This window comes from Streptosporangium sp. NPDC020072 (assembly GCF_040631445.1).
Taxonomy (GTDB): domain Bacteria; phylum Actinomycetota; class Actinomycetes; order Streptosporangiales; family Streptosporangiaceae; genus Streptosporangium.
Genome location: NZ_JBEYAB010000002.1, coordinates 51,355 through 280,938 on the forward strand (window position 1 = coordinate 51,355; position 229,584 = coordinate 280,938).

The window sequence follows — 229,584 nt, forward strand, 5'->3', positions numbered from 1 at the left end:
GTACGTTCCCTACCTCCAGGTCACTCACCCGACTCACTCACTTCACGGGAGACTCCTACGTCGCCCACCGCTCCGCTCGCTCCGTCAGGCTCGTTCCCTACCTCCAGGTCACTCACCCGACTCACTCACTTCACGGGAGACTCCTACGTCGCCCACCGCTCCGCTCGCTCCGTCAGGCTCGTTCCCTATTTCCCTGCCGGGCTCACCAGCGTGCCGATCTTCTCACCGCGTACGGCCCGCAGGATGTTGCCCTCGCCCATGAGGTCGAAGACCACGATGGGCAGGCCGTTGTCCATGCAGAGGCTGATGGCGGTGGCGTCCATGACACCGAGACCGCGGGTCAGCACCTCACCATATTCGAGGTGGTCGAACCTGACGGCGTCGGGGTTCTTCCTGGGGTCGGCGTCGTAGACACCGTCCACCTGGGTTCCCTTGAGCAGTGCCTGGGCGCCGACCTCAAGCGCGCGCTGGGCGGCGCAGGTGTCGGTCGAGAAGAACGGCGAGCCGAGTCCGGCCCCGAAGATCACCACGCGCCCCTTCTCCAGGTGGCGGATGGCGCGACGGGGCAGGAAGGGCTCGGCGACCTGCTGCATGGTGATCGCCGTCTGAACGCGGGTGTCGATGCCGCGCTTCTCCAGGAAGTCCTGGAGGGCCAGGCAGTTGATGACCGTGCCGAGCATGCCCATGTAGTCGGCCCTGGCCCGGTCCATGCCGCGCTCGGACATCGCCGCACCGCGGAACATGTTGCCGCCGCCGACCACGACCGAGACCTGGACGCCCTCGCGGACCGCCTCGGCGATCGAGTCGGCCAGCTGCCCGACGACGCGGGGGTCGATGCCCAGCGGCTCGCCCCCGGCGAACGCCTCACCGGAGAGCTTCAACATGACGCGTTTCCAGCGAAGCGGGCCCGCGTACGACGAAACCGCCGACGTAGCGGGGTCTGATTTCTCCTGCACGGCGGCGGCCTCCTCGTTGTTCTAACGCTCTGGTGAGAGAAGCTGGGTCAAGCCTAAGCCTGGCCCACCTTGTAGCGGACGAAGGCCTGGACCTGAACGCCGTTCTCGGTGGCGAACTTGCCGACGGACTTCTTGTTGTCCTTGACGAAAGCCTGCTCAAGCAGGGTGAAGTCCTTGTACCAGCCGTTGATGCGGCCGTCGACGATCTTGCCGATGGCAGCCTCGGGCTTGCCCTCCTCGCGGGTCATCTCCTCGAAGAGCGCGCGCTCCTTCTCGATGACGTCCGCGGGGACCGCGGCGGAGTCGAGGTACTTCGGAGCCATCGCGGCGGCGTGCTGCGCGATGTCCTTGGCGACCTCGGCGTTGGCCGTGTCGAGCTGGACCAGCACGCCGACCGCCGGGGGCAGCTGCGGGTCGGTCTTGTGCATGTAGGCGCCGATGAAGCCGCCCTCAAGGACCGCGAACCTACGGATCTCGATCTTCTCGCCGAGCGCGGCGTTGGCCTCGTCCAGCTGCTCCTTGACGGACTTGCCACCGAGCTCGGAGTCGAGCAGGGCGGGCACGTCGGCCGGCTTGGTGGCCAGGATGTGCTCGACGACCTGGGCCGCGAGCTCCTGGAAGCGCTCGCCCTTGGCGACGAAGTCGGTCTCGCAGTTGAGCTCGAGCAGCGCGGCGGAGGAGTCGCCGTCCTGCTTGAGGGCGATCAGGCCGTTGGAGGCGGTGCGGGCCTCGCGCTTGCCGACGTCCTTGGCGCCCTTGAGACGCAGGAGCTCGACGGCGCGGTCGAAGTCGCCCTCGGACTCCTCAAGAGCCTTCTTGCAGTCCATCATGCCGGCGGCGGTCAGCTCACGAAGCCGCTTGACGTCGGCCATGTTCACGGAAGCCATTGTCTTCTTCCTCGTGGGAATCGTCGTGGATCGGGTGGGTGCCCCGCGCTGGCGCACCCACCCGTGAAAGAGCCTTGCGGGTCGTACGGCCGGGCCGTACGAGGTGGGCCTAGGCCTGCTTGTCGGCGTCCTCGGCGGCCGGGGCGGCGGCCTCGGCCTCAGCCTCGGTGGCCTCGGCGGTCTCGGTGACCTCAGCGGCCGGGGCGGCCTCGGTCGCGGCGGTGGCCTCGGCGCCCGCGAGCAGCTCCTGCTCCCACTCGGCCAGCGGCTCGGCGCCACCGGCGACGGCCGGCTTGTCGTCACCGCGGTTGGCGCCCGCGCGGGCCATGAGGCCGGCGGCGACGGCGTCGGCGACGACGCGGGTCAGCAGACCGACGGCGCGGATGGCGTCGTCGTTACCCGGGATGGGGTAGTCGACCTCGTCCGGGTCGCAGTTGGTGTCGAGGATCGCGACGACCGGGATGTTGAGCTTGCGGGCCTCGCTGATCCCGATGTGCTCCTTCTTGGTGTCCACGACCCACACCGCGCTGGGCACGCGGGACATGTCACGGATACCGCCGAGGGTGCGCTCCAGCTTCTCCTTCTCACGGCGGCGCATGAGGAGCTCCTTCTTGGTGAGCCCCGAGCCGGCGACGTTGTCGAAGTCGAGCTCCTCAAGCTCCTTCAGACGCTGGAGCCTCTTGTGCACGGTGGAGAAGTTGGTGAGCATGCCACCCAGCCAGCGCTGGTTGACGTACGGCATGCCGACGCGGGCGGCCTGCTCGGCGATGGCCTCCTGCGCCTGCTTCTTCGTGCCGATGAACATGATCGTGCCGCCGTGCGCGACGGTCTCCTTGACGAAGTCGTAGGCCCTGTCGATGTAGGACAGCGACTTCTGCAGGTCGATGATGTAGATGCCGTTGCGCTCGGTGAAGATGAAGCGCTTCATCTTCGGGTTCCAGCGACGGGTCTGGTGACCGAAGTGGACGCCGCTCTCAAGCAGCTGCCGCATGGTGACGACGGGGGTGGACATGTGATTGTCCTCCAGGTCGGAGCACCCATCTCTGGGCGCTGTTCTCGGTTGACGCGACGGTCCGCGACCGTCGCCCTGATGCTCCGAACCGCCTCCAGCCGGGTTCTCACCCGGACCGATGGATGTGGTTCCTGATGGGGCATGCGAAGTCGGCCCGTGAGACACAGGCCATCGAAAATTGTACCCTCAGCCGGGCATCCCGCTGACCTCGGCGCGTCGGCGGCCCCTCACGCGTCGCGGGGAAGGCCGTGCGGCCGCCGTACGGCCCTGGGGAAGAGGTTGACCTGCGCCTCGGCGACCCTGGCGTCCGCGGGGGCCTCGTCCCGGCTGCGCGCGGTGAGCCGGTAGGGGGCGAGCAGCTCGTCGATCCGCCGGTTGAGATCCCCCAGCTCCTCCGAGTCGACCAGCAGGATCGTGCGGGAGAACGCCGTCGCCTCAAGCCAGTGCCTGGGCTCCCGATCCAGTGCCGCCAGGGCGCGGGCGGCCTCCTCGGCGGCCTGGTCGCGCATGACCTTGATCAGCAGGTCCTTGGCCGTTCGCACCTCGGGACCGTCCTCCGGCTTCCGGGTGACGGACATCCTCTTGGAGGAGCTGCGCCAGAGCCGTTCCCTGCCGTCGCCCCTGGGCGGCGCGTCCTCGGCGAAGCCGTACTTGGCGAGCATGCGCAGGTGGTAGCTGGCCGCGCTCGGGGTGATCCCGACGACCTCGGCGACCTCGGTCGCGGTGGCGGGCCCCTCGACCTGGAGCCGGTTCAGGATCGCCAGCCGCGCGGGGTGGGCGAGGGCGCGCATCGCCACGGGATCGGTGAGCGGCTCACGTTCCTGGGTCATGTGCAAACCGTACCCACCCTTCGATGTGAAGGATTGCCTTCACAATTATGAAGTACTACCTTCATAGTTGTGAAGCATTCCCTTCACACCTGCTCCCCGAAGGTGGTCCTCCGTGCTCCAGACCGTTCCGTTGCGCGCCCAACGCGACTACCGGTTGCTGCTGTCCTCCCGCGCCGTCTCCGAGATCGGCACCGAGATCTCCAAGCTGGCCGTGCCGCTGACCGCCGCCGCCCTGCTCGGCGCCTCCCCGATCCAGATGGGCCTGCTCACCGCCGCCTCCTCGCTGCCCTCCCTGATGTTCGGGCTGCAGGCGGGGGCCCTCGCCGACCGGCTCAGGAGGCACAGGCCGGTCATGGTCGCCTGCGAGGCGGCCTCCGCGATGGCCATGGCCACGATCCCTCTCGCCTGGTTCGCCGGGCTGCTGACGGTGCCGTGGCTGATCGCTGCGGCGTTCGTCGTCGGCACCGGCACCACGCTCTTCCGCGCGGCGAACTTCCCCCACCTGGCCGTGGTGGTCGACGAGAGGCAGCGGACCGAGGCGCTCGCAGGCCTGCACTCGGTCTTCTCCCTCGCCTCCATCTGCGGCCCCGGCCTCGCCGGACTACTCGTCCAGTTGTTCACCGCGCCGTTCGCGATCGTCGCCGACGCGTTCTCCTTCCTGGCCTCGGCGTTCCTCGTCCGGTCGATCAGGACCCCCGAGGACCACACTCCGGCTCCCCCGCGCGGTCTGTGGGCCGAGATCAACGAGGGTCTGCGAACGGTCACCGGCAACCCCGTGCTCAGAACGCTCTGCGGCTGCGGGGTCGTCATCAACTTCTTCGGGGCCGCCTACACGGCGGTGTTCGTGATCTACGCGCTCGCCGAACTTCACCTGCCCGCGGGGCTGATCGGCCTGCTCACCGCCAGCTTCGGTGTCGGCGGCCTGGCGGCCACGGCCCTCATCCCGCGCCTGACCGCGAAGTACGGCGAGCACCAGGTGATCGCGTGCGCCGTCATCGTCTTCCCGCTCGACTACGTGATCACGGCGACCGCCTCGGGGCCGACGTGGGCCGCCTTCCTGGCCCTGGCCGCCGGCGGGCTGGTCAGCGGTGCGGCCGTCATCGCCTTCTCCGTCTGCTTCGGCGCCGTGGTCCTGCGGGAGACCCCCGCCAGCCTGCGGGGCCGGGTCAACGCGACCAACACCTTCGCCGTCCAGGGCGTGCTGGCCCTCGGCGGCATCGCGGGCGGCCTGCTCGGTCAAGTGCTCGGGCTGCGCCCCGTCCTGTGGATCGGCGCGGCCGGGGTCGCGCTCACGATCCCGTGGATCTGGCTCTCCCCCCTCGGCCGTTCCTCCGCACCGCGAACACGATGACCCCGGTGACCAGCCAGACGAGCCCGGCGACCTTGGCGAGCGGAGCGGCCAGGATGATGATCCAGATCGCGACGAGGCCGCCCGCGACCGGCACGACCAGGTGCCGCCACAGGTCACGGCTCCCCCGGCGAACCCTGAAGTATCCGATCACCGAGCCGTGCAGCATCGTGAACGCCGCCAACGCCCCGATGTCCACGACCGAGACCAGCACGTCAAGACCGTCCGGCCTGCTCGCCGCCCAGACCGAGACGACCAGCGTCACCGCCCCCGCGCTGAGCAGCGCCGCCCGTGGCGTCCCGGAGCCCGGATCGACCGTCGAGAGCGCCCGGGGCAGGCCGCCGTCCCTGGCCATGCCGTACAGCAGCCGCCCGGCCGCGGCCACCGCGGTCATCGCGGCGAACGCGGGACCGACCGCCTTGGCCACCTTCATCAGGCCCGCCAGCCAGGGGGCGACCGACCGCTCGACCACGTCGTAGAAGGCCGTGCCCTGCGTGGCGGGGTCCGCGGCCAGCTCCGCCGGGCTCATCGGGGCCAGCAGGCCGGCCAGGAAGGTCTGCAGCACGAACAGCGCCCCCGCGACCCCCAGGCAGAGCAGTACCGCCCTGCCGACCTGGCGCGAGTCACCGGTCGTCTCCTCCGCGAACGAGGCGATGGCGTCGAACCCCAGGAAGGACAGCACCGCGACCGAGACGGCCCCGATCACCAGGGTGGTCGTGGTCCCGCCGACCCCGGTGAACGGCGACGCCCACGGCCTGACCGGCCCCTCGGCGACCAGCACGGCCACGGCCATCACCACGAAGATTGCCAGCACCACGATCTCGGCCAGCAGCACGACCAGGCCGACCCGGGCGGCCAGCCGTACTCCCGAGACGTTGAGCGCGGTGGTCACGGCGAAGGCCAGCGCGGTGAAGGCCCAGGCGGGGACGGCGGGAAAGAGCGCGTGCAGCGCGATCCCGGAGAACAGGTAGGCCACGCTGGGGATGAGCAGGTAGTCGAGCATGATCAACCAGCCCGCGAGGAACCCGGCCGCCTGACCGAGGCCCGCCGAGGCGTAGGCGAACACCGATCCGGCCCGCGGCACGACCCGTGACATCTCGGCGTACGACAGAGCGGTGAAGGCCATGGCCACCGTGGCGATGACGTAGACGAGCCCGACCGCCCCCGCGCTCCTCGCGTCGAGCACCCCGAACACGCCGACCGGGGCCAGCGGCCCGATGAACAGCAGTCCGTAGACGATCAGGTCCCGGACCGAGAGCGTACGGCGCAGCCTCGCCCGTGTCTCCACGCCATCCCTCCCCCCGCGCAGGATGCACTCGTCCCTGGACCATCCCCTCATCCGGCGTTGTCATCCGGGGTCGCCGCCGGAGGTTCCGGATCGGGCCGCTCACCACCAGGCGGGCGGGTGCTCCCCCTGTCCCGGTGGCGGGCTCGTCCAGTACGGCCGGGCACCGTCGACGCTCCCCGGCGCCCTGACGTAGGTGAGCCTCCCGAACTGGCTGTCCATCTCGCTCAGCAGGTCGGCGACCCGCGGCCCCTTCCCTGTGACGTTCTCCGCCTCGGCGCGGCCGAGCGAGTCGAGCCACAACGCGGTCCTGGCCAGCGACACCTCGACCCGCCAGGAACCTCCCTCCCGCGAACGGCGCGTCAGGGCGGCCATCGCGCCGAAGGCCGCCAGATAGCCCGTGGCGTGGTCGAGCGCCTGGGCGGGAAGCGGGCGCGGCCCGGCCCCGCCGCCACCCTCGTGGGCGATGCCGCACACCATCTGGACCAGACTGTCGAAACCCCGCCTGCCCGCCCACGGGCCGTGCGCGCCGTAGGCGGAGAGATCGACGCACACGATGCCCGGCCTGATCCCGGCCAGTTCCTCCGGACCGAAGCCCAGCGCCTCCAGCGCGCCCGGCCGGTAGGACTGCACGAACACCTCCGCCCCGGCGACCAGGTCACGCAACGCCGCCGCCCCCCGCGCGGTCCTCAGGTCGAGGTGGCAGGAGCGCTTGCCGAAAGCGGTGCCGACCACCAGCCCCGGCACCTCCGGCAGGTGCCCGGCCCCCACCCTGAGCACCCGCGCCCCGTGGGCGGCGAGCGTGCGGGTGGCCACCGGCCCGGCGATCACCCGTGTCAGGTCCAGCACCCGCACCCCGTCCAGCGGCCTGCCCCTCCTCCCGCCCGGTGCCCGTACCGGCCCGTCGCCGATCCTGGTCAGGCCGACGAGCGGCGAGCGCGCGACCGCCGCCCTCTGCGGATGGGCCCGCCACCCGGCGCGGCTGCGCATCATGGCCGCGCATCCCCCCTCGGCCGTGACCACCTCCTCGACCTCGAAGGCGGTACGGCCCGCGCACGCCCTGGCGACGGCCTCACCGTCCGCGCCGGCGGGCAACCCGAGGGCGGCCAGGGCCGCGTCCCTGTGGTGGTCGAAGTTGCAGTGCAGCCGGACCCACCCGTCAACGGTCCGGTAGTCGCCGGAAAGCGCCGCCCACCCGGCGGGACGAACTCCGTCGATCATGAAGTGGCGCTCGTCCAGGAAGGCGACCGCCGCCTCGCGGACGTCCACCTCCGCCCCCGCTCCTCCCCCGAGACCGGCCGCCGCGGCGGTCGCGGCCCCGACGGAGACCGCGGCCGCCGTGTCGACGTGGAAGACGGACGGCAGCACCGGCTCCGCGCCGTTGACCCGCAAAGGCGGCAGCTCGACCCCTACCTCGGCGCCCAGCCTTCGCACGAGGTCCTCGACGACCTCTTCTCTCTCCTCACACATGCGACGAAGCCTCGCACTTCACCTTTCCATCCGCGGGCCTTCGGCGGGTTCTGGCTCTGGACACCACCCGAGGTCGTCTCCCGTATGGGTTTTCCACAGGCCGGCCGGTCCGCGTGCCGTTTTCCACAGAACCGGATTCGGTCCCTCGCGGGCGGGGCGAGCTGCGCGAAGGTCTGGGACCGGAGGTGGTTTCCATGGCCGCGAAGGACGATCTCGGCAGGCACGGCGAGCAACTCGCCGTCGCCTACCTGCTGACCCGTGGCATGCGGGTTCTCGACCGCAACTGGCGATGTTCCGACGGAGAGATCGACGTGGTCGCCCGCGAGGACCACACGCTCGTCGCGGTCGAGGTGAAGACCCGTTCGGGGCGCACCCACGGCACGGCCTTCGAGGCGGTGACCGAGGAGAAGGTCGCCCGCCTGCGCAGGCTCATCGCCAAATGGCGGAACGAGCGGTGCGCCCCGTCCGAACGGTTCGACGCGATCCGTGTCGACGTCGTCGCCCTCGAACGGTTCGCCGGAGCCTTCACCATCCGTCACGAACGAGGGATGTGCTGAATGTCCCTCAGACCATCACAGGGAGTGTGAGAAGTGACCGTCGCGCGCACCCGGTGCGTCGCCCTGCTCGGAGTGACCGGTCATCCCGTCGACGTGGAGGCCGACGTGGGCAGCGGCGTCGCGGGCACGCATCTCATCGGCATGCTGGACACCGCGCTCAGCGAGGCCCGCGACCGGGTCCGCTCCGCCGTGGTCAACAGCCGCCACACCTGGCCGGACGCCCGCATCACCATCAGCCTGTTCCCCGCCAGCCTCCCCAAACGAGGCAGCATGTTCGACCTCGCCATCGCCGTCGCGTTGCTGGCCGCGGCCGGAGTCGTGCCCGTGGCGCGGGTCGCCGACCCGTTCTTCCTGGGTGAGCTCGGCCTGGACGGCTCGCTGAGACCCCTGCGAGGGGTGCTGCCCGCCGTGCTGGCCGCCGCCGCGGCCGGTGCCCGCACCGTCGTCGTCCCGTCCCGCAACGCCGCCGAGGCCGCGCTCGTGCCCGGTGTGACGGTGGTCCCCGTCTCCACCCTGAGCCGGCTGGTCGACTGGTTGCGCGACGACGACCAGACCACCGTGCCCGCGACCCCCGACCCCGCCCCGGACGAGACCGGCGAGTCCGTACGGCCGTGGGCCTCCTCCACCACCGAGCGAAGAGCGGGCACCCCCGACATGGGCGACGTGGCCGGTCAGCCCTTCGCCCGCCGCGCGCTTGAGGTCTGCGCCGCGGGTGGGCACAACCTCTGGATGCTGGGGCCGCCGGGCACCGGCAAGACGATGCTCGCCGAGCGCCTGCCCACCCTGCTTCCCCATCTGGAGCGCGAGCAGGCCCTGGAGGTGACCGCCATCCACTCCGTCGCCGGGGCGCTGCCCGAGGATCGCCCCCTGCTGGTCCGGCCGCCGTTCGTCGCGCCCCACCACACCGCGACCGTGGCGGCCGTCATCGGCGGAGGCAGCGGGGCGATCCGGCCGGGCGCGGTCTCCCTCGCCCACCGAGGGGTCCTCTTCCTCGACGAGGCCCCCGAATACCCGGCGACCGTTCTCGACTCCCTCAGGCAGCCGCTTGAGTCCGGCACGGTGACGGTGTCCAGGGCGATGGGCTCGGTGACGTTTCCCGCGCGGTTCATCCTGATTCTCGCGGCCAACCAGTGTCCGTGCGCGCGTCCCTCGGGGCCCGCCGATCCGTGTCGCTGCACCCCGATGGCCCGCAGACGTTACCTTTCCAGGCTCTCCGGCCCGCTGCTCGACCGCGTCGACATCAAGATCACACTGCATCGTTCCAGCCGCCGTGAGCTTCTCGCCGACCGCCGGTTCATCGAGCCGAGCCGGGTGGTGGCCGAGCGGGTCCTGGCCGCCCGCGAACGGGCCGCGAAACGGTTCGCGGGCACACCGTGGCGGTGCAACGCGGAGGTGTCGGCCCAGGCTCTGCACACCGGCTACCGTCCGGCTTCGAAGGCGATGGCCCCGCTGCTCCGCTGTCTCGACAGCGGAGAGTTGAGCGCCCGGGGGCTCGATCGAACGCTCAGAGTGGCCTGGACGCTCGCCGATCTCGCGGGAAAGAACGCGCCCGAGGTCACCGAGACCAACGCGGCGCTCGGCCTGTGGCTTGGGGAGGCACGATGAACGACCGTCTCGCACGGGTCACGCTGATGCGGGTGGCGGAGCCCGGCGACCCCGTGGTCGGCCGTCTCGTCGCCACCATCGGCGCCGAGGCCGCTGTCAGGCGGATCCGCCGTGGCCGTCCTGATCCGGAGCTCGTCCGCTGGTTCGCCGACACCTGCCGTCCTGCCCCGCCGAGCACACGGCCTCCCCGCTCCGTCCGGCCGGTCTCCGGCGATCGGAACGATCACGCCGCCCACCCACCCGGCGCCGCCGGACACCTCGCCGGGAAACCGCCGACGAACGAGACAGAGGATGACGATGCCACCTTCGGGGCCACCTTCGGGGCCGCCTTCGAGCCGGATGGCCACGGTGTCCGTCCTGGGGCGAGCGGCGTTCCTCGGCCACGCGCCACGGGGCGGCCGGAGAGCCGGGCTGCTGGCGTTCCTCTCAGCCCGGAGAGCTCCCACGGGGTGTGCGCCACTCTGCTGGACGGCCATGACGGCCCTCCTGGGAGGCGAGCCGGTCAGGTGTCGCTGGACCGGGCGAGGGGTGATCGTGGCCGTCCGGGGCCGGATGATGTTCCTGGGGTGGGCGCGGGAGAACACGACCTCCGGAGCGTTTCCGGCGCGTGCGGCGCCCACGCCGGGGGCGACCATCCGGGTGTTCCGGGGGGCTCTCATGACGGCCGCTCCCCCGGTGATCTCACCGCGTCCGGGGGTTCGCCGATCCGGCGTCACGGTTCCTCGTCCCGTGCGGGCGGCGAACGGGCCGTTGAACGGCTCGGCCGGATGTTCTCCTCATGGGCGGCCCGCCTCGAAGCAGCCGATCCCGCCCAGGACCTGGCCTCGGGAGAACGGCTCGGGGCCAGACTGGTGGTTCCGGGAGATCCCGAATGGCCGACCCAGCTGAACGACCTCCAGGAGCGCGCGCCGTACGGCCTGTGGCTCAACGGGGAGGCGGACCTCCGCTTCTCCTGCCTGCGTTCCGTCGCCGTCGTCGGCTCCAGGGCGGCCACGCCGTACGGCACGCACATGGCCGCGGAGTTCGGCGCCGGACTCGGCGAGCGCGGCTGGAGCATCGTCTCCGGGGGCGCCTACGGCATAGACGGGGCGGCTCATCGCGGCGCTCTCGAAAGCGGGGCGCCGACCGTCGTGGTCCTGGCCTGCGGCACCGACGTCGCCTATCCCAGCGCGCACCACGACCTGTTCGCGGCCGTGCGGTCGCAGGGGCTCCTGGTGAGCGAGTGCCCGATGGGCGCCCGCCCCACCCGGCCACGCTTCCTGATCCGCAACCGTCTCATCGCCGCTCTGTCACGGGGAAGCCTGGTGATCGAGGCGGCCGTGCGCAGCGGGGCGCTGAACACCGCCGGACACGCGACCTCGCTGAACCGCGTCGTGGCCGCCGTCCCCGGGCCCGTGACGTCGGAGATGTCGGCCGGGTGTCATCGGCTGATCCGTCAGGGGGCCGCGGTCTGTGTCACCACCCCGGCGGAGATGATCGAGCTCGTCGGGGTGATGGGAGACGATCTCGCCCCCGAGGTCCGGGGGCCCGTGCTTCCCCGTGACCGGCTGGACCCGGAGACCCGTCAGGTCCTGGAGGTCATCCCCGCCCGTACGGGAGCCGGCCCGGCCGTGATAGCGACGGCCGCGGGCGTCGATCTGGAGACCGTGCTGTCCTGCCTGGGCGGCCTGGCCGCCGCCGGATACGTGGAACGTGTCGCGAAAGGCTGGCGGTTGCGCCCGAACAGATCACCGGGAGGCTGACTCCCTCTCGCCGCGACGAGGGGCTTGGGGGGATCGGCGCGAAACGCGTCACGAGGCCAAGGAGGCCCTACCGGGAACCCGGACGAAACCAGCGAAGGGCGAGCCATGGCTGTCGTATGCCGGCGTCGTATTCGCCCCCACCGGGTCTCCCTACGCCGTCGCCCCCGGCCTCCATCGCCTCCCGTCACTTTCCGGACGTCCTACCCCGGGAGGCCGCGCTCAGGGAATCGCGGCCACGGCGGTGATCTCCACGAGTTGGCCGGTGTATCCCAGGCACGAGACGCCCAGCAGGGTCGAGGTGTGCGGGCCCTCCGCGAGGCCGGACTCACGCACGACCTGCCACACCCGGCCGAGGGGTTCGGGGGTGTCCGCCACCACGTAAACGGTGCTGGACAGCACATGGCTCAGGTCGCTGCCCGCCGCCTGCAACGCGGTCCGCAGATTGGCCAGCACCTGCCGGGTCTGCGCGACCGGATCACCGGCCCCGACAAGGCCGCCGTCACCGTCCAGCGGGACGGCACCGGCCATGAAGGCCAGCCGCTGACCGGCCTCGACCACGACCGCGTGCGCGTAGTCCGGGGGCGGGAACAGCCCCGCGACGGTCATCCGATGGATCATCACACTCCTGACGCTTGGTTGCCCACGCACCGGTCTCCCGGCACGTCGGCCTCCCGGCAGACGGGCTTCCCGACATACCGGTCTTCTGACGACGCCGTTCCAGAACGGAACCCCGGCCTCCTGAGGCGCCGGTTTCCCGCCATGCCGGTCTCCTGGCGCCCTGGCATGATGATCGCCGTCTCCGGCTCCGATGTCATCCGGGTTTTCCCGCGCCGCACCCCCGTCATGCCCGTCATCCCCGTCATCTCCGGCATCCCCGTCAAGCCCGGATGACCCCACCGCACCCCGCTGACCGTCGAAGCCGAGGCGACCCGTCGGCCTCGCCCCTTGCGGACATGGGCGGCCCGTTGTCTCCACGGCCGCCGGGCACGGGTGATCCGCCGGCCGACGGGGCACCGGATCACCGGGGTCCCACGGGCCAGACCGGGAGCAGCCTGACCCGTCCCTGTCCCAGCAGGAGGAGCGGGTCGAGGTAGGAGCGGTCCCGTAACAGGCCCCAGTGCAGGCAGGCCGTACGACAGTGGCCGGGAACGTCCTGGACGACGCCGATGACCTCGCCCCGGTTCACCCGCTGGCCACTCCGTACCGAGGGGCGGACGGGAAGGTAGGTCGTCCGCAGGCCGCCGGGGTGAAGCACCGTCACCACCGCCCGTCCGGCGAGCGGCCCCGCGTAACCGATCGTCCCCGCACCGGCCGCGTGCACCTCCGCACCGGGGGTCGTGGCGAGGTCGACCCCCCGATGGCCGGCCAGCCACGGCCGAGCCGGAGGGTCGAACCCCCTGAGCACGACGGGACGCCCCACGAGCGGCCGGCCCCACCGGGCGGAGACGGTGTCAGGGGACGCGCCACGGGTGCCCCCGTCCGCCGGGAGGGCGAACAGCGGCACCACCAGCAGAATGACGAGGAAGGATCTCACGCATCGAGGATGCGCGTTCCCGGCCGGAGACGACGGACCGAACGGCGTTCTGTGGACAGCCGACGTCCCCCGGAGCGGAGGACGTCGGAGGAGATCCCGGCGAAAGACACCGGGAGGGCGCAAACGGGCTCAGTTCGAGAAGCCCTCCTTGGGCATCTCCAGGTCGGGCTTGGCGAGTTCCTCGACGTTGACGTCCTTGAAGGTGACCACGCGGACGTTCTTGACGAACCTCGCGGGCCGATACATGTCCCAGACCCAGGCGTCCTGCATCTTCACGTCGAAGAACACGTCACCGTTCTCGGCGGTACGGACGTCCAGATCGACCGAGTTCGTGAGGTAGAAGCGCCGCTCGGTCTCGACCACGTAGGTGAACAGACCGACGACGTCGCGGTACTCACGGTAAAGCTGCAGCTCCATCTCGGTCTCGTATTTTTCGAGATCCTCTGCGCTCATACCGGTCCTCCTGTCGCACGCCCTTCCCGGGCCGTCTGATCAGACGACACCGGCCCCCATTTCATTTTCACCCATCACCTCACCCGGCCTGGACCTCGCCACCGTCGCGAACGAGAAACGGTGGTCGGGGCACGGACCGTACATCTCCAGTGCTCTGCGATGATCCACGGTGCCATACCCCTTGTGCTCCGCGAAGCCGTACACGGGATGGCGTTCGTGGAGCGCGATCATCATTCTGTCTCGCGTCACCTTCGCCACGATCGACGCCGCCGCCACACAGGCGGCGACCTGGTCCCCCTTCCAGACACCCAGCGAGGGAACCGGCAGGCCGGGGACGGGGAAGCCGTCGGTGAGCACGTAGCCGGGATGGAAGGAAAGCCGCGCGACGGCACGGCGCATTCCCTCGATGTTCGACTTGTGCAGGCCGCGCCTGTCGATCTCCTTCGGAGAGATCGTCACCACGCTGAACGTCCTGGCCGTCATCATGATCCGGTCGTACAGCGCCTCCCGCCGGGAGGCCGTGAGCGCCTTGGAGTCGCCGAGCCCCTCGATCCTGCGCCCGAGGACGACCGCCGCGATCACCAGGGGTCCCGCGCAGGCTCCCCGGCCCGCCTCGTCGACCCCGGCCACCGGGCCCAGGCCACGGCGTGCCAGAGCCCGCTCATAGCCGTACAGGCCTGAGTCGCGCCGGACCACGCTGGGCGTGGGACGGAACGCAATCGTCATCGCACCACGGCAGACATAGCGACCATGAGCAGAGAGTACGCCCCATCCGGACCATTCGGTACCGCTATCTCAGCTTGGTGAAGGTCTCCGGCGTGGAGAGCAGTCCTACCCTGGAGAACGGCCAGTAGATCGCGAAGGCCCGGCCGATGACCGCCTTCTCCGAGATCGTGCCCTCTCCCTCCTGCTCCTCGTGCGTCCGGGAGTCGGCGGAGGCCGAACGGTGGTCTCCCATGACCCACAGCCGCCCCTTGGGCACGACCTTCTCGAACTTCTCACCCGAGGGGAAGTCGTCGGGGTGGAGGTAGGCCTTCTCGTCGAGCGGCACCCCGTTCACCGTGATCCGCCCCTGGGCGTCACAGCACTTCACCGTGTCGCCGCCGACCGCGATGACCCGTTTGATGGTGTCCTCGCCGTCCCAGCCCTTGAAGACGACGACGTCGCCACGATCGGGCGTGCCGGACAGCTTGTTGACGAACACCCGGTCTCCGTTGATCAGGGTGTTCTCCATCGACTCCGACGGAATGGCGAAGGAGTCGAGGACGATCAGGCGCAGCAGAAGCGCCACGAGCACGCCGCCCAGCAGCAGGAGCGCCGACTCGATCAGGCTCTTCCTCTTCGAGCCCTTCTTCTCAGGCTGGGGGGAGGGCTCGTCCTCGGGGGTGACGGGCCTGTTCTCGGGTTCCACGGTCATGGGGTACGGCTACCGCCTCGAACGCCGGCGGCGCCGCCACAGCACCAGGGGCACGGCCCCCGCGAAACCGGCCACGAAGGGGACTGCCTCCCCCGCCGCTACGGCGGCCTTGAGGGCCGGCTGGTTGAAGGTGCTGGGGATGGGGATGATCTCGGCCCTTGAGAAGGGCCACACGATCACGAAGGCCCGGCCGATGACCTTGTCGATGGGAATGCTCCCGCCGCCGGGGTCACCCATGTGCAGGCGGGAGTCCAGGGAGACGGAGCGGTGGTCGCCCATCACCCACAGGCGGCCCGGCGGGACCTTCACGCTGAAGGTCCTGTCGGAGGGGACGTTGCCGGGATAGAGGTAGGCCTTCTCGTCGAGCGGCACCCCGTTCACCGTGACCCGCCCCTGGGCGTCACAGCACTTCACCGTGTCACCGGGCACTCCGATGACCCGCTTGATGTAGTCCTTCTCGCCCGGGACGACGCCGAAGGCGGAACCGGCCCACCTGAAGAAGGCGACCACGGGGTTGGCCGGCTCCTCGATGTTCACCTCGCTGTCCCAGGAGTCGACGCCGGAGAAGACCACCACGTCACCGCGTTCGATGTCGCGGACCCGGTAGACGAGCTTGTTCACCAGGACACGGTCGTTGACCAGGAGGGTGTTCTCCATGGACTCGGACGGGATGTAGAACGCCTGGACCACGAAGGTCTTGATGACGAGCGCGAGCACCAGCGCGACGACGATCAGGACGGGGAGTTCCTTCCAGAAGGCCCCCTTCTTCTTGCCCTCGCCATCGGCCCGCTCGTCCCGGCCGCCCTCGGCGTTCGTCTGGGTCTCTCCGGCGATCACGCCCACCTCGTCCTCGACAGGTCGACGCGAGGCTGCGCCGGACTCCCGGTCTTCGCTAGTCATCGGTGACGAGCCTAGATGATGGAAAGCGCCGGTCAGCCGCCCGCCGGGTTACCTGACAGCTATGGGTCCGCCATAGGAGGTCAAACCCTCCTGCATGCGAATGGCCCGCACCACCGACGGCGGAGCGGGCCAGAACGTTCGAATGCGGGCGCGTCAGCGAGCCTCGCGCTTCTCCTTGATGCGGGCGGCCTTGCCGCGCAGGTCGCGCATGTAGTAGAGCTTGGCGCGGCGGACGTCACCACGGGTCACCACGACGATCTTCTCGATGACCGGGCTGTTCACCGGGAAGGTGCGCTCGACGCCGACGCTGTAGCTGACCTTGCGCACGGTGAAGGTCTCACGGGAGCCACCGCCCTGGCGGCGCAGGACGAAGCCCTTGAACACCTGGATACGGGACCGGTTGCCCTCAATGACCCGTACGTGAACCTCAAGCGTGTCGCCGGGGCGGAAGGCCGGGATGTCGGAACGGAGCGAGGCCTTCTCGATCTCGCTGATCAGCGTGTGCATGACAGTGGTACCTCGTCTAGATGAGCACGTGGAGGTTCATCCGGCCGCGGCGGGCGGCATCGCGATGGACACACGTGCTGAATTGGATGTGTCTGGGAACCGGGCCGTCCGCCCGGTTGCGCGCGCCAACCCGTGGACAGCAAGCGGCAACGCTTCAGTTTGCCATATTTCTCCGACCGACCGGAAATCAGCACGTCAGGCCGGGTGGTCGCCCTCCTGAGCGGGCTGTCCCAGCTCCGCCAGGAGCTTCAGGTCGTGCTTGTCCAGGCCCCGCGGGTCGAGCGCGGCCAGCAGCTCGGGCCGGTTTCTCGCGGTACGGCGCAGCGCCTCGTCCCGCCGCCACCTGGCGATCCGGCCGTGGTGCCCGGACAGCAGGATCTCGGGGACCTCGTGTCCCCGCCACTCGGGGGGCTTGGTGTAGACGGGCCCCTCAAGGAGGTTCTCCATCGCCCCCGGCGCGAACGAGTCGTCCACGGCGGAACAGGCGTTGCCGAGCACCCCGGGCAGCAGCCGTCCCACGGCCTCGACCATCACCAGCACCGCGGCCTCACCACCGGCCAGCACGTAGTCGCCGACACTGACCTCGTCGACCCGCGTCCGCGTGCCGTACTCGGCCATGACGCGGGAGTCGATGCCCTCGTAGCGGGCGGGGGTGAACAGCAGCCACGGCTCGGCGGCGTACTCCATCGCGAGCCGCTGGGTGAAGGGCACCCCGCTCGGGGTCGGCACGATGATCCGGGCGGGCGCGTCCTGGCCGGTCGAGAGGACGGCGTCGATGGCCTCGCCCCACGGGTCGGGCTTCATGACCATGCCGGGGCCGCCGCCGTAGGGGGTGTCGTCCACGGTGCGGTGTACGTCGTGGGCCCAGTCGCGCAGCTGGTGCAGGCGCACGTCCAGGATGCCGCGCTCACGCGCCTTGCCGATGAGGGAGACACCGAGCGGCGCGAAGTACTCGGGGAAGATCGAGATGATGTCGACGCGCATGTCAGACGGCCTCGTCCGGGTCGAGCAGGCCCGCGGGCGCGTCCACGACGAGGTGCCCCTTCTCCAGGTCGACCACGGGCACCAGCGCCTTGACGAACGGCACGTAGACCTCCCTGCCCTGCCTGCGCACCACGAGCAGGTCCTGCCCGTGGTGGAGCACGTCGGACACCTCACCGGCGCGCTCCCCGTCGGGGGTGAGCACGGTCAGGCCGATGAGCTGGTGGTCGTGGAACTCGTCCGGGTCGTCGGAGGGCGGGATGTCCGCCGAGTCGATGACGAGCATGGTGCCCCTGAGCCCCTCGGCCCGGTCGCGGTCGTCGACGCCCTCGAACCTGACCAGCAGGACTCCGGCGTGGTTGCGGCTCGACCGGACGACGAGCGGGCCCGCGGCGGCGGGGTCGGTGGCGATGGCGGCCCCGGGAGCGAAGCGCCGCTCCGGGTCGTCGGTGCGCACCTCGACGGACACCTCGCCGCGAAGTCCGTGGGGACGGCCGATCCGGCCTACGACAAGCTGCACGCCCGCCTCCCGAGATAGTGGTGTGTGAGAAGACGAACGGGCCACCCACACTGGGTGGGTGACCCGTTCGCCGGTGGATCTCATGTGGGTGCCTGACCCCGTTCCCCGGACCGGAACGCCCGGGGAGAGGGACCTCTAACGGGCCTCGTTCAGGTCGAGCAGGTCGACCCGGATGTACTTGCCGTCGCCCAGGGCGTTCACCACGGTGCGGAGCGCCTTGGCCGTACGGCCGCCACGGCCGATGACCTTGCCGAGGTCCTCGGGGTGGACCCGGACCTCAAGCACACGACCGCTGCGGATGCGGCGCGCGTGAACCTGGACCTCGTCGGGATGTTCGACGATGCCCTTCACCAGGTGCTCGAGGGCCTCCTCAAGCACCTCAGGCCTCGCCTTCCGGCTTCTCCTCCGCGGCCGTTTCCTGGGCCTCGGCGGCAGGCTCGTCGGCCTTCGCCTTCTTGGCGGACTTCCTCGGCGTGGTGGCGTTGTCCAGGGACAGCGCCTCCTTGGCCGCGGCCTCGTAGAGGGCGTGGCGGTCGGCCTTGGGCTCGGCCACCTTGAGCGGAGCCGGAGCGGCCTCGCCCTTGAACTTCTGCCAGTCGCCGGTGAGCTTGAGGAGCTTCAGCACGGGCTCGGTCGGCTGCGCGCCGACACCCAGCCAGTAGGCCGCACGCTCAGCGTTGACCTCGATGCGCGAAGGGTTCTCCTTCGGGTGGTACAGACCGATCTCCTCGATCGCCCGGCCGTCACGCTTGGTGCGGCTGTCGGCGACGACGATGCGGTACTGCGGGTTGCGGATCATGCCGAGCCGCTTGAGCTTGATCTTGACTGCCACGGGTGTGGTCTCTCCTGCATTAGAGCGTGGGTGAGCGGCGTCTCATCGAGTGGGGTACGAGGAGAGGACCGTTCAGGGGACAGGCGCGGCACGCGGGGGTGAGAGGGCACCCACGTGACCACGATGTTCCAACATGTCATTCTGCCAGACGCACAGAGGTGCCCGACCAACGACGCCCCATCCCGCACGGCACGCGGACGGCAAATCTCGGTAATCCGCGTGCGCGGTGGGCGTGTGGCCCGCTTCGCGACGCCGGGCGGCCACCACGAGAACCCCGCCATGGGCGAGGCGGCCGTCCTCGGACCCGTTTCAGCCGGAAGGAGCGCCGTCCTCCCCCGCCCGAGGCCGGGAGAGGACGTTCACCGGGGGCGCACCCCCAGCAGTTCGAGGGCCGTCATGATGATGAATCCGACCATGATGGCCACCCAGATCCATCTGGCCCGCCGATGGAACCGGTCGTCTCCGGTCACTTCTGGCCGGGAAGCTTGAACTTCGAGGGGTCGAAGCCCGGCGGGAGCTCAAGGCCGGGAGGAAGCTGACCGGCTCCGAGCCTGCCGAGGGCGCCGCCCGCGCCGGGGGCGTCGGGGGCCGCGGCGGAGGCGTTCTTGCCGAGTGCGGCCTTGCGCGGGTCGCCGCTGACCCTGCGACCCTTGGCGGCCTTCTTCTGCGCGCCCTTGTTCTTGCGCCCGCCCGGCATGCCGGGGATGCCCAGGCCGCCCGCCATGCGCTTCATCATCTTCTGCGCGTCGAAGAACCGGACGACCAGGTTGTTGACCTCGGTCACGCTGACGCCGGAGCCCTTGGCGATGCGGGCGCGGCGGGAGCCGTCGATCATCTTGGGGTTCTGGCGCTCGCCCGGGGTCATCGAGCGGATGATGGCGGCGACGCGGTCCAGGTCACGGTCGTCGACCTGGTTGATCTGGTCACGCATCTGCCCCATGCCGGGCATCATGCCGAGCAGGTTCTTGATGGGGCCCATCTTGCGGACCATCATCATCTGCTCAAGGAAGTCTTCGAGCGTGAAGCCCTCGCCGGAGGTGAGCTTGCCCGCCATCTTGGCGGCTTCCTGCTCGTCGAAGGTTTTCTGCGCCTGCTCGATCAGGGTGAGGATGTCACCCATGTCGAGGATGCGGGAGGCCATCCGGTCCGGGTGGAAGGCGTCGAAGTCCTCAAGCTTCTCACCCGTCGAGGCGAACATGATCGGCTTGCCGGTGATGTGACGCACCGAGAGGGCGGCACCGCCCCGGGCGTCGCCGTCGAGCTTGGTGAGCACGACGCCGTCGAAGCCGACACCCTCCATGAAGGCCTGGGCGGTGGAGACCGCGTCCTGACCGATCATGGCGTCGACGACGAACAGGACCTCGTCCGGGGAGACCGCGTCGCGGATGTCGGCGGCCTGCTTCATCAGCTCCTGGTCGATGCCCAGGCGGCCCGCGGTGTCGATGATGACGATGTCGTGCTGCTGGCGCCTGGCGTGCTCGACCGACTGGCGGGCCACGGCGATCGGGTCGCCGACGCCGTTGCCGGGCTCGGGGGCGTAGACCGCCACGCCCGCGCGCTCGGCGACGACCGAGAGCTGCTGGACCGCGTTGGGGCGCTGCAGGTCGGCGGCCACCAGCAGCGGCGTGTGGTTCTGCTCACGCAGCCAGCGGGCGAGCTTGCCGGCCAGGGTGGTCTTACCGGCGCCCTGGAGACCCGCGAGCATGATGACGGTCGGCGGGTTCTTCGCGTAGCGAAGCCGCCGGGTCTCGCCGCCCAGGATCTCGACCAGCTCGTCGTTGACGATCTTGACGACCTGCTGCGCCGGGTTCAGCGCCTGGGACACCTCGGCGCCCCTGGCCCGTTCCTTGACCTGGGCCACGAACGTCCTGACCACCGGCAGCGCGACGTCGGCCTCAAGCAGCGCGATACGGATCTCGCGGCAGGTCGCGTCGATGTCGGCCTCGGACAGGCGCCCCTTGGAACGAAGGGAGGAGAAGACCGATGTCAGCCGGTCGGAAAGCGTCTCGAACACGTGATTGGCCAGCCTCTGCGCTCTCGGGTCTGCGACTCGACATCCCAGCCTATCCGCTGGAGAGGGCGGAACACGCCCTCGCGAGACGGTGGTATGCCCGCGACGTACCGGTCGCGCGGGCGGCGACGGTACGTCCGTGCCCCCTGCCCGGTCCCGCGGGAGACCGCGCCCGCTCTCGCGGAACCGGGCAGGAGGCACGGACGCCGGGACGTCCCTGAGGGGTCACCCGGGCACGGCACGACGGCCGCGGGCACACAGCGGGCGCACGATGGACACGCGGTGTGCGTACGGTGGGCGCACCGTGGGCACACGGTGACACACAGTGGACATGACGAGACGCCGGGACCGCCGGTCGCGGTTCGGGTCCCGGGCGCCCCGGCCGGGCGGGACTGTCTCAGCGGCCCCAGCCGGGGACGGCCATCCGCATGGTGAGGGCGTGCTCGACCAGTGTGATGAGCGTGGCCTTCACCGCGTCCCTGGAGCGCGCGTCGGTGCGCGAGATCGGGATGTGCGGCGCCAGCGTGAGCGCCTCGCGCACCTCCTCCTCGCCGTGCAGGTAGGTCCCGTCCCAGCCGTTGACCGCGACGACGAAGGGGAGCTTGGCCTCCTCGAAGTAGTCGATCGCCGGGAAACTGTCGGCCAGCCGCCGGGTGTCGACGAGCACGATGGCGCCGATGGCGCCGCGCACGAGGTCGTCCCACATGAACCAGAACCGGTGCTGGCCCGGCGTGCCGAACAGGTACAGGATCAGGTCCCGGTCCAGGGAGACGCGCCCGAAGTCCATCGCGACCGTGGTCGTCGTCTTGTTCGGGGTGAGGCCGAGGTCGTCGATGCCGGCGCTGGCGTCGGTCATCACCGCCTCCGTGGTCAGCGGCAGGATCTCGGAGACCGCTCCCACGAACGTGGTCTTGCCCACACCGAAGCCACCGGCGACGACGATCTTCGTCGATGTCAGGCCGCCGCCGCGGCTAGAGCCTGCGAAGTCCACTGAGCACCCTTTCCAGCAGGTTGAGATCCGGCTTGCCCGCGTCCAGTTGCGGCTGGTGCAGCTGGACCAGTCCCTCAGCCGCCATGTCCGCGACCAGGATCCGGGTGACGCCGAGCGGGATGCGGAGCATCGCGGAGATCTCGGCGACCGAGCGCACTTGTCGGCACAGGGCGCTGATGGCCTGGTACTCCGGCGTGCGGTTGGACAGATCGTGGTGCGCGGACGTCGCCGAGGAGACCAGGGCCTCCATGGCGAGCTGGGTCCGGGGGGCGGTTCGCCCTCCGGTGACGGCGTACGGCCTGACCAGGGAGCTCTGCTCCACGGGCGCCGGTTGCATGAGATGTGAAGGACCACCCTGTTGCCGGTGGGGGTCGTCCATGGACTGGTAGGGAGGCCCGCCTAGCGGGTCCCCCTCACCGGGCCAGCCGCGGCCTGCCACGGCATCCTCCTATGGTCGTCGCCATCACCGGGGGTGTGAGGCCTGGAGTTCGGCGCGGACCGCCGGTGTCAACACCTGGCCCGCTCGTTCGACAAGCAGGGTCATCTGGTAGGCCACGAGACCCATGTCGCAGTCGGCCGCGGCCAGTACGGCCAGGCAGGAGCCGTCGCTGATCGACATGATGAGCAGCAGTCCTCGCTGCATCTCGACCACGGTCTGGGTGACCGCTCCGCCCTCGAAGACCCTGGAGGCGCCTTGGGTCAGGCTGATCAGCCCGGCGGCGACCGCCGCGAGCTGGTCGGCCCTGTCCCTGGGGAATCCATCGGAATACGCCAACGGCAGGCCGTCGGCCGACACAACGACCGTGTGGGCAACGCCTGGGACGTTGTTCACGAAGTCGGTGATCAGCCAGTTGACCCCCCGGGCGGCCTGGCTCATTTCGCGCACGTGTCATCCTCCTTGGCGACCGGGGCGAGCTCGCTCACCGGTCTTCCTCGTTTCCTTCAACGTCACGGCTGAAGTCGGGATAGGGCTGTCCCTCACCGACTTCGCCCCTGGCGACCGCGCGGCCCTGCCGTACTCCTTGCTGGAAGCTCGCCAGGCGGTTGCGTACCGCTTCAGGGGAGACGGAAGGCCTGAACGCGGGGGTCTGGGGGGCCGCGGCCGAGCCGGGCGCGGCCGTACCGGGAACCAGGTTCGCCTTGGGCACCCGCTTGGGCAGCCCGGCTCCGGTCATCCCGCCGAGGGTCGGCTCACTGGCCGCCCGCGCCGCCTGCCAGCCCGCGTCGGCGGGCGAGGACCAGACGTCTGAGGGCGGGGCCACGGGGGGCGGGACGACGGCCCCGGGCTCCTCCACCTTCTCCGGCTTCTCGGGAGTGGGCTCGACCTTCTTGAACCAGTCGGACTCGACGGCGGCGAAGATCGGCAGGAACTCCTCCTTCGCCTCCTCCATGAGCGAGGGTTCGGGAACGACGGGCAGCGGGCCCGTGTTGTCCGAGGGCTCGAACACGCTGCTGTCGAAGAGACGTCCGTTCTGGCCGGGCGGGCCGGGCCAGGAGCCGTCGTTCTCCTTGGCGGGGGTGCTGCTCCAGATGCCCGAGTCGCCGCGCGCGGGCGCGTCCGGCCACACGCTCGTGTCCGGCTGGGAGGCGATCGGCCAGCCTCCCGGCCCGCCGGGCTCACCCGGGCGCGGGGAGCCGGACCAGCCGGTCGCGTCCGAGGAGAGGTTCGACCAGCTCGGGCCGCCTCCCTGCTGCGGCACCTGGCCGGACCACACGCTGTCGAAGGGCGACTGGCTGAAGTGGTCGATTCCGGCGGGGCTGTTCGGCGCCTCGAAGGAGGCGAGCTGCTGCCGTACGTCGAACTGGTCGAAGGGGCTCTGGGTGACGTCGAAGGAGGTGAAGGCCGACTGGGTGGGGTCGAGGGTCGGGCTGGCCAGCAGCGGCGGGCGGTCCATCACCGCCCGCTCCTGCGGGCCCATGGCCGCCGACCAGTCGCCGCCGCCGTTGGTGACCGGCGCCTGACGGGAGTCCGCGTCGGAGAGCAGGTTCTCCGGGATCAGCACCATGGCGGTCAGGCCGCCGCTGTCCTGCTGCCTGAGCTGGACGCGGATGCCGTGGCGCAGGGCCAGGCGGCCGACCACGAACAGGCCCATTCTGCGGGAGACCGAGACGTCGACCACGGGCGGGTTGGCCAGACGCCAGTTCGCCTGGGTGAGCTCGTCGGCGGTCATGCCGATGCCGACGTCGGCGACCGAGACCATCACGCCACCGCCGTCGATCCGGTTGCTGGACACGACGACCTTCGTCTCCTTGGGAGAGAAGGAGATCGCGTTCTCCACCAGCTCGGCGATGAGGTGCACGACGTCGTTGACGGAGGTGCCGACGACGGAGACGCCCGCCGACAGGTGCAGGGCCACCCGCTCGTAGTTCTCGACCTCGGACAGCGAGGCGCGCACGACGTCGATGAGCGGGATCGGCTGGCTCCACCTGCGGGCGGGTTCCTGGCCCGCGAGGACCAGCAGGTTCTCGCTGTTGCGGCGCATGCGGGTGGCGAGGTGGTCGAGGCGGAACAGGTTGCCGAGACGGTGCTCGTCCTGTTCGCCCTGCTCCAGGCTCTCGATCAGGGACAGCTGGCGTTCGACCAGGGTCTGGCTGCGGCGGGAGAGGTTGACGAACATCGCGTTGACGTTGCTGCGCAGCGTGGCCTCCTGGCCCGCGAGCCGTACGGCCTCGCGGTGGACCTCGTCGAAGGCGCGCGCGACCTCACCTATCTCGTCGTCGGAGTTGACGCCGATGGGCTGGACCTTGACCGAGTCGGCGTCGCCGCTCTCGCGCAGCGACTGGACGGTCTCCGGCAGGCGCTGCTCGGCGACGGACAGGGCCTCGGTGCGGAGCCTGCGCAGCGGCCTGACCAGCGAGCGCGCCATGATCGTGGTGACGATGAGGACCAGCAGGAGCAGCAGGCCGCTGGCGCCTCCGGCGATCACCGCGCCCTGCTGCTCGGCCTCCTGGAGGGTGCGGCTCTGCGTGATGACCGAGTCGGCGACGGCCTTCTCGACCGTGCGCATCTTGTCGATGATGACGCTGGAGGCGTCGAACCACTGGGTCTGGTCGCCCGCGCCGGTGCCGGTCGCGCTGACGCCGACGAGGGGGGCGTTGGCGGTGGCCAGGACGAGGGACCTGAGGCGGATGAACTCGGCTCGGTCGACCTTCTGGCCACTGACGGTGTCGTCGTAGAACTGGCGCTGGTCCAGCGAGGCCTCGCCCCTGAAGGCGGCCAGTTCGCTGTCGCGCTGGGCGCGGGCGACGATGAACTCGTCGAGGCCCTCGGTGCTGAACTGCCTGTTGGCGAGGGCGACGGCGAGTTCGGCCCGCTCTCTTGAGGCCTGTTCCTTGGCCCTGGCCAGGGCGGCGAAGGCCGCCGCGCTGCTGCTGAGGGACTGGTCGGCGTCGACCTGGACGATCTTCTCGTGGAGCGCGAGCAGGTCGCCGATCGTCTGGGAGTAGGTCTGGATGACGGGCTGGGCGGGCAGCGCGCTGCCGACGACGGTCTTGCGCACGTTGGCGAGCTCGTCGAGGCGGGTGCTCATCTGCGCGATGTCCTCCCGCTCCCGGGAGGCGAAGTCACCGGCCGCGGCGGTGCGCAGCCGTTCGCGCACGACCGTGACGATCTTGTCGACGACGCCGTACTGGTCGTCGAGTTTGGCGCGGGCGCCACGGAGACGGCCCTGGGCCACGTATCTCGCGGCCAGGTCGCGTTCGAGCTGCAGGCCGTGCACCAGGCCGCTCAGGTCGGCCGAGAGCTCCGCGACCACCCTGACCTGCTCGTACTCGGCCGCGTTGTTGACCGAGGCGACCACGCGCAGCCCGCCGAGGACGATCGCCGCGGTCGTGGGGATGACGATGAGTGCGATCAGTCGCGACCGCACGCGCCAGTTCCTGAACGCGAACCTGCTGCCGTTCTCACGGGTGCTGTCACGCCGCCCGCGTTTGGTGGCCTTCACCGCCTTGGCGCCGTCCTCCTGCGCCTCCGTCTCGCCGAAGACCTGGGCAGCAACCAGCCCGGATTCGCGTTCACTGGGGATTGCCGTCCTCACTGGCCTCCGCTACCTCTCCTCGTTTGTCTGATTGGAGGGGAATCCTGTCATGCATCTGATCTTCACGTGACGCGGATGCATCCTTGGGGCGAGGGTTATTGGAGCATAGCCCGAACAGTTCGGCCAATAGCCCATAAGTCGCAACTTATGGGCAATCGGGACTAGATGCTTACAACCGGGCAACCCCCACCGGGCCTCCCGAGCAGATTTATACGGGGATATCCGCCCCGGCGCCCACTCTTTCACAACATGTCATCGCCCCTTCGACCGGAGAGTTTGGAACGCTCCGATTCGCCACCGGCCCATCCGAAAACCCGACATCAAAAGTCCATATTTGTCCGATTTACCCCTATTGGCCAATACTTGCGATTAAGCACACCCCCTCCGCTACGCTGCTGCACGGCCGGGAGCCCCCTCATCCTGCGCTTTCTTGGACCATCTCCATCGCATGACGGCTTCCGGCGGATCAGGCCCGAACGGCCAATCGCCCCCTAAGGAGACCTCATGCGCCTCGGACCCATCAGCCGGACGTCTCACGCGGAGCAGGTCGGGTGAGCGGTCGGGCCCTGTTGCGCAACAGGGTGTTCTGCGGCGCGCTCGGGGTCACGGCGCTGCTGCTCCTGGCCGAGACCGCGGGCAGGGCGGGCCTGATCGACCCGGACGTCCTGCCGCTGACCTCGACGATCCTGACCAGGACCGCCGAACTCGCCGTCGACGGGGAGTTCCTGACCAACGTGGCGGCCACCATGCTCGCCTGGACCCTCGGCCTGCTCCTCACCGTCGCCGTCACGGTCCCGCTCGGGCTGCTGCTCGGCAGCCTGCCGAGGCTGGAGGCCACGGCCCGGCCGCTGATCGAGTTCCTCCGCCCGATCCCCTCCGTCGCCCTCATCCCGCTGGCGATCCTGCTCTTCCCCGACCGGCTCGACCTCAAGATCGCCGTGATCTTCTACGCCTCGTGCTGGCCGATCCTGATCAACACGATGTACGGCCTGCGGGACGTCGACCCGGTGGCCAAGGAGACCCTGCGCAGCTTCGGCTTCGGGCCGCTGGCCGTACTGTGGCGAGTCTCACTGCCGAGCACCGCGCCGTTCATCGCCACCGGCGTACGGCTCGCGGGCGGCATCGCGCTCATCCTGGCCGTCAGCGCCGAGTTGCTCGCCGGCGGCTCGGACGGCATCGGCGCCTACGTCCTCAAGGCGGGCAGCAGCCCCGACGGCCTTGAGCTCATCATCGCCGCGACCGTCTGGGCGGGAATCCTCGGTGTCGTGACGAACAGCCTGTTCATCGGGGCCGAGCGGAGACTGTTCCGCTGGCACACCGCACGGGCGGGGGTGGCCTCGTGAACGTACGACGTGCCCTGGTCCGCCTGTGGCCGGTTCCCGTCGCGCTGGTGCTGTGGGAGGTGGGCACCCGGGCCGCGGACAACCCCTTCTTCCCGCCGCCGACCACGATCACGGTCAGGATGCGGGAGCTGTGGCTCACCGGTCCCCCCGGTCGCCTGTGGCTGAGCGACGCCGCCCTGGACAACTTCCCGCCCAGCCTGGCCAGGCTCTTCGCCGGCTGGATCCTCGCCGGGGTCGTCGGCGTCGTGTTCGGCGTGCTGCTGGGCCGCTCGGTCGTCCTGGCGCGTTTCGTCGATCCGCTCGTCCACTTCGGACGGGCGGTCCCGCCGCCGATGCTCCTGCCGCTGCTGATCCCGCTGATGAGCATCGGCACCCCGATGCAGCTGACCACGATCGTGTTCGGCGTCGTCTGGCCGGTGCTGCTCAACACCGTCGAGGGCGCCCGTTACGTGGACCGCCAGCACGTGGAGACCGCCAGGGTCTTCGGATTCTCTCGCCGGCAACGGCTCTGGCGGGTCATCCTGCCCTCCGCGACCCCGAAGATCTTCGCGGGCCTGCGGCTCAGCCTCTCCCTTGCCCTGATCCTCATGGTCGTCTCCGAACTGGTGGGCAGTACCAACGGGATCGGCTTCCAGCTCCGTGACGCGGAGCGCGCCTTCGACCCACCCGGCCTGTGGGGCTCCCTCGTGGTGCTCGGCCTACTCGGTTACGTGCTGAACCTGGCGTTCTTCACCGCCGAGCGACGGGTCCTGTCCTGGCACCGCGCCGCCAAGCAGACAACCTGAGGAACCTCCGTGCTTGAGATCTCCAATCTGACCCACACCTACGGAAACGGCCCCTCCGCCCACAACGCGCTCGGCGGTGTCGACCTGCACGTCGCCGAGGGGGAGCTGGTGTGCATCGTCGGACCCTCCGGGTCCGGCAAGTCGACCCTGCTGCGCTCCATCGCCGGGCTGCTGCGCCCGACGGGCGGCCGGATCACGCTCAACGGCACCCCCGTCGCGCAGATCCCGGACGACCTGGCCGTGGTCTTCCAGGACTACAGCCGCTCGTTGTTCCCCTGGATGTCGGTCGCCGACAACGTCTCGCTGCCGCTGCGCCGTAAGGGCCAGGGCAGGAAACAGCGGGCGCTCTCGGCAGCCGAGGCACTCGAACAGGTGGGCCTGGCCTCGGCCGGGAGCAAGTATCCCTGGGAGTTGTCCGGCGGCATGCAGCAGCGTGTCTCCATCGCCCGCGCCCTGGCCTACCGGCCGAAACTGCTGCTGATGGACGAGCCCTTCGGGTCCGTCGACGCCCAGACCCGTGAGGACCTGGAGGACCTGACCCTGCTGGTCCGCGGTCTGCACAACATGACCATCCTGCTCATCACCCACGACATCGACGAGAGCGTCTACGTCGGTGACCGCGTCGTGGTGCTCTCCAAGGCCCCGGCCAGGGTGGTGGGTGACCTCCGGGTCGACCTGCCAGGCCCCCGTGACCAGATCGGCACCAGGGAGCACCCCGACTTCGTACGGCTGCGCGGCGAGGTCGGCCGCCTGGTGCGCGGTGTGCGTCCCGCGCAGACGTCGTCGCTGTGAGAGGCCTGTGAGAGACGCCGCGAGAGCTCTCCCGTGTCCCGGGGCGACCACCCGGGACGCGGGAGACGGGGCCGGTGTTGAAGGGTCCTTCAGAAGCGTCGGGCGGGGCGGCGACCGTCCGGTCCGCCTCTGACATGGGGGCACGCGAACGTCGCCGCGCCCCTTGACCGCCCCGTTTGAAGATCGGTGTAAAAGGTTTTCGAGACTCCGGTAAATCCGGATCAGATGCCTAGAGCGTTCCATTTTATATCGTACGGATACGAAAGAAAATGCCATACCAGCGTCAAGCCTCACACATTCCGGTGGCCCGAAACGGTCGCGACGCCCGATCTGGCGGCGTCAACTCCCTACATACGGATGGCCGGAAACCGGCAACCCCCCGTAACAGGAGCCTCAATTCCGTCAAGTAGGCACTTCACTAAACCGGTAAATCACCCCTTACAGCAACAAAACATGCTATATGGGGACATAAATTATGGACTGTCGCTAAACCCGACGTTAAGGGTTGCTGCTGGATTTGAGAGCATCTACGATCGCTCCTTGATCTCTTCTCCCCGATTCCGGGACGTCCAACTCATGCCGCATTCCCTCACCTCTTCGAGGAGCCACATATGAGGTTCCGTCCACTAACACGAGCATGCCTGGTCATCGTCGCTCTTTCCGTTCTCGCCACCGCCTGCAGCAGCGGGAAAAGCGCAACGAGCGCGGCGAACGGCCTGGAGAAGACCGACATCACCATCGGTATGCTGCCGCTCCCCGAGGTGGCACCGGTTCAGATCGCCATCAGCCGGGGCTTCTTCAAGGAAGAGGGCCTCAACGTCAAGTTCTCCCTCATCGAGGGTGGCGCGGCCGCACTCCCCACGCTGCTCAGCGGTGGGTTCGACGTGCTGCACAGCAACTACGTCTCCGCCTTCACCGCCTCCGCGCAGAACGTCGCGGACCTGAAGGTGATCGCGGAGGCGACCGTCGCGACGCCCGGCTCCTTCGTCCTGTTGACCGCGCCCAACTCGAACGTCACCAAGGTCGAGGACCTCAAGGGCAAGAAGGTCGGCGTCAACACGAAGAAGAACATCGCCACGCTGGCGACCAGCGTGACTCTGAAGGTACACGGCCTGGACGTCGTCCGCGACAAGATTGACTTCATCGAGGTGCCCTTCCCCAACATGTGGCAGGCCCTCAAGAGTGGTCAGGTGGATGCGGCCTTCCTGCCCGAGCCGTTCGTGAGCGCGGCCGCCGCCGACGGCGGTGTGAAGCTCGCCGACACGATGGCCGGCCCCACGGACAGCTTCCCGATCGCGGGCTACTTCGTCACCTCGGAGTTCGCGGGCAAGAGCCCCAAGACCGTCGCCGCCTTCCAGCGCGCCCTGCTGAAGGCGCAGACGGTCGCGGCGAACGACCGCAAGGCCGTCGCCGAGGCGATTCCCCAGTACACCAAGATCAACGCTCAGACCGCGCAGATCATGCAGCTGCCCGGCTTCCCCGTCACGACCAACGCCGTACGGCTGCAGCGGGTCTCCGACCTGATGCTTGAGTACGGCTACCTGCCCAAGCCGTTCGACGTCAACTCTCTCCTGCTCGGAGGACAGAAATGATCGAGGCATACCAGGCGGTCGGCCTGGTTCCCACCATGCGCGGCGTCCGCAACCGGGACGAGATCCAGATCAACCTGGAGCACATCGAACACCTGGTCAAGGCCGCCTCCTGGCTGTCCAGCCTCGACCTGCCCGTCCGCCTGATCGCGATTCCCGAGGGCGCCCTGCAGGGGTTCAACGACGAGGTCCTCGACCTCGACCACGAGGACTTCGCCAGGGAGGTCGCGATCGAGGTGCCCGGTCCTGAGACCGACCGGCTCGGCGCGCTGGCCCGCCAGTGGAACACCTACATCGTCGCCCAGGCCAAGGCCCTGCACCCCGAGTTCCCCGGACGCTTCTTCAACGTCGGCCTGGTGATCGACCCCGAGGGCGCGATCGTCATGACGCACTACAAGACGGTCCCGCTGCTGCCCGTCGAACACTCGGTGACCCCGCACGACGTCTGGGACCGCTGGGTCGAGCTGTACGGCAAGACGCTCGACGCGTTCTACCCCGTCGCCGACACCGCGATCGGCAGGATCGGCGTGCTCATGGCCAACGAGGCCTCCTACCCGGAGAACGCCCGCGGGCTCGCCATGAACGGCGCGGAGATCATCTACCGCGGGCCGTACCCGCACCCGCACGTCGGCAACGGGCTCTACGCGATCCAGAACCAGGCCAGGGCGCTGGACAACAACTGCTACCTGATCGCCTGCAACGTCGGGACCTACTATCTGACCCCCGACTCCGACGTCCCAATCGACACCTTCGGCGGCCACTCGATGGTCGTGGACTACAAGGGGCAGATCGTCGGGCGCCACGACTACGGCGGCGCCTCCTCCTGGGTCTCGGGCACGATCGACATCGAGGCCCTGCGCAGGTTCCGCGCCAACGCGCAGTGGGACAACTGGATCAAGGACCTCAAGACCGAGCAGTACCAGCTCATCTACGAGAAGCCGATCTACCCGAAGAACCTCTACCTCGACCGCAAGCCGTACAACCACACGGAGTTCCGCACCGAGGTGATCGACAGGCAGATCGAGCTGATGCACGAGCGCGGAGTCTGGGTTCGCCCGGAGAAGTAGGAAGAGAAGGACCGGTGTGACCGGGCCGGCTCGCCGGTGAGGCCGGCCCGGTGTGGGATCCGCCGTCGTGGCGGGTCCCACACCGGGAGAGAAAGATCAGACGCGAAGCGTCAGAACGTGCTCGACCAGGGTGATCAGGGTCGACTTGACCGCGTCCCGCGAACGGGCGTCGGTCCGTACGACGGGGATGTGCGGAGAGATCGTCAGAGCCTCCCGCACCTCCTCCTCACCGTGTAAGTGCGTACCGCCGAAGCCGTTGAGGGCGACGACGAACGGCAGCCCCGCCTCCTCGAAGTAGTCGATCGCCGGGAAGCTGTCGGCCAGCCGCCGGGTGTCGACCAGCACGATCGCGCCGATGGCGCCCTTGACGAGGTCGTCCCACATGAACCAGAACCGGTGCTGACCCGGCGTACCGAACAGGTACAGGATCAGGTCCCGGTCCAGCGAAACCCGGCCGAAGTCCATGGCCACCGTGGTGGTCCGCTTGGTCGGGATGTGCGAGAGGTCGTCGACCTCCGCGCTGGCCTCCGTCATAACCGCTTCCGTGGTCAGCGGCATGATCTCGGAGACCGCTCCGACGAAGGTCGTCTTGCCGACACCGAATCCTCCGGCGACAACGATCTTCGTTGACGTCATTCCGGCGTCAGAGCCTGCGAAGCCCACTGAGCACCCTTTCAAGCAAGTTGAGATCCGGCTTTCCGGCATCCAGCGACGGCTGGTGGATCTGCACCAGGCCCTCGGTCGCCATGTCCGCGATCAGCACCCGGGTCACGCCCAGTGGCATGCGCAGCAGGGCGGACAACTCCGCCACCGAGCGCACCTGCTGGGACAACGAGATGATCGCCTGGTACTCCGTGGAGAGCGTGGCGGTGTCCACGCTCATGAAGGTCGCCGAGGAGACCAGGGCCTCCAGAGCGAGCTGCATGCGGGGCGCCGTCCTGCCTCCGGTCACAGCGTACGGACGAATCAGACGATTACGTCCGCTCTTGGCCTGAGGCGTGCTTGGGGGTTCCTCACCCGGGCGCCAACCTGGTGCGTCCATATCACCTCCCTATCGCTGAGCCGACTGCAACTCGGCCCGAAGAGCAGGTGTCAACGCCTGCCCCGCGCGCTCAGCCAGCATGGTCATCTGGTAGGCCACCAGGCCCATGTCACAGTCCGGCGAGGCCAGTACGGCCAGCGCGGAGCCGTCGCTGATCGACATCGTCAGCAGGAGGCCCCGCTGCATCTCGATCACGGTCTGCGCGACGGGACCGCCCTCGAAGACCCGGGAGGCTCCCTGGGTCAGGCTGATCAGACCGGCCGTGATCGCGGCGAGCTGGTCGGCGCGGTCCTTCGGGAAGCCCTGCGAGTAGGCCAGCGGAAGACCGTCCGCGGAGACGATCACCGCGTGGGCCACACCGGGCATCTCCTTGACGAACTCGGTGATCAGCCAATTGAAGCCTCGGGCGGCCTGACTGAGTTGGTGGTTCACTGGTTCTCTCCCTCAGCGGCGTTCAACCGCTCGATCATCTCGGCGCGGCCCTGCCGTATGCCTTGCTGGAAACTGGACAGACGACTACGCACCCGCTCCGCCGATATCGGGGGCAGCGGGGCCACCGGAGTGCTCGGGGCCGGGGCGGCCGTTCCGGGCACGAGGTTGGCCTTCGGCACCCGCTTCGGCAGGCCCGAACCGGTTACACCGCCCTCGACGGGCTTCTTCGCGACCTCGGCCGCGGCCCATCCCTGGTCGGACGGGGAACTCCACGGCTGCCTCTCCGGCTGCTCCTCCGAAGGAGGCGGTCCCTGGCGCCCCGGCCGCCTGATGGGCAGCACGGGCGACTCCTCCTGGAGCGACCGCTCCGGTGAGGGCGTCTCCTGCCTTTCCTCCTCCGCGGGCTCGGCTTCGGCCTCGGGGTCGGCCACGAGCTCGGCGGAGGTGTTGCGGAACCAGTCCGATCCTACCGCCGCGAAGATCGGCAGGAACTCCTCGGGCTCGGGCTCCGTCGGCGACACCTCGACCGCGGGCAGGGCCTGGGTGTGGTCCGGAACCTCGCGCCTGGGCGGCGTCCACGGGTCGACCGGCGGCATCTCCGGCCATGCGGGCGGCTGCCCGCCCCTCGGTGGTTCGCCTCCCGGGAACGGCGACTGCGTCGTGGAGAACGACGAGTCGGCGGGGAAGGAGGGGTGGGCGGCCGGGAACGAGGGCTCGGCCGGGAAGGACGGCGGCGCCGCGGGGAAGGACGGCTCGGCCAGGAAGGACGACTCCGACTGACGCGGCGGCTGCGCCGTGGGGAAGGACGGGTCCCCCGCCGGGAACGACGGATGCGCCGGCGGGAAGGACGGCGGGGACGGGGTGAGCGGCGAGGCCCACAGGTCCTCGACCGCCGCCGCGGAGACGACCGGCGCCGACCACAGGTCCGCGACCGAGGGGGCCGGGTTCTGCGGGATCGAGGGCTCCGGAGTGGGCGGGACCGGCAGGGACGGCTGGGCGGGCGGGGCCTGCCTGACGGCGCCCATCGAGGGAACGCTCCCGAACGGGTCGGAGCTGGGCACCCCGCTGAACGGGTCGTTGCCGGACAGGGCCGAGGGGCCGTTCTGACCGGCCATGGCCAGCTGCGGCATGAGCGGCGACTGGGCGACGACCTGCGGGGGAAGCAGCACGACGGCGCTCAGGCCGCCGGTCTCGGGACGGCGCAGCTGGACCCGGATACCGTGACGCATGGCCAGCCGGCCGACCACGAACAGGCCCATTCTGCGGGAGACCGACAGGTCGACCGCGGGGGGCTCGGCCAGACGACGGTTGGCCTCGGCCAGCTCCTCGTCGCTCATGCCGATTCCCGAGTCGGTGACCGCCAGGATGATGGCCCCCGTCTCGTTGGCGTTGCCGCTCACCATGATCTTGGTGTCCTGCGGCGAGAAGAAGATGGCGTTCTCGACGAGCTCCGCGATCAGGTGGACGATGTCGTTGACGGCGGAGCCAACGATCATGGTACCCGCCTCGACCCGCAGGCCGACGCGTTCGTAGTTCTCGACCTCCGACAGGGAGGCTCGCACGACGTCGCTCAGCGGAACCGGCTCACTCCACCTGCGGCTCTGCTCCTGACCCGCGAGGACCAGGAGGTTCTCGGAGTTACGGCGCATGCGGGTGGCCAGGTGGTCCAGCTTGAAGAGGCTGGCCAGCTGGGCGTCGTCCTGCTCGCCCTGCTCCAGGTCGTCGATGAGGTCGATCTGCCGTTCCACGAGCGACTGGGTGCGCCGGGAGAGGTTGATGAACATCGCGTTGACGTTGTTACGCAGCCTGGCCTCGTCGCCCGCCAGGCGGATGGCCTCGCGGTGGATCTCGTCGAAGGCCCGGGCGACTTCCCCGATCTCGTCGCGGGAGTCCACGTCGATGGGGGAGACCTCCACGCTCGGATCGGCCTCACCGGTCTCCCGCAGCACGCGGACGGTCTCCGGCAGCCGGTTGCCCGCCACCTCCAGGGCCTCGCTGCGCAGCTGGCGCAGCGGCCTGACCAGCGTTCCCGCCACCCAGGCGGTGACGAGCAGGATCATGATCAGCAGGACCAGGATCGTCGCACCGGTGACGATGGCGTTCTGCTCCTCGGCGGCCTGCAGTTCCTGGCTTCGGGAGGTGACCGAGGCGGCCAGGCTTCGCTCGACGGCGTTCAGTCCGTCGACGAGGGCCGAGGAGGCCTCGTACCAGGCGTTCATGCCCATCTCCCTGGGCAGGCCCAGGTTCTCGCGCATCCGGGAGATGACCAGGGCGCGCATGGCGTCGGCCTTGGAGATCTTCGGGTCGGTGAGCACGTCGTTCAGACGCTTGATGTCCGTCGTCGACGCGGTGGACCGGAAGGTGGCCATCGCGTTGAGCTGGCCCTTGTAGGCGCCCAGGAAGTCGGCGGGGTCGTCGAAGTCGAACCGGCCCTCGATGCGGGCGACGAGCAGAATGCCGCGCTGCCTCGCGACCTGCTCTCTTGCCTGGGTGAGGGCGCCGAGCGCGAGGACGTCACCGACCAGACGTTGGTCACGGGCGCTGCGGCCCAGATCGTCGTGTAGCGTCATGAAGTCGGCGATCATGCGCGTGTACATGCCGAGGGCGGCACGAGGAAGCACGTCGCCGCTGGTGAGAGCCTTTCTCAGGCTGAACAGACCGTTGAGCCAGTTGCGGACCTGGGCGACCTCGGCGACGATGCGCGGCTCCTGGTCGTCGCCCAGGGCGTCGATCGCGGTGAGCACCTTCGTACGGGTCAGGTCGACCCGGCCCTGCATGTCCTTGACCCTGGCCAGGCGCGCCTGCCTGCGCCGGTCGGCGATGTACCAGGCGGTGAGATCACGCTCGTCGGCCATCTCGTAGGACAGGTCGGTGAGCTGCTCGATGAGCGAGGCGACCTCGGCGTTCTTGCGGTATTCGGTGGCGCCGGTCAGCGAGTTGGTGAGCTGGAGTCCACTCAGCACCACCGCCGCGGCCGTGGGGAGCAGGATCAGCGCGACCAGACGGGGACGCACGCGCCAGTTCGAGGGCAGGAAGCGACTGCCCACCGCTGACTCACGGTGGTTGCGGCGGTCTTGTGTCATCACTGGCCTACGTAACCCCTCGCCGGTTTTGGATACGGCGGTAGCAATTTGAGCACATCCTTTATGTCACTTCGAATGGAGTATGTGCCGCTAAATCCCCACAAAAGGGATATTTGGCGACAAACCTCACGAGGGCCGGAAGGATTCTCTCGCCTCCGGAACCTGGTGCTTGATCATCAAATGGCGCGTAACCGAGTACGCCTGGACCGCCTCCTGACTCATGTCCTTGCCGAAGCCACTGCCCTTGACCCCGCCGTGCGGGGCCTCCGACGCGATGGGCAGATGGTCGTTCACCCAGGTCACACCCACGTCGAGTCGATGGGAGACGCGTAGTGCCCGCGCCACGTCCGTGGACCAGACCGAAGAGGCTAAACCGTACCTGGTGTCGTTGGCCAGCCGTACCGCCTCGTCCTCGTCGTCAAACGGTAGAGCCAGAAGGACCGGTCCGAAAAGCTCTTCTTGGGCGATCTCACTGTCCTGTGTCACTCCCGTGACCAGCGTGGGCGGGTAGTAGAAGCCCGGCCCCTCCTCCGGGACGCCACCCAGCGCCACCGAGGCGCCCGCGGCGACCGCCCGCTCGACGAAGCCGTGCACCCGTTCGCGGTGCTCACCGGAGATCAGCGGGCCGATGTCGGTCGCCGGGTCCCACGGGTCTCCCGTCCTGATCCCCTCAAGCGTCGCGCGCAGCGCCTCGACGGCCTGGCCGTACACCTCGCGGGCGATGTAGACGCGGGTCGCGGCGGTGCAGTCCTGGCCGGTGTTGTAGGTCGCGCCCATCGCGACCCCCCTGGCCATGTCGGCCAGGTCGGCGTCACCGAAGACCAGCGCGGGCGCCTTGCCGCCGAGTTCCAGGTGGACCTGCTTGGGGAGGACCGCCGCACCGCGCATCACGGCGCGGCCCGTCTCGGTCGAGCCGGTGACGCTCACCAGGTCCACGCCGGGGTCGGCGACCAGCGCCTGGCCCACCTCCGCGCCACCGAGGACGACCTGGAGCAGCCCGTCGGGCGCTCCCGCCCCGGCGAACAGCTCGGCCAGCCGCAGCGTGGTGCCCGGCGTGCGCGGCGCGGGCTTGACGACCACCGCGTTGCCCGCGGCGAGCGCGGGGCCGAGCTTCCACACCGCCATCACCAGCGGGAAGTTCCACGGCGCGATCGCCCCGACGACGCCGACGGGACGGCGCACCAGCACCGAGGTGTAGCCGGGGCTGAGCACCCCGGCCCCGGTTCCCTCAAGCGAGCGCGCGGCTCCGGCGAAGAAGCGCAGGTTGTCCACGGCGAAGGGCAGTTCACCCTCGCGGAAGACCGAGGCGGGCTTGCCCGTCTCGCCGACCTCAAGCCGGGTGAGTTCCTGGGCGTCGGCCTCGACCAGGTCGGCGAAACGCAGCAGCACCCTGGCCCGCTCGGCCGCGGTCGCCCCGCTCCACTCCTGGTAGGCCTCACGGGCCCGCCGTACGGCCGCCGCGACCCCGGCCACCGGGGTGTCACGCGCCTCGGACAGGAACTCCCCGGTCGCCGGGTTGATCAACGTGCTCATGGAACTTCTCTCGTCATGTCATGGTGCCGGGGGCGTCAGGCTCCGGCCCGCTCGATCAGGTCGGCGGCCCGGCGCAGGCCGTCGCGGCGGCGGATCTCCTCACCCGCCGCGGCGAGCCGCTCACGCAGCGCGGTGTCACCGAGCAGCCTGTCCAGCGCGCCGGTCAGTTCCTCGTCGGTGAAGGTGTAGGGGGCCAGGCGCACGCCGTAGCCCAGTTCGTCGACGCGCTGGGCGTTGTCGTACTGGTCCCAGAACAGGGGAAGCACGATCATCGGCTTGCCGAAGTGCAGCGCCTCGGTCGTGGTGTTGTTGCCGCCGTGGGTGATGACCAGGTCGACCAGCGGGAGGATCCTGGTCTGCGGCAGGAACTCCGCGCCCCACATGTTCTCCGCGAGCTTGATCTCCTCGTGCAGCGGGCCCTTGGAGACGACGAAGCGGTGCGGCGTCGTGCCCAGCACGTCGATCACCCGCTGCATCAGCGCGACGTCCGCCGAACCGAGCGAGCCGAGCGAGAAGTAGACGAGGGCGCCCTCCCCCGAGGCCAGCGGCTCGGGCAGCGCGAAGTCCTCGTCGGTCTCGCGCACCGAGGAGTCCAGCCGGTGCCAGGTGTCGCCGAGCGGCCTGTCGCCGGTGTAGTCGAGGACCTCGGGGAAGACGTAGAGGTTCAGGTCGCCCTCGTGGACGAAATCCAGGTCGGGCAGCGGCGGCGCCCCCTGGGCGACGACCCACTCGTTGAAGGAGGTCCACACCTCACGGTGGGTCCTGTCGTACTCGGCGCGGAAGGCCTCCCACTCGGAGCGGTCGTCGGCGGGCAGCCCGGAGAAGACCGGCGCCACGCCCTCGCCGCGCACCTCAAGCGGGTTGCAGGAGACGATCCTGACGAACGGTTTGCCCGCGGTGAGCAGCGCGGGAAAAGTGATCACGTTGTCCTCTACGATCACGTCCGGCCTGACGCGCTCGATAATCTCCTTCAACCGCGGTTCGCAGTACTTCACACCGTCGATGAGCGCGTCCCAGATCGGCTTGGTCACCGTCTCAAGCTGCTCGGCGGTCGACTTGCGATATTCCGGCGCGGTGTCCCGGATGAAGTCCTTCCAGAACTGTCCCGGGTCCTGCTCCTCTTCGGCCGGGGGCGCCAGGTCTACCAGGTCCTCCTCGAATCCGAGGGCGGTCAATTTCCCTTTCCATGAAGCTTCAGCTGCGAAAACGACTCGGTGGCCGCGCTTGCGAAGAATGTCACCGATGCCGATGCAGTTGTTCGTGGGTCCGTAGGCGCTTTCCGGCATGAACAGGATCGTGAGCGACATCACGCCTCCAAGTGACTGGGAGTTATGCGGCTTGAAGAATGATTCAATACTTGCTCTAGCTAAAACGCTAGGAAACGGTCACTATGGACCCCGGTACTGAACCGGGTCCCGAACGAGTGGGGGAATATGACGCGCAAGAGACGGGCGGATCGGCGCCTCGATCTCATCGCCGCCGCACACCGGGCGATCATCCGGCACGGCACCGAGGGGGTGCACCTCAACCACGTCGCCGAGGAGGCCGGTCTGACCTCCGGCGCCGTGCTGTACCACTACCCCCAGCTCGGCGAACTGCTGGTCGACGCGCACCACGCCGGCATGGAGCGCTTCTACGAGCAGCGGATCAAGCGGATCAGCGGCATGCGCGACCCCGTCGAGAAGCTTGTCGTGACCATCCGCTCCGGCCTGCCACACGGTCCCGACGATCCGGAGGTCCGGCTGCTCAACGAGCTCGGCGGAGCCGCGCCCCGCAACAGGATGTACGCCCTGCTGCTCACCACGCTCTACGACCGCCAGGTCTCGATGTACCAGAGCATCCTGGAGACCGGAGCCGCGCTGGGGACCTTCACCCTGTCCGACGACTCCCTGGTCATCGCGCGCAACCTCGTCGCGCTCGAAGACGCGTACGGTTACCGCATAACGGCCCGCCACCCGGTGATCGGCCCGGATGAGGCGGCGGAGCTGATCCTCGCCTACGCCAGGACCGCCACGAACAACCCGCTCAAGACGTCTCATTGAGGGATCAGCACCCCGTCCTCCGCCGCCCAGGTGAGGGTCACCGAAGACCCCACCTGGACCCGCGTCGCCCCCTGCGTCGCCACAAGGACCACGCCGTCGCGACCGGGCACGAGAACCGAGACGTGTGACACGCCGCCGTAGAAGCTGACGTCGGCCACCCTCCCCCGCAACGCTCCGGCAGCCTCAGTGGCCTCAGAAGGCGTATTGTCCACATCCGGGCCCTTGTCAGCGGATGCCGTCCCTTGGCCCTCAGTGACGACCTCAGCGTCCTGCAGGGCCTCCTGCGCCGCCTGCCCGGTGTCACCGGAGGCGTTCTCCCGCTCGGCGGTCCCGGAGGAGTCGTCACCGCCGTTCTCAGAGAGCCGCTCAGCGCCGTTTTCCGCGTCCTCGCCCACGCCGTCGCCGCTCTCGGCGGTGCTCTGGACGACGCTTTCGACGGTGCTCTCGACGGCGTCACCCGGATCCGGCGCCACGGGTTCCGCGACCTCTGTGAGCCTGATCCGCTCCGGCCGTACGGCCAGCAGCGCCGCCGCCCCCTCGGGCAGCCCGTCCGGCCCGGCCAGCACGCCGACTCCCTCGCAGGTCAGCCCGCCCGCGCAGGCCGTACCCGTGAAGAGGTTGTTGGCCCCGACGAACCCGGCGACGAACGGCGTCGCGGGCCGTTCGTACAGCGTGACCGGGGCGTCCACCTGCTCGACCCGGCCCGCGGACAGGACGGCGATCCGGTCGGCGAGCGACATCGCCTCCTCCTGGTCGTGGGTGACCACGACGAAGGTGATCCCGACCTCGTGCTGGAGCCGCTTGAGTTCGAGCTGCATCTCGGCGCGGACCTTCTTGTCCAGCGCGGAGAGCGGTTCGTCCAGCAGCAGCAGCCTGGGCCGTTTCACGATCGCCCTGGCCAGCGCGACCCGTTGCCGCTGGCCTCCGGAGAGCCTGTCCGGCCTGCGGCCCGCCGCCTCGGCCAGGCCGACCTTCTCCAGGACCTCGGCGACCCGCTCCCGGATCTCGGCCTTGGGCAGCCGCTCCCGCTCAAGGCCGTAGGCGACGTTCTTGGCCACGGTCATGTGCGGGAACAGCGCGTACGACTGGAACATGAGGTTGACCGGGCGGCGGTGTGCGGCCTGGGTGAGCAGGTCGGCGCCGTCGAGGGTGACGGTGCCCGCGTCCGGCGTCTCGAAGCCCGCCAGGATCCGCAGCAGGGTGGTCTTGCCACAGCCGCTCGGGCCGAGCAACGCGAAGAACTCGCCCTGGCGGATCTCCAGGGAGACCCCCGACAGCGCCGTGACGTCGCCGAAACGGCGGCTGACATCTGTGATCTGCAGCATCAGGACAGTGACTCCGTCAGTCGGGTCATCCGCTGGGCCGCGATCACCACCGTGAAACTCACGGCCAGCAGCAGCGTCGCCAGCGCGTTGATCTCCGGGGTGACCCCGAAGCGGACCATTGAGTAGATGACGATGGGCAGGGTCGGCGTGGTCGGCGCCGCGGTGAAGAAGGCGATCACGAACTCGTCGACGGAGAGCGTGAACGCCAGCAGCGCGCCCGCCGCGATGCCCGGCATGAGCTGCGGCAACGTGACTCGCACGAACGTGGTGAACGGCGAGGCGCCCAGGTCCCGCGAGGCCTCCTCAAGGGAGTCGTCCACGTGGGTGAGCCGGGTGCGCACGACCGCCGTCACGAACGCCATGCCGAAGACCGTGTGCGCGAGCAGCACCGAGTGCAGGCCGAGCGTCTTCCTGACCGCCGCGTAGAAGACCAGCAGCCCGATGGCCAGCACCAGGTCGGGCAGTACGGCCGGCAGCACGCTGAGCGTGTCGAGCACCCGTGACCTGGTGTGCCTGGCCAGGCCCACGGCGAGCAGGGTGCCGAGCACGGTCGCGAGCGCCGTCGATCCCGCGGCCACGATCAGCGTGTTGACCAGGCCCTCGCGTACCAGGGCGTTCCCGGCGAGCTTGCCGTACCACTTCAGGCTGAGGCCGGTGAAGGAGTAGGGCGACCTCCCCGCGTTGAACGACATGACGACGAGCACGACGATCGGCGTGTAGAGGAACACATAGGTCGCCCAGAAGGGGACGTAGAGGAGACGCGGTCTACGCACGGCGGACACTCCATGCCTGCAGGAGGAGCAGGACGACCAGCACCGCGAGCAGCGCCAGCGTGAGGGCGGACCCGAACGGCCAGTCCCGCGCGGTGAGGAACTGGTCCCTGATCAGGTTGCCGACCATGATCGAACGTCCGCCGCCGAGCAGTTCGGGGATGACGAAGTTCCCGAAGCTCGGGACGAACACGAACAGGCAGCCGGTCAGGACGCCGGGCAGCGTCAGCGGCAACGTCACCGAGAGGAACGTGCGGGCGGGCCTGGCCCCGAGGTTGGCCGAGGCCTCGGCCAGGCGGGGGTCGAGCCGCTCGATCGCCGCGTACAGCGGCAGCACCATCAGCGGCAGGTAGGAGTAGACCAGCCCGACGACGACGGTGCCCTGGTTGTACAGGAACTCGAAGGGGCCGAGACCGAGCCTGCCCAGGGCGGAGTTGACCAGCCCGGGGCCGCTCAGCAGCACGATCCAGGCGTAGACCCTGATCAGCAGGTTCGTCCAGAAGGGCAGCACGATCGCCACCAGCGCGACCGTCTTCCATTTCCTGGGAAGCCTGGCGATCAGATACGCCGTCGGGTAGCCGAGCAGCAACGCGACCAGCGTGGCGATCAGGGCCGTCCGCAGCGAGCCGAGCAGGATGTCGAGGTAGATCGGATCGGCCAGGCGCACGAGGTTGTCCGCACTGGCCTCGTAGATGACCCCGCCGAAGCGCCCCCTGCGGAACAGGGAGAAGCTCAGGACCGTCACCAGCGGGATCAGCAGCAGGACGATCAGGTAGGCCAGCCCAGGCCCGAGGAAGACGAGCCGCTCCGCCAGACGTGACCGGCGCGACCGGGAGTTGACGGTCGCGCCGGAGACGGCGGGGGCTGTCACTGCGCTGCCTTGACCTCGGTGGCGAGTCGGGTGTACTTCGCGGAGTCATCGCCCAGGTCGACGATGGACTCACCGGCGAGCAGCTGGGACGGGGTCATCTGCAGCGGCGCGTTCTTCTGCTTGAGCTCGGCGGGCAGCGCGTCCATGGCGGCCTTGTTCGGAACCTTGTAGAGGATGTTCCGCGCGGCCCAGCCGTGGATCTTCGGGTCCAGGATGAAGTTGATGAAGGCGTGCGCCGCCTCCTTGTTCTTGGAGCCGCGCAGCACGACCATGGTGTCGACCCACAGGTCGCTGCCCTCTCTGGGCACCACGAACTTGATGTTCTTCTCCGAGGTGGGGCACCAGCCGTCCCACGCCTCGACCATGACGGCCTCACCGCTCTTGAGGCGGTCGCCGAAGGTGACGTCGTCGTAGCCGAGCAGGTTCGGCTTGGCGGCGACCAGCTTCTCCTTGACCTTGGCCAGGTCCTGGTCGTTGCGGGTGTTGACGGACATCCCGAGCGCCTTGACGGCGGGCAGTGCCAGCCAGCGCTCGGTGGTCATCATGGTGACCTTCTTCCTGGCGTCCTCCGGCGGGCTGAGGATGTCGTTCCAGCTCGTCGGCGGCGTCTTCAGCAGGTCACTGCGGTAGCAGATGCCGGTCGTCCCCCAGGTGTAGGGGACGGAGAAGGCGTTGCCCGGGTCGAAGGCGAGCTCCTTGGCCTCGGGGTAGAGGTTGGCCAGGTTGGGGATGAGCTCGGGGTGGATCGGTTCGAGCAGGCCCGCCGCGTTGAGCGCCTGGGCGTACTGGCCGGAGACGAAGGCCACGTCGATACCGGTGTCGGCGCCCCCGGTCAGCTTGCCCATGATGATCTCGTTGGTGTCGTGCGTGGCCACCTTGAGCTTGAACCTGAGCTTCTCCTCGACCCGCGCGGCCAGGTCCTCGGGGGTATAACCCGGCCACACCGAGATGGTCACGCTCTGCTTGGACAGGTTCGCGTTGGGGTTGAGCTGCTCCGCCGACGCCGAGGGAGTCGCCTCGGGAAGGGCCGCCGTGGTTCCTCCGCCGCAGGCCGATACGGCTAATGCGAGACCGGCCACCAGGGTGACAGCCGGAAGACGACGGGGGTACCGGGCACGGGACACGGCCGCTACTCCTTCAGTTTTCGGGATAAGTGGTGGACACCGACCGTTACGGACACGGCAGACCAAACCAGGAGTGTTGCAGCCAACCATAACTTGGGCAAGACTTTGCGCGTCATCACCCCTGGAAAGTTTGGTCCGCCTGTTGCACTCCACTTCAATCTGGACTCGGCTGAACACCGTGCCACAGGCGGGAGACGGCCGCAGTCACGCGCTGGTCGAGGCCCTGAACAGCGAGATTCCCCCTCCCTTCACGGTCAGGAGATTCGGCCCTCTCCCCTTCGCCCCGATCTCCGACTTTTCAACAGGAGTTCAACTAACGGCCTCCCGTGTTATGGGTTCCGGCGCCGAGCGAGGGGTCGGCGTGGACCAGACCAACCACTCGGTGGTCGTCGGGGAGAGCGTGGTCGTCAAGTGGTTCACCCCGCCCGCCCCGCTCCCCCAGCCCGCCCCTGACGTGCTCGCCCATCTCGCGGAGACCGGTTTCACCGCGACCGCGACGCCGTACGCGGCGCTCTGCCGGGAGGGGAGGCTGCTCGCCCTCGTCACCGCCTACCTCCCCGGCGCGGTGGACGGCTGGCAGTGGTGCGTCGAGGAGGCCGCCGCGGGCCGTACGGCCTTCGCCGCCGACCTGGGCGCGCTGGCCGCCGACCTGCACGCGGCGCTCGCCACCCCCTCCGCGACCTTCCCCGACCCGGTACGGCGGGCGCACGACCTGGGGCGGGACCTGGCCGCCCGCGCCGAGAAGGCCCTGCGGGAGGCGCTCGCCCTGACCGGGGACACAGGGGACACAGCCGGGGACGCCGGGGACACGGACGGGCGCTGGCTGCGCGAGCGCGCCGACGCGCTGCGCGCCGGGCTGGCGCCGCTGGCCTCGACCGGCCCGACGCCGCTCGTGCGCGTCCACGGCGACCTGCACGTGGGACAGATCCTGCGCTGGCGGGAGGGGTACGCGGTGATCGACTTCGACGGCAACCCCACCGTCACCGAGGCGGACGTCCACCAGCCCGTGGCCCGTGACCTGGCCCAGCTCACCACCAGCCTGGAGCACGCCGGGCAGGTCGCCGTCAGACGCCGCGGCGCCGACCCGTCGGCGACCGGCCGGTGGGCGGCCGAGGCCGTCGCCGTCCTCGGGGAGGCCTACCTGACCCGGCTGGCGGAGCACGGCCACGCCGGCCTGCTGGACCGTTCCCTGCTCCACCCGTTCGAGATCGAGCAGGAGTGCCGGGAGCTGATCTACGCCGCCCGGCACCTGCCCCGCTGGCGGTACGCCCCGATGGGCGTCCTGCGCTCCCGTTACCCGTGACAGCGCCCACCCGTGACGACGCGCGTGCGTCACCCGTGACGGCGCGCAAGCCGACGCCCTACGAGCCGACCAGGAGAGACCGTGAATCCCGAGCTGTACCTCGCCGACCTGGAGGCCAAGCCCGCCGCGCTGGCCGACCTCGCCGGGCTCCTCGCCGAGACCGACCCCTTCGCCGGGCTCCCCGGCCGGATCGGGCGGGTGCTCCTGCTGGGCATGGGCAGCTCACGGTACGCCGCAGGGGTCGCCGCGCTGCGGCTGCGGGCGGCGGGGGTCGAGGCGGTCGCCGAGTACGCCTCCGGTGACCTGCTGCCCCCGGCCCTCCCGGACACCCTGGTCGTCGCGATCTCCGCGACCGGCGGCAGCCGGGAGACCCTCGACGCGCTGGCCCGTTACCGGGGACGGTCCTTCGTGCTGGCGATGACCAACGCCCCGGGCTCCCCGGTCACCGAGGGGGCCGACCTGGTGGTGCCGATGGCGGCGGGCGAGGAACGCGGTGGCGTCGCCTGCCGGACCTTCCAGCACACCCTGGCCCTGCTGCTGGCCCTGCGCGACCGTCTCACCGGCACCGGCACCGGTGTGCCCGCGCTGCTGCGCCGTACCGCCGAGGCCACCGGCGACCTGCTCGAACGCCGTGACCTGTGGCTTGAGACGGCGGCCGAGCTGCTCGACGGGCCGGACGGCGTCCACACGATCGCCCCCGTCGAGCGCCTGTCCTCGGCCGAGCAGTCGGCGCTGATGTTCCGGGAGGGACCGCGCCGGGCGGCCGACGCCTGCGAGAGCGGCGACTGGTCCCACGTGGACGTCTACCTCACCAAGACCCTCGACTACCGCGCGCTGCTGTTCCCCGGCTCGCGCTACGACGACCAGGCGATGGAGTGGATCACCCGGCGCGGCTCGGCCGTCCTGGCGGTCGGCGGTGAGGTGCCCGGCGCCAGGGCGAGTGTGCGCTACCGGCACGACGACGACCGGGACGTCGCCCTGCTCACCGAGACCCTCGTGGCGGAGCTGGTCGCCGCGCGCTGGTGGCTCGCGGGAGCCCTCGCGGAAGCCTGAGCCGGGTCAGAGGCGGTGCAGCCCGCTGAGGACCCGTTCGAGGGTGGCCAGGTCGGGACCGCCCGCCTCGCCCCTGGGACGGTGCACGCGCACCAGCCCCTCCGCCTCCATGTCGGAGATCAGGACCCGGGCCACGCCGAGGGGAACGCCCAGCAGGGCCGAGATCTCGGCGACCGAGCGGACCTGGTGGCACAGCTCGCTGATCGCGCGGTACTCCCGGACGTAGGACAGGCCGAGCCTGGCCGAGGTGGCCGAGGAGACCAGGGCCTCCATGGCGAGCCCGGCCGAGGGCGTCGTCCTTCCCCCGGTCACGGCGTACATCCTGACCAGGGAACTCTCCTCCTCGGCCGGTTCGGCGGGCCGTTCGCCGTACCAGGGGTCGTGTCCCGCCATGGCTCAGCTCTCCCGTTTCGGGAGTTCGTTGCGGGCCCTGCGCACCCCGTCCTGGAAGCTCGACATCCGGGTGCGCGCCAGGTCGGCCGACCTGGCGTGCCTGGCCGGGGGCGGACCACCCGGGGGGCCGGCGACGGAGCCCGGCACCAGGTTCGCCCGCGGGGTACGGCGCGGCAGGCCGGAGGAGGTCGTCCCCCCGAGGGCCGGGTCGCCGGCGACCTTGGCCGCCTGCCAGCCGTCGTCCCCCGGGGAGGACCACGATCCCGGCTCTCCCGCCACGATCGGGACCTCTCCCGTCGATCCCGGGCCTCCCGTCGAGGCCGAGCCGGAGAACGGGGGCGCGGCTCCGGCGCGGAACCAGCCCGACTCGACCGAGGCGAAGATCGGCAGGAACTCCTCCTCCTGCGCCGGGACCCCGGTGCCGGGCAGCGGCGCGACGGCCTCCTCGGACACGACCGCGGGCGCCGCGAGGACCGCCGCCCCGTTGTGCGTGGTGACCGAGGTCAGGAGTGTCTCGGGCAGCAGGACCATGGCGGTCAGGCCCATCGCCTCCTGCGGGCGGAGCTGGACGCGGATGCCGTGCTTGAACGCGAGACGGCCGACCACGAACAGGCCCATGCGGCGCGCGGTCGAGGCGTCGGCGCCCTGCGGGCCCGCCAGGCGCCGGTTCACCTCGGCGAGTTCCTCCGGCGTCATGCCGATGCCCTGGTCGGCCACCGAGATCATCACGCCCCCGCCGTCGATGACGCCGCTGGAGACCACGACCGGGTTCTCCTTCGGGGAGAAGGACAGCGCGTTCTCCAGCAGTTCGGCGAGCAGGTGGACCACGTCGCTGACCGCGGGGCCGATGACCGCGGCCTCCGCCTGGACGCGGATCGCCACCCGGTCGTAGTTCTCCACCTCCGACAGCGAGGCGCGGACCACGTCCATCAGCTCGACGGGGGTCCGCCAGCGCCGTGCGACCTCCTGACCGGCCAGGACGAGGAGGTTCTCGCTGTTGCGGCGCATCCGGGTCGCGAGGTGGTCGAGTTTGAACAGGTCGGCCAGGCGCCGGTCGTCGCGTTCGCCGCGTTCGAGCCGTTCGACCAGGGTGAGCTGGCGTTCGACCAGGGTCTGGCTGCGGCGGGAGAGGTTGACGAACATCGCGTTGACGGTGGTGCGCAGCCTGGCCTCCTCCCCCGCCAGCCGTACCGCCTCCCGGTGGACCTCGTCGAAGGCGCGGGCGACCTCGCCGATCTCGTCGCGGGACAGCACGCCGACCGGGACGACCTCGGCGGCGACCTCGCCGTCACGTGACTCGCGCACCTGCTGGACGTAGGCGGGCAGCCGGTCCTCGGCGATCCGCAGCGCCTCCCTCCGCAGCCGCCGCAGCGGCTTGACCAGCGAGCGCGCGACCCCGGTGGTGATCAGGAGCACGACCAGCAGCAGACCGGCGACGCCTGCGGCCGTCAGCAGGGCGCGGCTCTGCTCGGCGGCGCCGAGTTCCTGGCTGCGGCCGACGATGGCCTGGGTGTGCCGCCGTTCGATCTCGCGCATCCGGTCGATCGTGACGGTCGCCGCGTCGTACCACTCCTTGGCGTCGTCCTTCCTCGCCAGGTCGAGGCCTTTGAGGGAGGCGCCGGAGGAGGCGCGCAGCAGCACCAGTTCGCGGAGGAACTCGGCCCGGTCGGCGGTACGGCCGTCGGCGGTCTCGCCGAACAGGCGGCGTTCCTCGCTTCCGGCCTCGACGGCGAAGGCCCGGCGCGCGTTGCGTTCCTCGGAGAGCGCGCCGAGGAACCTCTCCATCTGGTCCTGTTCGAACCGGCCCGCGACCAGGACGACGGACAGCAGCGCCCGTTGCAGCGACAGGGCCTCCTTCGCCCTGGCCAGCGCCCCGAGGGTCAGCGCCTGGCCGAACAGCGCGTCGTCGTCGCTGCCCTTGCCGAGTTCGTCGTGGAGGGACAGCAGGTCGCCGATGACCAGGGTGTAGGCGTCCACGGCCGCGTCCGGCAGCAGCGAGGGGCCCATCGCCCGGTCCCGCAGCGGGCCGAGGTCGTCCAGCCGGGTGATCACGGTCTCGACCTCGTCCCTGGTCCGGCCGCCGACCGCGGTCCTGAGCAGGGCCGCGCCGTCCCGCACGCCCGTCGCCTCGGCGTCGACCGCCTCCATCTGCCGCCGTACGGCCTGCGTCTGACGCTGCGGACGGCCCTGGGCGACGTACCAGGAGGTCAGGTCCCGTTCCTGGGCCAGCGCGTGGGTGAGCGCCCCGATGTGGTCGGAGAGTCTGGCCAGGTCGTTGACCCGCTGGTAGTCGGTGGAGGCGCGCAGGGAGGCGGCGACCTGGATCCCGCCGAGCAGCACCGCCGCCGCCGTGGGAACCAGGATGAGCGCGACGAGCCTGGAGCGCACCCGCCAGTTCCGCAGGCGGAGGCCGCTGCCCGCCCCCTCGATCTTGTGTGTACTCACCGAACGCTGCCTCTCGGTGGACGAATACCGGCCGAATTTCCCACGGCCCCGGCAATTCGAGCACATCTCAACCTATTGGGCCAATCGAACACACCTTCATGAATGACTACTTATGGGACCACACCCCGGAAGTATCAATCCTCATTTCCAGACTGGAATCCTCGTTACGGACATCCTTATATATCCATTACGTTTTTATGCGTCACTTGACCGTTTACACCGTTCCAGCCAACAATTAAGGACAGCCGTTTAAACCACAAAACATCTCCAGAAGGCCACATCATTGTAATTGGCGATATTTCCCTCATATCTTGACTCACTACGTCCTTGGCCCACCGAATCCGGATGTCAGGTTGGAGGAGTCAGTGGTCCCGTCCGGCGGTGCCGCGATCGAGGTGCGCGGGCTGTGGAAGATCTTCGGCCCCGGCGCCGACCGCCTTCCCCGCGACCTCCTCACCCGCCTGTCCCCTACCGAGCTCAGGGAGCGCACCGGCTGCGTCGCCGCGGTCAGGGACGTCACCCTCTCGGTACGGCCCGGCGAGGCGTTCGTCGTGATGGGCCTGTCGGGCAGCGGGAAGTCCACCCTGATCCGGTGCCTGACCCGGCTGGTCGAGCCGAGCGCCGGTGAGATCACGATCGCCGGGCAGGATGTGCGCACCGCCTCCCCCGCGCAGCTCAGGCAGCTGCGGCGGCACCGGGTGAGCATGGTCTTCCAGCACTTCGGCCTGCTGCCGCACCGGGGGGTCCTCGACAACATCGCCTACGGCCTGGAGATCCAGGGCGTCCCCAGGGCCAGGCGGCGGCGCAGAGCGGGGGAACTGCTGTCCCTGGTCGGCCTCGACGGCTTCGCCGACGCCCGGCCCGACACGCTCTCCGGCGGCATGCGGCAGCGGGTCGGCCTGGCCAGGGCGCTGGCCTGCGAGCCCGAGGTGCTGCTGTTCGACGAGCCCTTCAGCGCGCTCGACCCGCTGATCCGCAGGGACATGCAGGCCGAGGTCACCCGCCTGCACCGCGAGGCCGGCACGACCATGGTGTTCGTCACCCACGACCTGTCCGAGGCGCTCAGGCTGGGCGAACGCATCGCGATCATGCGGGACGGCGGGATCGTCCAGCTCGGCACCCCCGAGGAACTGGTCGGCACCCCGGCCGACGGCCACGTGGCCGCCTTCGTCAGGGACGTGCCCAGGGGCGAGGTGCTCTCGCTGCGCTGGATCTGCCGCCGCCCGCGTGACGGCGAGCGCCTCGACGGCCCGCCCCTGCCCTCGGGGACCGTCATCCGCGACGCGGTGCCGACCGCGATGGGGACGGCGCTGCCGATCGTCGTCGTCGAGGACGGCCGGGCCGTCGGCGTCGTCGACCGGCTCGACCTGCTGTCCGCGATGAGCGGCCTGCCCGGCGCGGGAACGGCGACGGGAACGGGCCGCGTGTGACCTCCTCCCCTTTACGCTCCCCCTTGAGCTCCTCCGTGCGAGCCGCCCCGGCCCCGCCCGCCGTACCGGCGCTCACCGCCACGGCCGCGGCCACAGTGGCTGCCACAGTGCCGATCGCAGTGGCGGTCGCGGCGATCGTCGTGGCCTGCCACCTGCTCTTCGGGGGGAGCGCGACGCTGCCGCACGACGAGGACGCGGCGGCCTTCCGCCTCATCGGCGACCTGCGCGACTGGGTCGACGCCAACAGGAACGCCAGCCCGATCTTCCTGTTCCTGGTCAACTACGTGCGCCTGCTGGCCGGCGGTCTGAACGACGCCTTCGCCCTGCTCCTGCGGGAGCTCGGCTGGGCCGGGACCATGGGACTGGCGGGCGGGATCGGCTGGCTGGCCGGTGGGCCGAGGACCGCGGTGACCGTGCTGGCCGGGTTCTGCGCGTTCGGGGTGCTCGGTGTGTGGCCGGAGAGCGCCGAAACCCTCGCGCTCGTGCTCGCCTCGGTCCTGCTCTCCCTGCTGCTCGGCCTGCCGCTCGGCGTGTGGGCAGGCCGCTCGGTACGGCTGCGCCGCCTGCTCGACCCGGTCCTCGACGTGATGCAGATCATGCCGACCTTCGCCTACCTGGCGCCGATGGTGCTGTTCTTCCAGATAGGACCGGCCGCGGCCGTCGTCGCCACGACGGTCTACGCGGTTCCCCCGGCGATCAGGATCACGGCGCTGGCCGTCGAGCGGGTCTCCCCCTCGGCGGTCGAGGCCTCGGCCTCGCTCGGCGCGACCCGCTGGCAGACGCTGCGCACGGTCCACCTGCCCCTGGCCCGCGCGACGATCGCGCTGGCCGTCGGCCAGACCGTCATGATGGCGCTGTCCATGGTGGTGATCGCCGCGCTGATCGCGGCCCCCGGCCTCGGCTCGGGCATCGTCACCGGCCTGTCCCGGGCCGACGTCGGCCTCATGCTCCCCTCCGGTCTGGCCGTCGTGGTGCTCGCCGTCGTCCTCGACCGGACGGTCGCCGCCTGCGCCGTACCGGGAGGACGGCCGCGCCGGGCCGTACTCGCTGCGGCGATCCTGGCGCTCTGCGGCGCCGCCGCCTCCCTGCTGCTGGGCACCGGGTTCCCTCCCGGCTGGACGCTCCACCTGGCCGGACCGGTCAACGACGCCGTGACCTGGGCGAAGTTCTCCTGGTACGGCGTCACGGACGCGATCAGGAACCTCGTGACCGAGGCCCTGCTCAACCCGTTGCAGGAGGTGCTGACCTCCTCCCCCTGGTGGCTGGTCGCCGGGGTCGTGCTGGTGGTCGCCTGGCGCCGCGCCGGTCCCCGCGACGCCGTCGTCGCCGTCTGCTGCCTGCTGGCCACGGCCCCGCTCGGGCTGTGGCGGCACACCATGGAGACGCTGACCACCGTGCTGACCGGGACGGCGCTGACCCTGGCCGCCGGGCTCGCGCTCGGCGTCGCCGCGGCCCGCTCCCCCCGCTTCTCCGCCGTGCTGCGCCCGCTGCTCGACGCCGCGCAGACCATGCCGTCGTTCGTCTACCTGCTGCCCGCGCTGGCCCTGTTCGGCGCGAGCAGGTTCACCGCGGTCCTGGCCTGCGTGGTCTACGCCCTGCCCCCGGTCGCGCGGCTGGTCCAGGACGGGATCGGCGCCGTCTCCCCGGCGGCCGTCGAGGCCGCCCGATCCTGTGGCTCGACCGAGTGGCAGGTGCTGTGGAAGGTCCGCCTGCCCCTGGCCCGCGGGGCGATCCTGCTGGCCGCCAACCAGGGCGTCGTCATGACGCTCGCCATGGTCGTGGTCGGCGGGCTGGTCGGCGGGGGCGGGCTCGGCTACGACGTCGTCTCCGGCTTCGCCCGGCGTGCCGACTTCGGCATGGGGCTCGCCGCCGGAGTGGCGACGGTTCTGGTCGGGGTCACGCTCGACCGGATCACCAGGGGCGCCGCGGAGCGCCCCGCCAGGAAGGTCCCCCGATGGTCTCCCGGAAAGAAGAGGATCTCATGAGGATCGGACGCAGCATCCGTCTGCTCGCCGGCGCCCTCACCGTCGCGCTTGCCGCGGGATGCGCGGGCGCCAGGGTCGAGACGGGTCAGGCCGCGGCGCCGTCGCCGGCGGACTCCGTCGTGCGGATCGCCGTCAACCCGTGGGCCGGTTACGAGGCCAGTACGGCGGTGCTCTCCCACCTGCTGGAGAAGAAGCTCGGCTACACCGTCAAACGCGAGAACCTCGCCGAGCAGGTCTCCTGGGAGGGCTTCGAGAAGGGCGACGTCGACGTCATCGTGGAGAACTGGGGCCACGAGGACCTGAAGAAGACCTTCATCCAGGACAGGAAGGTCGCCGTCGAGGCCGGTTCGACCGGCAACAAGGGCGTCATCGGGTGGTACATCCCCGGCTGGATGGCCAAGGAGTATCCCGGCATCACCGACTACCGCAACCTCAACAGGTACGCGAACCTGTTCAGGACCTCCGAGTCCGGCGGGAAGGGCCAGCTGCTCTTCGGCGACCCGTCCTACGTCAGCAACGAGGACGCCCTGATCAAGAACCTCGGGCTGAACCTGAAGGTCGTCGTGGCGGGCAGCGAGGCCGCGCTGATCGAGTCCGCGACCCAGGCGCAGCGCCAGCGCAGGCCGCTGCTGTTCTACTTCTGGAAGCCGCACTGGCTGTTCGACAGGATCGACCTGGTCAGGGTCACCCTGCCCCCGCACACCGAAGGCTGCGACGCCGACCCCAAGAAGGTCGCCTGCGACTACGCGGAGCTGGACCTCGACAAGGTCGTGAGCAGGAGGTTCGCCGAGACCGGCGGCCGGGCCTACCAGCTGGTCAGGAACTTCTCCTGGACGAACGAGGCGCAGAACGCGGTCGCGAACGACATCGTCAACAACGGCCTGAGCGCCGAGGCCGCCGCTGAGAAGTGGATCAAGGCCAACGAGTCCGTCTGGTCCTCCTGGATGCCCCAGTGAGGGCACTGTCGCATCCGCTGACCCGCCTCGTGGCGGCGGCCGTACTGCTGGTGTGGCTGCCCGGGTGCTCCGCCCCGCAGCAGAGGCGGCCGGTGACCGGCGGCCTGGTGCGGATCGCCGTCAACCCGTGGGTCGGCTACGAGGCCAGCGCCGCCGTCCTCGGTGTGCTGCTGGAACGGGAGCTCGGTTACACGGTGCGGAAGGTGCCGCTCAACGAGACCGAGTCATGGGAGGGAATGGAAAAGGGGACGGTCGACGTCATCGTCGAGAACTGGGGTCGGGAGGCGGAGAAGAAAACCTATATCGAGGACAGGAAAGTCGCGGTCTCCGCCGGGCGCAACGGCAACAGGGGTGTCATCGGGTGGTACGTGCCCCAGTGGATGGCCGAGCGATATCCCGGCATCACCGACTGGCGCAACCTCAACAAATACGCCGGGCTGTTCAGAACCAAGAAGTCCGGTGACGCCGGGCAGGTTCTCGACGGCGACCCCTCCTATGTCACCAATGACGAGGCGCTGGTGCGCAATCTCCGTCTCGACTACAAGGTGGTCTACGCGGGAAGCGAGAAGGCTCTGATCAACGCCGCGGAGGTCGCCACGGAACGGCGGACCCCGCTGCTGATGTACTTCTACGAGCCGCAGTGGCTGTTCACCCGGCTCAAGCTGGTCAAGGTCAACCTTCCCCCCTACGCGATCGGCTGCGACGCCGACCCCAAGAAGGTGGCCTGCGACTACCCGCCCTACCTGCTGGACAAGGTCGTGAGCAGGAGGTTCGCCGAGACCGGTGGCAGGGCCTACGAGCTGGTGCGCAACTTCACCTGGAGCAACGACGACCAGAACGCGGTGGCCGACGACATCGTCAACGCGAACATGACCCCGGAGAAGGCCGCGGAGAAGTGGGTCAGGGAGAACGCGATCGTCTGGAAGGACTGGATCCCCGCCTGACCGGCCGTACGGGAGAGAGCGGCGCGGGAGGGGGCCCTCCCGCGCGCGCCGTGCTCGGAGGTCTCAGACGGGCATGCCGTAGGCGGCGCGGACCCGCAGGACGTGCTCGACCAGCGTGATGAGCGTGCCCTTGACGGAGTCGCGGGAGCGCGCGTCGGTGCGCACGATGGGGACGTGCGGGGCGAGCGCCAGGGCCTCGCGCACCTCCTCCTCCGTGTGGAGGAACCTGCCGTCCCAGCCGTTGATGCCGACCACGAAGGGGAGCTTGGCCTCCTCGAAGTAGTCGATCGCCGGGAAGCCGTCGGCCAGCCGCCGGGTGTCGACCAGGACCACCGCGCCGATGGCGCCCTTGACGAGGTCGTCCCACATGAACCAGAACCGGTGCTGGCCCGGCGTGCCGAACAGGTACAGGATCAGTTCCTGGTCCAGCGACAGCCTGCCGAAGTCCATGGCGACCGTGGTCGTCGCCTTGTTCGGGGTGAGGCCGAGGTCGTCGATGCCGGCGCTGGCGTCGGTCATCACCGCCTCCGTGGTCAGCGGCAGGATCTCGGAGACGGCACCCACGAACGTGGTCTTGCCGACGCCGAAGCCACCGGCGACGACGATCTTCGTCGACGTCAGGCCGCCACGGTTAGAGCCTGCGAAGTCCACTGAGAACCCTTTCGAGCATGTTGAGATCCGGTTGTCCCTTGTCGAGGCTCGGCTGGTGGAGGCGGACGAGTCCCTCGTCCGCCATGTCCGCCACCAGCACGCGGGCCACGCCAAGCGGGACCCTCAGCAGCGCCGAGATCTCGGCGACCGACCGGAACGCCCGGCACATCCTGATGATGGCCTCCTGCTCGGGGGTGAGCAGGGCCAGCTCCTCGTCCATGATGAACGAGGAGGAGACCAAGGTCTCGATCGCCATGTGGTAGCGCGGCTCGGCGCGACCGCCGGTGACCGTGTAGGGACGGAACAGGGGTTCCTCGTCCCCACTTCCATCACTCCCGAGCACGGCCCCCTCCAGTGAACCTCATCGTCATCTCCGGGATGCCTGTAGTTCGGCCCGCAGAGCGGGGGTGAGCACCTGACCCGCACGGTCGACCAGCAGGGTCATCTGGTAGGCGACCAGTCCCATGTCACACTCGGGGGAGGCGAGGACGGCGAGCACCGAACCGTCGCTGATCGCCATGACCAGCAGCAGCCCGCGCTCCATCTCGACCACCGTCTGGGTCACGGCCCCGCCCTCGAAGACGCGGGACGCCCCGACGGTGAGGCTGAGCAGGCCCGCCGCGACGGCGGAGAGCTGGTCGGCCCGGTCGTCGGGGAAACCCTCCGAACTGGCCAGCCGCAGCCCGTCCGCCGACACGCACACGGCGTGCGCCACCCCTGGAGTGCCCCGGACGAACTCGGTGATCAGCCAGTCGAACCTGCTTGCCTCGTGGCTCAGGGTCGTCACGAGCCCTCCTCCTTATCCGCCAGGGTCCTGGCGGAGTCCTCGTTGAGTTCGGCCCGTCCCCGCCGTACCCCCTGCTGGAAACTCGACAGGCGGCTGCGGACCCGCTCGGGCGAGAGGGGCGGCATCGGAGTCGACGGTACGGCCGCGGCCGTACCCGGGACCAGGTTGGCCTTCGGGGTGCGCTTGGGCAGGCCCGCGGCGGTGATCCCGCCGAGGGCCGGGTCGCTGGCCGCCTGGGCGGCCCGCCATCCGGCGTCGGCCGCTGCCTCCCAGTTCTCCGGCTCGCGGACGGGTGTCCGCGGCCTGAGCGGTCGTGCGACGGGCTCGGACGCCTGGCCGGGATCGCCGGCCTCGGCCTCCTGTGAGTCGTCACGTGTCTCCGGGCCGGGAAGGGCCTGCCTGACGGCCTGTGACGTCTGGCCGGCCTCCTCCGGTTCCTCGGTCTCATGAGGTTCGTCGGCCGTCTCGACGTGCCCGGCGGCCGCCTCGGTCCTGCGGAACCAGGCGGACTCGACGGAGGCGAAGATCGGCAGGAACTCCTCCTGCTCGGGTTCGAGCGGGGAGACCCGTACGGCGGGCATCGACGCGGTCGCCGGGTCGTCGTGGGCTTCGAGCGCGTCGTGGGAGCTGTGCCCCCAGGCGGAGAAGCCGCTCGACGGGGCGGGGGCGCCGGTCGCCGCGCCGCCGCCCGTCCCGGGGACCGGCCGCTTGGGCAGCGGGTAGGCCGTGCCGGACGGGGCGCCGAGCGAGCCCGAGGCGATGGGCTGGTCGGCGGGGATGGGGTGCTCGTCGGGGAAGGACACCGAGCTGAAGGGGTCCGCCTGCGGGAACGAGGGATGTCCCTGCCCGAGGGAGGTGTGCCCGAAGGAGGTCCGGCTGAGGGAGGTGCCCGCGAACGAGCTCTGCCCGAAGGAACTCTGCCCGAAGGAGCTCTGGCTCTGCGACTCCCCGCCCCACGACGGGGTCTGGCTCGGCTGGACCGTCTCGACGATGAGCGCGGCGGGGAACAGGACCATGGCGATGAGGCCACCCGACTCCTGCGGGCGCAGCTGGACCCGGACGCCGTGGCGCAGGGCCAGGCGGCCGACCACGAACAGGCCCATCCTCCGGGAGACCGAGACGTCGACCACGGGCGGGTCCGCCAGGCGCCGGTTGGTCTCGATCAGCTCCTCGTTGGTCATGCCGATGCCGGCGTCGCTGACCGCGAGCAGTGCGCCGCCGCCCTCGATCATGCTGCTGGAGACCACGACCTGGCTGGCCCGCGGGGAGAACTGGATGGCGTTCTCCACCAGCTCGGCGATCAGGTGGACGACGTCGTTGGCCGCGCTTCCCGAGACCGAGAGCGTGCGGTGCACCTTGACCTGGACCCGCTCGTAGTCCTCGACCTCCGACAGGGAGGCGCGCACGACGTCGACGAGCTTGGCCGGCTGGCTGCGCCTGCGGGAGGGCTCGTGGCCCGCCAGGACCAGGAGGTTCTCCGAGTTGCGGCGCATGCGGGTGGCCAGGTGGTCGAGCCGGAACAGGTCGGCGAGCCGCCCGCCGTCCTCCTCGCCCTTCTCCAGGCCGTCGATCAGTGAGATCTGCCGTTCGACCAGGGTCTGGGTGCGGCGGGAGAGGTTGACGAACATCGCGCTGATGTTGGAGCGGAGTTCGGACTCCTCGGCGGCCAGCCGTACGGCCTGCTGGTGGACCTCGTCGAAGGCCTTGGCGACCTCTCCGATCTCGTCCTTGGAGTCGACGGAGATCGGGGCGATGTCCGGCGCCCTGGTGTCTCCCGAGACCCGCAGGTTGCGCACGACCTCGGGAAGCTTGAAGCCCGCCACGTCCAGTGCCTCGGAGCGCAGACGGCGCAGCGGCAGGACCATCGAGCGGGCGATGAGGACGGTCAGTCCGAGGATCAGCATCAGCAGGAGCAGGATCAGCCCGGAGGCGATGATCGCGTTGCGCTGCTCGGTGTCCTCAAGCTCCCTGGCCCGGGTGATCACGGCCGTGGCGACCTGGGTCTCGACCTTCCCCATCCGGTCGAGGATCGTGGTGTTGTCGGCGAACCACTGCTTGACGGCGGCGAAGTCGGTCAGCAGGCGCCCCTGCGACTGCGAGCCGCTGGCCAGCACGATCGCCCTGGCCTTGGTCAGCTCGGCCCGGTAGACCTTCTCGTCCATCAGGGCCTTGACGAGGAGCTGGCGGTTGGCGCCGCTCGCCTCGATGGTGAAGTCGGCCTTGTACTCCTCCATGCGCGATCTGGAGGCGATGAACTTCTCGATCTCCTGGGCGGTGATCTGCGAGGGGGCGTAGTAGCCCGCGAGCAGACGCGAACGCTGCCGGGAGACCTCCTCCTTGGCGCGGGCCAGCGCGCTGAGCGCCCGGGTGTTGCCGACGATCTCGGGGTCGTCGCTGACCAGGGTGAGTTCCTCGTGCAGCTGCAGCAGCGGGGCGATCATGATGCTGTAGCGCTCTGCCCGGTTCGTCCCGGGCAGCTGCCGCAGCTCGCCCAGGCCCGCGAGCTGGTAGCCCACGTCCCTGGCCGCCTCCGCGGCGCGCTGGCCGTAGCTGTCGTCGATGTTCTGCAGGTCGAGCCTGACCTTGCCGACCAGGGCGTCGACGGTCTTCGCCTGCGCCGCCGCCGCGTCCTGCAGGCCCTGGTTCGAGGGCTGGAAGGCGGCCCAGGCGACACGGTCACGTTCCAAACCGAGGGCCTGCGCCAGTTCTCGCAGCGATCCGGAGTACTCGGCCGCCGAGGCGGTCCGCTGGTATCCGGCCACGCTGTCGATGGAGGCGACCACGCGCGTTCCGGCGAGCACCACGCCCACCACGGTCGGCACGAGGATCAGGGCGGTGAGGCGCGTCCGCACACGCCAGTTCCGCAAACCGAACCGGGCGGCGAAGCGCCTGCCGCGGCTGTGTGCCGCGGTACCGCCGCCCTCGGTTGTCGCCGTCGTCACCGCTCTCGCTCTACCTCTCACCATCACGACATAGGTGGCCCTCATCAGACCACATGGTCACGGGACGCAATCGACAAAGCCGACAAACCGGACGCAATCGTTACGAAGGTGACGAGAGAACGATTTCCTATGGTTATCGCAAGGCGGCAAGCACCTGGTCCCGCACCAGTGCCCGCTGGGCCTCGTCAGTCAGAGGACGCCCGGCTCTATCGACAACGTAGAAGACATCCACCGCCTCTGCGCCGAGAGTCTCTACACGTGCGGCTCGCACGTCAAGACCACAGTCTCCAAAAGCCCCGCCGATTCGCCACAATAGTCCCGGTCGGTCCCGTGCGCGCACCTCCACCACGGTTGCGGTGTTGGACGCGTCGTCAACAATAGTGACCCGTGGTGGCGCGACCGGCACCCGGGGCGGCCGGGCCGAAGCGGCCCTGCGGGCCAGGCGCCGCCCGATGTCGAGCCGTCCGGCGAGAACGAGCCGCAGGTCAGCCTCCAGGGTCGCCGGATCGGGCGGCGAGCCGTACTCGGGGACGACCGCGAACTCGATCACCGCCGTCGCCCCCGCGGAGGCGGCCGAGGCGGCGCGGACGACCATCCGGTGCGCGGCGAGCACCCCTGCCGCGCTCCACAGCAGCCCGGCCCTGTCCGGGGCGACGACGGTGACCGCTCCCCCGTTGACCCGTACGGCGCCGCCACCGTGTCTGGCCAGGGACGTCTGGGCCGCCGAGAGCACCGGGGCCGGTCTGACGGGCGTGCCGGACAGCACCGAGCGCACCCGGCGCACGAGGTCGGCGACCAGGGACGCCTTCCAGGAGTTCCACGCGGCGGGTCCCGTGGCGCGGCCGTCGGCGACGGCGAGCGCGGCCAGCAGCTCCAGGACCTCGCGTGATCCGACCGCCTCTGCCACCCTGGAGATCGTCACCGGGTCGTCGAGGTCGCGGCGGGTCGCGGTCTCCGGCAGCAACAGGTGGTGACGGACCACCCGCTCCAGGGTCTGCACATCTGGCGCGGAGAGTCCCATCCGGGCGCCGATATCCCGAGCCACGACCGCCCCGGTCACCGAGTGGTCCCCGGGCCATCCCTTGCCGAGGTCGTGCAGCAGCGCGGCGACGAGCAACAGGTCGGGCCGGGCCACCTCGCGGGTGAACGACGCCGCCCCCGCGGCCGTCTCGATGAGGTGCCGGTCCACGGTGTGGCGGTGCACGGGATTGCGCTGCGGGCGGTGCCGTACACGCTCCCAGTCGGGCAGCAGACCGACCACCACACCCGCCTGGTCCAGCTCCTCCCAGACCGGCACCGCGGCCTGTCCCGCGCCGAGCAGCCCGACCAGGGCGTCGCGCGCCTCGGCGGGCCAGGGTACGGGCAGCGGCGGCGAGTGGGCGGCGAGCGCGCTCACCGTGGCCTGCGCGAGCGGCAGCCCCGCCTCGGCGGCGGCCGCCGCGGCGCGCAGCACGAGCACCGGATCGGCGCGCGGGTCCGCGTCGCGGGCGAGCACGACCTCGCCGCCCTGCTCGACCACGCCGTCGGCGAGCGGGCGGCGCCCCCTGGGCGCGGGGCCGCCGACCAGCCGGTCGACGGCGCGCCAGGTGGCGTCGAAGGCGTGCGTGACGGTCCGCCCCGCCTCCGCGAGAGCGCGCATCAGCACCTCGGCGTCGAGCAGGCCGAGGACGCCCGCGACCGCCTCCTGCTCCTGGAGCACCAGCCGGTCGCTCCCCCGCCCGGTCACCAGGTGCAGGGCGTGCCGGACGTCCAGCAGCAGTTCGTGGGCCTGCCTGACCCTCGGCCCCGGCGCCGAGGCGACCCAGGCCGCGGCGACCGCCTGCATGACCTGCACGTCGCGGATGCCGCCGCGCGCGTCCCTGAGGTCGGGTTCCAGCAGGAAGGCCAGCTCACCGCGGGCCGCCGCCCGCAGGCCCGCGGCCTCACGAAGCTCGGCGAGCCTGCGCCGAGCGTCGGCCCGCCACCCGGCCAGCACGCCCTCCCTGGCCGCCCTGGTCAGCTCCGGGTCGCCCGCGACGTGCCGGGCCTGGATCAGCCCGAGCGCCGCCTTCAGGTCGTCTCCGGCGACCGCGACGGCCTCCCCGACCGTCCGCACCGAGTGGTCCAGGCCCGCGCCCGAGTCCCAGATCGGGTACCAGAGCCGGTCGGCGACGGCCGCCACGTCGTGCCGGCCGTCGTGCAGCAGGACCAGGTCGAGGTCGCTGCCCGGCGCCTGCTCGCCCCTGCCCAGGCTGCCGACCGCGACGAGCGCGATCCCGGACGGCTCGCGTTCCCCGCTCCCCGCGCCGTCCTTCCCGTACGGCGCGCCGCGGGCGCTCCTCAGCAGCCCGGCCAGCCAGCGGTCGACCTCCGCGGTCCGCTCCCTGCGGGCCGCGGCGTAGGAACGCCGGTTCACAACGCCTCTGGGCCGCGTTCCCCGGTGCGGACCCGCACGACCGTGTCCACGGGGACGGACCAGACCTTGCCGTCCCCGATCTTGCCGGTCTGCGCCGCCTTGACGATGACGTCGATGACGTCGTCGGCGTCGTCCTCCTCGGCCAGCACCTCAAGCCGGACCTTGGGCACCAGGTCCACCTGGTACTCCGCGCCCCGGTAGACCTCGGTGTGGCCACGCTGGCGGCCGTACCCGCTGGCCTCACTGACCGTCATGCCCCTGACGCCGAACTGTTCCAGCGCGGCCTTCACGTCGTCGAGCTTGAAGGGCTTGATGACGGCGGTGATGAGTCTCATGCGTCCACCTTCTTCGCGGTGCCACTGGCCGCCGGGGTCCTGACCGTGACGCCGGAGGCGTGCACGGTGCCCAGGTCGTAGCCGGTCTCGGCGTGGGAGGTGATGTCGATTCCGGTGACCTCGTCGTCGGCGCCGATCCTGAACCCCACGGTCCTGTCGATGATCTTGGCGATGACCCAGGTGACGGCGAACGAGTAGGCCGCGACCACGATCGGGCCCAGCAGTTGCAGTCCCAGTTGCCCGAGGCCGCCGCCGTACAGCAGTCCCTTGCCCTGCTGGCCGAGGAGGGGATAGGCGGCCAGGAAGCCGAGCGAGACCGCGCCGAGCACGCCGCCGACCATGTGGACGCCGACCACGTCGAGTGCGTCGTCGAAGCCGAGGCGGTACTTCAGGCCGACGGCACTGGCGCAGACCGCGCCCGCGACGGCGCCGATGACGACCGCGCCCCAGGGGTCGACGAAGCCGCACGCCGGGGTGATCGCGACCAGGCCCGCGACCGCGCCCGAGGCGACGCCCAGGCTGGTCGCGTGGCCGTCGCGCGCCTTCTCCACGACCAGCCAGGCGCCCGCGCCGACGGCGGCGGCGATCTGGGTGTTCATGAACGCCAGCCCCGCGGTCCCGTCGACGGCCAGTTCCGAGCCCGCGTTGAAGCCGAACCAGCCGAACCACAGCAGGCCCGCGCCGAGCAGCACCAGGGGCAGGTTGTGCGGGCGCATCGGCTCCCTGCGCCAGCCGACGCGCCTGCCGAGCACGAGGGTCAGCGCGAGCGCCGCGGCCCCGGCGTTGATGTGGACGACCGTGCCGCCCGCGAAGTCCTCCACGCCCAGGTCGAACAACCAGCCGCCGCCCCAGACCCAGTGGGCGACCGGGAGGTAGACCACGCTCGCCCAGACCGCGGTGAACAGCACCCACGCGCCGAACCTGGCGCGGTCGGCGACGGCGCCGCTGATCAGGGCGACGGTGATCACCGCGAAGGTCAGCTGGAAGGCGGAGTAGACCAGGCTCGGCATCCCGGTGCCGTCGGCCTTGGTCGCCGTGCCCACCAGGCTCTGCAGCCCCAGGGCGTCCAGCCCGCCGACGAAGGCGTTGACGATCCCGTTGCCGTTCTCGGTGAAGGCCAGTGAGTGCCCGTAGAGCACCCAGGCGACGGTGACGGTGACGATGCTCGCGAACGACATCATCATCATGTTCAGGACGCTCTTGGCCCTGGTCATGCCGCCGTAGAACAGTGCGAGCCCCGGAGTCATCAGCAACACCAGCGCGGTGGCCGTGAGCATCCAGGCAGTGGTGCCGCTGTCGATCTTCATTCGAAGCGACCCTCCTTACGAATGGCGCGTGCCTGTCTCAGGTCGCAGTGAACGCCTCCGGGCTCCGTCGACCGTGCGCACTGACGATGCGCCCCAGCGTGTTCCCCGGTGGTTTCACGGCGCCGCACGATGTGTTTCGGATCTGTGAAACTCCACGACACGGTGTTTCAGCCACGTTTCGGACAGAGTCCCCGAAGGCCGCGATCCATCCCAAACCAGCCGCCGGACAGGTTGGTTTCCCCACGAAAGGCCACGAAAGAGAATGCCCTGACACATCGCCACAGGCCGGGACGGTGACACCAGCCCCTTACTCACAAAACGGACGAACGTCAGCAAATATCGACAAGATCATCAATAACTGACTACGAACGGGATCGCCGACCTTATCGTGTGTGACGACAGCGGAATACGCGTACGACAGGAGACCTCCCCCTGTGGTGAAACGTGATGATTCACCTTCCTCCCCGCAGAATCCTTCCGAATGGAAGCTTTCCCAGCAGAAGCCAGAAATCGACACCACCGTCCCGCACTCGGCCCGGATCTGGAACTACTGGCTGGGCGGCAAGGACAACTACCCGGTCGACCGCGAGGCCGGCGAGCAGTTCGCCGAGGTCTTCCCCGGTATCGCCGGGCTCGCCCGCGCGTCCCGGCACTTCCTCGCCCGCGCGATCCGGCACCTGGCCGGCGAGGAGGGGATCCGCCAGTTCCTCGACATCGGCACGGGCCTGCCGACCGTCGACAACACCCACGAGGTGGCCCAGCGGGTGGCTCCGGACTCCCGCATCGTCTACGTCGACAACGACCCCCTCGTCCTGGTGCACGCGGGCGCGCTGCTCACCAGCACCCCCCAGGGCATGACCACCTATATCAATGCCGACCTGTACGACCCGGACACGATCCTGGCCGCCGCGGCCAAGACGCTGGACCTCACCCGGCCCGTCGCGCTCGTGCTGATGCAGATCACCGGGCACGTCCGCGACACCGGCGAGGCGCACGCCATCGTGAGACGGCTCATGGACGCCCTGCCCTCGGGCAGCTTCCTCGCCTTCAACGACAGCGTCGACACCAACGCGGAGAACTTCGCGGCCACGCAGCAGTACAACGACAGCGGCGCGGCCCCCTACCACCTGCGCAGCCCGGAGGAACTCGCCGGCTTCTTCGACGGCCTCGACCTCCTGGAACCCGGTGTCGTCCCGATCACACACTGGCGGCCCGAGGTGCCTCTCCTCGACCCGGTCGCCGACGTGGACGCGCTGGGCGGCGTCGCCCGTAAGAGGTAGGTCTCCACCACACCTCGCGCGGACCGCGCCGTGACGGTCCGCGGTGGCCTCTCCCGGACACACGGTGACCACCCCCGCCCCCGTACGGGATCTCCCGCGCGGGACGGTGGACGGTCGCCGTGCTCCGGTTTTCCCGAGACCGGCGCGCCGCGGTCCGACGTCGGCGACCGTCGCCAGAAAGTGACTGAACATGAACATCGAGACCGTGAAGGACCGGCCCGACGGCCGGACCACGGACGACTCCCCCGCAGGGAGCGGACCCACCGTCCTGCGGATGCTGCTGGGCGTCCGGCTCCGCAGGCTGCGGGAGGTCAGCAACATCAGCCTTGAGGAGGCGGGCGAGACGATCCGGGCCTCGCGCTCCAAGATCAGCCGCCTGGAGCTGGGACGCACCGGCTTCAAGCAGCGCGACGTGGCCGACCTTCTCACCCTCTACGGCCTCACCGACGAGGCGGAACGAGCCACGCTGCTGGCGATGGCCAAACAGGCCAGCCGGCGCGGTTGGTGGCACCCCTACAGCGATCTGGTGCCGAGCTGGTTCGACGCCTATCTCGGTCTGGAACAGGCCGCCGACGTCATCCGCGGTTACGAGGTCCAGCTCATCCCCGAGCTGCTGCAGACCGAGGACTACGCCCGCGCCGCCATCCGGCTCGCCCACCAGGACGCCACGAGCGCCGAGTGCGAACGCCGGGTCGAGCTGCGCATGAGGCGGCAGCGGATCCTGCACCGGCCCAACGCCCCGAGGCTGTGGACCGTCATCGACGAGGCGGCGCTACGCCGTCCGGTCGGCGGCACGGCGGTGATGCGCGCCCAGCTGGAACACCTGGTCGCCGTCACCGAGCTCAACCACGTCACCGTCCAGGTCCTGCCGTTCAGCGCGGGCGGCCACGCCGCGTGCGGCGGGCCCGTCACCATCCTGCGCATGCCCGAGCAGCAGCTTCCCGACGTCGTCTATCTCAGGCAGCTCATCGGGGCCGCCTGCCCCGACAGGCCGAGTGACGTGCAGCGCTTCTGGCACGTCATGAACCAGCTGGTCGTCCAGGCGGAACCGGCGCTCATGACGCGGGACATTCTTCACCGCTTCATCGAGGAACTCCCCGGACGCTGACCCCGGACCCGATCCGGTACGGCTCCCCGAGGCCGTACCGGATCGTAGGGGTTCAGGCCGCCATCGCCATCTTCCGCAGCCTGGCCAGGGCGTCGCGCTCGATGCGGCGGGCGCGGTCACGGCCGATGCCGTAGCGCTCGCCGACCTCGGTCAGCGTGTGCTCACGGCCGTCGATCAGGCCGTAGCGCCAGCGGAGCATCTCACGGGTCTGTCCCTCAAGGCCGGTCAGCCACTCCTCAAGGCGCTCGCGCTCCAGGATGTCCATGGCCTGCTGCTCGGGGTCGGCCCACGTCTCGTCGGCGATCATGTCGCCGAGTTCGGTCTCGTCCTCGTCGCCCACGCCGAGCTGCAGGGAGACCGGGTCGGAGGCCCAGCGGCGCAGCTCGCGCACCCTCTCGATCGGCAGTTCGAGCACCTCGGCCAGGTCGGCGTCCGTCGGCTCCTGGTCGAACTCGGCCAGCATGTCGCGCCTGACACGCATCAGCCTGGTCATCTGCTCGCCCGCGTGGGTCGGCAGCCGCACCGGCCTGGCCTGCTCGTGGATCGCCCTGCCGACGGACTGGCGGATCCACCACGTCGCGTACGTCGAGAACTTGTAACCGCGCCGGTAGTCGAACTTCTCAACCGCCCTGACCAGACCCAGGTTCCCCTCCTGGACCAGATCGATCAACGGCATTCCACGCCCTGAGTACTTGCGCGCCACCGCCACCACAAGACGTAGGTTGGCCTGAATGAACTCATCCTTGGCCCGCTGCCCGGAAACAGCCAGTCTTTCGAGCTCCTCGTCGGCGGCGTCCGCGATACGCGGTTCCCGCAACCCGCCGTCGAGCAGTTGCTCGGCGAAGAGACCGGCCTCGATCCGCTTGGCGAGCTCGACCTCCTCCTCCGCCGTGAGCAGGGGGACCCTTCCGATCTCAGCCAGGTATGTCCCAAGCAGGTCTCGATCAGAGACGTGCTGATCCTGCGTCCGATTCCCCGTCGGCCTTGCCATCAGATGGCACCTCGTTCCGCCTGCTTATGGCAGGCCCGCGCGCTCAATCGAGACCCCGGGCGCGCGAACATGCCGCTTGCCTCAACAACGCCCGGACCAGGGCAAAGATTCCCCAAAAAAGTACGCCGAGAGAACGGTTTTGGATTTCCTCCTCAAGGAGGATGTCTCAGGACACAGCGCCATGAGGTCCCCCGGTTCCCCGCCCGGGAGGGCTCAAACCACGCCGCGCACCTCGGCGATCACCGCGGCGAGTGCGGCGCCCACGTCTCCCAGGACGTGCCTGCCCTCCTCGACCACCCGGCGGCCCCCTGAGACCACGGAGTGGACGTCCGCGGCCGTCGCGGCGAAGACCGTGATCTCCACGGCGTCCTCCTGGCAGGCCCCCGCGGTGCGGACCGAGTCCAGCCGCACCGAGACCAGGTCCGCCCAGGCCCCCGGCACGAGCATGCCCGCCTCGGGGAATCCCAGCGAGGCGTGCCCCGCGGCGGTCGCGGTCTGGAGCAGCTCGGCGGCCGTCCAGTGGCCGCGCCGTTCGGTGACGAGCCGCTCGCTCAGCTCGACGCCGCGCGCCTCCTCGAACAGGTCGATCACCGCCTGGCTGTCCGAGCCGAGCGTGACGGGCGACCCCGCGTCGAACAGCGCCCTGACAGGGCCGAGACCGTCGGCCAGGTCCCGTTCGGTCGTCGGGCACGCGCAGACGTGGGCGCGTGACTGCCCGAGCAGCGCGACGTCCACCTCGGACAGATGTACGGCGTGCACGGCCGTGGTGCGGGGTCCCAGGACGTCGTGCTCGGCCAGGAGCTGGACGGGGCTGGCGGTGTAGGCCTCGACGCACGCGGCGTTCTCCTCGCGCCGCTCGGACACGTGGACGTGCAGCGGGACCGCGTGGTGGTGGGAGAAGGCGCCGACCACGGGCATCTGCTCGGCGGGCACCGCGCGCACCGAGTGGAGCGCTGCCCCGACCTCGACGTCGTGTTCTCCCCGGTAGGCCCCCAGCAGTTCCTCCGCCCGGACCGCCCACCGCTCCGAGTCGCCGTCCCCGAAGCGGAGCTGGGCGCCCGTCAGCGGAACGCCGATGCCACCGGCCAGATAGCAGGTGTCCAGCAGCGCGATGCGCAGGCCCGCCCGTCGCGCCGCCTCGACGAGCGCGTGTCCCATCGCGTTCGGATCGCCGTACGGCCCGCCGCCCGGTGAGTGGTGGAGGTAGTGGAACTCCCCCACACAGGTGATCCCGGCCAGCGCCATCTCCGCGAAGACGGCCGTGGCGAGCCTGTGGTGGGAGTCGGGGTCCAGGGTCGCGGCGACGCCGTACATCCGCTCACGCCAGGTCCAGAAGTTGCCCTTCTCCCGCTGTGTCAGCCCGCGCAGCGCCCGGTGGAAGGCGTGGGAGTGCGCGTTGGCCAGCCCCGGCAGGGTCAGCCCGGCCAGCCGTACGGCCCCGGCGGGAGGGACGGCGACGCCGGAGGCCACCTCGGAGATCCGTGAGCCCGTGACCGTGACGAGCACCCCCGAGGCGACCTCGCCCGGTGGCAGCCAGGCCAGCTCACACCAGTAGGCCGTCTCCGGCACGGACGCTCCCCGCCCGGGCGTCTGGGGCGCTCCTGGCGAGGACGGGAAGGAGTCTCCCCGCGCTGCGGCGAACACCCTTCATTATGTGAACAGGGTCGTTCACGGGCGCCCCGCACGGCTCACATGAAGGGCAAAAGGGTCGTCCAAGACACCGCTCAGTTGACCGGGCCCGCGCTGGGACGGACGGTGATCTCGGTGACGTGGGCGTCCGGGGTGGCGCTCACCGCGGTGAGCACGACCCGCGCGACCGACTCGGGCGTCAGATATCTGTCCGGCTCGTAGGCCGCGCCCTCCTGCTCGCGGACCCCGCGCTGCATGTCGGTGTCGATCCGCCCGGGATAGACGGAGGTGACCCGCAGGGCGGGCTCCTCAAGGCGGAGCGCGTCGGCGAAGGCCCGCAGCGCGAACTTGCTGGCGGCGTAGGGGCCCCAGTCCGGGTTGGCCCGCAGGCCCGCCCCGGAGTTGATCAGCACGACCCGCCCCTGGGCCGCGCGCAGGGCGGGCAGCAGCAGCCGGGTCAGTTCGGCGACCGCGACCACGTTGAGGTCCAGGGTGCGCCGCCAGACCTCGGCGGGTGTCGTGGCGATCCGCCCCAGGATCGCCACCCCGGCGCTGTGCACCAGCACGTCGAGCCGGTCGATCCCGGCGACGTCGGCCTCGGTGACCGCGGTCAGCTCGATCGGCCAGGGGCGCGAGCCCGGCAGTTCCGCGGACAGCGCGGCGAGCGCCGCGGTGTCCCGGCCGCCGAGCAGCAGGTCGTGGGTGGGGGCCAGGGCGCGCGCGACCGCGGCGCCGACCCCCCGCGAGGCTCCGGTCACCAGTGCCAGGGGACGTTCGGACATGTGGATCACCCTACTCGGGGCGGAAGGTGTCCGGCCCGGGACGCTCCAGGGTGAGCGCGTAGACGTCGTGCGGGTAGTCGTGGCCCGTCGGCCGGACCCTGACCTCCCGCTCGTCGGCCTCCAGGATGACGCACCGGTGCCACCTGCCCTCCTGCAGGAACAGCCACGGCTCGCCCAGCACGGAAAGGCCCGAGCGGTGGACCTCCTCGGCCGCCTCCTCGTCCGGGCGGGGCTCCCCCAGCGGATAGCCGAACACGGTCAGCGGCTGCCAGGCGTCCCCCACCGGCCGCAGGTAACCCAGAAGGGCGCCGTCGTCGTCACGTCTGATCTCTCTCACGCCCGGCACCGTAGCCCACGATTGACATCGTATTCAAACTTGAATAAAAAATTGCACATGTCCTCCACTCGTGTTCTACTGCTCGGCGTACTGCTCGACGGCCCTCTCCACGGTTACGAGGTGCGGCGCCGCCTCGAACTCATGGGCACCCAGCACTGGGCCAACGTGGCCTACGGCTCGATCTACCACGGACTCGCCAAGATGGCCGACGAAGGCCTCCTTGAGCGGGTCGAGGAGGGAAAGGGAGGCAAGACCGTCTATGGGATCACCGAGATCGGCCGTGCGGAGTTCGCCCGGCACCTGATGAGCCACTGGTGGGAGATCAAGCCGATCGTGGACCCGTTCCAGGTCGCTCTCACCTTCATGGACCGGCTCTCACCCGCCGACCTGACCTCGGCGATGGAGGCCAGGGCCGCGCAGCTGCGCTTCTCGATCTCCATGACCGAGCGCGCGATCGGCGGCAAGCAGGCCTTCGGCGCCCCCCGGCACATCGACGAGTGCCTGCGGCTCAACATCCTGCAGCTCCAGGCCCAGCTCACCTGGCTCGAAGAGGCCATGGAGAAGGTTCGCGACGGAAAGCTGCCGTGAAAAGGGGTTGAGCCTCACACCGCGAGAGGGTCCAGCCTTTCCCTGGAGGTCGCGCGAGCGCCTCCCCACCCCCAGTCACCCCCCGGACACCCGGCGGAACGGAGTGTAATGATCATCGAAGCGCGCGGACTGCGCAAGACCTTCACCAGGCGCGGGCGAGGCGGAAGCGAGCAGGTCGAGGCCGTCAGAGGCATCGACCTGTCGGTCTCCGAGGGCGAGATCTTCGCCGCCCTCGGCCCCAACGGAGCGGGCAAGACCACCACGGTCAGGATGCTCGCCACCTTCACCGCCCCGACCGCGGGAACGGCCACCGTGGCCGGATACGACGTGGTACGGCAGGCGGCCAAGGTCAGGGAGCGGATCGGGTACGTGGGCCAGACGGGCGGGATGGACGACAACGCCCCCGGCCTCGACAGCCTCCTGCTGGCCGCGCGCCTGGCGGGCCACTCCCGCAGGCAGGCGGCCGTCCGGGCCGACGAGCTGCTCGCGGCCTTCAGCCTGACCGAGATCGCCCGGCGCCCCCTCAAGACGCTGTCCGGCGGCCAGAAGCGGCGCTTCGCGCTGGCGGTCGGCCTGGTGAACCGGCCGCCGCTGATCTTCCTCGACGAGCCGACGACCGGCCTCGACCCGCAGAACCGTGCCAACCTGTGGCAGGAGGTGCGCGCCCTGCGCGACCAGGGCACCAGCGTGCTGCTGACCACCCACTACCTGGACGAGGCCGACGCGCTGTGCGACCGGCTCGTCATCATCGACAACGGCCAGGTCGTGGCCGAGGGCACCCCGCAGGGACTCAAGCGGGAGATCTCCGGGGACGTCGTCACCCTCAGGGTCGACGACCGGGCCGCGGCGCTGCCGCTGCTGGCCGCGCAGCCGTACATCAAGGAGACCCAGGAGCGGGACGACGCGCTGCTGGCCTACCTCGACGACGGCGAGCGCAACCTGACGTCACTGCTGCGCGCCCTTGAGGCCGGCGGGCTGGCCATCCGGTCCATCTCCCTCGACCGGGCCACGCTGGACGACGTCTTCCTGCGGCACACGGGGCGTTCCCTGCGTGACGCCGCCTGACGACCACCCCCACCGTCGAAACGTTAGGACCCCCCATGTTCCGGCACACCGCACTGTTCTTCGGCCACGAGCTGCGCGCCATCCTGCGCAATCCGGCCTGGGTGCTGATCGGCATCATGCAGCCCGTGCTCTACCTGCTGTTGTTCGCCCCGCTGCTGACCACGACCACCCGGGGCGGGACGATGGGTGAGGCGCTGCGGATGTTCACCCCCGGCGCGATGATGATGATCGCGCTGTTCGGCTCGCTCTTCACCGGCTTCGCCATGATCAACGAGACCCGCAACGGCGTGCTCGAACGGCTGGCGGTCAGCCAGGCCTGGCGGCCCGCGATCATCCTCGGCCGGGTCGTCAAGGACATGCTCGTGCTCGCCTGCCAGGCGCTGCTGGTGATGGGCGTCGCCGTGCTCATGGGCCTGCGGCTGAGCCCGGCGGCGGCCCTGCTGATGCTGCTGCTCATGGCCACCACCGGCCTGTTCGCCGCCAGCCTCTCCTACGGCCTGGCGCTGGCCATCCGCGACGAGAACGGCCTGTCGCAGATCGTGCAGTTCTTCGCCCTTCCGCTGACCCTGCTGGCCGGGATGCTGCTGCCGGTCTCCCTCGGCCCGCAGTGGATGCAGACCGTCGCGAGGTTCAACCCGCTCTACTACGCGGTCGAGGCCGGGCGCTCGCTGTTCGCCGAGCGCCTGACCGACACCACGATCCCGGTGGCCTTCGCCGTCTTCCTCGTGCTCGGCGCCCTGACCCTCACCTGGTCCGTGCGTTCCCTGCGGAAGCTGGCGGGCTAGCCGTACCCGGCCGGTTCCCGGTGAAGACCCCGGCCCTGTCGATCATCCGCTCGTACTCCTCAAGCCGGGCCTGCGTCCGCAGCGGCGCCGCGTCCGCCATGGCCTCGACCAGCACCATGGCCAGGGCGAGCGGCGCCGTGTGCGCGTCGAACACCAGGCGTTCACCGACCGGGGCGTCCAGGATCACGTCCGCCTCGAACGGCACGTCGCGCCTGTCGGTGATCACCGCGGTCCGCAGGCCCAGCTCCCTGGCCCCGCGCAGGGCCCGTACGGCCTCGGCCGGATAGCGGGGAAGCACCACGGCGACCAGCCAGGCGGCCCCCGCCCTGCGCGCGGCGTCCAGGCCGTCGGCCAGCTCGGAGCCGCCGTGGGTCAGCAGGCGGACGTCGGGGTGGATCCTGCGGGCGAAGTAGGCGAACGTGGTGGCCAGCCCGCTCGAAACCCGCAGCCCGAGAACGGGCAGCGGCTCGCACCCGGCCAGCGCGGCGCCCAGTTCGGCGATGACCGAGGGGTCGGCCAGCCGGTCGCGCACACTCCGCAGGTTCTCGATCTCCGCGTCGATCGCGGTCTGCAGGTCGTTGGCCCGCGACAGGGGCCGCTCGCTCACCACGAACGGCCGCAGCGCCTGCCTCAGCTCGGGATAGCCGGCGAAGCCGAGCGACGTGGCGAACCTGGTCACCGAGGGCTGGCTCACCCCGGCCCGTTCCGCCAGCTCCACGCTGGACAGGAAGACGGCCTCGGCCAGGTGGTCGTTGAGATAGCGCGCGATCCGCCGCTGCACGGGCGAGAGCCTCCGGCCCTCAAGAAGTCGATCGAGTCCTTCCCCCACGTCCCCTCCAACCGCTCGCCCTCCCACCGGCATTCCATCTCCCTCCCGTCCCGGTGTCGTTCATACACCTCACGGAAAGGTGGACATGACGGCGGAGGCGCCATGGCAGGGGTGAACCCATAAAAAAGGGGGCGTCCCAGGCCGCACGCCGGGACGCCCCATCCTTTCCACCACCGCCACATCGGCCTGTGCCCTGCCCTGTCCCGCACGAACCGGACCGGAGGCCGAACCCGGTGAGCGTCCCGAGGGGCGCTCCTGAGCGAAGAAGAGGCTTCGCACAGGGCGGATGCCCGGTTTCCTCCGGCGCCAACCGACGGAGGAGACCGGCGCCCGAACCATCGCCCTCTCCACCACGTAAATTTGCGGGAGCCGTACGAAACCCGGGAGATCAGTTCGACTCCGGCGGCCGTCTCCCTCAGGTCGGCAGCAGGAACTGGGTCGCGGCCAGCTCGCGGTAGAGGTCGTCGTCGTCGAGCAGCTCCCCGTGCGTGCCGATCGCCCGTACGACCCCGCCCTCCATGACCACGATCCGGTCGGCACTGGTCACCGTGGACAGGCGGTGGGCGATCACCAGCACGGTCGTCTCCTTCGCCACCTCGGCGATCACCTCGCGCAGCCGCATCTCGTTGACCGCGTCGAGCTGGGAGGTCGCCTCGTCGAGCAGGAGCACCCTGGGCCTGCGCAGCAGGGCCCTGGCGATGGCGACCCGCTGACGCTCCCCACCGGAGAGCATGATCCCGCGATGGCCGACCTGGGTCTCCAGGCCCTCGGGGAGCCGGGCGACCAGGTCGTCGAGCCTGGTCAGCGAGAGCACCCGCCGGACGTCGGTCTCGTCGACCCCGGGGGCGGCGAAGACGAGGTTCTCCCGCAGCGTGCCGTCCAGCACGGGCGCGTCCTGCTCGACGTAGCCGAGGACGGCCCGCAGCTCGGGCAGCGGCCAGTCCCGCACGTCACGGCCGTCGACGGTGATCGTCCCCGACTGCTGCTCGTAGAAGCGCTCCAGCAGGGCGAAGACCGTGGACTTGCCCGCCCCCGACGGGCCGACCAGGGCGGTCAGGCCGCGCGCCGGGATCTCGAAGGAGACGCCGCCGTGCACGACCGGCCGGTCCTCGCCGTAGCGGAAGACCACGTCCCGGAAGCCCACCCCGGCGGGAGTCGTGCCGGAGACGCCCGCCGGGGTCCCGATCTCCTCCGCGGGGAGTTCCTCGATCTCCCTGATCCGCCTGACCGCGGCCAGGCCGTTCTGCATCTGGGTGAAACCGTGCACGAGCTGGCCGATCGGGGAGACCAGGTAGAAGAGGTAGAGCAGGAAGGCGACCAGCGAGGAGACCGCGAGCGCACCCGAGGCGACCCGCGCGCCGCCGACGCCGAGCACCGCGACGAAGGCGAGCTGGGCGGCCACCCAGGTGGAGATGCCCGCGATCGAGGTCCACCAGGCGACGGCGACCCCCCTGTCACGCGCCTCGCGGGCCGCGGCGTCCACGGTGGCGATCTCGCGTTCCTCCGCGCCGCTGGCCTTGACCGTGCGGAAGGCCTGCAGCACCCGGTCCAGCACCGCGCCCATCTCGCCGACCGCGACCTGCGCCTGGGTGGAGGCGCGCCGGATGCGCGGCATGACCAGGCCGACCAGCGAGCCGACCACGGCCAGGACCACCAGGGTGACCACCAGCAGCAGCCCGTCCATGACCGCCATCATCACGATGGCGCCGACCAGCATGAACAGCGCGCTGACCATCTCGACGACGCCCTCGGTGAACACCGCGCGCAGCAGTGTGGTGTCCGAGGTCACCCGGGACAGCAGGTCACCCGGTTTGAGACGGTCGACCTCGGAGACCCGCAACCTGAGGATGCGTCCGACCAGACCCCGCCTGGCGGCGAAGACCACTCCCTCCCCCATGCGTTCGAGCACGTATCTGCCCAGCGCGCCGACGACCGCGCCCACGACGACCGCGACCGTCAGGCCGAGCACCGGCCCGGCCAGGGACCGGTTCGCGCCGAAGGCGTCGATGACCGTCTTGGCGAGCAGGGGCATGGCCAGGCCGGCGAGCGAGCCGACCAGGCTGAGCGCGCCGCCGAGCAACAGGGCGGAACGGTGTGGCCTGATGTAGGCGAACAGCGGGCGCCACGACGCGGTCTCTGACAATTCCCGTCTCCTTTGAGATGACATGACCGGCCCCCGACCGACGTGCTTCATATCTACTGCGCACACGCCCCTTTCGAGCGGCACGGCCGGTTTCGTAGACGAAAGTCGATTCCGTCAACATAGGTTGACGCGATCGGCATGTCAACCATGGTTGACGCAAGAGAAGCGGGACACCCGGGGAGGGATGCCCTCTTCGGTCTCCCCAAGGGAAAAATCCATGAATTTTCTGCTCTTTCCGCCGTGCCGCCGCACGAAAGAGCCACCCGGAGCCGGAAGCATTCCAGCGGCGACCAGGCGGCCACCGGCGGGCCGGGGCACTCCCCGGGGCACCGCAGACCGCCGACGCCGAGATCGAACGTTCGCCGGCACGACGGAGCCCCGTCCGCGTCCGTGAGCCTCGGGAGGTTGCATGACATCGGCACAGGTCCCACCGCCCGCGGGCCGGTACGGCGCGCGGGAACGGCGTCGTGGAGGGCTCCTGTTCGTCCTCTCCTGCCTGGCGGTCGCGATGTTCCCCGCCTTCGCCTCGCCCGCCGCCGCGCATCCGCTGGGGGACCTCACCGTCAACCACTACGACGGCCTGCGGATCACCCCCGACCGGATCGAGAACACGGCGGTCGTCGACAGCGCCGAGCTGCCCACCCTCCAGGCCGTGACCGAGATGGACACCGACGGCTCGGGCAGGGTGTCCGCCGCCGAACTGGCGGCCTACGGCGCCGCCCGCTGCGCCGCGCTCGCCGGGGCACAGCGGCTGACCGTCAACGGCTCCCCCGTCGCCTGGCGTGTCGCCGGGAGCGGCCTGCGGTACGCCCGGGGGCAGGGCGGCCTGCGGACCAGCCGCCTGACGTGCGACCTGACCGCCGACGTCCGCGCCCGGGGGACGGTCGACTTCAGCGACGACTACCTGCCCGACCGGACCGGCTGGCGGGAGATCACCGCGGTCGCCTCCGGCGGTCTGCGCCTGAGCCGGTCCTCCGTTCCCGGGACGAGTGTCAGCGGACGGCTGCGGTCCTACCCGGACGACCTGCTGGCCGCACCCCTCGACCAGCGGACCGCGCGGCTGAGCGTCACCCCGGAGACAGGTCCCTCGGCGGCCGTGCCGTCCCCGACGCCCGGGCCGTCCGACCTGTCCGGGCTGTCCGGCGGTCCGCTCGGCGGTGTGACGGCCTGGCTCGACCACACCTTCACCGGCCTGGTCGGCACCGACTCGCCGACCGCGCCGCTCGTGCTGCTCTCGGTGCTCATGGCCGTCGCGCTGGGCGCCGGGCACGCCCTCATCCCGGGACACGGCAAAACCATCATGGCCGCCTACCTGGCGGGCAGACGGGGACGTCCGCGTGACGCGCTGATCGTCGGCGCGACCGTCACCGTGACCCACACCGTCGGCGTCCTGGTGGCCGGTCTGCTGCTGACCGTCCTGTCCGCGCTCACCGGCGAGGCGGTGCTCGCCTGGCTCGGCCTGGTCAGCGGTCTGCTGATCACCCTGGTCGGGGCCGGGTTGCTGCGCTCCGCCTGGCATGCCCACCGCACCGGCGAGGCCCCCGCCCACGGTCACGGGCACGGCCACACCCACGGCCGTGCCCCCGTCGTTCCCCGGCGTTCCCCCGTCCGGGAGGTCCCCGGCGGTGCGGCCCACGGGTACGCGCCGGTCGCCGTCCTCGAACGGCGGGCCGAGGAGGACCTCCCCCGCGAGCCGACGCCCCGCTCCCGGCGCGGGCTGGTCGGCCTGGGCGTGGCCGGAGGGCTGGTGCCCAGCCCCTCGGCGCTCGTCGTCCTGCTGGGCGCGATCGGCCTCGGCCGCACATGGTTCGGGATCGCGCTGATCCTGGCGTACGGCCTCGGCATGGCGGGCACGCTCACCCTCACCGGGCTGCTGCTGGTCAAACTCGCCGGGCGCCTCGGCCGCCTGGCGGCCGGGGGAAACGGCGTGGCGAGCCGCCTGTCCTCGCTCCTGCCGATCGGCACCGCCGTGGCCGTCATGCTGCTCGGTCTCGGCCTGACCGTGCGGAGCCTCATCGGCGCCGCGTGAACGACCCCGGACCGCCTACTGGGTCTCCTCCTGCAGGCGCGCCCACAGCCCGGCGAGCGCGTCCACGTCACCGGAGCTCCTGAGGGAGTTGCCGCCCGCCCCGCGCCGGTTCCACAGGTGGAGCAGGAGATCCTCCGGCTCGCCGTCGATCCGCGCGTCCGGCGTCGCCCCCTCCTTCGCCCACACCGCGCGGTCCGCGCGCAGCGTCAGCGCCCACTCCCGGTCCCCGCAACCCAGCACGACCGTACGGCCGACGCCCTGCTCCCGTTCGGGCCTGCCGCCGAAGTCGTGGGTGATGAAACCGAGCAGCTCGTCGACGCCGTCGGCCGCCAGCTCGGGGTCGACCGGGGTCGGCCCCCCGTCAATCAACTCGGCGTCGATCCGGTGGACCACCGTCTCGTGGGCCATCCTGCGGTACCAGAAGCCGACCGTCTGGTCCGGCGGGAACCAGGTGTGGGAGGGCGCGCCCGGCCCGCGCATGACGAGCTGGTCGAGCAGCGTCTCACGCTGGGAGAGGAACCAGTCCCTGAGCGCGGCGTCGCCGGGCAGCGGCGTCCGCTCGGCCTTCTGCGGGTCACGCCCGAGCCGCATGCACAGGACCTTGTGGTCGTAGACCCCTCCGACGTGGTGGAGCAGGTCACGGCCGGTCCAGCCGGGGCACGACGGCACCCGGGCGTCCAGCCCCCGCTCCGCGGCCGCGAGCAGGAGATCACCGTCGGCGCGGATCAGGTCGAGATAGCGAGTGTGATCCATGGGCGGCATCATGCCGTACGGCCCCGACGGTCTTCTCTCTGTTTTCCGCTCGGCCGGTGGACGCCGCGCCCCGGTTTCACCGGGCGTCGAGCACCTCGCGAAGCAGCTTCCCAAACTCGGCGGGGTGGGTGCTGAGCCCCGTGTGCCCGCCGGGGAAGTGGACCAGCTCCGTGCCGAACCGCTCCGCCAGGAGGGCCGCGGGACGGTAGGGCAGTTCGCCGTGGGAGTCCGCCCCGGCCGCGAGCACGAGCCGGTCCGACAGGGCCCGCAGCCGGTCCACGTCCGGGACGTGGGCCATGAAGCTCGGGATGACACGCCCGATGAAGTAGGGGGCGTCGGCCATCGACCGTTCGACGCGCGCGGCCGCCCTGGGGGACAGCTCGGCGGCGGGCCGCGCGCCGGCGCTCTCCCCCGGCCGCCTGAGACCGGCCGCGAGCACGGTCGCCGCGGCCATCGGCCCCTCCCGGTCGAAGGCCTCCCGGACACGGGCGAGCATCGCGCGGTGCTCGGCGGCGTCCGGCAGCACCTCGGCCAGCGGCGGCTCGTGCGCCACGACACGTGCGACCCGCCCGGGGTGGGCGGTGAGCAGGCGCATCGCGACGATCGCCCCCGAGCTGCAGCCCGCCACGCTGACGGGCTCCCCGGGGGACAGCAGGTCGATCAGCCCGAGGGCGTCCTCGGCGTGCTGTTCCACCCGCTGAGGCGCCGCCGGGTCGTCCAGAGGGCTGTTGGACAGGCCGCGCGGGTCGTAGGTGACGACCGTGCGGTCGGCGGCCAGGTCGTCGACGATCTCCTCGAAGGAGGCGGCGCCGCCGGTGCCGCCGGGGATCAGCAGCAGGAGCGGCCCGCGCCCCCGCACCTCGTAGTACAGCTCGGCGCCGTCCACACGCAGGCGTCCGGTGGTCGTCTCGGTCATGTCCTCTTTCCTTCACCGTGTGGTTCGTGATCGGCGGGCCAGCGCTCCAGGAGGGTGTGCAGGGCGTCGAGGCAGCGTGACCACGACTCCTCGGCCGGGCGCGAGTGCGCGAACCCGCCCGCCGCCTCAAGGCTGATGAAGCCGTGCAGCATGCTGCGCAGCAGCCGTACCGCGTCGGTCAGGTCGGGCTCCCCGAGGGCGTAGGCGCGCAACATGCCGTAGGTCAGCTCGATCGCGCGCCGCGGCCCGCGCGCCGCGGCCAGGAGCTCGGGGTCGATCTCCGTGGGGATCTGCGTCGCCATGTAGCGGCCCGGGTGTTCGCGGGCGTAGTCCCGGTAGGCGGTCGCGTACGCGACCAGCGCGTCCCTGCCCGCCAGCCCCGCGGTGGCCTCCGCGATGCGGACGCTCTTCTCGTCGGCCGCCAGCAGGGCGATCCGGCCGCGCAGGTCCTCAAGGCCGCGAACGTGCGCGTAGAGGCTGGCGTCCTTCACCCCGAGCCGTCGTGCCACCGCCGACATGGTCAGCCGGTCGAACCCGACCTCGTCGGCCAGTTCGGCACCGGCGAGCGTCACCCGATCCGTCGTCAACCCGGCCCGCGCCATACGCGCCCCTCTCTCCTAGAGTCCCTAGACTGTAACTAATCCCATTAGCTTCTGTCTAATGAGATTAGTTTCACCGGGCGCGCGACAGTACGGCACGGCGGTTCACCGAGGTCAGCGGCGTGGCCGCAGGCGGGAGGAGGGCAGGTCGTGACGGCCGGAGACGAACTCCTGGAAGGCGATCTTGACCTTGATGGCCGGGCGGCGCCAGCGCTCCTCACGGCGCTGCGCCCTGGCCAGTTTCCAGGGCCTCGGCCTTCGGGAGCCCGGGGCGAAGAACCAGTGGGCCCAGGGGGAGCCGGGCCGGGCCAGCCGCAGCGCCCCGACGATCAGCAGCAGCGGGACGAACAGACCGACCATGCCCGTCCAGATCTTCCCCTTCAGCAGGGTGACCACGGCGAGCATGAGATTGAGCACGAGGAAGCCGACCGCCAGCCACGTCCCCTGCGGCGTGCCGTCCGGCCGCTCCCAGCCCAGCGGGCGCAGGCCGAGCAGGAGCAGACCGGTGACGGCGATCGCGATGAACACCGCGTCGACCGACGTGCGGCCCTCCTCCTCCCAGTAGACGTCGTGCAGGTGCAGGATCAGCGCGAACTCGTCCAGGATGAGGGCGGCGCCCACCCCGAAGACGGCCGCGGTCAGGGCGTACCACCCCTGGGAGACGCCGGAGACGAGCAGGCCGGAGACCCCGCCGAGCATCGTCAGCACCACGCCGAACACCACATGGTGGATGTGCATGTCGCCGACGCTGACGTTGCCGAACCAGCCGATCTTGGCGCGGATGAGCCGGACGTTGATGCGGGTGAAGACGAAGGCGACGATCAGCGCGACGAAGAAACAGAAGAGCGGTAGCCGTCCTGTTTCCACGATTCGATGTTGGAACAAATCCCCCACTGCACCTTCAGGTTATGCGAGAGCCGTCATGATCACGCCTAACCGGACACTCTGTCCCGACCCGGGGATTTCGCTCGGCCCTCGCCTACGGTTAGGCTGGCCGGGACACCGACGAGCCCGCGCGGGAGAGCGTCCTGACATCCAGGCCAGGACCCCTGAAGGAGCAAGCCCTCCCCGCAAACCTCTCAAGGCAAAGGACCGCGTGGGTAGGTGCCTCTGGAAAGCAGGCCGTACGGCCTCGCCGAAGGTGAAAGTCCGGCAAAAATCGGGCGAAGCTCTCAGGCATCCATGACAGAGGGGGAGGATGCTTCTCATCCGACCCCTGTCTGAGGTGCGAACATGTCCCGACCCACGCCGCTGCGCGGTGTTCACGAGGCCCTCGGCGCGACGCTGACCGACTTCGCGGGCTGGCTGATGCCGCTGCGCTACGGAAGCGAGTCCGCCGAGCACAACGCGGTCCGCCAGGCGGCCGGCCTGTTCGACCTCTCCCACATGGGAGAGATCTTCGTGACGGGCCCGCAGGCAGGCGAGGCCCTCGACTACGCGCTCGTCGGTCACATCTCCGCCCTTGAGCCGGGACGCGCCCGCTACACGATGATCGTCGATCCCCAGGGCGGCGTGCTCGACGACCTGATCGTCTACCGCCTGGCCGACCAGGAGTTCATGGTCGTCGCCAACGCCTCCAACTACCCCCGGGTCGCCGCCGAGCTGACCGAGCGCGCCGGGGCCTTCGAGGCCGCGGTCGAGGACCGCTCCGAGCAGTACGCGCTGGTCGCGGTACAGGGGCCGCGCTCCCGCGAGATCCTGGGCGGGCTCACCGACGCCGACCTCGACGGCCTGAAGTACTACGCGGGCCTTCCCGCGACCGTCGCCGGGCTCTCCGCCCTCGTCGCCCGCACCGGCTACACCGGCGAGGACGGCTTCGAGCTGTTCGTCGCCGCCGACGACGCCGAGCCGCTGTGGGCCGCGCTCACCAAGGCGGGCGAGCCGTACGGCCTGCTGCCCGCCGGGCTTTCGGCGCGTGACACCCTCCGTCTTGAGGCGGGGATGCCGCTGTACGGCAACGAGCTCTCCGCTGATCTCACCCCGTTCGACGCGGGGCTCGGCCGTGTGGTGAGGTTTGACAAACCAGGCGACTTCGTCGGCAGGGCCGCCCTTGAGCCGCTCAAGGACGTCCCCCCGGCCCGCCGCCTGGTGGGACTGATCGCGACCGGCCGCAGGGTGCCCCGCCACGGGTATCCGGTGGTCTCCGGCGACGGCGTCGTCGTCGGAGAGGTGACCAGCGGAGCGCCTTCCCAGACCCTGGGCAGGCCGATCGCCATGGCCTACGTGGACAACGGAACGTCCGCTGGACTGGCCGTGGACATCCGGGGCAGTCACGAGCCGGTCGAGGTCGTTGAGCTGCCTTTCTACAGGAGGAAAAAGTGAGTGACATTCCCGAGGAGCTGCACTACACCAAGGAGCACGAGTGGATCTCGGGCATAGATGACGGCCTGACCCTGACCGTCGGCATCACCGCCTACGCCGCCAACGCCCTCGGTGACGTGGTCTTCGTCCAGTTGCCCGAGGCCGGTTCCTCGCTCACCGCGGGTGAGGCGGTCGGCGAGGTCGAGTCGACCAAGTCGGTGAGCGACATCTTCGCGCCGGTCGGCGGTGAGGTCGTCGAGGTCAACGAGGCCGTCGTCGACGACCCCTCGCTGGTCAACAGTGACCCCTATGGCGACGGCTGGCTGTTCCGCGTCCGGCTTGAGGGTGACCCGGAGGACCTGCTGTCCCCCGAGGAGTACACGGCACTCACTTCGGGCGAATCCTGAAATATCTAATCTTGCGTCGTGATCACGCGCGTCCACCGGCGCGCGTGATCACGACCGCGGGACAGCGCAAAGGCAGGGCAGATCAATGGCGATCAGCGTCTTCGACCTCTTCAAGATCGGTATCGGCCCGTCCAGCTCGCACACCGGCGGCCCGATGGCCGCCGCCCACAGGTTCGCCAGAGGGCTCGACCACGACGGCCTGCTCGACAAGACCACCCGGGTCGAGGTCATCCTCTACGGCTCACTCGGCCTGACCGGCAAGGGCCACGGCAGCGACAAGGCCGTCCTTCTCGGCCTGACCGGCGAAAAACCCGAACTCGTCGACGTCGACACCGTCGACGAACGGCTGGCCGCCATGCGCGCCTCGGGAACGATCCGGTTGTACGGCTCCCGCGAGATCCCGTTCGTGGTCGGTGAGCATCTCGTCTTCGAACGCAAGATCTCCCTGCCACACCACCCGAACGGCATGCGGTTCACCGCCTTCGGGGAGACCGGCGACGTCCTGCGGGAGAAGGTCTACTACTCGGTCGGCGGCGGCTTCGTGGTCGACGAGAACGCCACCGGCGCCGACCGCATCAAACCGGACGACACCGTCCTGCCGTACCCCTTCACCACGGCGGCCGAGCTGCTCGGCCACTGCACGGAGACGGGTCTTTCCGTCTCGGGGCTGATGCTGGAGAACGAGAAGGCCTTCGGCCTGTCCGAGCGGGAGATCCGCGACCGGCTGCTGAACCTGTGGCGCGTCATGAGCGAGTGCGTCGGGCGCGGCATCGCCAAGGAGGGCGTGCTGCCCGGCGGCCTGAAGGTCAGGCGCAGAGCCCACCAGCTCCATCGGAGGCTGCAGAGCGAGGCCGCGGAGAAGGACCCGCTGCACGCGATGGACTGGGTCTCGCTGTTCGCCCTCGCGGTGAACGAGGAGAACGCCGCGGGCGGGCGGGTCGTCACGGCGCCGACGAACGGTGCGGCGGGCATCGTCCCGGCCGTGCTCACCTACTACGACCGGTTCGTCCCGAACTCCGACGACGACGGGGTGGTGCGCTTCCTGCTCACCGCAGGGGCGATCGGCGTGCTGTTCAAGGAGAACGCCTCTATCTCCGGCGCCGAGGTCGGCTGCCAGGGCGAGGTGGGCTCCGCCTGCTCGATGGCGGCGGCCGGGCTGACCGAGGCGCTCGGCGGCACCCCCGAGCAGGTGGAGAACGCCGCCGAGATCGGCATCGAGCACAACCTGGGGCTGACCTGCGACCCGATCGGCGGCCTGGTGCAGATCCCGTGCATCGAGCGCAACGCGGTGGCCTCGATCAAGGCCATCACCGCGGCCAGGATCGCGCTGCGCGGCGACGGCCGCCACTTCGTCTCCCTGGACAAGGCGATCAAGACGATGCGTGACACCGGCCGCGACATGCTCGACAAGTACAAGGAGACGAGCAGGGGCGGCCTGGCGGTGAACGTCATCGAATGCTGACCCGACCTCCCGGCAAACACGCCAAACTCCACGAACTTTGACATCTCACCCGGCCACTCGCCGTAGCGCCCCTATGCTGGGTGCCGCTGTCACCGAGAGTCGGGAGGACGTCGTGCCGACGGAGGTCTCACAGCCGGAGAAGACACGTCCGGGAGGCCGGGCCCGCCACCGCGCGTCCGCCCTCCCCGGCGACCACCGTGACCACAGCGGCTCCCCGGGCTCCCGTGGTTCCCGTGGCTCTCACTGGTTCTTCGCGCTGGCCCTGCTCGCCGGGATCGGGGTGCGCGCGCTGGCCGTGCTCGGTTACCGGCCCACGCTGTGGTTCTGGGCCGACTCCTTCGTCTACCTCGGCGCCGGACTCGACCCCCGGCCGATGGAGTCCCGGCCCTCCGGCTACTCCCTGCTGTTGTGGGCGCTGCGCCCGCTGTCCAGCGTCCAGGCGGTCGTGGTGATCCAGCACCTGCTCGGGCTCGCCACGGCGTTGTGCGTCTACCTCCTGCTGCGCCGCCGGGGAGGGCTGCCGGGGTGGGGGGCGACGCTGATCACGCTCCCCGTGCTGCTCGACGTCCACCAGGTCCAGCTCGAACACCTCGTCATGGCGGACCTGCCGATGGAGTTCCTCGTGGTCGCGGCGGTCACGCTGGTGATGTGGCGGCGGCGCCCGCCTGCGTGGGCGGCGCTGCTCGCCGGGCTCCTGCTCGCGGCGGCGACCGTGACCAGGACGATCGGGCTGCCGCTGGCCCTCGTGGTGCTGGTGTGCATGGTGATCGGACGGTCCGGATGGCGGGCGGTCACGGCCACCGCGCTGGCCTGCGCGATCGGCCTGGGCGGCTACGCGGCCTGGTTCGCCTCCGAGTACGGCAACTACGGTCTGACCAGGGGAAACGCCTTCCTCTGGGCGCGCACCATGACCTTCGCCGACTGCGCCAGGATCAAACCCGCCGGTCCCGAGGCCGCGCTGTGCCCGACCGTCCCCGTCGCCGAGCGCAAGGCCCCGCCCGTCTACATCTGGGACGCCTCCTCGCCCCTGAACAAGGTCAAGGGAACCTGGGCCGAGCGTGACAGGCTCGCGGGCGCCTTCGCGGCCCAGGCCATCAGGGCGCAGCCGCTCGACTTCCTCACCGCGGGCCTCACCGACGTGGCCCATGTCTTCGACTGGGAACGCAGGGTCTACCCGACCCCCGGCCCGCAGAGCGCCTACGTCTTCCCCGCCGTCGCCAGGCCCTTCCCCACCGGCGCCGCCTCCCAGGGCAGGACCGCCGAGGAGCTGACCGTCGCCTACCAGGGCGCCTCCGGCGAGACCCGTCTCGTCGAGCCGTACGCGGGCTGGCTGCGTCTCTACCAGGAGAACGGCTTCCTGCGCGGCCCGGTCCTCGCCGTGATCGTGCTGGTCGGGCTGGCCGGGGTGCTGCGCAACTGGCGGCGGCTCGGCGGGGTCGTGCTGCTGCCGTGGGCGGCGGGGACCGTACTGCTGGCCCTGCCGCCCTTCATCGCGGCCTTCGACCACCGCTACGTGGTCCCGGCCGTCCCGTTCGCCTGCCTGGCCGCGGGACTCGCCTTCGCCGTACGGGACCGTGCCCCCGCCGCCCCCGCCGCCCCGGCCGTCCCGGGACCGACGGCACCGGGACCGGCGAGGTCAGCGGCCCCGGACGTGCAGCCTGACCCAGGCGCCGAGGTTCTCGTCCCCTATCGTCCTGCGGACCTTGGAGACCGCGTCCTTGTTCAGCCGCGCGACGAGCCTGCCGACGTCGGTGGCCGGCCCGCAGGTGATCGCGACGCGCAGACGATCGTCCTTCGCGTGCCTGACGCCAACTCGGACGAGCCCTTCGATTTCTTTAACCGCGACCCCCAGCATGGCCGTACCGGTGGCGCTGCGGCGTCCCACCCGTCCCCAGCCCAGGGCGCGCAGCAGCCACCTGATCGACAGCAGCGCCAGCACCACCAGTAGCAACGCCACCAGCCATCCCAGCCACGCGTGCTGCTCCAGGTAGGAGGGCAGCCCCCGGCTCATGATCCGGTCGTCGCGTGGCTGGGAGGAGAGCTTCCTCTGCCCCCGCAGGCAGGCGTACATCCCCGCCCCGGTCAGCGTCACCCCCGTGAGGGCCAGGCCGACCCTGTTGTCCAGGTAGGCCCGCATCAGGCTCCCCTCCTGCACAGCCGTACGACGATCTCTCGCGCGCACATCGCGCCCAGGGCCGTCAGCCGGTCGCCCACGACGATGCCCACCTGACGCAGCAGGTGGCCCGTCCGGTCGGCGTCGGTGAACACGGTGACCTCGATGTCACGCGAGCCGAGCCGTACCCGGGCCCGCCCGACCCCGTCGACCGACTCCGCCGCCGCCCGCAGCGTACGGCGAAGCCCCGCCCTGGTCAGGCCGATCACCATCCGGGAGTCCGCGGACTCCAGCGGCACCAACCGGGTCTTGCCCGGCAGCACGGCCAGGGCGAACAGCACGATCCCGGCCGCCGTCACCGCCAGCGCCACGGCGAAGACCGCGGGGTCGGACCACCTGGCCGCCCCGATCCCCTCGGCGACCCTGCGGTACGGCACCCGCCCCATCGGGGAGCCCATCGTCAGCCCCGCCGTCACACAGGCCGCGGCCGAGAGCGCCGCCGAGACCAGTACGGCGGCCACCAGGCCCGCCGGATTGCGCTCGGGCCGCAGCAGCCGTACCGATCTGCGCCGGACGGCGTGCAGGTGCTCCCCCGCCGTGGTTCCGCCCGTCCCCGCCATGATGTCCTGGAGAGTGCTCATCACCTGGACAGGTCTACGCGTCCCGGAGTCGTCACGCGGGGGTGAAGCGGCGACTTTCACGATCCCGGAGTCACCCTGGCCGGAGAATTTACCGCCGGCATCTCAACATGAACACTGCTCATATTAGTCGTTTTACGGCTATTCTGCGGGCATGGACGACCGTCAGCGCTACGACCGGGCGACAGCGCACCTGGATCCTCCGTTCGCCGTGCTGGACCTGGAAGCCCTGCGCTCGAACGCCTCCGCCATGGCCCGGCGGGCGGGCGGCAAACCGATCAGGGTCGCCAGCAAGTCCATCCGCTCCAGGCCCCTGCTCGAACGGATCCTCGCCATGGACGGCTTCGCCGGAATCATGGCCTTCACCCTGCCCGAGGCCCTCTGGCTGGTCTCGACCGGCCTGCGGGACGTGCTCGTCGCCTACCCCACCGCCGACAGGACCGCGCTGGCCGAGTTGGCCGCCGACCCCGTGGCGGCGCGGGAGATCACGCTGATGGTTGACAGCGCCGATCACCTGAACCTCGTGGACGCCGCGATCGGCGGCCTCCCCCATCGCCACGAGATCCGCACATGTCTCGACATCGATGCGGGGTTCGTGGCCTTCCGCGGCAGATTCAGGGCCGGAGCGCACCGCTCCCCGGTACGCAGGCCCGACCAGGCGGCCGACCTGGCGGCCACCATCGCCAAACGCCCCGGCTTCCGCCTGGTCGGCGTGATGGCCTACGAGGCCCAGATCGCCGGAGTCGGCGACGACCAGCCGGGCAACCCCGCCCTCACCCGGGCCGTCCGCCTCATGCAGGCCCGGTCCCGCCGCGAACTCCTCGTCCGCAGAGGCCGCGTCGTCCAGGCCGTCGCCCAGGTGGCCGACCTGGAGTTCGTCAACGGCGGAGGCACGGGCAGCATCGACCTGACCGCCAGGGAGAAGGCCGTCACCGAGGTCGCCGCGGGATCCGGCTTCTTCCACCCTCGCCTGTTCGACTTCTACCGCGGCTTCACCGGACGCCCCGCCGCCATGTTCGCCCTGCCCGTCGTCCGCCGCCCCGCCCCCGGCGTCGTCACCGTCCTGGGCGGCGGCTACCACGCCTCGGGCCCCCCGGGACGGGACCGCCTCCCCCACCCCTACCTGCCCCACGGCCTGCGCTACGCCCCCGGTGAGGGCGCAGGCGAGGTCCAGACCCCGCTCCTCGGCCCCGCCGCACACGACCTGAGAACCGGTGACCGCGTCTGGTTCCGGCACGCCAAGGCCGGCGAACTGTGCGAACGATTCACCGCCCTGCACCTGATCGAGGGCGAGGAGGTCGTCGAGACCGTCCCCACCTACCGCGGTGAGGGCCGCACCTTCCTCTGACCCGGCCCGCCCGCCTCAACGGCGACGGCGCCGCCACAGCATGACCACCGCGGTGACCGCCAGCACGGCGCCCACGCCGATCAGCACCGGCGCCAGGCTCGGCTCCTCCTCGGCCCACAGGCCCTGCGGCTCGTCCCCCGGCTTGACCGGACGCGGCGTGACCCCGACCACGTCCCCCACCCTGTCTCCGACCGAGACCAGGAACTGCCTCGCGCTCGTCTCGGCCTTGGCGACGGTCCTGCGCGCGACGTTCTTCGGGCTCACCCGGTCGGCGATGGCGTCAACCGTCTTGGCCAACTCCGCACGGGTCCGCTCGATTCTCCGCTCAAGCTCCGCGGGATCGGTGTCCGCCATCGGATCTCCTCTCGTCACCCTTGACATTGATCAGTCTGTCAGGTCCGGTCCGCCCGCGGCACTTCGGGCAGGCCGGTAAGTTGACCCGGGAACGAGTCCACGGAGGAAACCCATGAAACTAGAGCCCGGCGACGCCGCCCCGGACTTCGCGCTCCCCGCCGCCGACGGCGGCACCGTCTCCCTCGACGCCTACCGCGGCAAACGTGTGATCCTCTACTTCTACCCCGCCGCGATGACCCCCGGGTGCACCAAGCAGGCCTGCGACTTCCGCGACAGCCTCGAATCCCTGGCCGCCGCGGGCTTCGCCGTACTCGGTGTGTCCAAGGACACCCCGGCCAAGCTCGCCAAGTTCGTCGAGCACGACGCGCTGACCTTCCCCCTGCTGTCCGACCCCGGCCTGGAGGTCCACCAGGCCTACGGCGCCTACGGCGAGAAGACGATGTACGGCAGGACCACCGTGGGCGTGCTGCGCTCGACCTTCGTCATCGACGCGGACGGGAAGATCGAGAAGGCCCTCTACAACGTGAAGGCGACCGGTCACGTGGCCCGCCTCCGCCGCGAACTCGGCGTGGACTGATCCCCTTTTTTCGCCATTTAATGTGATTGGCGCATGCCCCAGGAATTGTCGGTCTCCTTCCGTAACCTCGGGGCATGCCGGCGAAGTACAAATACACCCCCGAAATGCTGGCCGAGGCCGCGGCCGCCTCTCTCAGCGTCACCGACGTCCTGCGCCGCCTCGGCATCACGATCGCGGGCGGAAACCACGCGCACATCAGCCGCCAACTGAAACGCCTCGGCATCGACACCTCGCACTTCCGCGGACGGGCGCATCACCGCGGACGGCGTTCCCCCAGACGCCTGCCTCCCGAGGAGGTCCTCCTGGTCCGTCCGCCCGGTTCCCTCAGGACCAAGCCCCCGATGCTCCGCCGCGCGCTCCAGGAAGCCGGGGTGCCCTACCGGTGCGGTGCCTGTAAGATCGGGGGCACCTGGGAGGGCGAGCCCCTCACGTTGCACGTCGACCATCTCAACGGCGACTGGCTCGACAACAGAATAAACAACTTGCGATTTCTCTGCCCGAACTGCCACTCTCAGACAGAGAACTTCGCGGGAAAAAACAAAGGGGCCGTAGCCCAACGGCAGGAGGCAGCGTCTTTAGGTGGCGCGCAGTATGGGTTCGAATCCCATCGGCCCCACAATAAAACGGAAAACGAAACGCAGGCGTTCATCCCGGTGACCGTCAGTGTCACCCTGGCGCCTCAGGACGCCGCCTTCGTCGAGGCCTACGTCACCCAGGGCAGGGCCCCCTCCCGATCCGCCGCCCTCCGCGAGGCCCTCCGCCTGCTCCGCGTCTCCGCCGACGGCCTCCCCTCACCAGTCGCTCCCTCCCAGAACGGCCGTGTGGAGATCGCCGATGTCGAGTCCTCCCCGGTGGAGGACCTTCCCTCCGGCCCCCAGGACACGGTAGCCGCACGCGCGCAGCCGTTCCCTGGACAGGCCGGGAGGTGAGAAGAGGGCCAGTCCTGTGGCGTCGGCGGAGGCGGTGGCGATCGTCCTGTTCCCTTCTCTGAGTTCGACGCGGACCCCTGCCCCGTTGGGGACGCGGACGGCGGCGGCCGGGGAGCCGCCGAGGTCCGTGGTCCAGCCGACCGGCTGGGAGAGGTCTCCCGCCGGGCGGCCGAGACGGTCTGTCGTCGTGCTTCCGTCAGGGGCGGTGTAGGTCGTCTGGACGGCGAGGAAGGTGGGGGTCTCGGGGCCGGAGACGGTGGCGATGAGGGCGTCCCGGCCGGCGCCGAGGGGGCCGCCCCACAGATAGCGGTAGGTCAGCCGCCAGGGCGGGGTGGCCAGGGCGCCGAGTCCCCACAGCAGTCCCTGAGCCTGTTCCCGGTCGACGTGGCCTTCGGCGGCCGCGGCTGCCCTGGTCAGGTCGGGGCGGAAGGCGGGGTCCTCGTGCTGGGATGTGGGCCAGCCGAGTGGCACGGGTTCTCCGAAGCGTTCTCCCAGCCGGATCTTGATGGCGACGTGGCCGGGTGCGGCGTCGGGGACGGGGGTCAGGATCAGGCCGTCGTCCGTCCGGAGGGTGCGGGTGCGGCGTGTCGGGGTGCCGTCGGAGCGGTAGGTGACGGAGGGGGAGATCTTCACCGCGGTCGTCCGCGGGGGGCCGAGCACGATGAGGGTGTGGTCGGGGTCTGCGGAGATCCAGGCGATGCCGTCCCTGCCCGTCATGTTCGGGGGTTGCGGGTCGGCTCTCAGAGCCTCCACGGGGGTTCCCGCCGTGCCGTACAGGATGACCGTGCCGCCCATGGCGGGGTTCTTCGGGGAGACCGCCACGATGACGCGGTGTCCTGCCCTGTCCCCGGCGTAGAGGACGCGGGCGCCGGGATCGCCGAGGCGGGTTCTGAGGGCTGTCAGAAGGGTGGGGTCGCCGGCGAGTTCTCCTCTGGCGGGCCAGTCCGGTCCTGTTCGCCGTGTCGTCAGGACGGTGGTCACCCGGTCTCCGGGGTCGTGTGGTGTGGCGGGCCGTACGAGGACGAGGGTGAGCACAGTGGTCAGCGCGGTGGTCAGCGCGAGCGCGCCCGCGGCGGTGTTCCTGCGGCGGCGCCGGGCGCGGTGGATGCGCCGCAGGGTCGCGCCGTAGGGGTCGGAGTGTTCGGCGACGGTCCCTGCCTGGCGGGTGAGGCTGCTGCGCAGCGCCTGTTCCAGCGCTCGTTGTCCCGGTGGTGTGTTCATGGGGTCGTTGTCTCCCTCGGGGGCGTGGCCGTCCGCGGTTCGGGGTCGCCGGTGATCCCGGGGTGGCCTCTGAGCCGTTCCAGGCCGCGTGAGGCCTGGCTTTTGACCGTGCCGAGGGAGCAGCCGAGTGTTCTGGCGACCTCGGCCTCCGGCAGGTCCTCGAAATAACGCAGGACGAGTACGGCGCGCATTCTGGGGGGAAGGGTCAGCATCGCCGTCCAGAGCGCGTCGCGGGTTTCGTAGCCGGTGTGCGGGTCCTGGACGGCTGTCTCCGGGACGGTGCCGGTGAGGTGTTCGGTGATCCGTCTTCGCCGCCACCAGGAGATGTTGAGGTTGGCGAGCACCCGGCGGGTGTAGAGCTCGGGGTCGTCGATCCTGTTCCAGCGTCTGTGGGTCCTGACCAGCGCGGTCTGGAGCAGGTCCTCGGCTCTGCCGTGGTCTCCGGTCAGCAGGTAGGCGGTGCGGAGCATGGCCTGCCAGCGTGAGGTGACGAAGTCGCGGAAGTGTTCCTCCACGCTTTCCGCGCCTGTTTCCACGTTTCCCCTCCCGGCCCGCCCTCTTCTTTCTCAGATACCGGGCCGGTGGGAAAAGGTTGAGAGGGTTCCGTCAGTGAGGGGCCGGGAATGACGACGGGCCGCGCGATGCGTCCTCTTCATCGCGCGGCCCGGCATTGTTGTGATCCGCCATCACAAACAATCTCTCCCTTTACTCACCCCGGAGGGTGCTCCCGAAAACCATGGTGCCCGAAGGGGCGTAAGAGGGGTGTAAGGGCTTTGGAGGTGCGACCTGGGTCGTAGGCGCGGTTCCGCCCTGAGGGGGAAGGGCATTGATCTGCGTATACGTATCGTGGTGACGTGTTCGGCAGATTACTCGACTGGAGCCGTCGGCATCCCGGTGCCGTGGATGCTCTCTGGCTGGTGCCTTTCGCCGCGATCTCGGTGGCGAACGGGTGGTTCGTCGCGAGCCTGACGGGTTCGGGGGCGAGGAGTGTGCCGTGGCCGGGGGTCGTGACGGGGCCGTGGGCGATCCTGGTCTTCGGGCTGATGGTCTCGGTTCCGCTGTTGTGGCTGCGGCGGCATCCTCTCGGGGTCTTCGCGGCCGTCTCGCTGGGGAGTTTCCTTCAGTGGCTCGCCGGGGTCGATCCGCTGGCGTTCAACGTGTCCGTGCTGATCGCCATGTACGCCGTGGCCGCGCGGCGCCTGTTGCGCTGGGCGGTCGCCGCGGGCCTGGTGGCGGAGCTGGGGCTGGCCCTTTCCTTCGGGCGGCTCGTGACATATCCGGATTTCGTGAGCTGGGCCAGCCTCTCCGTGTTCGTGGTGGCGATCTGGATCGCGGGCATCTACGCCAACACCCGCCGCCGTTATCTGCTGAGCCTTGAGGAGCGGGCCGTACGGGCCGAACATGAGCGTGACCAGCAGGTACGGCTGGCCGCCGCGGCCGAGCGGACCAGGATCGCCCGTGAGCTGCACGACGTGGTCGCGCACAACGTGAGTGTGATCATCGTTCAGGCGGACGGCGCGGGGTACGCGATCGACAACGACCCCGAGCAGGCCAGGGAGGCCATGCGGGCCATCTCGTACACGGGCAGGCAGGCGCTGGCCGAGATGCGCAGGATGGTCGGCGTGCTGCGCACCGACGGCGTGTCCGGGGCGGGTTCCGCCGAGAAGGGTTCCGCCGGGCAGGGCAGGGTCGAGGAGTACGCTCCGCAGCCGAGCCTGTCGCAGCTGGACGACCTGGTGGCCCAGGTGTGCGCCTCGGGGGTGCCTGTCGAGTTGCGGGTCACCGGCCCGGCGCAGGGTCTGCCCGAGGGGGAGCAGCTGACGGTCTACCGGATCGTCCAGGAGGCCCTGACCAACACGCTCAAACATGGCGGCCCCGGCAGCAGCGCGGTGGTCGAGATGGAGTACGGTCCGCGTGAGCTGCTGGTCCGGGTGACCGACGACGGGCGGGGCGCGGCGGCGCCGCGAAGTGTGGACGGGCACGGCCTGGTCGGCATGCGGGAGCGGGCGGCGATGTTCGGCGGGAGCGTCGAGGCGGGTCCGCGCCCCGGTGGCGGGTTCCGGGTGACGGCGCGGTTGCCGATCGGCGAGATGGGCAGGAGCAGGGCCGCGTGAGGGGGGCCGGACGGAAGGGTGCCGGGGAGCGGTTTCCCGGTGGGAAGGTGGGTGGCCGGTGATTCGCGTGATGCTGGTGGACGACCAGGCGCTGCTGAGGGCCGGGTTCCGCATGGTGCTGAACGCCCAGCCGGACATCGAGGTCGTCGCCGAGGTGGGTGACGGGGCGGCGGCGGTCGAGGTGGCCGGAGGCGGCGGTGTCGACGTGGTGCTGATGGACGTGCGGATGCCGGTGATGGACGGCGTCGAGGCGACCCGTCTGATCCGCGCCGCCGAGGACGGGCCGCGGGTGCTGATCCTGACGACGTTCGATCTGGACGACTACGCGTTCGCGGCGTTGAAGGCGGGGGCCTCCGGGTTCCTGCTGAAGGACGTGCCGCCTTCCGACCTGGTCAGCGCCATCCATTCGGTGCACAGCGGGGACGCGGTCGTCGCGCCGAGCACGACCAGGCGGCTGCTGGAGCGCTTCGCCGTGCATCTTCCCTCGCCGGGTACGGCGGAGCCGACGGTGTTCGGCGGTCTGACGGCGCGGGAGCGGGAGGTGCTGGTGCTGGTCGCCCGTGGCCTGTCCAACGGGGAGATCGCCGAGCGGCTCGACCTGGCGGAGGCCACGGTCAAGACGCATCTGGGCAGGGTGCTGGCGAAACTGGGGTTGCGGGACCGGGCCCAGGTGGTGGTCTACGCCTACGAGTCCGGGCTTGTGACGCCGCATTCGACGGATTCGTGAGCCCTTCCCGGCAAGGTCTTTCACGGGCCGGCCCCGCGAGCCAGGCCCCCGGCTCGTCCGAATGGCCGATACGGGGACTACGTCACGGGTCGTAGCCGCCCGGGAACAAGCCTCCTTCGGCGGAGGCCGACTCTGTCCCGCAGGCCGATGAACGGCCCTGTCCTGCGCCAATAGCGTTCTTCCAGTTCGCAAGACACGCTTTTGGCAAGGAGACAGAGACGTGACCATCACCGGAGAGGTCGGCGCGGGGCACGCGCGCAGGGACACGGCGGCGGCCGTGGTGGCCAGGGGCCTGACCAAGGTCTACGGCCAGGGAGACGCGGCCGTGGAGGCCCTCCGGGGAGTGGACGTCTCCTTCGCGACGGGCGCCTTCACCGCGATCATGGGGCCCTCCGGGTCCGGCAAGTCGACGCTGATGCACTGCCTGGCCGGTCTGGACACCGTCACCCACGGGCAGGTGCACATCGGCGAGGTCGAGCTGACGGGTCTCGACGACAAACGGCTGACGCTGCTGCGCCGCGAGCGGATCGGGTTCATCTTCCAGGCGTTCAACCTGCTGCCGACGCTGACCGCCGAGCAGAACATCAGGCTTCCGCTGGAGATCGCCGGAAGGCAGGCGGACCAGGTCCTGTTCGACCGGGTCGTGGAGACCGTCGGCCTGCGGGAGCGGCTCGGGCACAGGCCCAGCGAGCTGTCCGGCGGCCAGCAGCAGCGGGTGGCGGTCGCCCGCGCCCTGATCAGCAAGCCGCAGGTCATCTTCGCCGACGAGCCGACCGGCAACCTGGACTCGCGCAGCGGCGCCGAGGTGCTGTCGTTCCTGCGCACGTCGGTGCGCGAGCTGAACCAGACGATCGTGATGGTCACCCACGACCCGGTCGCGGCGTCCTACGCCGACCGGGTGATCTTCCTGCGGGACGGCCTGCTGGTCAGTGAGCTGTTCCAGCCGACCCCGCAGAGCGTGCTGGACACGCTGATGAAGCTGGAGGCCTGAAGGTGCTCAAGACGACCTTCGCCGGGCTCAGGGCACGCAAGCTGCGGCTGCTGCTCACCTCGCTGGCCATCGCGCTCGGGGTCGGCTTCATCGCGGGCACGTTCGTGCTCACCGACACCATGCAGGCCGGTTTCACCCAGAAGTTCGGCGCGGCGGCCGACAAGATCGACGTCGCCGTGCTTCCCGCCCCCGACAAGGCGGACCTTTCCCAGGCCGTGCTGGAGAAGGTCCGCGCCGTCGGCGGTGTCGCCGACGCCCAGGGTCTCGTACGGGGCACCTCCGCGCTGATCGGCAAGGACGGCAAGGCCGCCGGTGACTACCCGACCTCGGGGGTCTCCATCGTCCAGGGGCCGCTGAGCCGTACCTCCATCGTCAGCGGTTCGGCGCCGAGCACCGCGACGCAGGCCGTGCTCGACAAGAACACCGCCAAGACGCGGGGGTTCAAGGTCGGCGAAACCGTCGCGGTGCTCGACTCCAAGAACGTCAGTCACGAGTTCACGCTGGTCGGGCTGTTCGACGTCGGCCTCGACCAGGAGCTGGCCTACACCGGCGCGGTCGGCTTCGTCACCGAGACGGCCAGGGCGATGACCGGTGAGAAGGGCTACCGGGAGATCGACGTCGCGGCGGCCGAGGGGGTCTCCCAGGAGGACGCGCGCGCCGCGGTCGTCAAGGCCCTCGGGGCCGGCTACGAGGTGAAGACCGGCAAGCGGTACGCCGACGACATGGTCAAGGCCAACGGCGCCGACAGCCAGTTCCTCACGATGGGTCTGTTGCTGTTCGGCCTGGTGGCGATGTTCGTCGCGGCGCTGGTCATCTACAACACCTTCAACATCCTCGTCGCCCAGCGGACCCGGGAGATGGCGTTGCTGCGCTGCATCGGCGCGACGCGCGGGCAGGTGTTCGGCTCCGTCCTGCTGGAGTCGGCGGTGGTCGGCCTGATGTCGTCGCTGCTCGGCCTGCTGCTCGGGTACGGCATGGGCGCGGGGGCGATGGTGGTGCTGCGTACCTCCGGTGCCCCGCTGCCCGAGGCGACCGCGACCCTGACGCCGTTCACCGTGGCGCTGGCCGTGGCGGTCGGCATGGTCGTCACGGTCGGGGCGGCCCTGCTGCCCGCGCGTTCGGCGACGCGGGTCGCGCCGATCGCCGCGCTGCGCGCCCAGGTGGAGGAGCACACCTTCAGGGCGGGGGTCGTGCGGGTGATCGTGGCGGCGTTGTTCCTGGTCGCCGGGGTCGCGGTCACCGCGGTCGGGGTGACGATGGATCCCGGCCAGGCGGCGCTGTTCACCGTGATGGCGGGCGGCGCGCTGGTGTTCTTCGCGGTGCTGGTCCTCGGACCGGTGATCGTCAGGCCGCTGGGCGCCTTCGTGGGCTGGCTGCCGGGCAGGCTCTTCGGGGTGCCGGGCAGGCTCGCGCTGGACAACTCGGGGCGCAACCCGCGACGTTCCGCGACCACGACGGTGGCGCTGACCGTCGGCGTGACGCTGATGACGCTCATCTCGGTGCTCACCGGCACGCTGCGGCTGACCTACTCCCAGAAGCTCGACGAGCAGTTCCCCGTCGACTACATGGTCCAGGCCCAGGACCGCGAGTCGCGTCTGCCGCGTGACCTGGCGGAGAACCTGCGGACCAGGCCGGAGCTGACCTCGGTCGTCGCGATCCGCCAGACCGACGCCAAGGTCGGCGCCGAGGACTCCACCTACCGGGCGGGAACGTTCGCCGCCACCCGGGACTTCGCCCCGGCCTTCACCTCGGGGTCGGTCGGCGCGCTCAAGCCGGGGACCGTGGCGGTGGCGGGCTACGTGGCCAAGAACCTCAAGGTCGCGGTCGGCGACCGGCTTCCGCTGCGCACGAAGAAGGCGGGCCGGGTCGAGCTCACGGTCGTCGGGGTCTTCGACGCCGATCAGACGGGCCTGGCGGAGCTGACGGTTCCCGCAGCCGACTTCGACCGTTACTTCGGCGTGGTCGACGACAGCCGGATCCTGGTCAACGCCAAGGAGGGGGTCGCCCCCGACGTGACGCGCAAGGTGGTCGAGGCGGCGGCGCAGCCGTACCCGACGGCGAAGGTGGCCAGCTCCACGGAGGTCAGGAGCGGGTTCGACGAGGCGCTCGACATGAGCGTGATGATCATCACGGGGCTGCTCGGGCTGGCGGTGCTGATCTCGCTGCTGGGGATCGCCAACACGCTGTCCCTTTCGGTCCACGAGCGGACCAGGGAGTCGGCGCTGCTGCGGGCGCTGGGCCTGACCCGGTCCCAGCTGCGGGCGATGCTCTCGGTCGAGGCCCTGATCCTGGGGCTCATCGGGGCGCTGGTCGGGGTGGTGCTCGGTGTCGTGTTCGGCTGGGCCGCCGCACGGACCGCGACGACCGGCGTCGTGTTCACCGTTCCCGTGCCGCAGGTCCTGGCGTTCGTGGTGCTGTCCGGTCTGGCGGGCGTGCTCGCCGCCGTGCTGCCCGCCCGTAAGGCCGCCCGGGCCTCGGTCGTGGACGCCCTGGCCGCGGGCTGACCGGTGCCGGGGCGCCCCACGGGGTGCCCCGGCCCTTTCGCCCGGCTCATCCGGGGTACCGGTCGGCGATGGTCTCCGGGTTGAGGAGGGGCCTGATCGTGATCTCCCCGGTGGCCTTGTCGATCACGAGGCATCCGCCGCCGACGGTGTCGGGCAGCACGCCGGGGTCCTCGGGTTCGGGCTCCTTGGCCCAGGCGACGTATCCCTCGGCGAAGTCGTAGATCCGGATCTCCACGGCGGCGTCGAGGCCTCTGACGCCGTTGAAGTACTCCTCCGCGACCGCCCTGGCCTGTTCGAGGTTCACAGTCCGCGTCCCTCCGCGTCGAGGATCACGCAGAACACCCCGGTCACGAACTTGTAGAGCGGCTCGTCCGCGAGCCTCCCGAGTTGCGCGTCGAGCCAGAGCACCTCTCCGGAGGCGTTCACCGCGTTCCAGGCATGGCTGCCGCCCCCGGGCCAGCGGTTGACGATGATCGCGGCGGATCCGTGGCCACCGGCCAGCAGCGCCGGTCCGATCGGGCCGTAGGCCTGTCTTCCCTGTCCGAGGTACTGGAAGCGCTGTCCGAGCCACCGTTCCGCGCGGGCCGCCCCGCCTTCCTCCCCGGTCAGCAGGGGTCTGCCGGCCCGGTCGTACTCCGGCCGTCTCGGCGCGGCGACGACCGGCGTCCCGTACCAGGTGGACAGCACCGACAGGGCGCAGTCCAGGGAGTTGGTCGCCCGGAACGGGTCGTCCGCCGCGCCGGCCCCGTTGATCGCTTTGATCCACTCTCCCCGGGGGTCGGGGAAGCGCGTGGGCGTCCCCTCTTCGGTCACCGGCACCGAGCACAGCAGGTCCTCCTGGATCTGCGGGTCCGGCATCACCAGCCCGCCCACCGCGCCGTACGGCCTGCACCGGTCCAGCCTGATCGGCCGCCACGCGACCCGCTCCGGCTCCCTGGGCGGCGCCACGACGACCGAGGAACGCGGGTCGAGCTCGAAGTCCCGCCACCGCTGCCCGTCCGCGGTCACCACGGGGTTGTACGTCCTCGTTTGTAATACCGCGGTTGAAAACGCCTGTTCCACCGGTCCCCCTCGGCCTCGTTTCGGGCCGATGTTAGGGCGCTCGGCCGTACGGCACCGGCGAGTTGACCAGATCTGGAAGGAGCGTCCCCGGCTCAGGTGACCCGGACGTCCACGGTGTGCCAGCCGGTGGCGCCGTCGGGGCCCACGGGGGCGCGTTCTGCGGTCTGGGTGTAGCCGGTGGCGTCGGTCGCCCGTACCTCGATGGTGTGCTCGCCCGGGGTGGCGTCCCAGTCGTCGACCACCCACTGGCGCCAGGTGTCGGCGGTCGGCGCCTGGGCGAGTCTCGCCTGGCGCCACGGCCCCCGGTCGATCCTGACCTCGACCGCGTCGATCCCCTTGTGCTGCGCCCAGGCGACCCCCGCGATCACCGTACGGCCCGCGGGCAGGTCGGCCCCGTCCCTGGGCAGGTCGATGCGCGACTCGGTCTTGACGGGTCCCTTCGGCGCCCATCCCCTGGGTGTCCAGTACGCCTCATCCCGGTCGAAACGGGTGACCTTGATGTCGGTCACCCACTTGGTCGCCGAGACGTATCCGTACAGGCCGGGCACGACCTGGCGGACCGGGAAGCCGTGCGCGAAGGGCAGCGCCTCACCGTTCATCGCGAAGGCCAGCAGGGCGTCACGGCCGTCGAGGACGACGTCGACCGGGGTGCCGCAGGTCCAGCCGTCGGCCGAGGTGCTCAACAGCATGTCCGCGTCCCGGTGCACGCCCGCGTCGCGCAGCACCCCCGCCAGGTCGGCCCCCAGCCACCTGGCGTTGCCGACATAGGGGCCGCCGACGTCGTTGGAGACGCAGCACAACGTGACGTCCGCCTCGACCACGGGCCGTTTCAGCAGGTCGGCGAAGGTCAGTTCGACGGGCCTGTCCACCATGCCGTGGATCCTGAGGGTCCAGGAACGGGGGTCTACCTGCGGCAGCACGAGGGCGGTGTCCACCCGGTAGAAGTCCGCGTTCGGGGTGACGAACGGCGACAGTCCCTTGATCCTCAGGTCGGCCCCGGCCGGGATCGGGGGAAGCGGGGTCGCGGGCCCGGGCAGCCTCAGGGAGGCCCTGGCCGCGCTCACCGCGGAGCGTCCCGACGTCAGCGCCTGGCCGATCACGCCGCTCACCCCGGCCAGCGCGAGACCGCCCGCCGCCCCGATGAGCAGTCCGCGCCGGTCAATCGCGGCGCCCTCCCCCGAGGCCGTGGGGGCCGGGCCCCGCAGGGCGCGTCCGGTCAGCAGGCGCAGGGTGACGGTGCCCGCGACCACGCCCGCGAGCGTGGGCACGGCGTCCAGGACGCCCGCGTCCGGACGGGTCAGGGCGGCCGAGACGCCGACCACGCCGAAGGCCGCCAGCCCGGCGGTGCCGTACCTGAGGTCGCGCAGGGCCAGCGTCCCGATGGCCGCGGCGATCGCGGCGAGGACCACGAGGATGCCCGCGACCAGGACGTTCTTGTCGTTCTCCCCGAAGACGCGGATCGCGAACTCCTTCGCCCCCGCGGGGGCGAGGTCGACGGCGGCGTCGCCGACCGCGACGACGGGGAAGGCGGACGCCCTGACCAGCCCCGCGGCCGCCAGGGAGACCCCCAGCGCCGCCGCGCAGGTAACCAGGCCGATCAGCGGGCCCGCCCACCCGAGCGCACGTCTGTTGCTCTCCATGCCTGCGACGTTACGCCTGTCCGCGCGCCGGTCGCGGCGCGCGTCCTCAGCCGAGGAGCTCCGCGATGACGGGGGCCAGGGCGCGGAAGGCACGGCCCCGGTGGCTGATGGCGTTCTTCTCCTGGGCCGAGAGCTCAGCCGCCGTACGGCTCTCGCCCTCGGGCACGAAGATCGGGTCGTAGCCGAAGCCGTTGGCGCCGCGCGGGGCGTCGATGATCACCCCGTTCAGGGTGCCCTCGATGATGCGCTGCTCACCGGAGGGCAGCGCCAGAGCCGCCGCGCACGCGAAGTGGGCGCCCCGGTGCTCCTCCGGCACGTCGGACACCTGGGCGAGCAGCAGTTCCAGGTTCGCCCGGTCGTCGCCGTGCCTGCCCGCCCAGCGGGCGGAGAAGATGCCCGGCATGCCGTTCAGCGCGTCGACGCACAGGCCGGAGTCGTCGGCGATGGCGGGCAGGCCCGACTGCTCGGCGACGGCGCCCGCCTTCAGCAGGGCGTTCTCGGCGAAGGTCAGGCCGGTCTCCGCGACGTCACCGATCTCGGGGAACTCCTCAAGCCCGAGGATCTCGGCCGTGATCGAGGCGTCGGCCAGGATCCGGCGCAGCTCGGCGATCTTCCCGGCGTTCCTGGTCGCCAGGACCAGTTTGATCGAGGAGCTCACGCCAGCGCCTCGCGCTGCAGGCGGGTCAGCTCCACGCATCCGGCGGCGCCGAGGTCGAGCAGTTCGTCGAGGGCGGCCCTGTCGAACGGCTTGCCCTCGGCGGTGCCCTGGACCTCGACGAACTGGCCGCTTCCGGTCATCACCACGTTCATGTCGGTCTCGGCGGCGACGTCCTCGGTGTAGCAGAGGTCGAGCAGCGGCGTGGAGCCGACGACGCCGACCGAGACGGCGGCGACGGAGTCGATGAGGGGGTCGCCCGCGCACATCTTCCGCTCGCGCATCCACCGCACCGCGTCGGCGAGGGCCACGTAGGCGCCGGTGATCGCGGCCGTGCGGGTGCCGCCGTCGGCCTGGAGCACGTCGCAGTCGATCACGACGGAGTTCTCGCCGAGCACCTTGTAGTCGACGCAGGCCCGTAGAGAACGGCCGATGAGGCGGGAGATCTCGTGCGTCCTGCCGCCGATCCTGCCGCGCACCGACTCACGGTCGTTGCGGGTGTTGGTCGCCCTGGGCAGCATGGCGTACTCGGCGGTCACCCAACCCTGGCCGCTGCCCCTGCGCCAGCGGGGCACGTTGTCCTGCACGGAGGCGGCACACAGCACCCTGGTGCCGCCGAACTCGACGAGCACCGACCCCTCTGCGTGGGCGAGCCAGCCACGGGTGATGGTGACGGGGCGAAGCTGATCGGGAGAACGTCCATCTGCGCGAGCCATGGACCTCACCCTAGGGCCTTTCACGCCTCCAGGTCGTAGTGGGCACCGCTGCGGGCCAGTTCGATCCGGCCGGCGAACCCGCCCCGCGACGCCTCGTCGAGAACCCGTTCGGTGGCGTTCCAGGGGACCAGGTGGGTCAGCACCAGGGTGCCCGCGCCCGCCGCCGCCGCGTGTTCGGCGGCCTGGCGCCCGGTCAGGTGCAGGTCGGCGGGCAGGTCAGGGCCCTCGACGAAGGAGGCCTCGCACAGGAACACGTCCACCCCCGAGGCGAGTTTGACCAGTTCGGCCGACTCCCCGGTGTCCGCGGAGTAGGCCACGGAACGGCCGCCGTGGGAGACGCGGAAGCCGTAGGTCTCGACCGGGTGGTTCACCCTGGCGGCCGTCACCTCGAAGGGGCCGACCCGGAAGACGCCGGGCGACAGCCGTACGAAGTCGAAGGCCGTCTCCAGGCCCGGCTCGGCGGGCATGCCGTAGGCGGCGGCCAGGCGGCGGGGCGCGTCCGCGGGGGCGTGGACCGGCACGCGGGGCAGCGGGCCGTGCGGGGAGTAGGTGCGCACCACGTGGTAGGAGCAGATGTCGAGGCAGTGGTCGGCGTGCAGGTGGGACAGGCAGATCGCGTCCACGTCGTAGAGGCCGATGTGCCGCTGGAGCGCGCCGAGTGAGCCGTTGCCGAAGTCCAGCAGCATGCGGAACCCCTCGGCCTCCAGCAGGTAGCAGGAGGCGGGGCTGTCAGGGCCCGGGAAGCTCCCGGAGCATCCGATGATCGTCAGTTTCACGGCGGCCTCCTACTCGCTGTCTGTCACGTTACGTCGCGTGCCACCGGGGGCTCCCACCTCAGCGGGTCATCCGGTGGACCCGCTGCCCGTTTCCCCTGACGGGCCCGCCGTCCCCGGCGCCGTCACCGACCGTCGCGAGTTCGACCGCCTGGATCTCGGGGCCGAGGAAACGCTGGCCAAGCCTGGCGAACAGGTCGGTGTCCCCGGTGGTGGTGAACCTGTGCGCGGCGGGGCCGCCGGTCGCGGCCATGCCACGGTCGTGCAGGACGCGGTAGACGTCCTTGGCCGTCTCGTCCGCACTGGAGACCAGCGTGACGCCGTTGCCCGCGACGTAGGAGATGGGACCGGTGAGCAGCGGATAGTGGGTGCAGCCCAGGATCAAGGTGTCGCAGCCGTCGTGCAGCACGGGTTCGAGATACTCCCGGATGGCCTCGATGACCTCCTCGCTCGTCGTCTCCCCCCGTTCGACGAACTCCACCAGGCGGGGCGCGGCCACCCCGGTCAGCCTGACGTCCGGGGCGGCGGCGAAGGCGTCCTGGTAGGCCATCGACTCGATCGTGGCCCTGGTCCCGATCACCCCGACCCTGCCGTTCCTGGTCGCCTGTACGGCCCGGCGCGTCGCGGGCTGGATGACCTCGACGACCGGCACGTCGTAACGCTCGCGGGCGTCCCGCAGCACCGCCGCGCTCGCGCTGTTGCACGCGATCACCAGCATCTTGACGTCGTGCTCGACGAGGTGGTCCATCACCTCAAGGGCGTAGGCCCGCACCTGCGCGATGCTCTTCGGCCCGTACGGCTGGCGTGCGGTGTCCGCCACGTAGAGGAGTGACTCGCTCGGCAGCTGGTCGATGATCGCCCTGGCCACCGTCAGGCCGCCGACCCCGCTGTCGAAGATTCCAATGCTTGCTTGCGACACGGTTCCCAAGGTTAGGCGACCTGGGACGACCGCTCACGGTAAGAATCCTCACAACACGATCAATCATCGCGAAAAGATCAGCCGCGCCCCACCCTGGCGAGCTGCCGCGACTGGGCGACGAGGCGTCCGGCCGAGTCCCAGACCTCGACCTCCTCGTCGAACCAGCCGTCACCGATCAGCCGTCCGCTGCCGAGCAGGGTGAGCCAGCCGGGGGCGGGCAGGGCGCGCAGGTGCCAGGTGAGGTCCACGGTCGGCGCCCAGCCGCGGGCGCCCGCGGAGAAGACCACCGGCGGCAGGCAGTCGACGGCCATCGCCAGCACGTAGGGGTCGGGTTCCCTCCCCTCGGCCAGCCGGAAGTAGGCACGGGCCTCGGGACGCCCGGTGGGCCTGCCGTCGAGCCAGCCTGCGGTCGGCGGGTCGAAGGCCAGTTCCATCCGCTCGTTGAGCGTCATGCCCGAGCCGGGATCGGGGACGGGCGGCCTGAAGCACTCCTCGATGGGGGGCATGGTCGCCGAGGGACCGTCGCTCCAGTCGGGGGCGACGTCGTTCAGGGTGGCGGTCGTGACGAGGGTCTCGATCAGCGGGACGTCGTCCTGCAGGAGGGTCGCCCTGGTCATCGTGACGGTCCTGCCCGACTTGAGCGGTTCGAGCCGCACCCTGGCGGGGCCGGGCGGGGCGACGCGCAGGAACTGCGCGCTGGTGGTCACGGGGTGCTCGTGCGGGGAGGCGTCCACGACGGCGCGCAGCAGTACGGCCAGCAGGTAGCCCCCGTTGAGCGGTCCTCCGACGGCGTATCCGGGGTCCAGGTGCACGTCGTAGGTGGTCTCGTCCACCCGGACCGCCCGCGTCGCCTCATCGAACTTCGTCATCCACGCTCCCCGAACTATATTCTGGAAGGGTCACTCTATCGGGTTTGACCGGTATTCCTGGCTCCCCTTGGCATATGTCACCTTTTGGAAGAAGACGGGGTGTTTCCCGGGAAGATCAGCGGCCTCCGGCGTGCGGGCGCGTTGGATGGAGCAATCGCGTGGTTAGTTCAATGCAAGCGGGTTGCTACCGATGTGCACTAACTTCTCGGTATCCGAGAGAAGTCCACATTGTGAGTGAGCATGTCTGCCAACAACCCCCCCGGCCAGCCGCCCTACCCGGGCCAGGAACCTGACAGGACGATCGCCTACCGGCCACAATCTCAGGGCTACCCCCAGGACGGCGGTTACCAGCAGCCCGGCTACGGCCAGCAGCACCAGGACCAGCAGGTCCACGGCCAGCAACAGGCGTACGGCCAGCAACCCGGTTATGGCCAGCAGCCCGGCTACGGTCAGCAACCCGGTTACGGCCAGCAACCCGGCCACGGTCAGCAGGCGTACGGCCAGCAGGCGGGGTACGGCCAGCAGGCCCAGCCGGGTTATCCGCAGAACTACGGCCAGCAGCCCGGCTACGGCCAGCAGCCCACCTGGCAGCAGAACCCGGACTTCCTCGGCCCCGGGCAGCCGACCGCCCGGCCCGCCAAGAAGGGCAGGGGCTGGCTGATCGGATTGATCGCCGCGCTGGTCGTCGCCCTCGTCGGCGGTGGCGGCGCCTTCGCGGTCAGCCTGCTGAGCGGCGGCGGCACCCAGCCCCACGACGTGCTGCCCGGTGACGCGATCGGCTACGTGCGCCTGGACCTCGACCCGGCCGCCAACCAGAAACTGGCGCTGTTCAGCATCGCCAGGAAGTTCGACGTCACCCGCTCCTCCTTCACCGGGGACGACCCGCGCAAGGCGCTGTTCGACCTGATCAAGGAGGACGGCGGCCTGGACAAGATCAACTACGCCACCGACGTCGAGCCCTGGCTCGGCAGCCGCATCGGCGTCGCCGTGCTCTCCCCGACCAAGACGGGCGCGGAGCCGGGCGTGGTCGTGGCCGTGCAGGTCTCCGACCAGGACAAGGCGAAGGCCGGGCTCTCCAAGCTGATGGGCGGCGCGAAGTACGGCGTCGCCTTCCGCGAGGACTACGCGCTGCTCGCCCAGACCCAGGACCAGGCCGACCAGGCCGTCAGGGTCGCGCCGCTGTCCGACAACACCGCCTTCTCCGACGACCTGAACGCCCTGGGCGAGACCGGTGTCCTGTCCTTCTGGCTCCACGCCGGGAAGATCGCCGACTTCGCACCCGAGGTGGCCACCCGCAACCCCGAGGCGCTCGCGCAGGTCAAGAACCTCAGGGTCGCCGGCGCGCTGCGCTTCGACGGCGACTACGTCGAACTGGCCGGCGTCACCCGTGGCGCGCAGAACCTGGACATGGGCCAGCCCGAGACCTCCAGGATCAGCACGCTTCCCGCCTCGACCGCCGCCGCCCTGTCCATCTCCGGTCTCGGTGACGTCGTCGGCAAGCAGTGGGCCCAGATCCTGAAGTCCGCCGACCAGACGGGCGCCGGTCTTCAGCGGTTCGCCGACCAGGCCCAGCAGCAGTACGGCCTCGCCCTGCCCGCCGACCTGTCCACGCTGCTCGGCAAGAACCTGACCCTGGCCCTGGACTCCAGGGGCCTGGACGCCAACCAGCCGAAGTTCGGCGCCCGCGTCATCACCGACCCGGCCAAGGCCCAGGAGATCGTCGCCAAGATCGAGAAGGCCCTCGCCGACTCCGGCACCACGACCCCGCAACTGGCCAAGGCCCCCGGCGACGGCAGCTTCGTACTGGCCAGCTCCCCCGAGTACGCCGCCGAACTGGCCAAGGACGGCGCCCTCGGCGACGACGAGGGCTTCAGGCTGGCGGTCCCCGACGCCGAGAAGGCGACCTTCGCCGCCTATGTCGACCTCGACAAGCTGGAGCACCTCTACCTGCAGAACCTCCAGGGCGAGGAGCGGGCCAGCCTTCAGGTCCTGAAGGCCGTGGGCATCAGCGGAACCCAGTCGGGCAGCGACTCGACCTTCTCCATGCGGCTGGTGTTCAACTGACCCTTCCCGAACCCGCCGTCTGAGGGCGGGCGTCCCACCCGGGACGCCCGCCCTTTCGCGTTTCTCCCCGCCGTGGACCACGACCCCGCACCCCTCGATGCGAACCCGCGAAGCCGGTGAACCGATCCCCCGTCTCCGACGTGTCATCGTCGTGAAGTCCCTGCCCGTGATCGTGATCGTCCTGGCCGTCGCCGGGTGCGCAACCGCCGTACCGGCCTCGCGGTCGGCCGCCGGGCCTCCTGCGGCCCCGCCACCGTGCCCGCAGCGGTGGGGCGGCGAGGCCCCCGGCGGCTGGGTGCCCGGACCCTCCGGCGTCGCCGGGGTCGGCGGGTCCCTCGTGCCCGGCGATCCGGTCTCGGCGCTGATCTGCGCCTACCCCGGGGACAACACCCACCCCGGCGGCACGCGGCTGGCCGGGTCCAGGTCCCTGACGGAAGGAGCCGTGGCGATGGCCCGCGACCTGGACTACCTTCCCGCCGCCGGGAAAACGCCCTTGGGGCCCTGCACGCTGATGGGCGGCCCGATGACCAACTACCTCGTCCGTTTCGTCTACGACGACGGGAAGGTCCTGTGGCTGGGCAGCGCCGAGGAGGTCAACTCCTGTGTGACGACCACCAACGGCGCCGTCGGCAGCCCCTCCTACATCGGGCCGGAGATCACCGCCGCCTACGAGACGGGCACCTGGCGCCCCGTACGGCCCGCCGACGCCTGCCAGGGCCGGCCGACCGGCCGCAGGGGACAGAACGAACAGATGGTGCCCGAGGGAGCCGTCTCGGTCCTGGCCTGCGGACGGCCCCACCGGCCGGACGCTCCCCCCGTACGGCGGGAGCACGACGCCGAGACCGCCGAGGCCCTGACCAGGGCCCTGAACTCCCTTGGGACCCGGCCCGGCGACAACACCTGCCGCCGGGTCTCGGACCTGCGCGGGCGGCCCTTCCAGCTGCGCTTCCGCTATCCGGACGGCCCCGCCGCGATCGTCGACGTCATGCCGGACTGCGTCCCCATGGTGAACAACGGCCTGCTCCAGGCGGACGCCGACGACACCGTCCGCGAGCTCACAAAGGCGGCCTCGCCCTACGCCCGCTAGGGACCCCCATCCCGGAAGGCCTTCTCACGGCCTCCCGGGGGCCACGGGGAGAATCAGGCCCAGAGCTGGCCTTCGAGGCGTTCCTCGGCCTCGTCCAGGGTGCCCTCGTAGGCGCCGGTCGACAGGTACTTCCAGCCGCCGTCGGCCACCACGAACACGATGTCGGCGCGCTCGCCCTCCTTGAGGGCCTTGGCCGCCATGCCGAGCGCCCCGTGCAGGGCGGCACCGGTCGAGACACCCGCGAAGATGCCCTCGGTGGACAGCAGCTCCCTGGTCCGCCGCAGCGCGTCTCCCGAGGAGACGGAGAAACGGGTGGTCAGGACGTCGGGGTCGTAGAGCTCGGGGATGAAGCCCTCGTCCACGTTGCGCAGGCCGTACACCAGCTCGCCGTAGCGCGGCTCGGCGGCCACGATCCGCACGCCGGGGACGCGCTCGCGCAGGAAGCGGCCGACACCCATCAGGGTGCCGGTCGTGCCCAGGCCCGCGACGAAGTGGGTGACGGACGGCAGGTCCTCCAGGATCTCCGGCCCCGTCGTCTCGTAGTGCGAACGCCAGTTGGCCGGGTTTCCGTACTGGTAGAGCATCACCCAGTCGGGGTTCTCCGCCGCCATGCCCTTGGCGACCCGTACGGCCTCGTTCGAGCCACCGGCCGCCGGGGAGGAGACGATCTCCGCTCCCCACATCCGCAGCAGCTGACGGCGCTCCTCCGAGGTGTTCTCCGGCATCACGCAGATCAGCCGGTAGCTCTTGAGCCGGGCCGACATCGCCAGTGAGATGCCCGTGTTGCCGCTGGTGGGTTCGAGGATCGTGCAGCCGGGCCGCAGCAGCCCGTCCTTCTCGGCCTGCTCGATCATCCACAGCGCCGGGCGGTCCTTGATCGAGCCCGTCGGGTTGCGGTCTTCGAGCTTGGCCCAGATCCGCACGTCCTGTGAGGGGGAGAGTCGGGGCAGGCCGACCAGGGGGGTACGACCTACCGAGTCGATCAGTGAGTCAAAGCGCATGGTGTAGGGCTTCCGCCTCGTGTTAACAAACCAGAAACATCGGCGTGGGCCACCACCGAACCGGTGGTGGCCCATATGTCTCGCTAGCGGGAGCCGCCGGCCACGGCCGGAAGGACGGTGACCGTGTCGCCGTCGGCGACGGGGGTCTCCAGGCCGCCCAGGAAGCGGACGTCCTCGTCGTTGAGGTAGACGTTCACGAAACGGCGCAGCGCGCCCTTGTCGACCAGACGGTCCTTCAGCCCGGGGTGCCGGGAGTCCAGGTCGCCGATCAGCTCCTCCAGCGTCGCGCCCTTGGCGTCGACAGCCTTGGCACCCTCGGTGAAGGTGCGCAGGATGGTGGGAATGCGAACCTCGATGGCCATCGCGGGTCAGTCTCCTTGTGTCGTCGTGCTGTCGTCGGGGAGGCGTCCACCGGTTCGGAACACCGGTGGGCACGGGGGGATTCCGGAGGGAGGTCCGGAGCTGTCATCAGCGACAGTCGTAGACGACGACGGAGGGGGTGTGCGCGAACAGGAAGTTCTGCACGGGCGCGAGGCCCGCGTTCCCGGCCCACGCATCGGGACGTGAGAGCACGACGTCCTCCTGGCTCGGGTCGGCGGTCATCATGACCGCCAGTCTACCCAACGGGTTTTCCTCCCCCATTGCCGTGTCACCCCCCGAGACGGCCGTCACGCTGGGACGATCTTGACCTCTTCCTCGGTCACCACGCCGTCGAGGATGCGGTAGGACCGGAACTCGACCTCCTCGCCCAGCTCCTCGCGGGTGGAGACCAGCACGTAGTGGGCGTTGGGCTCCGAGGCGTAGCTGATGTCGGTGCGTGAGGGGTAGGCCTCCGTCGAGGTGTGGGAGTGGTAGATGACCACCGGCTCCTCGTCGAGGTCGTCCATCTCGCGCCAGACGCGCAGCTGCTCCAGCGAGTCGAAGCGGTAGAAGGTCGGCGACCGTTCGGCGTTGACCATCGCGACGAACCGCTGCGGGGAGTCGGAGCCGATCGGTCCGGCGATCACGCCGCAGGCCTCGTCCGGGTGGTCGGCCCGTGCGTGCGCGATGATCCTGTCAACCAGTTCCCGGGAGATGGTGAGCATGCCTGGAAGTTACCAAAGGGCGTGAACCAGGGTCTCCTGGAGGTAGGTCAGCCAGTCGTACAGGACGAGGACCGGATAGCGGGGGTCGTCCTCGCTCATCCCCGCCAGCTCGTTGTGGGCCTCCTCGGTCACCTCAAGCCGGGTGCCGAGGACCAGCCGGACGTCGTTCAGGGCGCGCATCCAGGCCCGCGCCTGCTCCAGGGTGAGCTCGGCGTGACCGGTCTCCAGGCCGTCGAGCATGGTCTGCGCGTCGGCCCGCTTGCCCTCGCGCAGGGTGGTCTCGGTGTAGCGGCGGAAGTCGGCCGACTGTTCGGCGTCCTCGTAGGCGGAGGGGAAGAGCCTGGCGAGCACCGGGTCGTCGGGCTTCTCCGCGGGTCCGATGCCCAGCGCGCGCTCCAGCGGGTCGTCCCCCGTCTCACCCGGTTCGACCAGGTCCAGCGTGTGGGAGGCCAGCGATCTCAGGATGGAGACCTCGGCGTCGTCGAAGTTCGTGACGACGCCGCCCTCACGGCCACGGCTGAATCCCGAACTCACCGTTCGCTCACCACTTTCGTTCGTCCGCACGCCTCACACGCCACGGCGCCCTCTGATGTCACCTTCTGATGTCACCGTCTGATGTCACCGCCGCGTCGGGCGGGCCGCACTCACGAGTCCTGCTGCAGCGTGGCCCACAGCCCGTAGGAGTGCATGATCTGCACGTCGCGTTCCATCTCCTCGCGCGTGCCGCTCGACACCACGGCCCTGCCCTTGTGATGCACGTCCAGCATCAGTTTCTCCGCCTTCTCCTTCGAGTATCCGAAGACGGATTGGAAGACATAGGTGACATAGGACATCAGGTTGACCGGGTCGTTCCAGACGATCGTCAACCACGGCCGATCGGGCCGCACGTCGATCGACGGACGCTCGACCTCCATTGGAGCAGTGCTACCCACGTACCCCAGTCTGCCCTACCTCGGGCTTAGTCTTCGACTCGTGAGTACGAGCATGAACAGCGCGCTGCTGACCGACCACTACGAGCTGACGATGCTGCAGGCGGCGTTGCGCGACGGGGTCGCCTCCCGGCGGGCGACGTTCGAGGTGTTCGCCAGGCATCTGCCCGAGGGACGGCGCTACGGGGTGGTGGCGGGCACCGGGCGCCTGCTCGACGCGCTGCGCGACTTCCGGTTCGGCGAGCGTGAACTGGCCTTCCTGCGGGAGAACCGGGTGGTCGACGAGCCCACGCTGGAGTTCCTGTCCGGCTACCGCTTCTCCGGCGACGTGTACGGCTACCGCGAGGGAGACTGCTACTTCCCCGGCTCCCCCATCCTGACCGTCGAGGGCACCTTCGCCGAGGCCGTGCTGCTGGAGACCGTGGTCCTGTCCATCCTCAACCACGACTGCGCCATCGCGGCCGCGGCCTCCCGCATGGTCCACGCCGCCGGGCCGAGGCCGATCATCGAGATGGGTTCGCGGCGCACCCACGAGATGGCCGCCGTGGCCGCCGCGCGGACCGCCTACCTGTGCGGGTTCGCCTCCTCCTCCAACCTGATGGCGGGCCACCTGTACGGCGTGCCGACCGCCGGGACGGCCGCCCACGCCTTCACGTTGCTCCACGACTCGGAGAAGGCGGCCTTCCGGGCCCAGATCGACTCCCTCGGCGCCGGGACCACACTGCTGGTCGACACCTACGACGTGGCGGAGGCCGTACGGACCGGCGTCGAGCTCGCGGGACCCGACCTGGGGGCGGTCAGGCTCGACTCCGGTGACCTGGCCGAGGTCGCCTACGCGGTCCGCGCCCAGCTCGACGAGCTGGGCGCCCACAAGACCCGGATCATCGTCACCAGTGACCTGGACGAGTACACCATCGCCGCGCTCGCCGCCGCCCCCGTCGACGGCTACGGCGTCGGCACCTCGCTGGTCACCGGTTCCGGGGCGCCGACGGCGGCGCTGGTCTACAAGCTCGTCGCCAGGCAGGACGAGGAGGGGGTGATGCGTCCGGTGGCCAAGCGGTCGGTGGGCAAGCCGAGCCGGGGCGGTCGCAAGCACGCCTTCAGAAGGCTGGACGAGTCGGGTACGGCCGACGCCGAGCTGGTCACCGTCTCCGGCGAGCGGCCCGCCGGCAGCCGCCCGCTCCAGGTGGAGCTGGTGCGCGGCGGGGAGATCGTGGGCGGCGAGCCGCTGGAGGCCGCCCGTGAGCGGCACCGGCTGGCCGTCGCCGAACTGCCCGCCACGGCCCGTCAGCTGGCCAGGGGCTACGAGGCCGTCCCCACCGTCTTCGACGAGTGAGGACGGGCGAACCCGGCTGCCGGACACGGCCTCGGACGTGTTTGACTGGCCCCATGGCAACAGCGCTGATCGTCGTCGACGTCCAGAACGACTTCTGCGAGGGGGGCAGTCTCGCGGTCGGCGGTGGCGCCGAGGTCGCCGCCGCCATCTCCAGGCACGCCGCCTCGCACGGCTACGACCACGTCGTGGCCACCCGTGACTTCCACGTCGATCCCGGCGACCACTTCTCCGCCTCCCCCGACTACGTGGACTCCTGGCCCGCCCACTGCGTGGCCGGGAGCCACGGCGCGCTGTTCCACCCCGCCTTCGACACCGCCGGGGTCGAGGAGGTCTTCAGCAAGGGCGCCGACGCCGCCGCCTACAGCGGTTTCGAGGGCAGCGCCCCGGACGGCACGAGCCTGGCCGAGTGGCTGGCGGCCCGCCGGGTGGACACGGTCGACGTCGTGGGCATCGCCACCGACCACTGTGTGCGCGCCACCGCCCTGGACGCGGTCCGTGAGGGACTGGCCGTACGGGTGCTGCTGGACCTGACGGCGGGGGTCGCCAGGCGGACGACCGAGGCGGCTCTCGACCAGCTCAGGGCCGCGGGGGCCGTTCTCACCGGCGAGCCGGTGCTCCGTTCCTGACAGGCCTCCCGTATGCGGCCACAGGCGGGTCATCAAAGGTCAAAGGCCGTCGCCGCCCGGCACGGCAGGAGCTAGTTACGGAGAGTCGTATCCCATGACCTCCGGTGGTGATCCCACATGCTCCTGCTCGGCATCTCGTGGCTGGTCCTGGCTCCGCTCGGCCTGTGGCTGGTGATGCGGGGCCGCGGCTCGGCCCGGGTCGGAGGCGCTTTCGCGCTGGTCGGCCTTGAGGCGACCACGTTCTGGATCAGCGGTCCCACGCTGACCAGGCCGACGATCCCGCTCGAACAGCCCGCTGCCGTCTCCTCGGCCACGCCCCGCCCCTCGGCGTCCCCGACGCCCACGGAGGCGTCCCCTGAGCCTGCACGGCCCGCACGGAAAACGGCACGGGAGACATCAAAGGAGACGTCGCGGAAGGCGTCACGGAAAGTGCCGCGGAGGGCGTCCGTGCCCTGCCGGACGCCGGTCAGCGCGAGCGCTGGACGGCCCACTGGCGGATCTTGTCGATCCGCTCTTGGACCTGTTCGGCGGTCGCCTGGGCGATAGCCGGGCCGCCGCAGGCCCGGCGCAGCTCGGCGTGGATGACGCCGTGGGGCTGGCCGGTGCGGTGGTTCCAGGCCCCGACCAGGGTGTTGAGCTCACGGCGCAGGTTGGCGATGAGCTCGTGCGGGGCGACCTGCGTCTCCTTGGGCTCGGGGGCGGCGCGCTTGGCCTTCAGCTGGTCGGACTGCCGTTTGCTCAGCAGCGTGCGCACCTGGTCGGGCTCCAGCAGGCCGGGCAGTCCGATGAAGTCCTCCTCCTCGGGGGAGCCCGGCTCGGCGCCGGTGCCGAACTCGCCGCCGTCGAACAGGACCCGGTCGAAGGTGGCGACCGCCTCAAGCGTCTCGAAGGGCAGCTCGTCACCGACGACGTCGGGGTTGTCCTTCTTGCGCTGGGCGTCGTCGAGCAGGAAGTCGTCCAGGCCGTCCTCCGGCGGCTTGCGGTCGAGCACGTGGTCGCGCTCGGCCTCCATCTCCCCGGCCAGGCCCATCAGGGTCGGCACCGAGGGCAGGAAGACCGAGGCCGTCTCCCCGCGCTTGCGCGCCCGCACGAAACGGCCGACGGCCTGGGCGAAGAACAGCGGGGTCGAGGTGCTCGTGGCGTAGACCCCGACCGCCAGGCGCGGGATGTCGACGCCTTCGGAGACCATCCGGACCGCGACCAGCCAGCGGTCCTGTGAGGCCGAGAACTGCTTGATCTTCTTGGACGCGTCGGGGTCGTCGGAGAGCACGACCGTGGCGCCCTCCCCGGTGATCGTGCGGATGTGCCTGGCATAGGCGCGGGCCGTCTCGTGGTCGGTGGCGATGACCAGGCCTCCGGCGTCGGGGACGCCCCTGCGCACCTCGGTCAGCCGCCGGTCGGCGGCGTGCAGCACCTGCCGGATCCAGTCGCCCTTCGGGTCGAGGGCGGCCTTCCAGGCCTGGCCGAGCTGGTCCTTGGTGAGCGGCGTGCCCAGCGTCGCGGCGATCTCGTCGCCCGCGCGGGTCCGCCAGCGCATCTCCCCCGCGTAGGCAAGGAAGATCACCGGCCGGACGACGCCGTCGGCCAGGGCCGGCCCGTAGCCGTATGAGTAGTCGGAGACGCTGCGCCGTACGCCCTCGCCGTCCTCGGCGTAGGTGACGAACGGGATCGGGTTGACGTCGGACCTGAACGGCGTGCCCGTCAGGGCCAGGCGCCGGGTCGCGGGCTCGAACGCCTCGCGCACCCCGTCGCCCCAGGACTTCGCGTCACCCGCGTGGTGGATCTCGTCGAAGATGACCAGGGTCTTGCGCGCCTCGGTCCTGGCGCGGTGCAGCGCCGGGTGCATCGAGATCTGGGCGTAGGTGACGGCGACCCCGACGTAGTCGCGTGAGGTCGCGCCCTGGCTGTTCTTGAACTCCGGGTCGATGGCGATGCCGACCCTGGAGGCGGCGTCGGCCCACTGTTGCTTGAGATGCTCGGTGGGTGTGACGATCGTCACAGCCCGGATGAGCCCGCGCGACAGCAGCTCACTGGCGATGCGCAGCGCGAAGGTCGTCTTGCCCGCGCCGGGCGTGGCGACCGCGAGGAAGTCGCGCGGCTCACGCCTGAGGTACAGGTCAAGCGCCTCCTGCTGCCACGCGCGCAGCTTCGGCGCGGTGCCCCAGGCGGCACGGTCCGGAAACGAGGGGGACAGGTGGGAGGCGGCGAAGGTGCTCACAGTGTCATCAGAGTAATCGCCGCAACCGTCAGGCGTGCCGATCGGGCGAGATCCTCGCCGATAACGCCCCCGCGTGCTAGGGCCCCTCCCATCCGGGTACGGCCCGCCCCACGGCCGCCGCCCGCCGCCCGCCACCAGGCCCTCACCGGCGCCAACGACCCGCTCCCCACCCGCCGTCACGCCCTGACGCCTCCCCTGGGACCCCGGGGGAACACCCGAGGCCCGTGGGGGCCCTTGCGGGCCGGAGTAGGGGCTAACGGAGCCCGGAGATCACCTTGTCGATCGCACCGCGCAGGGCGGGATCGTCGGGCTGGGCGACGCCGACCACGACGACCGGTTCGCCGCCCTTCCCGGTGAGCAGGACCAGCCTGAGGTAGGCGGGCCGGTTGACGACGTCGTGGTACTCCGCGCGCAGGGAACGGCTCCGTCCGGTCCGCCCGTTCACGGTGACCGCCCGGTCGTCGACGACCTTGACCTCGTCGCCGTGGAGCAGCAGCCTGCCGTACAGGTCGGCCAGACCGGCCGCGGTCTTGGCGGGGTCGTCTCCCGGCTCGGCGGGCCCGGTCATGACCGTCACCGCGCCGTCGCCGCCCGCGATGGAGGTGAACCCGGTGACCGGCGGCACCGCGCCGACCCGCCAGCCCGCGGGCAACGGGTACGTCACACCCGTGACGGGGTCGCTCACCACGGCGGGCCTGGTGGCGGCCTGGGCGTCCGAGGGGGCCTGCCACAGCAGCAGCGGGGGGAGCAGCACGGCGACGGCGAAGCCGACCGCGAGACCGGCCGCCGCCGCCACCGCCCCGAGGAGCAGGCGCCGCAGCCGCCCCGCCCTGCTGGGGGGAGGCGCCACGGGTGAGCCGTACCAGCGGGCCGAGGGCGGCAGCTCGTCCTGGGGGGAGTCGTCGTCGTTGAGCGGCCAGGGCCGGTGGGTCTCCCACACCGACTCCTCCGGCCAGATCCCCTCCCCCTCCCGCCGTGCCCTGCCCAGGCGCCGGACACGTCCACGCCTCCAGAACGCCCAGGGCCCGGCGGTCCTCCCCCGGAACTCCTCCGAGGTCCACCCCCGCAGGTCTCCGTCGTCGGTCTCCTCGGACACCCAGCCGCCACGTCCGCCGTCGACCGGCGCGAGCACCGGCGTGGGCACCGTCTCGCTGTCCGCCGTCTCGCTGTCCGCCGTCTCCGGGGTCTCGGCCGGTCTCGGCGCCTCTGGGGGCTCCGCCTCGTCCCGGTCCCAGAGCGAGGCCCGGTGCTGGGCGGGACGCGGACGCCTGTCCGGTGGCCATGTCCCCGGCGTCCCCGGCGTCCCCGGCGCCCCGGACTCCCCCGGCGTTCCGCCCGTCTCCGCCACCGGTGACCACACCAGGTGGCCCTCGTCCCGGCCGTCACGTGCCTCCTGCGAGGCGTCGGGCTCGTGCGGCTCGGCGGGGGGCTCGAAGGTGGGGGCGGCGTGAGCCCGGGTCTCCTGAGCCGCGTAGGGAGCGCTTCCACGACGCGTGCGACGCGGCGTGTCCTGTGGCACGCGGGACACGCCGGAGGCGTCCTCCCCCTCGGGGCGCTCCGGCGGCCACGCCTGGCGAGGTCGTTCGTCCACGACGCCTGCCTTCCCGGTGGTCACGGTTCTACCGTCCTACCATGCCCGTCCTTACCCGGTCCGGCTATAGATGATCGTCGTCAGCGGGAAAACGACCGGCTCAGGCGGCTTCCCGCATGCGGCCCGCGACGGCCACCCCCAGCAGCCCGACCGCCGCCATCAGGACGGCGATCGTGGTGTAGCCGGTGGCGATGTCGTCGTGGCCGATCACGTTGATCAGCACTCCGCCGAAGCCGATCGTCAGGGCGCTGCCAAGGGTGTCGACGACCTGGAGGGCGGCGGAGTTCGCGCCCTGCTCGGCGTCGGGAGACTGGCGCATGGCGGTGACGTTGACGCTGGTCATGGCGATGCCCATGCCGAACCCGGCGAGCACCCAGGCGGGCACGGTGATCCAGCCGGTCACCCCGGGCACCAGCGCGAGCAGGGTGAGCAGGACTCCGGAGGTGACCGAGGCCGCGCCGAGCCGTACCAGGCGGGGGCGGTCGAACTCGCGCCTGGACTGCAGGTAGGAGCCGGTCGTCCAGCCGAGCGCGCCGATGGTGAGCGCCACCCCGCCCTCGATCACCGAGAAGCCGCGCACCTGGGTGAGCAGCAGCGGGATGAAGGAGTTGATCCCGAAGAAGGAGGCGGAGAGCACACCGCGCATCATCACCGTGGTCGACAGGCCCCGGCCGAACATGAGCGCCCGGCGCGGCAGCAGCCTGGGCAGGCCCGCGGCCAGCAGCGCCAGACCGGCCAGGGTGGCGGACCAGCCGACCCCCGGGTTCAGGTGCAGGAGGTCGACGCCGTACAGGAGCGCTCCGGCGCCCGCGGCGGTCGCCGAGGCCGCCAGGGTCATCGCCAGCGGCCTCGACCGCTCCCCGGAGGGCGCCGGAGCGACCCCCGCTTCCGTGTCCGGCCCGGCACCTGGTTCGGTTTCGGCCCCACGCGGGCGCAGCGCGGGCAGGAGCATCAGCAGGGCGGGGATCACCAGCGGCACGATGCCGTAGAAGACCCAGCGCCAGCCGAGCGTCGCGGCGACGAGCCCGCCGAGGCCGGGGCCGACCAGCGCGGGCAGCACCCAGGCGGCCGACAGGGCGGCGAAGACCTTGGGTCTGGCCTCGGGCACGTACACCCGCGCGATCATCACGTAGACCGCCACGATGACCGCCCCGCCGCCGAGGCCCTGCACGGCCCGTGCCGCGATGAACAACTCCTTCGACCCGGCGGCGCCCGCCATCGCCATGCCGGTCACGAACAGGCCGACCCCGAGCAGGAAGGGCCAGGCGTGCCCTCTGCGGTCGGACCAGAGCCCGGCGACGACGTTGGCGAAAAGGCCCGCGATGAGGAAGGCCGAGAAGCTCATGCCGTACAGGTCGAGCGCGTCGAGGTCCTCGGACACCGCGGGCATCACGGCACCGACGGACATGCCTTCGAAGGCGATCAGGGTGACGACGAGCAGGATCCCGAGGGAGGCCGTGCGGTATTCCGGACCGAAGATCCGGGGGGACTGGTATGGAGCGTAGAGGGTCTTCGGTACTGTCACCCGTTAAGGGTAGTGGCCGCCTCCCGACTGCGGTAAAGGGCCCATATTTCATGCATTCTGCCCGCTTGTCCGGTGGTGAACTCGGACATACAGCGATCCTGGGCGTAGTCCATGAAGTTGTGGATCGGGTCGGAACCGCCACCCTTGCAGGTGTCCTTGGCCGCCGGGCAGCCCTCGGTCGGCTGAGCCTCCGGCGGGGTGTCGTCGACCGCGTCTCCGGGCGACTCGCAACCGTTCTCGAAGGTGTGCAGCAGGCCCAGCCAGTGGCCGATCTCGTGGACGGCGGTGAACCCCCGGTCGAAGTTCCGCAGCGACCCGCCGGGCAGCGTCCGCCAGTCGACGACCACACCGTCGAGCTGGGGCTCGTTGCGGTACCAGTGGGGGTAGGTCGAGTAGCCGAGCACGAGCTGGCCGAGCTGGGCGATGTAGAGGTTGAGGGTCTCCGGGCCACCCCGGCGCATCTGCTTGAGCGGCCGTTCGTAGGTGAGCGGACCGCGGAACCAGGCCGTGTTCTCGGTCCTGGTGATCCCGTCGAGCCGGAAGCGGACCCCGGTGTCCACGCCGCCGTAGCGGCCTCCGTAGGCGGAGTTGAGGGCGGCGATCTGCGCGCGCACCGCGTCGTCCTGCGCCCCGAGGACACCCTCGGTGACGACGTGCGCCCAGGTGGGGACGGTGATGGTGGCCGTCGGGACGCGTCGCGCCCGCGACCGGCGCAGCGCGAGGTCGGCGAGCATCTCGGCGACCTGCGCGGGCCGCGGGGCGTACGGTTCCGAGCCCCTGCCGGGGAGCGCTCCCCGCGCGCCCGCCGTACAGCCTCGTCCGCTCACGGCGGCCGCCGTGGCGGGGAGTCCGGGCAGGGCGCCCACGGTGAACAGGCACGCCGAGACGACGGCGATCGCACGCCGAGCCATGCACTCCCCCGAGATGTCACGTTCGCTGGCCGTCAACCGCCAGGCGGTGACATCCCGACCGTAGCCTCATCGGCGGCGATCACCCGTCAGCAACACTCATTCCTTGCCGCTGTCGTCCTCGCCCTTCGGGAGTCCTTCGTAGATCTCCTTGCACTCGGGGCAGACCGGGAACTTCTGCGGGTCCCGGTTCGGCACCCAGACCTTGCCACAGATCGCGCGCACCGGGGTGCCGGTGAACGCGCTCTCCATGATCTTGTCTTTCTCGACGTAGTGGGCGAACCGCTCGTGGTCGCCGTCACCGAACGAGAGGTCGGGACGGATGTCGCTCTCAGGGAGAATTTTCGTGCTCACCCTGACGATTTTATGCCCGCGGGGCCGCGATCCCGGATCCGGCGCACGCCGTTTCTCCACCGACCCCGCCAGGAACGGGTACGGCTCCCGCCGGCAAGGGCGGGAGCCGTCGCAGGGATCACCCCATGTGGATGGGGGCGTCCTCGCTCTTGCGGCCCGCCTTGACGAACAGCGCGAGCACGGCGGCCAGCACCGCGACGCCCGTGCTGACGGTGAAACCCAGGTGCATGCCGTCCAGGAAGGACAGGTGGGAGACCTTGCCGATGGCCTGCACGAGCGGCTCGGGCACGCCCGGCATCATCTGGGCGGTCGGCGCCCCGCCGAAGGTGGCGAGTTCCTGCAGCCCGTCCACCTGCTGCGGAGGCAGTGCGGGGAGCTTGGCCTGCGCCCAGTGGTCCTGGTAGACGCCGGCGACCCTGGCCGAGACGATCGCACCGAGGATGGCGGTGCCGAGTGCTCCGCCCACCTGCATGGCCGACTGCTGGACTCCGCCCGCGACGCCGCTGAGGTCCTCCGGGGCGTTGCCGACGATGATCTCGGTCGCGCCGACGAAGACCGGCGAGAGGCCGAAGGCGAGCAGGGCGAACGGGATACCGCTGTCGATGAACGCCGCGTCGAGGCTGAGCCGGGACAGCAGGAACATCGCCAGCCCGGTGATCAGCATGCCGCCCGTGATCGTGATCTTGGTGCCGAACCTGCCGATGAGCACGGCGGCCAGCGGTGAGGCGACGATCATGCCCGCGCTCATCGGCAGCATCCGCAGACCCGACTCCAGGGGCGAGAGGCCGTGCACGCCCTGGAAGAAGAACGTGAGGAAGAACATCGCGCCGAACATGGAGAACGCGACCAGCATCATCAGGCCGGTGCCGATGGAGACCGAGGCGTTGGCGAAGAGGCTGAGCGGCAGGAGCGGCTCCGACGAGCGGGTCTGCCACCACAGGAACACCCCGCCGACCACCACGGCCGCGGCCAGGAAGCCGATCGTGCGCGCGTCGCCCCAGCCCCAGGTGGGAGCCTGGATGATCGCCCAGACCAGGGAGAACATCGCGACCGACAACAGCAGGACGCCCAGCCAGTCGACCCTGGACAGGGTCCGCGCCCGGCTCTCGGTCAGCACCCACAGGCCCATGGCCAGGGCGGCGATGCCCACGGGGACGTTGATGAAGAAGACCGACTGCCAGCTGACGTTCTCGACCAGCAGGCCGCCGACGATCGGGCCCGCGGCGCTGGACAGGCCGATGATGCCGCCCCAGGCACCCATCGCCGTCTTCAGCCGCTCGCCGGGGAAGGCGACCCGCAGCAGCGCGAGGGCGGCGGGCTGCAGCAGCGCGCCGAACAGGCCCTGGAGCACGCGCAGCCCGATCAGCATGCCGACCGAGGAGCTGAGGCCGATCGCGAGCGAGCTGAGCGCGAAGCCCGCGACGCCGATCAGGAAGATTCGCTTGTGTCCGAACAGGTCACCGAGCTTCCCCGCGGTGATCAGGAACACGGCGAGCGCGAGCAGGTAACCGCTGGTCACCCACTGCAGGTCGGACAGAGATGCCTTGAGGTCCTGGGCGATCACCGGGTTGGCGATGGAGACGACGGTGCCGTCCAGCATCACCATGATCACGCCGAGCGACACGGACAGAAGTGTGAGCCATGGGTGGCCCTGTCGCGTCGTGCCCAGGTCCGACGGTGGTGGTGCGGCCACCGTCTTGGCTTGTGCCATGGGAAGGGGTCCCCTCGTGAGTTCGCTTCGCCCCGCTTATGTCGATTGAGGCGTCAACACCCGGTAATTTATGACAGTCGCTGACAAGTGACAAATCCTTTGAAGAGGCAGCCCATGACTTATGGCAGACTGTGAACGATACGTTTCGGAGAGGTGACACGCATGGGTCAGCACGGCCTGCGCGAGCGCAAGAAGCACAGGACCAGGCTCGCGTTGATCGACGCCGCCCTTGACCTGTTCGCCGAGCAGGGCTACGAGGCAACGACCGTCGACCAGATCGCGGCCGCGGCGGACGTCTCGCCTCGCACGTTCTTCCGCTACTTCGCGACCAAGGAGGACGTCGCCCTCTCGCTGCCTCTCGACGGCCAGGAGGTCATGCTCGTCGAACTGGCCGCCCGCCCGTCCGAGGAGCCGCCGTTCACCGCCCTCGGTCACGCCATGCGCGCGGTCGTCGCCATGCTAGAGGAGTCCGATCCGACCGAGACGGCCAGGTTCCTCAAGGCGCGTGAGCTGATCGAGAGCACCCCCGCCCTCCTCGCCGGGAGCATGCACCGCCTGATGGGCAACGAGCGGCGGCTGATCGAGGAGGTCGCCAGGCGCGAGGGCGTCGGCGACGACGACCTGCTGACGCACTTCGCCGTCGCGCTGTTCGTCTCGGTGGCCAGGACGGGCTTCGAGCACTGCCGGGTGAACGACATCTCCATCACCGGCTCCATCAGCGCGCGCCTCGACGCGGTGCTCGCGATGGCCGAGGAATCACTGCGTCCCGGCTGGGACCGACCGCCGACCCGCCCCGTTCTGCCCGGTCAGTTCATCGAGGGGTCGTCGGGGCAGGTCGCCACGTAGGCCAGTTCGTCGCGCTGACGACGGAGCACCGCCCGCCACAGCGATCCGGGGTCGTGGTGGAAGGTGTCGCCGGGTTCGGAGTCCACGACGTACCACGCCCCCTGGCCGATCTCGGCTTCGAGCTGCCCGGCCGACCACCCCGCGTAGCCCGCGAAGATCCGCATCTGTGCGATCTCCCCGGCGAGGATCTCCGGAGGGGCGTCCAGGTCGACGGTCCCGATCCTGGAGACCGCGTCGGTTCCCGAGTGCAGCCGCCGCCACCCCAGGGGCTCCTGCCCGCTCGGGACCGCGGCCAGGGCCAGGGCGCTGTCGGTCTGCACCGGCCCTCCCTGGAAGAGCACCGACGGGCCGGTCACCATGGGGTCCCAGGTGGGCAGCACCTGTGTCACCGAGATGTCACTCGGCCGGTTGAGCACCACGCCGAGCGTGCCGCCGTCGAGGTCGTGCTCCAGGACGAGGACCACGCTCCGCCGGAAGTTGGGGTCGTCGAGCCGCGGCGTCGCCACCAGCAGGCCACCGACGTAGATCGCCTCCGCCATGTCTCCATCATGAAGGGTCAAAGGCGGATCTCGCTGCGCTACCCCCACTCCAGATCTTCCAGATATCACCCTGCGTTACGCAAAGCAGCTAAACGGGAACCCTCAGTACATACACCAATAAATGGGGGAGAAATGCGACAGGATGGCGAGGCGACGATCACCCCCGTGGCGTTCTTCGCGCTGGTCTTCCTCTTCGTCGCGGGCACCCTCCCCACACAAGGCACCGGCGAGCCGCACCGGACGGGGCACGGCGTCAGGGCGCCGAGCACCGGACACCAGAGGGCACGACCGGGGCGCAGGACCTCGCGGTCCCTGTCCGTTCTCGGTGCGCCGCGTCCCTGGGAGACGGGCCCGCTCGCCGGAGTCGAACCCGCCGCCGGGCTGCCCTCCTGGGCCGCGACCGCCGCAGGCGTGACGCTCACCGGCGGTGCGCTGTGGTGGTACGGCGTGCTGTGGCCACGCCGTACCCCGTCACAGCCGATCGGCCCCGGACACCCGCCGGACGGCCGCCGCCGTCCCGGGCGCAGGCTCTGAGTGCTACGCCTCGGTCATGCCGGTGCGCGCCCTGCCACCCGCCGACTCGCGCACGGCGGCGGCGACGGCGCCCGCGACGTCGGCGTGGAACACGCTGGGAATGATGTAGTTGGGGCCGAGCTCCTCGGCGGTGACCACGGCCGCCAGCGCCCGAGCCGCCGCCAGCAGCATCTCCTGGCTCACCACGCTGGCCTGCGCGTCGAGCAGACCGCGGAAGACACCGGGGAAGGCCAGCACGTTGTTGATCTGGTTCGGGTAGTCCGAACGACCGGTGGCGACCACGGCCGCGTGCTCGCGGGCGTCGTCGGGCGAGACCTCGGGCTCGGGGTTGGCCAGCGCGAAGACCACCGCTCCGTCGGCCATCGTCGCGATGTCGTCGCCGGTGAGGATGCCGGGGGCGGAGACGCCGACGAACACGTCGGCCCCCTTGATCGCGCCCCGCAGGTCACCGGCGTAGCCCTCGGCGTTGGTGTGCTCGGCGATCCAGCGCAGCGAGTCGTCGAGGTCCTCCCTGCCGCTGTGCACCGCGCCCAGGTAGTCGCAGACGACCACGTTGCGGGCACCGGCCGCCAGCAGCAGGCGCAACACCGCCGTACCGGCCGCCCCGGCGCCGGCCAGCGTGATGCGCACCTCGCCGAGCTCCTTGCCGACCACGCGCAGCGCGTTGGTGAGCGCGGCCAGCACGCAGATCGCGGTGCCGTGCTGGTCGTCGTGGAAGACCGGGATGTCCAGCAGCTCCCGCAGCCGCCGCTCGACCTCGAAGCAGCGCGGCGCGGAGATGTCCTCCAGGTTGATGCCGCCGAAGCCGGGGGCGATGACCTGGACGGTGCGGACGATCTCGTCGACGTCCTGGGTGTCGAGACAGATCGGCCAGGCGTCGATGTCGGCGAAGCGCTTGAAGAGAGCGGCCTTGCCCTCCATGACGGGCAGCGCGGCGGCGGGGCCGATGTTGCCCAGACCGAGCACCGCGGAGCCGTCGGTGACCACGGCGACGGTGTTCCGCTTGATGGTCAGCCGCCTGGCGTCCTCCGGGTTGCGCGCGATGGCCATGGAGACCCGGGCGACGCCGGGCGTGTAGGCCATGGACAGCTCGTCACGGTTGCGCAGCGGCACCTTGGAGCGCATCTCGATCTTGCCGCCGAGGTGCATGAGGAAGGTCCGGTCGGAGACCTTGTGGAGGACGACTCCCTCCACGGCGTCCAGCTTGTCGACGATGGCCTGGGCGTGGTCGGTGTCACGTGCGGCGCAGGTGACGTCGATGCGCAGGGTCTCGTGCCCGGCGGTGGTGACGTCGAGTGCGGTGACCACCCCTCCGGCTGACTCTACGGCGTGGGTGAGCTGGCTGACGGCCTTGCCCCCTGCGGGCACCTCAAGGCGCACGGTGATGGAGTAGGACACGCTCGGCACGGTCGCCACAGTCATTCGCTCCTTCGCGACAGGACTGGTTGGAGTCCCTCCATCGTGCCACCAACGGACCGGTGTCCGTACCGGGTCGCTCAGCTCAGAGCTGTCGATGCGGTCACAATCAGCTCCACGCACGTGTCGACCGGGATGCTCGTGCTGTCCAGCACGAGGTGGTAGAGGGTCGGGCAGGCCGCGTCCGCGCGGTAGAAGTGGCGGACGTAGGCGGCCCGTGCCCGGTCGTTGTCCTCGATGATCCGGCGCGCCTGACGCTCGGTCACCCCGCTCAGGGTCGCCGTCTGGACGACCCTGCGGGTCAGCGGCGCGTCCAGCCGTACGTGCAGGGCGCCGGGGTGGTCGGCCAGCACGAGCGCGCCCGCCCTGCCGAGGAACACCCCGCCCTGCTCCCCGGCGATCTGCCTGATCACCCGTTCGGTGTGGGCGACGAAGTCCTCGGCGGGCAGCGGCATGACGCCGGGGATGTACATGTCGATGCCGCCGAAGCTCGCCGCGGGCAGCCGCATCGCCCCGGCCAGCAGCCGGGCCAGCCCGTGCTCGGCCCGGTCGTCGTGCGCCAGGACGTCCTCCAGGCTGCAGCCGAGCTCGACGGCGACCGTGCCGGGGATCGCCCGGTCGAGGAAGGGGACTCCGAGACGCCCGGCGACCGCCGGTCCGATAACGCTTCCGGCGGTGCCGTACGTCGCGGAGATGGTGACGACCCGCATGACCTGTTCATGCCCGGAAACCGGGGGCGTCCATACCCGTGGGCCGGCGCTTTTACGGGCGGACCCTTATCCGGGGCGTCCCGGCCCTCCCGGCGCGGGTGGCGGACACACACGCGGCGCCCGGGAGGCCTCGGACGGGTCAGAACAGGGCGCTGGCCAGGTTCCTGCGGGCCTTGCCCACGGAGGGGTCGTCCGCGGGAAGGGTCTCGAACAGGCTGAGCAGACGGGTCCTGACCCGGTCTCGGTCGTCGCCCGAGGTGCGCCGCACGACCGCGACGAGCCGTTCGAAGGCCTGGTCCACGTCGCCGGAGAGCATCTCGAAGTCGGCGGCCAGGAGCTGGGCGTCGAGGTCGGCGGGGTCGGACAGGCGGCCCTGCACCTCGGCGGGGTCGACGTCCTGGGTACGCCGGATCAGGCCGAGACCCGCCAGGCCGATCTTGGCGTCCTCGTTGTTCGGGGAGCGCGCCAGCAGCCGCTCGTAGGCGGCGACCGCGGCGTCGAGGTCACCGGCGTCGATGGCCTGCTCGGCGGCGAGAACGTCCGGGTCGGTGGGAGGCTCGGCGGGCTGCTCCTGCGCCTGCCCGCCCTCGGGGACCGGGGGGAGATACTGCGCGAGGGCCTCAAGGAGCTGCGAGAGCCAGTCGCGCAGCTGCGCCTCCGTCGCGATGCCCGGGACGACGGCGACCGGCTGGCCCTGGAAGAGGGCGTAGAGCGCCGGCACGTTCTGCACCCGCAGTGCCTGGGCGATCTGCGGGCTGACCTCGACGTCCACCCTGGCCAGGGTCCACCGGCCCGCGTTCTCCGCGGCCAGTTTCTCCAGCAGCAGGCTGTACTCCCTGGCCTGTTCCGCCCTGGTCACCGTGAGCTCCAGCAGCACGAGGCTGTTCATGGAGCGTTCGACGACCTCCTGCGTGAAGTTGGTGTCGTCCACGTCGACGACCGGAGCCGGTACTCCGCCGGTCTCCTGGGCGGTGGCCTCCCGGCGCGCCTGCGCGTCGAGCGCCTGCTTGCGCGCGCCGAGATCGACGGCACCGTAGAGCGATCCTGCTCGTTTGAAGTCCGCTGGGCTCATACTCCAATCCTGCCGCATCCGGGCGGCTGCGCCGACTCGGCACCACGCCGGGACGCCTTCCGGAGGACAGGCCGGGGCCGGGCGGCCGCGCCCACCGGACCCCCCGCGCCGTAGGGAGGCAGGTGGGCCGTCTCGCCCGGCCCTCGGGTCTTCGGGATCCCGCTAGAAGCGCGCGGGCTCGGTGTAGACGCCCCACACCTCGCGCAGCGCGTCGCAGATCTCGCCGAGGGTGGCCTCGGCGCGGACCGCGTCGAGCATGGACGGGATCAGGTTGCCCTCTCCCCTGGCCACCTCGACCATCGTGGCGAGCGCCCGCTCGACGGCCTGCCCGTCGCGGGCCGTCCTGCGCTCGGCGAGGACGCGGTTCTGCTCGCGCTCGACCTCGTGGCTGATCCTGAGGATCTCCAGCGGCTCGTCGATGGAGGCGGTGTGGCAGTTGACGCCGACGATCCGCTTCTCGCCCTTCTCCAGCTTGCGCTGGTAGTCGAAGGCCGCCTCGGCGATCTCGGACATGAACCAGCCGTCCTCGATGCCGCGCAGGATGCCGGACGTCATCGACCCGTCGGAGCCCATGTCCCGGACCTTGGCGAAGATCGCCTCCGCCTCGGCCTCGATCCTGTCGGTCAGCGCCTCCACGTACCAGGAGCCGCCGAGCGGGTCGGCCACGTTGACGACCTCGGTCTCCTCCATGATCACCTGCTGGGTGCGCAGCGCGATCTCGGCGGCCTTCTGCGAGGGCAGCGCCAGGACCTCGTCGAGGGCGTTGGTGTGCAGCGAGTTGGTGCCGCCGAGCACCGCGGCGAGCGCCTCGATCGCGGTGCGCACCACGTTGTTGTACGGCTGCTGCGCCGTCAGGGAGACACCGGCCGTCTGGGTGTGGAAGCGCAGCCACTGGGCCTTGTCGGTCTTGGCCCCGTAGACGTCGCGCAGCCACCGCGCCCAGATCCGCCTGGCGGCCCTGAACTTGGCGATCTCCTCGAAGAAGTCGATGTGCGCGTCGAAGAAGAACGACAGGCCCGGCGCGAAGACGTCCACGTCCAGCCCCCTGGACAGGCCGAGTTCGACGTAGCCGAACCCGTCGGCCAGGGTGAAGGCCAGCTCCTGCGCCGCCGTCGCCCCGGCCTCGCGGATGTGGTAGCCGGACACGCTGAGCGGCTTGTAGGCCGGGATGTTCGTGGCGCAGAACTCCATCAGGTCGCCGATCAGCCGCAGGTGCGGCTCGGGGGCGAACAGCCACTCCTTCTGGGCGATGTACTCCTTGAAGATGTCGGTCTGCAGCGTCCCGTTGAGCCTGCCGACCGGCACCCCCTGGCGTTCCGCCGCGACGACGTACATGCAGAAGATCGGCACGGCGGGACCGCTGATCGTCATCGAGGTGGTGATGTCGCCGAGCGGGATGCCGTCGAAGAGCAGGTCCATGTCCAGCGCGGAGTCGATGGCGACGCCGCAGTGGCCGACCTCCCCGAGCGAGCGGGGGTCGTCGGAGTCGCGGCCCATCAGCGTCGGCATGTCGAAGGCGACGCTCAGCCCGCCGCCGCCCGCGCCGAGGATCATCTTGTAGCGCTCGTTGGTCTGCTTGGCGTTGCCGAACCCGGCGAACTGCCGGATGGTCCACGCCTTGCCCCGGTAGCCGGTGGGGTGCAGGCCTCGGGTGAAGGGGTACTCCCCCGGCCAGCCGATCCGTTCGAAGCGCGGATCGTCCTCCTTGGGCCCGTATACGGGCGCGACGTCGAGGCCGGAGAGCGTCCGGAACTCGGAATCACGCTTGGCTGCCTTGTCGAAACGCGCCTGCCAGCGCGCCCTGCCAGCCTCGATCTCCTCGGCGTCCATGGCCAACTCCCTCTAACGCCCTTGTACGGCTCGGCTTCTCGTGACGGCTTGTGGCCTCGAAAAGATACTAGGACGTCCTACTAATTTTTGGCCAGCATACGAGAAGCGACCGGCCCCGCGATCAGCCCTCGAAGTCCCCCGCGGCCACCCTGATGGTCCTGAGCAGGCCGAACATCTGGCCGAGCTCCGCCTCGCCGTACATGGTCATGCCGAAACCGGCCGCCATCAGGTCGTCCGTCGCCTCGCTCACGACCTCCCGGCCCCGGGTGGTGATCTCGGCCAGCACCCCGCGGCCGTCGCGGGGGTTGCGCATGCGGCGGACCAGCCCGGCGCGTTCGAGGCGGTCGACGGTGTTCGTGACACTCGTCGGGTGGACCATCAGCCGCTCGCCGATGCGCGACAGCGGCAGCGCGCCGGACTTGCTGAAGGTCAGCAGCACCAACGCCTCGTATCGAGCGAAGGTCAAGTCATACGGTTTGAGCAGCGTGTCCAGTTGCGCCAGCAGGATCTGGTGCGCTCTCATGATCGACGTGACGGCGGCCATGGCCGAGGACTGTCCGAAATGAACGCGCCACGTCTCCGCGGCACGCTCGATGGGGTCGAACGGCAGATTCAGCTGACCTGTAGCCACAGGGTTACGTTAGCGCGGCCTCGTCCCCGTCCGCCCGTGCCCACAGGGCGCTGAACCGATGGCTTCGCCAAGAACCCGGACGTCAAACGTCACGCTCGGTTATGGTTCCCACATCGAATGGTGAGGGCGCGGCCAAATGGTCGCGCACGCTCAGTCCGGATCTGCGGGGGACGCCGACCGGACCGGTGGCCGAGGGGAACGGTCATCGAACATTCACAGCACGGGGGGTGCTTGATGAACGACGACTCGACGGCGCTTGTACGCCGTATGACCTATGGCACGTGTCCAAGCACGGACGGCACGGCGTGGACCGCTTCCACGCACGGCGGTGCGTGAGCACAGGGGCGTTTCACGCGAGGAACTCCAGCAGAGCGCGTTGGTGGCTGTCGCCGTCCTGCTCGTGCTCGGCGTGGTCGCGGCGTGGAGCGTCCTCATACCCGGCGTCAGCGCGTGGGAGAACGTCATCGCCGCGGTGATCGGCTCGCTGCGGCTCACCGGGCCCGTGGCCGCCGCCTTCGCCGCCTGGGTCGCGGTGCGCAGGCGGCGCGGGGCCAGGCGGCGCCCGCAGAGCGCGTGGCAGGCCGTGCGCGCGCCACTGGCCATCGCGGTGGTCGTGGCCGCGCCCTTCACCGCGACCGCGTTGATCATGGCGGTCAGGACCGTGCTCACCGAGCAGGCGGGGCTGCTGCTGCCCAGCGGGCTGGTGATGGGGGTCGCGGGCCTGACGCTGTACGTCGCGCTCGGATGGGTGACCGGGTGGCTGCTGCCCTGGACGATCACCCCGGTGTTCGCCGGGCTCGGCTGCTACGGCCTGTTCACCTGGCTGGCCAGGGGGCAGACCTGGACCGACCGCCTCACCCCCGCCACGCGGGAGCCGTACGACGTGTTCCGCGGGCTGAGCTCGACGGCCTTCACCGACCAGTCGCTGTGGCTGCTCGGCGTCAGTACGGCGTTGCTGCTCGGCTGGGCGGCACTGGTGACACGTCAGGCGCTGGCGCTGGCCGGGGCGCTGCTCGCGGTGCTCGCCGCGGGCACGGGGATGGCCAGGCTGCTCAGCCAGCCCGCGACCGTCTCGGCCCAGCGGGTGGTCTACAGCTGCCAGGAGTGGCCGATCACGGTCTGCGTGCACCCGGGGATGCGCACGGGGCTGCCCGAACTCGGCTCCGCGTTCGTCAAGATCGCCTCCCGTCTCGCGGGAACGCCCGGGGAGTTCTCCCGGCTTGAGCAGCGGCCCCGCAGCGACGCCGCAGCCCCCGCCTCCGGCGCCATCCCGATCCACGTGGACGACCTGTCGACCGGGTTCGCCGACGCGGCGGCCGACGAGTTCGTCGAAGGCCTGGCCCGGCAGTGCGACGGCAGCCCGGCGGCCGGATACCGCGACATCGTGATCGCCTGGCTGCGCGGAAAGCCGCTGCCCGGCGGGCCGCTGCCCGAGCACCAGTACGCCGCCGCCTGGTTCTCCGGGCTCACCGAGGCCCAGCGGCGCGAGTGGCTGCGGCTGAACTACGCCGACTTCGCGGCCTGCAGGCTGCGCGGCGACCTCTTCGGCGGGCAGGCCGTACAGGCGGCGCAGCCGTTCCAGACCGCCCGGCCCGCCCAGCCGTTCCGCCCCTTCCAGCCGGCCCAGCCGGTCCAGGACGGCGAGGCCTCGCCGCTCGTCCCACGGGAGCAGCTCGCCGCCCCGGAGCAGCCGGGCCGGGTACGGCGCGCCGGGCACTCGGGACGGATGACGGCTCCCCGGCGGCAGGTCGGGCAGGAGAACGGCATGAGCCGTCACGAGGAGTGTGCCGCCCGGGGCGCGGACGGGGGAACGAGACAGGCGCGTCCGGCCCACCACGAATGACATGATCGGCATAGGCTTCGGCACGGGAGCGTGGTCCGTCCGGGACCGCCCGATATGAGAGCGCCGATCCGGATGAGTCGTTCCACGCGGGAAGGCGGCCCCTCCTCCGGCCGCCCGCGTGAGAACGCGGCCACCGAGGGAAGGAGACCGCCGTGAACGCCCCCTTGGAAGCGCCGCCGCAACCGGCGTCCGCGCCGCCCCCGCGCAGGGGCGCGCGCCTGCTCGCCGGGCTGCTCGTCACCGTCGTCCTGCTCGTCGTGGGCGCCCGTCTGGCCTGGTCGTGGCTGAACCCGTTCGGCGAGAACACCGTCGACCGCAGTCAGCCCGCGCTGCTCGAATCCATCCACAACCTCAGCCGTTTCGAGGCGGCCACCGGCAACTTCCAGGTCGTCGTGGACCTGGAGAAGGACGCCCCCTTCCTGCCCGACGCCATCAAGGGCAGCCGTACCCTCTTCGTCGGCGCGGGCGGGGTGGACGCCTACGTCGACTTCGGCGGCCTGGCCTCGGGCGCGCTGACCGTCTCCCCCGACCGCAGGCAGGTCACGGTACGGCTGCCGCACGCCCAGCTGGAGAAGCCCAACCTCGACAACAGGCGCTCCTACGTCTACGCCCAGGAGCGCGGTCTCTTCGACCGGGTCGAGGACTTCCTGTCCTCCTCCCCCGGCGACCAGCAGGAGCTCTACGTGCTGGCCGAGAAGAAGATCGCGGATGCGGCGCAGGCCAGTGACCTGCGTACCCGCGCCGACCAGAACACCAAGATCATGCTTCAGGGCATGCTCGGCGGACTCGGCTTCGAGAAGGTCACCGTCGACTTCGCCGCCCAGCCCTGACACCCGGCTCTGAGCCTCCCGGCTCTGAGCCTCCCGGCCCTGAGCCGCCCGGCTCCGAACGGCCCGGCCCTGATCGGTGTTCCGGTCAGGGCCTTCGACCGGCCGGTGCCGGTCGGCCGACAGCGGTCAGTCGCCGCTCAGTCGATGGCGGCCAGCAGTTCGTCGGCCGCGCGGTAGGGGTCGAGCCCCTCGTCGAGCACCCGGCGGGCCAGCGCGTCCAGACGCCGGTCGCCGTGCAGGTGCGCGAAGCGTGAGCGGAGGGTGGCCAGCGCGATCGCCTCGATCTCGTCCCTGGCCCTGGCCTGACGTCTGCGCCCGAGCTCGCCCGACTCCTCAAGGTGGGCCCAGTGCGCGTCGAGGGCGTCGACCACGTCCTGCGCCCCTTCGCCCCGGTAGGCGACGGTCGGCACGATCGGCGGCTTCCAGTCCCGTGCGACCAGGGCGATCATGTTGCGCAGTTCCCTGATGGCCGCCTGAGCGCCGTCACGGTCGGCCTTGTTGACCACGAACACGTCGGCGATCTCCAGGATGCCCGCCTTGGCCGCCTGCACGCCGTCCCCCATGCCCGGGGCGAGCAGCACGATGGTGGTGTCGGCCAGCGAGGCGATGTCCACCTCCGCCTGGCCGACCCCGACGGTCTCGACCAGGATGACCTCGCACCCGGCGGCCTCCAGGACGCGCAGCGCCTGGGGGGTCGCCCATGACAGACCGCCCAGATGCCCCCGGCTCGCCATCGAGCGGATGAACACCTCGGGGTCGGTCGCGTGGTCCTGCATCCGCACCCGGTCGCCGAGCAGGGCGCCGCCGGTGAACGGCGAGGACGGGTCGACGGCGAGCACGCCAACCCTTCTGCCCTGCTCGCGGAAGGCCCGCACCAGCATCCCGGTCGAGGTCGACTTGCCCACGCCGGGAGAACCGGTCAGCCCGATGATCCTGGCCCTGACCGGACGCTCCGCGCAGAGCCTGGCCATGATCTCTCTGAGCAGGGGCGAGCCGTTCTCCACCAGGGAGATCAACCTGGCGACCGCGCGAGGCTGCCCGGCCCGTGCCCGCGCGACCAGATCGGAGACGTCGGCCTGCGGGGGGTGCCCGTTCCCCGTGGCCGCGGGCCGCTCGCGGGTCACCGGTCCCGGGTCTCGCACCGTCACGCCGAGGGGACCCGGATGATCAGGGCGTCACCCTGGCCACCGCCGCCGCACAGTCCCGCCGCGCCGAGGCCACCGCCACGGCGCCTGAGCTCGTGGGCGAGAGCCAGCACGATGCGGGCTCCCGAGGCCCCGATCGGGTGACCGACGGCGATGCCGCCGCCGTTGACGTTGATCTTGTCGAGCGGGACGCCGAGCTCCTTGGCCGACTGCAGGACGACCTGGGCGAAGGCCTCGTTGATCTCCAGCAGGTCGAGGTCGTCGACGGAGAGCCCCTGCTTGTCCAGGGCGTGCCTGATGGCGTTGGCCGGCTGGGACTGCAGGGAGTTGTCCGGGCCGGCGACGTTGCCGTGCGCGCCGATCTCGGCCAGCCATTCGAGCCCGAGCTCCTCGGCCTTGGCCTTGGACATCACGACGACCGCGCAGGCGCCGTCGGAGATCTGCGAGGCGGAGCCCGCGGTGATCGTGCCGTTCTTGCCGAAGGCGGGGCGCAACCGGGCCAGGGCCTCGACGGTGGTGTCGGCGCGCACGCCCTCGTCTGCGGCGAAGACCACCGGCTCGCCCTTGCGCTGCGGGATCGTCACCGGGACGATCTCGTCGTCGAGCACACCGTTCTTGATCGCCGCGGCGGCCAGCTCGTGCGAACGGGCGGAGAAGGCGTCCTGCTCCTCACGGGTCAGGCCGAGGCGCTCGTTGTGCCGCTCGGTCGACTCGCCCATGGACACCTGGTCGTAGGCGTCGGTGAGGCCGTCGTGCGCCATCGAGTCCACGATGCCCGCCTCGCCGTACTTCACCCCTCTGCGCAGGCCGGGCAGCAGGTGGGGGGCGTTCGACATGGACTCCATGCCGCCTGCGACCACGACGTCGAACTCGCCCGCCCTGATGAGCTGGTCGGCGAGGGCGATGGCGTCGAGGCCGGACAGGCAGACCTTGTTGATCGTCAGCGACGGCACGGTCATCGGGATTCCGGCCTTGACTGCGGCCTGACGGGCGGGGATCTGCCCCGCTCCGGCCTGCAGGACCTGGCCCATGATCACGTACTGCACGGCCTCGGGAGCGACGCCTGAACGCTCCAGCGCGGCCTTGATGGCGATGCCGCCGAGCTCGACGGCCGAAAGACCGGACAGCGAGCCGAGCAGCCGCCCGATGGGGGTACGAGCTCCGGCGACGATGACGGAACCAGACATAGCAGGGCCTCCCTGGCGGGGCTTGGGACGACTTTGCCACCATACCCATGGGTACCCGAGTAGCCGCCATGGAGGTTGGACATATGTTCATGCGGATCGATCATGTGGGAATCGCCTGCCACGACCTTGAGGAGAAGATCGCATTCTTCGAGCGGACCTTCGAGCTGACCGTGGTCGCCCGCGAGGTCAACGAGGAGCAGGGCGTCAAGGAGGCGATGTTGCACATCGCCGACGGCAACGGGGGCGGGTCGTACATCCAGCTCCTCGAACCGCTCGGCCCCGACACACCCGTCGGGAAGTTCCTCGCCAAGCGGGGTGAGGGGGTCCATCACGTGGCCTTCGGGGTCCCGGACGTCGCCGAGGCGATGCGGGAGATCGGCGACCGGGGCGTCAGGCTTCTCGACGAGGCTCCCCGGCACGGCACGATGGGTTCCTCCATCGCTTTCCTGCATCCCAAGGATGTCGGCGGAATGCTCACCGAACTCGTTCAGGCGCCAAAGCACTAAAGGCGCACCATGTCAAATGTAAGAAACGTTCGTACGTAACAAGTCGCGCAGAAAGCCAGAGGAGACCGACAACTCGGCGACTCCAGAGTACGCTGGCCTACCACCGGACGTGTGGATCCCCGCCACGGCTCCGCCTCGGATGTCCGACCAATCCCCCGTCCGGCCCGTGTAGCCGCCTCGACAACCCAGGATCGAGCCTCCATGCAGTCCGACATCGACGCCCAGCTCAACAATTTCTTCGAAGACGCCCCCGCTCGGGAATTCGACGTGGTGCTCCGAGGCTATGACCGGCACCAGGTCCACGACCATCTGAAGCAAGTCGACAACGAACTGCGCCAGACCAGGGAACAGCTCCAGGGCCTGCAACGAGAACTCGCCGACTCCCAGCGTCAGCTTCAGGAGCAGGAGCGTCCGACCTACTCGGGGCTGGGCGCCCGTATCGAACAGCTGCTGCGTCTGGCCGAGGAGCAGGCCACCGAGCTGGTCCAGGCCGCTCGTTCAGAGGCGAACGAGATCAAGGCCGCGTCCAAGGTCGAGGCCGCGGACCTGCGTGCCGCCGCGGAGAACGAGGCGGCGGAGAAGCGCGCCCTCGCCACCCGCGAGGCCGACGACATGCGCACCACCGCCGAGCGGGACGCCGACGAGATCCGTTCGACCGCTCGCCGTGAGGCCGACGAGCTGACCGCCACCACCGAGCGCGAGGTCGCCAAGCTCAGGGCGACCGCCGACCACGAGGTCGCGGAGAAGCGCGCGGACGCCGAGCGTGAGATCGCCAAGCTGCGCACCACCACCGAGCGCGAGGTCGCCCAGCTGCGCGCCTCGACCAAGCGCGAGCGCGACGAGATCCTGACCACCGCCAAGCGCCAGGCCGACGAGATGCGCGCCCAGGCCCAGCGGGTCCTTGAGGAGTCCGAGGCCAAGCGCGCCCAGGACGAGGCCGAGTTCGAGATCCAGCTCGCCTCCCGCCGCGAGGAGGCCGAGCGCCAGGAGGCCGAGCGCCACGCCACCGCGCAGGCCAACACCCAGAAGCTAGTCTCCGAGGCCGAGCAGCGCGCGGCGACCGCCGAACAGCGCGCGACCAAGGCGACCCAGCAGGCCGAGCAGACCCGCCGCGAGGCCGACACCCACGCCAAGCAGCTGCTCGCCAACGCCCGCAAGAACGCCGACCAGCTCGTGGCGGACGCCAAGTCCAGCGCCGAGTCGATCGTCTCCGAGGCCAAGTCCGAGGCCGAGCGCAGCCGTACGGTCGCCCAGCGCCAGGTCGACGAGCTGACCCGCCAGCGCGACAGCATCACCAGCCACCTCGCGCAGCTGCGCCAGCTGCTCGGCGGCGCGCCGCTGCCCGCGGCCGACCCCGAGCCCGCGATCGCCGCGGCGCCGCCCAAGCCGGCCATCCCGGCCTCCAACGGCAGCGAGAAGCCGCTCGCGCCCGCCGCGAAGTCGCCCGCCAAGGACGACGACGCGGAGTGGTGGCAGGAGTAGCCCCCCGCCTGGCGAGGCGTCACGACGGCTACGCATGACGGCTACGAGAGAGCCTGGCGACCCTGAGGGTCGCTAGGCTCTCTTGTCACGTTCCCCGCCGTTCCCCCACCGCCAGGAGCACCAGTGTCCGAAGCGTCCCAGCCGCCCCAGGCGTCTCCGGCGCCTCAACCGCCCCAGGCGGCCGACGCCGCCCGGCCCGCCGTGCCGAAGGCCAGGCCCGAGTTCGCCGAGCCGTACGGCAAGCCGGGCAAACCGCTGACGAGGAACCCGTTCCTAATCGGGCTGACCGGGGGCCTGGGGATACTGACGGCCTGGGCGCTGGCCCAGGCGCTGATCACGGCGCGCAGCGTGATCGTACTGGTCGTCGTGGCGATGTTCCTCGCCGTCGGGCTCAACCCGGCGGTCGAGGCGTTGCAGCGGCGCAGAATGCCCCGCCGGGGGGCGATCTCGATCGTCTTCGGCGGGGTGATCCTGTTCTTCGTGCTGTTCGGTCTGGCGATCGTCCCGCCGGTGAGCCGGGAGGCGGCCTCCTTCGTCAGCGCGGTGCCCGGCTACGTCAGGGAGCTGCTGGCCAACCCCACGCTGAGGGCACTGGACAGCGACTACCAGATCCTCACCAGGATCGGCGACTACGTCACCAACGGCGGCCTGGCCCAGGCCGTGGCCGGCGGCCTGGTCGGTGCCGGCGCCGTGGTGTTCGACACGTTCTTCTCCGGCTTCACGCTGCTGGTGCTGACGCTGTACTTCCTCGGCTCGCTGCCCTCGATCAAGGACTACCTCTTCCGGCTCGTGCCGAGCAGCCGCAGGGAGCGGACCAGGGCGCTGGGCGACGAGATCCTCGACGGCATCGGCGGTTACGTGGCCGGGAACCTGCTGATCTCGGTGATCGCCGGGGTGACCACCTGGGTGTTCCTCGCGGTGCTGAACATGCCCTACGCGCTGGCCCTCGCCCTGGTCGTGGCGGTCGCGGACCTGATCCCGCTGGTCGGGGCGACGATCGGCGCCGTGCTGGTGACGCTGGTCGCGCTGCTGCAGTCCTGGACGCTCGGCGTGGCCTGCGGGGTCTTCTTCCTGATCTACCAGCAGATCGAGAACTATCTGATCTATCCGCGCGTCATGAAGCGCTCGGTCGACGTGGCCCCCGCGGTCACCGTGATCGCCGCGTTGTTCGGCGGCGCGCTGATGGGCATCGTCGGGGCACTGCTGGCCATCCCGGTGGCCGCGGCGATCGCGTTGATCATCCGTGAGGTCGTGCTTCCCCGGCAAGCCCGGCTGTGAAGGCGGCCACGGCGCCGTTGAACGCCTCTGGCTGTTCGAGCGCGCTCAGGTGCCCGGCCCGCTCGATCACGGCCAGCCGCCCGTCGGGTACGGCCTCGACCATCGCCCGCGCTTCGGCGACCGGGGTGGTCTCGTCCTCCTCCCCCACGATCACCAGGGCGGGGACCGTGAGCCCGCGCAGGGTGTCGAAGGAGTCGGGACGGCCCGCCATGGCCCGCTGCGCCCAGGCGACCGCCCCCGGCGGGGCCGACTCGATCAGGGCGCGCACCCGGCCGAAGACCATCGCCCTGCTGCGCGCGGTCGTCCTGCCGACCATCGCGGGCATGATCTCCCCGGCCAGGAAGGAGGAGCCCTCCGCGAGCACGGTCGTGGCGACGCGTTCGCGGTACGCCCTGGCCTCCTCGGTGTCGGCGCTCGCCTTGGTGTCGGCGAGCACCACTCCGAGCAGCCGGTCGGGGTGGCGCCTGCACATGGCCATCGTCACGTAGCCGCCCATGGACTGGCCGACGACGACGGCCCTGTCGATCTTCCGGTGGTCGAGCAGGCGCGCCACGTCGTCGGCCATCACGTCGACGGAGGGCTCCTGGTCACCGAGTGGGGAGCCGCCGAAGCCACGCAGGTCGGGGGTGATGACCTCGCAGGAGGAGGACAGTCCCTCCCGCTGGGTCAGCCACATGGCCGAGGAGAGCGGGAAGGCGTGCAGCAGGATGACCGGGAGTCCCTGCCCGGCTGATCGCGTGTACATGAGCACGCTGTCCACCGTAGCCCCGCCGTCCGTGATTCGCGGACCCTATCCCTCGCCGAGCATCTCGTGGGGTACCTCGTGGGGCAGCGGATGGGCCGCCGGGTTGACGCGCCGTACGATCTCGTTCAGAACGATCCGCACGTACGGCTCGCCGACCCACAGGTGTTTCGCGCCCTCGACCCCGACGACCTCGGCCTGCGGCACCCGCGCGAAGCGGGCCTTGGCCTCCTGCGGCCTCAGGTAGTCGTCGAACTCGGGGACCAGCGCCGTCAGCGGACGGCCGAAGGCCGCCCAGGCGTCGAGGTCGGCGTCGGTCGCCCGGCGCAGCGGCGGAGAGAGCAGGACGGCCCCCGTCACCAGCGGGTCGCGGCCCCATTTGAGCGTCAGCTCGGTGCCGAAGGACCAGCCGACCAGCCAGACGTTCGGCAGGTCGTGGAACTCGGCGTACTCCAGCGCCGCGGCGACGTCGAAGCGCTCCTCCTCGCCGTCGCCGAAGACGCCCTCCGAGGCGCCGCGCTCGGAGGAGGTGCCGCGCGTGTTGAACCGCAGCACCGCCAGGTCCGCCAGCGCGGGCAGCCGGTTGGCGGCCTTGCGGTACAGGTGGCTGTCCATCATGCCGCCGTGCGTGGGCAGCGGGTGCAGGCAGACCAGCGTCGCGACCGGCGGCCTTCCCGGGGGAAGGGCCAGCTCTCCGACGAGCCTCAGCCCGTCGCCGGTGTGCAGCTCGATCGGCTCCCTGCGCGCGGGCAGCACCGTCGAGGACCTGATCTCCATGTCTGTTCCGTGTCTCCTCACCAGCGGCCGGAGTGCCGCCGTTTTTCCGTACCCGGCCCGGTGTTCGGCGCCGAGTCTCAGTATCGGCTCCGGCCTGGACCGCGCCGTATCCGGTTGCGCCAGCACGCGGTGTGCCAGTGCCTGCGTTCCTGCTCTCCGCCCCGCCAGGCGGGCCAGCTCACCAGGTGCGGAACGCCCGGTCTGAGTTCCTGGTCACAGCCGGGGCACCGGTAGACCTTGTCCGCGCCCGCGCCGGTGACCCGGCGCACGAACCAGTCGCCGTCCGGCCACTCCTCGACCTGGTCGACGCCGGGCACCGAGGAGCCGACGGGGCGTGCGGGACTTCCCCGTCCGTCGCCCCGGTCGAAGGGGTCGATCCGGCGGGCTCTGCGGGGGCTCATGACAGGCCGCGAATGCTTCGCACGCCGGCCGTGACGAGCTGGTCGAGCAGCGGCGCGGGGGCGAAGGCCGGGTCGCGGTACTCGGCGTAGAGGGCGCGCAGTCCGTCGCGGACGGTTTCCAGGCCCAGTGCGTCGATCATCTCGAACGGCCCCGCCGGGTATCCGCAGCCGAGCCGCATGGCCGCGTCGATGTCCTCGGTCCCTGCGTAGCCCGAGTCGTACATCCGCACGGCGTCGTTGAGGTACGGGTACAGCAGGGCGTCCACGACGAACTCGGCCCGGTCCTTGCAGTGCACCGGCACACGGCCGACGATCTTGGTCAGGCCCTCGACGGCGCATGTCGCCTCCGGCGAGGTGAGCACGGTCGAGGCGACCTCGGCGAGTCTGTCCCCGACCAGGTGCAGGCCGACCAGGCGTCTGGGGTGCGGCAGCCGCGCGGCCAGTTCGATCACGGGGGTGTGCGACAGCGCGATGACCACGTCGGCGGTTTCCACCGCGCCCTCAAGCGTGTCCTCCGCCTCGCCCGCCGTCACCGTCTCCAGGGCGGTCGTCCTGAACCCGGCGTCGCCGAGCCTGGCCGCGAACTCGCGCGCGCCCTCACCGAGCACCGCGACGGAGCTGACCGTGGGCTTGCCCGACGCCGGAGGGGTGGCAACGGCCTGCCCGTCGTAGAAGCCCGCTCCCGTCTTACGGCCGAGCAGGCCCGCGGTGACCAGCTCCCGCAGGATCGGCGCGGGGGCGTGGCGGCGGTCGCGTGTCTCCTGGAACAGCACGCACATCACCTCGTAGGAGGTGTCCAGGCCGATCAGGTCGAGCAGCGCGAAGGGGCCCATCGGCACGCCGACGCCGAGTTTCATCGCGGCGTCGATGCCGTCGCGGGTGGCCAGGCCGTTCTCCAGCAGGACGGCGGCGTGGTTGAGGTAGGTCAGCAACAGCCGGTTGACCACGAATCCGGCGCGGTCGCCGACGCTCACCGGCGTCTTGCCGAGCCGCCGCGCCAGGGCGGCGATCTCCTCGGCCAAGCCGTCCTCGGTGACCACCGTGTGGACCACCTCGACCAGCCTCATGACCGGCGCGGGGTTGAAGAAGTGCATGCCGACGACGCGCCCCGGCCTGCCGGTCGTGGCCGCGATCTCGGTGACGGAGAGGGAGGAGGTGTTGGTCGCGAGCACCGCGGACGGCTTGCAGATCCGGTCCAGGTCGGTGAACAGGGCCCGCTTGAAGTCCATGACCTCGGGGATGGCCTCGATGACGAGGTCGGCGTCCGCGAGGTCGTCCCGCGAGGTCGTCAGGGTGATCCGGCCGAGGATCTCGGCCCGCTCCGCCTCGCTCAGCCTGCCCTTGGCCAGGGCCCGTCCGGTCGAGTTCTCCAGGTTGTCCCGGCCTCGCCCGAGCGCGTCGGGATCGGCCTCGACGCCGATCACCCTGAGCCCCGCGCGGGCGAAGACCTCCGCGATCCCCGCCCCCATCGTGCCGAGCCCGACGACTCCGACCTTCTCAAAGCTCCGCGTCATGCCGCCAGTCTCCCAGAGCCCATCACCTCCCCCCAAAACCAACCCAGATAATCAACCGGTAGCAACCCCGACGCCTCTTCCCGGTACCGTCCGGCGAAATCAAAGCAGTCGGTGAACGGATGAAGCCCTGTCGTCCTCGACGATGGACCACGCTCTCGCCGCGCGGCGAGAGCGGTCGCCCGCAGTCGAGGCTCGACGTCTAGAGACCCCGCGCCACCGGCTGCCCCGCCCGATAGACCGCGCGGACCCGGCGTACGTCGTCGATGTGGTGGACGGGATCGCCGTCGACGACGAGAAGGTCGGCGTCGTAACCGGGAGCGACACGGCCTTTGCGGTGCCCGAGGCCGCAGGACTCGGCGGCGAGGGAGGTGACGGAGGCGAGCGCTTCGACATTGGTGGCGACCTGTGCGGCGAAGTAAACGAGATCGCCGGGAAGTACGTCATGAGGTTTGTGAGGGTTGATGCCCGCGTCGGTGCAGCAGACGACGCGCACACCATGGCGTTGCATGTAGGCCTGGTTCTCCCAGTAGGGCTCGATGGTCTCCAGGACCTCGGGAGGCATCCCCTCACGGGGTTTGACGACCGTACAGCCGACGAAGGTGCCGGCCGCGGCCATGGCGTCAACGGTCCGAGGGTCGAGCCGCACCCCTGACCGCGTCATGAACGTGCAGTGTTCGATGCCGTCGACTCCGGCTGCCACGGCGTCGGTGATTCCCGCCGCAGCGTGCGCGTGCGCGGTGACAGGCAGTCCCAGCCCGTGAGCGGTCCGGGTGACCGCCCGCAGATCCGCCAGACCGTACTGCGATCCCCCGGGGTTGGTCCCCTTGGTGGACATGCCCCCTGTTGCCATGATCTTGACGAGGTCGGTCCCGTGTTCGGCGCGGGAGGTGACGGCGGCGACCAGTTCCTCCGCCCCTTCGGCCTCTCCGCCGAGGTACCAGCAGTGTCCACGGTTACTGGTGATGGGAGGGCCGGCCGCGACGATCTGAGGGCCCGGTTCCCCCGTGGCGTACTCCTCGCGCAACCGTAGCGAGAGATATCCACGGTCGCCGAGGTCGCGAAGGGTGGTGATGCCGGCGTGCAACGCCTGGGCGGCGTGTTGCCGCATTCGCGTCATGACGGTGGCGTCATCGTCGTGAAGCATCTGATGTTCGGTGTTGCCGTTCGGGTCGAACGCCAGGTGGGTGTGCGCGTCCACCAGCCCCGGCATGAGGGTCACGGCCCCCAGGTCCGCCAGCGCCACCCCTTCCGGCGGGGGAGCGCCGGTGAGGTCGACGTCAACGATCCGGCCGTCTTCGATCAGGACCATGACCGGACGCGGATGCGCGGCCTCTCCGTCGAACAGGCGCGCACCGCGGACAGCCAGTCGAGAATCTCTCACGAACGCACTCCCATTATGGTCATGAATAATTCTCCGTTTCGGAACTCCTTACCACCGGTGAAAAGAATGCGTTCGGTGGCGCAAGCACCGGTGGCACGATCCGTCCCAGGTGAATTCATCTCCCGGGGGCATCGGAAATCGTAGGTCACCGTGGCCCGAAGTCGATAACGACCGATCAGCCCGGCGGGTGAGAAACGGCGGCGAAAAGACCGTCGGCGCAGGTGAGGCGTATGATTCCGTCGCCTGAACGGCGTGGCGGGCAGGGGTTGTTCCGGGTCACCGAAACAATCAGCCTCGGGCCTTTCTTGTTTCTCCTCCTCGCGGGCACCGCCCGACCGATACGGATGCGGCATCGACCGTGTCCGCACCGGAAGCCCGGTCCCGACACGGCTTGGCGAAAGACGGCGGCAGCGGGCACAACGCAACCTGATCGGTTCCGATCACCGCCAAAACGACGGGGACAGGCGCCAAAGCTCTTCGGTCAGGAAGGGATACACCGCCGATCACCTCACCTGCCCCGAGCCGCCCGCCGTTCCTCGGTCGCGGGCGGAACGGCAGGATCGGAAACGGGTCACGGAGCGAACCGGGCGAAGAACCTCCTCGTCCTGTCGTGGAACCGGCCTTCGTCGGCGGTGAAGCCCCTATGGACCGCCTCATATCCGTGACGACGCGGGATATGAGGCGATCCGGAACCGGCGACGGGTGGCTGGGTCTAGGCTTGGGTGCCATGCGTCTGGTCATCGCGCGGTGCAGCGTGGATTACGTGGGAAAGCTCACCGCTCATCTTCCGATGGCGCCCAGGCTCATCCTGATCAAAGCCGACAGTTCGGTCTCCATCCATGCGGACGACCGGGCGTTCAAGCCGCTGAACTGGATGAACCCGCCCTGCAAGCTCCGTGAGGAGGAGGGCACCTGGACGGTCACGCACGGCAAGACCGGGGAGAAGCTCGTCCTGACGATGGAGGAGATCCTGCACGACTCCAGCCATGAGCTGGGGGTCGACCCCGGCCTGGTCAAGGACGGGGTCGAGGCCCACCTGCAGGAGCTGCTGGCCGAGCACATCACCACGCTGGGCGCGGGCTGGACACTGGTCCGCCGCGAGTACATGACGGCGATCGGCCCGGTGGACATCCTCTGCCGTGACCACACCGGCGCCTCGGTCGCCGTCGAGCTCAAGCGCCGGGCGAACATCGACGCCGTGGAACAGCTGACCCGCTATCTGGAGCTGATGAACCGCGACCCGCTGCTCGCGCCCGTCAGCGGGATCCTGGCCGCCCAGGCCATCGTGCCGCAGGCCAGGACCCTGGCCGAGGACCGCGGCATCCGCTGCGTGACCCTCGACTACGACGAGCTGCGCGGCATCGAGCGCACCGACACCCTGTTCTGAGACCACTGTCACGAGGCCGCTGTCCTCCGTTCGGAGGACAGCGGCGTTCCACCGGTCGTGGGTGCCGCCGAAGCCGTGCGAGGCGGACGCTTGAGGCATGGATACGGCGGTGAAGGTACGTGGCCTGACCAAACGGTACGGCGACGTGCAGGCGGTCGGAGGCATAGACCTCGACATCCACGCGGGCGAGGTGTTCGCGATCCTCGGCCCGAACGGCGCAGGCAAGTCGACCACGGTTGAGATCCTCGAAGGGCACCGGACCAGGGACGCGGGCGAGGTCAGCGTCCTGGGTGCCGACCCCGGCAGGCCGACCCGGGACTGGCGTTCCCGCATCGGGATCGTGTTGCAGACGGCCAACGACATGACAGAGGCGACGGTCGGGGAGACCGTACGGCACTTCGCCGGGTACTACCCGGCTCCGCGCGACCCGGACCAGGTCATCGAGCGGGTGGGCCTGACGGACAGCGCGGGCAAGCGCGTCCGGCAGCTCTCCGGAGGGCAGCGGCGACGGCTGGACGTGGCGCTCGGGGTGATCGGCGATCCTGAGCTGCTCTTCCTCGACGAGCCGACCACCGGGTTCGACCCGGAGGCCAGGCGGCGGTTCTGGGAGCTGATCCGGGACCTGGCGGGCCAGGGGACCACGATCGTGCTGACCACCCACTACCTGGACGAGGCCGAGGCGCTGGCCGGCCGGGTCGCCGTGGTCTCCGGCGGCCGGGTCGTCGCCGAGGGCGAGCCCGCGACGCTGGGCGGGCGGGCCACCGCCAAGGCCAGGGTGAGCTGGTCGGACGGGGGCGAGCGGCGCACGCTGGAGACGGACACCCCGACCGGGACCGTGCTCGAACTGACCCGGCGCTTCGACGGGGAGGTTCCCGAGCTCACCGTGACCAGGCCGACCCTGGAGGAGATCTACCTCGGGCTCGTCACCCCCTCCGAGGTGACCTCATGAGCCGGACGACCACCCATGTCCCCGTTCGGAGACCGTCCGCGGCACGACTGGGGCTGTCGCGGGCGGCCATCGAGACCCGGATGTTCCTCCGCGAACGGGACGCGGTCATCTTCGTCTTCTCCCTCCCGATCATCCTGCTGGCGATCTTCGGGGCGATCTTCAGCGGCACCCTTGAGGGAAGCGGCGTCAGCGTCGCCCAGCTGTACGTGTCGGGGCTGATCGGTTCGGCGGCGATGACGGGCTTCCAGAACCTCGGTATCGGCATCGCGATCGACCGTGACGACGGCACGCTCAAGCGGCTCGCGGGCACACCGCTGCCGCGTTCCTCCTACTTCGTCGGCAGGGCGTTGCAGACGCTGTTCCTGTCGCTGTGCCAGGTGGTGCTGCTGCTGGCCGTCGGGGTGCTGGCCTTCGGACTCGACCTGCCCACCCGGGTCTCGGCCTGGGTGACCTTCTCCTGGGTCTTCGTGCTCGGCGTGCTGTCCTCGGCGCTGCTGGGCGTGGCGGCCAGCAGCCTGCCCCGCTCGGGCCGGAGCGCGAGCGCGGTGATCTCCATGCCGTTCGTGGTGCTGCAGTTCGTCTCCGGGGTGTTCATCCCGGTCGGCCAGCTGCCCTCATGGCTGGTGAACATCGCCTCGGTGTTCCCGCTGAAGTGGATGTGCCAGGGCTTCCGCTCGGTCTTCATCGGTGACGCCGGGGCCACACTTGAGGTCGCCGGGTCGTACGAACTGGACCGGGTCGCCATGGTCCTGGGAGCCTGGGTCGTCGGAGGACTGGTGCTGTGCCTGCTGACGTTCCGGTGGAAGAGCCGCCGCGACGGATGACCCCTGAGGAACGGCCCCGTCCGGGCGGTGACCCGGCGGGGCCGAACACGTGGGAGTCGTCACCGGCCGTCTGGGAGATCCCGCTGGTCCCGGCGATTCTGCTGCCGGTCGTGCTCGTCGTCACCGGCGGCATGACCGTGCCGGGGAAGGCGGTCACGGCGGGCTGCCTGCTCTCCGCCGAGGTGCCGGGATGACGCCCGCCCCCGGGGAACGGCACGCCTACCACCGCATGGACGGCTGGGAGCGGCTCTATCTTCTCGACCTCATCGTCTCCGTCGCCTTCGTCCTCCTCGACGACGCGCTCACCGTCGCCTGGAAGGCGGTCGTGCTGTGCCTGCTGGGCGGTTGCACGGCGGCCTACGTGTTCCTGGGAAGGCGCATCCCAGGGGGACCGTACGGCACGAACGGGCGCGCCTACGTGGTGCTGTCGATCGTGCTCTTCACCCCGGTCTCGGTGCTCTGCCCGCCGACCCGTTTCCTGCTGTTCGCCTTCGGGCCGCAGTACTACATCCTGCTGCCGAAGCGGCAGGCGATGCTCGCGACCGTGGCGCTGAACGTGGCCCCCGTGCTGTGCCTGCCCCTGTTGCCCTCCAGTGGGGAGGACCTGCTCGCGTTGTCCGTCATCGGGCTGCTCTCGCTGGCCTCGAACCTGGTCTTCGGGCCCTGGATCCAGGATGTCGTCGAGCAGAGCAAGGGACGCGCCCTCCTCATCGAGGAACTGGAGAACAGCCGTGCCGAGGTGGCCAGGCTCTCGGCGGCACAGGGGGCGGCGGCCGAGCGGGAACGGCTGGCCGGGGAGATCCACGACACCCTGGCCCAGGGCTTCACCAGCATCATCATGTTGCTGCAGCAGCCGGACGAGCGGCGGATCGGGCTGGCCGTGCGGACGGCGAGGGAGAACCTGGCCGAGGCCCGCGCGCTGATCGCCGCGCTCGGCCCGGCGCCGCTCGACGGCTCGACGCTGGAGGAGGCGCTGGGGCGGATGGTCTCCCGGTTCGGCGAGGAACTGGCCGTCACCGCCTCGTTCGGGGTGAGCGGCGAGTCGCAGCCGATGTGGACCGGGGCCGAGGTCGTCCTGCTGCGTGCGGCGCAGGAGGCGCTGGCGAACGTCCGCAAGCACGCCCGCGCCTCGGCCGTCACGGTGACGCTGGACCATCTTCCCTCCGCGGCCCGGCTGACCGTCCGCGACGACGGCGTGGGGCTCGGGCCCTCGGCCGCCGACGGGTACGGCCTGCGTGGCATGCGCGCGCGGGCCGAGCAGGTGGGAGGGTGTCTGTCGCTGACGGCCGCCGCCGGCGAAGGCACCGTCCTGGAGATCACCGTCCCCGTTTCCCCGGCGACGGTCAGACGAGGAGTTTGACGAGTGCTACGACTGATGATCGTCGATGACCACCCCGTGGTCCGTGAAGGCCTGCGGGGCATGCTTGAGGCGGCGCCGGAGATCACCGTGGTCGGGGAGGCCGCCTCCGGGGACGAGGCGGTGGCGCGGGCCGTGCAACTGCGACCCGAGGTGATCCTGATGGACCTGCGGATGCCGAACGGCGACGGGGTCAGCGCGACCTCGCGCATCCTGGCCGCCCTGCCGCGGAGCCGGGTGATCGTGCTGACCACCTACGAGACGGACCAGGACATTCTGCGGGCGGTCGAGGCCGGGGCGGCCGGTTACCTGCTGAAGGACACCTCGCGGGCCGACCTGCTGGCCGCGATCGCCTCCGCCGCGCGTGGGGAGACGGTGCTGTCGCCGTCCGTGGCGACCCGGCTGGTGACCAGGATGCGCGCCCCGGCGGCCGAGACCCTGTCGCCGCGCGAGGCCGAGGTGCTGGCGCTGGTGGCCGAGGGGCTCACCAACGCCGAGATCGGCCGGGCGCTGTTCATCAGCGAGACCACGGTGAAGACCCACCTGCTGCGGGTCTTCGGCAAGCTGGGGGTCTCCGACCGTACGGCCGCCGTCACCACCGCTTTGGACCGTGGGCTCCTCGTCCGCTGAGGCCCTTCACGGACGTGGGTGACTTGACTGCCCAGTCAGGCTCGTGACCTTCTTGCATGAAGTGTGCAAGCAACAGGACACTTACTCTTCCGCAAAAAGGATCTTGCACCCATAATGGGGGATTCCGGGGGCCAGGATCATGAGGTGGAAGTGATAAAACGAGCATTTGTCAACCCCACGTCAAGGCGGGGTGCTTGACATGAACGGCCGGCCTTACCGGGGAATGTCAGCGGAGGAACGTCTCGCCGAACGACGGGAACGTTTGATCTGCGCGGCGTACACCCTCTATTCCGACCCCGGATTCCCAGAGACGACGATCGAGAGGCTGTGCGCCACGGCGCGCATCTCCAACCGCGCGTTCTACGAATGTTTCTCCGGGCGCACCGAACTCATGCGGGCACTGCACGAGAGGTGCGTCCAGGAGGCCGTCTCGGCGGTGGCGAAGGCCGTCGAGGAGGCTCCCGACACCCTGCTCGGCAGGGTCGAGGCGGGCATCACGGAGTACATCAACTTCGTCACCGAGGACAGAAGACGCGCCCGGATCATGCACCTGGAGGTGCGCAGGGCGGGCGACTGCCTCACCACCTCACGGCAGCAGGCCGTACGGGCCTTCGCGAGGATCGTCGCAGCCGGTGCCCTCGGTCCTCCGGACACGGTCGGGGTCAACCGGCACCTGCTCACGCTGGGCATGATCGGCGCCGTCCACGAACTGCTCATCGAGTGGGTGCTGGCCGAGGACCCGCCCCCGGTCTCCGACCTGGTCGGTACGGCCGTGCACATCTTCCACCGGTCGTTCGCGACATGACCGCCAGGTGAGCCCATCCGTCCCCCTCGCCCCGGCCGTCTCCGGGGCGTGGGGGGTCAGGCGACCGCGGCCATGGGCACCTCGACGATGAGCACCCGGTTGAGGCGGGTCACCGCCAGCACCCGCATGACCCGGACGGGCACCCCTCTCAGCACCAGGCGGCGCCCGGTCTCAAGCGCCCGGCGGTGCGTGCCGACCAGCACGCCCAGGCCGGTGGCGTCGATCATCTCAAGTCCGGAGAGATCGACGATCAGATCACCGTCACCGGAGTCGACCGCGCTGTGCAGTCTTGGGCGCACCACGGCTACGGTGCCCACGTCGAGGCGGTTGCCCACCACGACCACCTGCGCCCCGGGCTTTCCAACGGCGCGCATACCCCCTCCTCAGACCGATCTCGGCGCCACCTCGGTCGGCCGACCACGTGCACATCGGACCATGTGAAAGCCCTGTCCCAGGACTGGGCTTTCTGCCGTCATGAGGAGCCCTTGCCCCCTTCTGGGAGAAAGATGCTGTTCATAACCAACCTTTTTCCTGCGCGACACGGATCGCGGTGATCCGGTTGGTCGCGCCGAGCTTGGTGATGGAGCTGGACAGGTAGTTGCGCACCGTCCCCTCGGTGAGGTGCAGTGAGGCCGCGATCTGGGCGACCGTCGCCCCCTGGGAGGCCAGGGACAGGGCGTCGCGCTCGCGTTCGGTGAGCGGGTTCTCCCCCGCCATCATCGCCGAGGCGGCCATCTCGGGGTCGAGATATCGACCGCCCGCGTGGATCTTGCGGATCGCCGCCGCCAGCTCCTCGGCCGAGGCGTCCTTGGGGACGAACCCGCGCACCCCCGCGGCCAGCGCCCTCCTCAGGTAGCCCGGCCGCCCGAAGCTGGTCAGGATCAGCACGGCGTGACCGGGCAGTGTCTCGGCCACGCTCAGCCCGTCCATCCCCGGCATCTCGATGTCCAGCACCACCACGTCCGGGCTGTGATCCTGTACGGCCTGCGCCACCAGGTCGCCCCTGGACACCTCGGCGACCACCTCGATGTCCGGCTCCAGGCCGAGCAGCGTGGCGATCGCCCTGCGGATCAGGTGAGCGTCGTCTGCCAGCAGAACCCGGATCATCGTGCCCCCTCCAGCGGGATCGTGGCCCGCAACCTGAACTCCCCCGCGCCCTCGCCCGCGCCCGCGGTGAGGACCCCGCCCATCGCCGTCACCCGCTCCGACATGCCCGTCAGCCCGGTGCCGCCGCGCCCGGTCGGCCCGGTGGCGCCGTCGTTGGTCATCTCCAGCACCGCCGTACCCTCCCGCAGGGTGATCGCGATCCGGCAGCGGGTCGCCGAGCTGTGCCTGAGCACGTTGGTCGTGCCCTCCCTGATCACCCAGGCCAGCAGCGTGGCCGCCTCCTCGGGGACCCCCTCCTTCGGGAGTTCGAGGGAGCAGCCGATGCCGCCCGCCTCAAGCACGGCCGTCATGCTGCGCAACTCGGCGTCGAAGTCGACCGTGCGGTAGCCGCGCACCGCCGTACGGATCTCCTTGAGCGCCTCGCGTGCCAGCACGCGCACCTCGCCCATCTCCGCGGCGGCCCGTTCGGCGTCCACGGCCGACAACTTGGCGGCGACCTCGCTCTTGAGCGCGATCGCGGACAGGCTGTGCCCGACCAGGTCGTGCAGGTCACGGGAGAAGCGCAGCCGTTCCTCGGTCACCGCCAGCCTGGCCATGGCCTCCTTGCCCTCCTCGGCCGCTCTGACCACCTTCCAGAACCAGAGCTGGAAGCGGTTGGCCCACGGCATGAACATGGCCATCGCGAGGAAGGTCGCTATCGCGAGGGCGGAGGTGTCGTCGAGCCCGAGACGTCCGCTGGGCACGACGAGCACCGCGACGGCCGCCGCGCCGACGGACACGGCGATCGCCCCTCTCCTGTCCAGCAGCAGGGCCGCGCCCGAGGACCAGGCGACGGCCAGGAGCCCGAGGGACCACAGCTCACCGTGCAGGGACACCAACATGACCAGGACGAGCGCGCCGGAGGCGATCATCTCGCGGGTCGCCCTGACCCCGGCGATCGAGGCTCTGACCATCTGCACGTACAGGATGCTGAAGGCGGCCGTCCCCGCCATATCGAAGATCGTCAGAGGGGTCAGGAGGTGCCGGCCCTGCGCGGTGAGCCTCACGAAGGTGCCGAGCCAGGCGAAGGCCACGCCGATCAGCAGTGTGCCGACGGTCGACCTGCGCAGCCGCTCGACACTCGTACGCCCGGGATGGCACCACAGCGACATCCGCAGCTTGCCGAGGACGGTCTTCCAGGACGGACGTCCGGGCTCTCCGGAGAACGCCGGCGAGGCGGGAGGCAAGTCGCCTCCCGCCTCCCCTGTGTCACTTTTTGTCTGCATCTCGCGGTAGACGTTATCCGTGCCGGGGTTCCCACCGGAACAGCCATCCGGCCAACAGGGCCGTCACCGCGATCCAGACGATCAGGATTCCGAAGGAGGGCAGCGCCCCCGTCCACTGCTCCAGCACGCTCAGCGCCCTGCCGCTGCCGGAGTAGTGGTCGGAGCCGAGGAAGGCGCTGCGCATGATCTTCACGATCGGGGTGATCGGGAGCAGGCCGGAGATCGTCCCCAGCAGGCCGGGCAGCGCGTTCGTCGGGAAGGCGACCGGCGAGCCGATCATCAGGAGCAGGAGGATCGGGAGCACCGTGATCTGGGCCATCTCTGCGTTGGGGGTCAGGCCGGAGCAGGCGGCGGCCAGCAGCCCGAACACCGTCACCCCCAGGACCGCGGCCAGGAGCATCAACGGCACGTTGACCGGGGTCGCCCCCTCGGTGCGCTGGATCCAGATCCCCAGCAGGACGACCTGACCGAAGAAGAGAGCGAGCGCACCGAGGGCGCTTCCCGCCAGAACCGCCGCCGCAGAAGGCTGGCCCCCGCGCAGCCGCTTGAGCACCAGTTCCTCACGACGGGCCGTCAATGAGTTGACCAGGTTGACGAAGACCGCGAACCCCATCATCAGGCCCGGCATTCCGGTCAGCACGAAGAGCTTGGCGGACACCCCCTCGATGGTCGCGCCCCCCTGGGTCTGGGTGAACAGCCAGGCCATCAACAGCGGCATCAGCAGCACGGTGAACAGGACGGTGGTGTTTCTGAAGATCAGGGTCAGGTCGATCCTGGCCAGCCGTACGGCGTGCAGGGCGTCGGTTCTCATGGTCTGTCGTTGCCTTCCGGCCGTCGTGCGGCCTGTCGTCTCCCCGCGGATCGCTCCGCCGTCCACCCGGATGGTCTCCGGTCCTACGCCGTCTCCCCGAGGACCCGCATGAAGGCGTCCTCCAGGGTCCCCCGGCGTACGGTCAGCCGCTCCAGGACCTCGCCCCGGCTGTCGGCCCAGGCCAGCAGCGGTGAGAGGGCGGCGTGCGCGCGGGCCTGGACCTGGTCGCCGGTCAGCGTGTAGGCGACCTCGGTGCCGTCGCCCGTGTAGGTGAGCGCCGGGGCCGCGCCGTCCAGGAAGGGCAGTTCGTCGTAGGAGCGGGAGGCCCCGCCGAGCCGGAAGGAGATGGTGTCGCCGGAGCCCGCGACGACCTCCTCGACCGTCCCGTAGGTGTGGATCCGCCCCTCGTGCATGATCGCCAGGCGACCTGCGAGGCGCTCGGCCTCCTCCAGGTAGTGCGTGGTGAGCAGCACGCTCGTGCCGCGTTCCCGCAGGTCCTCGATCACCCGCCACGTGGTACGGCGCGCCTCGGGGTCCATACCGGTGGTCGGCTCGTCGAGGAAGAGCAGCTCCGGGGCGGACAGTACGGCCAGCGCGAGGTCGAGCCTGCGCTTCTGACCGCCGGAGAGCTGCTTGACCCTGGTCCTGGCCTTGTTCTCCAGGCCGACCAGCTCAAGCGCTCCCATGGTCTGCCGGTCGACGCCCTTCGTCCAGCCCGTGATGGACAGGCGCCCCGGCATCTCGGTGCCGGACAGGGTCACGGGGCGTCCCGCGTCCTCGCTCAGCCCCTTCCACAGCCCGACGGTCTCGGCGACCGTGAGGTCCCCCAGGAAGCCACCCTCCTGCAGCATGATCCCGATACGGGGACGCAGACCGCGGCGCTGCCTGATCGGGTCGAGGCCGAGGACCCTGACGCTCCCCTCGGTGGCGGGCGTGAAGCCCCCCAGGACCTCCATGGTGGTCGTCTTGCCCGCGCCGTTCGTGCCGAGCAGGGCGAAGATCTCGCCCCTGGCGACGGTGAAGGAGACGCCGCGCACCGCCTCGAAGTCGCCGTACTTCTGCCGGAGCCCGCCGACCTCGATCACGTTTTCGAGGCCGACGGTTCCGATCTCCGCCGTGTCCGCGAGCTGTGGTGTTCTCATGGCGACAATCCTGCTGTTTCCGCCTTTCACCAGGTAGTCGCCGATATCACCACACCAGCAGAGAGATGTCAGCCGACGGAGCTGACAAATGTCATCCGGACCGGGGCGGCAGCGCCGGACGACGCCGGGACGGACGCCGCGAGAGGTCGGGAGCCTTCGCCGCAGGCCGCTCCTCAAGCGCGGCCAGCGCCAGCCGTACCGCCTCCTCGATCTGCGGGTCCCGGCCCCGCGCCCAGTCACCAGGGGTGATCTCCACCTCGACGTCGGGATCGACGCCGTAGTTCTCGACCCCCCAGCCCAGCTCGTCGAACCAGAAGGCGTATCTCGCCACGGTGATGTAGGTGCCGTCCACCAGGCGGTGGTCGCCCTCCGTGCCGATGACGCCGCCCCAGGTCCGGGTGCCGACCACGGGACCGAGCTTGTGGATCTTGAAGGCCGCCGTGACGATGTCGCCGTCCGACCCCGCGTTGTAGTCGGTGACCGCGACCAGCGGGCCACGCGGGGCGTCCTCGGGATAGGTGACCGGGTTCAGGCCCCTGGGCAGGTCCCAGGCGATGATCCGGCGGATCAGCTTCTCGATGATCAGCTCGGAGGTGTGGCCACCCCGGTTGCCACGCAGGTCGACAACCAGTGCCTCCCTGGTCATCTCCCTGCGCAGATCACGGTGGAACTGCGCCCAGCCCTCCGCGACCATGTCCGGGATGTGCAGATAACCGACCCTGCCTGCCCCCAGCTCACGGACGTGCGTCCTGCGCTCGGTGACCCAGTCCTGGTAACGCAGGCGCCGGTCGTCGCGCAACGGGGTGACGACGACCCTCCGCCCACCGCCCAGGGTCAGCTCGACCGGTTTGTCCGCCGCACCGATCAGCAGCGGCGCCGGGCCCTGCGGGGGCACCGGACGGCCGTCCACGGCCAGCAGCCTCTCCCCCGGCGTGATCCCCGCCCCCGGTACGGCCAGCGGTGAGCGGGCGTGCACGTCCGAGGACTCGCCGGGCAGTACCCGGTCTATCCGCCAGTGGCCCTCCTCGTCCCGGGACAGGTCGGCGCCGAGCAGACCCACCGGCTCGGAGACCCGGTGCCCCCACGGAGCCGCGTAGACGTAGCAGTGCGAGGTACCCAGCTCCCCCATGACCTCCCACAGCAGGTCCGCGAAGTCGTCCTGGGTCGCCAGACGCTCGACCAGCGGCCGGTACTCGTCGAGCACGGCCTCCCACTCCACCTCCGCCAGGTCCTCGACCCAGAAGTCGGCCCTGACCCTGCGGCCCATCTCGGTGTAGGCGTGCCGCCACAGGGCGACCGGGTCGGCGGTGACGCGGATACGCGACAGGTCGACGGTCGTGTCCTCACCGTTCTTGCCCGTGACCGGCCTGACCGTGAGGGTCCCCTTGTCCGAGACGACGAGCTGGGTGCCGTCCCCGCTCACCGCGTACCAGTCGAGCTTGTCCACCACCTCCTCGCACTTGCGCTTGACCAGGTCGAAACGGTCGAGCGCGGCCCTGGGGGCATCACCGCCGACCTTGTCCCGGTCCTCACCCAGCTCACCCGCCAGCGGCTCACGCAGCCAGACGATGCCGTCCTTGACCGCGCTGAGCGCCGAGTAACGTCCCTCCGGCACCGGCACCTGCACCACCCTGGAGGCGATGCCGTCGAGATCGACGGTGAACGGGAGATCGCCGTCCTTGTCGTCCTCAGGATCCGTCAGGGGCCGCCCCTCCCCGCTCGGCGCGAACGGCGAAGGCGTCGCCGCGGCCAGCGGCACCAGGTACGGCCGGTAGCCGAACGGGAAGGACATGTCGAAGGAGTGCGCGTCGTAGACGGGGTCGAAGCCCCTGCGCGACAGGAACGCCAGATACCTCCCGGCGAAGGCGGGCGAGACGTCGACGAACCGCCCGTCGGTGACGTCGGTGACGACCCGGTCGGCCATCCTCGCCAGCCTGATCCGGCGCAGCGGGGTCGCGTCCGGGTGTGACCACGCCAGCCATGCCGAGTCCGGAGACCAGGTCAGCCCGCTGATCTCGCCGTTCGCCCTGGACAGCTCGACGACCTCCCCCGAGGCCACGTCGACCAGGAGCAGCCCGCCGTCCCTGGCCGCGACCGCGACCGTGTTCGCGTCGGGCGCCACGGCCAGGTCACCGACCTCGCCCAGCCGCCCGGCGGCGATCCTGCGGGTCTCCCCACCGCCGGCCGGGCCGATCTCCAGCCCCTGACGCTCCCCGTCGTCGAAGACCCACACCACCCGGTCCGCGCCCAGAAGCCGAGGCGTGCCGGCGGCCAGGCCCGTGCTGAGCTGCCGCGCGGGCCCGTCCCGGTGGGTGAGCCAGTGCACCGTCCCCTGGACCTCGACCGCGCTCGCCTGCCCCGTCGCGTCCACCGCCAGATCGTGCAGCCGCCACCCCGGATTGACCTGGTACGGCTGCCGCCCCCTCGGCGGCGAACCGAGCGTCACGTCGAGTTTGCGGGAGGAGCCGTCGAGATCGTCGAGCAGGTAGACGTCCCCGGCGTTCTGGTAGACGATCCTGGTCCCGTCAGTGGTCGCGTGACGGGCGTAGAAGACGTCATGGTCGGTGTGGCGGCGCAGTCCGGTGCCGTCGAGCTCACAGGAGTAGAGGTTGCCGACGCCCTCGTGGTCGGAGAGGAAGACCAGCCGTCCCCCGACCAGCATCGGGTTGGCGAAGGTGCCTCTCACCTCCGGCAGGACCTGTTCGAACTCGTCCGACAGGCCGCGCCGTACCCACAGGCGGCCCGCCGTACCGCCTCGGTAACGCTTCCAGACGGCGGGGTCGCGGGAGAGTGAGGCGGTGAGCAACGCGACCGTCGCCCCCGCCTCCCCCGATCCCCCGCCGTCCCCCGTGGCCGACAGATCGAAGACCGGCCCGTACGGCAGCCGCTCGACGTGGCCGTCGCCGAGCGCGTAGGCCCAGTTCCGCCAGACGAACGGCTCGCCGGTCGCGCTGATCGCGAGAATCCTGCCGTCCGGAGTCCAGCCGCGGGTGCGGGTCCTGGGGTCGTTCCAGTAGGTCAGCCTCTCCGCCGACCCGGACTCAAGGTCGGCGAGGTGCACCTCGGGGTGGCCGTCGCGGACACTCGTCCACGCGACCCTGGTCGCATCGGGAGAGAGCCGGGGATGCGAGGCCGGCGCCCTGTCCGAGGTCAGGCGCCAGGCCCTGCCGCCTTCGGCGGGAGCGGTCCAGACGTCGTCGTCGGCGACGAAGGTCAGAGTCTCCCGGGAGATGTGCGGGAAACGCAGGTAAAAACCGGAAACCATCGGTAAATCATATTGTCAGCTATCTAACTAATCAGGAGTAATTCTGCGCAAGATACGCTGAGTCTCATGACCCGAGCTGACAGAGACAACCCGGTGGTGCTCTCCAAGATCTACACGCGCACCGGCGACGACGGCACGACGGCACTCGGCGACATGAGCCGCACCCGCAAGACCGACTCCCGGCTCGCCGCCTACGCCGACGTGGAGGAGGCCAACGCCGCGATCGGTGTCGCCCTGGCCGTGGGCACCCTCGACGAGGACGTCACCACGGTCCTGACCCGGGTGCAGAACGAACTGTTCGACCTCGGCGCCGACCTGTCCACGCCGATCACCGAGAACCCCGAGTTCCCCCCGCTGCGCGTCGAAGCCTCCTACGTCGAGTGGCTCGAAGCCAGGTGCGACGAGTTCAACGAACGGCTCAGGCCACTGCGCAGCTTCATCCTGCCCGGCGGCACCCTCGCCGTGGCCCAGCTCCACGTCGCACGGACCGTGGCCCGGCGCGCGGAACGGACCGTCTGGGCGGCCCTCGAAGAGCACGACGACGTCAACCCGCTGACCGCGAAGTACCTCAACCGCCTCAGCGACCTGCTGTTCATCCTGTGCCGCGTCGCCGCCGGGGGCGATGAGATCTTGTGGAAGCCGGGGGGTACGCGTTAGCGCTTGCTCCGCCTGGCTGTGTCTCCTTGCGCCGCCTTCGGCGCCGCGGGCTGTGTCTCTTTGCGCCGCCTTCGGCGCCGCGGGGCTTGGGCGCCCCGAGTCGGCGCTTTCCCTCGTCACTCCGTCGCTTCGCTCCTTCGCTCCTCAGTCCAAGCACCGACGCGCCCAAGCCGGACACTCTTCACACACGGCACCGGGAAAGCAAAGATCAAACCCCTTAGAAGCGGCGTCCCGGTGTCCGGGTGGAACTCTTCACGTTTGGGGCCGGGGCGCCCGAGGACCCGGTGTGAGGGGGCGCCTCCTGCTCCCGCGTGGGGGTGGTCGCCTGTGTCGTCGGCTGGGTGGGATCGGGGGCTCCCCGCGTAGGCGCGATGGGTGCCAAAAGTTCATTTTTCGTGTGTTGGTTGGTTGTCGTCATGGGATGGGGCGCTTCGCCGGAGGGCTTAAAGATCTTGGGTGAGATGGGTCATCATGCCCGGGAATGAGCCTCCTGGAGGTTCACCGAAAGGCCAACGGCGGCCGAATCCGGAGCGGTTAAATCTGTTTGGAGCCGAAAGAGAAGGAGAAGGCGGACGGCTTTCTCACAATTGAGAAACAGGAGACCGGAGCCTACGGCAATGGCCTTCACCTGGCGGTTCCCCGAGAGGCCGCCCCACGGGCACGACCGCCGCGGACGGGCCGGCGGACACGTCTTCGGGTTTCCATGAACGGCACGAGCGGCCGACAAGTCGGGCTTTGACCTCGCCGTCGACCACCATCCCCGCGATGGCAAAATGTCATGGCTTGTCCCTTATAGGCGGGTGACGCTTATCACCGAATGGGCGGGGCCCGCCGACGCGAATCTCCATAGAACGCCCCGCCGTCCACGGACCGGCCGGAACGTTCCCACCACCCGGCTACCGGCCGGAACCGGCGACGGCCCGGCCGGACGGGCTCGAACCCACAGGCCGGTGCGACGCGCGACAGCGGAGATCCACCCGGTTCGAACGCCGAGCCCATCCCGACCGGGATCACCTCGGTCCCCCACCGACCAGGCCGGGCCCCGCCCGGAGCGCGAATCCCGCACACGCGCCGTGACCCCGCCCCTTCCCCATCCGGGCCGAGATCTCCGTCCCGAAGCCGGGTTCCATTCTCCGAGCGTTATGGTCGCCGCGCCGCCGTCCGCGCACGGACCGGGCGCAGCGCGCCAAGCCGGGGAGACGATATGGGCCCCGACCTCCCGCCCCTTGGACGCGCTCCGTCGCACATGCGCAGCGTGGACGGGTGGCGACGGAGGGTTCCGAGAGTCGTTACTTACCGTTTGCCTTGACATACGAAAATGCTATGCCTTTACGAGGCTTGTCAATCTATCTGTTGCATGTCACCTTTAGTGCAGCCCTGGCCGGCCACGGGCTCCTGCTAGTCCCTTCCCCCCTTTGTGGGACTTGTGAGAGGAGTCATCCGTAGTGAGGTCCAAGACAAGGTTGGGGGGCGTCGCCGTACTGGCGGCAGCCGCCCTGGCCACATCCGCGCTCACGAGCGCGACCGGCGCGTACGCCCAGCCGAACGGCACCGGCCCTTCGGCCACCGCGAACTCCGATGGCGCCTACGCCCCGCCGGACGCCCAGAGCAGTGAGCGTGCGATCGCCACCGCGGACAGGGCGCTGGTGGCGCAGTCCCAGGCACTGCACAAGGCTCCGGAAGACAGCTTCGTCCGCGAGAAGACCGTCGTGGGCACCTTCGGCCTCCAGTACGTGCACTACAAGCGCAGCTACCGGGGCCTTCCCGTCTACGGCGGTGACGTGATCGTCGCCACCGACCGGACGGGCGAGCAGGCGCGGGACGTCGTCTCCGGGCAGCAGGCCACGCTCAACCTGGACACCACCCCCGTCGTCAGCGCGGACGCGGCCGCGGCCACCGCCCGCGGCCAGCTCACCACCGTCGCGACCGCCTCCGCGCCGGTGCTCGTCGTCCACGCGGCGACCGAGACCCCGGCGCTGGCCTGGGAGGTCGGGGTAACCGGACGCTCGGACAACGTCGAGAGTGTTCTCCACGTGTACGTCGACGCGCGCACCGGCGCCGTCATCGACAAGGTGGACGAGGTCAAGGAGGGAACCGGCAACAGCTACTACAACGGCAACCCGGTCACCATCCAGACCTCGGGCTCGGGTGGCTCCTACTCCATGACCGACGGCACCAGGCCCGGCCTGAAGTGTGGCGGCCAGAGCGGCTCCGCCTACACCAAGAGCTCCGACTCCTGGGGCAACGGCTCCGGCACCAACCTTGAGACCGCCTGCGTCGACGCCCTCTACGCGGCCCAGAAGGAATGGGACCTGCTGAGGAACTGGCTCGGCCGCAACGGCTTCAACGGCAGCGGCGGCGCCTTCCCGGCTCGCGTCGGCCTGAACCAGGTCAACGCCTTCTGGAACGGCTCCTACACCAACTTCGGCCACAACCAGTCCAACAGCAGGCAGGCCACTCCGATCGACGTGGTCGCCCACGAGTACGGCCACGCCATCTTCCAGTTCTCCGGTTCCGGCGGCTCCGGCAGCGGTAACGAGGCCGGCGGCCTGAACGAGTCCACCGGTGACATCTTCGGAGCCCTCACCGAGGCCTACGCCAACAACGCCTACGACCCGCCGGACTACACCGTCGGTGAGGAGGTCGACCTGGTCGGCAGCGGCCCGATCCGCTACATGTACAAGCCGAGCACCAACGGTGACCCCAACTGCTACAGCTCCTCCATCCCCAGCACCGAGGTGCACAAGGCCGCAGGCCCGCAGAACCACTGGTTCTACCTGCTCGCCGAGGGCACCAACCCCGGTGGCGGCAAGCCCGCGAGCCCGGTCTGCTCCGGCCCGTCGAGCCTGACCGGCATCGGCGTCCAGAAGGCCGGACGGATCTTCCAAGGCGGCCTCAACCTCAAGACCATCCCCTGGACGCACGGCAAGGCGCGCGTGGCGACCCTGAAGGCCGCCAAGTCCCTCTACACCTGCGCCGAGTTCAACGCGGTCAAGGCCGCCTGGAGCGCGATCAGCGTCGGCGCGCAGAGTGGTGAGCCCACCTGCCCGTGACAGGCGCCGGATGTGTGCGGTGGTGATCCCGCCGGCACGCGCGAGGCCCGTCGGCTCCCGTCATCGGGCAAACCCCCGGCACCCTCATCGGCGAATCGCCTCAGGGCGAAAGCCGCCGCCGGCTCGGTGACGGCGTGTGGACCCGGTTGGACGGCACCGTATGAGTGACAACCCGCACCGTCACTCATAGGACCGTCCCCGGGGCCGCGTTCTCCCCTGAGAACGCCGGATGGCCCGGACCACACCAGGTCCGGGCCATCTTCCATGCCGGGGTGGACCGCCCTCACCCAGGAGGGTCAGGCCACGTCGAGATGGGCGCTGGGCGGGGCGGACTCCAGCCAGGCGACGAAGCCGGTCAAGGCCCGGTACCCCATCGCGAGCTCGAACGCCACACGCTCGTTGCGGCACTCCAGCGCCGTCACACCTTCGATGAAGCCGTAGAACTCGTCCGACCCGATCCTGCGTCGTCCAGAAATGACAAGGCCGCGCCTCACGATCACGTGGCGCGGCCTTGGAAGCAGACCTATGAGCGGAATCCAGTTGAGGTGACCGTCGGCGTAGCGGGCCACACCGACCCGCCAGCCTCGTTCTCCCGACATCGGACGCAGGCAACACAGCACCGAACCCCGGGATCGGGTCAGGATCAGCACGCGGGAGGCGAGGAGGGCGGCCAGCAGCGCCACGACGATGAGTACGTCCAGCACCACCATGTCTCCGCCCCCAACAACCGATACCGCGCTCAGAAGCAGAATTTATCCGACTTCTTCGCCCGCCGCGCGCAACCTTGCCCTGGCGCGCTTGACCTCGATCGCGGCGTCGGCGTCCTCCTGGTTGGCATCGATGGATGCCTGGGCCCGCTGGAGGGCGTCCTTGGCGGCGGCGACGTCCACCTCGGAGCCGAGTTCGGCCAGCTCGGCCAGGATCGACACCTCGTTGTCCGCCACCGAGAGGAAGCCTCCGTGGACCGCGGCGACGAGGTCGGGCTCGCCACCGCCGCGCTTGACCGTCAGCACGCCGCCCTCAACGAGGACGCCGAGCACGGGCGCGTGCTTAGGCATGATACCGATCTCGCCGTCAATGGTCTTGGCAATCACCATGTCGGCCTCGCCCGACCAGATCTCACGCTCCGGCGAGACAACGCCTACTCGCAGCTTCGCCACTTTCCTGAGTTCCTTTCGAACCAGGCACCGGTACGGCCGGGCCGTACCGGTGCCGATGGCGACTAGCGGGCGAGTTCCTTGGCCTTGGCGATGGCCTGCTCGATGCCACCGACCATGAAGAACGCCTGCTCGGGCAGGTGGTCGTACTCACCGGCGCACAGACCCTTGAACGAGGCGATCGTCTCGTCCAGCGGCACGAACTCACCCGGCTGACCGGTGAACGCCTCGGCGGCGTACATCGGGTGCGACAGGAAGCGCTCGATACGGCGGGCCCGGTTGACGGTGACCTTGTCCTCTTCGGAGAGCTCGTCGATACCCAGGATCGCGATGATGTCCTGCAGTTCCTTGTACTTCTGCAGAATCCGCTTGGTCTCCTGGGCCACGCGGTAGTGCTCCTCGCCGAGGATCAGCGGGTCGAGGATCCGCGAGGTGGAGTCGAGCGGGTCCACCGCGGGGTAGATGCCCTTCTCCGAGATCGGCCGGGACAGAACGGTCTGCGCGTCGAGGTGCGCGAACGCGTTGTGCGGGGCCGGGTCGGTGATGTCGTCCGCGGGGACGTAGATCGCCTGCATCGAGGTGATCGAGTGACCGCGGGTCGAGGTGATGCGCTCCTGGAGAACACCCATCTCGTCGGCCAGGGTCGGCTGGTAACCCACCGCGGACGGCATACGGCCGAGCAGGGTGGAGACCTCGGAACCGGCCTGGGTGAACCGGAAGATGTTGTCGATGAACAGAAGCACGTCCTGCTTCTGCACGTCACGGAAGTACTCCGCCATGGTGAGGGCGGAAAGCGCGACGCGCAGACGGGTGCCCGGGGGCTCGTCCATCTGGCCGAAGACGAGGGCGGTGTCCTTGAGGACGTTCGCCTCCTCCATCTCCAGCCAGAGGTCGTTACCCTCACGGGTGCGCTCGCCGACGCCCGCGAACACCGAGGTGCCCGAGAACTTCAGCGCGACTCGGCGGATCATCTCCTGGATCAGAACGGTCTTGCCGACACCGGCGCCACCGAACAGACCGATCTTTCCACCCTTGACGTACGGGGTGAGCAGGTCGATGACCTTGATGCCGGTGGGCAGCATCTCGGTGCGCGACTCAAGGGAGTCGAAGGAGGGCGAGGGACGGTGGATGCCCCAGCGCTCCTCGATCTTCAGCGACGCGGTCGGCACGTCCAGGGACTCGCCCAGGGTGCTCCACACGTGGCCCTTGACGACGTCGCCGACCGGCACGGAGATCGCGGCACCGGTGTCGGTCACCGGAGCGCCACGGGTCACACCGTCGGTGGGCTGCATGGAGATGGCGCGGACCAGGTTGTCACCCAGGTGCTGGGCGACCTCCAGGGTCAGGGTCTTGGTCTCCCCCGCGAGGAGGACGTCGACCTTCAGCGCGTTGTAGATATCGGGCATCGCCTCGACGGGGAACTCCACGTCGACGACGGGACCGGTGACCCGCGCGACGCGGCCCACGCCGGTCTCAACAGTCTGTGCAGTCATTTCACTCTTTCCCCGCTGCGGCGTCAGCCAGCGCGTTGGCGCCACCGACGATCTCGCTGATTTCCTGGGTGATCTCGGCCTGGCGAGCCTGGTTCATCTGCATGGTGAACACACGGATCAGCTCGTTGGCGTTGTCGGTCGCCGACTTCATGGCCCGGCGACGCGAGGCGTGCTCGGAGGCGGCCGACTGGAGCAGCGCGCTGAAGATACGCGATTCCACGTAACGCGGCAGCAGCGTGTCGAGCACGGCGCCCGCGGTGGGCTCGAACTCGAAGTACGGCAGCGGCGTCTCCGGCTTCGCGGTGGTCTCCTCGATCTCAAGCGGGAGAATCCGCCTGACCGCGACCTCCTGCGTGAGCATCGAGACGAACCCGGTCGAGACGATGTGGATCTCGTCCACCCCGTCCTGCGCCGAGAACGCCTCGATCAGCGTGTCCGCGATCTGCTTGGCGTGGGTGTAGGACGGATTGTCGGAGAAGCCGTCCCACTTCCCGCCCATCTCGCGGCCGCGGAAGGTGTGCCAGGCGATGCCCTTACGACCGACCACGAAGGGAACCGGCGTGATGCCTTTGCCCTTCAGCAGCGTGCCGAGGGCCTCGGCCTCACGCAGGATGTTGGCGTTGAAGCCACCGCAGAACCCGCGGTCACTGGTGACGATGAGCACGGCCGCCTTGGCGGGCCGCTCCTTCGACACCGTCAGCGGGTGGTCGACGCTGCTGGTGTTGCTGACGACGCCCGTGACGGCGCGGGTGATCTCACGCTCGTACGGCACGGCCGCCTGCATACGCTGCTGCGCCTTGACGATGCGCGACGAGGCGATGAGCTCCTGGGCGCGGGTGATCTTCGCCGTGGACCTGACCGACTTGATCCGCCGCCGCAGCAGTCTTAGCTGGGCACCCATCGGCTACTTCTTCTCGGCAGAGCGGACGTGCTTGGTGATCTTCTCCTGGCCGACCTCGTCCGCGGACAGCGCGGCGACCGGCTCCTCGTTGACCAGCAGCTCGCCCGACGAGGTCTCGAAGGTCTTCTTGAACTCGGTGATGCCGTCCTTGAGGGCGGTCACCGTGTCGTCGGAGAGGTCCTTCGTCTCGCGGATGCTGTCGAAGACACCCTTCTTCTCCCTGGCGACGTAGTCCAGGAACTCCGCCTCGAAGCGGCGGATGTCCTCGACGGGGACGTCGTCCAGCTCGCCCGTGGTGCCGGCCCAGACCGAGACGACCTGCTTCTCGATGGGGAAGGGGGCGTACTGCGGCTGCTTGAGCAGCTCGACCAGGCGCTGGCCGCGCTCCAGCTGGGCGCGGGAGGCCGCGTCCAGGTCGGAGGCGAAGGAGGCGAAGGCCTCCAGGTCACGGAACTGCGACAGCGACAGACGCAGCGTGCCCGCGACCTTGCGCATCGCCTTGATCTGCGCGGAGCCACCGACTCGGGAGACGGAGACACCGACGTTGATGGCCGGACGCACACCCGAGTTGAACAGGTCGGTCTCAAGGAAGCACTGACCGTCGGTGATGGAGATGACGTTGGTCGGGATGAACGCCGAGACGTCGTTGCCCTTGGTCTCGATGATCGGCAGACCGGTCATCGAGCCCGCGCCCATCTCCTTCGACAGCTTCGCGCAGCGCTCCAGCAGACGGGAGTGCAAGTAGAAGACGTCGCCGGGGAAGGCCTCACGGCCCGGCGGGCGGCGCAGCAGCAGGGAGACGGCGCGGTAGGCGTCGGCCTGCTTGGTCAGGTCGTCGAAGACGATGAGGACGTGCTTGCCCTGGTACATCCAGTGCTGGCCGATGGCCGAGCCGGTGTAGGGGGCGAGGTACTTGTAACCGGCGGGGTCGGAGGCCGGGGCGGCGACGATGGTGGTGTACTCCATCGCGCCCGCCTCCTCAAGGCGGCCCTTGACCTGCGCGATCGTGGAGCCCTTCTGACCGACGGCGACGTAGACGCAGCGAACCTGCTTCTCGGGGTCGCCGGAGAGCCAGTTCTCCCGCTGGTTGAGGATGGTGTCCACGGCGATGGCGGTCTTGCCGGTGCCACGGTCACCGATGATCAGCTGACGCTGGCCGCGGCCGATCGGCGTCATGGCGTCAACCGCCTTGAGGCCGGTCTGCAGCGGCTCCTTGACCGGCTGGCGCTGAACGACCGACGGGGCCTGGAGCTCAAGGGCGCGCAGGCCCTCGGACTCGATGGCACCCTTGCCGTCCAGCGGAACACCCAGCGGGTCGACCACTCGGCCGAGGAAGGAGTCGCCGACCGGCACGGACAGGACCTCGCCCGTCCTGCGGACCGACTGGCCCTCCTCGATCTTGCTGAAGTCGCCCAGAACAACGACACCGATCTCCCGGACGTCCAGGTTCAGTGCCAGGCCGCGCGTACCGTCCTCGAACTCAAGCAGCTCGTTCGCCATCGCCGAGGGAAGGCCGGAGACATGGGCGATACCGTCGCCGCAGTCGACGACGGTCCCGATCTCCTCGCGCGCGGCGCCTTCCGGCTCGTACGCCTGGACGAAGCGCTCAAGCGCGTCCCGGATCTCGTCCGGCCGGATCGTAAGCTCCGCCATCTCTCTTCAGTCTCCCTATTCGCCTAGCCGGCCAACCGGCGGCGGACTTCTTCGATTCGTCCCGCGATCGTGGTGTCGATGAGGTCGTCCCCGATCCGCACCGAGAACCCTCCGAGCACTCGCGGGTCCACCTCGACGTTCAGGTGAACGTCGCGGCCGTACGAGGTGCGGAGCCACGTGGCGAGACGCCGCTTCTGCTCCTCGGAAAGCTCGACCGCGCTGCGCACCACCGCGACGAGGCGCTGCCTCTGGGCGGCGACCAGGCTGCCGAACTCGTCCAGCCCTCTGTCCAGGCTACGTCCTCGCGGATGCAGCACAAGCTGCGTGACCAGACGGAGCGTGGTGGGGGCGACCTTGCCGTCGAGCAGGGAGCCGAGCAGCTCCTGCTTGGCCTGTTCGGTGACGGCGGGGTCGGCCAGGACGCGCTGCAGGTCCAGGTTCGAGGCGACGATGCGCCCGAACCTGAACAGTTCGTCCTCGACATCGTCGAGCTTGCTCTGTGCCTCGGCCTCGGCCGAGGCGGCGACGACGCCGAGCCGCTCAAGGGCGTCGGCCAGGTCTCCGGAGCCGGACCACCTGACGGAGACGGCCTGGATGACCGTCTCCAGGGCGGCACCGCTGACCTTGCCCTCCAGCAGAACCCGTACGGCCTGGGCCTTCTGGGACGCCGGGCGGGCCGGGTCGGACATATAGCGCCGGAGCCCGTGCTCACGGTCGAACAGGTCGGCGACCGCGAAAAGCTCGTCGGCCAGCGAGCCGAGGTCGGCGCTTCCCGCGACGGCGTTGAAGCGCTCTTCGACCTCGGCCAGCGAAGCCCTGCTCAGACCTCGCATCAGCGAACCGCCGCGCTGCTGCCGGCCTCAAGCTCCTCAAGGAACCGGTCGACGGTACGGCGCTGGCGCGCCTCGTCCTGGAGGGACTCACCGACGATACGACCGGCGAGGTCGACCGACAGGCGGCCGATCTCCGTGCGAAGCTGGGCGAACGCCTGCTGGCGGTCGGCCTCGATCTGGGCGTGCGCGGCCTCGATGAGACGACGGGCCTCGGCCTGTGCCTCCTCGCGGAGCTCGGCCTTGATCTGCGCGCCCTGCTCCCGGGCCTCTTCACGCAGGCGGGACGCCTCGTGACGAGCCTCGGCCAGCTGGTCGCGGTACTGCTTGAGGGCCCGCTGCGCCTCTTCCTGAGCGTCGGCGGCTCGCTTCAGGCCGCCCTCGATCGCGTCGACGCGCTCGGCCAGGGTCTTCTGGATACGGGGAACCAGGAGACGCCCGACGATGAAGAGGACGACCAGGAACGCGAACCCGCCGACGACCATCTCGGCCACGTTGGGCACAAGCGGATTGCTTGCTTCCTCTGCCGCTAGGAGATACATGGGTGCTGCCTTCCGTCAGAGCGGGGTGGTGTTTCTCAGGTCCGGAAGACGAACGCGAGCGCGATACCGATCAGCGCGAGCGCCTCGGCGAACACGAAGCCCAGGATCATGTTCTGGCGGATCAGGCCGTAGGCCTCGGGCTGGCGGGCGATGGCCTGCACACCCTGACCGAAGATGATGCCGATGCCGACACCGGGGCCGATCGCTGCGAGGCCGTAGCCGATGGAACCGAGGTTGCCGGTCACTTCGGCGAGCAGACCACTCATTGGTTGGTTTCCTTTTCTATCGACCAGTGGAGTGTCCACCGGGGTTCTCTGGCGGTGAGAGGGAAAAGTCTTAGTGCGCGGCGTGCAGGGCGTCGTTGATGAACATGGCGGTCAGCAACGCGAACACGTAGGCCTGCAGCGCCTGGATGAACAGCTCGAAGGCCGTCAGCAGGAGCGTCATGACGACGCCGAGCACGCCGACCGGAGCCCCAAGCGGGGTCAGCTGGACGAACAGGAAGTGCCAGCCGACCTCGGAGAACAGGCCGATGATCAGGTGACCGGCCATCATGGTGGCGAACAACCGGATCGCGTGCGTGATGTGGCGCAGGAAGAACGTGGAGACGAGCTCGATCGGCGCGACCAGGAAGTAGATCCAGGTCGGCAGGCCGGGAGGGAACATCACGTTCGTGAAGAACTTGATGGGGCCCTGGTTCTTGATGCCCAGGTACATCACCAGCACCCACACCCCGATCGCGAGGACCGCGGGGTAACCGATGCGTGACATCACCGGGAACTGGATGAAGATGATGGAGCCGAACAGGTTCATGATCCACACGAAGAGGAACATGGTGAACAGCAGCGGCATCCACCGGTCGCTGTCCCTGCCGAGGTTCGGCCTGGCGATCTGCTCGCGGACGAACTCGTAGGCGAGTTCGCCGACGTTCTGCACGCCCCTGGGCACCAGCTTGGGCCGGGAGAAGGCGGCGAAGGCGAAGGCTATGACCAGCAATCCGCCGATGAAGGCGAGGAGAGCGGGCTTGTTGAACCAGGCCTGACCTTCGACGAGCGGCGGCCAGTCGAATATGCCGAGCCCCGGAGCATGGAACTCCTCGGAGGCGAGAGGCGTCAGCGCGGCGCTCACTCGGCGTTCCCTTCGTCGTGATGATTGGTCAAGAGGGTGTCATCCGGCTGCCGCGCCGTATGCAGGCCGGCCGGACGAGGAGGGTGAAGATGGTGAGGAGACCAGGGCTCGATGGCTCCGAAGGACGTTCCTCTACCTTCGTCTATCGCGATGTTTATCGCGCACGCGACAATAGCAGGCGGGGCTCTGACTAGTCATACCGGGCCAGCCTCCAGGGTTCTCTCTCCCGGGAGGGCCGACCGTGACCGGTCCCGCCTCGTCTGCCATGACGAGCTTAGGGGACGGGCTGTGAAGATCGCGACTTGTCATCGCTTGCTCCCGAACTGGCCGGGCACCGTGGCGTCGGGGTCGACGTAGAGGATCCGGAGTTTCAGGAAGCCGCGTGCCTCACCGGCCGTCCAGCAGATCGTGCACGCGATGACCGTCAGAGCGAAGGCCATCGGGCTCCACACGGTGGTGTCCTCGAAGGCGGTCAGCAGCACCACCAGCGCGAGGATCTTGGTGAAGAAGACGCCCATCGCGGCGGCCATCATCATCGTGGGCGAGATCCGGGCCGCGTAGACGACGGCCAGCAGGCCGATCGTGAAGAAGGCGCCGACCACGAGGACGCCTATGCCCGCTCCCAGTGCCCCCTTGCCGCCCGAGAGGACCGCGGAGACGACAACGGCGACCAGCCCCAGTAGCGCCGTGGGGATCGCGGCGGCTTTGAGAACTTGGAGATCGTTGGCCTGCATCGGTGCTCCAGGTACGGTTATCAAGCGAGCAATTGCTACGGCGCAGGATGCGTTCATGACGCCTGCCTGCTAGTGAAAGCTATCACAAGCTCTCGAAGGCCGCCTTTACCTGCCGTTTCAAGTAAACGATCAAGAAGTGTCCGGCGGCCGGACCCGGCACGACCCGGCGCCCTCCGGAACGACCGGCGCGCCTTCCACAGGAAAGCGGCATTCGGCCGCACCGGGCCGTCGGCACCCCTGACGGCTCACCCGACCCCTGCGGACCGGTGGATACAGGCCACCGACCCCGGCGAACGAGCATACCCTTTTCCGCTCCCCGCGGTTCGCAATCGATTTCGCCGCACCATTCACCAGGGAAAAAGAACTGTTTTCCCTTAATGCCTCTCATGCGCCAAATCAAACGAATACGAACTCTGCCTGACCGGGATCGAACAAGGCCTTCCGAGCCCGGAGTAAAGCGGCACCCGAATCAGGGATTCGTTATACGGAGTCATGACCTTACCCCGGATTCCATCGTGGACGTCGGCGTCGGCCCCTCCACGCCCCCACGACGTACGGCACCGCCCACCTCTGATCAGCGATCTCGCCACGGAGCCCCCACCCCCCGCCGCGAGGAGCGACTCGCGCTCCCGGAGAGGGCCGTCCTGCCCGGACCGGACGACGACACCGAAGAACGCATCCGAATTGCGGCTTTCATACCTCTCATCGACCCCCCGCGGAGATCACTCCAGCAACAATTCAGACTTCACATCTCATAGGACGACAATCCCATGCATCACCCTGCGGGGCGATCTCCCATCCCCGCCCACCGAAGCACGATGAACCGACCGGCATTCATAAGAAAGAGATCACTTCTCGGGGTTCGCTCTGTTTTTCCCCTACCGGGAATCCGTGTCCGATATCCCGCCACCGGACGTGTGCGGGAGGTCACCGCAGTTCCCGTCGCCGGGACGGCCGAGGCTCACGCCCGGCGTCCTCACAGGGGCATCACACGCCCGGGAAGGGGCACGGGGAGACACCGGCCCCAGCCGTACAGTGACGGATCACACACCGAACGACCTCAGGGCAGCGTCTCCGGGTTGGAGAAACCGGGTCCGGGAAGCGCCGACAGCACAGCCGTGTCCTCTCCCACACCGGGCACCTGAGGGGCGGGCGGATAGGCCACCGGTGCTCCCAGGGCGGCCATGGGGGCGCCGGGAGGGCCGGGGGGATACGGAGGCTGAGCGGGGAACGGCGGTGCCGGCTGGACGGAGGACGGCTCCGCGTCCGAACGCACGTGGCGGCCACCCCCCGCGTTCCTGCGCGCGCGCCAGCTGGGCAGCGCCATCACCACCAGCACCACGACCGCCAGCAGGAAGGTCAGCAGGAACAGCACAAGCGGAAGGCCCTCAACAGCCATCGCCACAACGGTGAAGGCGAACAGGATCGTCCAGGCATACATGATCAGCACCGTGCGCCGGTGCGAGTGGCCGATGTCCAGCAGCCGGTGGTGCAGGTGGCCCCGGTCGGGCGCGAAAGGCGACAGACCGTTCGAGGTGCGCCGGATCACCGCCATGATCAGGTCGAGCAGCGGAAGCACCAGGATGGCTACGGGCACCAGCAGCGGCAGGATGACCGGGAAGCGGTTGATGGTGGTCGAGTCGAGCGGCGTGATGGTGATCATCGTGGAGGACAGGACCAGCCCGAGCAACATCGCCCCGGTGTCACCCATGAAGATCTTCGCCGGATGGAAGTTGTGCGGCAGGAAGCCCAGGCAGACACCGATCAGCACCGAGGCGATGACCGCCGTGACGTTGATGCTGGTGTTGCCGTAGTAACTGGACAGGACGACGGAGTAGACCCAGGTGGCCATCGCGGCGATGCCGACGATCCCGGCGGCGAGCCCGTCGAGCCCGTCGACGAAGTTCACCGCGTTGATCGCGACGACCACGACCAGGATGGTGATCAACGGGCGGAGCGTCGAATCGAGGCCGAACGGCCCGCCCATGGCGTTGGGCAGCGGAAGCCACGGCAGGGTGACGTCGAAGGCCACCAGGACGCCCGCGGCGCCGATCTGCCCGGCCAGCTTGACCAGCGCGCTCATCCCCCACCAGTCGTCGAGGAAGCCGGTGAGCGTGATCAGGCCGCCCGCCGCGATCAGCGCGATCGCGGTGTTGCCGCCGGCGAAGGTCTCCTCCCCCAGCTTGCCTCCCGCGTACGGCAGGCTGCTCGCGATCAGCAGGCCGGCGACGAGTCCGCCGTACATGGCCAGGCCGCCGAGTCTGGGGGTCGGGACGGTGTGCACGTCACGGTCACGGACCTCCGGCATCGCGCCGATGCGGATGGCGAACACGCGGACCAGTGGGACCAGCAGGTACGTGGCCGCCGCCGCGACCAGTGCCATGAGTAGGTATTCGCGCACGGACCTAGTTTCTCTGATAGTCGGGCCATCTGTGACCGAAAACCGTGACAGAACGCCTCATAGTTCCCTGGCATATGTCTGGTGGGCGTGTGCCAGCTCCCTCGCCCGCTCTCTGGTCTCCGCCACGGCGGCCGGGTCCTTGACGACCCGCGCCACCATCGAGGCGATCTCCTTCATCTCCTCGGCTCCCATCCCCTGGGTGGTGACGCAGGGGGTGCCGACCCGGATTCCCGAGGTCACCGTGGGTGGTTCCGGATCGTAGGGGATCGCGTTGCGGTTGAGCGTGATGCCCGCGGAGGCGCACCGCTGTTCGGCGAGGGCTCCGGAGATCCCTGTGTCCCGCAGGTCGACCAGGGCGAGATGGCTGTCGGTGCCCCCGGAGACGGGCCGCATGCCCTCGGCGGCCAGTCCGTCGGCCAACGTCTGGGCGTTGGCGACCACCTGACGGGCGTACTCGGCGAACTCGGGACTGAGCGCCTCCCCGAAGGCGACGGCCTTGGCCGCGATCGCGTGCATGAGCGGGCCGCCCTGGGTGAACGGGAAGACCGCGCGGTCGATCCTGCCCGCCAGTTCCTCGGTGCACATGATCCCGCCGCCCCTCGGCCCGCGCAGCGCCTTGTGGGTGGTGAAGGTCACCACGTCCGCGTACGGCACGGCGGACGGCATGGCCCCTCCGGCCATCAGCCCCACGGTGTGCGCGATGTCGGCCAGCAGCCAGGCCCCGACCTCGTCCGCGATGCCCCTGAAGGCCGCGAAGTCGATCCGCCGCGGGTAGGCCGTGGCACCGCAGATGATCATCTTGGGCTGGTGCCGCAGCGCCAGTTCCCTGACCTCGTCGTAGTCGATCAGCTCGGTGTCCCTGCGCACGCCGTACGCCACGACACCGAACCAGCGGCCGGAGAAGTTGACCCGGGAGCCGTGGGTGAGGTGGCCGCCGTGCGGCAGCGCCATGGCCAGCACGGTGTCGCCCGGCTGGAGCAGCGCCGCGTAGGCCGCCAGGTTGGCAGAGGTGCCGGAGTGGGGTTGCACGTTGACGTGGTCCGCGCCGAACAGGCGTCTGGCCCGCTCGACCGCGAGGCGCTCGGCGCGGTCGACGACCTCGCACCCCGCGTAGTAGCGCCTGCCGGGATAGCCCTCGGCGTACTTGTTGGTCAGCGTCGACCCGAGCGCGGCGAGCACGGCGGGCGAGGCGAAGTTCTCGCTGGCGATGAGCTGCACACCGTCCCGGACCCGTTCGAGCTCGTCGACGAGGACCTGCGCTATCTCGGGATCTTGTCTCTGCAGGAGGCCGAAGTCGGGCCCGTAGTACGGCTCAGCACCCATGGTTCACATCCCGGGGATGACGTCTCACCCCACTGTATGCCTGTCCGCCGTCTACGCCCCACGCCAGGGGAGCGTTTCCCTGTGGGCGCAGGCCCGTGGGCGCCTCACGAGAAGGCGTGCGGTGCCCCCGCGTTGACGGGTATCCACCTGGGCGTGTCGGCCGCCTGATCACTGATGGAGGTCAGGATCGCCTGCCGGTAGAGGCCGAGCCGGGTGCGCCACTCGGCCATCTCCTCCACATAGCGCCCGGAGACAGGGGCGTCCCAGACGTCCTTGCTCCTGGCCATCTGATAGGCCTTGTCCAGGCTTGAGGTCAGCGCGTCAAGCTCTGGCAGCACCTGCCGCCACATCATGACCAGCCGCTGGTAGTCGGGATTGAACTCCCAGGAGACGGCCATGTCCGGTGTGGGCAGCCCCGGGCTCCCGGAGACGGGCGGGGTCTCCCCCGGCTGCAACGGCTGTGGAGCGGGCGGATCGACGAACATCACAGACTCCTCACGTTCACTTCACCGCACCGGGACCGGACGGCGTGGACGGCCGTGACGGGTCCTCCCGCAGGACGGCCCCCCGCGAGTCACCCTGTCCGTCGCTCGTGGACTTCCACGTCCCTTCCTCCTCCCAGTCGTCGCCGTAGAACCCGCCGGCCCCTCCCTTGCCTCCGGTCTCATCGGCTTCCTTGGCCCACTGCGCGAGCACCCCGTCCTTCGGGTCCGCGGAGTGGGCCACCGGGTGAACGGACCCGGTGTTGATGATCGTCTTGTGAGCGCCGTCGGAGGCCGGATGGGTACCCGTCGCGTGGGTGTTCACCGCGTGCGTGCCCGTGGCATGGGTGCTCGTCCCATGGCTTCCGGCCGCGTGGGTGTTCGCGGTGGTCGTGGGGGTGCCCGCCTGCTCCGTCGTACCGCCGTCGTAGAAGGCGCCGACGGCCTGGGTGCCCGTGTTCTGGGGGGCGGGATCGAGGGCCTGCTCGACGGTGTCGGGGATGGGCAGGGCCGGTTTGGCCGACGGCAACGCTTCGTACGGATCCGCCTTGCCCGCCTGGTGGGAGTCGGCACCGCTGGGGCCACTGTGGAGACCGGGGTTGCCGTCGTCTCCCTGCGGAAGGGAGCCCGCGTCTCCTGTCTGGAGGCCGGAGGCCTGCGGGGCCGTACCGCCCGGGTCCGGGTCGCCGTCCGCCGCGTCGAGAAGCGGGACGTCCTCTATGTGGTCGAGCAGCGTGTTGACCTGCTCCGCGGTGGGCGAGTCGAGGGGGATCTGCAGCACCTTCGCCCCGTCCACCTCCACGACCTTCGCCTTGCTTCCGCCGGCCTGGTCGACGTCGTCGGGATGGTCCTTCTGCGGGGTGTCGAGGATGTCGACCTTCCCGTCGCTTCTGGGCGAACGCTCGTCCCCCTTGGAACCGGCGTCGGGCTTGGCGTCCGAGGAGTCGTCCCCGGCGTCCTCGTAGGACCCGTAGGGAGAGTCCCCGTCCCTGGGAGACCGCTCGTCGCCCTTCGAACCGGCGTCAGGCTTGGCGTCCGACGAGGAATCATAGGAAGAGCCGCTCTCTCCCGAAGACCGCTCGTCGCTCTCCGAACCGGCGTCCTCGTAGGACCCGTAGGGGGAATCCCCGCCCCTCGGAGACCGCTCGTCACCCTTGGAACCGGCATCGGGCTTGGCGTCGGGACCCGAATGGCCGCCCTTCGGCGAACGCTCGTCACCCTTGGAGGCGTTGTCCGGCTTCGTGTCGGAACGCTCGTCACCCTTGGAACCCGCGTCGTGCTTGGCGTCGGGACCCGGATGCCCATCTCTGGGAGACCGCTCGTCACCCTTGGAACCCGTGTCGTGCTTGGCATCCGGTTTCGCGTCAGGTTTGGCGTCAGGTTTGGTGTCGGGGTCCGGATGCCCGTCCCTCGGAGACCGCTCATCGCCCTTGGAACCCGCGTCGGGCTTGGCGTCGGAGTCCGTACGACCACCGGAGGAGGACGAATGCCCCTCTCTGGGGGAACGCTCGTCGCCCTTGGAACCCGCGTCGGGCTTGGGGTCGGGTTTGGTGTCGGAACCCGAGTGCCCGTCCTTCGGTCCCGCGTCCGGCTTGTGCTTCTGGTCGTCGTCCGGCCGTACGGCGGGCTTGAGATCCTCCGCCTTGGGGGCGGCCGGCTTCGCGTGATCCTTCGCGTCGGCGCCCTTGGCGTCCGTCTCCTTGGAGGCCTCGCCCCTGGCGTCCGCGACCCCGGACGTCTTCTCCTTGTGGTCTTCGGCCTTCTCGCCGCTCGACACCGGTTGTCCCGCCGGGGAGCCGCCCTCCTGCTTGACCCTCTTCTCCAGGAGTTCGACCCGGGAGGAGACGTCGCGGACCATGATGTCGCATGACTCCGCGACCTGGACGGGGCGGTGCGTGGACTGCGCGGACAGCCCCGCGGCGCTCATCATGCGAGCGACCCGGCCCTCCGTCGTCCGCATGCGCTCCGCCGCCTGTCGGACCTCGGACAGCAGATCACGGACCAGCTTGGGGTCCATTCCGTCTAACTTGCCCATGGACGTCTCCCGGAAGTGTCGGCCACCTCAAGGTACCGGCGGGGCAGCCCGGCGTCACGATCATAATCAGACTGTATGGATCACGATATGGAGCGCGGATCCACCGTTCAGTCGCGGGAATCCGGCTTCACACCGGCCTCCGGCTTCGCCTCGGCCCCGGCTTCGGGCTTCGCCTCCGGCGCCGGGTCTGGCTTGACCTCCGGCTTCGGTGCCGCGTCCGGCTCGGAGTCCGGCTCAGGGTCCCCGTCCGTGGCCACGTAGCCGACCACGCCGCGCAGCCGTCCCACCGGGATGGCGCCCCTGCGCAGCAGCCTGGGCACCGCCGTGGTCAGGTCGAGGATCGTGGAGGGGATGTTGTCCTCGGTCGGGCCGCCGTCGAGGTAGACCCCGACGGAGTCGCCCAGCTGCGCCTCGGCCTCGGCGGCCGTGGTCGCCGCGGGGGCTCCGGAGCGGTTGGCGCTGGAGACCGCGAGCGGACCGGTCTGCTTGAGGAGTTCGAGGGCCAGGGGGTGCTGCGGCATCCTGATGGCCACGGTGCCCTTGGTGTCGCCCAGGTCCCAGGAAAGGGACCGGTTGGCGCGGCAGATCAGCGTGAGCGGGCCGGGCCAGAAGGCGTCGATGAGGTCCTGGCCGTACGGGCCGAGGCTGTCCACCAGGGCCGTGGCCGCGCGCACGGTTCCGACCAGCACCGGCGGGGGCATGTCGCGCCCGCGCCCCTTCGCCTCCAGCAGCTTCGTGACGGCCGGCGGGATGAAGGCGTCAACCCCGACCCCGTAGACGGTGTCGGTCGGGAAGACTATGAGCTCGTACTTCGGGATGGCTATTACCGCGTCGGCCAGCCCCATAGCCCGCTGATCAGGGTCTGAGCAGTCATAACGTCGACTCACGGCAAACCATCCTATTCTTGCCTATTCTTGGCCGAAACGGGCGGTAACGAAGCGGTCCCTGCGGGTCAGGTCTTGGCGGCTACGCACATCACGCCAGCCGTTGTCCTCGGGGAAGAGCAGATATACCGCGGTTCCCTGCTCGTCGGCGTGCTCGACGGCGACGAACCCGCCGGGACGCAGCAGCCGCCTCGCGGTCCGCTCGACGGCCCTGACCTCGTCGAGGCCGTCGCTGCCCGAGCCGTACAGCGCGCGGCGCGGGTCGTAGTCACGCACCTCGGGATCCCTGGGGATCGCACCCGGCGGAATGTACGGCGGGTTGGAGATGACCAGGTCGACCTGCCCGTTGAGTTCGGGCAGCGCGTCGGCCAGGTCTTCGGGGTGCAGGTGGACCCGGCCCTGGCCGTGTTCGAGGATGTTGCGCTTGGCCCAGCGGTAGGCGTCGGGATCGACCTCGACGGCGTGCACGATGGCCAGCGCGATCTCCTGCGCGATGGACAGCGCGATGGCGCCGGAGCCCGTGCCGAGGTCGACGACCACCGGCGAGGCGACGTCCATCTCCCGCAGGCGCTCGATCGCCCATCCCGCGACGACCTCGGTCTCCGGACGCGGGACGAACACCCCGGGCCCCACTTCAAGGGACAGGTAGCGGAAGTAGGCGCGGCCGGTGATGTGCTGGAGTGGCTCGCGGGCCTCACGCCGGGCGATGCCCTCCCAGAACAGCGCGTCGAAATCCGCGTCGGTCACGTTGTGCAGCTCGCTGCGCCGTACTCCGTGGACAAAGGCGGCGATCTCCTCGGCGTCCGTGCGTGGCGACGGCACACCTGCCTCGGCGAGCCGGGCGGTGGCGAGGGCGATCTCGTCCAGCAGAAAGGTCATGGGCGCGTTCTATGAGTGGTCTGCGAGCTTCTCCGCCATCTCGGCGTCGAGCAGGGACTGAATCACAGCCGTGAGGTCGCCGTCCAGCACCTGGTCGAGGTTGTAAGCCTTGAACCCGACGCGGTGATCGGAGATGCGGTTCTCGGGGAAGTTGTAGGTGCGGATGCGCTCGGAGCGGTCGACGGTGCGGATCTGGGACTTGCGCTCGGCCATGGCGGCGGCGTTGGCCTCCTCCTCCGCGATGGCCTGGAGACGGGCACGCAGGATGCGCATGGCCGACTCCTTGTTCTGCAGCTGGCTCTTCTCGTTCTGGCAGGAGGCGACCACGCCGGTCGGGATGTGCGTGATCCGTACGGCGGAGTCGGTGGTGTTGACGCTCTGACCGCCGGGACCGCTGGAACGGTAGACGTCGATCCTGAGGTCGTTCGGGTCGACCTGCACGTCGACCTCCTCGGCCTCCGGGTAGACGAGGACGCCCGCGGCGCTGGTGTGGATGCGCCCCTGCGACTCGGTCACCGGCACCCGCTGGACCCGGTGCACACCGCCCTCGAACTTCAGCTTCGACCACACGCCGTCGTCGCCCCTGGCCTTGACCGCCACGGTGACGTCCTTGTATCCGCCCAGGTCGGAATGGGTGGCGTCGATCAGCTCGGTCTTCCAGCCGACCCGCTCCGCGTACCTGAGGTACATCCGCAGGAGGTCTCCGGCGAACAGCGCCGACTCCTCACCGCCCTCGCCCGCCTTGATCTCCATGATGATGTCCTTGTCATCGTTGGGATCACGCGGGATCAGCAGGTGCCTGAGCTTCTCCTCAAGCTCGGGGACACGGGCCTCAAGCTCCTTGGCCTCCTCGGCGAACGCCTCGTCCTCCGAGGCCAGCTCCCTGGCGGTCTCCAGGTCGTTGTGGACCCCCTGGAGCTCACGGTAGGTGTTGATGATGGGAGTCAGCTCGGCGTAGCGCCTGCCGAACGTACGCGCCTGCGTGGGGTTGGCGTGCACGGTGGGATCGGCGAGCTTGAGTTCCAGCTCGGCGTACTCACTGAGCAGCTCGTCGAGATTCACCGTGCGTCCTCCTCGAAGTCCTGACGAAACCTGCCTCATCACCACGAACGCCGACCCGGGGTACTCCTCGCGGGCGAGGAGCGTTCCGGGCCGGCGTCGGGATGAGAGCTACTGGCCCGTGGTCTTCTTGCCGAAGCGCTTCTCGAAGCGCGCCACCCGGCCGCCGGTGTCCAGGATCTTCTGCTTGCCCGTGTAGAACGGGTGGCAGGCGGAGCACACGTCGGCGTGGATCACGCCGGACTTCGCGGTGCTGCGGGTGGTGAAGGTGTTACCACAGGTGCAGGTCACCTCGGTGGTGACGTACTCCGGGTGAATGTCGGGCTTCATGTCCTTCGGTTCCTCTCCAATGCGCGGTCGCCGGGTCGCCACTGTCTTTCGCCTGTTCGAGGCTTACGCGCTGTAGCACACCGAGGTGCGCGCGGGCGGGAACCGGAACCGCTGCGGTTCGGCTACCAGTGTGCCAGATGCTCCAACCATCCCAGGCCACGGGACATTCCCGGAGACCATGATCGGGTTCGTATGGACGGGTCCCATTCGTACCACTAGGCTCCGGTGCCCAAACCGTAACTTTTATCACTATCTTCACCCAAGTTGGGGGCCCAAAGATGAGGAACGGAATGCGGTTGCTTCTGGCCACCGCGATGGGGGCAGCCGTCTTCGCCAACGGTACGGTCACAGCCCTCGCCTCCCAGTCCAGCGCCCGCGCGGACACCCGCTGCTCCGGCTCCGCCGAGTTCTCCAAGGTGGAGTGGACCGAGGCGTTCGTCCCCCTCAAGGACAACAACGACGTCACCGTCACGGCCACCCTCAAGAACCCCTTCAAGAAGGGCGCCGACGGGAAGTGGGCGAAGGACCCGGACAACAAGGCTGTACGGGACATCACCGCCCTCGGCGGGGAGATCGTCAAGGCCGGGGCGACCACCGGCGCGAAGGTTGAGCTCGACCTTCCCGCCACTCCCACCATCACCGCGGACAACGAGCAGTCGGCCACCCTCGGCGAGGCCAAGGTGACCGGTAAGTTCACCGTCACCAAGGACGACAAGGACGGCAAGTGGCTGCTCAAGCTCAACCCCGTCCGCGGTAGCGCGCAGCCGTGTGTCGAGGAGATCGCGGTCGGCCCGCAGCTCAAGCTCGCGGGTGCCTCGGTGACCGACCCGGTCGTCGTCACCACGAACGACGACACCAAGGTCGCCGTCAAGGCCACCGTCCTCGGCGGCGCCACCTCGGTCTCGGCCCACCTCTACAGCAACGACGGCAACGACTCCGTCGACCTCAACCTCGACAAGGGCAACTCCGCCAACTCGTGGTACCAGGACACCTGGTTCGACAGCGACTTCAACACCGGCTCCTGGACCCTCGACGTGACCGTCACGCGCGGCAACGAGAGCATCAAGTACGAGCGGGCCGACGTCTTCACCGTCCAGCTCAAGAAGGCCAAGAAGAAGAAGGCCAAGACCAAGGTCTCCTTCGACGTCAACGCGAACAAGGTCCGCAAGGGCAAGACGGTCCGCTTCTACGGCGCCGCCTACCGGGGCAGCTCGGCCTACTCCGGCAAGGGCGTCGAGCTCTACTACCGCAAGAAGGGCTCCACCAAGTGGGTGTTCTTCGCCATCGCCAAGGCCAACCGCAGCGGTAAGTACAGCAAGGTCGTCAAGCCCAAGGCCGACGCCTACTGGCGCGCCGTGGTCACCGGCAACAGCACCACCTCCGGGTCGACCTCCGGTTACGAGTTCGTGGACGTCCGCTGACCACGAGCCCCACGTCACCTGTACCGCTCGCGTCCCCAACCCCGGGCGCAAGCCGTACAGAGGACTGACCGGCCGACGAGGACCGGGAGCGCCCGGCGGCACGGACCGCCGGGCGCTTCGCCGTTCCCGGCCGGGAGCACCTCACAACCCCAGATACGCCAGTACGGCCAGCACCCTGCGGTGGTCGCCGGGGGCGGGGTCGAGGCCGAGCTTGGCGAAGATGCCGGAGACGTGCTTCTCGACGGCCCCCGCCGTGACCGCCAGCCGGACGGCTATCGCCGAGTTCGAGCGGCCCTGCGCCATCAGGGCCAGCACCTCGCGCTCCCGCCCGCTCAGGGAGCCCAGCGGACCGCCCGTGTGGTGGCGGTCGAGGAGCCGGTCGATCACCTCGGGGTCGAGGACCGTCCCTCCTGCCGCGACCCGGCGCACGGCGTCGAGGAAGTCGGTCACATCCGCTACCCGCTCCTTGAGCAGGTAGCCGAACGGTGCGGCTCTCCCACCGGCCAGTTCGGCCGCGTAACGCTCCTCGACGTACTGCGACAGCACCAGGACCGGCAGGGCCGGCTTCAGCGCACGGGCTTGGAGGGCCGCGCGCAGTCCCTCGTCCCGATGGGTCGGCGGCATCCGCACGTCCACGATCACCAGGTCGGGATCGTGCTCGGCGACCGCGGCCACCAGCGACAGGCCGTCGCCGACCGCCGCGACGGTCTCGATCCCGCCGTCATCGAGGAGCCTGGCCAGGCCCTCCCGGAGCAACACGGAGTCCTCGGCGATCACCACGCGCATGGTCCAAGTGTTCACCAGTCACAGGGGAGTTCGGCGCGGATCACGGTCGGGCCGCCCGGTGGGCTGTCCACCCCGAGGACGCCGTCAACGGTCGCCGCCCGGTCCGCCAGGCCCGCCAGCCCTCCTCCCGGACGGGCGAGCGCGCCGCCGGAACCGTTGTCGCGGACCTCGACGGACACCCGCCGGTCGCGCAGGCCGACCCGGACCGAGGCCTCGGTCGCCCCCGAATGCTTGGCCATGTTGGTCAGCGCCTCGGCCACCACGAAGTAGGCGACGCTCTCCACGGCCGCCGGGGGCCGTTCGGCCAGTTCCACCGAAACGGCGACCCGCACGGGTGCCCTGGCCGCCAGCGCGGACAGGGCGGCGTCGAGGCCCCGGTCGGTGAGGATCGCCGGGTGGATGCCCCGCGCCAGATCGCGCAGTTCGGCGATTGCGGCCTTGGCCCCCTCGTGGGCCTGGGCGAGCAGCCGCCTGGCGGTCTCCGGGTCACTGTCCAGTTTGACCTGGGCGCGCCCCAGATCCATGGCCACCGACAGCAGCCGCTGCTGGGCGCCGTCGTGCAGGTCACGCTCGATCCTGCGCCGTTCGGCCTCGGCCGCGTCCGCCCCGCGCGCCCTGCTGGCGCGCAGCCGGGCCGATCCGGCGATCTTCTCCCCCGGGCCGAGCAGCGCCATGGCCAGCTGCCCGTGCAGCCGTGCCATCCCCCGCGTCGCGTACAGCGCCGCGACGAGCACCCCGAGCCCCGCCGGAACACACGCCAGCGCCCCGGCCGGGCCGTCGACCGTCAGCTCGCCGACGATCCGCACCTCCGTCACCCCGGACAGCACCAGCGGCGGCGTGACGAGCAGGGCGAGCGCGACGGCCCACAGGGCGGCCGAGACGACGAACTCCACCAGGCCGACCAGCGGTAACAGCAGCAGGTACAGCAGGTCCTTCCAGGTCGCGGGGTCGGCGAGCGCCCCTCCGCAGCGCAGCAGCGGGTTGCCGCCCCCACCCGGCCGGTAGGGGTCGGGGATCCTGACGCCGAAGGCCAGCCCGACGAGACGGCGTTCGAGCATCGCCGCGCCACGCCAGGCCACCATGGTCAGCGCGAGCAGCGGCGCCCCCACCCAGGCGACCGCCAGGGTCAGCGAGAACGGGATCACCGAGACCAGCACGGCGAAACAGACCAGGCCGTGGAACACGCTCCCCAGGAGGTACGGCAACGCCCGCCAGGTCATCGGGTCGACGAACATGCCCAGTGGACCGTTGGGACCCAGCGGGACGCGCAGTCTCAGCGGTGTCCGCGCCACGGGCGCCGTCCCGGCCGTCATGCGCGCCTCCCCACGCCCTGTCCGCTGTGCCCTGTAAGTGCCCTCGACGGGTCTTCCCGAGGTATGGATATCCCGGGGAGGCGGATCTCACAAGGGCCGGACAACGGTGAACGCCCCGGCCGTGAGGGCCGGGGCGTTCACCGTACGGGACGGGTGGGTCAGTCGCGATCGGAGCTGACGGTCGTCGTCCTGACCTGGAGGAGGAACTCCGCGTTGGACTTGGTCTCCTTCATCTTCTCCAGGAGAAGCTCCAGAGCCTGCTGCATGTCCAGCGCGTGCAGCACACGCCGCAGCTTCCAGATGATCTGGAGCTCGTCCTTGCCCAGGAGGATCTCCTCCTTGCGGGTGCCGGACGCGTCGACGTCAACCGCGGGGAAGATGCGCTTGTCCGCGAGCTGACGGTTGAGCTTGAGCTCCAGGTTTCCTGTGCCCTTGAACTCCTCGAAGATGACCTCGTCCATCTTGGAGCCGGTCTCGACCAGCGCCGTGGCGAGGATCGTCAGCGAGCCGCCGTTCTCGATGTTGCGGGCGGCACCGAAGAAGCGCTTCGGCGGGTAGAGCGCGGTCGAGTCGACACCACCGGACAGGATGCGTCCCGAGGCCGGGGCCGCCAGGTTGTAGGCACGGCCGAGGCGGGTGATGGAGTCGAGGAGCACGACGACGTCGTGACCCAGCTCGACCAGGCGCTTGGCCCGCTCGATGGCGAGTTCGGCGACCGTGGTGTGGTCCTCAGCGGGACGGTCGAAGGTCGAGTGGATGACCTCGCCCTTCACCGACCGCTGCATGTCGGTGACCTCTTCGGGACGCTCGTCGACCAGGACGACCATCAGGTGGCACTCGGGGTTGTTCCTGGTGATCGCGTTGGCGATGGCCTGCAGGACCATGGTCTTACCCGCCTTGGGCGGGGAGACGATGAGACCGCGCTGGCCCTTGCCGATCGGGGCGACCAGGTCGATGATCCTGGTGGTCAGGATGTTCGGCTCGGTCTCCAGGCGCAGCCGCTCCTGCGGGTAGAGCGGGATGAGCTTGTTGAAGTCGGGCCGCTGCCGCGCCTGCTCCGGGTCCATGCCGTTGACGGTGTCGAGGCGGACGAGGGCGTTGAACTTCTCGCGGCGCTCGCCGTCGCGGGGCTGACGCACCGCGCCGGTGATGACGTCACCCTTGCGCAGACCGTTGCGGCGGATCTGGGCGAGTGAGACGTAGACGTCGTTGGCGCCCGGCAGGTAGCCGCTGGTCCGCACGAAGGCGTAGTTGTCGAGGATGTCCAGGATGCCGGCGATCGGGATCAGGACGTCGTCGTCACCGACCACGGGCTCGTTGCCGTCGAAGCGGTCGCGCCCACGGCGGTTGCGCTCCCTGAACCGGCCGCGACGCCCGCGACGGTCGTCGTCGTCGCCCACACCGTGCTGGTCGTTGCGGTCCTGCGGGCCGCGGTTCTGCTGGTTCCTGTCGTTGCGGTCACCGCGGTCGTTCGACCGCTCGCCCCGGTCGTTACCGCGGTCGTTGCGGTCGTTCGACCGCTCCCCGCGGCTCTGGCCCGCGTCGGCGGCGCGCTGGTCGGGACGGCCCTCGCCGCGCTCACGCCTGTCGTTGCCGCGCTCGCCGCGCTCACCGCGGTCGCCGTTGCGGCGGCGGTCGCCGCGCTCACGGCGGCTCTCGCCGCGCTCGGGACGCGTCTCCGCCTGAACCGGCTCGGCCTGCTGCTCAACGACGGGAGCCGCGACGGGCTCGGCGGCGACGGGAGCGGGGGCCTGCTGGACGACGGGAGCGGGCTGCGCCTGCTCGGCGACCGGCTCCGCGGCCACCGGGGCGGCGGCGCGGGAACGTTCCCTCCGGCTGCGGGCCGGACGCTCGGCGACCGGCTCGGCCACGGGGGCCGCAGCGGCGGCGGGAGCGGGAGCCGCAGAGGCCTCCTTGGCCGCGACGGGAGCCGGGGCGCTCTCTGTGGCTACGCCCTGCTTCTCCTGGATCGCCGCGATGAGTTGGCTCTTGCGCATCCGCCCGGTCCCGCTGATGCCGAGGCCGGACGCGATGGCCTGCAGCTCAGGCAGCACCATGGCGGACAGGCCGGTGCCGGAGCGACGGCGCGGCTTGGCCGCGGCGCGGGTGGGGGTGTCGCCGGCCGTCGGCGATGCGCCGGCGGCGTCGGAGAGGAGTTCGGTGGTGTCGCTCACTAATGGGTCCTTCCCAGGGGTCGGGCGTGGCCATGATCAGCCAATCGTCCCGGTGGTGCGATCGACCCGGTGGGACAGACCGGGTCGGGTTGCACGTCGCGATCCTCGACGGCCCTTGGGGACCGCCGCCACTGTCGGGGAAGGGCACATCCATGCCGTCACCATCGAGATTCGCCGACGGTGGGGCTTGGAGGACACCCCCCGGATTGCTACCGGCAACCAGATGTCGAGGTAGTTCGAACGCGCATGTCCCCTCAAACGCCGCCTCTCGTTGCCCCAACCGAATGTGGAGCATTCGGAGGCGACGGATTCGGGGAGGCCACTGCGGCCCTCATGCCCCACGGTGTGGGAAATGAGACAGCGATGTGTGGCTGACAAGCACGCACCCAACAAGGGGGCACCTGGTGCGGCTACCAGCCTAACATCACCAGCGCACACAGCTATTCCCTGAAGGTCGAAGAGGTATCAGCGTGTCTCGGGAGAGACAACACGGGCACCGCGGGTTTCGACATCCAGTGGCTGGATGAGCCAATCCGTACCCACTTCCGGTGCGATCAAATCCTGCGTATCCACTGTGGAAAACGCAAGAATTGTGGGACCCGCTCCCGAGACCACGGCGGGGACCCCGATGCCGCGCAGACGTTGTACCAGATCCGCCGTACGTGGCATCGCAGGCGCGCGGTAGTCCTGGTGCAGCCGGTCCTCGGTCGCGGCGAGCAGCAGCTCCCGCTCGGGCCTGACGGTCAGCGCCGCCACGAGAAGCGCGGCCCGCCCCGCGTTCGCGGACGCGTCCGCGTGCGGCACGCTCTCGGGGAGGAGTCCTCGCGCGACCTCCGTCGAGAGGCGTTGTCGGGGAACGATGGCCACGGGCCGGATGTCGGCGTGCGGAACCAGTTTCAGCATATGCGGCGTGTTCGACCGGTCCGTCCAGGCGACGGTCAGGCCGCCCGCCAGGCAGGGGGCCACGTTGTCGGGGTGTCCCTCGATCTCGGTGGCCAGGGCGAAGACGTCGTCGTCGCCGAGCGAGGACGTGCCCGCGAGCGCCCTGGCGGCCAGGACGCCCGCGCAGATCGCCGCGGAGGAGGAGCCCAGGCCCCGGGCGTGCGGAATGCGGTTGAGACAGTTCAGCCGGATGCCGTGTGGCTGCGGCAGGCCCATCCGCTCGAAGGTCGTGCGCATCGTCCTGACGATGAGGTGCCCCTCACCCTGGTCCAGCTCGCCGGCGCCCTCTCCCGAGACGGCGATCTCCACCGTCCCGGTATGGGAACCGTCCGGGGTGAACAGGCTCGCCTCGACCTCGTCGTAGAGGCCGAGGGCGAGTCCCAGGGTGTCGAACCCGGGCCCGAGGTTGGCCGATGTCGCCGGGACCCGGACGGTGACCTTGGTGCGTTCGGTCATCGAGAATCTGGGGCGCGAGCCCCTGGCGTGGCCATGGGCGTGGAAGGCCCCTCCTCCTATCTGCCTGCTGTCCGCCTGACGCGGGACGGTCTGCCTGATGCTTCGGGAGTGCGCGCGAAGAGCCGCGGCGGCGGGGCCGCCGCGGCACGCGGGTCGGGGAGGTGCCCTGCGGACGGACGGTTCAGGCGAGTTCCAGCGCCTGGGCCGCGGCGTGGGCGTCGACCGAGATCGTCAGCGGGGTCGGCGCCCCGGAGATCGCCCAGTCGGGGTCCTTGAGGCCGTTGCCGGTGACCGTGCAGACGATCCGCTGGCCGGGGTCGACCAGGCCCTGGGAGTGGGCCTGCAGCAGGCCCGCGACGCTGGCGGCGGAGGCCAGCTCGACGAAGACGCCCTCCTCCTGGGCCAGCAGCTTGTAGGCGGCGGCGATCTGACGGTCGGTCACGGCCTGGATGACGCCGCCCGAGTCGTCACGGGCCGCCTCGGCCAGCTGCCAGGAGGCGGGGTTGCCGATGCGGATTGCGGTGGCGATCGTGTGCGGGTGGGGCACCGGGGCGCCGTTGACGATCGGCGCGGAGCCGCTGGCCTGGAAGCCGAACATGCGCGGGCTCCTGGTCGCGACGCCGTCCTTGGCGTACTCGGTGTAGCCCATCCAGTAGGCCGAGATGTTGCCCGCGTTGCCCACGGGGATGCAGTGGATGTCCGGGGCGTCGCCGAGGGCGTCCACGATCTCGAAGGCGGCGGTCTTCTGGCCCTGGAGCCGGAACGGGTTGACCGAGTTGACCAGCGCGATCGGGTAGCTCTCGGAGAGCTTCCTGGTCATGTCGAGACAGTCGTCGAAGGAGCCCTCGACCTGGATCAGCTTGGCCCCGTGGACGAGCGCCTGCGCCAGCTTGCCCATCGCGATCTTGCCGCGGGGCACGAGCACGGCGCAGGTCAGGCCCGCGCGGACGGCGTAGGCGGCGGCCGAGGCGCTGGTGTTGCCCGTCGAGGCGCAGATGACGGCCTTCGCGCCCTCCTCGACGGCCTTGCTGATGGCCATGGTCATGCCACGGTCCTTGAAGCTGCCGGTCGGGTTGGCCCCCTCGACCTTGAGGTAGACGTCGCAGCCGGTCAGCGCCGAGACCCGGTGTGCCGGAACGAGCGGTGTGCCGCCCTCCAGCAGCGTGACGACGGGCGTCGCCGTGGTCACCGGAAGTCGGTCACGGTACTCCTCGATGAGGCCACGCCACGCCCTGCTCATCATTGCTCCTCCCGCGCGTTCCCAGCACGCGCGTTCTACCTGCGGTGTTAGGCAGCAAGTCTACGGGTAATGGGATCTGAACCGGGATCTGCCGTCCACCAACTGGACACCTCAAGCGTCTCCCCAGGAAACGCTCAGGAAGCGTGGGTAGTGTCATCGGGTCCTGAGAAGCGGGAACGCAGACAAGGAGCGGCGGAACATGGCGGGCGGAGTGGCGACCAGACGGCCCCCGATCCGGCACAACGACTACTCCCCTCTCGATCCGCCGCCGCTGGGCGACTGGGCTCCCTCCCTGTCGGTCAGCGTGGTCGTCCCCGCGTACGGCGGGCAGCACGCGCTCGACCTCACCCTCGCCTCCCTGGCCGCGCAGACCTATCCCGGTCACCTCATGGAGGTGATCGTGGTCGACGACGGCAGCGATCCACCGCTGCGCCTGCCGGACATCGCCCCCGAGGGCGCCAGGATCGTTCCCTCCGCCTCGGACGGCTGGGGCATCGCGCACGCGCTCAACACCGGTGCCGCCGTGGCCGAGGGGCGGATCATCCAGCGGCTCGACGCCGACATGGTCGTCTGGCCCGAGCACATCGAGGCGCTGGCCCGCTGGCACCACCTGAGCGACTACCTGGTCACCATCGGCGCCAAGAGGTTCGTCGAGGAGCCGCCCCCGGACCTCTCCCCCGAGGAGCTCTACGAGCACGCGCGCGCCGGCTCCCTCGGCGAGGTCCTCGACCTGTCGAACGCGCTGGCCAGTTCGACGGAGCAGACGATCTCCCGGACCGACGGCCTGCGCAGCAGCCGCAACCCCTACCACGTGTGCACGGGGCCGACGGTCTCGATGCGGCGGGAGACCTTCCACGCCGTGGGCGGGGTCGATCCCGGCGTACTCAGGGGTGAGGACACCGAGTTCGCCTACCGGCTGGCCACCCACGGGGTGGTCTTCGTCCCGGACATGGCGGCCAGGGCCGCGCACCTGGGGCTTCCCGCGCAGCGGGTCGACCGGGACCGGACGGTCAGGGCCGTCGCCCCCTACCTGGCCCACCGGGTTCCGCTCCGCCGCGACCTGCGCAAGGACGGGGGCAGACGGTGGCTGGTGCCGTACGTGGAGGTGGTCCTCCATGTCGACGGGGACGAGAGGCAGGTGCGGGCCGCGGTGAGCGCCGCGCTTGAGGGTTCGGTCTCCGACGTCCGGGTCACCCTGGTCGCGCCCTGGTCGCGTCTGTCGCCCGGACGGCACTCGGTGCTCGGCGACCCGTCGTTCGAGCTGCGCGTGATGCGGGAGCACTTCGCCCACGACGAGCGGATCAGGCTGGCCGACGAGGTCGTCCCGACGCCGGGGCCGACGCCGTTCCGCTACACGGGACCGGTCTCGGTCCCGCTCGGCAGGGAGACGCTGGAGCGGATGATCGCCGCGGTCCAGGAGGACCGGTCGGGCATGCTCGTCGTCGATCTCGGTGAGGACGGGTCGGCGACGCTGGAACGGGCGGAGGCGCTGGGCAGGGCCAGGCTGCTCGGCGCGGACGACGTCGTCACCTCGATCAAGGCCACCCACGGGGTACGGCACGGCACGAAGGCGGAGTTCTGGCCGACTCCCCGGCGTCAGGCACCCAGGCCGGCCCCGGCCAAGGCCGCCAAGCCCTGCGCGAACCAGTCCTCCGCCTCCAGGGCGACCCGGTCCCTGCGTTCCAGGCTGGGGGCGGCCTTCAGGGAACTGCGGGCCTGACGGCGGAGGTCTCGCCCTGCTCCTGCTGCGGGCGGGGAACGACGCGCCGCCGTACGACCAGGCCGAAGGCGACGACGAGCAGGCCCGCGACGCCCGCGACAGCGAACGGCGCCGCGGGCCGCCAGGAGCTGAAGAGCGTCCCGCCGACCGTGGAGATGACGAGGATGCCCACGGCGCCGCAGAGCGTCTGCACGCCGTAGGCGGAGGCGCGCACCGCCGGGGGGACCTGCTGGGCCAGCAGCGGACCCGCGCTGACGATGGCGGCGATCTCGCCGAGGCCGATGAGCGCGGCCACGGCCATCATGCCCGAGCCGAGCGGGTCGTCGACCAGCAGCGTGGACAGGTAGGCGACGGCGGCCAGGGCCTGGGCGACCAGGACGGCGTCCTGGCGGCGCAGCCGGTCGCCGAGCCAGCCGAACAGCGGGGCCCCGAGGGTGGCGACCGTCTGCGCGACGCCGACCACGGCTCCGCCTCTGGCCACGGCCTCGACGGGGGACAGGCCGCCCTCCCTGACGCCGTGGACGACGACCCACAGCGGCAGGAACGCCGCGACGATGGACAGGTCGGCGCGGGCTACGAAGGAGGCCGCGTACGACAGCGCGACCCCGGGGTCGCGGGCGAGCGCGAACCCCTCCCTGACCAGGCGGACCAGCGGGATGCGCGCCGAGGCGGCGTCCACCCTGATCCTGGAGATGGTGACCCACATCAGCGCGGCGACGGCCAGGATGATCACGGCGACGATCAGGAACGAGTAGCGGGCCGCGTCGACCGTGGCCGCCCTGCCTCCGTCCCCGCCGAGGTTCCTCTCGATGATCGCGGGCAGGCGGACCAGGCCGAGGACGGCCACCATGGCGCCCAGCCCGCTGAACAGGCCGATCAGTCCGTATGACTTGCCGCGTGAGCGGTCACGGACGTAGTCGATGGCGACCGTGGCGAGCATCCCGTTGAGGGCCGCCACACCCAGGGCGAAGACGACCCTGAGCGCGACGAGCACGGTCACGTTGCCCGCGTAGGGGAACAGCAGGGTGGACAGGCCGCACAACGCGAACCCGGTCACCACGACGGGCCGCCTGCCGAAGCGGTCGGCGAGCGCGCCGTACCAGGGGAGGCTGAGGATCATCGCGATCTCGGCGGCGGCGGCCAGCAGGGCGACCACCCTGCCCTGGTCGGCTCCCTGGCCGTCGAGCACGCCGAGCAGCAGGAGCGGCTGGGCGGCGGGCAGGAATGTGATGATCATGGTCGCCGCGAACGCCATGATCATGGACGCCACCAGGTTGCCTGGGCTGATGCCGTCGGACAGGTGAAGCCCGGCGAAACGGCGCGGGGGAAGGGCGGCCATGCGGCGATCTTGCCAGCCGCCTGATCACTTCTCCAGCGTTACCGCTCGATATGATCACGACAATTCCGGAAATATTTCTACCGGGGAGCAGCACGTGACCGATCAGGCACTAAAAGGCATCAACACCCAGATACCTAACGTTGCACGCATGTACGACTACTATCTGGGCGGCAAGGACAACTTTCCCGCTGACCGGGAGGCGGCGGAACGGGCCCTGACGGTCGTCCCCGAGATCAGGCACAGCGCCAGGTCGAACCGCGCCTTCCTGCGCCGCACGGTCGACTTCGTCGCCAGGACGGGCATCGACCAGTTCCTCGACCTCGGAGCCGGGCTGCCCACCCAGAACAACGTCCACCAGGTCGCCCCCGGCGCCAAGGTCGTCTACGTCGACAACGACCCGACCGTGCTGGTCCACGGCAGGGCGATCCTCGGCAAGAACGAGAACGTGACCATCGTCGAGGGGGACATGCGCCGCCCCCGCGAGATCCTGGAGCACCCGGACGTCCGCGCGGCGATCGACTTCGACAGGCCGGTCGGTGTCCTGCTCCTGGCGATCATGCACTTCGTGCCCGACGAGGACGACCCCTGCGGGATCCTCGCGACGTTCCGTGAGGCCATGGCCCCCGGCAGCCACCTGGTCATGTCACACGTCGCCATCGACGCCAGGCCCGCGGCGGCCGACGGGGTCACCAAGGTCTACGACCGGGCCTCCTCACCCTTCGTGGCCAGGACCAGCAAGGAGATCGTCCGGCTGTTCGAGGGCTTCGACGTGGTCGAGCCCGGCATCGTCAACCTGCCCGAGTGGCGCCCCGCCCCCGGGGACACCGTGCCGTACAAGGGGATCGGGTCCTACTTCCTGGGCGGGGTCGGAGTGGTCAACGGCGACGGGTGATCGCCCGCTTCACCGAGGACAGCAGACCGTACTGGACGACCTTCCTGGCCGCGGCCAGTTCCTTGCGGAGGGTACCGACCTCGCGCCGCAGCTCGACGGCGCTCCTGCGCCAGCGGCCCGCCTCCTCGCGCCACCGGGTCACCTGGCCGCGCAACCGCTCGGCCTCCTTGGTGAGGCGGGCGATCTCGGCCTGTGCCTCCGCCCTGGCCCGGTAGGCCCCCCTGCGCCCGGCCGGGGTCCTGGCCTCCCGCAGGAAGCCGTAGGTCTCCCCGTCCGCCCAGAAGACGCCGAAGGTGTCCTGGACCGCGTCGTCGAGCGGCTCGCCGTCGGCGGCCACGATGGCCGCGCGGGCGAAGGCCGCGGTCCGCTCCAGCCTGGCGACGGTGAGTCCCCGCTCCGCGTCTTCCGCCAGGAGCACACTGACCAGGCCGTATCCTCCGTCCGTCGCCAGGTCGAGCAGTCTGGCGAGGGTGTCCTCCCCCGGCGTCCATCCGGCGGGCAGCCGAAGCCGGTACGGCACCGCCCCCCACGACGACTCCCCCAGCCGTCCCGCCTGTCCCGGGGACGACGAGGTGAACCGCACCCGGCCCTCGTGCGCGTAGTGGCCGAGGATCAGCGTCAGGTCGAGGTGGGGGTCGCGCAGCGGGGCACGTCCCTCGACGCCCGCGTGCTCCCAGGGGCCGGGGACGGTGACCGCGACGTCGGGCACGGTGCCCGCGAGCACGGCGTCCACACTCGCCCTGACCTCGTCGTAGCCGGGGTCGCCGTCGCTCTCGACGACCACCTCCAGGTAGGGCACCTTCCACTGCCGCGCCGGGTGGGAACGCAGCCAGCGGTAGGCCGGGATCCGGTCGGCGACGAAGGCGTGACTGACCCGGTCGATCGGCGCCTTGTCACGCATCCGCATGGTCGGCCCCAGGTGGAAGGCGCGGGCCAGCGGCTCGGGCACGAAGACCGCGCCCGCCTGGGCGAGCCGGTAGCCCATCTCGGTGTCCTGGCCGAGGACGAGATCGGTGTCCATGGGGCCCGCCTCGGCCAGCAACGCGGCGTTGACCGAGGTCGCGCCGCCGACGTGCAGGCTGAAGGCCCGGCTGCGGCCGTCGGTCAGGCCCGAGGTGCGTTCGATGAGGTCGACCAGCCAGGCGTGCGGCTCGGCGGGCTCGAACAGCTCGGCCAGGTCCGGCGCCTCGGCCACCTCCCGCGCCGTGGGCAGCGGCGCGGGCGTGAAACGCAGCCGCCCCGTCACCACGAGGTACGGCGCCGCGTGGTGCCAGCGCATGTGCGCCTCGACGGCCTGCCGGTCCAGGACCACGTCCGAGTCGAGCCAGTGGACCACGTCGCCGGTCGCGACCCGCAGCCCGGCGTTTCGCGCGTGCGCCCTGCCCGGGACCGGGCAGGCGACCAGCCGGGTGCCCGCGGGCCTCAGCTCGGGCAGGCGCAGCGGCGGGTCGCTGCCGTTGTCGACCACGATGACCTCGGTCAGGTCCTCGGGGTAGGTCTGGCCCGCGAGCCCGGCGAGCACCAGGTCGAGCTTGTCCTGGCCGCCGTAGGCCGGCACGACCACGCTGACCCGCAGCGACGGGGTCCAGGCCCCCGGCTCCGGCGGGGTGAGGCTGCGGTAGTCGTTGCCCACGACCCGCGCGATCACGAGGCCTCCAGGATCAGGCTCGGCGCGAAGCCGTACCACTGGTACGACGCGACACGCAGGAAGTGGGCCAGCGGCAGCCGCCAGGTGTGCTCGGCGCTCACCGAGCGTCGCAGCACGTAGCCGAGGCCGTGGGTGCGGTAGATCCGTGCCCCCTCGGCGTGTGCGGCCTTCAGGAAGGCCGCGTCGACCCCGCGCGGCAGGGCGGGGAAGCCCCCGGTCCGCGTGAACAGGTCTCTGCCGCTCAGGATCGTGCCGCCCGCGACGTGGTCGGACCAGATCTCGCTGGTGTAGTCGGTGCGGCGGACCGTGACGCCCAGGGGCTCCAGGTGGAAGAACTCGGCGGCGGTGCCCACGATGTCGGCGCCCGAGTACGCCCTGGCCAGCAGGAGGTCGGCCAGGTGCTCGGGACCGTACCAGTCGTCGTCGTCCCACTTGGCGACGTACTCTCCCGACGCTCCGGCCGCCGCCAGGTTGAGCACCTCGCCGAAGGGCACGGCCGCGGGCGCCTCGGTCACCCTGACCGGCAGGCCGCTGTCCTCGACCGCGCGCCGTACCTCGGGGTGGTCGGCCGGGACGCCGTGCAGGCCGAGCAGGACCTCGGTCTCGACCCGGCGCTGGGCGGCGATCTGGGCGAGCGCCCCGCCGAGCAGGTGCGGGCGCATGGTGGACATCACGACGCTGACGGACGGGGTGCCCCGGGGAGGGACGCCCAGCAGGGAAAGGCCGTGGCGGCGCAGCCGTACGCTGTGCTCCTCCCTGCGCAGGGCGGTCACCGAGTGCGGCGGCGGATTCTCCTCCGGCTCTCCGGGGGTCCAGGCCGCCAGCAGGCGGGCCAGGCCGGGCTCGGCCCAGCCGGGCGAGACGGCGGCGCGCAGCGGGACTCCGGCGGCGGCGAGCGCGGTGAGCGCGCCCGTGGGGACCTCCTGAGCCGGCCAGCCGACGTTCAGGCCGAGCAGCGGCCTGAGCCTGTCGATCCCGGCGGCCTCCGGGCGCTCCCCGACGGGCTCACCCGCCGCGAGCCATCCGGAGCCGGACCACGTCAGCTCGGCCATCCCCTCCTTCGCCGTCCGCAGGAAGCCCGCCGGGGTCGCGGAAGGGGCCGGAACGGGCCCTGATGGGGGCGGGGACGTGGGCGGTGACGCGGAAAGGGCGGGGGAGGGCACCGACGCAGGATATCGAGGCCGGGAGATCACTTCCCAGCGCGTTCCAGGGTTGACACGGGCGCTCACCGACAGTCACTCACAGCATTCACCCAGGTCACAAAAACCTTGAGGTTTACCGTTTATCGCTATATCCACTCATGTGGAGTGGATAGCCTCGAACACTCCCCCCGACAGAACAGGCAACGAACGACAGAGCGGCACGGAAGGTAAGCGCGGATGTCCACGCCCCGAAAATTGACGCTACTGACGACGATCGCGGTCCCGCTGGTCGTGATCGCGCTGACCCTGCTCGCGGTCCTCGGCGCCGTCCCGGTCGTGGGCGCCCTCGGGCTCGCCGCGGCCGTGGCCGTGCTGGCCGCCCAGGCGCTGACCCTCGTCACCCTGCGCAGGACCGACGGGAAGGCCCAGCGTGTCGACAACCGGGTCAAGCGGCAGGAGGCGGAGCTGGCCAAGGTCAGGACGGCCGTCGAACGGCTGGACGGACGGCTCGACGAGATCGTCTCCCTGCTCAGGCAGGAGAGCGGCAGGCACGAGGAGGACCTGCGGGCGATCCTGGTCTCCCTGGGCGAGGACCGGCTGACGGCCGTTCCCCGGCGCAGGGAGATGGAGGAGTTGGTCAGCGAGCTGCTCCCCAAGCTCGCCGCGGCCGAGGCCAGGCCCTGGCGGGCCAGGCCGGAGGGCGCGGCGTGAATGAGGCCCGAGAGCGCCGGGAGGCGGGTTCCGGTACGGCCGGCCCGTCCCTGGACGGAGAGGACGGCGCGCTCAGGACGGGCGGGGAGGACGGCACGGGACAGGTCGCCGTTCCCCCCGCCCGGAACACCGGAGGGGTTGCGAGGGTCAGGCACAACGACTACGGCTCGCTGACCCCGCCGGAACCCGGCCACTGGGAGCCCCGGCTCGGGGTGAGCGTGGTGATCGCCGCCTACGACTGCCAGGAGTCCCTCGACCGCACGCTCGCCTCCCTGGCCGTCCAGACCTACCCGGCCCATCTCACGGAGGTGGTCGTCGCCGACGACGGCAGCGAACCGCCGTTGCGGATCGACGGCCCCGCCCCGGCCGGAACCCGGATCGTCCGGGTGCCCGAGGGCCGCTGGGGACGCGGCTGGGCGCGCCAGACCGGTGCCGCCTCGGCGACCGGCGACGTCCTGCTCTGGGTGGACGCCGACGTGGTCCTCGACCGGGAGCACGTGGAGGCGCACATGCGCTGGCACCACCTGGCCCCGTACACGGTCGTGCTCGGCGACATCCGTTTCACCCCCGAGCCGTCCGGGGACGCGCCGGGACCCGAAAAGGTCCTCGCGGCCGTACGGCGGGGGCGTGCCGAGGACCTCTTCCCCGTCTCCGCCCCGCACGCCTGGCGGGCCGAACGGTTCGCCGAGACCCGGCGGCTGCGGGAGGCCGGTTCCCGGGCCCACCTGCTCCACTCGGGGGCGGCGACCTCGGTCCCGCTGGCGCTGCTGCGCGCCGCGGGAGGGGTGAACACCGCGCTGAACATGGGTGAGGACACCGACCTGGGCTTCCGGCTGGCACAGGCGGGGGCGGTCTTCGTCCCCGACCCGCGCGCCACGGCCTGGCACCTCGGCCCCTCGACGGTCATGACCAGGGAGAAGGAGGTGCACCGGCACAACTGGTCGGTGCTGCCCGACCTCATCCCCGACCTGCGCTGGCTGCGCGCCCACCCGCGCAGGACCTGGCTGGTGCCGTACGTGCGCGTCGTCGTGGACGCGGCCGGGGCCACCTACGAGGAGGTCAGGACGAGTGTGGACGCCGCGCTCGCGGGCACCCTCGCCGACGTCGCCGTCACCGTGACCGGACCGTGGTCGGCCCTGCCCCGGGGACGTCGTTCCTCCCTCGACGAGCCGCTGCTCGACCTTCGCCTGGTGCGCAACCTGTACGGCGGCGAGCCGCGCGTCTCCTTCGCCGAGACCGTCCCCGACGCGGCCCCCGCCCCCTTTCGCCTCACCTGCCCCGCCGGATGGGCCCTCGGTCCCGACACCCTCGCCAGGCTGGTCGAACACGCGGAGAGCGAGGAGTACGGCCTGCTGAGCGTGGTGCTCGACGAGCGGGAGAACGGGGTCACCGCGGCCAGGCTCGAACGCACCTCGGCCTTCGCCAGGGCGGCGCTCGTCTCCGGGGACGACCGGGACGACCTGGTGCACGAGATGTTCGGCTCCCTGTGGGTGGGCGGGGAGGAGTTCGGCTTCACCCCCGCGGACCGGCCCCAGCCCGTCGCCGGGGACACCGCCAGGTGGCGGGCGGAGGCGGCCAGGTGGCGGCGCGAGGCCGAACGCCTTGAGGACGAGGTGCGGAGCCTGCGCCGGGAGGCACAGGAAGCGCGCGAGCGGGCCGAACAGGCCGGGGCCGAACGGCGGCGCGGCCCGATCGGCGAGATCATCGCGACCGTCCGGCACAGGAGGGCGGGCTGATGTCGTTCCTGACCGACCTGCTCGGCGGCCGGGACGCGCGGGGCCTGCTGGTCTGCCACGCCGGGTTCGACACCCTCGAAAACCTGGAGCCGTACCGGGTGACGGACCTCGACGGCGACCTCGGCGGGCTGCCCGGAGCCCAGGACGGCGTGACGGAGGTCCTCGTCGTCGCCAGGACGCCGACCGACGTCCGCAGGGCCGCGGCGCTGCAGTCCCTGCTCCCCTCGGCCTCACGGGTCACGGTCGCCGTCGAGGAGGCCCCGTACTGGTACACCGCGCCGGTGATCTCCCCCGTCCCCGCGCACCGCTGGCGGTCCCTGACCGAACTGCGGGTGCACCGTCCCGCGAAGGACGCCTGGGCGGTCGAGGCGAGGTTCGCCAAGCCCACGCCCGCGGGCCGTACGCTCGCCGCGACCGCCAGGGCGTTCGGCGGGCACGGGATGGACGCGGTCGCGGCCCCGGTGGCCGGGCTGGCTGGCCCCGGAGCCGCCCACTGGCGTCCCGGCGACCCCAACGCCGCCCCCGCCGAGGTGACGGGCCCGGTCCCCGAGCGGTTCGGTGCCGCGGGAGCCGACCTGGTCCTGCGCGTCACCGACGAGGAGCCGCCCTCCTGGGAGGGCGCGGGGACCCCGATCGACCGCCCCGCCGCCGCGCTGATGAGCTGGGAACGGCTCGGCCGTCCGGGAGGGGCGGGCATCCTGCGCAGCGGCCTGGGAGACCTGTCGGAGCCCAGGACCATCCCGCCGGTCGACGACCGTTCGGTCAACCCGACGGGTTTCGTCACCGTGCCGTCGCTCGGCATGGCCGACCTGTCCGTCGAGTCGGGCCGCTGGGCGATCACCTGTGAGGGGCGCACGCTCACCGTCCTCGGCGCCTCCGGCTGCGTGACCGACGTGGACGTCACCAGGATCAGGCAGGTCAGAGGGGTGCGCGTGGACTGGCGGCGGGGCCACAGCGGGCCGGTCGCCGCGCTGCGGGTCGTCACCGGGCTCGCCGCGGCCGGGGTTCCGCTGGTCTGCGAGACCGTGCCCCCGTGGGCGGGCGCGCTCGGCCGGGACCTCGCCGAGCTGGTCACCTCCGCCGACGAGACCGCGCTCGCCGACGACCTGACACGCGAGGAGTACAGCGTACGGCTGCGCAGGCGGGCGCTGCGCGTCCACGGCGTACGGGCCCGCTGGGAGCAGCTCGGCGCCCCCGCCGCCCCCGTCCCCCTGGTCTCGGTGCTGCTGGCGACCCGGCGTCCCGAGATGGTGCGCTTCGCGTTCGAGCAGCTGTCCAGGCAGCGCGGCGCCGAGTTCGAGGTGATCCTCGCCCTGCACGGCATCCCCGCCGGACATCCGGACGTGGCGGAGGCGACGGCGTCCTTCGACCGGCCGCTCACCGTGTTCGAGGCGGACCGGGCGAGCGTGTTCGGCACGGTGCTCAACGAGGCCGCGGCCAGGGCGTCGGGGGCGTTCCTGCTGAAGATGGACGACGACGACTGGTACGGCCCCGACTTCGTCTCCGACCTGCTGCTGGCCCACTCCTACTCGGGGGCCGAGGTGGTCGGCATGGTGCCCGAGTTCGTCTACCTCGCCTCGATCGGGGTGACCGTCCACCGGGAACAGGTCACCGAGCAGATCACCAACTTCATCGCGGGAGGGACCATCCTCACCGAGCGTTCGGCCTTCCACGCGGTGGGAGGTTTCCGCCCGCTTCCCGGCACGATCGACGCCCAGTTCCAGCACGCCGTGCAGGGCGCGGGCGGGCGGATCTACCGCACCCAGGGGCTGGGATACGTGCTGCGGCGCGGCAACGCCGCGGGGCACACCTGGCGGGAGCCCATCGGCACGTTCCTGCGCAGGAACAAACGTCAGTGGCGCGGCTTCCGGCCGAGCGCGCTGATGGAGCTGCCCGTGGAGGCGGGATGACCGCGCGGATCCCCGGCAACGACTACGGGGTGCTGGAGCCGCCCGCGCCCGGCACGTGGCGGCCCCGCATGGCGGTGAGCGTGGTGATCCCCGCCAGGGGCGGGCAGGAAAGACTCGACCTCACCCTGGCCGCCCTGGCCGCCCAGACCTACCCCGCCCACCTGCTTGAGGTGGTCGTCGTGGACGACGGAAGCGTTCCCCCGCTCCGTGTCCCCGGGATCGCCCCGGAACGCACCAGGATCGTCCGCTCCCCCCAGGGCAGGCGGGGCATCGCGGGCGCCATGGAGACCGGTACGGCCGCCGCCGACGGCGAGGTGATCCACAGGATGGACGCCGACATCGTCCCCTACCGCGACCACGTCGAGGCGCACATGCGCTGGCACCACCTGGCCGACTACCTGGTGGTGCTCGGGAGGCTGCGCTTCACCGCCGCGGCGGGCCCCCTCCCGGCCCCGGCCCAGGTCAGCGGGGTCGTCGCGGACGGCGGCGCCCACGGCCTCTTCGCGGAGGACCCCGAGCACGGGCACGACTGGATCGACGAGCTCGTCGCGGCCCATCGCGGCCTGCGCGACGCGCCAAGCCCCCTGCTGCACCGCGTCCACGTGGGGGCGACGGTCTCCTCACCCGCCGCCCTGCTGAAGGAGGCCGGCGGCCTGGACACCTCCCTGGTGCTCGGCGAGGACACCGAGCTGGGCTACCGGCTCACCCAGACCGGCGCGGTCTTCGTCCCCGACGCCGAGGCGGTGTGCTGGCACCTGGGCACTACGACGGCGATGCGCAGGCCCGCCGAGGTCAGGCGGCACAACGGGCCGTTCATCGCCGACCGCGTGCCGTACCGGCGCAATCTGCGCTCCGACCCGGGCCGCCAGTGGCTGGTGCCGTACGTCGAGGTGGTCGTGGACGCGGCGGACGCCTCCTTCGAGGACGTCAGGGCGAGCGTGGACGGCGCGCTGGCGAGCACCCTGTCCGACGTGAGCGTGGTGCTGACCGGCCCGTGGGCCCTGCTCGACGCGCGTCCGCCCGGTGAGGAGGGCCGGACGCCGCTGGACGACCCGCTGCTCGACCTGAGGCTGGTGCGCGGGCAGTACGCGGGCGACGGCCGGGTGCGCCTGGCCGAGCGCGTCCCCGCGACCTCCTTTCCCGCTCCCTTCAGGCTCACCTGCCCGCCGGGGTGGGTGCCGGGGGCCGAGAGCCTGGCCATGTTGGTCGAGCAGGCCGACGGGGACGACGAGGGACTGCTGCTCGTCGCGCTCGACGAGAACGAGACCGGCGTCGTCACCGCGCGTCTCGAACGGACCTCGGCCGTCGCCAGGGCGCTGCGCGTCGCGGCCGAGGGCGAGTCCCTGGACGACGTGATCGCCGACCTGTACGGCGCCACCTGGCTGGACGCCGAGACCTGGCGGTTCCGGCCCGCCTCACGCGCCTATCCGGCCTGGGCCTCGGCCCGCAACAGGGAGGCCGTGCGCTGGCGCGCGGAGGCGGAGAGACACGGGCGGGAGGCCGAGCGCGCCAGGCAGCGGGTCGCCGCGCTCAAGGCGGAGCTGCGTGAACTGCGCGCCCAGGCGGCCAAGGGCGACCGTGCCGCCGCCCGGTGGAAGGAGAAGGCCGAGCAGCGCCGCCTCGAAGCCGTGGCCCTGCGCAGGGAACGGGACCGTTCCCTGCTGCGCCGTGCGGCCCGCAGGCTGCGGGGTCTCGCCGAGGGCGGCCGCTGACCCGCGCCTTCCCCTGCTTTCCCCTTGACACGCCTGGCTTTCCCCCTGGCATGCCCGGAACGGCGCCATGGTGACACCACGGCGGACTTGCCATGGCGCCATCGTGGCGTCATAGTGGCGTCATGGACCTGACGCCCTACGTCGATCACCTGCGCCGCGAGCTCACGGTCGTCGCGGAGACAGGCGGCGAGGAGGTGCGTGCCGCCGCCAGGCAGCTCACCTCCGCCCTTGAGTCGACCACCAGGCTCGTCCTGCTTGAGGCGCTGTCCACCGCCGCCGACGAGATCAGCCGCGACCTCGCCCCCGGCTCCGTCGAGGTACGGCTGCGCAGACGCGACCCCGACTTCGTGGTGACGCCCCCTCCGGCGGCCAGGCCGTTCGAGGAGGGCTTCGAGGCCGGGGCGCCCACCGCCCAGGGCCCCGCCCCCACCGCTCCCGAGGCGGAGGACGGCGGCACGACACGCCTGTCCCTGCGGGTCCCCGAGCACCTCAAGCCGCGCATCGAGGAGGCGGCGGGCAAGGAGGGGCTTTCGGTCAACGCCTGGCTGGTCCGCGCCGTCTCCGCCGCCCTGGAGGCCGGGGCCCGCCCCTCGCCGCCTCCCCGGGTCTCCCAGCGGGGCGAACGGCGCTACACCGGCTGGGTGCGGTAGCCGACCGTCAGGAAGAGAGCGCCATGCCCACCTTCGACACCCCGGAACCGATCTTCGTCGTCATCGACATCGGGGCGGGCCACATCCGGCTCAACGCCGCCGAACGCGCGGACACGGTCGTCGACGTGCGGCCCGCCGACGAGCACGGCGGCGCCGACATCAGGGCCGCCGAGCAGACCCGGGTCGAGTACGACCAGGGCAGGCTCCTGGTCAAGGCCCCCAAGACCAGGATCGGCTCGCTGCTCGGGTGGGACGGCTCGGTCAGGGTCGTCATCGACCTGCCCGAGGGCTCCCGCGTCGACGTCAGCGCCATGGCCGACCTCCACTGCGAGGGGCGGCTCGGCGAGTCCACGCTGCGCACGGTCTCCGGCGACATCTGGCTCGGCCAGACCGGCGAGCTGCGGCTGAACACCGCCGACGGCGACATCACGGTGATCCGCTCCGTCGGGCGCACCGAGGTCACCACCTCCAACGGTGAGATCAGGATCGGCGAGATCGACGGCCCCGCGATGGTCAGGACCGCCAACGGCGGCATCACCATCGGCGAGGTCACCGGCGACCTGCGGCTGAACACGGCCTACGGCGACATCACCGTGGGCCGCGCGCTGGCCGGCGTCGACGCCAGGACGGTCTCCGGAGACATCCGCATCGGTGAGGCCGTACGCGGGTCGGTGGTCCTGGAGACCTCCTACGGCAAGCTGAAGGTCGGCATCCGGGAGGGAACCGCCGCCTGGCTCGACCTGAGCACGCCCTACGGCAGCGTGCGCAACACCCTGGAGGCCGTGGACGGCCCCTCCCCCTCTGACGAGACCGTCGAGGTGCGTGCCCGCACCCACTACGGCGACGTCGTGATCCACCGTTCCTGAAGTCCTGAAAGGCGAAACGAGGGACAGAATGCACAATTTCGCGATCTCGGCGTCCGGGCTGCGCGTGTCGTTCGGCGACAGGACCGTCCTGGACGGCGTCGACCTTGAGGTCCCCTCGGGGACGGTCTTCGCGCTGCTCGGCGCCGAGGGCTCGGGCAAGACCACGATGATCCGCATCCTGTCCGGGGTGACCGGGGCCGACGGGGGCCTGGTGCGGATCGCCGGGGAGCACGTGGGCCGCCGCTCCCCCCTGGACGACTCGCTCACCGGTGAGGACAACCTGCTCGCGGTCGCACGGCGGCGCGGGCTCGACCACGCCGAGGCCGCGCGGTGCGCCGCCGGGCTGCTCGGCCGCCTCGGTCTCACAGAGGCCTCAGGGACGGCCTCAGGGATGCCGGTCGCCGCCTACTCCGGCGGTATGCGGCACAGGCTCGGCATCGCGACGGCCCTGGTCGGCTCCCCCGAGGTGGTCCTCCTCGACGAGCCGACCGGCGGGCTCGACCCCAGTGGCCGCCGTGCCGTACGGCGGGTTCTGCGCGATCTCGCCGCGGAGGGCGTCACGGTCTTCCTGACGACGCGGCACCCACGGGACGCGGGCGAGCTGGCCGACCGGGTCGCGGTCCTGTCCCAGGGCAGGATCGTCGCCGAGGGGACCCCGCGGGAGCTGGGGCGCCTGGCCTCCTGCGGCCACGCCCACCTGCGTTTCGCCGACGCCGAGGAGCTCGAATGGGCCGTGCGCGTCCTGGGCGGCGTGCCCGGCGACGACGAGGCGTTCACCCTGCGGGTCCCGAACGACGGCAGCGTCGGCTCCCTGCGTGCCCTTCTCGACAGGATCGACCACCAGTTGCTCGCCGTGGACGGGCTCTCGGTCCACGCCCCCGACCCCGACGACGTCTTCCTCACGCTCACCGCCCGCCCCGTGACGGGCTGACAGGCCCACCGTGACGGTCCACAGTACGGTCAGCCGCGGGCGCCGACCGCGTCCCGCAGCGTCATGACGACCGTGCCACGGCGTTCGCGGGCCGCCAGCCACGCCAGGAAGCCGTCCAGAACCTTCGGCGGCACCGAGTAGAGGCCGCAGTCGTCGCAGACCCGGTGGAACACCAGCGGAAGGACGCCGCCACCGGCCCGTTCCGCGTTGAGGACCAGCTGTCTCAGCTGCCGCAGCGAGGTGTCCTCACGGACGGAGCCCGGGGTGCGGATGCCGTACCGGTCCCGGGGGCGCCGGGGTTCGGTCTCCGGGCAGCCGGAGCAGCTCCACTGCCGCAGGCCGCCGACCGTGCGGGCGGCGTCGTAGCCGCATCCCCGCGCGACCTTCTTGGCCTGGGCGTCGACCGCGCCGAAGGGGTAGGCGAGGGTGACGGGACGCAGCCCCCAGGCGAGCAGCCTCCTGCGGTCGTCACAGATCTGCCCGCGCTGCTCGGCACGGGTCAGCTCGTCCAGCCGGACGTGGGTCAGGGTGTGGCCGCCGACCTCGTGCCCCGCCCGGGCCAGCGCGACGACCTGCTTGCGGGTCAGCTTGCCCGCACGTCCGGCGGTCGCGGAGTTGACGTAGAACGTTCCCCGCATCCCTCTGCGCTCCAGCAGACGCGCCGCCGCCACGTGGGTGGCGTCCCCGTCGTCGAAGGTCAGCGAGACGACGGTCCTGACCTTCCCGGCGGTCTCGGCGGTCTCGGCTCTGGCGGGAAGTGCCCCGGCCAGTACGGCCAGCGCGACCGCCGGCGCGCCCAGCCGGTATGCGATCCTCACGACGGCCCGCCCTCCCCTACGACGCAGGCGCCCTCCCCGTCGCCGGGAAGGGCGCTCTTCGGCCTCGTCAGGAGGCGTCCTCACCCTCGACGCGCATGACGCTCACCACGTCACGGACGATGTCCATCTCCCGCAGGCCCTCGATGGTCGCCGAGAGGGCCGCGTCGCTGGCCCGGTGGGTGACCAGGACGAGCTGGGCGTCGTCGCCGTGCCCCTCCTGCCGGACGGTCTGGATGGAGACGTCCTGCTTGGCGAACATGTCGGCGACCCGGGCGAGGACACCCGGCTTGTCGGCGACGTCCAGGGAGACGTGGTAGCGCGTGACGGTCTCGCCCATCGCGTGCGCGCCCAGGTCGGCGTAGGTGGACTCCTCCGGGCCCCTGGTCCCGGCCAGGCGGTTGCGCCCGACGGCCACGAGGTCGCCGAGCACCGCGCTCGCGGTGGGGGCCCCACCGGCGCCCGCGCCGTAGAACATCAGCTGCCCCGCCGAGCGCGCCTCGACGAAGACCGCGTTGTAGGCTTCGCGCACCCCGGCCAGCGGGTGCGTCCTGGGGATCATGGCCGGGTGCACCCGGACGCCGAAGGAACGCCCGTCGTCGGAACGGGAGCAGATCGCCAGCAGCTTGATGACGTAGCCCATGGCCTTGGCGCTGGCCACGTCGGCCGCGGTGATCTCGGTGATGCCCTCACGGTGCACGTCGGCGGCCGTCACCCGGCTGTGGAAGGCGATCCCGGCCAGGATGGCGGCCTTGGCCGCGGCGTCGAAGCCCTCCACGTCGGCCGTGGGGTCGGCCTCGGCGTAACCGAGCGCCTGGGCCTCCTCAAGCGCGTCGGAGAAGGAGGCGCCCGAGGAGTCCATCTTGTCGAGGATGTAGTTCGTCGTGCCGTTGACGATGCCCAGCACCCGGTGCACGTGGTCACCGGCGAGCGACTCGCGCAGCGGCCTGAGCAGCGGGATCGCGCCCGCGACGGCCGCCTCGTAGTACAGGTCGGCGTTGTTGGCCTTGGCCGCGGCGTGGATGGTCGCGCCGTCCTCGGCCAGCAGGGCCTTGTTCGCCGAGACGACCGACTTGCCGCTGTTCATCGCGGCCAGGATGAGCGATCTGGCCGGTTCGATGCCGCCGATCACCTCGACCACGATGTCCACGTCGTCCCGGGTGACCAGGGCCTCGGCGTCGGTGGTGAACAGCGCGGGGTCCACGTCGGTGTCCCGCCTGCGGCCCAGACGCCGTACGGCGACGCCCGCCACCTCAAGCGGCGCCCCGATACGTGCGGCCAGGTCGTCGGCCTGCTCGTGCATCAGCCGGATCACCTGGGAACCGACGACGCCGCATCCGAGGAGGGCAACTTTCAGAGCCATACGGCCGCACTCCTCTTCTCGTTTCCGGATCGTTTCACGCTTGTCCCCTCAGGAGGTCGTCCTCGGTCTCGCGGCGGACGATCACGCGGGACTCCCCGTCCCTGACCGCGGCGACGGCGGGCTTGGGGAGGTAGTTGTAGTTGTTGGCGAGCGAGCGGCAGTAGGCGCCGGTGCCCGCGACGGCGATCAGGTCTCCGGTGGCCAGGTCTCCCGGCAGCCACAGGTCACGCACGACCATGTCACCGCTCTCGCAGTGCTTGCCGACCAGGCGGGAGAGCATCGGCTCGGCCGTGCTCTCGCGCGAGGCGAGCCGCGCGGTGTACTCCGCCCCGTAGAGCGCGGTGCGGATGTTGTCGCTCATGCCGCCGTCGACGCTGACGTAGGTCCGCAGCCCCTCGACGTCCTTGATCGTGCCGACCTCGTAGAGGGTCACGCCCGCCCGGCCCGCGATGGCGCGCCCCGGCTCGACGGTCAGCTTGGGGACGGGCAGCCCAGCGGCCTGGGCGACCTTGGTCACGATCTCCCGCAGGCCGTCGGCGATCTCCTTGACGTCGGGGGCGACGTCGCCCTCGACGTAGGGAATGCCGTAGCCGCCGCCGAGGTCGAGCTCGGGCAGGACGACGCCGTGCTCCTCCTTGATCTGCACCAGGAGTGTGGCCAGGCGGCGCGCGGCCACCTCGAACCCGGCGGTGTCGGTGATCTGGGACCCGATGTGGGAGTGCAGGCCGACCAGTTCGAGCTGGGGCAGGGCGAGGATGCGCCTGGCCGCCTCGGCCGCGGCTCCGCTGCTCAGCGAGAAGCCGAACTTCTGGTCGTCGTGCGCGGTGGCGATGAACTCGTGGGTGTGCGCCTCGACGCCGACGGTCACCCTGATCATGACCTGGGGGCGCCTGCCGTGCTTGTCGGCGAGGAAGCCGAGGCGGGCGATCTCCTCGAAGGAGTCGGCCACGATGTGCCCGACGCCGACCTCGACGGCCTTCTCCAGCTCGGCCGGGGACTTGTTGTTGCCGTGCATCGTGATCCGCTCGGGCGGGAAGCCGACGCTCAGCGCGACGGCCAGCTCACCGGCGCTGCACACGTCGAGGCCGAGGCCCTCCTGCATGATCCAGCGGGCGACCTCGCGGCACAGGAACGCCTTGCCCGCGTAGTGGACCTCGCCTCCGGCGAACGCCTCCCGGTAGTCGCGGCAGCGGGAGCGGAAGTCCTCCTCGTCCACCACGTAGAGCGGGCTGCCGTGCCGTGCCACCAGATCCCTGACGTCCGCGCCGCCGATCGTCACCGAACCGTCGACGCGGCCGGCCGTTCGCGGCCAGATCGTGGGGTCGAGCGTGTTCAGGTCGGCGGGTACGTGGGGAGGGCGGTCCTCGGGCAGCACTTCGGCGTGCCGGTCACCGGCGGGATGGGCGAATCGACTCACCCTATCGAGGCTATCGGACCCGGTGATCCCCATGGGACGCGTGCCCACGTATCGAGACGTGATCATCCTAAAAACCGCGTATTTTTCACGGTTTCTAGGGGTATAGGAGGATATTTTTGTGCTCGTGGACGGTTCCGCCGTCAGGAGACCTGTCTGGCGGGGGCGACCCAGGTGTCACAGGAGGCCACCGTTCCCTGGCGTTCTCCCCGCTTTATCCAGGCGGCGTTGTGCGCCCAGGAGCCGTGCGTGCGCAGGATCGCCGCCGTCTCCTCGGCCTTCCCGGGCTCCGCCTTCGACCCGATGGCCGCCGTGTACGCCTTCCGCATGAATTCCAGCTCCTCCGGCAGCGCGGTGCGCAGCGTCACCGCGGCCAGGCAACTGGCCTGCAGTTCGGAGCGACGCACGATGTCATCGTCGCGAGGCCGCGTCATCCACCTGTCGGTGATCGCGCCGATGAACTGCGCGTGATGGGCGTACTCGTGCGCGAGCGTGAACCAGGAGGTCGAATCCCCGTCCGTGATCATCACGTTGATCACGTTCTTCCCCGGGCAGTAGATCCCGCCCCACTCGAAGGCGAGCGACGCGCAGGCCGCCTCCTCCTGGGTGTGGACCAGACGCACCTCGGGTTTGACGTAGTCGACCCCCACCTTCGCCAGCGTGTCCGCCCACATGCGGTCGAGGCAGAGCGCCAGGGCCCGCAGCGCCGGTTCGGGCTCGGTGCCGAGCATCAGGGAGTCCCTCAGCGGCCCCGGCAGGTCGCACGGGGCGTCCATTGGACCGAGTCCCCGGTAGGACTTGTGGGAGACCCGCAACCACGCGGGCTTGGTCGGCGTGGGCGTTGGGGACGCCGTGGACGCCATGGGTACGGCCGCCGCCGCCCGTACGGGCTCGGCCGGTTTCTCCAGGTTGTTGATGATGTAGACGGCACCGGCGACGATCACCAGGACGATGAGGACCACCGGCACCCACCCGACGATGCCCCGGCGCCGTAATCCGGTTCCCACCCGTCCCCCTTATGGTCTTCCTGAACTACCGGATTTATCACAATCTGTCGGGAACTGTCTCACCAACTGCGGCCAACGCCTCGGTCAGCACCTCTCGTACGGCCTGCGCCAGCCGTACCCGGGCCGTGTGCAGCGCCGTGGGCTCCTCGTCCCCGGCGGGCAACGCCGGGGCGTGCTCGAAGGCGTCGTGGTAGGCCAGGGCGAGCTGCTCGGCGTAGGCGGCCCAGCCGGGATCACGGCTGCCGCGCCTGCCGTACAGCTCGGCGAGCAACCTGAGCACCGCCCTGTCCTGCCGCCCGTCCAGCAGCTCGGGCAGGAACGGCCCCCCGACCCCCAGCTCGCCCGCCCAGCGCTGTACGGCCGCCGCCCTGACGCAGGCGTATCTGACCGTGAACCCCGGGTTCCGCCACGTCCTGGGGAAGTCGGGCCACGGCGACCCCGTTCCCGGGGAGGGAGCCACCGTCCCGGCGGCCCCGATCTCGGTCAGCAGTTCCCCGGGGGCCGTGACCACGATCTCCAGGAAGCCGCCGGGCCGTACCCGGACCTCGGCGACCCCCGGCAGGGCCCGCACCCGCGCCGCCAGCGCCTCGGGCTCCTCCCGCCCTCGAAGCGCAGCCGCCGAGACGTACAGCGCCTCCTTCTCCCACGTCCCACGCGGGACAGGCGGCGTACCGAGGACCTCCTCCAGCTGACCCGGCGTCATGCACGGCAGCCTAGTAAGGCCGTGACGCGCGGGGGCCGCGCGGTGGCGTGTGGACTCCCGTGCCGACGTCCGTCTCCCGGCCTGAGGCCGTGACGCGAAGGCACCGGGGAACGCGACCACCGCGGATTCGGTGACGGCCTCGCGTGACCGGCGCCGCCTGTGACATCGGCTCACATCACCAGGGGATCTCCTCTTTTCCGATGAGATGCCGTACACCGCGTCGCGTCCACGGCCCGCGAAACCAGGTTGAAAAAGCTCATCGTCGTCCGCACCCTGGAGCAGGACGCCCCGCGAGACACACAGGAAATGCGACAGGAGTCCAGATGAGCCGGCTTCCTTATATGGCGATCCTGGTTTTCGAGGTCATCGTGAAGGACGGCCGCACTCCTTCTGAGTACACCGAGGACTTCGTCGTCCTGTACGAGGAGTCGGACGAGAAGGCCCACGCGGCCGCCGAGGCGATGGGCCGCGAGGAGGAGACGTCGTACAGGAACCAGTACGGAGAGACCGTGGAATGGAAATTCCTCGGAACCGCGGACGTTCGGGCCGCCCTGTATGACGATCTGTCCTCGGAGACAAGTCTTTACACAAGAGGCTTCAGCGATATCTCACGTTACAAAGATCTCTTCTCCGTTTCTTTGCCGGACGACGGAAAAGAGGACCGGCGTCCTGGTTGAAATTCGCACGGTGACCGAAACGCAGAGCGCCGCCCGCTCCCATGCCCCCGGGCACGGGCGGCGCCCCGAGCTGACCAACCGTCACGCCCGGCAGCCTAAGGCCCCGAACGGCTCACGGCCGGACGACCACCCGGAGGAACGGCAGGACCAGCAGGAGCGCGGTCGCGACCAGGGCGCCGCTGACCCAGACGGGGCCCGTTCCTGCGGAGCCGGTTGCCAGGGTGGCCGCGGCGAGGGCCGGACCGGCGACGGCTCCGACGTTGAGGGCGGCGGTGGCGTAGGACCCCGCCATGGTGGGTGCCCCCGGAGCCTCGTGGAGCACACGTGCGATCAGCGTGCTCCCGAGGCCGAAGGAGAGCGCCCCCTGGACGAGGGCCAGGACCAGCAGGGCGGCCGGATGGACGGCGGTGAGTCCGAGGACGACCCAGCCGCAGAGCAGCGACGGCCCGGCGACCGCGACGACCAGGCCGGGCCTCCGATCGGACAGCCTCCCGGCGACGGTGACTCCGACGAAGGAACCAACACCGAACAGCACCAGCACGACGGGGACCCACAGCGGGTCGAGCCCGGCGACACCGGTGACGATCGGGGCCAGGAAGGTGAAGGTGCCGAAGGTCGCGGCGTTGACCAGCGCGCCCAGCGACAGGACCAGCACCAGCCTGGGGCGCCGCAGCTCGGCGAGCTCTCGGCGCAGGTCGGGAACCGGTCCGTCGAGTCGCGCCGTACCCGGGGGGACGCCGAGCACCACACCGAGCGCCGAGGGCACGCACAGCGCCGCGACCACCCAGAAGGTGGCGCGCCAGCCGAGCAGCGTCCCCAGCAGGGCGCCTCCCGGAACCCCGGCAACGGTCGCGATCGTGACGCCGCCCAGCAGGACGGCCAGTGCCCGGCCCCTCCGGTCGGCGGGCACCATCCCGGTGGCCGTGGTGAGCGCGACCGCCAGGAAGCCCGCGTTGGCGAGCGCCGCGAGGAACCGGGTGACGAACAGGACCGTGAAATCGCCGGTGAGGGCACCGGCGACGTGCGTGACCAGGAACAGGCCGAGGAGGCCCAGCAGGCCGGCCCGCCGTGGCCACCGGCGTGCGAGTCCCGCCGTGAGCGGGGCGCCCACCACCATCCCGGCGGCGAAGGCCGGGGTGAGCAGCCCCGCCGTCGCGACCGGGACACCGAGGTCGGCGGCGATGTCCGGCAGCAGACCGGCGAGCATGAATTCGGACGTGCCCATGGCGAAGATCGCCATGGAGAGCAGGTAGACGGGCAGAGGCATCGAGAGATCCCGGGGTGATGAGAGATCGGATGGGACGTCTCGTCACCGCGGTCAGCGGCCCGGCCGCTCCTGTCGCCGCCGCCGTACGGCGGGACAGGGTCTTGAGTGGTTCAGGGGGCTGACGGGTGACCGAAAGCCCCCGTCCTGGATGCCTCAGGGCTCGACATGAAAGGCACGATACCCGAGCACACCGGTTCCATCCCCGCGAGAACCCGTCGGGCGCTCAACGACGTGTCGCCACCGAAGCCCCGTCGCCGTCAACCTGTACGGCGGCCACGGGGCATGTCGAGCACCATGGACGGGTCGCCGAAGTCTGAAACGATCTTGAGCTGTACGTCACCCCAAGCGCGCCCGACGACTCAGGGTATTCGAACAGCCACGATCCCCTCTCGGGACGACGCCAGGCCGCACGGTTCAGGCCAGGGCGTGGGGCTCCGGGGGGCCGTAGTCGACGAGCTGGGCGGAGCCGAGGAGCCAGCGGTCACGGTCACGCATGCGGACGTAGCCGAAGCGGTCGGCGGAGAAGACCTTCACCCCGTCCGTACGGCACTGCCGCATCAGCACCTCGTCCCACCCCTCGGAGACGTCGGCGAACCCGATCCCGCGCAGTACGGCCCGGCGGGCCAGCAGGGTGGCTCCCGCGACCTCGGGCAGGTAGGAGTACTCGGCGGACGGCTGGCGCAACACCGTCGCGGCGACGTCACGCAGGTGGGCGTAGTAGGCGGCCTTGCCGACGATGTCGGCGGTGGTGAACAGGAAGGCGCGGGCCAGATCGGTCAGATAGTGCTCGCCGTACACGTCCTGGGCGTCCATGACCGCGACCAGGTCGCCCTGGCACAGGTCGAGGGCCCGGTTCAGCATGGTGCCCGTGGTCAGCTCGGGGTCGCCGGGACGGACCACGACCTCGACCCCGGTGGACATGGCGTCGCGGGCCCGCTTCAGGGCGTCCTCGGCGTCGGAGAGCAGGACGAGCTGGATGACGCCCTTCTGCGGCACGACCTGGGCGAGGGTGTGGTCGAGGTCGCCCCTGTCGATCATGATCACCGAGATGTTCAGGGTGGCGCGCGCGCTGGGCAGGCCGACCACGCCGAGCAGGTCGTCCACCTTCTGGCTCATCGTGCCCGAGGCGTAGGCCTGGCGCAGCGCCGCGTGCGCCCTGCGGGCCTCGGCGCCGGTGTCGGGTGTGGCGCCGAGTGGGAGGGGCTCGGCGGGCTGCGCGGGCGCCGCCAAGGGCGAGGCGGCGATCGGCGTGCCGCAGGCGGCCAGCTCGGCCATCCGCCACGGGTCGGTGCCCGGCGGGCAGTCGACGGCCTTCGGCCAGCGGTAGGAGGTGAGCACGTCGGGATAGGACAGGTGTGCCGGGAGCAGCTCCTCCAGGGTCAGCACCCGGTCGAAGCGGTCTCCGGCCAGCGGCAGCGGGTTGTGCACGCGGGGCTGCACGGCGAAGGGCAGCAGCCCGAGTGAGGGGGTACGACGGCCCGGTTCCGGCTCGCAGGAGGCCAGGGCCGCCCCCCATTCGCCCACGCTCCTGGGCAGCGCGGTGACGATGTGCTCGAACAGCGAGGCGGCGGCGGAGAAGGCGGCCACCTCGCCTCCGGTGTGCCAGAAGACGGTGCGGATGCCCCGTTCGGCGCACCAGGCCAGCAGCGCGCGCAGCCCCTCACCTGCCCCCGCGAGCTCCTCGGCCCAGGGGCCGGTGGTGACCGACTCGACCAGCAGCAGGTGCGGCACCTCTGCGGCCAGCACCCTGGCGAAGTCGCGCGGGGTGAAGCCGGTGCTCTGGCGCCACTCGTAGCGCAGCAGCGCCTCGGCGTGCGGCTCGGCCACGACGGCGACGGTCAGGTGCGGTCGGGTGTTCGGGCCCGTCGGCACACGGAAGGGCTTGAGCTTGACCGAGGCGCCGCCGACCGTCCTGGTCGAGGTGGTCGCCTGGAAGGAGGCGCCGGGGACCGGCTTGCCGGTGGCCCGCTGCGGGATCGGCTGCCGTTTGGGCGCCGCGGGGCGCTTGGCGGGTTTCGCGGCTCCGCGCAGCCCGCGGGCCAGCCGCACCGGGTTGCTCTTGCCGGTCCTGATCGCGTCGCCGAGCCTGGACCAGCGGGCCACCTGCACCGAGGACAGCTTCCACTTGGCCACCTCGGCCTGGTAGCGCTGCTCGGCAAGGTCCTTGCGGAGCTTCTCCTCGGCCGCCTGGACCTTCTGGAGCCGTTCCTCGGCCTCCTCCAGCCGCTCCTGGAGACCTCGCAGCTCGGCCGTCGCGTCCTGTGCCTCGGCCAGCCTGGCCTCCGCCGCGGCGAGCAGCCTGGCCAGCTCAGCGGCCCGCTCTCCTTGGGCCATGGCCTCCCGCAACGCCAGCCGGGTGCTTTCCAATTGCTCGTCCGCCACGCCGTCCTCCGTTTTCTGAGCCGGGCAAAGGATACCCTTTGCTCAATCGCGACACAGAGGAGTCAGCACGGTGCAGTGGCCGACGTTCAATGTGAGGCCGTACGTCTGCGGCGGCATCGGTCACCTCGACGAGGCCGCCCTTGAGACGCTGCGGAGCGCGGGACCGCGGGTCAGGCCCGCTCTGCGGACGCCGGAGGCCGCGCTGTTCAGCTCGGCGCCGCTGCCGCCGTACCGGCGGGACGAGCGGACGTGGGCCTTCGCCTGGGGCGAGCGCAGACCGGTCGGGGCGGGGTCGTGGATCTCCGTGGCCGAGGAGTTCGAGACGCCCGGGCTCATGGACGACGGCGAGCGGATCGTCCTGCACGCGGGCGGGCTCGGGCTGGTCGACGTCTACTACGTCATGCGCGGGGACGCGGTCTACTTCTCCTCGCTGCTCGAACCGCTGCTGTCGCTGGCGCGCACGCCGTACGAGGTGAACTGGGACGCCTGGGCCTCGATCATCAAGCTGACCTTCCCGCTGCGGGACGACACCCCCTACGCCGAGGTCAGGCGGCTGGCCGGGGCCGGCGCGCTGGTCTTCGAGCGGGCCACGGGGCGGATCTCGACCCGCAGGGAGCTGCCCAGGTGGCTGCGGGAGGAGCCGCTGGACGCCGGGCACACGGCCGGGGAGATCCTGGAGATCCTGCACGACGTCTACAAGGAGTTCGACGGGCGGCCCCTGCTGGTGCCGGTCAGCGGCGGCTACGACTCGCGGCTGCTGTGCTCGGTGGCGGTGACCAGGGGCGCCGACGTCGAGTCGTGGACGACCAGCCCGGACGACGGCACCGACACCGACATCCCCTTCGCCCAGGCGATCACCCGTGAGCTGGGCGTGCCGCACCGGGTGATCGAGCAGGACCCCGCCGCCTACCCCGGTGACGCGCTGGCGGTCGCGCGGCGCCTTGAGTTCCTCACCCCGCACCACGCCTGGTACTCCCCCTTCGCCAGGGAGGTGCACCGGGCGGGGCGCACCCTGGTCGACGGACTCGCCGGAGGCCCGCTGCTGAAGAACTTCATGGTCAGCGGGGCCGCCCTGGAGGCCTCCTCGCAGGCCGAACGCAAGGCCGCGCTGCTCGGTTCGCTGGCGCTGGGCACCCCGTCGGTGCCGTTCCTGGCCGAGGAGGCCGCGGACTGGATCGCCTCCTCGGTCGGGGCCGCGTTCACCCAGGCGACCTCGATGCTGAACGGCCACCGGGCGGAGCTGCCGCTGTCCGTCCTGCACACCAGGACGGCGCGGGGCATCGCCCGTTCCCCGGTCAACCTGGTCGGTCCCGAGGTCTCCTTCGTGGCGCCGTTCATGCACCCGGCCTTCTTCGACGCCGCGCTCTCGGTCGGCGTGGCCCGCAAGGCCCGGGGCGCCTTCTACCGGGAGCTGCTGCACGCGGCCAACCCCCGGGTCGCCGCCCTGCCCTCGACCAACGTGGTCAAGCAGCCGCTGCGCCGGGTGCCGCTGCGTTCGGCCGCCGCCCCCGCCAGGGAGTACGGCCACCGCATGCTGGGCCGGGTCGCGGAGCTGGTGCCCACGCTGCTGTCGGAGCAGTTGCACGCCGTGGTCGCCGAGGGGCCGGACGCCCTGGCCCGGTTCAACGGGTGGAACGACCGGTTCTGGGTGCGGAGCCTGGTGCTGTTCGGAGCGTGGCTGGGCGACTACGAGAACCGGCTGACCGAACTCACTCCGCCCTGGTCTTGATCCCCTTTATGTAGATTTTACGGCTTCTTGTGTTTTTAAGGTAAAAATTCATGCCTTTTGATGGCATATCAAAGCGAGGGGATCGTCCGACCTTTACATGACTCTCGGTGAGCGTCCGAATCCATCACCGGAGCGGGGCGCGGGAGGGGAGGGAAGCCGGTTTTCACCCTCGGAAACCCGGCGTGCAAGGGCATGCGGCACCTCCGGCGGGGCCGTACCGAGCGCGAGTCGTCCACCGAGGTCAGGGCCCTGATCATCGCGTTCTTCACACCGAAGGACACTGGGTGAGCGGACGATTACGCGCCGACGACGCTAAGTTGACGGGATTCCGTGTCCCCTCGGGGAGAGGTACCTCTTTGGGAGGGCTTCGCAGCACTCACACGGCTGGTAGTCTTCGGCCCAGAAAGCGCCACAACGGATGGCACCGAACCACGAATTCGGTCCGCCGGGGGCATGGAGCACGTGGGGATGACGGCTCCTCCCAGCGCAGTCATCAAACATCATGAGCCGGACACTCCGGTGACTTCGTCCTGCCCTTTCTCACTGTGAGCGAGAACACGATGAATGCATCCCCCTGCCCGGATTCCGTGCCCGAGGATTTCGTCTCGGCCGATCCGCAGTGGTACAAGCGAGCGGTCTTCTACGAGGTGCTCGTCCGTGGGTTCAAGGACTCCAACGGCGACGGCACCGGGGACCTGCGTGGCTTGATCGAGAAACTGGACTACCTCCAGTGGCTCGGCGTGGACTGTTTGTGGCTGCTGCCTCTCTACGAGTCGCCGCTGCGCGACGGGGGCTATGACATCTCCGACTACATGAAGATCCTTCCGGACTTCGGAGACCTCGGAGACTTCATCCAGCTCATCGAGGAGGCGCACCGGCGCGGGCTGCGCATCATCACCGACCTGGTGATGAACCACACCAGTGACAAGCACCCCTGGTTCCAGGCCTCACGCCACGACCCGGAGGGGCCCTACGGGGACTTCTACGTCTGGGCCGACGAGCCGACCGGCTACCCCGACGCGCCGATCATCTTCATCGGCGCCGAGGAGTCCAACTGGACCTACGACCCGGTCCGCAAGCAGTACTACTGGCACCGGTTCTTCCACCACCAGCCCGACCTGAACTACGACAACCCCGCGGTTCAGGAGGCCATGCTGGAGGTGCTGCGCTTCTGGCTCGACCTGGGCATCGACGGCTTCCGGCTGGACGCGGTGCCGTACCTGTTCGAGCGTGAGGGCACCACCTGTTCCGGGCTGCCGGAAACCCACGCCTACCTGAAGAAGGTCCGCGCCGAGGTCGACCGGCTCTTCCCCGACCGGGTGCTGCTGGCCGAGGCCAACGGCTGGCCGGAGGACGTCGTCGAGTACTTCGGCGACCCCTCGGTCGGCGGCGACGAGTGCCACATGGCCTTCCACTTCCCGCTCATGCCGCGCATCTTCATGGCCGTACGGCGCGGCAGCCGCGAGCCGATCTCCGAGATCATGTCCAGGACCCCGAAGCTCCCCGACACCGCGCAGTGGGGCATCTTCCTGCGCAACCACGACGAGCTCACCCTGGAGACGGTCACCGAGGAGGAGCGCGACTACATGCACGCCGAGTACGCCAAGGACCCGCGGATGCGGGCCTACCTCGGCATCCGGCGCCGCCTGGCCCCGCTCCTGGAGAACCACAGGGACCAGATCGAGCTGTTCACCGCGCTGCTGCTGTCGCTGCCCGGCTCCCCCGTCATGTACTACGGCGACGAGATCGGCATGGGCGACAACATCTGGCTTGAGGACCGTGACGCGGTCCGCACCCCGATGCAGTGGAGCCCCGACCGCAACGCGGGCTTCTCGACCGCCGACCCGGGACGGCTCTACCTGCCCGCCGTCATGGACCCGATCTACGGCTACCAGGCGGTCAACGTCGAGGCGCAGCAGAACAACCCCGCCTCCCTGCTGCACTTCACCAAGCGGATGCTGGAGATCCGCCGTAACCACCCGGTCTTCGGCACCGGCGTCTACAACGAGCTGTGGTCCAGCAACCCCGCGGTGCTGTCCTACGTTCGCGAGGACGGCGACGACGTCATGCTGTGCGTCAACAACCTGTCGAAGTACCCCCAGCCGGTCGAGCTTGATCTGCGTCGTTTCGAGGGCATGACGCCGGTCGAGGCCAGGGGCGGCGTGCCGTTCCCCGTCGTCGGGGAGCTCCCCTACCTGCTGACCCTGCCGGGCCACGGGTTCTACTGGTTCTCCCTGCAGGGGTGACCCCGCGTACCGACGCCCGCCGTCCGGTGATCCCGGGCGGCGGGCGTCGGCGTGTCAGCGGGCCGTGACGGGCACCCGGGCGCGGGCCGCTCTTCTCGCGGGGATCAGCGCGACGAGCAGCGCCGCCCCGATCGCGGCCAGCACCGCCAGGACCAGGGTGAGCGCGGAGGGCGTACGGCCGATGCCCGCCCCGACGCCGCTGCTGTGCCCCTGAAGGTCGATCAGGCCGCCGACGACCGAGACCCCGGCGGCGGTTCCCGTGACGACGCCCAGCACGACGAGCAGGCCGGTTCCGGTGACCAGGGTCGCGGCGACCTGCCTCGGGGTCAGGCCCATCGCCTTGAGGACCGCCAGGTCGAACGCGTGGTCGCGCAGGCCCAGGGCGCTGGCGGTCAGCAGGTTGGCCAGGCCGAGCAGCGCGAGCACGGCGATCAGCGCCACGATCACCCCGCGGATGACCGAGAGCCGCTCGGCGGGGTTGACCACCCGCCGCGCCTCCAGCGCCTCGCCCGAGGCCGCGAGCAGCCGTGCCCTGACCGTCGCCGGGTCGGCCCCTTCCCTCAGCACCAGGCTGTGGAACTGCGGTGGCACGGCGTCCTTCGCCGCCAGGCTGTCCAGCCCCAGGGAGAGCACCTCGCCGTCCTGCTCGGGCTCGATCACCCGGCCGACGATGTGCACGATCAGCGGGGTGCCGCCGACGGTCATCCTGACGCGGTCGCCGATGCGCACCCCCATCAGGTCGAGCAGCCCCTGCCCGGCCACGGCCTCGCCCCTGGCGGTGAACATCCGCCCCTCGACCACGGAGAAGGGGTACGGCTGCGCCGAGGTGCCGACGGCACGCACGAGCACGCTCCTGGTCTGCTCGGGTTCGAGGGCGGCGACCTCGCTGCCCGGATAGACGGCCGCGACGTCCGGGTCGGCCCTGGCCAGCCTGGCCACGTCCTCGGCCGGCAGCCGGTCCGAACGGACGGTGAGGGCCGCGGCCTGGCCGACCCGCTCCGGGTGGCTCAGGAAGTCGTCCAGGGTGGCCCAGCAGCCGAGCCCGACCACGATCATCATCATCGGGACCGCGAGGCCGAAGATGCTCAGGAACGCGGGCGCCCGCCTGCTGAAGGCGTCCCGGGTGCCGAGCACCAGGGCGGGCGGCAGCCGTACGAGGAGGGCGAGTCTGGCCATGCGCGACAGGTGGCCCCGCAGCGGCGCGGCCGGGGCGGCGGGGATGGGCGCGGTACGGCCACCGCGCCAGGCAGGCAGGGCCACCGCGACGAGGACGACCACGGCGGTGCCCGCGGTGATGGCCAGCAGCGGCATCGGGGAGAGCGGCAGGATCGGCACGCCCCGCAGCGCGAAGGAGGAGGCGAGCTGCCCGCAGACGAGCCCGGCGGCGATGCCGATCATGCCGAGGGCGCCGTGCTCGGCCATGAGAAGGCCGAAGATCTGGCCCCTGGTGTAGCCGAGGGACTTGAGGGTGGCCAGGTCGCGGATCTGGCCGAGCACCCGGCCGCCGGCGGCGTTGGCGATGGCCAGGGCGGCGGCGACCATGCCGACGCCGCCGAACAGCGCCAGCAGCAGGCCGAGCAGCCGGTTGTCCAGCTCCATCGAGGCGCGCACCTCGCGCCAGGTGGACATGCGCTGGATCTGCCCGCCCAGCGAAGTGACCGCGCCGTGCACGACCGGCAGGGTGTCCTCGCCGTCGGCGAGCCTGAGCCCGGTGACCATCTCGCTGCGGCCGGGCGCGGGCTCGATCTTGACGAGGGTCGTGCCGAGGGTCCAGGCGAGGCCGGGCGTCGTCTCCGGGTAGAAGCCCTGGTCGGCCGTGTCCGCCAGGCCGACCACGTTCAGCGGGTGCAGCGCGCCGTTGAGGGCCGTCACGGTGAACGAGGAGCCGACCCGCAGGCCGAGCGCCTCGGCGAAGGACCGTTCGACGACCACCCCGTCGTCGTCCCCCTGGCGCAGCCACCGTCCGGCGCGGACCAGCGGCACGGCCACGTCCGGCGGCCTGGCCTCCATCCCGCGCAGCGTGACCGGCGTCCGCCTGCCGTTCATGGTGAGCATCACCGGCGCCGCCCGGTACGGCCCGGCGACCCTGACCACCCCCTGGAGGCGTGCCAGCGCCGCCACCTGGGGGGCGTCCCTGGTGTGGATCCACACGTGGGCGCCCTTGGACTCGGTGAACAGGCCCCGCCAGGGGTTGGTCCCGTCCTCAAGGAGGGTCGCCGCGGTGATCAGGGCGGTGACGATCCCGGCGACGGCGAGCACGGTCAGCAGCGCCTGCCCCCGTCGTGCCCTCAGGTCGGCCCTGACCCATCTGGCCGAGGCCCGCAGGGTGCTCACGTGGCCGCTCCGCTCGGGGGTGTGTTCGGGAACAACGCGGGCTATCCCCGCAGCTCGACGACGTCGCCCGCCGTGCCCCTCGGGCGGCGGCGGGCGGTTCCCAGGGCTCCGTCGTCGACGATCTCGCCGTCGAGCAGGGTGATCACCCGGTCGGCCAGGCTGGCGACCCGGGCGTCGTGGGTGACCAGGACGATGGTCTGCCCGTCGCGGTGGACCTGGCCGAGCAGACGCAGGACGTCACGGGTGTTGCGGCTGTCGAGGTTGCCGGTCGGCTCGTCGGCCAGCAGCAGGCTCGGCTTGTTGGCCAGCGCGCGGGCCAGCGCGACCCGCTGCTGCTCACCGCCGGCGAGCTGGGCGGGTGAGGCGTCGGCGCGGCCGGTCAGCCCGAGCTCGCCGAGCAGGTGCTCCCTGCGCTCCCTGGCGTCGCGGGCCGAGACCCCGGCCAGCAGCGCGGGCAGCTCGACGTTGTCGGCCACGGTCATGTTGGCGACCAGGTTGAAGAACTGGAAGACGAAGCCGATCTTCCGGCGTCTGAGCAGCGCCCACGCGCTCTCGCTCATGGTGTCCGCCCGCTTGCCGTCCAGCCAGATCTCCCCGCTGGTGCGGGGGTCGAGGCCGCCGAGCATGTGCACCAGGGTCGACTTGCCCGAGCCGGAGGGGCCGGTGATCGCGACGAACTGTCCCGGCTCGACCACCAGGTCGACCCCGCGCACCGCGGGCACCGGCACGGCGCCGTTCTGGTAGATCTTGACCAGATTGACCGTACGGACGACCGGGGGGTGACTCACGAAAGGTCCTCCTGACATCGTTCGAGCCAGTCGAGGTCGGCCTGCAGATGCAGCATGGCCCCCTCGATCAGCAGGAGTGCGACGTAGTCCTCCCGGTCTGTCCGGTCGGCGAGTTCGTTGAGGTCGCGCATGAGCCCGAGATAGTGGCGGCGCTGGCGGTTGATCAGCGCCATCCGGTCGGCGATGCCGGTCATGGGGGCCAGGACGAGCTTCATGAAGAACTCGTCGCGGACCCTGGGGCCCTCGGTCGGCTCCTCCACCCACGCGTCCAGGGCGTCCCGGCCCGCGGCGGTCAGATAGTACACCTTCTTGTTCGGCCGGTTCGACTGCTCGACGTCCACGGCGCGGATCAGGCCGTCCTTCTCAAGGCGGCCGAGCGTGACGTAGATCTGCCCGATGTTCGGTGACGGGTAAGCCCGGCCGAAGATCTGCTCAAGCGCCTGTTTCAGCTCGTATCCGTGGGCAGGTTCCTTCGCGAGGAGCGCCAGCAGCGACTGTCTCACCCCCCACCTCCTCGACATGCTCGTTACCTGAGCGTTACGGGACTATCCGTTGACGTCCACATTAACGCTGTGCATAACATGCATGCATCTACCTAACATGTATGTAGCCGCCAGGAAACAGGGAGGCAATCGTGCGCCACCTCCTTCTCGTCACTCTCGTCGTCGTTCTGGTGACGGGGTGTTCGGGAGCGGTCGCGCGGGACGCCGACCGCTCCGGCGGCAGCGGTCCGTTCACCTTCGTGACGGGCCGTGACACCACCGGTTATCTGCGACCGCTGATCGACCGGTGGAACCAGACGCACCCGGCGGAGCAGGCGACGCTCCTTGAGCTTCCCGAGGCCGCCGACGAGCAACGCGCGCAGATGGTCGCCAACCTGCAGGCCAAGAGCGACCGCTACGACGTGCTCGGCCTGGACGTGGTCTGGACGGCGGAGTTCGCCGACGCCGGCTGGATCGTGCCGCTCGAACGCGGCATGTTCCCGCTGGACAGGTTCCTGCCGTCCGTCACGGACACCGCCGTTCACCGGGGCAAGCTCTGGGCCGTGCCGTACACCAGCAACGCCGGGCTGCTCTACTACCGCAAGGACCTGCTGGCCAAGGAGGGCTTCACCCCGCCCACGACCTGGGCGGAGCTGCGCAGGCAGGCCCGTGCGCTGCACGACAGGTACGGCATCGGCGGCTACGCCGGGCAGTTCCTCGCCTACGAGGGACTGACCGTCAACTTCGCCGAGGCCGTGCAGTCGGCGGGCGGGCAGATCCTCAACCGCGACGGCACCCAGGTCACGATGGACACCGCCAAGGCCACGACCGGGCTCGACTTCCTGGTCAACGGTCTTCGTGAGGGCTGGATCCCCCGCGAGTCCCTCTCCTACAAGGAGGAGGAGTCACGGCTGGCCTTCCAGGAGGGCCGCCTGGCCTTCTCCCGCAACTGGCCCCACGCCTACGGCCCGGCGACGGCCTCGCCGATCGGCCGCAGGTTCGGGGTGACCCGGCTGCCCGGCCTCAACGGGCCCGGCTCCAGCTCGCTGGGCGGGATCAACCTCGCCATCAGCGCCTACTCCAAGCGGCAGAAGTCCGCCCTGGAGTTCATCCGCTACTTCACCGGGCTTGAGAACGAACGCCGGGTGCTCGCCGACGGGTCCTTCCCCCCCGTCTGGGCCGAGCTCTACGACGACCCCGCTCTGATCAAGCGCTTCCCCTACCTGCCGGTGCTCAAGGACAGCCTGCTGTCCGCGCGACCCAGGCCGACGAGCGCCAACTACAACCAGCTGAGCCTGGTGATCGCCAGTGCGGTCTCCAACGCGCTCACCCCGCCCTTCGACGAGGACAGCGGCGACGTCGTCACCTCGATGAAGGGTCAGCTCGACGAGATCATCCGGGCTCGATGACGGGGGTCACCCCTCCGTTCCGCGAGTCGTCATCCCTTCCCTTCCCCTTGTTTCTGTCTCTTTCCGTCTCTCTCCGTTCTCGGCGGACGCCCGTGGGCATCCCCACCGCGCGGCGTCCGCCGTACCTCACGCCTCACCTCACCACCCCAGGACCGGGGACAGGCGGTCCCCCCGCACCGATCGCCTGTCCCCCCATCTCCGTTCCGTCAGCACAGGAGGTTCGCCAGAATGCGTAAGACCATCGCCACGGTGACGTTGACGGGCCTGGCGCTCGCGCTCGCCGCGTGCGGCAGCCAGGACAACGCGTCCTCGACGCCCGCCCCGGGCGACAGCGCCCCGGCCTCCTCGGCCGCCGCGGGAGCCAAGACCCTGGACGGCGTGACCATCGAGGTCGCCGCCAAGTGGACGGGCCAGGAGCAGGAGAACTTCCAGCAGGTGCTCAAGGCGTTCGAGGCCAAGACCGGCGCCAAGGTCACCTACGCCTCGACCGGTGAGGACACCGGCGCCTACCTCGGCCCGCGCATCCAGGGCGGCAGCCCGCCGGACATCGCGATCCTGCCCCAGCCCGGCCTCGTCCAGCAGTACGCCAAGGAGAAGGCCCTCAAGCCGCTCACCGCCGAGGTCCAGAAGCAGATCGACGACAACTACACCCCGTACTGGAAGGAGCTCGGCTCCGCCGACGGCCAGGTCTACGGCGTGCTGGTCAAGGCCGCGCACAAGTCGCTCGTCTGGTACCGCGACCAGGCGTTCCAGGACGCGGGCGCCCAGCCCCCCGCCACCTGGGACGACCTCATCAAGACGGCCCAGACCGTCGCCGACTCCGGCACCGCCCCGTTCGCCCTCTGCGGCGCCTCCGGCTGGACGCTGACCGACCTGTTCGAGAACGTCTACCTCTCGACCGCCGGGCCGGACAACTACACCAAGCTCTCCAAGCACGAGATCCCGTGGACCGACGCGACCGTGACCACCGCGCTTGAGAAGATCGCGCAGATCGTCGGCAAGAAGGAGTTCCTGCTCGGCGGCCCCTCCGGCGCCCTGCAGACCGACTTCCCGACCTGCGCGACCCAGGTGTACGGCCAGGACAAGGCGGCGATGGTCATCGAGGCCGACTTCGTGGCCACCTCCGCCGAGCAGTCGGGCGCCAAGCTGGGCGAGGAGGCCAAGTACTTCCCCTTCCCCAAGGCCGGTGACACCGAGCCGGTCGTGCTCGGCGGCGACATCGCCGTGGCGCTGAAGGACTCCAAGGGGGGCATGGCCCTGCTTGAGTTCCTCGCCTCGAAGGAGGGCGGCGAGATCTGGGCCAAGCTGCCCGGCTACCTTTCGCCCAACCGCAACGTCTCGCCGGACAACTACCCGGCCGAGCTGACCAAGAAGCTCGCCCAGACGATCATCTCCGCCGGTGAGGCGGTCCGCTACGACATGTCCGACCTCGCGCCGAGCGCGTTCGGCGGCACCGAGGGCAAGGGCGAGTGGAAGCTCCTGCAGGACTTCGTCCGCGACCCCTCCGACGTCAAGGGGACCCAGACCAAGCTTGAGGACGAGGCCAAGAAGGCCTGGAAGTAGGGGGACCGGCCGTGACCAACCGGTTGGACGGCCCGCAGGGCCCGAGGGAGGGCGAGGGCGCCTCCCCCGGGCCCGGGCCCGGCCCCGCGACCCCGCAGGGCCAAGCGGACGATCCCCCGCCGTCCGCCACCGCGCCGGAGACGGCCGGGGCGACAGCGGAGACCACAGTGGGGGCCACGACGGCGGGAGCCGCGGCCCGGGGGTCTGCGGCTCCCGCTCCTCCCCCGAATTCCTCGAATCCCTCGAATCCCTCGGGCCGCCGGGGAAGGCTCGGCCCCTCCCCGACGCTGGCGCTGGTTTTCCTGCTGCCCGCCGCGGTCGTCCTCGGCGCGCTGGTGATCTACCCGATCGTCTACTCGATCTTCCGCAGCCTCTTCGACGCCACCGGGGACACCTTCGTCGGCGCCGGGAACTACGCCGCGATCTTCAGTGACTCCTCGACGCTGACCACGATCAGGAACAACCTGATCTGGGTCGTGTTCGCCCCCGCCATGGTCACCGCGATCGGCCTGATCTTCGCGGTGCTGACCGAGCGGATCCGCTGGGCCACCGCGTTCAAGCTGGTCGTCTTCATGCCGATGGCCGTCTCCCTGATGGCCTCCGGCGTCATCTTCAGGCTCGTCTACGAGCAGGACCCCGACCGGGGCGTGGCCAACGCCGTGATCACCTCGGTCCAGGGGATCTTCGGCCCCTCCCACGGCTATCCCGACGCCAGGCCGAGGGAGAACGACGCGGCGCCGGTCGTCCCACGCGACGGCGCGGTCGTGACCAGGCAGACCGTCAAGCCGGGCCAGGCCGTACAGGTGCCGCTGGTGGGCGTCAAGCCCGCGACGCTCGCCTCCGCCTCCGCGGCCAAGGCGGCGCAGCCGGTACCCGGCGAGCTGACCGGCACCGTGTGGGTCGACTTCACCCAGGGCGGCGGCGGCACGCTCAACCAGGTCGACGGCACGGAGAAGGCGCTGGCCGGGGTGACGGTCGAGGCGGTGCGCGGCGACGCGGTCGCGGCGACGGCGACCACCGAGGCCGACGGAACCTTCCGCTTCGCCGGTCTGCCCCAGGGCGACTATCTCCTGCGGCTGCCGCCGTCGAACTTCCAGGAGCCCTTCAACGGCGTCTCCTGGCTCGGGCCGACCCTGATCACCCCGGCCATCATCGGGGCGTTCATCTGGGTGTGGGCCGGGTTCGCCATGGTGCTGATCGCGGCCGGGCTCGCGTCCATTCCGCGTGACGCGCTTGAGGCGGCCCGCATCGACGGGGCGACCGAGTGGCAGGTGTTCCGCAAGATCACCGTCCCGTTGCTCTCCCCCGTGCTGCTGGTCGTGTTCGTCACCATGATCATCAATACGCTCAAGGTCTTCGACCTGGTCTTCGTGATCGCCCCGGGCTCCGTGCAGCCGCAGGCGAACGTGATCGCGCTTGAGATGTGGCGGGTCTCCTTCGGCGGCGGAGGCAACCAGGGGCTGGGCAGCGCGCTGGCCATCTTCCTGCTGATCCTGGTCCTGCCGTTCATGATCATCAATATCCGCCGGTTCAGAAGGGACAACCAGTGACGACCCCCGCGCTGGGCGCGCCGAGTCGCGGCCCCCTCGGCAGGGCCGTCGACCGGATCGGCGGCGGCCTGCTCCAGGCCCTGATGGTGGTGATCGGCCTGTTCTGGCTGGTTCCCACACTCGGCCTGTTCGTGGTCTCGATCAGGAACGAGACCGCCAACAACTCCACCGGCTGGTGGACGGCCCTGACCAGGCCGGCCGAGCTGACCCTCAGGAACTACTCGGACCTGCTGGCGACCGGCTTCACCTCCTCGTTCTGGAACACCGTCCTCATCACCGTCCCGACGACCGTCCTGGTGATCGGCATCGCCGCCATGGCGGCCTACGCCTTCGCCTGGATGGAGTTCCGGGGCAGGGACACCCTGTTCCTGGTGGTGGTCGGCCTGCTGGTCGTACCGGTCCAGATCGCGCTGATCCCGATCGCGAAGCTGTACGGCACGCTCGGGATCTTCGGCTCCATCGCCGGGGTCGTGCTCTTCCACACGGCCTTCGGCCTGCCGTTCGCGATCTTCCTGCTGCGCAACTTCTTCGCGGGCATCCCGCGCTCGCTGCTAGAGGCGGCGCGGATGGACGGCGCGGGCGAGTGGAAGATCTTCTCGACCGTGGTGTTCCCGCTGGCCAAGCCCGCGGTGGCCTCGCTGGGGATCTTCCAGTTCCTCTGGGTGTGGAACGACCTGCTCGTCGCCCTGGTCTTCGCCGACACCGGCAACCAGCCGATGACCAAGGCCCTGCAGTCTCAGATGCGGCAGTTCGGCACCAATATCGACATCCTTGCCCCCGGCGCCTTTTTGTCGCTGATAATCCCGTTAATCCTGTTCTTCGCATTCCAGCGGTATTTCGTGCAGGGCATGATGGCGGGCTCCGTGAAATAACGACAGGGGCAGGTCAGGTACGGCTCGCGTGATTCGTCACGCGAGCCGTACCTGGTCGCAAAACTCGATAGGGTTTTCGGCATGGCCGCACGTCCTTTGAACGAAGTCGTGGAAGCCGGGTGGGCGCAGGCCCTGGAACCCGTCGCTGACAAGATCGCCGAGCTGGGTGACTTCCTCCGTCAGGAGGTCGCGGAAGGCAGGCAGTACCTCCCCGCGGGAGCCAACGTGCTCCGCGCCTTCCAGCAGCCCTTCGACCAGGTGAAGGTGCTTATCGTCGGGCAGGACCCCTACCCGACCCCGGGACACCCGATCGGCCTGAGCTTCTCGGTCGCCGCCGACGTGCGCCCGATCCCCGGCAGCCTCCGCAACATCTACAAGGAGCTGACCGAGGACCTCGGCCTGCCGATGCCGAGCAACGGCGACCTGACCCCCTGGACCGACCAGGGCGTCCTGCTGCTCAACAGGGTCCTCACCGTCATGCCCGGCAAGCCCGCCTCGCACCGCGGCAAGGGCTGGGAGGAGGTCACCGAGCAGGCCATCAAGGCCCTCGTCGCCCGCGACCAGCCCCTGGTCTCGATCCTGTGGGGCCGCGACGCCCGCTCCCTGCGCCCGATGCTCGGCTCGACCCCGGCCATCGAGTCGGCCCACCCGAGCCCGCTGTCGGCCCGCAGCGGCTTCTTCGGCTCCCGCCCCTTCAGCCGCGCCAACGACCTGCTGCAGCAGCAGGGCGCGGCACCGGTCGAATGGAAGCTGCCGTAGTCTGATCGTCCCTTGTCGGGGCACTAGGATTCCACCATGAGTGATGAATCGGGCACCGAACGCTATCTGCGTCTGACGATCGAGCTGACCGTTGAGGTGCAGGACCTCGCCGGGCTCCAGGAAGCCGCGCTGAAGGAGATCAACCACCCCGACGCCGACCTGGACGACGACGAGCGCAGGGAACAGGCGGAGATGGTCTCCGCCGACGAGACGGGGGCCACGGCCCTGCAGTGGCTCATCGAGCCGGACCACGTTCTGGGCCTGATCGAGCACGTGGAGCAGGTCGAGCCCCGCGAGGCCGTGCTGGGGGTCGAACCCTCAGACGGCCCCTCGGACGAGGAAGACGACCACGACCACCACGGCCACGACCACTGAGATCAGTCGTCGGCCTCGAAGCCGTCCCCGAAGGCCCAGAGCTGGCCCTCCAGATCGAAGGCCATGTAGATCCTGGTGCCCTCGGGGGTGGTCTCGGGCTCGACCACGATCTCGGCGCCCCGCGCCACGGCCTGCTCGTAGTGGGCCTCAAGGTCCTCGACAACGACGAACACGCCCTGGCTGACCGCGGGCAGGTCGAGGGCGCTGCGCAGGTAGGGCTCGCCGGGCCGTACCGAGGCGAGCACGATCACCGCGTCCCCCAGAGTGAGCCGGGCGTACCCCACTCCCCCGTGAGAGCCGGGCACCGTGACCGACGGCCGGAAGCCGAAGACCTTGCCCAGCCATTCGATGGCGCCCGGGGCGTCCTGGTAACGAAGGAACGGAACCACACTGGGGTTCGACATGCGGCCCTCCACCGAGACGATGCGATGTCTTAAGCCCAGAGCTTGTCACCGTTGGCCGATCACGTCAGCATGTCCGCCACACCTTCCGTTCCGGCCGTCCGGTCCGTCCTCTCTCAGCCCGCGAGGAGCTCCTCCCTGCGGGCGATGAGCAGCTCACGCTGACGCGCCAGCTCGGCGTGGTTGGTGGTCAGGGTCGCGACGGTCTCCTGCACCCATTGGGCGATCTCGGCGACCGCCTCGCCGGTGCGGGAGATCTTCTGGTGCTTGATCGCGTCCACGATGATGTTGTCGAAGAACATGTCGGCGAACCAGCGGGTGTCCACCTCGGGCATCTGGGGGTTGACGTGCACCCCGACGTCGGCCAGCTCCCTGGAGAAGACGTCCAGCGCCCGCTGCGCGTGCCAGGCCGCCTCGTCGGCGTTGCGCAGGTGGCCGTTCTCCACCATGTCGGCGAAGCCCCCGCCGCCACTCAGCATGTCCCAGCGGGAGGCGCCCCGGGCGCTGCCGAGACTGTGCAGGACCTGGCCAACGGCCTGGACCGCGCCGACCCCCGCCTGGCGCGCCTCCTCGTGCTCGCGCAGCCCGGCGTCGGTGTCGGCGAGCCGCCGGGAGATGTCGGTGAGCTCCCTGCCCTTCGGGTCGCCCGACTCGACCAGCATGCGCTCCTTGCGTTCGAGCAGCGCCGCGTACTCCTCGCGCGCCGTACCCACCTCGGCGAGGCCGCTCTCCACGGCCGCCATGTCCGTCTCCAGCCACCCCAGGCGGCCGCGCTGCCCGTCAAGGCGCTGCCGTACGGCCTGCGCCTCGGCCCGCTCCTTGGCGAGCCGCTCCTCCTTCGAACCGGCGAGCCCCGCCAGGAACGCCGTGAAGCCGCCCGCCTCCAGCCGGGAGACGTCCTTCTCCTCCTCGGCGAGCCGTTCCTCAAGTTCCGCGAGCAGCCGCCCGACCTCGTCGAGTTGCAGGGCCAGTCCCTGACGCTGGGCCGTCAGCCGCTCAAGACGCCGTACCCGCTCACGGGCCGCGCGCAGGTCGTCGTCGATGCCGTCGAAGATCATCACATCAGTGCGACGTACGGCACAGGCGAATTGTTCCGCTCCCGACATATCAACACTTGCGGTCAGGGCCGAAACACGGCCCGCGACCTCACTCCATGGTCACCAGGGGTGGCGGGTAGCCCTCGACCCCGCCGGGCAGGCGCCAGGGCCGGTGAACCGCCCCGTCCGGTACGGCCCGCAGCTCGGGCACGTGACGACGGACGTACTCCCCCGCCGGGTCGAACCGTCTCGCCTGCCTCAGCGGGTTGACGACCCGGTTGGGCCTGGTGTCGTTGCCCGTCCCCGCGACCCACTGCCAGTTGCCGTAGTTGTCGGGCACGTCCCCGTCGAGCAGCAGCGAGAAGAAGTGTTCCGCGCCCACCCTCCAGTCCACGCCCAGCCTCCTGACCAGGAACGACGCGGTGACCATCCGGGCGCGGCCGTGCATCCAGCCCTCGGCGAGCAGCTGCCGCATGCCCGCGTCCACGATCGGCACACCGGTCCTGCCCTCCCGCCAGGCCCGCGCCGCCTCCTCGTCGTGGCGCCAACGGTGCCCACGCGGCCGGTAGTCGTCCCGCGTGATGCCCGGGAAGGCCCGCGTGACCTGGTGGAAGAAGTCTCGCCAGCAGAGCTGTCTGACGAGGTCGTCGCCGGGCCGCCGTGATTCGAGCTCAAGGGGCGACAGGCAGCCGAAACGCAGGTAGGGGCTGAGCCGTGAGGTACGGTCGCCCGCGAGGTCGTCGCGCCTGTCGGCGTAGTTCTCCGCGTCGTACCTGAGCCAGGTGTTCATCCGCTCCCTGGCGGCCCGCTCACCGCCGGGGAAAGGCCCTCCGCGGCCGGGCTCGGGCAGGGTGCCGGCGTCGAGCCCCTCGGGCAGGACGACCTCGCGCGGGGCGTCCAGCAGCCGCCTGCGGCCGTGCTCCGCCCAGGCCCTCCAGTAGGGAGTGAACACCCGATAGTGGTCACCGCCGCCGGAGGGCCGCAGGGTGCCGGGAGGCACGATCGTGACACCGGGGAAGGTCAGGAAGGCCGTCCGCGCGCGCTCGCACTCCTCGGCGAGCCTCCGCTGCCTGCGCGAGGCCAGGGCGCTGACGTCCTCGCTGACATGCACGGCCCGGGCACCGACCTGACGGGCCAGACGCATCGTCTCGGTGACGGTGTCGCCCCGGCGGACCACCAGGTCGCCCCCTCGTTCGCGCAGGGACCGGCGCAGGTCGGCCAGGCTCTCGGCGAGGAAGGCCGCCCTGCCGTACGGCCGGACGGCGGGGTCGAGCACGAACAGCGGCACCACCCGGCGCGCCCCCGCGCACGCCTCGGTCAGCGCCGGATGGTCATGGACCCGCAGGTCACGGGTGAAGAGGACGACGACGGTCTCGGTCACACGGGGACCTTCGTGCCCGCGCTCCGCGTGGTTGCATCCGGCCGGGGCCGGGTGTCCGAAGGGATCGTCAGGGGGACGAGACTGGCAGGCTGTAGACCGTACGGGAGGGGCCCGTGGATGGGGTGAGACGGTGACGGACGAGCAGGAGCCGGGATACGGCATCGGGGCCGTCGCCCGCAGACTCGGTGTGCCCGCCCCGACCCTGCGCACCTGGAACCTGCGCTACGGCGTCGGCCCGAGCCGCCGCAGCCCCGGTGGGCACCGCCGCTACGACTCCGCCGATCTGCGCCGCCTTGAGGAGATGAACCGGCTGATCAGGCAGGGGGTTCCGGCGGCCGACGCCGCCAGGCGGGTCCTGCGGCCCGGCGCCCTGCCCCTCCAGACGCCGGAGCCCGCGCCGGTCCCTGTCCCTGCCTCGGGTTCGGGCTCGGTCCCTGGCTCAGGTTCGGGCTCGGGCTCGGGCTCGGAAGGGGAGGCCGCGATCCCGACGGTGGCGATGCTGACGCGGGCCGCGACCGCGCTGGACAGCCGGGGTGTCTCCGACTGGATCGACGCGGCGCTGGCCAGGCACGGCGTCGAGTGGACCTGGCACACCCTGGTGCTGCCGGTCTTCGAGGCCATCTGCAGGCGACAGGCGGAGACCGGCGCGGGCATCGAGATCGAGCACCTGTTCTCCGAACGGCTGCTCGGCGCGCTGACCCGGATAGGCCGTCCCCCCGCCCTGCCGGTCAACGACCGTCCCGTGCTGCTGGCCTGCGCGGAGAACGAGCTGCACAGCATGCCGGTCCACGCGCTGGCCGCCGCGCTGTCCCTGGAGGGCGTCCAGACGCGGGTGCTCGGCGCGCGGACGCCGTACCCGGCGCTGGGTGACGCGATGCGTCGTCTCGGTCCGGCGGTGGTCTTCGTCTGGTCCCAGATCCCCGAGACCGGGGATCCCGCGCCGCTCGCCTCGCTGCCTCCGCTGCGCCCGCCGAGCCGCCTCATCGTGGGCGGCGAGGGCTGGCGGGAGGGGTTGCCCGCCTCGGTTCTGCGGGTCTCCTCCTTCACCGAGGCGCTCACCGGCGTCCACGCCGCACTGCGCTGACCTGCGCGAGTCGCTTGCCTTCATGCACGCCGGAGAGTATGAATAAGTTTTGAGTAGCTTTTTCGGCAAGGGGGGCACCATGACAGACACCCTGAACGTCCGGTTCGCCGAGGGTGACGACGCGGCCCTGGCCGAGTGCCTCCACACGCACGGCTCGCTCGTGCGCTCCTACCTGCGGCGCTTCGTCGCCTTCCAGGACGTCGAGGACCTCCAGCAGGTCGTGTTCACCGAGGTCTGGCGATCACGGCACCGCTTCGACCCGGCCCGCAGCCTTCCCGCCTGGCTGCTCGGCATCGCGCACAACCGGGCGGTCGACCACCTGCGGATGCGCACGTTGCGGACGGTCCCGCTCGACGCGGTCGCCGACCCCGCGGGTCAGGACGGCAGGGCCCACGGGGAGGCCCTGGCCGAACGCGACGAGGTACGGCGGGCGCTGGCCGAACTGCCCGCCCCGCAGCGCCAGGCCATCGAACTGGCCTACTACGGCGACCTCACCCAGCGGGAGATCGCCGAACGGCTGAGCGTTCCGCTCGGCACCGTCAAGGCCCGCACGGCCCGCGGCCTGCGCCGCCTTTCGGCCCTGCTCACCCCCATGGCGGCGTGACCGTCAGCGGGTCTCGGGCCAGCGGCCGGTGGCCTTGGCGGCCTCGATCGCGGCGTGGCCCGCCGGGCGCATCCGGCCCTCGGCCGTCAGCGCCTCGGCCTTGGCGACGTTGATCTCCGACCAGGGGCTGCGGCGGGCGCGCGGTGAGTAACGCTGCAGGTAGTAGTCGCCGTCGAACGCCCTGCGGTGGCTGTCGATCCATCCGTGGCACAGCGCCTCGTCGAGGGCCTCGTCCAGGGTGACGGTGGTGGCGTTGCCGTTCTTCTTGGCGATCATCAGCCAGACGTCGCGGGCGCTGTCGTGGTGCTCGGCCAGCCAGGCCTTCCAGGCGGCGGCGTCGTCCAGGATCAGGGCGTTCTCGGTCATCGTGGTCAGCCCTTCCGGCTCGCGAGGACGTTCATGTAGTGGTTGTTGATCATGATGCCGAGGATGTTGCCGAACGGGTCGCGCACCGAGGCGGTGACGAACCCGGGGCCGCGCTCGGTCGGCTTGTCGAACGGGACGGCCCCCATCTCCAGCAGCCGCTCCCAGGCCGCCTCCAGGTCGTCCACCGCCCAGTAGACGATCGCCCCGCCGTTCTCGGCGCTCCAGCCCTGCGGGGCGAAACGCGCGTCGATGATTCCCAGCTCGTGCTGGTAGTCACCCACCCGGAACTCCACATAGACCGGCTCGCCCTGCTCGGGCCGCTGGAAGTAGGCCTCCATCCCGAGGAACTCGGCGTACCAGTCACGGGCGGCGGCGACGTCGTGGGCGTAGAAGCTGATGGTGGTGAGTCCGCGAAGCATGTCCTGCTGCCTTCCGCTCGGTGGCTTGTGAGATCGATCCTGTCAGCCAAAGTGCTCACCGAATGAGCACTTTTACTGGCGATCCGAGTTCGGTCGCCGTCGAGGAGGACCCCGATGTCGCTCTCGCGGTAACGGCGCCGCCCGCTGGGGGTTCGCGCCGAGGGGACGCGGCCGGTCAACGCCCGGCGGTTGACGGTCCCGGGGTCAACGCACCTCGACGAGGTGCGGAGCCTGTCAGCGGTGTTCGGGGCGACGGCCTTGGGGAAAGCACGGAGTTCGCCACCACCGGCCGGAATCCTTCGTCAAGAGCATGGAGAACGGTTCCTTCCGGCTCACGGAGTCGACGCCTGAGCGCACCCGACGTCACGGCAGTGAGCGGGTGAGCCACACCACCTCACCGCTGTCCTCCGTGGAAAGGTGGTCCCGCTCGAAGCCGAGTTTCTCCAGGACGCGGAGTGAGGGCGTGTTCCACGAGCCGACGGTCGACCAGAGCCGTCTCCGCCCGGTCGCCACCGCCGCGTCGAGCACCGCGCGGGCCGCCTCGGTGGCGTATCCACGCCCGTGCACGCGCTGGAACAGCTCATACGCGATCTCGGGCTCCTCGACGGTGCAGCGGCCGACGATCAGCCCGCAGTAACCGATGAAGTCGCCCTCCGCCCGGCGCCGGATCGGCAGCAGCGCGATCCCCGTCGTCGCCGTCGCGGTGAGCTGCTTCGCGATGATCGCCCGGACGTGCTCGATCGTGGGTGTCCCCTTGCCACGTTCGGCATGCAGGTCCCGAAGCTCATCGGCGTCCGACTCGGCCCACGGCCGCAACGTCAGCCGCTCGGTCTCCAGATGAAACGCCATCGTCTCGTACCCGGTCATGGCCCCACTCTGCCTCCCGTGGCCACCGTACGGGCTGAGGGTCCGCGGCCGCGTGGGAACCGGCCGGTCACCCTGTTCTGAGTACGGCCAGCGATCTGGCGGGCAGGAGGAGGTCGGGGCCGGTCAGGGTGGTGGTCGGGTCGAGGGCCAGGAGGATGTGGCCGGGGCCGGTCGGCAGGGTGAGGGGGGTGGGGCCGAGGTTGGCCGCGATCCGCAGGGCGCCCCGCCGTACGAGGAGCCAGTCGTCGCCGTGCGAGACGGCGGTCCGGTCGAGCCGGGGGTCGGTCAGTTCGGGGTGGGCCCGGCGCAGCGCGATCAGGGCCCGGTACCAGTCGAGGTGGGCCCGGTGGGCGTCGTCGTCGAGTTCGCTCCAGTCGAGTTTGGAGCGCAGGAACGTCAGCTCCTCGCCGGGGTCGGGCGCCTTGTCCGCCCAGTCGTCGTAGCCGTGGCCGACGAACTCCCGGCGCCTCCGCTCCCCCTCCCCCTCGCGCAGCTGAGGCTCGACGTGGTCGGTGAAGAACAGGAACGGGGTGCGGGCCCCCCACTCCTCGCCCATGAACAGCATCGGGGTGAACGGGGAGGTCAGCAGCAGCCCGGCGGCCAGCCGTAGCGCCTCCGGCGGCATCCGGTCGCCCGTAGCGCGGTTGCCGATCTGGTCGTGGTTCTGCGCCGAGCACACGAAGCGGTGGGCGGGCAGGTGCCCGGCCGGGCGGCCGTGGCAGCGGCCCCTGAAGGAGGAGTAGGTGCCGTCGTGGTAGTACCCCGAGGTCAGCACCTTGGCCAGGGTCCCGGCCGGACCTGTGCCTGTGCCGCCGGCGACACCTCCGGCTGCGACCCCGGCGACGTCTCCGCCTGTGCTTCCGGCCGTGACCCCCATTGTGACCCCGGCTCCGGCCCCAACCACGACCCCGGCTCCGGCCCCGGCGAAGTCGGCGTAGTAGCCGTGCCGTTCCCCGGTCACCGCCACGTGCAGCGCGTGGTGGACGTCGTCGTTCCAGGCCGCGGCCAGGCCGTACCCTCCCGCCTCGCGGGGGGTCATCAGCCGGGGGTCGTTGAGGTCGGACTCGGCGATCAGCGTCAGCGGCCTGCCGACGGCCGTGGAGAGGGCCTCGACCTCGACGGCCATCTCCTCAAGCAGGTGCACGGCCCGGGAGTCGTGCAGGGCG

At 70.5% G+C, this 229,584-nt stretch carries 211 protein-coding genes, 1 tRNA gene and 2 riboswitches (1 of these 214 only partly in view); of the genes, 74 read left to right on the forward strand and 138 right to left on the reverse strand.

Annotation, left to right across the window (positions count from 1 at the left end; genetic code table 11):
- Positions 1-185 precede the first annotated feature (185 nt).
- The 4 genes from pyrH to ABZ470_RS03550 form a co-directional block, all read right to left on the reverse strand.
- A complete protein-coding gene (pyrH, locus tag ABZ470_RS03535; RefSeq protein ID WP_352009514.1) occupies positions 186-956 on the reverse strand; it encodes a UMP kinase in 771 nt (256 codons plus the stop codon).
- 53 nt (positions 957-1,009) lie between these two features.
- Entirely contained in the window at positions 1,010-1,843 is an 834-nt protein-coding gene (tsf, locus tag ABZ470_RS03540) for a translation elongation factor Ts (protein ID WP_352009515.1), read from the reverse strand.
- A 109-nt stretch (positions 1,844-1,952) separates the two neighbouring features.
- Positions 1,953-2,855, reverse strand: a complete 903-nt coding sequence (gene rpsB / locus ABZ470_RS03545) for a 30S ribosomal protein S2 (RefSeq protein ID WP_352009516.1) — start codon at positions 2,853-2,855, stop codon at positions 1,953-1,955.
- A 227-nt stretch (positions 2,856-3,082) separates the two neighbouring features.
- The gene (locus ABZ470_RS03550) at positions 3,083-3,685 is read right to left on the reverse strand and encodes a winged helix-turn-helix domain-containing protein (protein ID WP_352009517.1); all 603 of its coding nucleotides are present in this window, start codon (positions 3,683-3,685) and stop codon (positions 3,083-3,085) included.
- A gap of 112 nt (positions 3,686-3,797) precedes the next feature.
- On the opposite strand from ABZ470_RS03550, the gene ABZ470_RS03555 reads away from it, so the two are divergent.
- The gene (locus ABZ470_RS03555; RefSeq protein WP_362909725.1) at positions 3,798-5,036 is read left to right on the forward strand and encodes an MFS transporter; all 1,239 of its coding nucleotides are present in this window, start codon (positions 3,798-3,800) and stop codon (positions 5,034-5,036) included.
- Here the strand turns inward: ABZ470_RS03555 and ABZ470_RS03560 are convergent.
- Both ABZ470_RS03560 and ABZ470_RS03565 read right to left on the reverse strand, forming a co-directional pair.
- On the reverse strand, positions 4,975-6,321 hold the full coding sequence (locus ABZ470_RS03560; protein ID WP_362909727.1) for an APC family permease: 1,347 nt from the start codon (positions 6,319-6,321) through the stop codon (positions 4,975-4,977). The genes ABZ470_RS03555 and ABZ470_RS03560 overlap by 62 nt on opposite strands.
- Before the next feature lie 99 nt (positions 6,322-6,420).
- Positions 6,421-7,788 (reverse strand): CoA transferase, encoded by a 1,368-nt coding sequence (locus tag ABZ470_RS03565; protein ID WP_362909729.1) that lies wholly within the window; start codon positions 7,786-7,788, stop codon positions 6,421-6,423.
- Positions 7,789-7,982: 194 nt separating this feature from the next.
- On the opposite strand from ABZ470_RS03565, the gene ABZ470_RS03570 reads away from it, so the two are divergent.
- The 3 genes from ABZ470_RS03570 (at position 7,983) to dprA (ending at position 11,692) form a co-directional block, all read left to right on the forward strand.
- The gene (locus tag ABZ470_RS03570) at positions 7,983-8,345 is read left to right on the forward strand and encodes a YraN family protein (protein WP_352009521.1); all 363 of its coding nucleotides are present in this window, start codon (positions 7,983-7,985) and stop codon (positions 8,343-8,345) included.
- A gap of 33 nt (positions 8,346-8,378) precedes the next feature.
- Positions 8,379-9,950: a YifB family Mg chelatase-like AAA ATPase gene (locus tag ABZ470_RS03575; protein WP_352009522.1), complete on the forward strand. Its 1,572-nt coding sequence runs from the start codon at positions 8,379-8,381 to the stop codon at positions 9,948-9,950.
- Positions 9,951-10,717: 767 nt separating this feature from the next.
- The gene (gene dprA / locus ABZ470_RS03580) at positions 10,718-11,692 is read left to right on the forward strand and encodes a DNA-processing protein DprA (RefSeq protein ID WP_352009523.1); all 975 of its coding nucleotides are present in this window, start codon (positions 10,718-10,720) and stop codon (positions 11,690-11,692) included.
- Positions 11,693-11,911: 219 nt separating this feature from the next.
- Here the strand turns inward: dprA and ABZ470_RS03585 are convergent, their stop codons facing one another.
- From ABZ470_RS03585 to ABZ470_RS03660, 16 genes are all read right to left on the reverse strand, one after another.
- Entirely contained in the window at positions 11,912-12,310 is a 399-nt protein-coding gene (locus ABZ470_RS03585) for a RidA family protein (RefSeq protein ID WP_352009524.1), read from the reverse strand.
- Between the two features lie 400 nt (positions 12,311-12,710).
- Positions 12,711-13,226 (reverse strand): M23 family metallopeptidase, encoded by a 516-nt coding sequence (locus tag ABZ470_RS03590; protein WP_362909731.1) that lies wholly within the window; start codon positions 13,224-13,226, stop codon positions 12,711-12,713.
- A gap of 129 nt (positions 13,227-13,355) precedes the next feature.
- A complete protein-coding gene (locus tag ABZ470_RS03595) occupies positions 13,356-13,679 on the reverse strand; it encodes a DUF2469 domain-containing protein (protein WP_012888569.1) in 324 nt (107 codons plus the stop codon).
- A gap of 39 nt (positions 13,680-13,718) precedes the next feature.
- Positions 13,719-14,405 (reverse strand): ribonuclease HII, encoded by a 687-nt coding sequence (locus ABZ470_RS03600; protein WP_362909733.1) that lies wholly within the window; start codon positions 14,403-14,405, stop codon positions 13,719-13,721.
- A 64-nt stretch (positions 14,406-14,469) separates the two neighbouring features.
- A complete protein-coding gene (gene lepB / locus ABZ470_RS03605; protein ID WP_352009528.1) occupies positions 14,470-15,096 on the reverse strand; it encodes a signal peptidase I in 627 nt (208 codons plus the stop codon).
- A 9-nt stretch (positions 15,097-15,105) separates the two neighbouring features.
- A complete protein-coding gene (gene lepB, locus ABZ470_RS03610) occupies positions 15,106-15,996 on the reverse strand; it encodes a signal peptidase I (protein WP_362909735.1) in 891 nt (296 codons plus the stop codon).
- 153 nt (positions 15,997-16,149) lie between these two features.
- Positions 16,150-16,503: a 50S ribosomal protein L19 gene (rplS, locus tag ABZ470_RS03615; protein ID WP_352009530.1), complete on the reverse strand. Its 354-nt coding sequence runs from the start codon at positions 16,501-16,503 to the stop codon at positions 16,150-16,152.
- Positions 16,504-16,698: 195 nt separating this feature from the next.
- Positions 16,699-17,487 (reverse strand): tRNA (guanosine(37)-N1)-methyltransferase TrmD, encoded by a 789-nt coding sequence (trmD, locus tag ABZ470_RS03620; RefSeq protein WP_362909738.1) that lies wholly within the window; start codon positions 17,485-17,487, stop codon positions 16,699-16,701.
- A gap of 1 nt (position 17,488) precedes the next feature.
- Positions 17,489-18,004 (reverse strand): ribosome maturation factor RimM, encoded by a 516-nt coding sequence (gene rimM / locus ABZ470_RS03625; RefSeq protein ID WP_352009532.1) that lies wholly within the window; start codon positions 18,002-18,004, stop codon positions 17,489-17,491.
- Positions 18,005-18,139: 135 nt separating this feature from the next.
- The gene (locus ABZ470_RS03630; protein ID WP_184713302.1) at positions 18,140-18,382 is read right to left on the reverse strand and encodes an RNA-binding protein; all 243 of its coding nucleotides are present in this window, start codon (positions 18,380-18,382) and stop codon (positions 18,140-18,142) included.
- Position 18,383: 1 nt separating this feature from the next.
- Entirely contained in the window at positions 18,384-18,836 is a 453-nt protein-coding gene (gene rpsP / locus ABZ470_RS03635; protein WP_352009533.1) for a 30S ribosomal protein S16, read from the reverse strand.
- A 466-nt stretch (positions 18,837-19,302) separates the two neighbouring features.
- Positions 19,303-20,850, reverse strand: a complete 1,548-nt coding sequence (gene ffh, locus ABZ470_RS03640; RefSeq protein WP_352009534.1) for a signal recognition particle protein — start codon at positions 20,848-20,850, stop codon at positions 19,303-19,305.
- A gap of 394 nt (positions 20,851-21,244) precedes the next feature.
- Complete coding sequence (locus ABZ470_RS03645; protein WP_031158879.1) at positions 21,245-21,805, reverse strand: ATP/GTP-binding protein; 561 nt, start codon at positions 21,803-21,805, stop codon at positions 21,245-21,247.
- Positions 21,806-21,818: 13 nt separating this feature from the next.
- A complete protein-coding gene (locus tag ABZ470_RS03650; protein WP_352009535.1) occupies positions 21,819-22,175 on the reverse strand; it encodes a DUF742 domain-containing protein in 357 nt (118 codons plus the stop codon).
- A 126-nt stretch (positions 22,176-22,301) separates the two neighbouring features.
- A complete protein-coding gene (locus ABZ470_RS03655; protein ID WP_197048434.1) occupies positions 22,302-22,715 on the reverse strand; it encodes a roadblock/LC7 domain-containing protein in 414 nt (137 codons plus the stop codon).
- A gap of 43 nt (positions 22,716-22,758) precedes the next feature.
- On the reverse strand, positions 22,759-25,875 hold the full coding sequence (locus tag ABZ470_RS03660) for a nitrate- and nitrite sensing domain-containing protein (protein WP_362909740.1): 3,117 nt from the start codon (positions 25,873-25,875) through the stop codon (positions 22,759-22,761).
- A 551-nt stretch (positions 25,876-26,426) separates the two neighbouring features.
- Between ABZ470_RS03660 and ABZ470_RS03665 the strand changes: the two genes are divergently transcribed.
- The 5 genes from ABZ470_RS03665 to ABZ470_RS03685 all read left to right on the forward strand — a co-directional run bounded on the left by ABZ470_RS03665 (position 26,427) and on the right by ABZ470_RS03685 (position 31,451).
- Positions 26,427-27,218 (forward strand): ABC transporter permease subunit, encoded by a 792-nt coding sequence (locus ABZ470_RS03665; RefSeq protein WP_352009537.1) that lies wholly within the window; start codon positions 26,427-26,429, stop codon positions 27,216-27,218.
- Entirely contained in the window at positions 27,215-28,003 is a 789-nt protein-coding gene (locus tag ABZ470_RS03670) for an ABC transporter permease subunit (protein WP_362909742.1), read from the forward strand. The genes ABZ470_RS03665 and ABZ470_RS03670 overlap by 4 nt, the downstream gene beginning before the upstream one ends.
- 9 nt (positions 28,004-28,012) lie before the next feature.
- On the forward strand, positions 28,013-28,795 hold the full coding sequence (locus ABZ470_RS03675; protein ID WP_352009539.1) for an ABC transporter ATP-binding protein: 783 nt from the start codon (positions 28,013-28,015) through the stop codon (positions 28,793-28,795).
- A 611-nt stretch (positions 28,796-29,406) separates the two neighbouring features.
- A complete protein-coding gene (locus ABZ470_RS03680) occupies positions 29,407-30,387 on the forward strand; it encodes an ABC transporter substrate-binding protein (protein WP_352009540.1) in 981 nt (326 codons plus the stop codon).
- Positions 30,384-31,451 (forward strand): nitrilase-related carbon-nitrogen hydrolase, encoded by a 1,068-nt coding sequence (locus tag ABZ470_RS03685; protein ID WP_352009541.1) that lies wholly within the window; start codon positions 30,384-30,386, stop codon positions 31,449-31,451. The genes ABZ470_RS03680 and ABZ470_RS03685 overlap by 4 nt, the downstream gene beginning before the upstream one ends.
- 96 nt (positions 31,452-31,547) lie before the next feature.
- Here ABZ470_RS03685 and ABZ470_RS03690 read toward each other — a convergent pair whose 3' ends face one another.
- From ABZ470_RS03690 to ABZ470_RS03715, 6 genes are all read right to left on the reverse strand, one after another.
- Entirely contained in the window at positions 31,548-32,087 is a 540-nt protein-coding gene (locus ABZ470_RS03690; RefSeq protein WP_184713291.1) for an ATP/GTP-binding protein, read from the reverse strand.
- Between the two features lie 7 nt (positions 32,088-32,094).
- Positions 32,095-32,493 (reverse strand): DUF742 domain-containing protein, encoded by a 399-nt coding sequence (locus ABZ470_RS03695; protein WP_352009542.1) that lies wholly within the window; start codon positions 32,491-32,493, stop codon positions 32,095-32,097.
- Positions 32,494-32,502: 9 nt separating this feature from the next.
- Positions 32,503-32,925: a roadblock/LC7 domain-containing protein gene (locus ABZ470_RS03700; protein WP_184713289.1), complete on the reverse strand. Its 423-nt coding sequence runs from the start codon at positions 32,923-32,925 to the stop codon at positions 32,503-32,505.
- On the reverse strand, positions 32,922-36,008 hold the full coding sequence (locus tag ABZ470_RS03705) for a nitrate- and nitrite sensing domain-containing protein (RefSeq protein ID WP_362909745.1): 3,087 nt from the start codon (positions 36,006-36,008) through the stop codon (positions 32,922-32,924). Before ABZ470_RS03705 ends, ABZ470_RS03700 begins: the two co-directional genes overlap by 4 nt.
- Before the next feature lie 126 nt (positions 36,009-36,134).
- Positions 36,135-37,541, reverse strand: a complete 1,407-nt coding sequence (locus ABZ470_RS03710) for an aldehyde dehydrogenase family protein (protein WP_352009544.1) — start codon at positions 37,539-37,541, stop codon at positions 36,135-36,137.
- Positions 37,542-37,576: 35 nt separating this feature from the next.
- A complete protein-coding gene (locus ABZ470_RS03715) occupies positions 37,577-38,716 on the reverse strand; it encodes a nucleotide disphospho-sugar-binding domain-containing protein (protein ID WP_362776955.1) in 1,140 nt (379 codons plus the stop codon).
- Between the two features lie 258 nt (positions 38,717-38,974).
- Between ABZ470_RS03715 and ABZ470_RS03720 the strand changes: the two genes are divergently transcribed.
- Positions 38,975-39,583, forward strand: a complete 609-nt coding sequence (locus tag ABZ470_RS03720; protein WP_352009546.1) for a TetR family transcriptional regulator — start codon at positions 38,975-38,977, stop codon at positions 39,581-39,583.
- Here ABZ470_RS03720 and ABZ470_RS03725 read toward each other — a convergent pair.
- The 4 genes from ABZ470_RS03725 to ABZ470_RS03740 are packed head-to-tail and all read right to left on the reverse strand — an operon-like array spanning position 39,577 to position 43,673.
- Positions 39,577-40,908: an ATP-binding cassette domain-containing protein gene (locus tag ABZ470_RS03725; protein ID WP_362909747.1), complete on the reverse strand. Its 1,332-nt coding sequence runs from the start codon at positions 40,906-40,908 to the stop codon at positions 39,577-39,579. The genes ABZ470_RS03720 and ABZ470_RS03725 overlap by 7 nt on opposite strands.
- Positions 40,908-41,681: an ABC transporter permease gene (locus tag ABZ470_RS03730; protein ID WP_362909749.1), complete on the reverse strand. Its 774-nt coding sequence runs from the start codon at positions 41,679-41,681 to the stop codon at positions 40,908-40,910. The genes ABZ470_RS03725 and ABZ470_RS03730 overlap by 1 nt, the downstream gene beginning before the upstream one ends.
- Positions 41,674-42,549: an ABC transporter permease gene (locus ABZ470_RS03735; RefSeq protein WP_362776962.1), complete on the reverse strand. Its 876-nt coding sequence runs from the start codon at positions 42,547-42,549 to the stop codon at positions 41,674-41,676. The genes ABZ470_RS03730 and ABZ470_RS03735 overlap by 8 nt, the downstream gene beginning before the upstream one ends.
- Positions 42,546-43,673, reverse strand: a complete 1,128-nt coding sequence (locus tag ABZ470_RS03740) for a spermidine/putrescine ABC transporter substrate-binding protein (RefSeq protein WP_352009550.1) — start codon at positions 43,671-43,673, stop codon at positions 42,546-42,548. The genes ABZ470_RS03735 and ABZ470_RS03740 overlap by 4 nt, the downstream gene beginning before the upstream one ends.
- A gap of 361 nt (positions 43,674-44,034) precedes the next feature.
- On the opposite strand from ABZ470_RS03740, the gene ABZ470_RS03745 reads away from it, so the two are divergent.
- Positions 44,035-44,976, forward strand: coding sequence for a hypothetical protein (locus ABZ470_RS03745; protein WP_362909751.1), 942 nt, complete (start codon positions 44,035-44,037; stop codon positions 44,974-44,976).
- Positions 44,977-45,057: 81 nt separating this feature from the next.
- Positions 45,058-46,029: an SIS domain-containing protein gene (locus ABZ470_RS03750; protein ID WP_362909753.1), complete on the forward strand. Its 972-nt coding sequence runs from the start codon at positions 45,058-45,060 to the stop codon at positions 46,027-46,029.
- A gap of 6 nt (positions 46,030-46,035) precedes the next feature.
- On the opposite strand, the gene ABZ470_RS03755 is transcribed toward ABZ470_RS03750, so the two are convergent.
- Complete coding sequence (locus ABZ470_RS03755; protein WP_352009553.1) at positions 46,036-46,422, reverse strand: DUF742 domain-containing protein; 387 nt, start codon at positions 46,420-46,422, stop codon at positions 46,036-46,038.
- Positions 46,423-46,425: 3 nt separating this feature from the next.
- The gene (locus ABZ470_RS03760; protein ID WP_362909756.1) at positions 46,426-48,867 is read right to left on the reverse strand and encodes a nitrate- and nitrite sensing domain-containing protein; all 2,442 of its coding nucleotides are present in this window, start codon (positions 48,865-48,867) and stop codon (positions 46,426-46,428) included.
- A 353-nt stretch (positions 48,868-49,220) separates the two neighbouring features.
- Between ABZ470_RS03760 and ABZ470_RS03765 the strand changes: the two genes are divergently transcribed.
- The 4 genes from ABZ470_RS03765 to ABZ470_RS03780 all read left to right on the forward strand — a co-directional run bounded on the left by ABZ470_RS03765 (position 49,221) and on the right by ABZ470_RS03780 (position 54,182).
- Positions 49,221-50,297 (forward strand): betaine/proline/choline family ABC transporter ATP-binding protein, encoded by a 1,077-nt coding sequence (locus ABZ470_RS03765; protein ID WP_362909759.1) that lies wholly within the window; start codon positions 49,221-49,223, stop codon positions 50,295-50,297.
- A 107-nt stretch (positions 50,298-50,404) separates the two neighbouring features.
- Entirely contained in the window at positions 50,405-52,282 is a 1,878-nt protein-coding gene (locus ABZ470_RS03770; protein WP_362909761.1) for an ABC transporter permease subunit, read from the forward strand.
- Positions 52,279-53,238, forward strand: a complete 960-nt coding sequence (locus ABZ470_RS03775) for an ABC transporter substrate-binding protein (protein ID WP_362909763.1) — start codon at positions 52,279-52,281, stop codon at positions 53,236-53,238. Before ABZ470_RS03770 ends, ABZ470_RS03775 begins: the two co-directional genes overlap by 4 nt.
- Positions 53,235-54,182: an ABC transporter substrate-binding protein gene (locus ABZ470_RS03780; protein ID WP_352009558.1), complete on the forward strand. Its 948-nt coding sequence runs from the start codon at positions 53,235-53,237 to the stop codon at positions 54,180-54,182. The genes ABZ470_RS03775 and ABZ470_RS03780 overlap by 4 nt, the downstream gene beginning before the upstream one ends.
- Before the next feature lie 63 nt (positions 54,183-54,245).
- Here the strand turns inward: ABZ470_RS03780 and ABZ470_RS03785 are convergent, their stop codons facing one another.
- From ABZ470_RS03785 to ABZ470_RS03815, 7 genes are all read right to left on the reverse strand, one after another.
- Positions 54,246-54,833 (reverse strand): ATP/GTP-binding protein, encoded by a 588-nt coding sequence (locus ABZ470_RS03785; RefSeq protein ID WP_352009559.1) that lies wholly within the window; start codon positions 54,831-54,833, stop codon positions 54,246-54,248.
- On the reverse strand, positions 54,814-55,176 hold the full coding sequence (locus ABZ470_RS03790) for a DUF742 domain-containing protein (protein ID WP_352009560.1): 363 nt from the start codon (positions 55,174-55,176) through the stop codon (positions 54,814-54,816). The genes ABZ470_RS03785 and ABZ470_RS03790 overlap by 20 nt, the downstream gene beginning before the upstream one ends.
- Before the next feature lie 24 nt (positions 55,177-55,200).
- A complete protein-coding gene (locus tag ABZ470_RS03795; protein ID WP_352009561.1) occupies positions 55,201-55,620 on the reverse strand; it encodes a roadblock/LC7 domain-containing protein in 420 nt (139 codons plus the stop codon).
- Positions 55,617-58,562 carry a nitrate- and nitrite sensing domain-containing protein gene (locus ABZ470_RS03800; RefSeq protein ID WP_362909765.1) on the reverse strand — a complete coding sequence of 982 codons (2,946 nt, stop codon included), beginning with the start codon at positions 58,560-58,562 and terminating at the stop codon, positions 55,617-55,619. Before ABZ470_RS03800 ends, ABZ470_RS03795 begins: the two co-directional genes overlap by 4 nt.
- A gap of 133 nt (positions 58,563-58,695) precedes the next feature.
- Positions 58,696-60,957, reverse strand: coding sequence for a [protein-PII] uridylyltransferase (locus ABZ470_RS03805; RefSeq protein ID WP_362909767.1), 2,262 nt, complete (start codon positions 60,955-60,957; stop codon positions 58,696-58,698).
- Complete coding sequence (locus tag ABZ470_RS03810; RefSeq protein WP_184713272.1) at positions 60,954-61,292, reverse strand: P-II family nitrogen regulator; 339 nt, start codon at positions 61,290-61,292, stop codon at positions 60,954-60,956. Before ABZ470_RS03810 ends, ABZ470_RS03805 begins: the two co-directional genes overlap by 4 nt.
- Positions 61,289-62,599, reverse strand: a complete 1,311-nt coding sequence (locus tag ABZ470_RS03815; protein ID WP_352009564.1) for an ammonium transporter — start codon at positions 62,597-62,599, stop codon at positions 61,289-61,291. Before ABZ470_RS03815 ends, ABZ470_RS03810 begins: the two co-directional genes overlap by 4 nt.
- Positions 62,600-63,036: 437 nt before the next feature.
- Here ABZ470_RS03815 and ABZ470_RS03820 point away from each other — a divergent pair, with 437 nt between their 5' ends.
- Positions 63,037-63,879: an SAM-dependent methyltransferase gene (locus ABZ470_RS03820; protein ID WP_352009565.1), complete on the forward strand. Its 843-nt coding sequence runs from the start codon at positions 63,037-63,039 to the stop codon at positions 63,877-63,879.
- Between the two features lie 190 nt (positions 63,880-64,069).
- Entirely contained in the window at positions 64,070-64,987 is a 918-nt protein-coding gene (locus ABZ470_RS03825) for a helix-turn-helix transcriptional regulator (protein ID WP_362909769.1), read from the forward strand.
- Positions 64,988-65,039: 52 nt separating this feature from the next.
- Here the strand turns inward: ABZ470_RS03825 and ABZ470_RS03830 are convergent, their stop codons facing one another.
- From ABZ470_RS03830 to ABZ470_RS03845, 4 genes are all read right to left on the reverse strand, one after another.
- On the reverse strand, positions 65,040-65,978 hold the full coding sequence (locus ABZ470_RS03830) for a sigma-70 family RNA polymerase sigma factor (protein WP_352009567.1): 939 nt from the start codon (positions 65,976-65,978) through the stop codon (positions 65,040-65,042).
- Between the two features lie 213 nt (positions 65,979-66,191).
- Positions 66,192-67,547 (reverse strand): formimidoylglutamate deiminase, encoded by a 1,356-nt coding sequence (locus ABZ470_RS03835; RefSeq protein ID WP_352009568.1) that lies wholly within the window; start codon positions 67,545-67,547, stop codon positions 66,192-66,194.
- A 155-nt stretch (positions 67,548-67,702) separates the two neighbouring features.
- Positions 67,703-68,389 carry an SDR family oxidoreductase gene (locus ABZ470_RS03840; protein ID WP_362909771.1) on the reverse strand — a complete coding sequence of 229 codons (687 nt, stop codon included), beginning with the start codon at positions 68,387-68,389 and terminating at the stop codon, positions 67,703-67,705.
- A gap of 10 nt (positions 68,390-68,399) precedes the next feature.
- Positions 68,400-68,726, reverse strand: a complete 327-nt coding sequence (locus ABZ470_RS03845; protein ID WP_352009570.1) for a hypothetical protein — start codon at positions 68,724-68,726, stop codon at positions 68,400-68,402.
- 57 nt (positions 68,727-68,783) lie between these two features.
- Between ABZ470_RS03845 and ABZ470_RS03850 the strand changes: the two genes are divergently transcribed.
- From ABZ470_RS03850 to ABZ470_RS03860, 3 genes are all read left to right on the forward strand, one after another.
- A complete protein-coding gene (locus ABZ470_RS03850) occupies positions 68,784-69,314 on the forward strand; it encodes a PadR family transcriptional regulator (protein WP_352009571.1) in 531 nt (176 codons plus the stop codon).
- Between the two features lie 108 nt (positions 69,315-69,422).
- Positions 69,423-70,379: an ATP-binding cassette domain-containing protein gene (locus ABZ470_RS03855; RefSeq protein WP_362909774.1), complete on the forward strand. Its 957-nt coding sequence runs from the start codon at positions 69,423-69,425 to the stop codon at positions 70,377-70,379.
- 35 nt (positions 70,380-70,414) lie between these two features.
- The gene (locus ABZ470_RS03860) at positions 70,415-71,164 is read left to right on the forward strand and encodes an ABC transporter permease (protein WP_352009573.1); all 750 of its coding nucleotides are present in this window, start codon (positions 70,415-70,417) and stop codon (positions 71,162-71,164) included.
- On the opposite strand, the gene ABZ470_RS03865 is transcribed toward ABZ470_RS03860, so the two are convergent.
- Complete coding sequence (locus ABZ470_RS03865; RefSeq protein ID WP_352009574.1) at positions 71,124-71,993, reverse strand: MurR/RpiR family transcriptional regulator; 870 nt, start codon at positions 71,991-71,993, stop codon at positions 71,124-71,126. The genes ABZ470_RS03860 and ABZ470_RS03865 overlap by 41 nt on opposite strands.
- A gap of 415 nt (positions 71,994-72,408) precedes the next feature.
- Positions 72,409-74,136: an ABC transporter ATP-binding protein gene (locus ABZ470_RS03870; protein ID WP_362909777.1), complete on the reverse strand. Its 1,728-nt coding sequence runs from the start codon at positions 74,134-74,136 to the stop codon at positions 72,409-72,411.
- Between the two features lie 409 nt (positions 74,137-74,545).
- Between ABZ470_RS03870 and ABZ470_RS03875 the strand changes: the two genes are divergently transcribed.
- Positions 74,546-76,165 carry a High-affinity nickel-transporter gene (locus ABZ470_RS03875; RefSeq protein ID WP_362909779.1) on the forward strand — a complete coding sequence of 540 codons (1,620 nt, stop codon included), beginning with the start codon at positions 74,546-74,548 and terminating at the stop codon, positions 76,163-76,165.
- 15 nt (positions 76,166-76,180) lie between these two features.
- Here the strand turns inward: ABZ470_RS03875 and ABZ470_RS03880 are convergent, their stop codons facing one another.
- The 4 genes from ABZ470_RS03880 to ABZ470_RS03895 form a co-directional block, all read right to left on the reverse strand.
- Positions 76,181-76,918 carry a maleylpyruvate isomerase family mycothiol-dependent enzyme gene (locus ABZ470_RS03880; RefSeq protein ID WP_362909781.1) on the reverse strand — a complete coding sequence of 246 codons (738 nt, stop codon included), beginning with the start codon at positions 76,916-76,918 and terminating at the stop codon, positions 76,181-76,183.
- 76 nt (positions 76,919-76,994) lie between these two features.
- Positions 76,995-77,834 (reverse strand): alpha/beta hydrolase, encoded by an 840-nt coding sequence (locus ABZ470_RS03885; protein WP_362909783.1) that lies wholly within the window; start codon positions 77,832-77,834, stop codon positions 76,995-76,997.
- Positions 77,831-78,436: a TetR/AcrR family transcriptional regulator gene (locus ABZ470_RS03890; RefSeq protein WP_362909785.1), complete on the reverse strand. Its 606-nt coding sequence runs from the start codon at positions 78,434-78,436 to the stop codon at positions 77,831-77,833. Before ABZ470_RS03890 ends, ABZ470_RS03885 begins: the two co-directional genes overlap by 4 nt.
- A 111-nt stretch (positions 78,437-78,547) precedes the next feature.
- Entirely contained in the window at positions 78,548-79,300 is a 753-nt protein-coding gene (locus tag ABZ470_RS03895; protein ID WP_352009580.1) for a hypothetical protein, read from the reverse strand.
- A 139-nt stretch (positions 79,301-79,439) separates the two neighbouring features.
- Positions 79,440-79,538, forward strand: a riboswitch (glycine riboswitch).
- Between the two features lie 2 nt (positions 79,539-79,540).
- Positions 79,541-79,625, forward strand: a riboswitch (glycine riboswitch).
- Between the two features lie 41 nt (positions 79,626-79,666).
- Between ABZ470_RS03895 and gcvT the strand changes: the two genes are divergently transcribed.
- The 4 genes from gcvT (at position 79,667) to ABZ470_RS03915 (ending at position 84,551) form a co-directional block, all read left to right on the forward strand.
- A complete protein-coding gene (gene gcvT, locus ABZ470_RS03900; RefSeq protein ID WP_352009581.1) occupies positions 79,667-80,755 on the forward strand; it encodes a glycine cleavage system aminomethyltransferase GcvT in 1,089 nt (362 codons plus the stop codon).
- Positions 80,752-81,141 carry a glycine cleavage system protein GcvH gene (gcvH, locus tag ABZ470_RS03905; protein WP_352009582.1) on the forward strand — a complete coding sequence of 130 codons (390 nt, stop codon included), beginning with the start codon at positions 80,752-80,754 and terminating at the stop codon, positions 81,139-81,141. The genes gcvT and gcvH overlap by 4 nt, the downstream gene beginning before the upstream one ends.
- 85 nt (positions 81,142-81,226) lie before the next feature.
- Entirely contained in the window at positions 81,227-82,603 is a 1,377-nt protein-coding gene (locus ABZ470_RS03910; RefSeq protein ID WP_362909787.1) for an L-serine ammonia-lyase, read from the forward strand.
- A gap of 112 nt (positions 82,604-82,715) precedes the next feature.
- Complete coding sequence (locus ABZ470_RS03915; protein WP_362909789.1) at positions 82,716-84,551, forward strand: hypothetical protein; 1,836 nt, start codon at positions 82,716-82,718, stop codon at positions 84,549-84,551.
- Between the two features lie 188 nt (positions 84,552-84,739).
- On the opposite strand, the gene ABZ470_RS03920 is transcribed toward ABZ470_RS03915, so the two are convergent.
- Entirely contained in the window at positions 84,740-85,357 is a 618-nt protein-coding gene (locus ABZ470_RS03920) for a DUF6286 domain-containing protein (RefSeq protein ID WP_352009585.1), read from the reverse strand.
- Positions 85,358-85,508: 151 nt separating this feature from the next.
- On the opposite strand from ABZ470_RS03920, the gene ABZ470_RS03925 reads away from it, so the two are divergent.
- Entirely contained in the window at positions 85,509-86,702 is a 1,194-nt protein-coding gene (locus ABZ470_RS03925; RefSeq protein WP_362909791.1) for an amino acid deaminase/aldolase, read from the forward strand.
- 15 nt (positions 86,703-86,717) lie between these two features.
- Here the strand turns inward: ABZ470_RS03925 and ABZ470_RS03930 are convergent, their stop codons facing one another.
- Positions 86,718-87,056 carry a DUF3618 domain-containing protein gene (locus ABZ470_RS03930; RefSeq protein ID WP_352009587.1) on the reverse strand — a complete coding sequence of 113 codons (339 nt, stop codon included), beginning with the start codon at positions 87,054-87,056 and terminating at the stop codon, positions 86,718-86,720.
- 112 nt (positions 87,057-87,168) lie between these two features.
- Here ABZ470_RS03930 and bcp point away from each other — a divergent pair, with 112 nt between their 5' ends.
- Together bcp and ABZ470_RS03940 are read left to right on the forward strand one after the other, a co-directional pair.
- On the forward strand, positions 87,169-87,633 hold the full coding sequence (gene bcp / locus ABZ470_RS03935; protein WP_352009588.1) for a thioredoxin-dependent thiol peroxidase: 465 nt from the start codon (positions 87,169-87,171) through the stop codon (positions 87,631-87,633).
- A 542-nt stretch (positions 87,634-88,175) separates the two neighbouring features.
- Positions 88,176-88,249, forward strand: a tRNA-Leu gene (locus ABZ470_RS03940).
- Positions 88,250-88,424: 175 nt separating this feature from the next.
- Here the strand turns inward: ABZ470_RS03940 and ABZ470_RS03945 are convergent.
- Positions 88,425-89,783 (reverse strand): hypothetical protein, encoded by a 1,359-nt coding sequence (locus ABZ470_RS03945; protein ID WP_362909794.1) that lies wholly within the window; start codon positions 89,781-89,783, stop codon positions 88,425-88,427.
- Positions 89,780-90,298, reverse strand: a complete 519-nt coding sequence (locus ABZ470_RS03950) for a SigE family RNA polymerase sigma factor (protein ID WP_362909796.1) — start codon at positions 90,296-90,298, stop codon at positions 89,780-89,782. Before ABZ470_RS03950 ends, ABZ470_RS03945 begins: the two co-directional genes overlap by 4 nt.
- Before the next feature lie 339 nt (positions 90,299-90,637).
- Between ABZ470_RS03950 and ABZ470_RS03955 the strand changes: the two genes are divergently transcribed.
- The 4 genes from ABZ470_RS03955 (at position 90,638) to ABZ470_RS03970 (ending at position 96,119) form a co-directional block, all read left to right on the forward strand.
- Positions 90,638-91,897, forward strand: a complete 1,260-nt coding sequence (locus ABZ470_RS03955) for a sensor histidine kinase (protein ID WP_362909798.1) — start codon at positions 90,638-90,640, stop codon at positions 91,895-91,897.
- 58 nt (positions 91,898-91,955) lie between these two features.
- Positions 91,956-92,624, forward strand: a complete 669-nt coding sequence (locus ABZ470_RS03960) for a response regulator transcription factor (RefSeq protein ID WP_352009591.1) — start codon at positions 91,956-91,958, stop codon at positions 92,622-92,624.
- Positions 92,625-92,844: 220 nt separating this feature from the next.
- On the forward strand, positions 92,845-93,615 hold the full coding sequence (locus tag ABZ470_RS03965) for an ABC transporter ATP-binding protein (RefSeq protein ID WP_352009592.1): 771 nt from the start codon (positions 92,845-92,847) through the stop codon (positions 93,613-93,615).
- Positions 93,616-93,617: 2 nt separating this feature from the next.
- The gene (locus ABZ470_RS03970) at positions 93,618-96,119 is read left to right on the forward strand and encodes an FtsX-like permease family protein (protein ID WP_362909800.1); all 2,502 of its coding nucleotides are present in this window, start codon (positions 93,618-93,620) and stop codon (positions 96,117-96,119) included.
- Between the two features lie 46 nt (positions 96,120-96,165).
- Here the strand turns inward: ABZ470_RS03970 and ABZ470_RS03975 are convergent, their stop codons facing one another.
- From ABZ470_RS03975 to ABZ470_RS04010, 8 genes are all read right to left on the reverse strand, one after another.
- Positions 96,166-96,423, reverse strand: coding sequence for a hypothetical protein (locus ABZ470_RS03975; protein ID WP_362909802.1), 258 nt, complete (start codon positions 96,421-96,423; stop codon positions 96,166-96,168).
- The gene (locus ABZ470_RS03980; RefSeq protein WP_362909804.1) at positions 96,420-97,130 is read right to left on the reverse strand and encodes a toxin glutamine deamidase domain-containing protein; all 711 of its coding nucleotides are present in this window, start codon (positions 97,128-97,130) and stop codon (positions 96,420-96,422) included. The genes ABZ470_RS03975 and ABZ470_RS03980 overlap by 4 nt, the downstream gene beginning before the upstream one ends.
- Positions 97,131-97,273: 143 nt before the next feature.
- Positions 97,274-98,821 (reverse strand): molybdopterin-dependent oxidoreductase, encoded by a 1,548-nt coding sequence (locus tag ABZ470_RS03985; RefSeq protein WP_362909806.1) that lies wholly within the window; start codon positions 98,819-98,821, stop codon positions 97,274-97,276.
- A 46-nt stretch (positions 98,822-98,867) separates the two neighbouring features.
- Positions 98,868-99,467, reverse strand: coding sequence for an XTP/dITP diphosphatase (locus ABZ470_RS03990; RefSeq protein WP_352010157.1), 600 nt, complete (start codon positions 99,465-99,467; stop codon positions 98,868-98,870).
- A gap of 8 nt (positions 99,468-99,475) precedes the next feature.
- Complete coding sequence (gene rph / locus ABZ470_RS03995; protein ID WP_352009597.1) at positions 99,476-100,192, reverse strand: ribonuclease PH; 717 nt, start codon at positions 100,190-100,192, stop codon at positions 99,476-99,478.
- 20 nt (positions 100,193-100,212) lie between these two features.
- Entirely contained in the window at positions 100,213-100,968 is a 756-nt protein-coding gene (locus ABZ470_RS04000) for an MBL fold metallo-hydrolase (RefSeq protein ID WP_352009598.1), read from the reverse strand.
- 58 nt (positions 100,969-101,026) lie between these two features.
- Positions 101,027-101,884 carry a glutamate racemase gene (gene murI, locus ABZ470_RS04005; RefSeq protein ID WP_352009599.1) on the reverse strand — a complete coding sequence of 286 codons (858 nt, stop codon included), beginning with the start codon at positions 101,882-101,884 and terminating at the stop codon, positions 101,027-101,029.
- Positions 101,885-101,961: 77 nt separating this feature from the next.
- Positions 101,962-102,753, reverse strand: coding sequence for a thioesterase family protein (locus ABZ470_RS04010; RefSeq protein ID WP_352009600.1), 792 nt, complete (start codon positions 102,751-102,753; stop codon positions 101,962-101,964).
- Between the two features lie 240 nt (positions 102,754-102,993).
- Between ABZ470_RS04010 and ABZ470_RS04015 the strand changes: the two genes are divergently transcribed.
- Together ABZ470_RS04015 and ABZ470_RS04020 are read left to right on the forward strand one after the other, a co-directional pair.
- Positions 102,994-104,817 carry a DUF3352 domain-containing protein gene (locus ABZ470_RS04015; protein WP_362909808.1) on the forward strand — a complete coding sequence of 608 codons (1,824 nt, stop codon included), beginning with the start codon at positions 102,994-102,996 and terminating at the stop codon, positions 104,815-104,817.
- A 151-nt stretch (positions 104,818-104,968) separates the two neighbouring features.
- Positions 104,969-105,904, forward strand: coding sequence for a hypothetical protein (locus ABZ470_RS04020; RefSeq protein ID WP_362909810.1), 936 nt, complete (start codon positions 104,969-104,971; stop codon positions 105,902-105,904).
- Positions 105,905-105,957: 53 nt separating this feature from the next.
- Here the strand turns inward: ABZ470_RS04020 and ABZ470_RS04025 are convergent, their stop codons facing one another.
- The 6 genes from ABZ470_RS04025 to clpS all read right to left on the reverse strand — a co-directional run bounded on the left by ABZ470_RS04025 (position 105,958) and on the right by clpS (position 108,922).
- A complete protein-coding gene (locus ABZ470_RS04025) occupies positions 105,958-106,905 on the reverse strand; it encodes a cysteine synthase (RefSeq protein WP_362909812.1) in 948 nt (315 codons plus the stop codon).
- Between the two features lie 83 nt (positions 106,906-106,988).
- Positions 106,989-107,267, reverse strand: coding sequence for a MoaD/ThiS family protein (locus ABZ470_RS04030; RefSeq protein WP_352009604.1), 279 nt, complete (start codon positions 107,265-107,267; stop codon positions 106,989-106,991).
- Positions 107,268-107,373: 106 nt separating this feature from the next.
- Positions 107,374-107,511, reverse strand: a complete 138-nt coding sequence (locus ABZ470_RS04035; protein ID WP_352009605.1) for a hypothetical protein — start codon at positions 107,509-107,511, stop codon at positions 107,374-107,376.
- Between the two features lie 62 nt (positions 107,512-107,573).
- Positions 107,574-107,990 (reverse strand): M67 family metallopeptidase, encoded by a 417-nt coding sequence (locus ABZ470_RS04040; protein WP_352009606.1) that lies wholly within the window; start codon positions 107,988-107,990, stop codon positions 107,574-107,576.
- Between the two features lie 9 nt (positions 107,991-107,999).
- On the reverse strand, positions 108,000-108,524 hold the full coding sequence (locus tag ABZ470_RS04045) for a DUF2017 domain-containing protein (RefSeq protein ID WP_352009607.1): 525 nt from the start codon (positions 108,522-108,524) through the stop codon (positions 108,000-108,002).
- A gap of 110 nt (positions 108,525-108,634) precedes the next feature.
- Positions 108,635-108,922 (reverse strand): ATP-dependent Clp protease adapter ClpS, encoded by a 288-nt coding sequence (gene clpS / locus ABZ470_RS04050; RefSeq protein ID WP_352009608.1) that lies wholly within the window; start codon positions 108,920-108,922, stop codon positions 108,635-108,637.
- Positions 108,923-108,974: 52 nt separating this feature from the next.
- Between clpS and ABZ470_RS04055 the strand changes: the two genes are divergently transcribed.
- Positions 108,975-110,255 (forward strand): nicotinate phosphoribosyltransferase, encoded by a 1,281-nt coding sequence (locus ABZ470_RS04055; RefSeq protein ID WP_362910350.1) that lies wholly within the window; start codon positions 108,975-108,977, stop codon positions 110,253-110,255.
- Positions 110,256-110,308: 53 nt separating this feature from the next.
- The gene (locus tag ABZ470_RS04060; protein ID WP_362909814.1) at positions 110,309-110,881 is read left to right on the forward strand and encodes an isochorismatase family protein; all 573 of its coding nucleotides are present in this window, start codon (positions 110,309-110,311) and stop codon (positions 110,879-110,881) included.
- A 71-nt stretch (positions 110,882-110,952) separates the two neighbouring features.
- Here the strand turns inward: ABZ470_RS04060 and ABZ470_RS04065 are convergent, their stop codons facing one another.
- From ABZ470_RS04065 to ABZ470_RS04095, 7 genes are all read right to left on the reverse strand, one after another.
- Positions 110,953-111,225 carry a hypothetical protein gene (locus ABZ470_RS04065; protein ID WP_352009610.1) on the reverse strand — a complete coding sequence of 91 codons (273 nt, stop codon included), beginning with the start codon at positions 111,223-111,225 and terminating at the stop codon, positions 110,953-110,955.
- 122 nt (positions 111,226-111,347) lie between these two features.
- Entirely contained in the window at positions 111,348-113,099 is a 1,752-nt protein-coding gene (locus ABZ470_RS04070; protein WP_352009611.1) for a DEAD/DEAH box helicase, read from the reverse strand.
- A gap of 253 nt (positions 113,100-113,352) precedes the next feature.
- Positions 113,353-114,714 carry a hypothetical protein gene (locus ABZ470_RS04075; RefSeq protein WP_362909817.1) on the reverse strand — a complete coding sequence of 454 codons (1,362 nt, stop codon included), beginning with the start codon at positions 114,712-114,714 and terminating at the stop codon, positions 113,353-113,355.
- Positions 114,715-114,790: 76 nt separating this feature from the next.
- Entirely contained in the window at positions 114,791-116,215 is a 1,425-nt protein-coding gene (locus ABZ470_RS04080) for an MFS transporter (protein WP_352009613.1), read from the reverse strand.
- The gene (locus tag ABZ470_RS04085) at positions 116,212-117,126 is read right to left on the reverse strand and encodes a zinc metalloprotease (protein WP_352009614.1); all 915 of its coding nucleotides are present in this window, start codon (positions 117,124-117,126) and stop codon (positions 116,212-116,214) included. Before ABZ470_RS04085 ends, ABZ470_RS04080 begins: the two co-directional genes overlap by 4 nt.
- A 96-nt stretch (positions 117,127-117,222) precedes the next feature.
- Complete coding sequence (locus ABZ470_RS04090; RefSeq protein ID WP_352009615.1) at positions 117,223-117,477, reverse strand: DUF3039 domain-containing protein; 255 nt, start codon at positions 117,475-117,477, stop codon at positions 117,223-117,225.
- A gap of 118 nt (positions 117,478-117,595) precedes the next feature.
- Positions 117,596-119,101 (reverse strand): MFS transporter, encoded by a 1,506-nt coding sequence (locus tag ABZ470_RS04095; protein WP_352009616.1) that lies wholly within the window; start codon positions 119,099-119,101, stop codon positions 117,596-117,598.
- A gap of 249 nt (positions 119,102-119,350) precedes the next feature.
- Here ABZ470_RS04095 and ABZ470_RS04100 point away from each other — a divergent pair, with 249 nt between their 5' ends.
- Positions 119,351-120,034, forward strand: coding sequence for a TetR family transcriptional regulator (locus tag ABZ470_RS04100; RefSeq protein ID WP_362909819.1), 684 nt, complete (start codon positions 119,351-119,353; stop codon positions 120,032-120,034).
- On the opposite strand, the gene ABZ470_RS04105 is transcribed toward ABZ470_RS04100, so the two are convergent.
- Positions 119,995-120,573 carry a YqgE/AlgH family protein gene (locus tag ABZ470_RS04105; RefSeq protein ID WP_352009618.1) on the reverse strand — a complete coding sequence of 193 codons (579 nt, stop codon included), beginning with the start codon at positions 120,571-120,573 and terminating at the stop codon, positions 119,995-119,997. The two genes, ABZ470_RS04100 and ABZ470_RS04105, sit on opposite strands and share 40 nt — an antisense overlap.
- Positions 120,574-120,705: 132 nt before the next feature.
- Here ABZ470_RS04105 and ABZ470_RS04110 point away from each other — a divergent pair, with 132 nt between their 5' ends.
- A complete protein-coding gene (locus ABZ470_RS04110; RefSeq protein WP_362909821.1) occupies positions 120,706-121,107 on the forward strand; it encodes a hypothetical protein in 402 nt (133 codons plus the stop codon).
- 3 nt (positions 121,108-121,110) lie between these two features.
- On the opposite strand, the gene ABZ470_RS04115 is transcribed toward ABZ470_RS04110, so the two are convergent.
- The 5 genes from ABZ470_RS04115 to ABZ470_RS04135 all read right to left on the reverse strand — a co-directional run bounded on the left by ABZ470_RS04115 (position 121,111) and on the right by ABZ470_RS04135 (position 126,766).
- Positions 121,111-122,523 carry an NAD-dependent malic enzyme gene (locus ABZ470_RS04115; protein WP_352010159.1) on the reverse strand — a complete coding sequence of 471 codons (1,413 nt, stop codon included), beginning with the start codon at positions 122,521-122,523 and terminating at the stop codon, positions 121,111-121,113.
- A gap of 80 nt (positions 122,524-122,603) precedes the next feature.
- A complete protein-coding gene (locus ABZ470_RS04120) occupies positions 122,604-123,233 on the reverse strand; it encodes a cytidylate kinase-like family protein (protein WP_352009620.1) in 630 nt (209 codons plus the stop codon).
- Between the two features lie 139 nt (positions 123,234-123,372).
- Positions 123,373-124,305 (reverse strand): tetratricopeptide repeat protein, encoded by a 933-nt coding sequence (locus ABZ470_RS04125; protein ID WP_352009621.1) that lies wholly within the window; start codon positions 124,303-124,305, stop codon positions 123,373-123,375.
- A gap of 162 nt (positions 124,306-124,467) precedes the next feature.
- Complete coding sequence (locus tag ABZ470_RS04130; RefSeq protein ID WP_352009622.1) at positions 124,468-126,135, reverse strand: methylmalonyl-CoA mutase family protein; 1,668 nt, start codon at positions 126,133-126,135, stop codon at positions 124,468-124,470.
- A gap of 121 nt (positions 126,136-126,256) precedes the next feature.
- On the reverse strand, positions 126,257-126,766 hold the full coding sequence (locus ABZ470_RS04135; RefSeq protein WP_352009623.1) for a MarR family transcriptional regulator: 510 nt from the start codon (positions 126,764-126,766) through the stop codon (positions 126,257-126,259).
- 328 nt (positions 126,767-127,094) lie between these two features.
- On the opposite strand from ABZ470_RS04135, the gene ABZ470_RS04140 reads away from it, so the two are divergent.
- Together ABZ470_RS04140 and ABZ470_RS04145 are read left to right on the forward strand one after the other, a co-directional pair.
- Positions 127,095-128,609 carry a hypothetical protein gene (locus tag ABZ470_RS04140; protein ID WP_352009624.1) on the forward strand — a complete coding sequence of 505 codons (1,515 nt, stop codon included), beginning with the start codon at positions 127,095-127,097 and terminating at the stop codon, positions 128,607-128,609.
- A 152-nt stretch (positions 128,610-128,761) separates the two neighbouring features.
- Positions 128,762-129,439, forward strand: coding sequence for a DUF4230 domain-containing protein (locus ABZ470_RS04145; RefSeq protein ID WP_352009625.1), 678 nt, complete (start codon positions 128,762-128,764; stop codon positions 129,437-129,439).
- Between the two features lie 137 nt (positions 129,440-129,576).
- Here the strand turns inward: ABZ470_RS04145 and meaB are convergent, their stop codons facing one another.
- Together meaB and ABZ470_RS04155 are read right to left on the reverse strand one after the other, a co-directional pair.
- Positions 129,577-130,500 carry a methylmalonyl Co-A mutase-associated GTPase MeaB gene (gene meaB / locus ABZ470_RS04150; protein WP_352010160.1) on the reverse strand — a complete coding sequence of 308 codons (924 nt, stop codon included), beginning with the start codon at positions 130,498-130,500 and terminating at the stop codon, positions 129,577-129,579.
- An 83-nt stretch (positions 130,501-130,583) separates the two neighbouring features.
- Positions 130,584-131,771, reverse strand: a complete 1,188-nt coding sequence (locus ABZ470_RS04155; protein WP_362909823.1) for an acetyl-CoA C-acetyltransferase — start codon at positions 131,769-131,771, stop codon at positions 130,584-130,586.
- 83 nt (positions 131,772-131,854) lie between these two features.
- Here ABZ470_RS04155 and mce point away from each other — a divergent pair, with 83 nt between their 5' ends.
- From mce to ABZ470_RS04170, 3 genes are all read left to right on the forward strand, one after another.
- The gene (mce, locus tag ABZ470_RS04160) at positions 131,855-132,277 is read left to right on the forward strand and encodes a methylmalonyl-CoA epimerase (RefSeq protein WP_352010161.1); all 423 of its coding nucleotides are present in this window, start codon (positions 131,855-131,857) and stop codon (positions 132,275-132,277) included.
- Between the two features lie 201 nt (positions 132,278-132,478).
- Positions 132,479-133,759: a DivIVA domain-containing protein gene (locus ABZ470_RS04165; protein ID WP_352009627.1), complete on the forward strand. Its 1,281-nt coding sequence runs from the start codon at positions 132,479-132,481 to the stop codon at positions 133,757-133,759.
- Positions 133,760-133,882: 123 nt separating this feature from the next.
- Positions 133,883-135,037: an AI-2E family transporter gene (locus ABZ470_RS04170; protein ID WP_352009628.1), complete on the forward strand. Its 1,155-nt coding sequence runs from the start codon at positions 133,883-133,885 to the stop codon at positions 135,035-135,037.
- On the opposite strand, the gene ABZ470_RS04175 is transcribed toward ABZ470_RS04170, so the two are convergent.
- The 5 genes from ABZ470_RS04175 to ABZ470_RS04195 all read right to left on the reverse strand — a co-directional run bounded on the left by ABZ470_RS04175 (position 134,997) and on the right by ABZ470_RS04195 (position 139,852).
- Positions 134,997-135,782, reverse strand: coding sequence for an alpha/beta fold hydrolase (locus tag ABZ470_RS04175; protein WP_352010162.1), 786 nt, complete (start codon positions 135,780-135,782; stop codon positions 134,997-134,999). The two genes, ABZ470_RS04170 and ABZ470_RS04175, sit on opposite strands and share 41 nt — an antisense overlap.
- Positions 135,783-135,827: 45 nt before the next feature.
- The gene (locus ABZ470_RS04180; RefSeq protein WP_362909825.1) at positions 135,828-136,556 is read right to left on the reverse strand and encodes an alpha/beta hydrolase; all 729 of its coding nucleotides are present in this window, start codon (positions 136,554-136,556) and stop codon (positions 135,828-135,830) included.
- 77 nt (positions 136,557-136,633) lie between these two features.
- Positions 136,634-136,957 carry an ATP/GTP-binding protein gene (locus ABZ470_RS04185; RefSeq protein WP_352009630.1) on the reverse strand — a complete coding sequence of 108 codons (324 nt, stop codon included), beginning with the start codon at positions 136,955-136,957 and terminating at the stop codon, positions 136,634-136,636.
- On the reverse strand, positions 136,954-138,471 hold the full coding sequence (locus tag ABZ470_RS04190) for a 3-hydroxyacyl-CoA dehydrogenase NAD-binding domain-containing protein (protein WP_362909827.1): 1,518 nt from the start codon (positions 138,469-138,471) through the stop codon (positions 136,954-136,956). The genes ABZ470_RS04185 and ABZ470_RS04190 overlap by 4 nt, the downstream gene beginning before the upstream one ends.
- Before the next feature lie 199 nt (positions 138,472-138,670).
- On the reverse strand, positions 138,671-139,852 hold the full coding sequence (locus ABZ470_RS04195) for an amidohydrolase family protein (protein ID WP_362909829.1): 1,182 nt from the start codon (positions 139,850-139,852) through the stop codon (positions 138,671-138,673).
- 727 nt (positions 139,853-140,579) lie between these two features.
- Here ABZ470_RS04195 and nucS point away from each other — a divergent pair.
- The 7 genes from nucS (at position 140,580) to ABZ470_RS04230 (ending at position 145,804) form a co-directional block, all read left to right on the forward strand.
- Entirely contained in the window at positions 140,580-141,239 is a 660-nt protein-coding gene (gene nucS, locus ABZ470_RS04200; RefSeq protein ID WP_352009633.1) for an endonuclease NucS, read from the forward strand.
- Positions 141,240-141,336: 97 nt separating this feature from the next.
- The gene (locus ABZ470_RS04205) at positions 141,337-142,188 is read left to right on the forward strand and encodes an ABC transporter ATP-binding protein (RefSeq protein WP_362909831.1); all 852 of its coding nucleotides are present in this window, start codon (positions 141,337-141,339) and stop codon (positions 142,186-142,188) included.
- Complete coding sequence (locus tag ABZ470_RS04210) at positions 142,185-143,012, forward strand: ABC transporter permease (RefSeq protein ID WP_362909834.1); 828 nt, start codon at positions 142,185-142,187, stop codon at positions 143,010-143,012. The genes ABZ470_RS04205 and ABZ470_RS04210 overlap by 4 nt, the downstream gene beginning before the upstream one ends.
- Entirely contained in the window at positions 143,009-143,206 is a 198-nt protein-coding gene (locus ABZ470_RS04215; RefSeq protein WP_362909836.1) for a hypothetical protein, read from the forward strand. Before ABZ470_RS04210 ends, ABZ470_RS04215 begins: the two co-directional genes overlap by 4 nt.
- A complete protein-coding gene (locus tag ABZ470_RS04220) occupies positions 143,203-144,372 on the forward strand; it encodes a sensor histidine kinase (RefSeq protein ID WP_352009637.1) in 1,170 nt (389 codons plus the stop codon). Before ABZ470_RS04215 ends, ABZ470_RS04220 begins: the two co-directional genes overlap by 4 nt.
- Positions 144,373-144,375: 3 nt before the next feature.
- On the forward strand, positions 144,376-144,999 hold the full coding sequence (locus ABZ470_RS04225) for a response regulator transcription factor (RefSeq protein WP_362909838.1): 624 nt from the start codon (positions 144,376-144,378) through the stop codon (positions 144,997-144,999).
- 199 nt (positions 145,000-145,198) lie between these two features.
- Positions 145,199-145,804: a TetR/AcrR family transcriptional regulator gene (locus ABZ470_RS04230; RefSeq protein ID WP_352009639.1), complete on the forward strand. Its 606-nt coding sequence runs from the start codon at positions 145,199-145,201 to the stop codon at positions 145,802-145,804.
- A 56-nt stretch (positions 145,805-145,860) separates the two neighbouring features.
- On the opposite strand, the gene ABZ470_RS04235 is transcribed toward ABZ470_RS04230, so the two are convergent.
- The 6 genes from ABZ470_RS04235 to ABZ470_RS04260 all read right to left on the reverse strand — a co-directional run bounded on the left by ABZ470_RS04235 (position 145,861) and on the right by ABZ470_RS04260 (position 153,394).
- Complete coding sequence (locus ABZ470_RS04235) at positions 145,861-146,178, reverse strand: STAS domain-containing protein (protein ID WP_352009640.1); 318 nt, start codon at positions 146,176-146,178, stop codon at positions 145,861-145,863.
- Between the two features lie 139 nt (positions 146,179-146,317).
- On the reverse strand, positions 146,318-146,911 hold the full coding sequence (locus ABZ470_RS04240; protein WP_352009641.1) for a response regulator transcription factor: 594 nt from the start codon (positions 146,909-146,911) through the stop codon (positions 146,318-146,320).
- Complete coding sequence (locus tag ABZ470_RS04245) at positions 146,908-148,137, reverse strand: histidine kinase (protein WP_362909841.1); 1,230 nt, start codon at positions 148,135-148,137, stop codon at positions 146,908-146,910. Before ABZ470_RS04245 ends, ABZ470_RS04240 begins: the two co-directional genes overlap by 4 nt.
- Positions 148,138-148,189: 52 nt before the next feature.
- Positions 148,190-148,987: an ABC transporter permease gene (locus ABZ470_RS04250; protein ID WP_362909843.1), complete on the reverse strand. Its 798-nt coding sequence runs from the start codon at positions 148,985-148,987 to the stop codon at positions 148,190-148,192.
- Between the two features lie 83 nt (positions 148,988-149,070).
- Positions 149,071-150,129: an ABC transporter ATP-binding protein gene (locus tag ABZ470_RS04255; protein ID WP_362909845.1), complete on the reverse strand. Its 1,059-nt coding sequence runs from the start codon at positions 150,127-150,129 to the stop codon at positions 149,071-149,073.
- 91 nt (positions 150,130-150,220) lie between these two features.
- Entirely contained in the window at positions 150,221-153,394 is a 3,174-nt protein-coding gene (locus tag ABZ470_RS04260) for a S41 family peptidase (protein ID WP_362909847.1), read from the reverse strand.
- A 66-nt stretch (positions 153,395-153,460) separates the two neighbouring features.
- Between ABZ470_RS04260 and ABZ470_RS04265 the strand changes: the two genes are divergently transcribed.
- On the forward strand, positions 153,461-154,051 hold the full coding sequence (locus tag ABZ470_RS04265) for a cob(I)yrinic acid a,c-diamide adenosyltransferase (RefSeq protein ID WP_362777085.1): 591 nt from the start codon (positions 153,461-153,463) through the stop codon (positions 154,049-154,051).
- A gap of 1,445 nt (positions 154,052-155,496) precedes the next feature.
- Positions 155,497-157,104, forward strand: coding sequence for a M4 family metallopeptidase (locus ABZ470_RS04270; protein ID WP_362909849.1), 1,608 nt, complete (start codon positions 155,497-155,499; stop codon positions 157,102-157,104).
- A 296-nt stretch (positions 157,105-157,400) separates the two neighbouring features.
- Here the strand turns inward: ABZ470_RS04270 and ABZ470_RS04275 are convergent, their stop codons facing one another.
- From ABZ470_RS04275 to rpmE, 18 genes are all read right to left on the reverse strand, one after another.
- On the reverse strand, positions 157,401-157,814 hold the full coding sequence (locus tag ABZ470_RS04275; protein ID WP_352009648.1) for a DUF2550 domain-containing protein: 414 nt from the start codon (positions 157,812-157,814) through the stop codon (positions 157,401-157,403).
- 42 nt (positions 157,815-157,856) lie between these two features.
- Positions 157,857-158,264: a F0F1 ATP synthase subunit epsilon gene (locus ABZ470_RS04280; protein ID WP_352009649.1), complete on the reverse strand. Its 408-nt coding sequence runs from the start codon at positions 158,262-158,264 to the stop codon at positions 157,857-157,859.
- 62 nt (positions 158,265-158,326) lie between these two features.
- Positions 158,327-159,754: a F0F1 ATP synthase subunit beta gene (gene atpD / locus ABZ470_RS04285; protein ID WP_352009650.1), complete on the reverse strand. Its 1,428-nt coding sequence runs from the start codon at positions 159,752-159,754 to the stop codon at positions 158,327-158,329.
- Position 159,755: 1 nt separating this feature from the next.
- A complete protein-coding gene (locus tag ABZ470_RS04290; protein ID WP_352009651.1) occupies positions 159,756-160,655 on the reverse strand; it encodes a F0F1 ATP synthase subunit gamma in 900 nt (299 codons plus the stop codon).
- Between the two features lie 3 nt (positions 160,656-160,658).
- Positions 160,659-162,308, reverse strand: a complete 1,650-nt coding sequence (gene atpA / locus ABZ470_RS04295; RefSeq protein WP_352009652.1) for a F0F1 ATP synthase subunit alpha — start codon at positions 162,306-162,308, stop codon at positions 160,659-160,661.
- 23 nt (positions 162,309-162,331) lie between these two features.
- Positions 162,332-163,141, reverse strand: coding sequence for a F0F1 ATP synthase subunit delta (locus ABZ470_RS04300; RefSeq protein WP_362909851.1), 810 nt, complete (start codon positions 163,139-163,141; stop codon positions 162,332-162,334).
- Complete coding sequence (locus ABZ470_RS04305) at positions 163,141-163,680, reverse strand: F0F1 ATP synthase subunit B (protein WP_352009654.1); 540 nt, start codon at positions 163,678-163,680, stop codon at positions 163,141-163,143. Before ABZ470_RS04305 ends, ABZ470_RS04300 begins: the two co-directional genes overlap by 1 nt.
- Before the next feature lie 35 nt (positions 163,681-163,715).
- On the reverse strand, positions 163,716-163,946 hold the full coding sequence (gene atpE / locus ABZ470_RS04310; protein ID WP_352009655.1) for an ATP synthase F0 subunit C: 231 nt from the start codon (positions 163,944-163,946) through the stop codon (positions 163,716-163,718).
- A 70-nt stretch (positions 163,947-164,016) separates the two neighbouring features.
- Entirely contained in the window at positions 164,017-164,808 is a 792-nt protein-coding gene (gene atpB / locus ABZ470_RS04315) for a F0F1 ATP synthase subunit A (protein WP_352009656.1), read from the reverse strand.
- Positions 164,809-165,113: 305 nt separating this feature from the next.
- A complete protein-coding gene (locus ABZ470_RS04320) occupies positions 165,114-165,542 on the reverse strand; it encodes a hypothetical protein (RefSeq protein ID WP_352009657.1) in 429 nt (142 codons plus the stop codon).
- 1,060 nt (positions 165,543-166,602) lie between these two features.
- Complete coding sequence (locus ABZ470_RS04325; RefSeq protein WP_362909853.1) at positions 166,603-167,943, reverse strand: MraY family glycosyltransferase; 1,341 nt, start codon at positions 167,941-167,943, stop codon at positions 166,603-166,605.
- Positions 167,944-168,000: 57 nt separating this feature from the next.
- On the reverse strand, positions 168,001-169,266 hold the full coding sequence (gene glyA, locus ABZ470_RS04330) for a serine hydroxymethyltransferase (protein ID WP_352009659.1): 1,266 nt from the start codon (positions 169,264-169,266) through the stop codon (positions 168,001-168,003).
- A gap of 104 nt (positions 169,267-169,370) precedes the next feature.
- A complete protein-coding gene (locus ABZ470_RS04335) occupies positions 169,371-169,751 on the reverse strand; it encodes a hypothetical protein (RefSeq protein WP_352009660.1) in 381 nt (126 codons plus the stop codon).
- Positions 169,752-169,767: 16 nt separating this feature from the next.
- Complete coding sequence (locus ABZ470_RS04340; RefSeq protein WP_362909856.1) at positions 169,768-171,783, reverse strand: hypothetical protein; 2,016 nt, start codon at positions 171,781-171,783, stop codon at positions 169,768-169,770.
- A 107-nt stretch (positions 171,784-171,890) separates the two neighbouring features.
- Complete coding sequence (locus ABZ470_RS04345; RefSeq protein ID WP_362909858.1) at positions 171,891-172,670, reverse strand: L-threonylcarbamoyladenylate synthase; 780 nt, start codon at positions 172,668-172,670, stop codon at positions 171,891-171,893.
- A gap of 21 nt (positions 172,671-172,691) precedes the next feature.
- Positions 172,692-173,546, reverse strand: a complete 855-nt coding sequence (prmC, locus tag ABZ470_RS04350) for a peptide chain release factor N(5)-glutamine methyltransferase (RefSeq protein ID WP_352009663.1) — start codon at positions 173,544-173,546, stop codon at positions 172,692-172,694.
- A gap of 9 nt (positions 173,547-173,555) precedes the next feature.
- Complete coding sequence (prfA, locus tag ABZ470_RS04355) at positions 173,556-174,608, reverse strand: peptide chain release factor 1 (RefSeq protein WP_352009664.1); 1,053 nt, start codon at positions 174,606-174,608, stop codon at positions 173,556-173,558.
- Between the two features lie 108 nt (positions 174,609-174,716).
- Positions 174,717-174,935 carry a 50S ribosomal protein L31 gene (gene rpmE / locus ABZ470_RS04360; protein WP_352009665.1) on the reverse strand — a complete coding sequence of 73 codons (219 nt, stop codon included), beginning with the start codon at positions 174,933-174,935 and terminating at the stop codon, positions 174,717-174,719.
- A gap of 290 nt (positions 174,936-175,225) precedes the next feature.
- On the opposite strand from rpmE, the gene ABZ470_RS04365 reads away from it, so the two are divergent.
- Complete coding sequence (locus tag ABZ470_RS04365; protein ID WP_362909860.1) at positions 175,226-176,356, forward strand: hypothetical protein; 1,131 nt, start codon at positions 175,226-175,228, stop codon at positions 176,354-176,356.
- Positions 176,357-176,497: 141 nt separating this feature from the next.
- Here ABZ470_RS04365 and ABZ470_RS04370 read toward each other — a convergent pair whose 3' ends face one another.
- From ABZ470_RS04370 to thrC, 5 genes are all read right to left on the reverse strand, one after another.
- On the reverse strand, positions 176,498-177,142 hold the full coding sequence (locus tag ABZ470_RS04370) for a response regulator transcription factor (RefSeq protein WP_362910352.1): 645 nt from the start codon (positions 177,140-177,142) through the stop codon (positions 176,498-176,500).
- An 11-nt stretch (positions 177,143-177,153) separates the two neighbouring features.
- Positions 177,154-178,455 (reverse strand): sensor domain-containing protein, encoded by a 1,302-nt coding sequence (locus ABZ470_RS04375; RefSeq protein WP_362909862.1) that lies wholly within the window; start codon positions 178,453-178,455, stop codon positions 177,154-177,156.
- A gap of 158 nt (positions 178,456-178,613) precedes the next feature.
- Entirely contained in the window at positions 178,614-180,629 is a 2,016-nt protein-coding gene (rho, locus tag ABZ470_RS04380) for a transcription termination factor Rho (protein WP_362777108.1), read from the reverse strand.
- Positions 180,630-181,094: 465 nt separating this feature from the next.
- Positions 181,095-182,027 (reverse strand): homoserine kinase, encoded by a 933-nt coding sequence (gene thrB, locus ABZ470_RS04385; RefSeq protein ID WP_352009669.1) that lies wholly within the window; start codon positions 182,025-182,027, stop codon positions 181,095-181,097.
- A gap of 181 nt (positions 182,028-182,208) precedes the next feature.
- Positions 182,209-183,267 (reverse strand): threonine synthase, encoded by a 1,059-nt coding sequence (gene thrC / locus ABZ470_RS04390; RefSeq protein ID WP_352010164.1) that lies wholly within the window; start codon positions 183,265-183,267, stop codon positions 182,209-182,211.
- Positions 183,268-183,466: 199 nt separating this feature from the next.
- On the opposite strand from thrC, the gene ABZ470_RS04395 reads away from it, so the two are divergent.
- Positions 183,467-184,987, forward strand: coding sequence for a glycosyltransferase (locus ABZ470_RS04395; protein WP_362909864.1), 1,521 nt, complete (start codon positions 183,467-183,469; stop codon positions 184,985-184,987).
- Here the strand turns inward: ABZ470_RS04395 and ABZ470_RS04400 are convergent.
- Positions 184,968-186,326 (reverse strand): MFS transporter, encoded by a 1,359-nt coding sequence (locus tag ABZ470_RS04400; RefSeq protein ID WP_362909866.1) that lies wholly within the window; start codon positions 186,324-186,326, stop codon positions 184,968-184,970. The genes ABZ470_RS04395 and ABZ470_RS04400 overlap by 20 nt on opposite strands.
- Before the next feature lie 94 nt (positions 186,327-186,420).
- Between ABZ470_RS04400 and ABZ470_RS04405 the strand changes: the two genes are divergently transcribed.
- Positions 186,421-187,218, forward strand: coding sequence for an SAM-dependent methyltransferase (locus ABZ470_RS04405; RefSeq protein WP_362909868.1), 798 nt, complete (start codon positions 186,421-186,423; stop codon positions 187,216-187,218).
- Here the strand turns inward: ABZ470_RS04405 and ABZ470_RS04410 are convergent.
- Both ABZ470_RS04410 and ABZ470_RS04415 read right to left on the reverse strand, forming a co-directional pair.
- Positions 187,202-188,866: a glycosyltransferase gene (locus tag ABZ470_RS04410; protein WP_362909870.1), complete on the reverse strand. Its 1,665-nt coding sequence runs from the start codon at positions 188,864-188,866 to the stop codon at positions 187,202-187,204. The two genes, ABZ470_RS04405 and ABZ470_RS04410, sit on opposite strands and share 17 nt — an antisense overlap.
- A complete protein-coding gene (locus tag ABZ470_RS04415; protein WP_362909872.1) occupies positions 188,863-189,918 on the reverse strand; it encodes a glycosyltransferase in 1,056 nt (351 codons plus the stop codon). Before ABZ470_RS04415 ends, ABZ470_RS04410 begins: the two co-directional genes overlap by 4 nt.
- 327 nt (positions 189,919-190,245) lie before the next feature.
- On the opposite strand from ABZ470_RS04415, the gene ABZ470_RS04420 reads away from it, so the two are divergent.
- The 7 genes from ABZ470_RS04420 (at position 190,246) to ABZ470_RS04450 (ending at position 198,524) form a co-directional block, all read left to right on the forward strand.
- Positions 190,246-190,719 carry a hypothetical protein gene (locus ABZ470_RS04420; RefSeq protein ID WP_362909874.1) on the forward strand — a complete coding sequence of 158 codons (474 nt, stop codon included), beginning with the start codon at positions 190,246-190,248 and terminating at the stop codon, positions 190,717-190,719.
- A complete protein-coding gene (locus ABZ470_RS04425) occupies positions 190,716-192,455 on the forward strand; it encodes a glycosyltransferase (RefSeq protein ID WP_362909876.1) in 1,740 nt (579 codons plus the stop codon). Before ABZ470_RS04420 ends, ABZ470_RS04425 begins: the two co-directional genes overlap by 4 nt.
- Positions 192,455-194,365 (forward strand): glycosyltransferase, encoded by a 1,911-nt coding sequence (locus ABZ470_RS04430; protein WP_362909878.1) that lies wholly within the window; start codon positions 192,455-192,457, stop codon positions 194,363-194,365. Before ABZ470_RS04425 ends, ABZ470_RS04430 begins: the two co-directional genes overlap by 1 nt.
- Positions 194,362-196,077 carry a glycosyltransferase gene (locus tag ABZ470_RS04435; RefSeq protein WP_362909880.1) on the forward strand — a complete coding sequence of 572 codons (1,716 nt, stop codon included), beginning with the start codon at positions 194,362-194,364 and terminating at the stop codon, positions 196,075-196,077. The genes ABZ470_RS04430 and ABZ470_RS04435 overlap by 4 nt, the downstream gene beginning before the upstream one ends.
- Before the next feature lie 122 nt (positions 196,078-196,199).
- Complete coding sequence (locus ABZ470_RS04440) at positions 196,200-196,727, forward strand: toxin-antitoxin system HicB family antitoxin (protein ID WP_362909882.1); 528 nt, start codon at positions 196,200-196,202, stop codon at positions 196,725-196,727.
- A gap of 23 nt (positions 196,728-196,750) precedes the next feature.
- Positions 196,751-197,593, forward strand: coding sequence for a DUF4097 family beta strand repeat-containing protein (locus ABZ470_RS04445; RefSeq protein WP_362909884.1), 843 nt, complete (start codon positions 196,751-196,753; stop codon positions 197,591-197,593).
- Positions 197,594-197,621: 28 nt separating this feature from the next.
- Positions 197,622-198,524: an ABC transporter ATP-binding protein gene (locus ABZ470_RS04450; RefSeq protein ID WP_362909886.1), complete on the forward strand. Its 903-nt coding sequence runs from the start codon at positions 197,622-197,624 to the stop codon at positions 198,522-198,524.
- A 29-nt stretch (positions 198,525-198,553) separates the two neighbouring features.
- On the opposite strand, the gene ABZ470_RS04455 is transcribed toward ABZ470_RS04450, so the two are convergent.
- From ABZ470_RS04455 to ABZ470_RS04475, 5 genes are all read right to left on the reverse strand, one after another.
- Entirely contained in the window at positions 198,554-199,342 is a 789-nt protein-coding gene (locus ABZ470_RS04455; RefSeq protein ID WP_352009682.1) for a polysaccharide deacetylase family protein, read from the reverse strand.
- A gap of 67 nt (positions 199,343-199,409) precedes the next feature.
- Complete coding sequence (locus ABZ470_RS04460; RefSeq protein WP_362909889.1) at positions 199,410-200,702, reverse strand: homoserine dehydrogenase; 1,293 nt, start codon at positions 200,700-200,702, stop codon at positions 199,410-199,412.
- A gap of 34 nt (positions 200,703-200,736) precedes the next feature.
- Entirely contained in the window at positions 200,737-202,119 is a 1,383-nt protein-coding gene (gene lysA, locus ABZ470_RS04465) for a diaminopimelate decarboxylase (protein WP_362909892.1), read from the reverse strand.
- A gap of 140 nt (positions 202,120-202,259) precedes the next feature.
- A complete protein-coding gene (locus ABZ470_RS04470; protein ID WP_362909894.1) occupies positions 202,260-203,123 on the reverse strand; it encodes a neutral zinc metallopeptidase in 864 nt (287 codons plus the stop codon).
- A 37-nt stretch (positions 203,124-203,160) separates the two neighbouring features.
- Positions 203,161-203,826, reverse strand: coding sequence for a DALR anticodon-binding domain-containing protein (locus ABZ470_RS04475; protein ID WP_362909896.1), 666 nt, complete (start codon positions 203,824-203,826; stop codon positions 203,161-203,163).
- Positions 203,827-204,149: 323 nt separating this feature from the next.
- Here ABZ470_RS04475 and ABZ470_RS04480 point away from each other — a divergent pair, with 323 nt between their 5' ends.
- Positions 204,150-204,503 (forward strand): DUF4288 domain-containing protein, encoded by a 354-nt coding sequence (locus ABZ470_RS04480; protein WP_362909898.1) that lies wholly within the window; start codon positions 204,150-204,152, stop codon positions 204,501-204,503.
- Between the two features lie 112 nt (positions 204,504-204,615).
- On the opposite strand, the gene ABZ470_RS04485 is transcribed toward ABZ470_RS04480, so the two are convergent.
- Both ABZ470_RS04485 and ABZ470_RS04490 read right to left on the reverse strand, forming a co-directional pair.
- A complete protein-coding gene (locus ABZ470_RS04485; protein WP_362909900.1) occupies positions 204,616-205,770 on the reverse strand; it encodes a Cmx/CmrA family chloramphenicol efflux MFS transporter in 1,155 nt (384 codons plus the stop codon).
- 414 nt (positions 205,771-206,184) lie between these two features.
- Positions 206,185-208,152 (reverse strand): glycosyltransferase, encoded by a 1,968-nt coding sequence (locus tag ABZ470_RS04490; protein WP_362909902.1) that lies wholly within the window; start codon positions 208,150-208,152, stop codon positions 206,185-206,187.
- A 70-nt stretch (positions 208,153-208,222) separates the two neighbouring features.
- Here ABZ470_RS04490 and ABZ470_RS04495 point away from each other — a divergent pair, with 70 nt between their 5' ends.
- Positions 208,223-209,881 carry an asparagine synthetase B family protein gene (locus ABZ470_RS04495; protein WP_362777152.1) on the forward strand — a complete coding sequence of 553 codons (1,659 nt, stop codon included), beginning with the start codon at positions 208,223-208,225 and terminating at the stop codon, positions 209,879-209,881.
- 560 nt (positions 209,882-210,441) lie between these two features.
- The gene (gene treS, locus ABZ470_RS04500; protein WP_352009691.1) at positions 210,442-212,127 is read left to right on the forward strand and encodes a maltose alpha-D-glucosyltransferase; all 1,686 of its coding nucleotides are present in this window, start codon (positions 210,442-210,444) and stop codon (positions 212,125-212,127) included.
- Between the two features lie 54 nt (positions 212,128-212,181).
- Here treS and ABZ470_RS04505 read toward each other — a convergent pair whose 3' ends face one another.
- Genes ABZ470_RS04505 through ABZ470_RS04515 form a run of 3 tightly spaced genes read right to left on the reverse strand, consistent with a single transcriptional unit; the run spans position 212,182 to position 215,752 of the window.
- Complete coding sequence (locus ABZ470_RS04505; protein ID WP_362909904.1) at positions 212,182-214,461, reverse strand: FtsX-like permease family protein; 2,280 nt, start codon at positions 214,459-214,461, stop codon at positions 212,182-212,184.
- A gap of 41 nt (positions 214,462-214,502) precedes the next feature.
- A complete protein-coding gene (locus tag ABZ470_RS04510; RefSeq protein ID WP_362909906.1) occupies positions 214,503-215,249 on the reverse strand; it encodes an ABC transporter ATP-binding protein in 747 nt (248 codons plus the stop codon).
- Positions 215,246-215,752, reverse strand: coding sequence for a PadR family transcriptional regulator (locus ABZ470_RS04515; protein ID WP_352009694.1), 507 nt, complete (start codon positions 215,750-215,752; stop codon positions 215,246-215,248). Before ABZ470_RS04515 ends, ABZ470_RS04510 begins: the two co-directional genes overlap by 4 nt.
- 131 nt (positions 215,753-215,883) lie before the next feature.
- Here ABZ470_RS04515 and ABZ470_RS04520 point away from each other — a divergent pair, with 131 nt between their 5' ends.
- The 6 genes from ABZ470_RS04520 to ABZ470_RS04545 all read left to right on the forward strand — a co-directional run bounded on the left by ABZ470_RS04520 (position 215,884) and on the right by ABZ470_RS04545 (position 222,259).
- Entirely contained in the window at positions 215,884-217,140 is a 1,257-nt protein-coding gene (locus ABZ470_RS04520) for an ABC transporter substrate-binding protein (RefSeq protein WP_362909908.1), read from the forward strand.
- 228 nt (positions 217,141-217,368) lie between these two features.
- Positions 217,369-218,703 (forward strand): ABC transporter substrate-binding protein, encoded by a 1,335-nt coding sequence (locus ABZ470_RS04525; RefSeq protein WP_352009696.1) that lies wholly within the window; start codon positions 217,369-217,371, stop codon positions 218,701-218,703.
- 11 nt (positions 218,704-218,714) lie between these two features.
- Positions 218,715-220,253, forward strand: a complete 1,539-nt coding sequence (locus ABZ470_RS04530) for a sugar ABC transporter permease (RefSeq protein ID WP_362909910.1) — start codon at positions 218,715-218,717, stop codon at positions 220,251-220,253.
- Positions 220,250-221,125, forward strand: coding sequence for a carbohydrate ABC transporter permease (locus ABZ470_RS04535; RefSeq protein ID WP_352009698.1), 876 nt, complete (start codon positions 220,250-220,252; stop codon positions 221,123-221,125). Before ABZ470_RS04530 ends, ABZ470_RS04535 begins: the two co-directional genes overlap by 4 nt.
- A gap of 81 nt (positions 221,126-221,206) precedes the next feature.
- Complete coding sequence (locus ABZ470_RS04540) at positions 221,207-221,884, forward strand: uracil-DNA glycosylase (protein WP_352009699.1); 678 nt, start codon at positions 221,207-221,209, stop codon at positions 221,882-221,884.
- Between the two features lie 36 nt (positions 221,885-221,920).
- Complete coding sequence (locus ABZ470_RS04545) at positions 221,921-222,259, forward strand: hypothetical protein (RefSeq protein WP_352009700.1); 339 nt, start codon at positions 221,921-221,923, stop codon at positions 222,257-222,259.
- A 2-nt stretch (positions 222,260-222,261) separates the two neighbouring features.
- Here ABZ470_RS04545 and ABZ470_RS04550 read toward each other — a convergent pair whose 3' ends face one another.
- From ABZ470_RS04550 to ABZ470_RS04560, 3 genes are all read right to left on the reverse strand, one after another.
- Positions 222,262-222,663, reverse strand: coding sequence for a VOC family protein (locus ABZ470_RS04550; protein WP_352009701.1), 402 nt, complete (start codon positions 222,661-222,663; stop codon positions 222,262-222,264).
- 113 nt (positions 222,664-222,776) lie between these two features.
- Entirely contained in the window at positions 222,777-223,718 is a 942-nt protein-coding gene (locus tag ABZ470_RS04555; RefSeq protein WP_362909913.1) for a hypothetical protein, read from the reverse strand.
- 88 nt (positions 223,719-223,806) lie between these two features.
- Positions 223,807-225,078, reverse strand: a complete 1,272-nt coding sequence (locus tag ABZ470_RS04560; protein WP_362909915.1) for a deoxyribodipyrimidine photo-lyase — start codon at positions 225,076-225,078, stop codon at positions 223,807-223,809.
- A 130-nt stretch (positions 225,079-225,208) separates the two neighbouring features.
- Between ABZ470_RS04560 and ABZ470_RS04565 the strand changes: the two genes are divergently transcribed.
- Together ABZ470_RS04565 and ABZ470_RS04570 are read left to right on the forward strand one after the other, a co-directional pair.
- Complete coding sequence (locus ABZ470_RS04565; RefSeq protein ID WP_362909917.1) at positions 225,209-226,162, forward strand: MerR family transcriptional regulator; 954 nt, start codon at positions 225,209-225,211, stop codon at positions 226,160-226,162.
- A 79-nt stretch (positions 226,163-226,241) separates the two neighbouring features.
- Positions 226,242-226,766: a sigma-70 family RNA polymerase sigma factor gene (locus ABZ470_RS04570; protein WP_362909919.1), complete on the forward strand. Its 525-nt coding sequence runs from the start codon at positions 226,242-226,244 to the stop codon at positions 226,764-226,766.
- A gap of 3 nt (positions 226,767-226,769) precedes the next feature.
- On the opposite strand, the gene ABZ470_RS04575 is transcribed toward ABZ470_RS04570, so the two are convergent.
- The 4 genes from ABZ470_RS04575 to ABZ470_RS04590 form a co-directional block, all read right to left on the reverse strand.
- Positions 226,770-227,132, reverse strand: a complete 363-nt coding sequence (locus ABZ470_RS04575; RefSeq protein ID WP_362777169.1) for a hypothetical protein — start codon at positions 227,130-227,132, stop codon at positions 226,770-226,772.
- A gap of 5 nt (positions 227,133-227,137) precedes the next feature.
- Positions 227,138-227,551, reverse strand: a complete 414-nt coding sequence (locus ABZ470_RS04580) for a VOC family protein (protein ID WP_362909921.1) — start codon at positions 227,549-227,551, stop codon at positions 227,138-227,140.
- Positions 227,552-227,914: 363 nt separating this feature from the next.
- The gene (locus ABZ470_RS04585) at positions 227,915-228,418 is read right to left on the reverse strand and encodes a GNAT family N-acetyltransferase (RefSeq protein WP_362909923.1); all 504 of its coding nucleotides are present in this window, start codon (positions 228,416-228,418) and stop codon (positions 227,915-227,917) included.
- A gap of 67 nt (positions 228,419-228,485) precedes the next feature.
- Positions 228,486-229,584, reverse strand: the 3' portion of a protein-coding gene (locus ABZ470_RS04590) for a malto-oligosyltrehalose trehalohydrolase (RefSeq protein WP_362909925.1). The gene runs 737 nt beyond the window's last position; the window shows 1,099 of its 1,836 coding nt (coding positions 738-1,836); the start codon falls outside the window, past its right edge; its stop codon occupies positions 228,486-228,488.

Excerpts from the sequence above, each read along its gene's own strand:
- tsf (WP_352009515.1), bottom strand. The coding sequence starts at position 1,843 with ATGGCTTCCGTGAACATGGCCGACGTCAAGCGGCTTCGTGAGCTGACC.
- rpsB (WP_352009516.1), bottom strand. The coding sequence starts at position 2,855 with ATGTCCACCCCCGTCGTCACCATGCGGCAGCTGCTTGAGAGCGGCGTC.
- ABZ470_RS03550 (WP_352009517.1), bottom strand. The coding sequence starts at position 3,685 with ATGACCCAGGAACGTGAGCCGCTCACCGATCCCGTGGCGATGCGCGCC.
- ABZ470_RS03565 (WP_362909729.1), bottom strand. The coding sequence starts at position 7,788 with ATGTGTGAGGAGAGAGAAGAGGTCGTCGAGGACCTCGTGCGAAGGCTG.
- ABZ470_RS03570 (WP_352009521.1), top strand. The coding sequence starts at position 7,983 with ATGGCCGCGAAGGACGATCTCGGCAGGCACGGCGAGCAACTCGCCGTC.
- dprA (WP_352009523.1), top strand. The coding sequence starts at position 10,718 with ATGTTCTCCTCATGGGCGGCCCGCCTCGAAGCAGCCGATCCCGCCCAG.
- ABZ470_RS03585 (WP_352009524.1), bottom strand. The coding sequence starts at position 12,310 with ATGATCCATCGGATGACCGTCGCGGGGCTGTTCCCGCCCCCGGACTAC.
- ABZ470_RS03595 (WP_012888569.1), bottom strand. The coding sequence starts at position 13,679 with ATGAGCGCAGAGGATCTCGAAAAATACGAGACCGAGATGGAGCTGCAG.
- ABZ470_RS03600 (WP_362909733.1), bottom strand. The coding sequence starts at position 14,405 with ATGACGATTGCGTTCCGTCCCACGCCCAGCGTGGTCCGGCGCGACTCA.
- lepB (WP_352009528.1), bottom strand. The coding sequence starts at position 15,096 with ATGACCGTGGAACCCGAGAACAGGCCCGTCACCCCCGAGGACGAGCCC.
- lepB (WP_362909735.1), bottom strand. The coding sequence starts at position 15,996 with ATGACTAGCGAAGACCGGGAGTCCGGCGCAGCCTCGCGTCGACCTGTC.
- rplS (WP_352009530.1), bottom strand. The coding sequence starts at position 16,503 with ATGCACACGCTGATCAGCGAGATCGAGAAGGCCTCGCTCCGTTCCGAC.
- trmD (WP_362909738.1), bottom strand. The coding sequence starts at position 17,487 with ATGCGCGTCGACATCATCTCGATCTTCCCCGAGTACTTCGCGCCGCTC.
- ABZ470_RS03650 (WP_352009535.1), bottom strand. The coding sequence starts at position 22,175 with ATGCAACCGGCGCCCGTGGAGCAGAGCTCCCTGGTCAGGCCGTACGCC.
- ABZ470_RS03655 (WP_197048434.1), bottom strand. The coding sequence starts at position 22,715 with ATGAGCCAGGCCGCCCGGGGGGTCAACTGGCTGATCACCGACTTCGTG.
- ABZ470_RS03680 (WP_352009540.1), top strand. The coding sequence starts at position 29,407 with ATGAGGTTCCGTCCACTAACACGAGCATGCCTGGTCATCGTCGCTCTT.
- ABZ470_RS03685 (WP_352009541.1), top strand. The coding sequence starts at position 30,384 with ATGATCGAGGCATACCAGGCGGTCGGCCTGGTTCCCACCATGCGCGGC.
- ABZ470_RS03690 (WP_184713291.1), bottom strand. The coding sequence starts at position 32,087 with ATGACGTCAACGAAGATCGTTGTCGCCGGAGGATTCGGTGTCGGCAAG.
- ABZ470_RS03695 (WP_352009542.1), bottom strand. The coding sequence starts at position 32,493 with ATGGACGCACCAGGTTGGCGCCCGGGTGAGGAACCCCCAAGCACGCCT.
- ABZ470_RS03705 (WP_362909745.1), bottom strand. The coding sequence starts at position 36,008 with ATGACACAAGACCGCCGCAACCACCGTGAGTCAGCGGTGGGCAGTCGC.
- ABZ470_RS03710 (WP_352009544.1), bottom strand. The coding sequence starts at position 37,541 with ATGAGCACGTTGATCAACCCGGCGACCGGGGAGTTCCTGTCCGAGGCG.
- ABZ470_RS03720 (WP_352009546.1), top strand. The coding sequence starts at position 38,975 with ATGACGCGCAAGAGACGGGCGGATCGGCGCCTCGATCTCATCGCCGCC.
- ABZ470_RS03725 (WP_362909747.1), bottom strand. The coding sequence starts at position 40,908 with ATGCTGCAGATCACAGATGTCAGCCGCCGTTTCGGCGACGTCACGGCG.
- ABZ470_RS03755 (WP_352009553.1), bottom strand. The coding sequence starts at position 46,422 with ATGGCGGGACACGACCCCTGGTACGGCGAACGGCCCGCCGAACCGGCC.
- ABZ470_RS03775 (WP_362909763.1), top strand. The coding sequence starts at position 52,279 with ATGAGGATCGGACGCAGCATCCGTCTGCTCGCCGGCGCCCTCACCGTC.
- ABZ470_RS03810 (WP_184713272.1), bottom strand. The coding sequence starts at position 61,292 with ATGAGACTCATCACCGCCGTCATCAAGCCCTTCAAGCTCGACGACGTG.
- ABZ470_RS03815 (WP_352009564.1), bottom strand. The coding sequence starts at position 62,599 with ATGAAGATCGACAGCGGCACCACTGCCTGGATGCTCACGGCCACCGCG.
- ABZ470_RS03825 (WP_362909769.1), top strand. The coding sequence starts at position 64,070 with ATGAACATCGAGACCGTGAAGGACCGGCCCGACGGCCGGACCACGGAC.
- ABZ470_RS03830 (WP_352009567.1), bottom strand. The coding sequence starts at position 65,978 with ATGGCAAGGCCGACGGGGAATCGGACGCAGGATCAGCACGTCTCTGAT.
- ABZ470_RS03840 (WP_362909771.1), bottom strand. The coding sequence starts at position 68,389 with ATGTCCGAACGTCCCCTGGCACTGGTGACCGGAGCCTCGCGGGGGGTC.
- ABZ470_RS03850 (WP_352009571.1), top strand. The coding sequence starts at position 68,784 with ATGTCCTCCACTCGTGTTCTACTGCTCGGCGTACTGCTCGACGGCCCT.
- ABZ470_RS03855 (WP_362909774.1), top strand. The coding sequence starts at position 69,423 with ATGATCATCGAAGCGCGCGGACTGCGCAAGACCTTCACCAGGCGCGGG.
- ABZ470_RS03860 (WP_352009573.1), top strand. The coding sequence starts at position 70,415 with ATGTTCCGGCACACCGCACTGTTCTTCGGCCACGAGCTGCGCGCCATC.
- ABZ470_RS03875 (WP_362909779.1), top strand. The coding sequence starts at position 74,546 with ATGACATCGGCACAGGTCCCACCGCCCGCGGGCCGGTACGGCGCGCGG.
- ABZ470_RS03880 (WP_362909781.1), bottom strand. The coding sequence starts at position 76,918 with ATGGATCACACTCGCTATCTCGACCTGATCCGCGCCGACGGTGATCTC.
- ABZ470_RS03885 (WP_362909783.1), bottom strand. The coding sequence starts at position 77,834 with ATGACCGAGACGACCACCGGACGCCTGCGTGTGGACGGCGCCGAGCTG.
- ABZ470_RS03890 (WP_362909785.1), bottom strand. The coding sequence starts at position 78,436 with ATGGCGCGGGCCGGGTTGACGACGGATCGGGTGACGCTCGCCGGTGCC.
- gcvT (WP_352009581.1), top strand. The coding sequence starts at position 79,667 with ATGTCCCGACCCACGCCGCTGCGCGGTGTTCACGAGGCCCTCGGCGCG.
- ABZ470_RS03910 (WP_362909787.1), top strand. The coding sequence starts at position 81,227 with ATGGCGATCAGCGTCTTCGACCTCTTCAAGATCGGTATCGGCCCGTCC.
- ABZ470_RS03920 (WP_352009585.1), bottom strand. The coding sequence starts at position 85,357 with ATGAGCACTCTCCAGGACATCATGGCGGGGACGGGCGGAACCACGGCG.
- ABZ470_RS03925 (WP_362909791.1), top strand. The coding sequence starts at position 85,509 with ATGGACGACCGTCAGCGCTACGACCGGGCGACAGCGCACCTGGATCCT.
- ABZ470_RS03930 (WP_352009587.1), bottom strand. The coding sequence starts at position 87,056 with ATGGCGGACACCGATCCCGCGGAGCTTGAGCGGAGAATCGAGCGGACC.
- bcp (WP_352009588.1), top strand. The coding sequence starts at position 87,169 with ATGAAACTAGAGCCCGGCGACGCCGCCCCGGACTTCGCGCTCCCCGCC.
- ABZ470_RS03945 (WP_362909794.1), bottom strand. The coding sequence starts at position 89,783 with ATGAACACACCACCGGGACAACGAGCGCTGGAACAGGCGCTGCGCAGC.
- ABZ470_RS03985 (WP_362909806.1), bottom strand. The coding sequence starts at position 98,821 with ATGGAGAGCAACAGACGTGCGCTCGGGTGGGCGGGCCCGCTGATCGGC.
- rph (WP_352009597.1), bottom strand. The coding sequence starts at position 100,192 with ATGGCTCGCGCAGATGGACGTTCTCCCGATCAGCTTCGCCCCGTCACC.
- ABZ470_RS04010 (WP_352009600.1), bottom strand. The coding sequence starts at position 102,753 with ATGACGAAGTTCGATGAGGCGACGCGGGCGGTCCGGGTGGACGAGACC.
- ABZ470_RS04015 (WP_362909808.1), top strand. The coding sequence starts at position 102,994 with ATGTCTGCCAACAACCCCCCCGGCCAGCCGCCCTACCCGGGCCAGGAA.
- ABZ470_RS04025 (WP_362909812.1), bottom strand. The coding sequence starts at position 106,905 with ATGCGCTTTGACTCACTGATCGACTCGGTAGGTCGTACCCCCCTGGTC.
- ABZ470_RS04030 (WP_352009604.1), bottom strand. The coding sequence starts at position 107,267 with ATGGCCATCGAGGTTCGCATTCCCACCATCCTGCGCACCTTCACCGAG.
- ABZ470_RS04035 (WP_352009605.1), bottom strand. The coding sequence starts at position 107,511 with ATGATGACCGCCGACCCGAGCCAGGAGGACGTCGTGCTCTCACGTCCC.
- ABZ470_RS04040 (WP_352009606.1), bottom strand. The coding sequence starts at position 107,990 with ATGCTCACCATCTCCCGGGAACTGGTTGACAGGATCATCGCGCACGCA.
- ABZ470_RS04055 (WP_362910350.1), top strand. The coding sequence starts at position 108,975 with ATGAACAGCGCGCTGCTGACCGACCACTACGAGCTGACGATGCTGCAG.
- ABZ470_RS04060 (WP_362909814.1), top strand. The coding sequence starts at position 110,309 with ATGGCAACAGCGCTGATCGTCGTCGACGTCCAGAACGACTTCTGCGAG.
- ABZ470_RS04085 (WP_352009614.1), bottom strand. The coding sequence starts at position 117,126 with ATGGCTCGGCGTGCGATCGCCGTCGTCTCGGCGTGCCTGTTCACCGTG.
- ABZ470_RS04100 (WP_362909819.1), top strand. The coding sequence starts at position 119,351 with ATGGGTCAGCACGGCCTGCGCGAGCGCAAGAAGCACAGGACCAGGCTC.
- ABZ470_RS04105 (WP_352009618.1), bottom strand. The coding sequence starts at position 120,573 with ATGGCGGAGGCGATCTACGTCGGTGGCCTGCTGGTGGCGACGCCGCGG.
- ABZ470_RS04110 (WP_362909821.1), top strand. The coding sequence starts at position 120,706 with ATGCGACAGGATGGCGAGGCGACGATCACCCCCGTGGCGTTCTTCGCG.
- ABZ470_RS04120 (WP_352009620.1), bottom strand. The coding sequence starts at position 123,233 with ATGCGGGTCGTCACCATCTCCGCGACGTACGGCACCGCCGGAAGCGTT.
- ABZ470_RS04125 (WP_352009621.1), bottom strand. The coding sequence starts at position 124,305 with ATGAGCCCAGCGGACTTCAAACGAGCAGGATCGCTCTACGGTGCCGTC.
- ABZ470_RS04130 (WP_352009622.1), bottom strand. The coding sequence starts at position 126,135 with ATGGACGCCGAGGAGATCGAGGCTGGCAGGGCGCGCTGGCAGGCGCGT.
- ABZ470_RS04155 (WP_362909823.1), bottom strand. The coding sequence starts at position 131,771 with ATGTCTGGTTCCGTCATCGTCGCCGGAGCTCGTACCCCCATCGGGCGG.
- mce (WP_352010161.1), top strand. The coding sequence starts at position 131,855 with ATGTTCATGCGGATCGATCATGTGGGAATCGCCTGCCACGACCTTGAG.
- ABZ470_RS04165 (WP_352009627.1), top strand. The coding sequence starts at position 132,479 with ATGCAGTCCGACATCGACGCCCAGCTCAACAATTTCTTCGAAGACGCC.
- ABZ470_RS04175 (WP_352010162.1), bottom strand. The coding sequence starts at position 135,782 with ATGTACACGCGATCAGCCGGGCAGGGACTCCCGGTCATCCTGCTGCAC.
- ABZ470_RS04180 (WP_362909825.1), bottom strand. The coding sequence starts at position 136,556 with ATGGAGATCAGGTCCTCGACGGTGCTGCCCGCGCGCAGGGAGCCGATC.
- ABZ470_RS04185 (WP_352009630.1), bottom strand. The coding sequence starts at position 136,957 with ATGAGCCCCCGCAGAGCCCGCCGGATCGACCCCTTCGACCGGGGCGAC.
- ABZ470_RS04190 (WP_362909827.1), bottom strand. The coding sequence starts at position 138,471 with ATGACGCGGAGCTTTGAGAAGGTCGGAGTCGTCGGGCTCGGCACGATG.
- nucS (WP_352009633.1), top strand. The coding sequence starts at position 140,580 with ATGCGTCTGGTCATCGCGCGGTGCAGCGTGGATTACGTGGGAAAGCTC.
- ABZ470_RS04205 (WP_362909831.1), top strand. The coding sequence starts at position 141,337 with ATGGATACGGCGGTGAAGGTACGTGGCCTGACCAAACGGTACGGCGAC.
- ABZ470_RS04210 (WP_362909834.1), top strand. The coding sequence starts at position 142,185 with ATGAGCCGGACGACCACCCATGTCCCCGTTCGGAGACCGTCCGCGGCA.
- ABZ470_RS04215 (WP_362909836.1), top strand. The coding sequence starts at position 143,009 with ATGACCCCTGAGGAACGGCCCCGTCCGGGCGGTGACCCGGCGGGGCCG.
- ABZ470_RS04220 (WP_352009637.1), top strand. The coding sequence starts at position 143,203 with ATGACGCCCGCCCCCGGGGAACGGCACGCCTACCACCGCATGGACGGC.
- ABZ470_RS04230 (WP_352009639.1), top strand. The coding sequence starts at position 145,199 with ATGAACGGCCGGCCTTACCGGGGAATGTCAGCGGAGGAACGTCTCGCC.
- ABZ470_RS04235 (WP_352009640.1), bottom strand. The coding sequence starts at position 146,178 with ATGCGCGCCGTTGGAAAGCCCGGGGCGCAGGTGGTCGTGGTGGGCAAC.
- ABZ470_RS04240 (WP_352009641.1), bottom strand. The coding sequence starts at position 146,911 with ATGATCCGGGTTCTGCTGGCAGACGACGCTCACCTGATCCGCAGGGCG.
- ABZ470_RS04250 (WP_362909843.1), bottom strand. The coding sequence starts at position 148,987 with ATGAGAACCGACGCCCTGCACGCCGTACGGCTGGCCAGGATCGACCTG.
- ABZ470_RS04255 (WP_362909845.1), bottom strand. The coding sequence starts at position 150,129 with ATGAGAACACCACAGCTCGCGGACACGGCGGAGATCGGAACCGTCGGC.
- ABZ470_RS04260 (WP_362909847.1), bottom strand. The coding sequence starts at position 153,394 with ATGGTTTCCGGTTTTTACCTGCGTTTCCCGCACATCTCCCGGGAGACT.
- ABZ470_RS04265 (WP_362777085.1), top strand. The coding sequence starts at position 153,461 with ATGACCCGAGCTGACAGAGACAACCCGGTGGTGCTCTCCAAGATCTAC.
- ABZ470_RS04275 (WP_352009648.1), bottom strand. The coding sequence starts at position 157,814 with ATGGTGGTGCTGGACGTACTCATCGTCGTGGCGCTGCTGGCCGCCCTC.
- atpD (WP_352009650.1), bottom strand. The coding sequence starts at position 159,754 with ATGACTGCACAGACTGTTGAGACCGGCGTGGGCCGCGTCGCGCGGGTC.
- ABZ470_RS04290 (WP_352009651.1), bottom strand. The coding sequence starts at position 160,655 with ATGGGTGCCCAGCTAAGACTGCTGCGGCGGCGGATCAAGTCGGTCAGG.
- atpA (WP_352009652.1), bottom strand. The coding sequence starts at position 162,308 with ATGGCGGAGCTTACGATCCGGCCGGACGAGATCCGGGACGCGCTTGAG.
- ABZ470_RS04300 (WP_362909851.1), bottom strand. The coding sequence starts at position 163,141 with ATGCGAGGTCTGAGCAGGGCTTCGCTGGCCGAGGTCGAAGAGCGCTTC.
- ABZ470_RS04305 (WP_352009654.1), bottom strand. The coding sequence starts at position 163,680 with ATGTATCTCCTAGCGGCAGAGGAAGCAAGCAATCCGCTTGTGCCCAAC.
- atpE (WP_352009655.1), bottom strand. The coding sequence starts at position 163,946 with ATGAGTGGTCTGCTCGCCGAAGTGACCGGCAACCTCGGTTCCATCGGC.
- ABZ470_RS04320 (WP_352009657.1), bottom strand. The coding sequence starts at position 165,542 with ATGCAGGCCAACGATCTCCAAGTTCTCAAAGCCGCCGCGATCCCCACG.
- glyA (WP_352009659.1), bottom strand. The coding sequence starts at position 169,266 with ATGGGTGCTGAGCCGTACTACGGGCCCGACTTCGGCCTCCTGCAGAGA.
- ABZ470_RS04335 (WP_352009660.1), bottom strand. The coding sequence starts at position 169,751 with ATGTTCGTCGATCCGCCCGCTCCACAGCCGTTGCAGCCGGGGGAGACC.
- ABZ470_RS04340 (WP_362909856.1), bottom strand. The coding sequence starts at position 171,783 with ATGGGCAAGTTAGACGGAATGGACCCCAAGCTGGTCCGTGATCTGCTG.
- prmC (WP_352009663.1), bottom strand. The coding sequence starts at position 173,546 with ATGACCTTTCTGCTGGACGAGATCGCCCTCGCCACCGCCCGGCTCGCC.
- rpmE (WP_352009665.1), bottom strand. The coding sequence starts at position 174,935 with ATGAAGCCCGACATTCACCCGGAGTACGTCACCACCGAGGTGACCTGC.
- ABZ470_RS04365 (WP_362909860.1), top strand. The coding sequence starts at position 175,226 with ATGCGGTTGCTTCTGGCCACCGCGATGGGGGCAGCCGTCTTCGCCAAC.
- ABZ470_RS04370 (WP_362910352.1), bottom strand. The coding sequence starts at position 177,142 with ATGCGCGTGGTGATCGCCGAGGACTCCGTGTTGCTCCGGGAGGGCCTG.
- ABZ470_RS04375 (WP_362909862.1), bottom strand. The coding sequence starts at position 178,455 with ATGACGGCCGGGACGGCGCCCGTGGCGCGGACACCGCTGAGACTGCGC.
- thrB (WP_352009669.1), bottom strand. The coding sequence starts at position 182,027 with ATGACCGAACGCACCAAGGTCACCGTCCGGGTCCCGGCGACATCGGCC.
- thrC (WP_352010164.1), bottom strand. The coding sequence starts at position 183,267 with ATGAGCAGGGCGTGGCGTGGCCTCATCGAGGAGTACCGTGACCGACTT.
- ABZ470_RS04395 (WP_362909864.1), top strand. The coding sequence starts at position 183,467 with ATGGCGGGCGGAGTGGCGACCAGACGGCCCCCGATCCGGCACAACGAC.
- ABZ470_RS04400 (WP_362909866.1), bottom strand. The coding sequence starts at position 186,326 with ATGGCCGCCCTTCCCCCGCGCCGTTTCGCCGGGCTTCACCTGTCCGAC.
- ABZ470_RS04415 (WP_362909872.1), bottom strand. The coding sequence starts at position 189,918 with ATGGCCGAGCTGACGTGGTCCGGCTCCGGATGGCTCGCGGCGGGTGAG.
- ABZ470_RS04420 (WP_362909874.1), top strand. The coding sequence starts at position 190,246 with ATGTCCACGCCCCGAAAATTGACGCTACTGACGACGATCGCGGTCCCG.
- ABZ470_RS04430 (WP_362909878.1), top strand. The coding sequence starts at position 192,455 with ATGTCGTTCCTGACCGACCTGCTCGGCGGCCGGGACGCGCGGGGCCTG.
- ABZ470_RS04435 (WP_362909880.1), top strand. The coding sequence starts at position 194,362 with ATGACCGCGCGGATCCCCGGCAACGACTACGGGGTGCTGGAGCCGCCC.
- ABZ470_RS04440 (WP_362909882.1), top strand. The coding sequence starts at position 196,200 with ATGGACCTGACGCCCTACGTCGATCACCTGCGCCGCGAGCTCACGGTC.
- ABZ470_RS04445 (WP_362909884.1), top strand. The coding sequence starts at position 196,751 with ATGCCCACCTTCGACACCCCGGAACCGATCTTCGTCGTCATCGACATC.
- ABZ470_RS04450 (WP_362909886.1), top strand. The coding sequence starts at position 197,622 with ATGCACAATTTCGCGATCTCGGCGTCCGGGCTGCGCGTGTCGTTCGGC.
- ABZ470_RS04460 (WP_362909889.1), bottom strand. The coding sequence starts at position 200,702 with ATGGCTCTGAAAGTTGCCCTCCTCGGATGCGGCGTCGTCGGTTCCCAG.
- ABZ470_RS04475 (WP_362909896.1), bottom strand. The coding sequence starts at position 203,826 with ATGACGCCGGGTCAGCTGGAGGAGGTCCTCGGTACGCCGCCTGTCCCG.
- ABZ470_RS04480 (WP_362909898.1), top strand. The coding sequence starts at position 204,150 with ATGAGCCGGCTTCCTTATATGGCGATCCTGGTTTTCGAGGTCATCGTG.
- ABZ470_RS04485 (WP_362909900.1), bottom strand. The coding sequence starts at position 205,770 with ATGCCTCTGCCCGTCTACCTGCTCTCCATGGCGATCTTCGCCATGGGC.
- treS (WP_352009691.1), top strand. The coding sequence starts at position 210,442 with ATGAATGCATCCCCCTGCCCGGATTCCGTGCCCGAGGATTTCGTCTCG.
- ABZ470_RS04525 (WP_352009696.1), top strand. The coding sequence starts at position 217,369 with ATGCGTAAGACCATCGCCACGGTGACGTTGACGGGCCTGGCGCTCGCG.
- ABZ470_RS04540 (WP_352009699.1), top strand. The coding sequence starts at position 221,207 with ATGGCCGCACGTCCTTTGAACGAAGTCGTGGAAGCCGGGTGGGCGCAG.
- ABZ470_RS04545 (WP_352009700.1), top strand. The coding sequence starts at position 221,921 with ATGAGTGATGAATCGGGCACCGAACGCTATCTGCGTCTGACGATCGAG.
- ABZ470_RS04550 (WP_352009701.1), bottom strand. The coding sequence starts at position 222,663 with ATGTCGAACCCCAGTGTGGTTCCGTTCCTTCGTTACCAGGACGCCCCG.
- ABZ470_RS04555 (WP_362909913.1), bottom strand. The coding sequence starts at position 223,718 with ATGATCTTCGACGGCATCGACGACGACCTGCGCGCGGCCCGTGAGCGG.
- ABZ470_RS04570 (WP_362909919.1), top strand. The coding sequence starts at position 226,242 with ATGACAGACACCCTGAACGTCCGGTTCGCCGAGGGTGACGACGCGGCC.
- ABZ470_RS04575 (WP_362777169.1), bottom strand. The coding sequence starts at position 227,132 with ATGACCGAGAACGCCCTGATCCTGGACGACGCCGCCGCCTGGAAGGCC.
- ABZ470_RS04580 (WP_362909921.1), bottom strand. The coding sequence starts at position 227,551 with ATGCTTCGCGGACTCACCACCATCAGCTTCTACGCCCACGACGTCGCC.
- ABZ470_RS04585 (WP_362909923.1), bottom strand. The coding sequence starts at position 228,418 with ATGACCGGGTACGAGACGATGGCGTTTCATCTGGAGACCGAGCGGCTG.